This window comes from Campylobacter concisus, assembly GCF_003048535.1.
GTDB classification, from domain to species: domain Bacteria; phylum Campylobacterota; class Campylobacteria; order Campylobacterales; family Campylobacteraceae; genus Campylobacter_A; species Campylobacter_A concisus_S.
The window spans coordinates 1-230,686 of record NZ_PIRQ01000002.1; the positions used below are offsets into that span (position 1 = coordinate 1).

General features: G+C 37.3%; 230 protein-coding genes, 5 tRNA genes and 4 pseudogenes (1 of these 239 cut by a window edge). 95 read left to right on the forward strand and 144 right to left on the reverse strand.

The window, feature by feature from the left end:
- Positions 1-326: 326 nt before the first annotated feature.
- From CVS93_RS01750 to CVS93_RS01765, 4 genes are read right to left on the reverse strand one after another with little or no spacing between them, the layout of a single operon-like run.
- On the reverse strand, positions 327-1,673 hold the full coding sequence (locus CVS93_RS01750) for a TolC family protein (RefSeq protein ID WP_107686341.1): 1,347 nt from the start codon (positions 1,671-1,673) through the stop codon (positions 327-329).
- Between the two features lies 1 nt (position 1,674).
- Positions 1,675-3,603, reverse strand: a complete 1,929-nt coding sequence (locus CVS93_RS01755; protein ID WP_107686342.1) for a MacB family efflux pump subunit — start codon at positions 3,601-3,603, stop codon at positions 1,675-1,677.
- Positions 3,604-4,797 (reverse strand): efflux RND transporter periplasmic adaptor subunit, encoded by a 1,194-nt coding sequence (locus CVS93_RS01760; protein ID WP_107686343.1) that lies wholly within the window; start codon positions 4,795-4,797, stop codon positions 3,604-3,606.
- 54 nt (positions 4,798-4,851) lie between these two features.
- The gene (locus CVS93_RS01765; protein ID WP_107686344.1) at positions 4,852-6,885 is read right to left on the reverse strand and encodes an ATP-dependent helicase; all 2,034 of its coding nucleotides are present in this window, start codon (positions 6,883-6,885) and stop codon (positions 4,852-4,854) included.
- Positions 6,886-6,950: 65 nt separating this feature from the next.
- Between CVS93_RS01765 and pbpC the strand changes: the two genes are divergently transcribed.
- The 8 genes from pbpC to CVS93_RS01805 all read left to right on the forward strand — a co-directional run bounded on the left by pbpC (position 6,951) and on the right by CVS93_RS01805 (position 21,243).
- Positions 6,951-9,119, forward strand: coding sequence for a penicillin-binding protein 1C (gene pbpC, locus CVS93_RS01770; RefSeq protein ID WP_107686567.1), 2,169 nt, complete (start codon positions 6,951-6,953; stop codon positions 9,117-9,119).
- Position 9,120: 1 nt separating this feature from the next.
- Entirely contained in the window at positions 9,121-14,241 is a 5,121-nt protein-coding gene (locus CVS93_RS01775; protein ID WP_107686345.1) for an alpha-2-macroglobulin family protein, read from the forward strand.
- A gap of 120 nt (positions 14,242-14,361) precedes the next feature.
- Positions 14,362-16,986 carry a valine--tRNA ligase gene (locus CVS93_RS01780; protein WP_107686346.1) on the forward strand — a complete coding sequence of 875 codons (2,625 nt, stop codon included), beginning with the start codon at positions 14,362-14,364 and terminating at the stop codon, positions 16,984-16,986.
- Positions 16,986-17,942, forward strand: coding sequence for a methionine ABC transporter ATP-binding protein (locus CVS93_RS01785; protein WP_107686347.1), 957 nt, complete (start codon positions 16,986-16,988; stop codon positions 17,940-17,942). Before CVS93_RS01780 ends, CVS93_RS01785 begins: the two co-directional genes overlap by 1 nt.
- A complete protein-coding gene (locus CVS93_RS01790) occupies positions 17,942-18,616 on the forward strand; it encodes a methionine ABC transporter permease (RefSeq protein WP_021086223.1) in 675 nt (224 codons plus the stop codon). Before CVS93_RS01785 ends, CVS93_RS01790 begins: the two co-directional genes overlap by 1 nt.
- Before the next feature lie 259 nt (positions 18,617-18,875).
- Complete coding sequence (locus CVS93_RS01795; RefSeq protein ID WP_107686348.1) at positions 18,876-19,658, forward strand: MetQ/NlpA family ABC transporter substrate-binding protein; 783 nt, start codon at positions 18,876-18,878, stop codon at positions 19,656-19,658.
- 75 nt (positions 19,659-19,733) lie between these two features.
- Complete coding sequence (locus tag CVS93_RS01800; RefSeq protein ID WP_107686349.1) at positions 19,734-20,513, forward strand: MetQ/NlpA family ABC transporter substrate-binding protein; 780 nt, start codon at positions 19,734-19,736, stop codon at positions 20,511-20,513.
- A 139-nt stretch (positions 20,514-20,652) separates the two neighbouring features.
- Positions 20,653-21,243, forward strand: a complete 591-nt coding sequence (locus CVS93_RS01805) for a DedA family protein (RefSeq protein WP_107686350.1) — start codon at positions 20,653-20,655, stop codon at positions 21,241-21,243.
- A 72-nt stretch (positions 21,244-21,315) separates the two neighbouring features.
- Here CVS93_RS01805 and murI read toward each other — a convergent pair whose 3' ends face one another.
- A complete protein-coding gene (gene murI / locus CVS93_RS01810; protein ID WP_107686351.1) occupies positions 21,316-22,104 on the reverse strand; it encodes a glutamate racemase in 789 nt (262 codons plus the stop codon).
- A 92-nt stretch (positions 22,105-22,196) separates the two neighbouring features.
- Between murI and CVS93_RS01815 the strand changes: the two genes are divergently transcribed.
- Both CVS93_RS01815 and murG read left to right on the forward strand, forming a co-directional pair.
- The gene (locus CVS93_RS01815) at positions 22,197-23,357 is read left to right on the forward strand and encodes an FtsW/RodA/SpoVE family cell cycle protein (RefSeq protein WP_021091312.1); all 1,161 of its coding nucleotides are present in this window, start codon (positions 22,197-22,199) and stop codon (positions 23,355-23,357) included.
- Positions 23,354-24,376 (forward strand): undecaprenyldiphospho-muramoylpentapeptide beta-N-acetylglucosaminyltransferase, encoded by a 1,023-nt coding sequence (murG, locus tag CVS93_RS01820; RefSeq protein ID WP_107686352.1) that lies wholly within the window; start codon positions 23,354-23,356, stop codon positions 24,374-24,376. Before CVS93_RS01815 ends, murG begins: the two co-directional genes overlap by 4 nt.
- Here murG and CVS93_RS01825 read toward each other — a convergent pair.
- Positions 24,368-25,102 carry an imidazole glycerol phosphate synthase gene (locus CVS93_RS01825; protein ID WP_103619260.1) on the reverse strand — a complete coding sequence of 245 codons (735 nt, stop codon included), beginning with the start codon at positions 25,100-25,102 and terminating at the stop codon, positions 24,368-24,370. The two genes, murG and CVS93_RS01825, sit on opposite strands and share 9 nt — an antisense overlap.
- 61 nt (positions 25,103-25,163) lie before the next feature.
- Positions 25,164-25,240: transfer RNA gene (locus CVS93_RS01830), tRNA-Arg, on the reverse strand.
- 110 nt (positions 25,241-25,350) lie between these two features.
- On the opposite strand from CVS93_RS01830, the gene CVS93_RS01835 reads away from it, so the two are divergent.
- The 3 genes from CVS93_RS01835 to CVS93_RS01845 are packed head-to-tail and all read left to right on the forward strand — an operon-like array spanning position 25,351 to position 27,198.
- The gene (locus tag CVS93_RS01835) at positions 25,351-25,536 is read left to right on the forward strand and encodes a hypothetical protein (RefSeq protein WP_107686353.1); all 186 of its coding nucleotides are present in this window, start codon (positions 25,351-25,353) and stop codon (positions 25,534-25,536) included.
- Between the two features lie 50 nt (positions 25,537-25,586).
- Positions 25,587-26,417, forward strand: a complete 831-nt coding sequence (locus CVS93_RS01840; protein ID WP_107686354.1) for an adenylosuccinate lyase — start codon at positions 25,587-25,589, stop codon at positions 26,415-26,417.
- Between the two features lie 37 nt (positions 26,418-26,454).
- Positions 26,455-27,198 (forward strand): hypothetical protein, encoded by a 744-nt coding sequence (locus tag CVS93_RS01845; protein WP_107686355.1) that lies wholly within the window; start codon positions 26,455-26,457, stop codon positions 27,196-27,198.
- On the opposite strand, the gene CVS93_RS01850 is transcribed toward CVS93_RS01845, so the two are convergent.
- From CVS93_RS01850 to CVS93_RS01875, 6 genes are read right to left on the reverse strand one after another with little or no spacing between them, the layout of a single operon-like run.
- Positions 27,199-28,449 (reverse strand): RNA polymerase factor sigma-54, encoded by a 1,251-nt coding sequence (locus tag CVS93_RS01850; protein WP_234400071.1) that lies wholly within the window; start codon positions 28,447-28,449, stop codon positions 27,199-27,201. It abuts the gene before it with no gap.
- A gap of 3 nt (positions 28,450-28,452) precedes the next feature.
- On the reverse strand, positions 28,453-29,181 hold the full coding sequence (gene lptB, locus CVS93_RS01855) for an LPS export ABC transporter ATP-binding protein (RefSeq protein WP_103600362.1): 729 nt from the start codon (positions 29,179-29,181) through the stop codon (positions 28,453-28,455).
- Positions 29,174-29,572, reverse strand: coding sequence for a tRNA (adenosine(37)-N6)-threonylcarbamoyltransferase complex ATPase subunit type 1 TsaE (gene tsaE, locus CVS93_RS01860; RefSeq protein ID WP_107686357.1), 399 nt, complete (start codon positions 29,570-29,572; stop codon positions 29,174-29,176). Before tsaE ends, lptB begins: the two co-directional genes overlap by 8 nt.
- Complete coding sequence (locus tag CVS93_RS01865; protein ID WP_002940508.1) at positions 29,572-29,817, reverse strand: RNA-binding S4 domain-containing protein; 246 nt, start codon at positions 29,815-29,817, stop codon at positions 29,572-29,574. The genes tsaE and CVS93_RS01865 overlap by 1 nt, the downstream gene beginning before the upstream one ends.
- 33 nt (positions 29,818-29,850) lie before the next feature.
- On the reverse strand, positions 29,851-30,678 hold the full coding sequence (locus CVS93_RS01870) for an alpha/beta hydrolase (RefSeq protein ID WP_107686358.1): 828 nt from the start codon (positions 30,676-30,678) through the stop codon (positions 29,851-29,853).
- Positions 30,672-32,771 carry a TonB-dependent receptor domain-containing protein gene (locus tag CVS93_RS01875; protein ID WP_107686359.1) on the reverse strand — a complete coding sequence of 700 codons (2,100 nt, stop codon included), beginning with the start codon at positions 32,769-32,771 and terminating at the stop codon, positions 30,672-30,674. Before CVS93_RS01875 ends, CVS93_RS01870 begins: the two co-directional genes overlap by 7 nt.
- A 196-nt stretch (positions 32,772-32,967) precedes the next feature.
- Here CVS93_RS01875 and CVS93_RS01880 point away from each other — a divergent pair, with 196 nt between their 5' ends.
- The 16 genes from CVS93_RS01880 (at position 32,968) to CVS93_RS10045 (ending at position 48,535) form a co-directional block, all read left to right on the forward strand.
- Positions 32,968-34,191, forward strand: coding sequence for an argininosuccinate synthase (locus CVS93_RS01880; protein ID WP_103576309.1), 1,224 nt, complete (start codon positions 32,968-32,970; stop codon positions 34,189-34,191).
- A 24-nt stretch (positions 34,192-34,215) separates the two neighbouring features.
- Positions 34,216-34,662: a 50S ribosomal protein L9 gene (gene rplI, locus CVS93_RS01885; protein WP_103576310.1), complete on the forward strand. Its 447-nt coding sequence runs from the start codon at positions 34,216-34,218 to the stop codon at positions 34,660-34,662.
- Positions 34,663-35,196, forward strand: a complete 534-nt coding sequence (hslV, locus tag CVS93_RS01890) for an ATP-dependent protease subunit HslV (RefSeq protein ID WP_021084582.1) — start codon at positions 34,663-34,665, stop codon at positions 35,194-35,196. It begins immediately after the preceding gene.
- An 8-nt stretch (positions 35,197-35,204) separates the two neighbouring features.
- Entirely contained in the window at positions 35,205-36,527 is a 1,323-nt protein-coding gene (hslU, locus tag CVS93_RS01895) for an HslU--HslV peptidase ATPase subunit (RefSeq protein WP_107686360.1), read from the forward strand.
- On the forward strand, positions 36,524-37,393 hold the full coding sequence (gene era, locus CVS93_RS01900) for a GTPase Era (RefSeq protein WP_107686361.1): 870 nt from the start codon (positions 36,524-36,526) through the stop codon (positions 37,391-37,393). The genes hslU and era overlap by 4 nt, the downstream gene beginning before the upstream one ends.
- Before the next feature lie 59 nt (positions 37,394-37,452).
- On the forward strand, positions 37,453-38,973 hold the full coding sequence (locus tag CVS93_RS01905) for a C4-dicarboxylate ABC transporter (RefSeq protein WP_107686362.1): 1,521 nt from the start codon (positions 37,453-37,455) through the stop codon (positions 38,971-38,973).
- A complete protein-coding gene (locus tag CVS93_RS01910) occupies positions 38,970-39,617 on the forward strand; it encodes a pilus assembly protein PilO (protein ID WP_107686363.1) in 648 nt (215 codons plus the stop codon). The genes CVS93_RS01905 and CVS93_RS01910 overlap by 4 nt, the downstream gene beginning before the upstream one ends.
- On the forward strand, positions 39,617-40,030 hold the full coding sequence (locus CVS93_RS01915) for a hypothetical protein (protein ID WP_107686364.1): 414 nt from the start codon (positions 39,617-39,619) through the stop codon (positions 40,028-40,030). Before CVS93_RS01910 ends, CVS93_RS01915 begins: the two co-directional genes overlap by 1 nt.
- A complete protein-coding gene (mshL, locus tag CVS93_RS01920; RefSeq protein ID WP_107686365.1) occupies positions 40,008-41,528 on the forward strand; it encodes a pilus (MSHA type) biogenesis protein MshL in 1,521 nt (506 codons plus the stop codon). Before CVS93_RS01915 ends, mshL begins: the two co-directional genes overlap by 23 nt.
- Positions 41,521-42,348: an ATP-binding protein gene (locus CVS93_RS01925; RefSeq protein ID WP_107686366.1), complete on the forward strand. Its 828-nt coding sequence runs from the start codon at positions 41,521-41,523 to the stop codon at positions 42,346-42,348. Before mshL ends, CVS93_RS01925 begins: the two co-directional genes overlap by 8 nt.
- On the forward strand, positions 42,341-43,219 hold the full coding sequence (locus tag CVS93_RS01930) for a transformation system protein (protein WP_107686367.1): 879 nt from the start codon (positions 42,341-42,343) through the stop codon (positions 43,217-43,219). The genes CVS93_RS01925 and CVS93_RS01930 overlap by 8 nt, the downstream gene beginning before the upstream one ends.
- The gene (locus CVS93_RS01935; protein WP_107686368.1) at positions 43,216-43,755 is read left to right on the forward strand and encodes a hypothetical protein; all 540 of its coding nucleotides are present in this window, start codon (positions 43,216-43,218) and stop codon (positions 43,753-43,755) included. The genes CVS93_RS01930 and CVS93_RS01935 overlap by 4 nt, the downstream gene beginning before the upstream one ends.
- 9 nt (positions 43,756-43,764) lie before the next feature.
- Positions 43,765-45,516 (forward strand): GspE/PulE family protein, encoded by a 1,752-nt coding sequence (locus tag CVS93_RS01940; RefSeq protein WP_107686369.1) that lies wholly within the window; start codon positions 43,765-43,767, stop codon positions 45,514-45,516.
- Complete coding sequence (locus CVS93_RS01945) at positions 45,513-46,751, forward strand: type II secretion system F family protein (protein WP_103648494.1); 1,239 nt, start codon at positions 45,513-45,515, stop codon at positions 46,749-46,751. The genes CVS93_RS01940 and CVS93_RS01945 overlap by 4 nt, the downstream gene beginning before the upstream one ends.
- A 21-nt stretch (positions 46,752-46,772) precedes the next feature.
- Positions 46,773-47,273, forward strand: coding sequence for a PAS domain-containing protein (locus CVS93_RS01950; RefSeq protein ID WP_084107953.1), 501 nt, complete (start codon positions 46,773-46,775; stop codon positions 47,271-47,273).
- A gap of 494 nt (positions 47,274-47,767) precedes the next feature.
- Positions 47,768-48,535 (forward strand): methyl-accepting chemotaxis protein, encoded by a 768-nt coding sequence (locus tag CVS93_RS10045; protein ID WP_413784285.1) that lies wholly within the window; start codon positions 47,768-47,770, stop codon positions 48,533-48,535.
- Positions 48,536-48,544: 9 nt separating this feature from the next.
- Here CVS93_RS10045 and CVS93_RS01960 read toward each other — a convergent pair whose 3' ends face one another.
- The 3 genes from CVS93_RS01960 to CVS93_RS01970 all read right to left on the reverse strand — a co-directional run bounded on the left by CVS93_RS01960 (position 48,545) and on the right by CVS93_RS01970 (position 50,637).
- Positions 48,545-49,039, reverse strand: coding sequence for a SixA phosphatase family protein (locus CVS93_RS01960; protein WP_087577026.1), 495 nt, complete (start codon positions 49,037-49,039; stop codon positions 48,545-48,547).
- On the reverse strand, positions 49,039-49,848 hold the full coding sequence (locus CVS93_RS01965) for a ferritin-like domain-containing protein (protein ID WP_084107956.1): 810 nt from the start codon (positions 49,846-49,848) through the stop codon (positions 49,039-49,041). The genes CVS93_RS01960 and CVS93_RS01965 overlap by 1 nt, the downstream gene beginning before the upstream one ends.
- A 108-nt stretch (positions 49,849-49,956) precedes the next feature.
- Positions 49,957-50,637, reverse strand: a complete 681-nt coding sequence (locus CVS93_RS01970) for an NlpC/P60 family protein (protein ID WP_072594208.1) — start codon at positions 50,635-50,637, stop codon at positions 49,957-49,959.
- A 139-nt stretch (positions 50,638-50,776) separates the two neighbouring features.
- On the opposite strand from CVS93_RS01970, the gene murA reads away from it, so the two are divergent.
- The 15 genes from murA (at position 50,777) to CVS93_RS02045 (ending at position 63,670) form a co-directional block, all read left to right on the forward strand.
- The gene (gene murA, locus CVS93_RS01975; protein ID WP_084107958.1) at positions 50,777-52,045 is read left to right on the forward strand and encodes a UDP-N-acetylglucosamine 1-carboxyvinyltransferase; all 1,269 of its coding nucleotides are present in this window, start codon (positions 50,777-50,779) and stop codon (positions 52,043-52,045) included.
- Between the two features lie 2 nt (positions 52,046-52,047).
- Positions 52,048-53,208 (forward strand): molybdopterin molybdotransferase MoeA, encoded by a 1,161-nt coding sequence (locus CVS93_RS01980; protein WP_107686371.1) that lies wholly within the window; start codon positions 52,048-52,050, stop codon positions 53,206-53,208.
- Positions 53,209-53,259: 51 nt separating this feature from the next.
- A tRNA-Gly gene (locus tag CVS93_RS01985) sits at positions 53,260-53,334 on the forward strand.
- Between the two features lie 65 nt (positions 53,335-53,399).
- The gene (gene flgA / locus CVS93_RS01990) at positions 53,400-54,206 is read left to right on the forward strand and encodes a flagellar basal body P-ring formation chaperone FlgA (protein WP_107686372.1); all 807 of its coding nucleotides are present in this window, start codon (positions 53,400-53,402) and stop codon (positions 54,204-54,206) included.
- Positions 54,203-54,754, forward strand: a complete 552-nt coding sequence (locus CVS93_RS01995) for a UbiX family flavin prenyltransferase (RefSeq protein WP_107686373.1) — start codon at positions 54,203-54,205, stop codon at positions 54,752-54,754. The genes flgA and CVS93_RS01995 overlap by 4 nt, the downstream gene beginning before the upstream one ends.
- Positions 54,751-55,221, forward strand: coding sequence for a pantetheine-phosphate adenylyltransferase (coaD, locus tag CVS93_RS02000; RefSeq protein ID WP_087577020.1), 471 nt, complete (start codon positions 54,751-54,753; stop codon positions 55,219-55,221). Before CVS93_RS01995 ends, coaD begins: the two co-directional genes overlap by 4 nt.
- Before the next feature lies 1 nt (position 55,222).
- Positions 55,223-55,810 (forward strand): dTMP kinase, encoded by a 588-nt coding sequence (gene tmk, locus CVS93_RS02005; RefSeq protein ID WP_107686374.1) that lies wholly within the window; start codon positions 55,223-55,225, stop codon positions 55,808-55,810.
- 29 nt (positions 55,811-55,839) lie between these two features.
- Positions 55,840-57,066 carry a histidine--tRNA ligase gene (gene hisS, locus CVS93_RS02010; RefSeq protein ID WP_107686375.1) on the forward strand — a complete coding sequence of 409 codons (1,227 nt, stop codon included), beginning with the start codon at positions 55,840-55,842 and terminating at the stop codon, positions 57,064-57,066.
- Positions 57,063-58,898 carry a biosynthetic arginine decarboxylase gene (speA, locus tag CVS93_RS02015; protein ID WP_107686376.1) on the forward strand — a complete coding sequence of 612 codons (1,836 nt, stop codon included), beginning with the start codon at positions 57,063-57,065 and terminating at the stop codon, positions 58,896-58,898. Before hisS ends, speA begins: the two co-directional genes overlap by 4 nt.
- Before the next feature lie 11 nt (positions 58,899-58,909).
- Positions 58,910-60,088, forward strand: a complete 1,179-nt coding sequence (locus CVS93_RS02020) for a pyridoxal phosphate-dependent aminotransferase (protein WP_107686377.1) — start codon at positions 58,910-58,912, stop codon at positions 60,086-60,088.
- The gene (gene thiS / locus CVS93_RS02025; RefSeq protein WP_107686378.1) at positions 60,088-60,291 is read left to right on the forward strand and encodes a sulfur carrier protein ThiS; all 204 of its coding nucleotides are present in this window, start codon (positions 60,088-60,090) and stop codon (positions 60,289-60,291) included. The genes CVS93_RS02020 and thiS overlap by 1 nt, the downstream gene beginning before the upstream one ends.
- Before the next feature lie 7 nt (positions 60,292-60,298).
- Positions 60,299-61,150, forward strand: a complete 852-nt coding sequence (gene thiF, locus CVS93_RS02030; RefSeq protein ID WP_107686379.1) for a sulfur carrier protein ThiS adenylyltransferase ThiF — start codon at positions 60,299-60,301, stop codon at positions 61,148-61,150.
- Positions 61,151-61,915, forward strand: a complete 765-nt coding sequence (locus CVS93_RS02035; RefSeq protein WP_087584451.1) for a thiazole synthase — start codon at positions 61,151-61,153, stop codon at positions 61,913-61,915.
- The gene (gene thiH, locus CVS93_RS02040; protein ID WP_107686380.1) at positions 61,915-63,069 is read left to right on the forward strand and encodes a 2-iminoacetate synthase ThiH; all 1,155 of its coding nucleotides are present in this window, start codon (positions 61,915-61,917) and stop codon (positions 63,067-63,069) included. The genes CVS93_RS02035 and thiH overlap by 1 nt, the downstream gene beginning before the upstream one ends.
- Positions 63,056-63,670, forward strand: a complete 615-nt coding sequence (locus CVS93_RS02045) for a thiamine phosphate synthase (RefSeq protein ID WP_234400072.1) — start codon at positions 63,056-63,058, stop codon at positions 63,668-63,670. Before thiH ends, CVS93_RS02045 begins: the two co-directional genes overlap by 14 nt.
- A gap of 36 nt (positions 63,671-63,706) precedes the next feature.
- Here CVS93_RS02045 and CVS93_RS02050 read toward each other — a convergent pair whose 3' ends face one another.
- The 11 genes from CVS93_RS02050 to CVS93_RS02100 all read right to left on the reverse strand — a co-directional run bounded on the left by CVS93_RS02050 (position 63,707) and on the right by CVS93_RS02100 (position 75,175).
- The gene (locus CVS93_RS02050; RefSeq protein ID WP_107686381.1) at positions 63,707-64,276 is read right to left on the reverse strand and encodes a nitrogen fixation protein NifR; all 570 of its coding nucleotides are present in this window, start codon (positions 64,274-64,276) and stop codon (positions 63,707-63,709) included.
- Positions 64,277-64,816: a molybdopterin adenylyltransferase gene (gene mog / locus CVS93_RS02055; RefSeq protein ID WP_107686382.1), complete on the reverse strand. Its 540-nt coding sequence runs from the start codon at positions 64,814-64,816 to the stop codon at positions 64,277-64,279. It abuts the gene before it with no gap.
- 10 nt (positions 64,817-64,826) lie between these two features.
- Entirely contained in the window at positions 64,827-66,479 is a 1,653-nt protein-coding gene (locus CVS93_RS02060) for an ATP-dependent metallopeptidase FtsH/Yme1/Tma family protein (protein ID WP_107686569.1), read from the reverse strand.
- On the reverse strand, positions 66,466-67,704 hold the full coding sequence (mtaB, locus tag CVS93_RS02065; protein WP_107686383.1) for a tRNA (N(6)-L-threonylcarbamoyladenosine(37)-C(2))-methylthiotransferase MtaB: 1,239 nt from the start codon (positions 67,702-67,704) through the stop codon (positions 66,466-66,468). The genes CVS93_RS02060 and mtaB overlap by 14 nt, the downstream gene beginning before the upstream one ends.
- Entirely contained in the window at positions 67,704-69,293 is a 1,590-nt protein-coding gene (locus tag CVS93_RS02070; protein ID WP_107686384.1) for a mechanosensitive ion channel domain-containing protein, read from the reverse strand. Before CVS93_RS02070 ends, mtaB begins: the two co-directional genes overlap by 1 nt.
- Entirely contained in the window at positions 69,290-70,327 is a 1,038-nt protein-coding gene (gene aroB / locus CVS93_RS02075) for a 3-dehydroquinate synthase (RefSeq protein WP_107686385.1), read from the reverse strand. The genes CVS93_RS02070 and aroB overlap by 4 nt, the downstream gene beginning before the upstream one ends.
- A 2-nt stretch (positions 70,328-70,329) precedes the next feature.
- The gene (locus tag CVS93_RS02080; protein WP_107686386.1) at positions 70,330-71,748 is read right to left on the reverse strand and encodes a COG3400 family protein; all 1,419 of its coding nucleotides are present in this window, start codon (positions 71,746-71,748) and stop codon (positions 70,330-70,332) included.
- 93 nt (positions 71,749-71,841) lie between these two features.
- On the reverse strand, positions 71,842-72,402 hold the full coding sequence (locus CVS93_RS02085) for an ABC-type transport auxiliary lipoprotein family protein (protein WP_107686387.1): 561 nt from the start codon (positions 72,400-72,402) through the stop codon (positions 71,842-71,844).
- Complete coding sequence (locus tag CVS93_RS02090) at positions 72,399-73,331, reverse strand: MlaD family protein (protein ID WP_107686388.1); 933 nt, start codon at positions 73,329-73,331, stop codon at positions 72,399-72,401. Before CVS93_RS02090 ends, CVS93_RS02085 begins: the two co-directional genes overlap by 4 nt.
- A complete protein-coding gene (locus CVS93_RS02095; protein WP_087577004.1) occupies positions 73,332-74,072 on the reverse strand; it encodes an ABC transporter ATP-binding protein in 741 nt (246 codons plus the stop codon).
- Positions 74,069-75,175 carry an MlaE family ABC transporter permease gene (locus CVS93_RS02100; protein ID WP_107686389.1) on the reverse strand — a complete coding sequence of 369 codons (1,107 nt, stop codon included), beginning with the start codon at positions 75,173-75,175 and terminating at the stop codon, positions 74,069-74,071. The genes CVS93_RS02095 and CVS93_RS02100 overlap by 4 nt, the downstream gene beginning before the upstream one ends.
- A 79-nt stretch (positions 75,176-75,254) precedes the next feature.
- Here CVS93_RS02100 and tgt point away from each other — a divergent pair, with 79 nt between their 5' ends.
- Together tgt and CVS93_RS02110 are read left to right on the forward strand one after the other, a co-directional pair.
- On the forward strand, positions 75,255-76,385 hold the full coding sequence (tgt, locus tag CVS93_RS02105) for a tRNA guanosine(34) transglycosylase Tgt (RefSeq protein WP_107686390.1): 1,131 nt from the start codon (positions 75,255-75,257) through the stop codon (positions 76,383-76,385).
- Positions 76,375-77,073, forward strand: coding sequence for a CorA family divalent cation transporter (locus CVS93_RS02110; RefSeq protein ID WP_107686391.1), 699 nt, complete (start codon positions 76,375-76,377; stop codon positions 77,071-77,073). The genes tgt and CVS93_RS02110 overlap by 11 nt, the downstream gene beginning before the upstream one ends.
- On the opposite strand, the gene CVS93_RS09990 is transcribed toward CVS93_RS02110, so the two are convergent.
- From CVS93_RS09990 to CVS93_RS02195, 18 genes are all read right to left on the reverse strand, one after another.
- Entirely contained in the window at positions 77,066-77,188 is a 123-nt protein-coding gene (locus tag CVS93_RS09990; protein WP_265094354.1) for a hypothetical protein, read from the reverse strand. The two genes, CVS93_RS02110 and CVS93_RS09990, sit on opposite strands and share 8 nt — an antisense overlap.
- Before the next feature lie 284 nt (positions 77,189-77,472).
- The gene (gene rplS, locus CVS93_RS02115) at positions 77,473-77,829 is read right to left on the reverse strand and encodes a 50S ribosomal protein L19 (protein ID WP_021088038.1); all 357 of its coding nucleotides are present in this window, start codon (positions 77,827-77,829) and stop codon (positions 77,473-77,475) included.
- An 8-nt stretch (positions 77,830-77,837) separates the two neighbouring features.
- Positions 77,838-78,530 (reverse strand): tRNA (guanosine(37)-N1)-methyltransferase TrmD, encoded by a 693-nt coding sequence (gene trmD / locus CVS93_RS02120; protein WP_107686392.1) that lies wholly within the window; start codon positions 78,528-78,530, stop codon positions 77,838-77,840.
- Positions 78,527-79,057: a ribosome maturation factor RimM gene (gene rimM, locus CVS93_RS02125; RefSeq protein ID WP_107686393.1), complete on the reverse strand. Its 531-nt coding sequence runs from the start codon at positions 79,055-79,057 to the stop codon at positions 78,527-78,529. The genes trmD and rimM overlap by 4 nt, the downstream gene beginning before the upstream one ends.
- Positions 79,050-79,292 (reverse strand): KH domain-containing protein, encoded by a 243-nt coding sequence (locus CVS93_RS02130; protein ID WP_107686394.1) that lies wholly within the window; start codon positions 79,290-79,292, stop codon positions 79,050-79,052. Before CVS93_RS02130 ends, rimM begins: the two co-directional genes overlap by 8 nt.
- Entirely contained in the window at positions 79,292-79,519 is a 228-nt protein-coding gene (rpsP, locus tag CVS93_RS02135; protein ID WP_009293992.1) for a 30S ribosomal protein S16, read from the reverse strand. The genes CVS93_RS02130 and rpsP overlap by 1 nt, the downstream gene beginning before the upstream one ends.
- A gap of 71 nt (positions 79,520-79,590) precedes the next feature.
- A complete protein-coding gene (gene ffh, locus CVS93_RS02140) occupies positions 79,591-80,931 on the reverse strand; it encodes a signal recognition particle protein (protein WP_107686395.1) in 1,341 nt (446 codons plus the stop codon).
- A 62-nt stretch (positions 80,932-80,993) separates the two neighbouring features.
- Positions 80,994-81,752, reverse strand: coding sequence for an RluA family pseudouridine synthase (locus tag CVS93_RS02145; RefSeq protein WP_107686396.1), 759 nt, complete (start codon positions 81,750-81,752; stop codon positions 80,994-80,996).
- Entirely contained in the window at positions 81,749-82,885 is a 1,137-nt protein-coding gene (waaA, locus tag CVS93_RS02150) for a lipid IV(A) 3-deoxy-D-manno-octulosonic acid transferase (protein ID WP_107686570.1), read from the reverse strand. The genes CVS93_RS02145 and waaA overlap by 4 nt, the downstream gene beginning before the upstream one ends.
- Before the next feature lie 8 nt (positions 82,886-82,893).
- A complete protein-coding gene (locus CVS93_RS02155; protein ID WP_107686397.1) occupies positions 82,894-83,601 on the reverse strand; it encodes a zinc ribbon domain-containing protein in 708 nt (235 codons plus the stop codon).
- 17 nt (positions 83,602-83,618) lie between these two features.
- Positions 83,619-84,341, reverse strand: coding sequence for a Nif3-like dinuclear metal center hexameric protein (locus CVS93_RS02160; RefSeq protein WP_107686398.1), 723 nt, complete (start codon positions 84,339-84,341; stop codon positions 83,619-83,621).
- A 6-nt stretch (positions 84,342-84,347) separates the two neighbouring features.
- The gene (gene glyQ / locus CVS93_RS02165) at positions 84,348-85,208 is read right to left on the reverse strand and encodes a glycine--tRNA ligase subunit alpha (protein ID WP_107686399.1); all 861 of its coding nucleotides are present in this window, start codon (positions 85,206-85,208) and stop codon (positions 84,348-84,350) included.
- An 18-nt stretch (positions 85,209-85,226) separates the two neighbouring features.
- Entirely contained in the window at positions 85,227-86,765 is a 1,539-nt protein-coding gene (locus tag CVS93_RS02170) for an AbgT family transporter (RefSeq protein WP_107686400.1), read from the reverse strand.
- Between the two features lie 5 nt (positions 86,766-86,770).
- Positions 86,771-87,190: a GyrI-like domain-containing protein gene (locus CVS93_RS02175; protein WP_107686401.1), complete on the reverse strand. Its 420-nt coding sequence runs from the start codon at positions 87,188-87,190 to the stop codon at positions 86,771-86,773.
- Between the two features lie 3 nt (positions 87,191-87,193).
- Positions 87,194-87,667 carry a DUF3972 domain-containing protein gene (locus CVS93_RS02180; RefSeq protein WP_087584427.1) on the reverse strand — a complete coding sequence of 158 codons (474 nt, stop codon included), beginning with the start codon at positions 87,665-87,667 and terminating at the stop codon, positions 87,194-87,196.
- Positions 87,668-87,679: 12 nt separating this feature from the next.
- The gene (gene purE, locus CVS93_RS02185) at positions 87,680-88,174 is read right to left on the reverse strand and encodes a 5-(carboxyamino)imidazole ribonucleotide mutase (protein WP_107686402.1); all 495 of its coding nucleotides are present in this window, start codon (positions 88,172-88,174) and stop codon (positions 87,680-87,682) included.
- The gene (locus CVS93_RS02190) at positions 88,171-89,430 is read right to left on the reverse strand and encodes a peptidase U32 family protein (RefSeq protein ID WP_107686403.1); all 1,260 of its coding nucleotides are present in this window, start codon (positions 89,428-89,430) and stop codon (positions 88,171-88,173) included. Before CVS93_RS02190 ends, purE begins: the two co-directional genes overlap by 4 nt.
- Entirely contained in the window at positions 89,430-90,188 is a 759-nt protein-coding gene (locus tag CVS93_RS02195) for a chemotaxis protein (protein WP_107686404.1), read from the reverse strand. Before CVS93_RS02195 ends, CVS93_RS02190 begins: the two co-directional genes overlap by 1 nt.
- A 135-nt stretch (positions 90,189-90,323) precedes the next feature.
- Here CVS93_RS02195 and CVS93_RS02200 point away from each other — a divergent pair, with 135 nt between their 5' ends.
- Together CVS93_RS02200 and glnA are read left to right on the forward strand one after the other, a co-directional pair.
- Positions 90,324-91,103, forward strand: a complete 780-nt coding sequence (locus CVS93_RS02200) for a histidinol-phosphatase (RefSeq protein ID WP_107686405.1) — start codon at positions 90,324-90,326, stop codon at positions 91,101-91,103.
- Between the two features lie 88 nt (positions 91,104-91,191).
- Complete coding sequence (gene glnA, locus CVS93_RS02205) at positions 91,192-92,622, forward strand: type I glutamate--ammonia ligase (RefSeq protein WP_107686406.1); 1,431 nt, start codon at positions 91,192-91,194, stop codon at positions 92,620-92,622.
- 162 nt (positions 92,623-92,784) lie between these two features.
- Here the strand turns inward: glnA and CVS93_RS02210 are convergent, their stop codons facing one another.
- Positions 92,785-93,390 (reverse strand): LysE/ArgO family amino acid transporter, encoded by a 606-nt coding sequence (locus CVS93_RS02210; RefSeq protein WP_107686407.1) that lies wholly within the window; start codon positions 93,388-93,390, stop codon positions 92,785-92,787.
- 148 nt (positions 93,391-93,538) lie between these two features.
- Here CVS93_RS02210 and CVS93_RS02215 point away from each other — a divergent pair, with 148 nt between their 5' ends.
- Positions 93,539-95,176 (forward strand): DNA polymerase III subunit gamma/tau, encoded by a 1,638-nt coding sequence (locus CVS93_RS02215; RefSeq protein WP_107686408.1) that lies wholly within the window; start codon positions 93,539-93,541, stop codon positions 95,174-95,176.
- On the opposite strand, the gene ccoS is transcribed toward CVS93_RS02215, so the two are convergent.
- Both ccoS and CVS93_RS02225 read right to left on the reverse strand, forming a co-directional pair.
- A complete protein-coding gene (ccoS, locus tag CVS93_RS02220; RefSeq protein ID WP_107686409.1) occupies positions 95,173-95,403 on the reverse strand; it encodes a cbb3-type cytochrome oxidase assembly protein CcoS in 231 nt (76 codons plus the stop codon). The two genes, CVS93_RS02215 and ccoS, sit on opposite strands and share 4 nt — an antisense overlap.
- Positions 95,403-97,784: a heavy metal translocating P-type ATPase gene (locus CVS93_RS02225; RefSeq protein ID WP_107686410.1), complete on the reverse strand. Its 2,382-nt coding sequence runs from the start codon at positions 97,782-97,784 to the stop codon at positions 95,403-95,405. The genes ccoS and CVS93_RS02225 overlap by 1 nt, the downstream gene beginning before the upstream one ends.
- A 289-nt stretch (positions 97,785-98,073) precedes the next feature.
- On the opposite strand from CVS93_RS02225, the gene rho reads away from it, so the two are divergent.
- A complete protein-coding gene (gene rho, locus CVS93_RS02230) occupies positions 98,074-99,414 on the forward strand; it encodes a transcription termination factor Rho (RefSeq protein ID WP_107686411.1) in 1,341 nt (446 codons plus the stop codon).
- A 130-nt stretch (positions 99,415-99,544) separates the two neighbouring features.
- Here rho and CVS93_RS02235 read toward each other — a convergent pair whose 3' ends face one another.
- Positions 99,545-99,757, reverse strand: coding sequence for a transcriptional regulator (locus CVS93_RS02235; RefSeq protein WP_002941953.1), 213 nt, complete (start codon positions 99,755-99,757; stop codon positions 99,545-99,547).
- A gap of 159 nt (positions 99,758-99,916) precedes the next feature.
- On the opposite strand from CVS93_RS02235, the gene CVS93_RS02240 reads away from it, so the two are divergent.
- Positions 99,917-100,516, forward strand: coding sequence for an outer membrane beta-barrel protein (locus CVS93_RS02240; protein ID WP_107686412.1), 600 nt, complete (start codon positions 99,917-99,919; stop codon positions 100,514-100,516).
- Positions 100,517-100,570: 54 nt separating this feature from the next.
- Here CVS93_RS02240 and CVS93_RS02245 read toward each other — a convergent pair whose 3' ends face one another.
- A complete protein-coding gene (locus CVS93_RS02245; protein ID WP_107686413.1) occupies positions 100,571-101,050 on the reverse strand; it encodes a GNAT family N-acetyltransferase in 480 nt (159 codons plus the stop codon).
- Positions 101,050-102,153 carry a transcription termination factor NusA gene (gene nusA / locus CVS93_RS02250; RefSeq protein WP_107686414.1) on the reverse strand — a complete coding sequence of 368 codons (1,104 nt, stop codon included), beginning with the start codon at positions 102,151-102,153 and terminating at the stop codon, positions 101,050-101,052. Before nusA ends, CVS93_RS02245 begins: the two co-directional genes overlap by 1 nt.
- Before the next feature lie 172 nt (positions 102,154-102,325).
- On the opposite strand from nusA, the gene CVS93_RS02255 reads away from it, so the two are divergent.
- Genes CVS93_RS02255 through CVS93_RS02285 form a run of 7 tightly spaced genes read left to right on the forward strand, consistent with a single transcriptional unit; the run spans position 102,326 to position 107,177 of the window.
- Positions 102,326-102,568, forward strand: coding sequence for an HP0268 family nuclease (locus CVS93_RS02255; protein WP_002941786.1), 243 nt, complete (start codon positions 102,326-102,328; stop codon positions 102,566-102,568).
- Positions 102,568-103,869: a tRNA (N6-isopentenyl adenosine(37)-C2)-methylthiotransferase MiaB gene (gene miaB / locus CVS93_RS02260; RefSeq protein ID WP_107686415.1), complete on the forward strand. Its 1,302-nt coding sequence runs from the start codon at positions 102,568-102,570 to the stop codon at positions 103,867-103,869. The genes CVS93_RS02255 and miaB overlap by 1 nt, the downstream gene beginning before the upstream one ends.
- A complete protein-coding gene (locus CVS93_RS02265; protein WP_107686416.1) occupies positions 103,850-104,629 on the forward strand; it encodes a lysophospholipid acyltransferase family protein in 780 nt (259 codons plus the stop codon). The genes miaB and CVS93_RS02265 overlap by 20 nt, the downstream gene beginning before the upstream one ends.
- Positions 104,619-105,065 carry a hypothetical protein gene (locus CVS93_RS02270; protein WP_107686571.1) on the forward strand — a complete coding sequence of 149 codons (447 nt, stop codon included), beginning with the start codon at positions 104,619-104,621 and terminating at the stop codon, positions 105,063-105,065. Before CVS93_RS02265 ends, CVS93_RS02270 begins: the two co-directional genes overlap by 11 nt.
- Before the next feature lie 60 nt (positions 105,066-105,125).
- Positions 105,126-106,130: a hypothetical protein gene (locus CVS93_RS02275; protein WP_107686417.1), complete on the forward strand. Its 1,005-nt coding sequence runs from the start codon at positions 105,126-105,128 to the stop codon at positions 106,128-106,130.
- A complete protein-coding gene (locus CVS93_RS02280; RefSeq protein WP_107686418.1) occupies positions 106,127-106,648 on the forward strand; it encodes a hypothetical protein in 522 nt (173 codons plus the stop codon). Before CVS93_RS02275 ends, CVS93_RS02280 begins: the two co-directional genes overlap by 4 nt.
- A complete protein-coding gene (locus CVS93_RS02285; protein ID WP_107686419.1) occupies positions 106,641-107,177 on the forward strand; it encodes a hypothetical protein in 537 nt (178 codons plus the stop codon). Before CVS93_RS02280 ends, CVS93_RS02285 begins: the two co-directional genes overlap by 8 nt.
- Before the next feature lie 4 nt (positions 107,178-107,181).
- On the opposite strand, the gene CVS93_RS02290 is transcribed toward CVS93_RS02285, so the two are convergent.
- From CVS93_RS02290 to CVS93_RS02320, 6 genes and pseudogenes are all read right to left on the reverse strand, one after another.
- Positions 107,182-108,243, reverse strand: a complete 1,062-nt coding sequence (locus tag CVS93_RS02290) for a hypothetical protein (protein ID WP_107686420.1) — start codon at positions 108,241-108,243, stop codon at positions 107,182-107,184.
- A pseudogene (locus tag CVS93_RS09905) lies at positions 108,212-109,577 on the reverse strand (MBOAT family O-acyltransferase). Before CVS93_RS09905 ends, CVS93_RS02290 begins: the two are co-directional and overlap by 32 nt.
- 2 nt (positions 109,578-109,579) lie before the next feature.
- Positions 109,580-110,209, reverse strand: coding sequence for a tetratricopeptide repeat protein (locus CVS93_RS02305; protein WP_107686422.1), 630 nt, complete (start codon positions 110,207-110,209; stop codon positions 109,580-109,582).
- The gene (locus CVS93_RS02310; RefSeq protein WP_103600093.1) at positions 110,210-110,863 is read right to left on the reverse strand and encodes a tetratricopeptide repeat protein; all 654 of its coding nucleotides are present in this window, start codon (positions 110,861-110,863) and stop codon (positions 110,210-110,212) included.
- 10 nt (positions 110,864-110,873) lie between these two features.
- Entirely contained in the window at positions 110,874-112,214 is a 1,341-nt protein-coding gene (locus CVS93_RS02315; RefSeq protein WP_107686423.1) for a dihydrolipoyl dehydrogenase family protein, read from the reverse strand.
- 2 nt (positions 112,215-112,216) lie between these two features.
- Positions 112,217-112,537, reverse strand: a complete 321-nt coding sequence (locus tag CVS93_RS02320; RefSeq protein WP_021090811.1) for a hypothetical protein — start codon at positions 112,535-112,537, stop codon at positions 112,217-112,219.
- 77 nt (positions 112,538-112,614) lie between these two features.
- On the opposite strand from CVS93_RS02320, the gene CVS93_RS02330 reads away from it, so the two are divergent.
- Positions 112,615-113,166, forward strand: coding sequence for a tetratricopeptide repeat protein (locus CVS93_RS02330; protein ID WP_107686424.1), 552 nt, complete (start codon positions 112,615-112,617; stop codon positions 113,164-113,166).
- Between the two features lie 24 nt (positions 113,167-113,190).
- On the opposite strand, the gene prfB is transcribed toward CVS93_RS02330, so the two are convergent.
- Complete coding sequence (gene prfB / locus CVS93_RS02335) at positions 113,191-114,291, reverse strand: peptide chain release factor 2 (protein WP_107686425.1); 1,101 nt, start codon at positions 114,289-114,291, stop codon at positions 113,191-113,193.
- Between the two features lie 120 nt (positions 114,292-114,411).
- Here prfB and panC point away from each other — a divergent pair, with 120 nt between their 5' ends.
- The 3 genes from panC to tilS are packed head-to-tail and all read left to right on the forward strand — an operon-like array spanning position 114,412 to position 117,523.
- Positions 114,412-115,233, forward strand: coding sequence for a pantoate--beta-alanine ligase (gene panC, locus CVS93_RS02340; protein WP_107686426.1), 822 nt, complete (start codon positions 114,412-114,414; stop codon positions 115,231-115,233).
- A gap of 2 nt (positions 115,234-115,235) precedes the next feature.
- A complete protein-coding gene (gene rimO, locus CVS93_RS02345; protein WP_107686427.1) occupies positions 115,236-116,546 on the forward strand; it encodes a 30S ribosomal protein S12 methylthiotransferase RimO in 1,311 nt (436 codons plus the stop codon).
- Complete coding sequence (gene tilS / locus CVS93_RS02350) at positions 116,543-117,523, forward strand: tRNA lysidine(34) synthetase TilS (protein ID WP_087579996.1); 981 nt, start codon at positions 116,543-116,545, stop codon at positions 117,521-117,523. The genes rimO and tilS overlap by 4 nt, the downstream gene beginning before the upstream one ends.
- Before the next feature lie 76 nt (positions 117,524-117,599).
- On the opposite strand, the gene CVS93_RS02355 is transcribed toward tilS, so the two are convergent.
- Positions 117,600-118,526, reverse strand: a complete 927-nt coding sequence (locus CVS93_RS02355; RefSeq protein ID WP_107686428.1) for a ribose-phosphate pyrophosphokinase — start codon at positions 118,524-118,526, stop codon at positions 117,600-117,602.
- A 94-nt stretch (positions 118,527-118,620) separates the two neighbouring features.
- Complete coding sequence (locus tag CVS93_RS02360) at positions 118,621-119,025, reverse strand: hypothetical protein (RefSeq protein ID WP_107686429.1); 405 nt, start codon at positions 119,023-119,025, stop codon at positions 118,621-118,623.
- Between the two features lie 124 nt (positions 119,026-119,149).
- Here CVS93_RS02360 and CVS93_RS02365 point away from each other — a divergent pair, with 124 nt between their 5' ends.
- On the forward strand, positions 119,150-119,509 hold the full coding sequence (locus CVS93_RS02365) for a DUF488 domain-containing protein (protein ID WP_107686430.1): 360 nt from the start codon (positions 119,150-119,152) through the stop codon (positions 119,507-119,509).
- Between the two features lie 9 nt (positions 119,510-119,518).
- Here the strand turns inward: CVS93_RS02365 and CVS93_RS02370 are convergent, their stop codons facing one another.
- The 14 genes from CVS93_RS02370 to gmhB all read right to left on the reverse strand — a co-directional run bounded on the left by CVS93_RS02370 (position 119,519) and on the right by gmhB (position 132,623).
- Positions 119,519-120,343, reverse strand: coding sequence for a pyridoxamine kinase (locus tag CVS93_RS02370; RefSeq protein ID WP_107686431.1), 825 nt, complete (start codon positions 120,341-120,343; stop codon positions 119,519-119,521).
- Complete coding sequence (locus tag CVS93_RS02375) at positions 120,344-121,210, reverse strand: radical SAM protein (protein ID WP_107686572.1); 867 nt, start codon at positions 121,208-121,210, stop codon at positions 120,344-120,346.
- A 46-nt stretch (positions 121,211-121,256) separates the two neighbouring features.
- A complete protein-coding gene (hemE, locus tag CVS93_RS02380; RefSeq protein ID WP_107686432.1) occupies positions 121,257-122,279 on the reverse strand; it encodes a uroporphyrinogen decarboxylase in 1,023 nt (340 codons plus the stop codon).
- Positions 122,280-122,371: 92 nt separating this feature from the next.
- Complete coding sequence (locus CVS93_RS02385) at positions 122,372-122,878, reverse strand: YqhA family protein (protein WP_087578735.1); 507 nt, start codon at positions 122,876-122,878, stop codon at positions 122,372-122,374.
- Positions 122,879-122,894: 16 nt separating this feature from the next.
- Positions 122,895-123,920: an aspartate-semialdehyde dehydrogenase gene (locus CVS93_RS02390; RefSeq protein WP_085657435.1), complete on the reverse strand. Its 1,026-nt coding sequence runs from the start codon at positions 123,918-123,920 to the stop codon at positions 122,895-122,897.
- A 50-nt stretch (positions 123,921-123,970) separates the two neighbouring features.
- Positions 123,971-125,125: a sigma-54-dependent transcriptional regulator gene (locus CVS93_RS02395; protein WP_107686433.1), complete on the reverse strand. Its 1,155-nt coding sequence runs from the start codon at positions 125,123-125,125 to the stop codon at positions 123,971-123,973.
- 11 nt (positions 125,126-125,136) lie between these two features.
- Positions 125,137-125,529: a hypothetical protein gene (locus tag CVS93_RS02400; protein WP_103600104.1), complete on the reverse strand. Its 393-nt coding sequence runs from the start codon at positions 125,527-125,529 to the stop codon at positions 125,137-125,139.
- Positions 125,505-126,005: an LPP20 family lipoprotein gene (locus CVS93_RS02405; RefSeq protein WP_107686434.1), complete on the reverse strand. Its 501-nt coding sequence runs from the start codon at positions 126,003-126,005 to the stop codon at positions 125,505-125,507. Before CVS93_RS02405 ends, CVS93_RS02400 begins: the two co-directional genes overlap by 25 nt.
- 44 nt (positions 126,006-126,049) lie before the next feature.
- Positions 126,050-128,671: a DNA gyrase subunit A gene (gyrA, locus tag CVS93_RS02410; protein ID WP_107686435.1), complete on the reverse strand. Its 2,622-nt coding sequence runs from the start codon at positions 128,669-128,671 to the stop codon at positions 126,050-126,052.
- Positions 128,672-128,769: 98 nt separating this feature from the next.
- Positions 128,770-129,165, reverse strand: coding sequence for an SseB family protein (locus CVS93_RS02415; protein ID WP_107686436.1), 396 nt, complete (start codon positions 129,163-129,165; stop codon positions 128,770-128,772).
- Between the two features lies 1 nt (position 129,166).
- On the reverse strand, positions 129,167-129,736 hold the full coding sequence (gene gmhA, locus CVS93_RS02420; RefSeq protein ID WP_107686437.1) for a D-sedoheptulose 7-phosphate isomerase: 570 nt from the start codon (positions 129,734-129,736) through the stop codon (positions 129,167-129,169).
- The gene (gene rfaE1 / locus CVS93_RS02425; RefSeq protein WP_107686438.1) at positions 129,711-131,129 is read right to left on the reverse strand and encodes a D-glycero-beta-D-manno-heptose-7-phosphate kinase; all 1,419 of its coding nucleotides are present in this window, start codon (positions 131,127-131,129) and stop codon (positions 129,711-129,713) included. Before rfaE1 ends, gmhA begins: the two co-directional genes overlap by 26 nt.
- Entirely contained in the window at positions 131,122-132,111 is a 990-nt protein-coding gene (gene rfaD, locus CVS93_RS02430; protein WP_107686439.1) for an ADP-glyceromanno-heptose 6-epimerase, read from the reverse strand. The genes rfaE1 and rfaD overlap by 8 nt, the downstream gene beginning before the upstream one ends.
- Positions 132,108-132,623, reverse strand: a complete 516-nt coding sequence (gene gmhB / locus CVS93_RS02435) for a D-glycero-beta-D-manno-heptose 1,7-bisphosphate 7-phosphatase (RefSeq protein WP_107686440.1) — start codon at positions 132,621-132,623, stop codon at positions 132,108-132,110. The genes rfaD and gmhB overlap by 4 nt, the downstream gene beginning before the upstream one ends.
- 91 nt (positions 132,624-132,714) lie before the next feature.
- On the opposite strand from gmhB, the gene CVS93_RS02440 reads away from it, so the two are divergent.
- On the forward strand, positions 132,715-133,017 hold the full coding sequence (locus CVS93_RS02440; protein WP_072594134.1) for a c-type cytochrome: 303 nt from the start codon (positions 132,715-132,717) through the stop codon (positions 133,015-133,017).
- A gap of 245 nt (positions 133,018-133,262) precedes the next feature.
- A complete protein-coding gene (locus CVS93_RS10050) occupies positions 133,263-133,586 on the forward strand; it encodes a tyrosine-type recombinase/integrase (protein WP_159071510.1) in 324 nt (107 codons plus the stop codon).
- 28 nt (positions 133,587-133,614) lie between these two features.
- On the opposite strand, the gene CVS93_RS02450 is transcribed toward CVS93_RS10050, so the two are convergent.
- The 4 genes from CVS93_RS02450 to flgL form a co-directional block, all read right to left on the reverse strand.
- Positions 133,615-133,689: transfer RNA gene (locus tag CVS93_RS02450), tRNA-Met, on the reverse strand.
- Between the two features lie 26 nt (positions 133,690-133,715).
- A tRNA-Gln gene (locus tag CVS93_RS02455) sits at positions 133,716-133,790 on the reverse strand.
- A gap of 107 nt (positions 133,791-133,897) precedes the next feature.
- The gene (locus CVS93_RS02460; protein WP_413784286.1) at positions 133,898-136,081 is read right to left on the reverse strand and encodes a DNA translocase FtsK 4TM domain-containing protein; all 2,184 of its coding nucleotides are present in this window, start codon (positions 136,079-136,081) and stop codon (positions 133,898-133,900) included.
- Positions 136,082-136,122: 41 nt separating this feature from the next.
- Positions 136,123-138,438, reverse strand: coding sequence for a flagellar hook-associated protein FlgL (gene flgL / locus CVS93_RS02465; protein ID WP_107686443.1), 2,316 nt, complete (start codon positions 138,436-138,438; stop codon positions 136,123-136,125).
- Between the two features lie 139 nt (positions 138,439-138,577).
- Between flgL and CVS93_RS02470 the strand changes: the two genes are divergently transcribed.
- The 11 genes from CVS93_RS02470 to CVS93_RS02520 all read left to right on the forward strand — a co-directional run bounded on the left by CVS93_RS02470 (position 138,578) and on the right by CVS93_RS02520 (position 148,368).
- Positions 138,578-139,324, forward strand: coding sequence for a YaaA family protein (locus CVS93_RS02470; protein ID WP_107686444.1), 747 nt, complete (start codon positions 138,578-138,580; stop codon positions 139,322-139,324).
- 124 nt (positions 139,325-139,448) lie between these two features.
- Entirely contained in the window at positions 139,449-139,751 is a 303-nt protein-coding gene (locus CVS93_RS02475; RefSeq protein WP_012001719.1) for an HU family DNA-binding protein, read from the forward strand.
- 70 nt (positions 139,752-139,821) lie between these two features.
- A tRNA-Leu gene (locus CVS93_RS02480) sits at positions 139,822-139,908 on the forward strand.
- Between the two features lie 66 nt (positions 139,909-139,974).
- Entirely contained in the window at positions 139,975-141,744 is a 1,770-nt protein-coding gene (locus tag CVS93_RS02485; protein WP_107686445.1) for a response regulator, read from the forward strand.
- Between the two features lie 97 nt (positions 141,745-141,841).
- Complete coding sequence (locus tag CVS93_RS02490) at positions 141,842-142,747, forward strand: AEC family transporter (RefSeq protein ID WP_107686446.1); 906 nt, start codon at positions 141,842-141,844, stop codon at positions 142,745-142,747.
- A 62-nt stretch (positions 142,748-142,809) separates the two neighbouring features.
- Entirely contained in the window at positions 142,810-143,064 is a 255-nt protein-coding gene (locus tag CVS93_RS02495) for a pyruvate kinase (protein ID WP_107686447.1), read from the forward strand.
- A 9-nt stretch (positions 143,065-143,073) separates the two neighbouring features.
- Positions 143,074-143,736, forward strand: coding sequence for a response regulator transcription factor (locus CVS93_RS02500; RefSeq protein WP_107686448.1), 663 nt, complete (start codon positions 143,074-143,076; stop codon positions 143,734-143,736).
- On the forward strand, positions 143,729-144,898 hold the full coding sequence (locus CVS93_RS02505) for a sensor histidine kinase (protein ID WP_107686449.1): 1,170 nt from the start codon (positions 143,729-143,731) through the stop codon (positions 144,896-144,898). The genes CVS93_RS02500 and CVS93_RS02505 overlap by 8 nt, the downstream gene beginning before the upstream one ends.
- A gap of 125 nt (positions 144,899-145,023) precedes the next feature.
- Positions 145,024-146,499 carry an aldehyde dehydrogenase family protein gene (locus tag CVS93_RS02510; RefSeq protein ID WP_107686450.1) on the forward strand — a complete coding sequence of 492 codons (1,476 nt, stop codon included), beginning with the start codon at positions 145,024-145,026 and terminating at the stop codon, positions 146,497-146,499.
- A 139-nt stretch (positions 146,500-146,638) separates the two neighbouring features.
- The gene (locus CVS93_RS02515; RefSeq protein WP_107686451.1) at positions 146,639-147,340 is read left to right on the forward strand and encodes a metallophosphoesterase; all 702 of its coding nucleotides are present in this window, start codon (positions 146,639-146,641) and stop codon (positions 147,338-147,340) included.
- Between the two features lie 2 nt (positions 147,341-147,342).
- Positions 147,343-148,368 (forward strand): hypothetical protein, encoded by a 1,026-nt coding sequence (locus CVS93_RS02520; RefSeq protein WP_107686452.1) that lies wholly within the window; start codon positions 147,343-147,345, stop codon positions 148,366-148,368.
- Between the two features lie 90 nt (positions 148,369-148,458).
- Here CVS93_RS02520 and CVS93_RS02525 read toward each other — a convergent pair whose 3' ends face one another.
- Both CVS93_RS02525 and CVS93_RS02530 read right to left on the reverse strand, forming a co-directional pair.
- Complete coding sequence (locus CVS93_RS02525; protein WP_107686453.1) at positions 148,459-149,280, reverse strand: YihY family inner membrane protein; 822 nt, start codon at positions 149,278-149,280, stop codon at positions 148,459-148,461.
- 3 nt (positions 149,281-149,283) lie between these two features.
- Positions 149,284-150,006, reverse strand: coding sequence for a plasminogen-binding N-terminal domain-containing protein (locus CVS93_RS02530; protein WP_107686454.1), 723 nt, complete (start codon positions 150,004-150,006; stop codon positions 149,284-149,286).
- A gap of 113 nt (positions 150,007-150,119) precedes the next feature.
- Between CVS93_RS02530 and CVS93_RS02535 the strand changes: the two genes are divergently transcribed.
- From CVS93_RS02535 to CVS93_RS02550, 4 genes and pseudogenes are all read left to right on the forward strand, one after another.
- Positions 150,120-151,289, forward strand: coding sequence for a peptidoglycan DD-metalloendopeptidase family protein (locus CVS93_RS02535; protein WP_103618612.1), 1,170 nt, complete (start codon positions 150,120-150,122; stop codon positions 151,287-151,289).
- A 9-nt stretch (positions 151,290-151,298) separates the two neighbouring features.
- Positions 151,299-152,666 carry a magnesium transporter gene (gene mgtE / locus CVS93_RS02540; protein WP_107686455.1) on the forward strand — a complete coding sequence of 456 codons (1,368 nt, stop codon included), beginning with the start codon at positions 151,299-151,301 and terminating at the stop codon, positions 152,664-152,666.
- Positions 152,651-153,235 carry an NUDIX domain-containing protein gene (locus CVS93_RS02545; RefSeq protein WP_107686456.1) on the forward strand — a complete coding sequence of 195 codons (585 nt, stop codon included), beginning with the start codon at positions 152,651-152,653 and terminating at the stop codon, positions 153,233-153,235. The genes mgtE and CVS93_RS02545 overlap by 16 nt, the downstream gene beginning before the upstream one ends.
- A gap of 178 nt (positions 153,236-153,413) precedes the next feature.
- Positions 153,414-155,519, forward strand: a pseudogene (locus CVS93_RS02550) (RNA degradosome polyphosphate kinase); the annotation flags it as partial.
- Between the two features lie 144 nt (positions 155,520-155,663).
- Here the strand turns inward: CVS93_RS02550 and CVS93_RS02555 are convergent.
- The 11 genes from CVS93_RS02555 to CVS93_RS02605 form a co-directional block, all read right to left on the reverse strand.
- Complete coding sequence (locus tag CVS93_RS02555) at positions 155,664-157,472, reverse strand: menaquinone biosynthesis decarboxylase (RefSeq protein ID WP_107686458.1); 1,809 nt, start codon at positions 157,470-157,472, stop codon at positions 155,664-155,666.
- A 368-nt stretch (positions 157,473-157,840) separates the two neighbouring features.
- Positions 157,841-158,191: an Imm10 family immunity protein gene (locus CVS93_RS02560; RefSeq protein WP_107686459.1), complete on the reverse strand. Its 351-nt coding sequence runs from the start codon at positions 158,189-158,191 to the stop codon at positions 157,841-157,843.
- Positions 158,192-158,193: 2 nt separating this feature from the next.
- Positions 158,194-159,123: a hydroxymethylbilane synthase gene (hemC, locus tag CVS93_RS02565; RefSeq protein WP_107686460.1), complete on the reverse strand. Its 930-nt coding sequence runs from the start codon at positions 159,121-159,123 to the stop codon at positions 158,194-158,196.
- Positions 159,124-159,131: 8 nt separating this feature from the next.
- On the reverse strand, positions 159,132-159,563 hold the full coding sequence (locus tag CVS93_RS02570; RefSeq protein ID WP_107686461.1) for an FxsA family protein: 432 nt from the start codon (positions 159,561-159,563) through the stop codon (positions 159,132-159,134).
- Positions 159,560-161,260: a proline--tRNA ligase gene (locus CVS93_RS02575; RefSeq protein WP_107686462.1), complete on the reverse strand. Its 1,701-nt coding sequence runs from the start codon at positions 161,258-161,260 to the stop codon at positions 159,560-159,562. Before CVS93_RS02575 ends, CVS93_RS02570 begins: the two co-directional genes overlap by 4 nt.
- Positions 161,250-162,533, reverse strand: a complete 1,284-nt coding sequence (hemA, locus tag CVS93_RS02580) for a glutamyl-tRNA reductase (RefSeq protein ID WP_107686463.1) — start codon at positions 162,531-162,533, stop codon at positions 161,250-161,252. The genes CVS93_RS02575 and hemA overlap by 11 nt, the downstream gene beginning before the upstream one ends.
- Entirely contained in the window at positions 162,533-163,426 is an 894-nt protein-coding gene (locus CVS93_RS02585) for a polyprenyl synthetase family protein (protein ID WP_107686464.1), read from the reverse strand. The genes hemA and CVS93_RS02585 overlap by 1 nt, the downstream gene beginning before the upstream one ends.
- Before the next feature lie 10 nt (positions 163,427-163,436).
- On the reverse strand, positions 163,437-163,868 hold the full coding sequence (locus CVS93_RS02590; protein ID WP_107686465.1) for a hypothetical protein: 432 nt from the start codon (positions 163,866-163,868) through the stop codon (positions 163,437-163,439).
- Positions 163,861-164,115: a DUF2018 family protein gene (locus CVS93_RS02595; RefSeq protein ID WP_107686466.1), complete on the reverse strand. Its 255-nt coding sequence runs from the start codon at positions 164,113-164,115 to the stop codon at positions 163,861-163,863. The genes CVS93_RS02590 and CVS93_RS02595 overlap by 8 nt, the downstream gene beginning before the upstream one ends.
- Positions 164,116-164,163: 48 nt before the next feature.
- Positions 164,164-164,787: an HAD family hydrolase gene (locus tag CVS93_RS02600; protein WP_107686467.1), complete on the reverse strand. Its 624-nt coding sequence runs from the start codon at positions 164,785-164,787 to the stop codon at positions 164,164-164,166.
- On the reverse strand, positions 164,784-165,116 hold the full coding sequence (locus CVS93_RS02605; protein WP_107686468.1) for a hypothetical protein: 333 nt from the start codon (positions 165,114-165,116) through the stop codon (positions 164,784-164,786). The genes CVS93_RS02600 and CVS93_RS02605 overlap by 4 nt, the downstream gene beginning before the upstream one ends.
- A gap of 105 nt (positions 165,117-165,221) precedes the next feature.
- On the opposite strand from CVS93_RS02605, the gene CVS93_RS02610 reads away from it, so the two are divergent.
- On the forward strand, positions 165,222-166,493 hold the full coding sequence (locus CVS93_RS02610) for an O-acetylhomoserine aminocarboxypropyltransferase/cysteine synthase family protein (protein ID WP_087584350.1): 1,272 nt from the start codon (positions 165,222-165,224) through the stop codon (positions 166,491-166,493).
- A 267-nt stretch (positions 166,494-166,760) separates the two neighbouring features.
- Here the strand turns inward: CVS93_RS02610 and CVS93_RS02615 are convergent, their stop codons facing one another.
- The 5 genes from CVS93_RS02615 to CVS93_RS02635 all read right to left on the reverse strand — a co-directional run bounded on the left by CVS93_RS02615 (position 166,761) and on the right by CVS93_RS02635 (position 172,112).
- Positions 166,761-168,203, reverse strand: a complete 1,443-nt coding sequence (locus tag CVS93_RS02615; RefSeq protein WP_107686469.1) for a potassium/proton antiporter — start codon at positions 168,201-168,203, stop codon at positions 166,761-166,763.
- A 20-nt stretch (positions 168,204-168,223) separates the two neighbouring features.
- On the reverse strand, positions 168,224-168,661 hold the full coding sequence (locus tag CVS93_RS02620; RefSeq protein WP_021090991.1) for a hypothetical protein: 438 nt from the start codon (positions 168,659-168,661) through the stop codon (positions 168,224-168,226).
- A gap of 31 nt (positions 168,662-168,692) precedes the next feature.
- The gene (locus tag CVS93_RS02625) at positions 168,693-169,934 is read right to left on the reverse strand and encodes an ArsS family sensor histidine kinase (protein ID WP_107686470.1); all 1,242 of its coding nucleotides are present in this window, start codon (positions 169,932-169,934) and stop codon (positions 168,693-168,695) included.
- Positions 169,934-170,611 carry a response regulator transcription factor gene (locus CVS93_RS02630; protein ID WP_107686471.1) on the reverse strand — a complete coding sequence of 226 codons (678 nt, stop codon included), beginning with the start codon at positions 170,609-170,611 and terminating at the stop codon, positions 169,934-169,936. Before CVS93_RS02630 ends, CVS93_RS02625 begins: the two co-directional genes overlap by 1 nt.
- Positions 170,612-170,708: 97 nt before the next feature.
- A complete protein-coding gene (locus CVS93_RS02635) occupies positions 170,709-172,112 on the reverse strand; it encodes a Do family serine endopeptidase (protein ID WP_107686472.1) in 1,404 nt (467 codons plus the stop codon).
- 155 nt (positions 172,113-172,267) lie between these two features.
- Between CVS93_RS02635 and CVS93_RS02640 the strand changes: the two genes are divergently transcribed.
- The 3 genes from CVS93_RS02640 to CVS93_RS02650 are packed head-to-tail and all read left to right on the forward strand — an operon-like array spanning position 172,268 to position 175,171.
- The gene (locus CVS93_RS02640) at positions 172,268-173,164 is read left to right on the forward strand and encodes a DnaJ C-terminal domain-containing protein (RefSeq protein WP_107686473.1); all 897 of its coding nucleotides are present in this window, start codon (positions 172,268-172,270) and stop codon (positions 173,162-173,164) included.
- Between the two features lie 3 nt (positions 173,165-173,167).
- Positions 173,168-173,542, forward strand: a complete 375-nt coding sequence (locus tag CVS93_RS02645) for a heat shock protein transcriptional repressor HspR (RefSeq protein ID WP_107686474.1) — start codon at positions 173,168-173,170, stop codon at positions 173,540-173,542.
- 3 nt (positions 173,543-173,545) lie between these two features.
- Complete coding sequence (locus CVS93_RS02650) at positions 173,546-175,171, forward strand: cation:proton antiporter (protein ID WP_021090872.1); 1,626 nt, start codon at positions 173,546-173,548, stop codon at positions 175,169-175,171.
- A 103-nt stretch (positions 175,172-175,274) separates the two neighbouring features.
- On the opposite strand, the gene CVS93_RS02655 is transcribed toward CVS93_RS02650, so the two are convergent.
- From CVS93_RS02655 to secA, 3 genes and pseudogenes are all read right to left on the reverse strand, one after another.
- Positions 175,275-176,474, reverse strand: a complete 1,200-nt coding sequence (locus tag CVS93_RS02655; protein ID WP_107686475.1) for an ABC transporter permease — start codon at positions 176,472-176,474, stop codon at positions 175,275-175,277.
- A 51-nt stretch (positions 176,475-176,525) separates the two neighbouring features.
- A pseudogene (locus CVS93_RS10055) lies at positions 176,526-176,627 on the reverse strand (SEC-C metal-binding domain-containing protein); the annotation flags it as partial.
- Between the two features lie 108 nt (positions 176,628-176,735).
- A pseudogene (secA, locus tag CVS93_RS02660) lies at positions 176,736-179,132 on the reverse strand (preprotein translocase subunit SecA); the annotation flags it as partial.
- Between the two features lie 97 nt (positions 179,133-179,229).
- On the opposite strand from secA, the gene lolA reads away from it, so the two are divergent.
- Positions 179,230-179,742, forward strand: a complete 513-nt coding sequence (gene lolA, locus CVS93_RS02665; protein WP_054196481.1) for a LolA-like outer membrane lipoprotein chaperone — start codon at positions 179,230-179,232, stop codon at positions 179,740-179,742.
- Positions 179,743-179,768: 26 nt separating this feature from the next.
- Here lolA and CVS93_RS02670 read toward each other — a convergent pair whose 3' ends face one another.
- From CVS93_RS02670 to CVS93_RS02695, 6 genes are read right to left on the reverse strand one after another with little or no spacing between them, the layout of a single operon-like run.
- Positions 179,769-180,308 (reverse strand): hypothetical protein, encoded by a 540-nt coding sequence (locus CVS93_RS02670; protein ID WP_103619083.1) that lies wholly within the window; start codon positions 180,306-180,308, stop codon positions 179,769-179,771.
- Entirely contained in the window at positions 180,305-181,624 is a 1,320-nt protein-coding gene (locus CVS93_RS02675) for an ATP-dependent DNA helicase (RefSeq protein ID WP_107686477.1), read from the reverse strand. The genes CVS93_RS02670 and CVS93_RS02675 overlap by 4 nt, the downstream gene beginning before the upstream one ends.
- The gene (locus CVS93_RS02680; RefSeq protein ID WP_107686478.1) at positions 181,625-183,634 is read right to left on the reverse strand and encodes an SH3 domain-containing protein; all 2,010 of its coding nucleotides are present in this window, start codon (positions 183,632-183,634) and stop codon (positions 181,625-181,627) included.
- Complete coding sequence (locus CVS93_RS02685) at positions 183,631-184,125, reverse strand: chemotaxis protein (RefSeq protein WP_107686479.1); 495 nt, start codon at positions 184,123-184,125, stop codon at positions 183,631-183,633. The genes CVS93_RS02680 and CVS93_RS02685 overlap by 4 nt, the downstream gene beginning before the upstream one ends.
- Entirely contained in the window at positions 184,118-184,564 is a 447-nt protein-coding gene (locus CVS93_RS02690; protein ID WP_107686480.1) for a DUF523 domain-containing protein, read from the reverse strand. The genes CVS93_RS02685 and CVS93_RS02690 overlap by 8 nt, the downstream gene beginning before the upstream one ends.
- On the reverse strand, positions 184,561-185,427 hold the full coding sequence (locus tag CVS93_RS02695) for a D-amino acid aminotransferase (RefSeq protein WP_107686481.1): 867 nt from the start codon (positions 185,425-185,427) through the stop codon (positions 184,561-184,563). Before CVS93_RS02695 ends, CVS93_RS02690 begins: the two co-directional genes overlap by 4 nt.
- 104 nt (positions 185,428-185,531) lie before the next feature.
- Here CVS93_RS02695 and CVS93_RS02700 point away from each other — a divergent pair, with 104 nt between their 5' ends.
- Positions 185,532-186,035 carry a hypothetical protein gene (locus tag CVS93_RS02700; RefSeq protein WP_107686482.1) on the forward strand — a complete coding sequence of 168 codons (504 nt, stop codon included), beginning with the start codon at positions 185,532-185,534 and terminating at the stop codon, positions 186,033-186,035.
- 132 nt (positions 186,036-186,167) lie between these two features.
- Here CVS93_RS02700 and CVS93_RS02705 read toward each other — a convergent pair whose 3' ends face one another.
- Both CVS93_RS02705 and rsmH read right to left on the reverse strand, forming a co-directional pair.
- Positions 186,168-186,461 carry a hypothetical protein gene (locus CVS93_RS02705; RefSeq protein WP_107686483.1) on the reverse strand — a complete coding sequence of 98 codons (294 nt, stop codon included), beginning with the start codon at positions 186,459-186,461 and terminating at the stop codon, positions 186,168-186,170.
- A gap of 2 nt (positions 186,462-186,463) precedes the next feature.
- Complete coding sequence (gene rsmH, locus CVS93_RS02710; RefSeq protein WP_107686484.1) at positions 186,464-187,387, reverse strand: 16S rRNA (cytosine(1402)-N(4))-methyltransferase RsmH; 924 nt, start codon at positions 187,385-187,387, stop codon at positions 186,464-186,466.
- Between the two features lie 127 nt (positions 187,388-187,514).
- On the opposite strand from rsmH, the gene CVS93_RS02715 reads away from it, so the two are divergent.
- From CVS93_RS02715 to ftsZ, 4 genes are all read left to right on the forward strand, one after another.
- Positions 187,515-188,102: a class II aldolase and adducin N-terminal domain-containing protein gene (locus CVS93_RS02715; RefSeq protein ID WP_107686485.1), complete on the forward strand. Its 588-nt coding sequence runs from the start codon at positions 187,515-187,517 to the stop codon at positions 188,100-188,102.
- A 139-nt stretch (positions 188,103-188,241) separates the two neighbouring features.
- Positions 188,242-189,699, forward strand: coding sequence for a peptidylprolyl isomerase (locus CVS93_RS02720; RefSeq protein ID WP_107686486.1), 1,458 nt, complete (start codon positions 188,242-188,244; stop codon positions 189,697-189,699).
- Positions 189,700-189,705: 6 nt separating this feature from the next.
- Positions 189,706-191,133, forward strand: coding sequence for a cell division protein FtsA (gene ftsA, locus CVS93_RS02725; protein ID WP_107686487.1), 1,428 nt, complete (start codon positions 189,706-189,708; stop codon positions 191,131-191,133).
- A gap of 14 nt (positions 191,134-191,147) precedes the next feature.
- Complete coding sequence (gene ftsZ / locus CVS93_RS02730) at positions 191,148-192,287, forward strand: cell division protein FtsZ (protein WP_107686488.1); 1,140 nt, start codon at positions 191,148-191,150, stop codon at positions 192,285-192,287.
- A gap of 92 nt (positions 192,288-192,379) precedes the next feature.
- Here ftsZ and CVS93_RS02735 read toward each other — a convergent pair whose 3' ends face one another.
- The 18 genes from CVS93_RS02735 to rpmH all read right to left on the reverse strand — a co-directional run bounded on the left by CVS93_RS02735 (position 192,380) and on the right by rpmH (position 208,893).
- Positions 192,380-192,673: a metal-sulfur cluster assembly factor gene (locus CVS93_RS02735; protein WP_021091019.1), complete on the reverse strand. Its 294-nt coding sequence runs from the start codon at positions 192,671-192,673 to the stop codon at positions 192,380-192,382.
- A gap of 3 nt (positions 192,674-192,676) precedes the next feature.
- A complete protein-coding gene (locus CVS93_RS02740) occupies positions 192,677-193,867 on the reverse strand; it encodes a peptidase M50 (protein WP_107686489.1) in 1,191 nt (396 codons plus the stop codon).
- 1 nt (position 193,868) lies between these two features.
- A complete protein-coding gene (locus CVS93_RS02745; RefSeq protein WP_087576898.1) occupies positions 193,869-194,207 on the reverse strand; it encodes a hypothetical protein in 339 nt (112 codons plus the stop codon).
- A gap of 73 nt (positions 194,208-194,280) precedes the next feature.
- Positions 194,281-195,321 carry a peptide-methionine (R)-S-oxide reductase MsrB gene (msrB, locus tag CVS93_RS02750; protein ID WP_107686490.1) on the reverse strand — a complete coding sequence of 347 codons (1,041 nt, stop codon included), beginning with the start codon at positions 195,319-195,321 and terminating at the stop codon, positions 194,281-194,283.
- Positions 195,322-195,401: 80 nt separating this feature from the next.
- Complete coding sequence (gene purH, locus CVS93_RS02755) at positions 195,402-196,934, reverse strand: bifunctional phosphoribosylaminoimidazolecarboxamide formyltransferase/IMP cyclohydrolase (protein ID WP_107686491.1); 1,533 nt, start codon at positions 196,932-196,934, stop codon at positions 195,402-195,404.
- A gap of 22 nt (positions 196,935-196,956) precedes the next feature.
- Complete coding sequence (locus tag CVS93_RS02760; RefSeq protein WP_107686492.1) at positions 196,957-197,529, reverse strand: hypothetical protein; 573 nt, start codon at positions 197,527-197,529, stop codon at positions 196,957-196,959.
- Positions 197,530-198,264, reverse strand: coding sequence for a TerB family tellurite resistance protein (locus CVS93_RS02765; RefSeq protein ID WP_107686493.1), 735 nt, complete (start codon positions 198,262-198,264; stop codon positions 197,530-197,532).
- 1 nt (position 198,265) lies between these two features.
- Positions 198,266-199,327, reverse strand: a complete 1,062-nt coding sequence (locus CVS93_RS02770; RefSeq protein WP_107686494.1) for an SDH family Clp fold serine proteinase — start codon at positions 199,325-199,327, stop codon at positions 198,266-198,268.
- A 4-nt stretch (positions 199,328-199,331) separates the two neighbouring features.
- A complete protein-coding gene (purL, locus tag CVS93_RS02775) occupies positions 199,332-201,521 on the reverse strand; it encodes a phosphoribosylformylglycinamidine synthase subunit PurL (protein ID WP_107686495.1) in 2,190 nt (729 codons plus the stop codon).
- Positions 201,522-201,864: 343 nt separating this feature from the next.
- Positions 201,865-202,617: a hypothetical protein gene (locus tag CVS93_RS02780; protein ID WP_107686496.1), complete on the reverse strand. Its 753-nt coding sequence runs from the start codon at positions 202,615-202,617 to the stop codon at positions 201,865-201,867.
- A gap of 2 nt (positions 202,618-202,619) precedes the next feature.
- Positions 202,620-203,366, reverse strand: coding sequence for a hypothetical protein (locus CVS93_RS02785; RefSeq protein ID WP_107686497.1), 747 nt, complete (start codon positions 203,364-203,366; stop codon positions 202,620-202,622).
- A gap of 32 nt (positions 203,367-203,398) precedes the next feature.
- Positions 203,399-204,133, reverse strand: a complete 735-nt coding sequence (locus CVS93_RS02790; protein WP_107686498.1) for a hypothetical protein — start codon at positions 204,131-204,133, stop codon at positions 203,399-203,401.
- A 26-nt stretch (positions 204,134-204,159) separates the two neighbouring features.
- Positions 204,160-205,485, reverse strand: a complete 1,326-nt coding sequence (gene mnmE / locus CVS93_RS02795) for a tRNA uridine-5-carboxymethylaminomethyl(34) synthesis GTPase MnmE (RefSeq protein ID WP_087576890.1) — start codon at positions 205,483-205,485, stop codon at positions 204,160-204,162.
- Entirely contained in the window at positions 205,482-206,543 is a 1,062-nt protein-coding gene (locus CVS93_RS02800) for a Jag N-terminal domain-containing protein (protein WP_087576889.1), read from the reverse strand. The genes mnmE and CVS93_RS02800 overlap by 4 nt, the downstream gene beginning before the upstream one ends.
- Positions 206,543-208,096, reverse strand: coding sequence for a membrane protein insertase YidC (gene yidC / locus CVS93_RS02805; RefSeq protein WP_107686499.1), 1,554 nt, complete (start codon positions 208,094-208,096; stop codon positions 206,543-206,545). The genes CVS93_RS02800 and yidC overlap by 1 nt, the downstream gene beginning before the upstream one ends.
- Before the next feature lies 1 nt (position 208,097).
- Positions 208,098-208,439: a membrane protein insertion efficiency factor YidD gene (yidD, locus tag CVS93_RS02810; RefSeq protein WP_107686500.1), complete on the reverse strand. Its 342-nt coding sequence runs from the start codon at positions 208,437-208,439 to the stop codon at positions 208,098-208,100.
- Complete coding sequence (gene rnpA, locus CVS93_RS02815; RefSeq protein WP_080658720.1) at positions 208,436-208,771, reverse strand: ribonuclease P protein component; 336 nt, start codon at positions 208,769-208,771, stop codon at positions 208,436-208,438. The genes yidD and rnpA overlap by 4 nt, the downstream gene beginning before the upstream one ends.
- Entirely contained in the window at positions 208,759-208,893 is a 135-nt protein-coding gene (gene rpmH / locus CVS93_RS02820) for a 50S ribosomal protein L34 (protein WP_002940373.1), read from the reverse strand. The genes rnpA and rpmH overlap by 13 nt, the downstream gene beginning before the upstream one ends.
- Before the next feature lie 122 nt (positions 208,894-209,015).
- Here rpmH and CVS93_RS02825 point away from each other — a divergent pair, with 122 nt between their 5' ends.
- Both CVS93_RS02825 and CVS93_RS02830 read left to right on the forward strand, forming a co-directional pair.
- The gene (locus CVS93_RS02825; RefSeq protein ID WP_087579924.1) at positions 209,016-209,669 is read left to right on the forward strand and encodes a uracil-DNA glycosylase family protein; all 654 of its coding nucleotides are present in this window, start codon (positions 209,016-209,018) and stop codon (positions 209,667-209,669) included.
- On the forward strand, positions 209,666-210,916 hold the full coding sequence (locus CVS93_RS02830) for a hypothetical protein (protein ID WP_107686501.1): 1,251 nt from the start codon (positions 209,666-209,668) through the stop codon (positions 210,914-210,916). Before CVS93_RS02825 ends, CVS93_RS02830 begins: the two co-directional genes overlap by 4 nt.
- A 44-nt stretch (positions 210,917-210,960) precedes the next feature.
- Here CVS93_RS02830 and CVS93_RS02835 read toward each other — a convergent pair whose 3' ends face one another.
- The 13 genes from CVS93_RS02835 to CVS93_RS02895 form a co-directional block, all read right to left on the reverse strand.
- A complete protein-coding gene (locus CVS93_RS02835; protein WP_107686502.1) occupies positions 210,961-211,350 on the reverse strand; it encodes a YbgC/FadM family acyl-CoA thioesterase in 390 nt (129 codons plus the stop codon).
- Between the two features lie 5 nt (positions 211,351-211,355).
- Positions 211,356-212,378 carry a hypothetical protein gene (locus CVS93_RS02840; RefSeq protein ID WP_107686503.1) on the reverse strand — a complete coding sequence of 341 codons (1,023 nt, stop codon included), beginning with the start codon at positions 212,376-212,378 and terminating at the stop codon, positions 211,356-211,358.
- Positions 212,379-212,655: 277 nt separating this feature from the next.
- Positions 212,656-213,183, reverse strand: coding sequence for a threonine/serine exporter family protein (locus CVS93_RS02845; protein WP_107686504.1), 528 nt, complete (start codon positions 213,181-213,183; stop codon positions 212,656-212,658).
- The gene (locus CVS93_RS02850) at positions 213,176-213,958 is read right to left on the reverse strand and encodes a threonine/serine ThrE exporter family protein (RefSeq protein ID WP_107686505.1); all 783 of its coding nucleotides are present in this window, start codon (positions 213,956-213,958) and stop codon (positions 213,176-213,178) included. Before CVS93_RS02850 ends, CVS93_RS02845 begins: the two co-directional genes overlap by 8 nt.
- Positions 213,942-214,421 carry a DUF4149 domain-containing protein gene (locus CVS93_RS02855; RefSeq protein ID WP_107686506.1) on the reverse strand — a complete coding sequence of 160 codons (480 nt, stop codon included), beginning with the start codon at positions 214,419-214,421 and terminating at the stop codon, positions 213,942-213,944. Before CVS93_RS02855 ends, CVS93_RS02850 begins: the two co-directional genes overlap by 17 nt.
- Before the next feature lie 10 nt (positions 214,422-214,431).
- Positions 214,432-215,244, reverse strand: coding sequence for a peptide chain release factor N(5)-glutamine methyltransferase (gene prmC, locus CVS93_RS02860; RefSeq protein WP_107686507.1), 813 nt, complete (start codon positions 215,242-215,244; stop codon positions 214,432-214,434).
- Positions 215,234-216,436 (reverse strand): M48 family metallopeptidase, encoded by a 1,203-nt coding sequence (locus CVS93_RS02865; protein ID WP_107686508.1) that lies wholly within the window; start codon positions 216,434-216,436, stop codon positions 215,234-215,236. Before CVS93_RS02865 ends, prmC begins: the two co-directional genes overlap by 11 nt.
- 11 nt (positions 216,437-216,447) lie before the next feature.
- Positions 216,448-217,821 (reverse strand): sodium-dependent transporter, encoded by a 1,374-nt coding sequence (locus CVS93_RS02870; protein ID WP_107686509.1) that lies wholly within the window; start codon positions 217,819-217,821, stop codon positions 216,448-216,450.
- 180 nt (positions 217,822-218,001) lie between these two features.
- Positions 218,002-218,442, reverse strand: a complete 441-nt coding sequence (locus CVS93_RS02875; protein WP_107686510.1) for a hypothetical protein — start codon at positions 218,440-218,442, stop codon at positions 218,002-218,004.
- Positions 218,443-218,548: 106 nt separating this feature from the next.
- The gene (locus tag CVS93_RS02880; protein ID WP_107686511.1) at positions 218,549-219,349 is read right to left on the reverse strand and encodes a 3'-5' exonuclease; all 801 of its coding nucleotides are present in this window, start codon (positions 219,347-219,349) and stop codon (positions 218,549-218,551) included.
- Positions 219,346-219,993, reverse strand: a complete 648-nt coding sequence (gene rpe / locus CVS93_RS02885; RefSeq protein ID WP_107686512.1) for a ribulose-phosphate 3-epimerase — start codon at positions 219,991-219,993, stop codon at positions 219,346-219,348. The genes CVS93_RS02880 and rpe overlap by 4 nt, the downstream gene beginning before the upstream one ends.
- A gap of 10 nt (positions 219,994-220,003) precedes the next feature.
- The gene (locus CVS93_RS02890) at positions 220,004-221,377 is read right to left on the reverse strand and encodes an anti-sigma factor antagonist (RefSeq protein ID WP_107686513.1); all 1,374 of its coding nucleotides are present in this window, start codon (positions 221,375-221,377) and stop codon (positions 220,004-220,006) included.
- Complete coding sequence (locus CVS93_RS02895; protein WP_107686514.1) at positions 221,374-222,120, reverse strand: hypothetical protein; 747 nt, start codon at positions 222,118-222,120, stop codon at positions 221,374-221,376. The genes CVS93_RS02890 and CVS93_RS02895 overlap by 4 nt, the downstream gene beginning before the upstream one ends.
- Before the next feature lie 173 nt (positions 222,121-222,293).
- Between CVS93_RS02895 and rpmB the strand changes: the two genes are divergently transcribed.
- The 3 genes from rpmB (at position 222,294) to CVS93_RS02910 (ending at position 223,954) form a co-directional block, all read left to right on the forward strand.
- Positions 222,294-222,485, forward strand: a complete 192-nt coding sequence (gene rpmB, locus CVS93_RS02900) for a 50S ribosomal protein L28 (protein WP_021090707.1) — start codon at positions 222,294-222,296, stop codon at positions 222,483-222,485.
- A gap of 23 nt (positions 222,486-222,508) precedes the next feature.
- Positions 222,509-223,639, forward strand: coding sequence for a potassium channel family protein (locus CVS93_RS02905; protein WP_021090478.1), 1,131 nt, complete (start codon positions 222,509-222,511; stop codon positions 223,637-223,639).
- Between the two features lie 114 nt (positions 223,640-223,753).
- Positions 223,754-223,954 carry a YdcH family protein gene (locus tag CVS93_RS02910; RefSeq protein WP_107686515.1) on the forward strand — a complete coding sequence of 67 codons (201 nt, stop codon included), beginning with the start codon at positions 223,754-223,756 and terminating at the stop codon, positions 223,952-223,954.
- 25 nt (positions 223,955-223,979) lie between these two features.
- On the opposite strand, the gene epsC is transcribed toward CVS93_RS02910, so the two are convergent.
- The 6 genes from epsC to CVS93_RS02940 form a co-directional block, all read right to left on the reverse strand.
- Positions 223,980-224,531: a serine O-acetyltransferase EpsC gene (epsC, locus tag CVS93_RS02915; RefSeq protein WP_107686516.1), complete on the reverse strand. Its 552-nt coding sequence runs from the start codon at positions 224,529-224,531 to the stop codon at positions 223,980-223,982.
- A gap of 4 nt (positions 224,532-224,535) precedes the next feature.
- The gene (gene cysK, locus CVS93_RS02920; protein WP_107686517.1) at positions 224,536-225,441 is read right to left on the reverse strand and encodes a cysteine synthase A; all 906 of its coding nucleotides are present in this window, start codon (positions 225,439-225,441) and stop codon (positions 224,536-224,538) included.
- Between the two features lie 118 nt (positions 225,442-225,559).
- Positions 225,560-226,228, reverse strand: coding sequence for an endonuclease III domain-containing protein (locus CVS93_RS02925; RefSeq protein WP_107686518.1), 669 nt, complete (start codon positions 226,226-226,228; stop codon positions 225,560-225,562).
- Complete coding sequence (locus CVS93_RS02930; protein WP_107686519.1) at positions 226,225-226,989, reverse strand: ATP-binding protein; 765 nt, start codon at positions 226,987-226,989, stop codon at positions 226,225-226,227. Before CVS93_RS02930 ends, CVS93_RS02925 begins: the two co-directional genes overlap by 4 nt.
- Complete coding sequence (gene mfd / locus CVS93_RS02935; protein ID WP_107686520.1) at positions 226,986-229,931, reverse strand: transcription-repair coupling factor; 2,946 nt, start codon at positions 229,929-229,931, stop codon at positions 226,986-226,988. The genes CVS93_RS02930 and mfd overlap by 4 nt, the downstream gene beginning before the upstream one ends.
- Positions 229,912-230,686, reverse strand: the 3' portion of a protein-coding gene (locus tag CVS93_RS02940) for a Mur ligase family protein (protein ID WP_107686521.1). It continues 428 nt past the right edge of the window; 775 of the gene's 1,203 nt are visible here — the last part of the coding sequence; its start codon lies off the right edge, out of view; its stop codon occupies positions 229,912-229,914. The genes mfd and CVS93_RS02940 overlap by 20 nt, the downstream gene beginning before the upstream one ends.

Genomic DNA, 230,686 nt, shown 5'->3' on the forward strand with positions numbered 1-230,686 from the left:
TTTACATCTATAATTTTCGCATTGTTTTTTTCATTTTCTTATTTTTTCTTTTCTCTGAATTTAACTCTTCCTTTCTCGGCTTCTTTTGCCTTTTATCTTTTGTATCCTTTTCATTTATCCATTCAATTTGATGTATAATCATTTGTCCACCATCAGTTAGCATTTTATAATTTTCAACAATAACATATTTCGTTGTAGTTTAAAAATTTAAGCGATTGTGGTAGAAAATTTAGCTAACCTATCTTTTTTGCTTGTTTTAGTTTTATGCTCATATAACGATCTGCGCTACACTCGTTAGTCTAATAACTCCAAGCTAAGCCCATAATTTACCTATTAAATTTACCTGCCATGGCTTTGTAGATATTTAACTCATCTTGTAAAAGTGTATATTTTGCTTTTAGTAGCCCTATTTTGGCTTCTAGCTCGCTATTTTTAGCCTCTAAAAATTGCTTTAGCTCGACCTTGCCGTAGGAGTATTTTAGCTCGTAAATTTTTGAAATTTCCTCGTAGTTTTTTATCTGCTCTTGGTAATTAACAAGCAGCACTTCGTCGTTTAGGTAACTTTTGTAAAATGCGTCTATTTCGTTTAGAGCGCTATTTAGAGTGCTTATGTAGTTTAGCTTTGCAAGCTCGAAATTTGCCTCGCTAACCTTTAAATTTGACTTTAGTTTGTGGTAGTTTAAAAATGGCAAATTTAAAGCGATGTTTCCATTAAGAAATTTAAGGCTAAATACTTCTTCTTTTTTGTTGGCGCTGCTTTTGAGGCTGGCTCCTAGCGTGATGCTTGGATAAAACTCTTTTTGGCTAGCTTTATAGTTTAAAATGCCCTCTTCTATGCGGTAAATGGCCACTCTTAGATCAGGCCGGTTTGCTATGGCATTTGTTGGCACTTCTAGATCAACACCCACTCTTTTTACCGGACTTAGCGTGAGGTCTTCAAATTTAAGCTCAAATTCTGGACTCTCATTTAATAAAATTCTAAGAGTTTTTTTAGCTGTCACAAGCTCTTTTTTGGCACTTTCTATCTTATTTTGAGCGTTTAGTTGCTGTGAGTTTATATGTTTTAGACTTAGCGCCTCCTCTTTGCCAAGCTCAAATTTAAGCCCAACTATCTTATTTAGCTCATTATAAATTTCTAAAATTTGCTCATAAGTTTTTATGCTCTCGTTTAGATATAAGATCTGAAAATAGGCATCTGAGACAGAATTTATCACACTTAGCTTGCTAGCTTCTAGGTCAAATTTAGTAGCCTCTGCCTCAAACATCGCTGCGTCTTTGCTATTTGCTAGCTTTTGCCAAAGATCAATCTCGTAGCTAAGCCCTATGCTTGAGCCAAAACTTCTACTAGAAGCACCGCCCTCTTTTATATTTTTGCTACTTCCAGCCTCGATGCCAGCGTTAAAGCTTGGGATCAAATTTGCTTCCAAAACGCCAGCTTGAGCGAGTGCTTTATTTACGTTTATTGCTGCTTTTGCAAGGTCGGTGTTGTTTTTAAGTGCTAGCTCTACAAGCTCATCAAGGTAGCTTTGGTGATACTCTTTCCACCAAGAAGTGTTTAAATTTAGCTCCCTGCTGGCATTATCTTCAAGTAAAATTTGTTTGTAGTTTTCATCTATATTTTTAACAGCGCAGCCGCTTAAAACAAGTACTAAAGCTAAGCTTAGAAATTTCATATTACTCCCTTGAAAGCGCATCTATTGGATTTAGTTTTGAGGCATTTTTAGCTGGCATGTAGCCAAAAATGATGCCAATAGCCATCGACGTAACAAGCGCAAGCACGATCGAGCCATTTGAAAAGATCATGCTAAAACCATCTAAAAAGTTGTTAAAGATGTAGCCAATAGCATAAGAAAATCCTATGCCAATAGCACCGCCTATTAGGCAAAGCAATACCGCCTCTATCAAAAACTGCTGTAAAATGTTGCTCTGCCTAGCTCCGATCGCCATTTTAATGCCTATCTCTTTGGTGCGCTCAGTGACTGAGACTAGCATGATATTCATCACGCCTATACCACCAACTACTAGTGAAACTACGGCGATACTTGAGATGAGAAGGCGCATGGTTGAGATTGTCTCTTCGATAGTTTGCTTGATGCTATCAGAATTTCTAGTAAAGAAGTCTTTTTTGCCGTGTTTTATCGTTAAAAGATCAGTCAGGCTCTTTTCTGCGATTTGAGCATTTACGCTTTCATTTACTTTTACGGTTATTGAGCTAATAAATTTATCGCCCGTTATCTTGTTTATCACAGTCGTGTATGGAGCATAAATTTTAAGTGAGCTAGCATCGCCGATTTTAAACTCATCTTTTTGCAAAACGCCTATAATGCGAAGTGGCTTTTTATTAAAAAGAATAATCTTGCCGATCGGATCTTCGTTTTTAAATATACTATTTTTAGTGTTTTGATCTATTAGTGTGACAGAATCTGAGTTTAAAACCTCGTCTTCATCGTAAATTCTTCCCTTTTCTAGCTTTAGTCCATTTACGTCAAAGCTCCCTACTCCACCGCCTTTTAGTGTCGCTGTTAAGGAGATATTTTCATATGTTAGTACGCCTGAAGTACTTGTGTTTGGAGTGACTGAGTCAAGAAACGACTGCTTTGAGAGCATATTTGCGTCACTTATAGAGAGTGTTTTTACCCTACCTGAGAGCATATCACCAAAGCCTTTTCCTGGCATGATATCGATCGTGTTAGTGCCGATCTTTCTGATACCAGCTAAAATTTGCTCCTGCGAGCCTTTGCCAAGAGCCACGACGCTAATGACCGCTGTGATACCAATGATAATGCCAAGCATGGTTAAAAGCGATCTTAGTTTGTGAGCTAGCATCGCGCTTACCGACATTTTAAAGCTTTCAATTAGCTGATCTTTATAATAAGTAAATTTGCTCTTTTCTGGCTGGCTCTGCTTTGTGGCCTCGTAAATTTCGCTATTTTTTACATTGTCGCTTACGATGTTGCCATCTTTTATTTCAATCACACGACTCGCGTACTCGGCGATCTTTGGATCGTGCGTGACGATGATGATGGTGTGGCCTTTTTTGTAAAGATCAACTAAAATTTCCATCACTCTTAGCCCACTTTTGCTATCAAGCGCGCCAGTTGGCTCATCAGCCAAGATGATCTCGCCACCATTCATCAGCGCCCTTGCTATGGATACCCTTTGCTGCTGTCCGCCTGAGAGTTTATTTGGTAAATTTTTAGCCTTTTCGCTAAGGCCAAGGGAGTCTAAAATCTCCATTCCTCTTTTTTCTCGGTCGCTCTTATTTGCCCCTGCGTAAATGCTAGGAAGTGCGACATTTTCAAGGGCGTTCATCGTGCTAAGAAGGTTGTATCTTTGAAATATAAAGCCAAATTTATCTCGTCTAAGCTTGGCAAGCGAGTCGCTATCAAATTTTGATATATCTTTGCCATCTAGCAGGTACTGCCCGCCACTTGGGCTGTCTAAGCAGCCAAGGATGTTCATCAGAGTTGATTTACCAGAGCCAGACTGACCGATGATAGCTATAAATTCGCCCTTTTTTATCTCTAAATTTATGCCATGAAGAATTTCTATCTCATTATCGCCAAGCTTAAAGCTTTTTGTGATATTTTTTAGACTTATCACTTAAAACTTCTTATTTTCTTTTTCGATCATCTTGGCTATTTCGCTTGCCGAGCCTTGTGATGTGATGATCTCATCACCCTCGTTTACGCCACTAATTATTTGCGTATCGAGGTTGTCTTTTATGCCAGTTTTGACCGCTGTTTTTACCGTTTTGCCGTCTTTTAAAATATAGACAAAAGTACCGTTTTCATCTCTTTTGATGCCGATACTTGGTACGATGATAGCGTCCTTTACATTTGCTATTAAAAGCTCATTTTGTGTTGTCATGCCTATTCTTAAAATTTTATCTTTATTTTCAACTATGCTTTGAGCATAATAATAAACAGCTGAGTTGCTTGAAGTGCTTGAGCTTGTGGATTTGCTACTACTGCTAGAACCATAGCTACCATCGCTTAATGTCGTTAAGCCAGGGTCGATTGAGCTAACCGTCGTTTGAAATTTTTTCGTTGGTTCAGAGAGGATCGAGTACTCAACTGGTGTGCCGACTTTAATCTTGGTGATGTCGCCCTCGGCTATTTGCATCTTCATCTTGACATAGCTAAGATCTGCGATCTTTACGATAGTTGGCGTAGTTTGATTAGCATTTACAGTCTGTCCCTCTTCGACCTGTACGCTTACTATTATGCCATCTCTTGGCGCGGTGATCTTTGTGTAGCCTAAATTTATCTTAGCTGTGCTTAGCTCAATATTTGTCTGTTTTATCTGAGCTTCAAGCTCCTTTATCTTGGCGCTATTTGTGCTATAAGTATTTTTTGCACTTTCAAATTCTTGTTTTGAAGTGGCGTTTTTGGCAAAAAGTGCATTTTCTCTATCAAACTGCGTTTTTGCAATGTTTAGAGCCACTTTTGCACTTTCAAGCTGAGCTTTGTAGATGGCTAGCTGAGCCTCTTTATTATCTATGCTATTTTGCTGGGTCGAGCTATCGATACTTGCGATCATATCGCCTTTTTTGACCTGATCTCCAAGCTTAACGTAGAGTTTTTTTATCTGGCCACTCACCTGAGCACCCACATCAACTAGCTCGGTAGCGAAAATTTCTCCAGTCGCATCGACTTTTTTGCTAAATGAGCCCCTTTTTGCCTTTTTGGTGATAAATTCCACCTTTTCATCTTTTATCTTAAAAAAATTATCATAGATAAAATATCCACCGACGCCTAAAATAAGCAGGATTATTAAAATTTTAGATTTTTTCATTGCTTCTCTTTGTAAAAAATTGGTCAATTTTACTTAATAAGATTAAAATTCTCTTTAAACTTCCTCTTTTGCCATGCCAGCCTCTATCAAAAACCTACTCGGTTGGTAGTTGATCTTCTTTATCTTGTCGTATTTTGCGTAACTTAGATAGAGTTCGTCTTTTGCTCTGGTTACCGCTACGTAAAAGAGCCGCCTCTCTTCTTCTAGGCTGCCGCCCATGCTCATTAGCTTTAAATTTGGAAAGCGGTTTTGCGCGAGATCGACGATAAAAACTTGGTCAAACTCAAGCCCCTTGCTCGCATGCACGCTAAGTAAGCTAACGCCCTGCCCTTCGCTCATCTCGTTGCTTCCAAGGGCTAGGAAGTTATAAAATTTACTGATATCTTGATACTTTTTAGCTAGCTCGCTTAGCACCACACTCTTTGCCATTATACGCTCTTTGACCTCTTCTTTGAGTGCTAGATCAACATTGCCGTTTTTTAGAGTTGCCCTTTTTGTGCTGATGTTTTCGACGATTAGTGAGTAAATTTTGCTAGTTTTTATCTCATTTATCATTGTAGCTGGCTTTGAGATATTTCTCATGGCTCTTAAAAAGTTGTAAATTTCATATAAAAACTGCGCCCCGCTCTCGCTTAGCTTTTGTAGTTTTAGTATCGGATGACCTAGAAATTTATCGCTAAAGCCAAGCTTAGAAAACCTTGAAACTTCGGCAAATTCATCAAGATCGTCAAAAAGGCCTAGCTGGTAGTTTCGCCTTTTATTTGATGAGATATTTACGCTCTCGTCTGGATCAAGGATGCCTTTTATCAAATTTCCATGCCCAAGCTTCAGTAGTGCGTCAAAAATTTCTTTGCTAACTGCGCTGCCAACGCCCTTTGCGTATTCGCAAATGTGGATAAATGCCATTATATCTTTTGGATTGACATAAATTCCCATGATGTCGATGAGCGCTTTGATCTCGCGGCTCTCAAAGAAGCTCACCCCACCCTTTCGCTTCGAGCCAATACCTCGCTCTTTTAGCGCAACCTCGATGCCATCAGCTGATGAGTTATTTCTAAAAATTATGGCGATATCTTCTCTATTAAATGGCGAAAGCGAGATGATGTCGGCGATATTTTGATACTGATCAAAAAGCTCGTTATAGACAAGCAACCTTGGAGGCTTAAAATTTCCCTCGCGGCTAACTGTTAGGTGCTTTTCATAAAGCCTTGGGTTATTGTTGATGACCTTATTTGCAAGGGCAAGTATGCTAGAGCTTGAGCGGTAGTTTACATTTAAAGCATAGATATTTGCGTTTGGGAAGCGATCTTTAAATGAGCCAATGATCTCGATATTTGCGCCGTTAAATGCGTAAATGCTTTGATCAAAATCGCCCACGCAAAAGAGGCTCTTTGTCGCAAATGCGTCTATGAGGCTACCTTGAAGTGTGTTTGTATCTTGATACTCATCGATCAAAATTTCATCATAAGCTAAATTTGCCCCTTTTTTTAGCTCGTCGCGCATTTTTATGAGCAGATCGTTAAAGTCAGCGTAGGAAAATTTAGCCTTTTCAGCCTCAAATTCCTCTAAAACATCTTCATAAATTTCGGCATAAACGCCCTGCTCTTCACTTTTCTCACTTATCCATTTGCCAAATGTAGTGCCCTGCTCGCTGTTTTGAAATAGCGAGTAAAGATCATATAGATAAGCCCCGCCATAAGGTTTGACGTCACTTAAATGGTAAAATTTTCGTCTCTCAACAAGACTTTTTAAAAGCGTCTTTAGCTCGCTTGGTTGCTTTAGCGTGACGCCTTTATCAAGACTTTTTAAAAGTGAAAATGAGACCGAGTGGAAGGTGCCTGCGGTGATTTTAGAGGTTATGGCCTTGTCAAAATATCTATTTAAGCGCTCGATCATCTCGCTGGCCGCTTTATTAGTGAAAGTTAGCAGCAAAATTTTTTCTGGCGCAACGCCTAAATTTAAAAGATGAGCTATGCGTGCGACGATGGTGCTAGTCTTGCCAGTACCAGCTGAGGCGATGATAAGATTGTGTCCAAATGGCGCAGTTGCTGCGGTGTATTGTTCTTTGTTTAACCTAGATAAGGGCATGTTTTCCTCTTTTTTAAAAAGGCCTAATTATAGCTACTTAAACTTTAACAGCTATAATCATGCAAATGAAAAAGCTTAAATTTCTAAAATTTCTTGCCCTATTTTTGGCTCTAATGGTCGCTATTTTTTTGATACTGGATCAAATTTACCCACTAAATTTAGATGCATTAAAAAAAGACGAGGCCAAAATTTTGCTTGACAAAAATGGAAACATTATAAATATGAAGCTTAGCAGCGATGGAATTTGGAGATTTCACGAGCAAAATTTTCCAAGCTCGCTAAAACAAAGCGTCGTTCTCTTTGAGGATAGATACTTTTACTACCATTTTGGCGTAAATTTTGCCTCCATTTTTAGAGCATTTTTCCACAATCTAAGAAGCGACAACCGCATAGGGGCCAGCACTATCACGATGCAAGTAGCAAGGATGCTTGAGCCAAGTGATAGGAGCTATAAAAATAAGATAAGAGAAATTTTTAGAGCATTTCAGCTTGAGCTTCACTTTAGTAAGGAAGAAATTTTAAATTTTTATCTAAATTTAGCACCGTATGGTGGCAATATCGAGGGTGCAAAGGCGGCAAGTTTCTTTTACTTTGGCAAGGAGCTAAATGAGCTAAGCTACGCTCAGGCTGCACTTTTAAGCACGATCCCTAAAAATCCAAACAAAAATAGACTAGACCGCGTTTCAAACATAAACGCCCTAAAAAACAGGGTCATAAAGATGCTTTACAAAGCAAAGCTAATAGATCTTAGTGCTTTTAAAAGAGCGCAGGCTGAGCCATTTAAAAATGTAAGAGCAAAAGCTATCGTAACTGCGGAAGATTATGCAAATGTCGCTTTTAAAAACCAAATTTCAAAGGCGAGCTTGGATCTAAATTTACAAAAAGATATGCTTAAAATTTTAAAAGATACGATGTTTTCGCTAAAGGCTAAAAATGCAAACAACGCAGCAGCCGTAGTCATTGACAATAAAAAAATGAGTGTTGTTGCCTTCATCGGCTCGCACGATGAGCATGCGCGTGACGGTAAAAACTCAGCTCTAAATATGAAGCGAAACACCGGCAGCACGCTAAAGCCTTTTATCTACTCGCTAGCCCTTGATAGCGGGCTTATCACACCAAATTCTCAGTTAATTGACACGCAAATTTATATAAAAGAGTATGCTCCAAAGAATTTTAGTAATGATTTTTTAGGTATCGTAAGCGCGAAAGATGCCCTAAATTTTAGTCTAAATATTCCGGTTATAAATTTAAACTTAAAACTAAAAGACAATTCGCTTTACGAACTACTTGAAAAAGTAAATTTAGTAGATGAAAATAAGGAGTATTATGGAGCTTCTATAACGCTTGGAAGTGCTGAAATGAGCCTGCTTGATCTTGCTCATCTTTATACTATTTATGCAAATGACGGCATTTATAGGCCACTTGAGTTTGCAGGAAAAAACTACAAAAATGAAGAGAAAAATGTAACTCTAATCTCGCCTCAAAGTGCTTATTTAACCGCTAAAATGATGGGCGAAGCCTCAAGATCATATCTAAAAAATGCTTGGCAGTACGCCCAAAATACGCCAAAGATCGCTTTTAAAACTGGCACAAGCGCAAACTCACGTGATCTTTATGCCATAGGCGTTGATGAAAATTACACAATTGCTATTTGGATTGGAAATTTTAATGCCAGTAAAACTGATAAATTAACAGGACTAAATGACGTATCAAAGAGCCTTTTTGATATGTTTAAGATAATCGCTCAAAAAGAGAAGTTAAGATTTATGAGTGAGCCAGATGGCATAGAAAAGCTACCAACCTGCCTCGATGCCTTTAACTATGAAAAGTGTAAGAAAATGGCGCTTGATGATAGGATAAAGGGTGTAGATTTAAAAGATAAATGCGAAAGTTTAAGAGGTGAAGAGCTTGATTTTTTGGTTAAGAATGAGCTTTTGGATAAAGAAGAGATACAAAAAAGTCCTTGTGCTGAAATTTTTAAAGATAAAAAGCCAGTTTTTGCCTATCCGTATGACAATGAAGAGATAGTGACAGATGAAAATATTACACAAGTTATGGTAAAATGCTACGCGTTTTTAGGCGATGAAATTTACCTAAAAATAGATGATTTGAACTTTTCTAAGATAGAAAATGCAAGCGAAAAAAAGTTTGATCTAACTCTTGGCGAGCACAGTATAAAATGCCTTGATCAAAACTCAAATCAAAGTGAAATAACAATAAAAATAAGGAGATAAAATGTGGCAAAAAGTAGCGCTTCTAGCACTTTTGGGAATGGCAAATTTATATGCTTTGAGCCTAAATGGCACTGCGCAGATAAAATCGCCCCTAAGCGTAGAGTTTGGACTAGAAGATAAAGTCGATAAAAATTTTGTTGGTATGCTAAGTGATAAAAAGCTACTTTTGTGCCAACCAGCATTAAATGGTACGGTTAGATTTAATAGTCAAAGCTTGCTGCTTTTTACAAAAGATATGCATGCTGGTTTGGATTATAGCTGCAAGCTTGAAAATGGAAGCACTGCTAGTTTTGCCACGAAAGAATTTGAGCTAACAAAGATAGAAAAAATAAGCGATAGTAAATATATACTTAAATTTAATGATGAAGTAAATATTGAAGCTATCAAAAATATTGCCGTAAAAGATGCGAAATTTAAAGCAATTGAGCTTTCTAACAATAGCTTTGAGCTTAATCTTGATAAAAATTTAAGCAATCCAGTTTTTGATTTTGGTGAAAAATTTGAGAGCAAATTTGGCGCAACTCTTTCAGGTGAAACGGTAGTAAATTTTGCTGATGAAATAAGCGAAGAAAGCGTAAATATAAATGATAATGCAAAGAGTCTTGAGATACCTGAAATTTATCCAGTGAGCCTTGATAATGGCATCTTGGGCTTTAGAATTTATCTAAAAAATTGGCTTGATGACGACATTAACTTAAAAAAATTTATAAACATTAAAGGTGTAAAAAACTTTAGCATCAGTGACGTTAAATATAGTGAAAACTATGAAGAAAACTCAGAGCTTAGCGAGTATTATTACTACATTGATATTACAAGTGACGATTTTAAGCCACAAAATAGTTATGAAATCACCATTAAGCCCGGTTTTGGCGATGATAGAAATGTAGTAAGAGAAGAAAGTAGCTATGAAGTAGTAGCTGGCAATTTCACTCCATTTGCAAATTTTATAAATAATGAACCATATATCTCAAGCGTCGGTGAGATCGGTATCAAAAGTGCAAATTTACCTGAGCTAAATGTAAGCATTGAAAAGCTAAGCGATCAAAATTTTAGATATTTCTTAAATTTTAATGACAATAACGAAGAGTTAAGCAACTTCAGCACAAAAGTGGCAAGCAAAAGCTATAAACTTGATGGCGCATTAAATGAAATTTCTCTAAATAAAATCAAACTTGACTTTGCTGGAGCTGGAGACGGCGTTTATAAGATAAATTTAAACTACGGCAAGGATAAGAGTGTCTCAAAAGTAGTCTATCTAAGTGATATCGCCGTAAATGCAAAGCTTGGTAAGGATGAAATTTTTGTATTTGCAAACCGTCTTGGCGAAAATACAATGCTGCCAAACGCAAATGTGAAAATTTATGGCAAGAAAAACGAAGAGATCGCAGTTGGCGCGACAAATGATATAGGCGTTTTTAAATTTAACAAAAAAGATATTTACAAAGATATCTCCTCAGTGGTTGTCTCTCTTGGAAAAGAGCAAAATTTTCTTATTTTAAAAGAAGACGAAGCGCTAAATGAAGCGAAATTTATGAGCCAAAATGCCAGTGAGAGTATCGATGCGTATGTTCATTTTGCTTCAAATATCATAAGACCAAATGAGAGCTTGAAGGGTGTAATCTATCTAAGGGATAGAGATTTTAATCCTTTAAAAAATATGCCTATAAAGATAAAATTTTTCGATCCACAAGGCAAAAGTAGCGCTGAAATTTCAAAAAATACAAATGACGTTGGCATGGTAAATTTTGAAAAAGAGATACTAAGCGATCTAAGCGGTAGATTTAATATGCAAGTAATTTACGCAAGCAAAGTGATCTCAAATGTGCCATTTTTTGTTGAGAGTTTTATGCCAAATAGGATAAAAAATGAGATAACGCTTGAGAGGGATAAATTTTTCGCAAATGAGCTTATTAGAGCCAATCTAGCTAGTAACTATCTCTTTGGTGGCGCTGCTAGCGAGCTTGATGGCAGCATGCAGGTTAGCTTTTTTGATGATGAATATAAAAATAGCGAGTTTAAAGAGTATAAATTTAAAAACAATACGCTAAAACCAAGCGCTTATCCATCTTTTGAAAACGATCTCACTCTTTCAAAAGATGGCAAATCAAGCCAAATGATAGATCTTAGCTTTAGCACTAAAAATGCCTCTTCTATCATAACAGGCGTGATAAATTTTAATGTAAATGATGATGGCAAAAACGTAAGCGATACAAAAAGCTTTACGCTCTATCCTTACAAGGATATGGTCGGTATCGCAGCAAGCACGACATTTGCTGAGCCAAACGAAGATGTAAAAATAAGAACGGTTGTAGTAGATATGTCAAGTCAAAAGGCCGTAAAATCAAATTTAAAATTTGATATAAAACGTGTCACTTGGCAATACCAAAGAGATGCAAATGGCTATATAAAGTGGTTTCAAACACTAGAAGATGTGGATAATTTTTATAAAGACAATGGCGAGTTTAGCTACAAATTTACACAAAGTGGCTCATATGTGATCATCGCTACAAATCTAGTAAGTGGAGCAAGCACAAGCCTTGATATGGACGTAAGTGGCTACAACTACTCAACTCTAGCACCTACAAAAGAGCTTAGCAAATCTCAAATCAAACTAAATAAAAATATCTACAAAAAAGGCGATGAACTAAGTGCTGATATAAGCTCAGCTATAAAAGAAGGTATCGCCCTTGTTACACTTGAAGATGGTGGCGTGAAAGCTTACAAGGTTGTTAAGATAAAAAATAACTCAGCAAATGTTAAATTTAAACTTGATTTTGATTTTAGTGGACTTTACGTGAGTGCAAATATCTACCGCATGACAGATGGCGGATTAACTCCGTTTAGAACTTACGGTAAGGTCTATGCTAAGGCCGATAAGTCATCAAGGATACTTGACCTAGGTCTTGATGCACCAAATACTGCAAAAAGCGATGAAAATATAAAAATTTCAATAAAAACAAAGCCAAAAGCTTATGTGAATTTATTTATCACAGATGTTGGTGTGCTTGATATAACGTCACAAAAGCCAGCCGACCCACTTAAATTTTTTGACAAAATTTTACCAGATGGCGTTTTTGACTATGACATTTATAATATGCTCACAAACTATAAAGTCGAGGGCAAGACTTTAAGCTTTGGTGGCGATATGGCAGCACTTGCCATGGAGGCAAAAATGGCAAAACATGCTAGCCCGGTCGATAGTAAAAAAGTAAAAACATATGCAAATTTAGTAAGCCTTCAAGCTGACGATAATGGTGAAATTTCATACGAGTTTAAAACACCAAATGGCTTTAACTCTGCCATTAGAGTAGATGTCGTGGCAAATAATGAAAACAGCATGAATGCGGTAAATAAAGAAATTCTAGTAAAAGATGATGTGATTATTAAGCCAAGTGCGTTAGTTTATCTGTTAAAAGGCGATGAGCTAAATGCAAACTTAAGGCTCATAAATACAACAAATGAGGATAAAAATTTAACCATAAAAGTGGCTAGCAGTAAAAATTTAAGCATCAAAACAAAAGAAAATGCGAATTTAAAGCCGCTTGAAAATAAAGCCTTTACATTTAAAATTTCAGCTCTTGAAGCTGGAGCTGGCGAATACAATATAACAATAAGCGACAAAAACAGCTCAAAAACAGCTCAAAATTTACTTGATGTAGTTAATCCTTATACGATTAGCACCTATGCAAAAAGTAGCGTCTTTGACAAAGAGAGCACGATCTCTCTTCCAAAAGGCTTTCATAATGTTAGTATAGATGCGTCAAGCTCGGTCTCAAGCGTGCTATTAGCAGCTTCTAAAAATTTAGTCGAGTATCCTTACGGATGTGCGGAGCAAAGGAGCTCAAGACTGCTTGCACTTTTAAATTTAAAGCCAAAAGATGAGCTTGAAAAAAATGATCAAAAGAGGTTTATTACAAGCGGAATGAGCGAGCTAATTAAGATGCAAAAACCAGATGGTAGCTTTGGTTACTGGAGTGATCTAAGTAGTACCAATGCATTTGCTTCGATCTATGCAACTGATGTGCTGCTTGATCTTGAAGAGGCTGGATATGAGCTAAATAAAAATGTAAAGCAAAGAGCATTAAATTCGCTCTTAAAATATACAAATACAGATATTGAAGCCCTATATGCTATTTATGTAAGCTCCCGCGCAAATGTTGCTGATAAATCAGTGCTAAATAAAATTTATGACCACAAGGCTTACAATACGACTGCACTTAATAAATATCTAATGGCAGCAGCTCTAAAGCTAAACGGCTTAAATGACGAAGCAAAGGTGGCGCTAAAAGATATTAAAAAAGCTCAAGCGGCTGATTACAGCAGGGATTATTCTAGCTTTGGCTCAAAGATGAGAGATAATGCATTTATCTTGTATCTGCACGCAAAATATTTTGAGAAAAACGACTACTCAGATGATCTTGCAAATTTCTTGATCACAAATTTAAATGAGCTTAGCTCAACGCAGGAGCGCGCTTTTACCCTTAGAGCGCTAAATACCTATTTTGGCAAAGATGTTGGTGAGAAAAATAATAAATTTAAGCTTAGCTATAATGGCGAAAGTAAAGAATTTGATGGCCTTTTAAGCGTATCATTTACAGCAAAAGATGGAAATTTTACCATCACACCACTTGGTGAAAACAAGCTATATGCCACTATTTTAAGCTACGCTTATGTGCCGCTTGAGATTAAGCATAAAATAGAGCCAAAAGAGCTTGATATCTACCGAACATTTGTGGACGAAAAAGGAAAAGAGATCGATCTAAATAGCCTAAGAGTAAATGATGTTGTCTATTCAAAAATAGTGATAAATTCTAAAGCTATGGTTAAAAATGGTGCAATAAACGAGATCGTAAGCAGCTGCTTTGAGCCAATAAATGAAAATTTAAGTGGTTTTAGTAAGAGCCTTAAAGATAGCATTGAGCTTGAATATCAGAGCATAAAAGATGATCGCGTTTTAAGTTTTTATGCATTAGATAGTGACAAGAGAGAGGCTGTGCTTTACACACCTTATCGTGTAAGACTTGGCGGCAAATGCTCGCTTGGCGCGGTCACAACTGAAAATATGTATAACGAAAGACAAAACGACTACGACCTAGCTCAGCGAAGCTTTACTGTCAAATAAGCTATATAAATTTTGGGGCGTTTAACCGCCCCAAGCCCATATTTCCCCACTTTTGCAAAGATTTTTTTAAACAAATTTTAGATAACATTAAGCATTTTTTAAACGAAAGAGGATACAAAAGTGGCAGAATTTTACAATGCAAAAGAGATAGAAGATAAATTTTATAAAATTTGGGAAGAACGCGGATACTTCGAGATAGACGCGAACAAAGATATCCAAAAAGATGGACGTAAATTTTGCATTATGATGCCACCTCCAAACGTGACTGGCTCGCTTCACATCGGACACGCCCTAACCTTCACACTTCAAGATATCATGACTCGTTACAAGAGGATGGATGGCTACAAGACACTTTGGCAGCCAGGACTTGACCACGCTGGTATCGCTACTCAAAACGTCGTTGAAAAGCAGCTTTTAGCTCAAGGCATCAAGAAAGAAGAGCTTGGACGCGAGAAATTTGTAGAAAAAGTGTGGGAGTGGAAAGAAAAAAGTGGTGGCATGATCGTTCATCAGATGCGCAAGCTTGGCATCACTCCAGCTTGGTCACGCCAGAGATTTACCATGGATGAGGGCCTAAGAAAAGCTGTTAAAAAAGCATTTGTAAATTTGTACGACAAAGGGCTGATCGTTCAGAAAAACTACATGATAAACTGGTGTACGCATGATGGCGCTCTTTCTGACATCGAAGTCGAGCATAAGGAAAATAAAGGCAAGCTTTATCATTTGAGATATTATTTTGCAGATAAGCCAAGCGAATTTGTTGTTGTTGCAACAACTCGCCCGGAGACCTACTTTGGCGACACCGCCGTAATGGTAAATCCAAACGACGAGCGCTATAAAAATTTAATCGGCAAAAAGGTTGTTCTACCTATCATAAATAGAGAGATCGAGATCATCGCAGATGAGCATGTCGATATGGAGTTTGGAACAGGCCTTGTTAAGGTCACACCTGCACACGATCAAAACGACTACGAGGTTGGTAAAAGGCACAACCTTGAGTTTATCACTGTCTTTGATGAAAAAGGCATTTTAAACGACAAGTGCGATAAATTTGCAGGTCTTGAGAGGCTTGAGGCTAGAGATATCGTAGTAGCTGAGCTTGAAAAACTTGGCAATGTTGAGAAGATAGAAGACTACGAAAACCAAGTAGGCTACTGCTACCGCTGCAAAAACGTCGTCGAGCCATACATCTCAAAGCAGTGGTTTGTCAAAAAAAAGATCGCAGACGAGGCGATCGAAAAGGTCTCAGAGGGTCTTGCTAAATTTTACCCACCGCACTGGATAAACAGCTTTAACGCATGGATGAGAGAGCTAAGAGACTGGTGTATCTCACGCCAGCTTTGGTGGGGACACCAAATTCCAGTATTTTACTGCGATGATTGCGGTTATATGTGGGCTGATGAGGGAGAGCCGTGCGAGTGTAAAAAGTGTAAAAGTAAAAATTTCCACCAAGATCCAGACGTGCTAGATACATGGTTTAGCTCCGGTCTTTGGCCATTTAGCACACTTGGCTGGGGCAATGAAAATGAGCTTAAAAATGAAAAATGGTTTGAGGGAGACCTCGCCGAGTTTTATCCAAACAACCTACTAATCACTGGCTTTGATATATTATTTTTCTGGGTTGCTAGGATGATGTTTCAGGGTGAAAATGCCCTTGGTAAGTTGCCATTTGACGACATCTACCTACACGCGCTTGTAAAAGATGAGTTTGGCAGAAAGATGAGTAAAAGCCTTGGCAACGTCATCGACCCGCTTGATAGTATAAATGAGTATAGCGCCGATATCTTGCGCTTTACGCTAACGCTTCTAGCAGTTCAAGGACGCGACATCAAGCTAAGTGACGCCAAGATGAAGCAGGTAAGAAATTTCACTAACAAGCTTTATAACGCGAGTAAATACCTCATGCTAAATGAGAGCAAATTTGCAAATTTAGAGGATATCAAGCTTCAAACAAAGCTTGGAATTTATATGAATAGCCGCTTTAACGAGTGCGTAAGAGAGGTGCGCGAAAATATCGACGCCTACCGCTTCAATGACGCTGCAAACACACTTTATAAATTCCTTTGGGATGAGTTTTGTGACTGGGGTATCGAGCTTAGTAAGGCTGATAAAGCGAGCGTAAAAGAGCTTGGAAGTATATTTAAAGAGGCGATGAAGCTGCTAAACCCTTTCATGCCGTTTCTTTCAGAGTATCTATTTCAAGAGCTTAGCGGCACACAGCTTGAGAATGCAAAATCGATAATGGTGATGAGCTACCCAGAGGTAAAAGAGCAAAATTTAGATGTTGAGAAGAAATTCGAGCTAGTTATCGAAGCGATCGTTGCGATTCGCCGTGCAAAAGCGACTATCGATCTTGGCAACTCAAAGATCGCAAAAGCCTTTGTTAAATTTAATGAAAAAATAGATCTTGACGAGGTTAAAGAGTATATCAAGCTGCTTGCAAAATGCGAAGAGATAGGCTTTGTAAATGAAAAGATCGAAAACTCAATAAGAGATGTGAGCGAAAATTTAGAAGCATTTGTCCCACTTGAAGGGCTTGATATGAGCGGTATCATCACAAGGCTCAAGTCTCAAAAGACAAAGCTTGAAAAAGAAATAGCCAAACTCTCAGGCATGCTAAATAACCAAAATTTCGTTGCAAACGCACCAAAAGAGGTCATAGAGACAAACAAAGAGGCGCTAGAGAGTGCTGAGGCTAAATTTAAAAAAGTATGTGAAGAATTAGAAGCTCTTGGAGAAAAATAGTGATAAAGATAGAAAATTTAAGTAAATTTTATGGTGATACGCAGATCCTTTTTGATATAAATTTAGAGGTTAAAAAGGGTGAAATTTTTGCTATCGTAGGACACAGTGGTGCTGGCAAGTCAACACTTTTAAGGTGCATAAACGGACTTGAAAGCTATCAAGGTGGCAGCTTAAAAGTCTTTGATAAAGAGATAAAAAATTTAGATGAGACGCAGCAGAGACATTTAAGGCGGGATGTTGGGATGATATTTCAGCATTTTGCCTTGATGGCTAGAAAAAATGTCTTTGAAAATGTCGCTACTCCGCTTAAATTTTGGGGCTATAAAAGCGATGAAACCGAAAAAAGAGTGAGAGAGCTTTTAAATTTAGTCGGTCTTGAAAGCAAGGCAAAAAGCTATCCAAGCGAGCTAAGTGGCGGGCAAAAACAGCGTGTCGCCATCGCTAGAGCGCTTGCTTTAAATCCTAAAATTTTACTAAGCGACGAGGCAACTTCGGCTCTTGATCCAAACACGACAAATCAAATTTTAGAGCTGCTTGAAAAGATAAACAAAGAGCTAGATATCAGCGTCGTCATCGTCACGCACGAGATGGAGGTTGTAAAATCTATCGCAAAACGCGCGATCTTGCTAGAAGGCGGCAAGATCATAGGCTCTGGAAGCATCGAAGAGCTATTTTTAAAGCCAGATGAGAAGATGAAAGAATTTTTAGGCGAAGTAGAAATTCTGCCAAGCACTGGCACAAATATTAGGCTATTTTTCCCAAAAGAAGTGGCCCAAAATAGCGTGATCACGCATATGGCTAGAAGTCTAAATATCGACTTTAACATAGTTTGGGGCAAGCTTGAAAAGCTAAACGAAAATGTTCTTGGCTCGCTTGTCATAAACATAGATGAAAAAGATAAAGAAAACGTGCTTAACTACATCAAGCAAAGTGGCGTTTTATGGGAGGTTGCTTGATGTTTGGTATTGATTTTTCTAAATTTCCAGATGTATTTTCTAGGATACTGTTGCCAGCTATCGGCGAGACGCTATATATGAGCATCGTCTCTACCCTGCTCGCCTTTGCTATAGGCCTCATACCCGCGGTTTTGCTCATACTTTCAGATAAAGATGGATTAAAGCCAAACAAGCAGCTTTATTTTGTGCTAGATATCGTTATAAACGTGCTTAGAAGCTTTCCATTTATCATTTTGATCATCGTGCTATTTCCGGTCACAAAAATGATCGTAGGCACAAGTATTGGCACCACAGCTGCGATCGTCCCGCTAACTATTGGAGCGGCTCCATTTGTGGCAAGGCTAATCGAAAACGCTCTAAAAGAGGTTGATAAAGGCATAATTGAAGCCGCTCAAAGCTTTGGTAGCTCGAAATTTCAGATCATCTTTCGTGTCATGTTTGTAGAGGCACTTCCTGGCATTATCTCGGCATTTACACTAACGCTTATCGTAAATATCGGCTTTTCAGCGATGGCTGGTGCAGTTGGCGGTGGCGGACTAGGATCTGTCGCTATAAACTACGGCTATCAAAGATTTCGCCCAGATATCATGCTCTACACCGTGGTTATTCTTATCATTATGGTTCAAATTTTTCAAGTTTTAGGTAACTACTTATATAAAATTTCTAAAAAATAGGCCTTTGTTTTTATCTGATTTTAAGCTTTTTTCCTTAAAATTGCCCGAATTAATTTTTAGCTGAAAGGATAAAAGATGAAATCAGATATGTGCCACATGTGCCGCCTATTAAAAAACGCGTCGTCGAAAGACTAATCTCTAAGCACAAAATTTCTTTTTAAGTGCTTAGAACTAGCTTAAGCGCTTAAAAAGAAATTTAATCCTCTAGCTTAAATTTATCCTTTTTTGGTGCTTGGCAAATTTTAAAAAAGGATAATAAATGAAAAAACTACTTCTCACTTCTTTAGTTGCCCTAGGCCTTAGTGTAAGTGCAAATGCAGCTGATAAATCAAAAACAATAATCGTTGGTGCTACACCTATCCCACATGCTGAAATTTTAGAGGTTGTAAAACCTATTTTGGCAAAAGATGGATATACGCTTGAGATCAAAGAATTTAACGACTACACTACGCCAAACCTTGCAACAGAAGATGGCGATTTAGATGCAAATTTCTTTCAGCACCTTCCATATCTTGAAGAATTTAACAAAAACAAAGGCACTCATCTTATAAAAACAGTTGGCGTTCATCTTGAGCCAATGGGAGTTTATTCTAAAAAGATAAAAGACATCAAAGATCTAAAAGATGGTTCGACCGTATCTATCCCAAATGATCCGACAAATGAAAGCCGTGCTTTGGATATCCTTGCAAATGCCGGACTTATTAAGCTAAACGATAATCCACTAAAAACTCCGCTTGATATAGTTGATAACCCTAAAAAGCTTAAATTTGAAGAGATCGAGACTGCTCAAGTGCCAAGAACGCTTGATGACGTTACTATCGCGGTTATCAACACAAACTATGCTCTAAATGCTAATCTCAATCCGGTAAAAGACGCACTTGTGCTTGAAAGCAAAAATAGCCCATATGTAAACTACGTAGTTGTTAAAGCTGGCAACGAAAATAGCTCTAAAATAGAGGCTCTTGATAAAGCTATAAACTCATCAGAAGTTAAAAAATTTATCGAGATCAAATACAACGGTGCGATTCTTCCAGCATTTTAATTAAAATTTTAAATAAGCGACGTGAAAGCTTTTACCTTTTTAGCGTCGCTTAAACCCAATAAAAAAGGAAAAACAATGAAATTTATCAAACTTTTAACCGCATCTTTAGTTGCTCTAAGCCTTCACGCAGCCGACAAGGACCACACTATCGTAGTCGGCGTCTCGCCAGTACCACACGCTGAAATTTTAGAATTTGTAAAGCCAAAGCTAAAAGATAAAGGCTACGACCTTGTTATCTCTGAAATTTCAGACTACTCTATCCCAAATGTCGCCACAGAAGATGGTAGCTTGGATGCAAATTTCTTTCAGCATTTACCATATCTTGAGGAGCAAAACAAGGCTAGAGGCTTGCATCTTGTAAGTGTTGCAAATGTCCATGTCGAGCCACTTGGCTTTTACTCTAAAAAGATAAAAAACATAAAAGAGTTAAAAGATGGTGCAAAAGTTGCGATTGCTTACGATCCATCAAATGGCAACAGAGCGCTTAGAATTTTAGAAAAAGCTGGCCTTATTGAGATCAATAAAAACGTAAAAGTTGCAACTATAAATGACATAACTAAAAATTCTAAAAATTTACAATTTGTAGAGCTTGAAGGTGCTCAGATACCAAGAACGCTTGATGATGTCGATATCGCCGCCATTAGTACAAATTTCGTCCTTGATCTTGGTATGAGTGTGGCAAAAGACGCACTTTTGCTTGAAGACGCCAACAGTCCTTATGCTAACATCATCGTCACAAAGGCTGGCAACGAAAATAACCCTAAGATCAAAGCTTTGATTGATGCGGTGCTTAGCCCTGATACTAAAAATTTCATCATCACTCGCTATAAAGGCGAAGTTATACCTGCATTTTAAAAATAGGGCGAGCTTTCGCCCTATTTTGTTTCTACTTTCATCTTGTTTTAATAAGCTATAAACTCTCTTTATTTTTTGTCAAAAAGCTTAAGCTATGCTTTGCTAAAATGGCTAACTTTAAAATTTTTCAGGAATTTAAATGCTACATGATGTTATTGATTTTATAGTTGCGAGCGTAAGTAGCTGGGGATATGCTGGCATATTTATCATGATGTTTTTAGAAAGCTCATTTTTTCCATTTCCAAGCGAGGTAGCGATGATACCTGCTGGCTATTTGGTGCATAAAGGTGAAATGAGTTTAATTTTGGCCTTTCTTGCAGGCACGCTTGGAAGCCTGCTTGGAGCTATTTTTAACTATTATCTTTGCTATTTTTTTGGGCGTGATATCGTTTTAAAATACGGCAAATTTGTGGGAATCACTCACGAAAAAATGGATAAATTTGAAGCATTTTTCAATAAACACGGCGAAATTTCTACATTTAACTCACGTCTGATTCCTGGCATTCGTCAATACATCAGCCTACCAGCCGGACTTGCTAAGATGAACATTTTTAGATTTTGCCTATTTACCACGCTTGGAGCTGGGATTTGGTGTGCTGTTTTGCTTGGAGTTGGCTATTTTATAGGCTCAAACCCTGACAAACAGACACTTTTAATAATCACGATCTCTCTTTTAGCTGTTGTTGCAGTAATAAGTGCTATCTATATAATAAAGCAAAGAAAAGGCTAAATACATATAAAATTATGTAAAATTTAGTGTATTTTATAAAATTTTTATTCGTGGTATTTAGTTAGATTTAACCTAGCAAATCGCCCTCATCTTTTCTAGATGAGTTAAATTTCTTGAAATTTTATCTAGCTCAAATTTACTGAATACTTCATCACCAGAATAGAAAAATCTAATTTTTGGGGCTTGATCTAAAGTAGAAATTTTTAGTCCAAGCTCACTTATAAGGCGATTTATTGTCCCTTCATTGCCATCAATTATGCTTATATTTGACGGCAAAATTTCTCTTAGGCTATCTTTAAAATAGTTAAAGTGCGTGCAGCCAAGCACCAAAAAGCCAAATTTACTTAGATCAAATTTGGCTAACTCTTCTTTTAGATATGATTTCACATTCTCGGTGTCAAATTCCCCATTTTCAGCAAAATTTACAAGGCGAGGCAGTGCAAGTAGCTCAGTCTTATCTTTTGCGTGTAAATTTGCGATCAGCTCTTTTAGTTTTGCGCCATTTACGGTGACTGGAGTGGCTATGACAAGCGTTTTTAGAGCGTCATTATGGCTTAAGTCATGAGCCTTTTTTACGGCTGGCTCCATGCCGATTATAGGTACATTTAAATTTGCTCTAAGCTCTTTTATCGCTACGCTTGTTGCCGTGTTGCAAGCCACTACGACAGCTTTTGCGCCATTTTCTATGAGAAATTTCACCGCATCAAAGCTAAATTTTAAGATCTCAACCCTGCTCTTTTGTCCATACGGGACATTTTTTACGTCTGCATAATATAAAAATTCATACTCACTAAGCTTGCTTAAAGCTTCATTTAAGACGCTCAGCCCGCCAAGTCCTGAGTCAAATATACCTATCTTCATGCCCTTCCTTAAAGCCTGCAATTATAGCAAATAATATCTTTGTAAGCCGTTTTTTATTATACTTTGGCACTTTTTAAACTTGGAGTTAAATTTTGGCAGTTGATAAGATCATTTTCTATCTTTGTTCGACTTTGATCGCTATAAGCATTATTTTTTCACTATCTTTGCCAGTTTTTACGGTTTTATTTTTTAATTACGACGAGTTTCACTTTTTTATCCGCCAATTTATTGTTGGTTGTATCGGAATTTTCATTATGTGGTGGCTTTCTAGGCTCAATCCTGAAAAAACGCTTGTTTGGATAGGGTTTGGCCTTCTTATATCTTGCGGTATCGCCATGGGGCTAATGCATGCATTGCCAGCTTCAATGGTGACTGACGCTGGTGGTGCTAGGCGTTGGATCAGGCTACCTGGTTTTTCACTAGCTCCAGTTGAGTTTTTTAAAATCGGTTTTGTCTACTTCTTGGCTTGGAGTTTTACTAGAAAATTTAGTGAAGGCAAAAGGACCTTGCTAGATGAGATTAAGATACTTATGCCTTATATTATTCTTTTTGGTGTTGCCATCTTTCTTATCGCTGTTATGCAAAATGACCTTGGTCAAGTGGTTGTGCTGGCGCTTACATTTGTGACGATGGCGCTTTTTGCAGGAGCAAGCGCGAGACTTTTTAGTATCGGTATCTTAGGAGCTGCTTTTGTTATGACAGTAGCGATAATCAGCTCTGAGCATAGAATTTTACGTATAAAGTCATGGTGGGGCACGATACAAAACATGGTGCTTTCTTTCTTACCTGACAGCGTTGCAGATGTATTAAGAGTAGCTGATGCGCCAGAGCCATATCAAATTTCTCACTCATTAAACGCTATAAAGCATGGCGAATTTTTCGGCGAAGGGCTTGGCGCTGGTATCTTTAAGCTCGGCTTTTTAAGTGAGGTCCATACTGACTTTGTATTAGCTGGTATCGCTGAAGAGGTTGGTGTATTTGGTATTTTGTGTATCGTAGCTATATTTATAACGCTACTTTATAGAATTTTTAGAATTTCAGCTAGAAGCGAAAATAAGGTCTATCATCTGTTTACGCTTGGTGTCGGGCTTATCTTATCGTTTTCATTTTTAATGAATAGCTATGGCATCACATCGATCACGCCTATTAAAGGTATTGCTGTGCCATTTCTTAGTTACGGCGGTAGCTCCGTGCTTGCGATTTGTATCGGTATCGGCATGGTTTTGATGGTTAGTAAAAGGGCAAAACTATGATAGTTATTTGCGGTGGAGGCACTGGTGGGCATTTAGCGATCGCAAGAAGCTTTTGCGAAGAGCTAAATAGACGAGATATTAAGCCCATTTTTATTGGTTCAACTAGCGGTCAAGATAAATTTTGGTTTGAAAGTGACGAGAATTTTTTACAAAAATTTTTCTTACCAAGCAGTGGCGTGGTAAATAAGAGAGGCTTTGCTAAACTAAAATCACTAACAAATATCGTAAATCTTGCTTTAAAATGTAGAAAAATTTTTAAGCAAAATGACGTTAAGGTAGTCATTAGCGTTGGTGGCTATTCAGCAGCTCCAGCAGCCATTGCAGCCATTATCTCAAAAGTGCCGCTTTTTATCCACGAACAAAATGCTGTAATGGGCAAACTAAATAAAATTTTAAGGCCTTATGCGAAAGGCTTTTTTAGCTCTTATGATGAAGTTTCGCCCTACCCTTATCCCGTAGCAAAGAAATTTTTCGATAGTGCAAGAGTGAGAGAGGAGCTAAAAACTATTTTGTTTTTGGGCGGCTCGCAAGGCGCAAAAGCGATAAATAAACTAGCTATAAATTTAGCTCCATATCTTAAAGAAAAAGGCATAAATATAATTCATCAATGTGGTAAAAACGGCTTTGATGAACTTAAAAAAAGATATGATGAACTTGGCTTTAATGAAACGAATTTAGAAATTTTTGAATTTAGTAAAGAGATAGAAAATAAGATGAGCAAGGCTGACCTTGCCATATCAAGAGCAGGAGCTAGCTCGCTTTGGGAGCTTTGCGCAAATGCTTTGCCATCTATCTTTGTGCCATTTCCTTATGCCGCTGGTAATCATCAGTTTTATAACGCTAAATTTTTAAAAGATAAAGGCATTGCTGAAATTTGCTTGCAAAATGGAGAAAATTTAGACAAAGATGAAGTTATAAGAATGATAGAAAATTTTGATCTAAATAAAAGCAGCAAAGCTCTAAAAGAGATTCTTTTGCCAAATGGAGCAAAAGAGATAATTGATAAAATTTTAAACTAGCTCCTCACCTATCGCACAAGCTTTTAGTTCTTTTAGCTCAAAGATCAAGTAGTGATAAATAAGCTCATTTGTATTTAAAATTTTTGCACTAAAGACTGGTTTTATCATAGTTATTATCTTATCAGTTATACCCGCGATCTCCACAAGTAAAAGTTCATCTTTGCGTTGCTTCGCAGCCTTAATACAATTATAAAAGAACGTATAAATTATCTTAAAATTTTGCAAAATAACATTTGAAACTATCCTAGAATGAATATGTAAAACATTATGTATACGCTCTTGTAGAGTATTTAGCTCTGCAAGTAGTGATTTTATTTGAGTAGTATCTGTTGTCCTAGAAAAGAGATTTTTCGCTTTATTTTTGTTTTGTATTTGATACTCTGCTACTAAAATTTCTATTATATTTAAAATGGCGACATAGCTTTCTTGTAAATTTTCATTTGCCTTAAAGCTCACACCGTTTTTCTCAATTTTATAATTTAAGCTTCTCTTTATCTGCTCCAAATAAGTACTAATGTTTTCATAATAGTCCTCTGTATTGAAGACACTTTTAAAAAAATCGCTTTCACCTTTTAAATTTGTAAGCTTTTTTTTAAGTTCATCAGCGTTTTTATTAAACTCAACAACCCCAACAGCCAAGCCGATCTCGTGCTCACTATTTTGTTCTAATGCTGTCAAGCTCTCTTTTAGTACTAAAATTTGTTTTTGAATATTTTGAAAATCCATTTTTTCTCTTTTAATTTTTTTGCTTATTTTACTATAAAAATTATGAAGTTTGTCATTAAGATGGTGCGCCCGAGAGAATTCGAATCTCTGACCTTTTGAACCGCAATCAAATGCTCTATCCAGCTGAGCTACGAGCGCACAAGAAAGTTAAGTCGAGATATTAGCCAAACTTTCCTTAAAGAAAAATTGTATTCATTTTAATTTTATAACTGTTTTAGTAAAATCCGATAAAAATAAAAGGAGTAAAAATGAATGATTTTTTCGATAGTTTAAAAGAGATAAAAAAAGAACTTACTAAAGAGCAAGGTGAGATCAAAAAAACTCAAAAAGAAGCCGTTTCTCATACAAAAGAAGAGGCGATCTCATATAAAGAAAATAAGCTAAAAAACGAATTTGCAGATTACATTAAAGGCCAAGATATAAGAAAAATATAAATTTGGAATGCTTATTGCTAAAACATGTAATATTTTATGTGGAGTAGGCAATGAAAGTTACGCAAACATTAGAATCTCTAAGCATTTTAACTGATAATGACACTTTGTTTCGTGAGCTTAGAGATATGATAAGCAGAAATTTTACAAAAATTTTATCTAATAAAAATAAGGTTATTTCGTTTTACGAAGAGAGCGAGATCCCACAACGCAAGTGCTTTTTAAAATTTATAAAAAAACTTTATGAAAAGCAAAGTGATGATAAACTCGACATTCGTTTTGCAAACTATAAAACCATAAAACTTGGCTTTGTTCAAAAAAATACCCTAACTCCAGTCATTAGCCTAAATGTAAATTTTGTAAAAAATGAAGCCAAATTTGAACTAAAAGATGCACTTTGCAGAGATTTTGCTAGCTACATCAGCGAGAGTCTGGTAAAAAGCAATGTTACTTTTAGCAAAAATGATGATTTTTTAAACATCACCATCTTAAACGACAACGACATAAACACATTAAACAAACTGCTTTACAAAAGAAGCTATCCAAAATTTAGCGTAAATTTTATCTATGATGAAAAAGACTACAAAGCCTTTAAACAAGGTATAAAAATAAAAAGCTCATCTAAATTTGTAAGCAGATTTTCTGTGCTTGCAAATTTGCTTGAGGAAAATTTTGGGATTTTGGGTTGCAAAAAAGATGATGACTTTGAAACTATCAGACAAAGCTATCTTTCACTCGTAAATATCTATCACCCAGATAGGCACGCCAACAAAAATCCTCTCATACAAGAAGAATATGCAAAGAAATTTAAAAATATTCAATCTGCTTATGAGAGTCTGAAGCCATACTTTAAAAATCAAGAAAATTTTGTAATGGTTGGCTAGAGCACGGCTTACCATAGAGCTATTAAAGAGAGCAAAAATGAATGGTGAAATGTTTAATATATGCGCCATTATTGCTGCCGCAAAGCAGGTCATAAAGTCAAATTCTCCTATCCTATATAATGGCACTAACTACGAAAATAGTATAAATTTTCACTTTCTCTCAGGCCATAGGGCAAATGGCGTAAATGAGTGGTTTGAGCACGCATTAAAACTTGGATTAAGCGATGTAAGACTTACTGCAAATTTAACTGGCTCATCAGATGAACGTTTATTGTTTAGCTTTTCAAACTCTACCGCAAAATTGATCATTTGCATTTTCAAAGAGCACATGAGCTGCTTCGTACCCTACTGGAAATACAACAAAGACCAAAGAGGCTGGGACATAATATATAAAGAATTTGGTCTTGAAAAAGATGTAAATTTAGAAAATTTTAGTGACAACACAGAGGCTTTTGTGGACTCACTTACCAAGATAGCGGCCTTTGCAGATGAGATAGAGTGTGAGAATTTTGGTGAGTGTTTTCGCAGGGCATTAAAATCACTTAGATCTTCAAGCAATGATGATCAAAAGATATTTAATGCACCGCTTATGCCAAAGAAAAATTTAGCTCTTTTTGCTGCGGCAAGCTTGGCTGATGTTTTTGGTGGTATGGGCTCTTGGAACGACGATGCAGCAGGCATGGCACAATATAAAAAACGTGGCAAAGAGTACGAAGAGCTTAGCAACGAGCTTTTTGCACAGATGCGCAAGGCCATACTTTTTGCTTTAAATGAGTGGTAGTTAGCCGTTTATCTGATAGACTCTTTTTCGCTGGCTTGAGCTGCCGATGTTTAGAATTTTGCGGTATTTGGTGATAGTTCGGCGAACGATTTGGATGTTAAATTTAGCTTGGATTAGCTCTTGAATTTTTAGATCAGAAAGTGGTTTTTTGTGGTCTTCGCCTTTAATGAGCTCTAGTAAAAATTCCTTTATTGCAGCGTTTGAGATCTCATCGTCAAAGCCAGTTGAAAAGAAATTTTTAAGTGCGACCGTACCTCTTGAGCAGCTTAAATATTTATTCGCAATCGCCCTTGATATGGTTGATGGGTTGCGCCCAAGCTCGTCTGCTAGGTCTTTTAGCTTCATAGGCTTTATATCGCCACCCAAAAAGTAGTCATATTGATACTCAACTATCATAAGCCCTATCTTATAAAGCGTTGCTTTTCTCATCTCAAGGGCGTCTATGAGCTCGCTTGCCTCTTTTATGCGCGAGCTTACAAAAGCCTCTTTCTCGTCTAGTCCCTCGGTGTCAACCAAAATTTCTGGATAGTACTCGTCATTTATCTGCACGCTTATGCCACTGCTTGTGCTTAACACAAAGATGTCAGGCACCTTTTGGCTCGCCTCTTCTAGATACTCGATAGCTGGGGGATTTTTAAATTTTTTTATGATCTTTAGCGCTTCGTCGTAAAATTTAAGCTTTCTAAGCTTTTCTATATTTTCAAAATTTAAGATGATCTTTTTCGCGCACTCTATGATCCCTTCACTTGCCTCAACCTCGCTTAGCTGAAACAAAAAGCTCTCTTTGATATCCTTTGCACCCACGCCACATGGCTCAAGGTAGGCAAATCTCGCCCTAACCCGCTCCACTTCGCTCTCGTAAAAATCAGCAAAAATTTCATTATCATAGGAAAAATAACCCTCGTCGTCTAAACACTCAATAATCTTATACGCAATATCTTGTGACTTTTGCGTGGGAAAAAGTGGTGGATTTATCTGGCTGGCGAGCTTTTCATAGAGGCTTTCTTTATAAATGCTTAAAGCTTCGATGCTCTCACTTACTGAATTTTTACTAACCTGCTCAAAAAAATTTCGCTTTTTTTCGCTTTTTTCTAAATTTTTATGTTCGATCGTAGCAAATGGGTTCTCTTTTATAAAAGGCTCAAGCGTCTCTTTTAGCTCATCAAGCCCACTTTGAAGAATGGGAAGCCAACTTCGCAGTGTTTGATTTAGTTTTATCTTTGGCGCTAAAGTTTGCTTTTGCCTTAGCATCATCTACTCAAGAAGTTTAAATTCTTCGCCAAGATAGTGCGTTCTAACGAGCTTGTTGTTTGCCACTTCGCTCGCACTGCCGCTTGCTAGCAGCGAACCATCCTTGATAACGTAGGCTCTGTCGCAAATAGCTAGCGTCTCACGGACGTTGTGATCAGTTATCAAAACGCCGATGCCTAGCTTTTTAAGGTCTCTAACGATGCTTTGGATGTCGCTAACCGCGATAGGATCGACGCCTGCAAATGGCTCATCCAGCAGTAAAAATTTTGGCTTTATGATGAGGCTTCTAGCGATCTCACAGCGTCTGCGCTCGCCACCACTTAGGCTAACACCCTTTCTTAGGCGAATAGGCTCGATATTTAGCATATTTAGCATCTCATTTACTCTTTTTGATATCTCTTCTTCGCTTTGATTTAAAATTTCAGCTCCAAGAAGTAAATTTTCTTCGACACTTAGCTCTTTAAATATGCTTGATTCTTGCGGCAAATAGCCAATGCCAAGGTGCGCTCTTTTGTGAAGCGGGACGTTTGTGATCTTTTCATCATTTAAAAAGACATCTCCGCTAGTTGGTGAGATGAGCCCACAGATCATATAAAAAGTAGTCGTCTTTCCAGCACCATTTGGTCCAAGAAGCCCCACAACCTCGCCACTATTTACCTCTAAAGATATGCCTTTTATGATCTCAGTTTTTTTGATCGTCTTTTTTAGATCTTTTACTTCTAGTTTATGCACTTATAACCTCGTATTTTCTACCATTTTTGCTAGGAAAAATTTTTACTAATGTATAGCTTTCGCCGTTTTTCTTTAGAGCCTTCTCTAAATTTTCATCGCCCCACTCTACTAGATGAAGCCCATCTTCAAATAGATTTTCAAAAAGACCATTTTTGACCATCCCGTCAAATCCGATCTGGTAAATGTCGTAGTGGTAGATATCTTTACCATAAATTTGCATCAAAGAAAATGTCGGCGATGTCACGCTCTCATCTATGCCGTGCGCTTTGATGATCGCCTTTACAAGCGTTGTTTTGCCACTTGCTAGATCGCCACTTAGTAGCACTACGCCACTTTTTGGCAGCACCCGCACAAGCTCATCAAGCTCATTTTCTAAAAGCTCAAAAACCATCAAAGCTCTTTTACATATTCGCTTTGAGCGCTTTTTGGTATGCTTTTTGTAGTTGGGATCGCAAGCACTTCGTATCTCGCCTCACGAGCTAGAAATTTGATGGTGATCACGTCGCCGATCTTGACATCTTTAGCCGCTTTTGCCTGCACGCCGTTTATGCTCACAACGCCACTTTTACACATATCTTCGCTAACGGCACGCCTTTTGGTGATATTTACTACGTTTAAAAATTTATCTACTCTCATGCGGCGGATTTTAACAAAAATAGCCTTAAATTTTTAATCCTTTAGATATTTTAAAAGCTCTTTTAAATTTAGAGGTATGACGCTGCCATGGGTTTCATTTTTAAAAAGCTCAAAGTGAGAATTTACGCCACTTTGCTTTAAAATTTGAGCCAAATCACTCGCCTTTAAAATGCCAGCTTTATCCGTTTTGCCCTTTCTCTTTTCAAGCTCGCCAACGCTAAGAAAGACAAATTTGGCTTTTAATTTCTCTTTAAATTTACCCTCACTAACATTTTGCTTTAAAATTTCAGACTCGCCCCACCAAAGAGATGGTGAAGCGATAAAGAAATTTGAAAAGATGCCCTCATCTTTAAGCAAGGCATAAAGCGTGAAAAGCCCGCCAAAAGAGTGGCCATAAAGGCTTTTTTGGCTATTTTGCACGTTAAATTTCTCATCAATTAGCGGCACTAAATTTTTAGTTAAAAAGTGGTAAAACGCATCTGCGCCACCACCTTTGCTAAACTCCTCGCCATCTGCCTTTGGCGTGAGATCTCTTGTGCGTTTTTCTACTTCGTAGCTTTTGTCTGTGTCATATCCTATGCCTATTATTAGTGGAGCAGATGAGCCATTAAATTCATTTAAAAGCATATTAAACTGGGCATTTGCATCAAGCAAGAAAAGCACGTTTTTAAACTCATTTTGCCCCTTTAGCTTGGCTGTGAAAATTTTATAAATTTCATCATTCGCGCTTATTTTAAAGGTCGAAATTTCAAATTTACTAGCAGCTTTTTGACTAAGTGGCTCAGGCGTTTGACTAGGCCCTGCGTGCAAAGTCTGTGTCAAGCCAAGCGTAAAAAGCAAAAATTTAAACGCTCTTACCATTTTGCAGCGACCTTAAACCAAAATCTCCTGCCCTCTTGCGGATAAAAGTAATATGTATTTCCCACGAGCGCCTCATCGTATCTTACTTTATCAAAGATATTATAAGCATTTAGGCTAAGTGTTAGGTGCTTGTTTGCGTCCCAGCTTACGCCTGTATCGAAGGTGAGTAGGTCCTTTGTGTTCTCTCTTATGCTGTTGCCAGCACCAAAATTTACACTTGTTAGCTTACTCTCATAGTTTGTGGTGAAGAATGTTTTTACACTCTTAATTGGTTTATAAGCAAGTGTTGCATGAAATGCATGCTCTGGCGTTGCCGTAAGGCTTTTGCCGTCAAGTCTGGCTAGATTTGTCTCACTAAATTTCATAGGTCCTCTTGGCGTATTTATAGTTGGGTTGCCAGTTTTTATCTTTGACTTATTATAGGTGTAGTTTGAGCTTAGATTTAGATTTGAAAGGATGTCGTAGTCGCCACTTAGCTCCACGCCCCAAACAGTCGCACCTTCTATGTTAAAGTAAGTTCCCCAGCCAGGACAATTAACGTGTGGTGCACCTGCGCAAGTGCCAAAGGCAGGAATTTTATTAACGTTACTGCCATCAGTGTCTAAGATCTTATCTTTAAACTCATTTCTAAAAAGCGTTACCGAGCCTCTAAAATCAGCCTGATTGTCATAATATGCCCCAACTTCGTATGTTGTGCTCTTTTCTGGTTTTAGATCTTTGTTGCCAAAATCAACTATTCTCCAGCCACCCTGGATAGTGCCTACTTCTGGGGAGATTTGATTGACATTTGGCGTTTTATAGCCAGTCGCTATGCCACCTTTTAAGCTTAGCGTATCTGTGGCATTATAGACTAGGTAGGCTCTTGGCGAGAGGTGGTTACCAAAAAATTCGTTGTGCGTGAGCCTTGAACCAAGCGTTAAAAATAGCTTCTCTTCTAAAATTTGCCACTCATCCTCGATAAATCCTGCATGCTCGCTCATCGAGTAGGTCTTTGGATCTTTTAAGCCGTTTCTTGAGGCGTTTGAGACGATGAAGGTCGTGCCGACATTTTGTTTGCTAAAGTCATAGCCAAAAGTTAGAGTGTGTGCGCCAAAAAACGTTGTAAATTTAGAGTTAAAGTTGTGATTTTTGGCTTTTGCTGGTATAAATTTGTCAAAAAGGCTCGTTCTTTGCGTCTCATCATAAATGTAGCTGATATCGGCATTTAGGCTATCAAATTCACCAAGATAGCCCACGCCATAGCTCTTTTTCTCGTAGTCATAATTATCTAATGGTCTTTTTCTTGGGTCTGGATCGGCTGATTTGCCAACCGTTTTTGAATAATCATGCCTTTCGTTTGAGCCAAGGATAAAAAATTTATTATGTTCATCTGGCGTGATCCAAAGCTTTGCACTTAAATTTCTCTTATCACTCTTTTGATAACCGCCTTTATAGTTATCCTCGTCTCTTAGCTTTTTGTATCCCCAAAGCTGAAGCGCTAAAAACTCTTTATAAAGAGGTAAATTTAGATAAAAGTCGCCCTGCCTGCCGTCTCCTATGCCTTTATGTGTGTTTATCGTGGTTGAGATGCCGACGTTGCCGCTAAATTTTGAAAAGTCTTTTTTGGTGATGATGTTGATAACGCCTCCAACCGCGTCGCTACCATAAAGCGAGCTCATAGGGCCACGGATAACCTCTATACGCTCGATCGCTTCAGCTGGTGGGATGAAATTTGAGTTCATATCCCCTGCTCCGCCTTTTGGGTTTGCGCTGCTTGAGTTTACTCTTTTGCCATCAATTAAAACTAGAGTTTGAGATTTTTCCATGCCACGTATCGAGATACCACTAGCTGCTCCGTCCTCGCCGCCAACGACATTTACGCCTGGCACCTTTTGAGCGATAGAGTGGAGCGAAGTAAAGCTATCTTTTGTAAGCTCATCGCCTTTTATTACGCTGATACTTGCAGGAGCTTCTTTAATCTCCTGTGAAAAACCACTAGCACTTACTACAATGCCATCAAGTTTTGTTTCGTTATTGTCTTTATGCTCTGCTCCAAAAAGAGAATTTGCCACACAAACACTAAGGCAAATGGCAATAAAATTTGTTTTTCTCATGACTATTCCTTTTTTAAATTTTAAAACCAAAAAATTTAACAAAGTGTATATAAAAATAATATTAATTATCATAATTTTAAACAATAACCTTTTTTGTAAAAATTTCTAGTAAAATCTTAAATTATTTATTAAATTAATTTATTAAAGATTAATCAATTTAGGCTAAAATACGACCATTTTAACAAAAGGAAGAGCTATGAAAAAAGACGTAAAAAAAGTGGTTTTAGCATACTCTGGCGGACTTGACACAAGTATCATTTTAAAATGGCTTCAAGATGAATATAACTGCGAAGTAGTTACATTTACAGCTGACATCGGACAAGGCGAAGAGCTAGAGCCTGCACGTAAAAAAGCCTTAGCGCTTGGTGTAAAGCCTGAAAATATTTTTATAGAAGATTTAAGAGAAGAATTTGTACGTGATTATGTATTTCCAATGTTTAGAGCAAACGCAGTCTATGAGGGTGAGTATCTGCTTGGCACATCGATAGCGCGCCCGCTAATAGCAAAACGCCAAAGCGAGATCGCAAGACTTGTTGGCGCTGATGGTGTGAGTCACGGGGCAACAGGCAAAGGCAACGACCAAGTTCGCTTTGAGCTTGGATACTACGCACTTGGCGATAATCTAACCATCATCGCTCCATGGCGCGAGTGGGATCTAAATAGCCGTGAAAAACTTTTAGCATACGCTGAGAAAAACGGCATAGATATCACTAAAAAACCAGGCAAGAGCCCATACTCAATGGACGCAAATTTACTTCACATAAGCTACGAAGGTCTAGTGCTCGAAGATCCGAGCCACGCACCAGAAGATGATATGTGGAGATGGAGTGTTGACCCTAAAAATGCCCCAGACAAGAGCGAGATTATTGAGATCGGCTATGAAAAAGGCGATCCAGTAAGCATAAATGGTAAAAAAATGAGCCCAGCTGAAATTTTAACCGAGCTAAACCGCCTTGGCGCAAAACACGGTATCGGCAGACTTGACATAGTAGAAAACCGCTCAGTTGGTATGAAGAGCCGCGGCTGCTACGAAACTCCAGGCGGTACGATAATGCTAAAAGCTCACCGCGCGATCGAGAGCATCACGCTTGACCGCGGTGCGGCTCACTTAAAAGATGAGATCATGCCAAAATACGCCGAGCTAGTCTATAACGGCTACTGGTGGTCACCTGAGCGAAATATGCTCCAAGCGCTCATCGACAAGAGCCAAGAGCACGTAAATGGCTCTGTAAAAGTTGAGCTTTATAAAGGCAATGTGATCATCCTTGGCAGAAGCAGCAAAAATGATAATCTATTTAGCGAGGCATACTGCACGTTTGAAGAGGACAGCGTTTATGACCAAAAAGATGCAGAGGGATTTATCAAGCTAAATGCACTTCGCTTTATAATCGCACGCAAAAATGGGCGAAAATTTGACTAATAATAAAATTTAAAAAGGATAAAAATGAAAGTATTATTAATAAAAGATGTAAAAGGACTTGGAAAAGCTGGCGAGATAAAAGAGGTAAAAGACGGCTACGGTAATAACTTCTTAATCGGCAAAGGCTTTGCAAAAGCAGCCACTCCAGATGTTCTTCGTCAATATGAAGCAGCTCAAAAAAGAAAGGCTGAAGAGCTAAAATATGAGATCGCAAATTTAGAAAAACTAAAAGAAGAGCTTGCAAAAGTGACAGTCGTCATCAAAAAAACTCTTGGCGCAAATGGCTCGCTTTTTGGTTCGGTCTCAAAAGAGGAGATCGCAGCAGAGCTTGAAAAAACGCATCATTTAGTTGTCGAGAAAAAAGCGATCGATATGGATACGCATCTAAAAGCGGTAGGTCTTTATGACGTTCATGTAAAGCTTGGACACTCGATAAATGCGAGCTTAAAGGTTGATGTGCAAGGAGAGTAGATGTTTCATGCTACAACCATCTTAGCCTACAAAGGCAAAAACAAGTCAGTCATCGGCGGCGACGGACAGGTGAGCTTTGGAAATACCGTCTTAAAAGGCAATGCCGTAAAAATTCGTAAAATTCATAATGGCAAAGTTCTAGCTGGCTTTGCTGGTAGCACCGCTGACGCGTTTAATCTCTTTGATATGTTTGAGAAAAATTTAGAGCATACAAAGGGCGATTTGCTAAAGGCGGTGATAGAATTTAGCAAAGAGTGGCGTAAAGACAAGTATCTAAGGAAGCTTGAAGCTATGATGCTCGTGCTTGATAGGGATAAAATTTTCTTACTTAGTGGCACTGGAGATGTAGTAGAACCTGAAGATGGCAAGATAGCAGCTATCGGAAGTGGCGGCAACTACGCTCTTTCAGCAGCCCGTGCTTTAGATAAATTTGCCGATATCGACGAAGAGGAGCTAGTCAAAGAGAGCCTCAAGATCGCCGGCGAAATTTGCATCTATACAAATACAAACATCAAAACTTATGTTTTAGAATAAGAGAGAGAATGAACTTAACACCAAGAGAAATTGTTAAATTTTTAGATGACTATGTGATCGGTCAAAAGGATGCCAAAAAGATCATAGCTATCGCACTTCGCAACCGCTACCGCCGTATGAAGCTTGAAAAGAGCTTGCAAGATGACATCATGCCAAAAAATATCTTGATGATCGGCTCAACTGGCGTTGGTAAAACTGAGATCGCAAGGCGTCTTTCAAAGATGATGGGACTGCCATTTATAAAGGTCGAGGCTAGCAAATATACTGAAGTTGGCTTTGTTGGTCGCGATGTTGAGAGCATGGTAAGAGACCTTGCTACGGCATCATATAATCTCGTAAAAAACGAGCAAAGTGAGAAAAATCAAGATAAAATCAACGCCTACATCGAAGAAAAGATCGTCTCAAAACTTTTGCCACCACTGCCAAAAGGAGCAAGCGAGGAGAAGCAAGCAGAGTACGCAAAGAGCTATGAAAAGATGCTAAATAGGCTAAGAAACGGCGAGCTTGATGAGCTAAGCATCGAGATAGAGGTGCAGCAAAACCCGCTTGAGGCTGGCTCAAACGTGCCACCTGATATGGCGCAGATGCAAGAGAGCTTTATAAAGATAATTGGCATCGGCGGTAAAAACATCAAAAAAGAGATGAAGGTAAAAGACGCTAAAAAAGCTCTTCAAAGTGAAGCAAATGATAAAATTTTAGACCTTGAGAGCATAAAAACTGAGGCTTTAAGAAGAGCTGAAAACGAAGGTATCATCTTTATAGACGAGATCGATAAAGTAGCCGTTGGCTCAGGTAGCTCAAACAGGCAAGATCCTAGCAAAGAAGGCGTGCAAAGAGACTTATTACCGATCGTTGAGGGCTCAAATGTAAATACAAAATTTGGAAATTTAAAGACAGATCATATTTTATTTATCGCGGCCGGTGCCTTTCATATAAGCAAGCCAAGCGATCTCATCCCAGAGCTTCAAGGCCGTTTCCCACTAAGGGTCGAGCTTGATAGCCTTGATGAGGACGCGCTTTATCAAATTTTAACTCAGCCAAAAAATTCGCTTTTAAAACAATACATCGCCCTGCTCTCAACCGAGAATGTCGAGCTAGAATTTGACGATGAAGCGATAAAAGAGATAGCTAGGATCGCTCATGCCGCAAATGAAAAGATGGAAGACATCGGTGCTAGACGTCTTCATACGGTGATCGAGCGCGTAATAGAAGATATCAGCTTTGAGGCTAGCGAAAAGAGCGGCGAGAAGATAAATGTGACAAAAGAGCTCGTAAAAGAGCGTCTAAAAGATGTTGTCGAAGATCAAGACCTAGCGAGGTATATACTTTGAAATCAGGCTTTGTTAGCATCATAGGGCGCACAAATGCTGGCAAGAGCTCGTTTTTAAATGCTTTGTTAAACGAAAAGATCGCCATCGTCTCGCACAAGCAAAATGCAACTCGCAGAAAGATAAATGGCATAGTTATGAACGGCGAAGATCAGATCATCTTCACCGACACGCCAGGGCTTCACGAGAGCAACAAGGCGATAAATCAACTACTAATTAGCCAAGCGATAAAATCGATGGGAGATTGCGATCTCATCGTATTTTTAGCGCCTATTCATGATGATACAAGTGACTATGAGAAATTTCTAGCTCTAAATCCTGAAAAACCACACATCTTAGTGCTAACAAAAGTCGATGAGAGCTCAAATGCAAAGGTGCTTGAAAAGATCACTAAGTATCAAAAATTTCAAGATAAATTTGCAGCACTTCTTACTTTTAGCACCAAGCAGCCTACCTATAAAAAGCCGCTTCTTGATGAAATTTGCAAGCTTTTGCCAGAGCATGAGTATTTTTACGATCCAGATTTTCTTACTTCAACAAATGAAAAAGAAATTTTTAGAGAATTTATACTTGAAGCGATCTATGAAAATTTAAGCGATGAGATCCCATATCTTAGCGATGCGATCATAAAAAGCGTAAAAGAAAAACCTAGCATTACTGAAATTTTTGCAAGTATCATCACTGAGCGTGAAATCCATAAAAGTATGATCATCGGTAGGAATGGTGAAACGATAAAACGAATAGGAATTTTTGCAAGAAAGTTAATACAAAATTTAACCGGATCAAAGGTCTTTTTAAAACTCGATGTAGTCGTTAAGAAAGGCTGGAGTAAAGAAGAAAAGAGCCTTAATAAAATAATTGGATATTGATTTTTTATTGTAAAAATATTAAAATACAGCCCAATTAGAGCATTATGAGGTAAATTTTTATGTTAAAGCTTAGAAAAATTAACGATAATCCAATCGTTACGCTAGATCCTTATGAATATGAAGGTTTTAGATTTTCTAATAGTAATGTCGATACGCTAAGTCTTTCAAAGAATATTCTAAAGCGAGACTTTTTTATATCTTATATCGAGTATAAAGATATAATAACAGCCACCATAAACATCTCAAGAACAATAGATGATGAGGATATTGAAAACAACATCTCTATCAAAATTTACGAAGAGCTCTCTCTTGATCCTGCGATTGACTATAAAATAGTTTATTTTGAAAGTAATGTTGAAAAAGAAGATAGAATTTTTAATGTTTTTATTGCTACAAACGAAACTATAAATAAAATTTTTAAAAATATTTCTAAAAGAGTACCTTTTATAGATTATGTCGTTGTAGAGCCACTCTTATATAGTGTTATATATAAAAAAGGCTTACTTCCTAGCACTCAGAGTGATTGTTTTTTGACATTTAGGGCCGATGAAGCATTTATAAGCATTTATGTAAATGGAGAATACCTTACATCAAGAGGTTTAAGATACACACTAAATTATTTAAAAGATAAATTTATAGAGCAAAGCGGCGAAAAAGTAAGCCTAGAAAGCTTTTTAGATATCCTAAAGACAAGAGGACTTTTAGATAGCAATGAAGAAGGCTTTAGCTACGATCTAAATACTGTTTTTGAGGACTATATATTTTACGTAAATGACACGATAAATGTTGTCAATAGAATCTATAGTATAAATATAAAAAATATCTATATTGACTGCGACTATAAAATAGAGCGTTTTGAGAAATTCATCAATACAAAGCTTGGCACAAATGCTACGAAATTAAATATAAGCACTGTAATAAATTCTAAAAATTTAGCCATTAGCGAACGGTATAACATGATGGCTTTGTATGCAAATTTTTACAAAAAAGAGGCCTTTAATGCTGATTTTAACTTCTCAAATTTGCTTAGACCTGATCCATTCACAAAAAGAAAAAGCGGTAAATTTATACTGACATGTGCCGCTGCTTTTTGCCTAAGCATGTCCTATCCTCTTTATAATTATATAGCTGGCAGTATTTTAGAAGCAGATTCGCAAAAGCTAAGTGATGAGCTTGATGTGCTTAATGCGCAAGCAGCACAAATAAGAAGTACTCTTGAAAGACTAAAAAAAGAGCAAAATGATATAAAAGGATTAACTGATAAAGAGGAAGAGAAGTTAAATTTTAGAAAAGGGTTGCTTCAAGAAATTGAAAACAAAAAAGATCATTACGTAATGAAAGGTTTAAATCTTTTCGAAATTACCGATACGATAAACAGCAATAGCGTTTTTATAACAAATATTAAAAATAACGATAAAAATTTAACAGTAACCGTTGTTAGCGATAATGAAAAAAGGATTACGCAGCTAATAAAAGATATCAGCAAGATGCCTAAATATTCAGTAAATACAAAAAAAATTAAAGAAGATAAACAAAATAACGAGTATGAAAGTAATATAAGTATAGAGATTAGACAATGAGACAAGACGTTTTAAGTAAAATAGATAAGTATTTTGACGCAAAAAAACAAAGCGAAACAAATATAATTTTTTTGGGTTCAGCTTTAATTATTATTTATATTGTTTATATGCTTTGTTTTGATCCGTCGCAAGATTTTTATGATGAAAGATTTAATTCGCATACTAAAATTAGCAATGATCTTTCAAGAACAAGAGATTATTTAAGATCGACCAGCTCACCTAGCGGGGATAAAAATTTTAAAATAAATGAAGAGACCAAAATACTTGAAACGCTTAAAGGCAAATATTCTAGTGTTTTAAAATTTAATGCTCATTTTGACTCAAAGCTAAAAGAACTATCGTTTTTATTATTTAACGATCAAAATTGGGCAAATTTCTTAGACAATATCGTATCTTTAGCGAAGCAAAATAATATAAAAATTTTAGAGTTAAAAAGTGATATAAAAGAGCCAAATTTCCAAAAAATTGAGCAAATTTTAAATATTGACTTGACATTTTTGGGAGGTTTTAAAGATATGCTTTCATATATAAATGGCCTTGAAGAATCAAAGCTAGTGGTTGATCTTCATAAAATGGATGTAAATTCTACCCAAAAAGAGCTTGGCGCTAAGATCTCAATATCTGTTTGGGGGATGAAATACTAATGAAAATAAAAATTTTATTGGCTTTTTTATTGTTAAATATTGCTTTTGCTAATCAGCTTCAAGAGGAAATGGACTCTTATGATAAAATTTTTGAAAAAATAAAGGAAAAAAGAAGCGGTCTTAGCGATATTGAGCTTTCTAGTATAAAAAATCCTTTTAAGCAAGAACCTATCAAGACGGTAACAGATCAAAATTTATCAATTATTACTCAGGCTTCAAAAGGGCTTAGTTTAAAAGCAATTTTATTAAACAAAGCAAATATTGATTCCAAATGGTATGCTGTCGGTGATATTGTTGATGGTTACAAAATAGCTAACATTACTAAAAATAGCGTTTTTTTAGTAAAAGGCGATGAGAAACAAGAGCTAATTTTAAAAAATGGAAGTAAAAATGTTGAGATTAAGATTAAATAAAATATTAATAATGGGTGCACTCATTTGCTTAAATATGAATTATGCTAGTGCTAATGAGAGTGGTTGTTTAAGCAAAAATTTTAATATGAAAATTTCAGATGATGTTACGCTAGTAGATGTGTTAAATCAGCTTTCAGAAATGTGTAACTTTAGTATTGTTGCAAAGGATACTTATAGCAAAACAGAGCTAAAAGATAAAGTTTTTGGTGTTAATATCAGAAATATGAGTCTTAGCGAAGTTTTCGACCTACTTTTAAGTGAGAAAAATTTAAGCTACGAGTTTTCAAATAATGTATTAAAAATTTCATCTTTAAAAACTCAAATTTTTAAACTAGATTATATAACTTCTATTAGAGAAGGAACTGCTGTCACCCAAGCTTCAGTGGATGCTACTCCATCTGAAATTTCTAGTGGTTCAAGTAGTAGCGATAATTCCCAAGATGATAGTTCTCAAGGCTCAAGCAACCTTATAAAAACTACTGAAAGGTTTGACTTTTGGGAAAAACTAGATGCTGAGCTTAAAGCTATTTTAAATAATAGTAGCGAACATATCACAGCGCCTGATCCTATCATAAATCAAAATGCAGGTCTTATCACTGTTACAGCTACCCCTTCTCAACTTAAGCGAGTTGAGAAGTATATAGATGAAATGCAAAAAAGACTAAAGAAACAAGTAATTATTGATGTTTCTATTATTTCAGTTGAGTTAAATAATGAATACAAGCAAGGTGTTGACTGGAGTAAATTTGAACTTGGATTTAATACATACATTGGCAATTCAAGGAATAATCCGAGCTCAAGTGCAACTTGGACAAATAAAGGCAATAGCCTAAGCGATGGATTTGGACGTACATTAAATATCGCAGCTAATTTAAATTTTAGCCTTGATGGAATGATAAATTTTCTTGAAACAAATGGAAAGACAAAGGTTATATCAAGCCCAAAAGTAACAACACTTAATAATCAGCAAGCTCTAATTTCAGTTGGTGATAACATAAACTACCGTGTTCAACAAAAAACTGACAATGGAAACAGCAATAGTGATAGGCTGACAACTACTTATAAACAATATTCTGTTTTTATAGGCATATTATTAAATTTATTACCAGAAGTCTCTGATAATAATAAAATCATGCTTCGAATCAATCCATCGCTTAGTAACTTTAAATACGCTGAAGACGACACAAGACAAAATGCGTTAAGAGAGATTGCTCCAGATACGGTGCAAAAGAAGCTTTCAACTGTTGTTCAAGTTGATAGCGGTGATACTATTATTCTTGGTGGATTAATAGGCCAGACAAAGGGCAAAAATAATACTTCTGTGCCTCTTCTTTCTGATATCCCACTTATAGGTGGTGTCTTTAAAAGCACAAGAGACAATATAAAGACAACAGAGCTTATCTTTGTCATCACTCCTCATGTAGTTGATTTTGACAAAAAAAAGCCACTTAATCAATCATTAAAAGACTTAGGTTTTTCTAAAACGATCTATGAATAACAAGAATATTTATACAGATATAAAAGATATCTTTATCAACGAAGATGAAGTAGCTGATTTTGTTAACCTAGATAACTCAATCACTTGTTACAATAAGATCGTCTCGGCTCTAAAAAAGCCATTAAAACTTATACTTTTTTATGGTAAGCCTGGTAGTGGAAAGACTTTTTTGCTAAACAAGATAGCCTCTGATCTTCAAAAGGATAAAAAATTAATTTTTTTCCCACATCCTTTTTTTAGCGAGGCTACATTTATAGAAGCTCTTTGTGGAGATATATATGGAAATAAACTTGATAATATAAATAATTTTGAAAGTTTTGTTGCACACTACTCAAAGGAATTTAAAAATAAAGATGAAATTTTACAAAACCAAATAGTTGTCATCCTGGATGAAGCACAACTTTATCCTACTGAATTGATTGAAAAAATAAGGCTGATGGCTGATACAAGATTATTTAAATTTCTATTTACTATTCATAAAACTGAAAATGAAGATGTGTTAGCAAAGGACTATTTTCAAACTAGAATTTGGGAGAGCATAGAGCTTGGAAGTGCAAACACGAATGAAATCATAGTTTATTTGCAAAGAAAAATAGGACAAAAAGGCTACGATAAATACCTAAATTTTCAGAAAAAAGACTATGACAAAGCCTATGAGCTTTGTTGCGGAAATCTACGCACACTAAATAAAATCATGTATAAATTTTATGAAATTTGTGAATATTACGAACAAAATCAGCCATCAAAATTAAGTAGCGAGGACGCAAATATTAAAATTTTGACAATGTCTGCACTTGATACAGGAATAATTCATGCTTGAATTACAAGAAATTCAAAGGCTAGAAAAGCTCTATGAAGAGTACGAAAAAAAGAATAAAAATAGCTTTTTAAAATTGTTATCACATAAAAAGTTAGGCCTTTTAATAATTACGGTATTGCTAATCGCTTTTATTTTTGGTGCTTTTTTATTTTTCTCAAATGCTAAAAATAAAAAAGAGACAACCAATATTCCAACTTTAGTTGAGAAAAATTTGACAATACAAACAGATATAAAAGAAAAAAACATAACCTTTGCTGAAACTAATGTCAGCAAAAATATTTTAGAAGATGGCAAACAAAAAAGTGAGCAAGCAAAAGAGAGGTTTGAATCAGATAAGAAGCAAGATGAGCTTGCTGAGAAAATAGCGAAAAAGCTAGAACAATCCATAAAACTAAATGAAGATAACAAAGAGCAGATAGCAGATAAAAAACAAAGAAGTAGTGGTGGTTGGTTAAAGCTAAATTTACCAACTGAAAATGAAAACATACAAAATGAACAGTCTCTACCAAATGAAGAGGTAATAGAACTAGAACCAAAAGCAAAGCCAAAAATTGATATTCAAATTTCAAGTGAAAACAATGAAATATCTATGCTAAAAGAAAATTTTAATAAAAGCAAAAATCCAGAAATCGCCCTTAAAATAGCAAGAAAATGCTATCAAGACAAAAGATATAGCGACACTATAAAATGGGCACTATCGGCAAATAATTTAGATAGTAGCATTGAGGAGTCTTGGGTCATGTTTGCTAAGGCAAAATATATGCTAAAGCAAAAAGATGACGCATTGCGTGCATTAGAAGAATATAATAAAAATAAAAATAAGCCCGAGATAAATGAGCTAATAAATAAGATAAAAAGTGATACGTTGTGAAATTTTTACTTATTATATTTTTATCATTAAATGCCTTTGCGCTTGGGGCGGCTGACATTAAAAGTTATTTTGAAAAAGCTGAATATCCTAAAATTTGTAATCAAAAAATACAAGATCTTTTAAAAGATTCACAAAATGAAGAATTTCTTAATATCTTTGGCATATCTTGCTTAAAAACAAATGATATAGATAGGCTCGCTCTTCCAGCAAGCAAGCTATCAAAAACACAAAGCTCAAGAGAGAATGCAGCATATTTTGCTGATATATTGCTTAAAAAAAAGCTATTGCTTCATGCTATCTTGGATGGGGCTGATATAAGCTATATTAGACTTCCAAAGAGCGATTACATTCTTTCATTTATATTTGATAAATTTGTCAAAAAAGAATACGTTGAGGAGCTCGGCGTATTTATTTTTGAAGAGCCAAATTCAGATACAAGATATGAGCTTAGTGCAATCGCTGGCTCAAATTTTGCAAAAATGATTTTAAAAATTTTTAAAAATGACGATCTTACTTCGCAGATTGAGTATAGATAAAGAGAAGAGATGAATAATTTAGAAAATTTAACGCTAAAAACATTAGAGCAACTTAATAAACTAAATGATGAGCAAATTTTAAAGATTATAGAGATAAAAAAGATAAACGAAAAAAGTCTTTTAGCTATTTTGCTTGAAGAAAATATGCTAGAAGAAGAGATTTTTTTTGAAATTCTATCTGATATTTATAGAAGAGGACACACTGACATTGATGAAATTTCAACTAGTCTTCAGATAGATCAAAAGCGCTTTATTCAATATGTATGTGATAAATTTAAAATCACATTTTTTGATCTTGATGATATAGATATCGACTACCGTATCAGTGAAAAACTAAGCACCTCGCAGCTAAAATCATATAACGCCATACCCGTAAAAGAAGACGAGATAAGCGTTTATGTTGCTTTTAAAAATCCTTTTGACGTGATCATTCAAGATAAAGTTCAAAATTTATTCAACAGAAAGCTATTAAAAGTAGCTTGCGCAGATCCAGCCCAGATAGAAAAATATATAAACAAAATAGCTCTTAATGAAAGCATAAAGGACGTTATTACAGAGATCAGAAAAGAGCTTTCAAGCTCCAGTAGCCAAGGGCAAAGCACAGAAAGTTCTGGAATTTTAAAGCTAATTGAGATAATTTTAAAAACATCTATTCAAAGCAGAGCGAGCGATATTCACATCGAGCCAACCGAGACAAACTGTATCGTAAGAAGCAGGATAGATGGTATGCTAAGTGAGACATTTATATTTGATAAAGATATTTATCCTCCGATGGTAAGCCGAATGAAGCTACTTTCAAATATGGATATCGCGGAGCGTCGCCGCCCACAAGATGGTAGATTTTCAGCTCAAATTTTAGATAAAGAGTACGATTTCCGTATCTCTACACTACCTATTTTAAACGGCGAAAGCATAGTTTTAAGAATTTTGGACAAATCAAAAGTTATCATAAACATTGAAGACCTTGGTATGCATCCAGATAACTTTGCCAAATTTAAAAAGAGCATGAAAGCGCCTTATGGCATTATCCTAGTTACTGGTCCGACAGGATCAGGAAAAACGACTACACTTTATGGTGCATTAAATGATATAAAAAGTGTAAAAACTAAGATTATTACCGTTGAAGATCCGGTTGAGTATCAGCTAAATATGATCCAACAAGTACATGTCAATGAGAAGGCTGGGCTTACTTTTATCTCGGCTCTTCGCTCTATCCTAAGGCAAGATCCAGACATTATTATGATAGGTGAGATCAGAGATCAAGAGACGCTTAGAATCGCAATTCAAGCGGCACTAACTGGTCACTTGGTTTTTTCTACACTTCATACAAACGACGCTATTAGCGCTTTACCTCGTATGGTTGATATGGGTATTGAGCCATATCTAGTAAGTGGTGCACTAGTTTGCATCGAGGCTCAAAGGCTTGTAAGAAAGCTTTGCCCGTATTGCAAACAAAAAGTCACGCTATCTCAAAAAGCTCTTGATGAGATTAAGAGATTTCTTCCTGAAGATTATCAATTTTATAAAAGCGTAGGTTGCCAACATTGCTCACAGACTGGATATCTAGGGCGTGAAATGATAAGCGAAATATTATCTATCAGCGATCATATAGCAAGTATCGTAGCAAATAACGCTTCGAAAGAAGAGCTTAAAAAGGCCGCCTATGACGAAGGCTTTATAGATATGTTCCACGATGGCGTTATACGCGCAGCAAATGGTGTAACAACCATCGAAGAAGTATATAGAGTTGCCAAGATATGAAATTTTACGAAATAGAATATATAAAAGATGGCAAACGCCAAAAGATGAGCCTAAAGGCCAATAGCAAAAATGATGTAAAAAATCGTGCAAATATTCAAGGCATGATAGTAAAGATCAAAGAAACTCAGGTCTCAAGTATTAACAATGATTTTTTGGACTTGCAAGAAAAATTTAACAAAATATTCTCTTCTTCAAAAGTAAAAATTCCAGCTCTAGTTGCTACCATAAGGCAACTTAGCGTTATGACTAATGCTGGTATATCAATACATGATGGCATAAAAGAGACAGCAAATGCTACTGAGGATAAAAGGCTAAAAACAATATTTCAAACGCTAGATGAAGACCTAAATCAAGGTGCAAGTTTAACTCAAAGTATAGAAAATTTTCAAGAAGAGCTAGGCGATGTCACTGTCGCTATGGTAAGGCTTGGAGAGAGCACTGGTAATATGGCTGATGCATTATCAAAGCTAGCTTCTATCTTGCAAGAAGTCTGGGATAACCAACAAAAATTTAAAAAAGCTATAAGGTATCCAATAACCGTAATATGCTCTATAATTTTGGCTTTTATTGTGCTCATGACATCAGTTGTTCCACAATTTCGAGAAATTTTTAGCCAGCTTAATGCCGACCTCCCTCTTCCTACTAAAATTTTACTAAACATTGAATACATAATGAGCAATTACGGCATATATATAATAGTTGTTCTTATTGCATTTGCTTTTTTGCTAAAAAAGCAATATTCAAATGATGAAAATTTTAGGGATAAGGTCGATAAATACCTACTAAAAGTCTATCTTGTGGGCAAGATAATATTTTTTGCAAATATGAGTAGATTTAATCTAATCTTTACAGAGCTTGTTCGCGCGGGACTTCCTATCGCTGATGCGCTAGATACTGCCGTTGTAACTGTTTCAAATCAAGACATAAGAAATAAGCTAACTGCTGTAAAAGTACTGGTTGGTCGTGGCATAAGCTTAACCGAGGCCTTTAGGCAAACTGGACTTTATGAGGGTATGCTTATACAGATGATAGGTGCTGGCGAACAAAGTGGTAGCTTAGATGACATGACACAAAAAGTTACTGATTATTATAGAGTGAAATTTAATGATATTATTGATAATATTTCAAACTATATTGAGCCGATACTACTAATATTTATCGCAGCTATGGTGCTTTTGCTCGCCCTTGGTATATTTATGCCAATGTGGGATATGGCAAAAGCTGTTAAAAATTAAATCAACATTTAAAGGAGTAAAATGCCTATAGAAAGAGAATATGGCGTTGATGAGAACGCATTTTTAGTTTCAAAAACGGATACAAAAGGAAGGATTACTTATTGCAACGAGCCTTTTTTAAATATCGTAGGAGTAAAACAAGGTGATCTCTTGGGAAAACCGCACAATATAATAAGGCACACTGATATGCCAAGAGTTATTTTCAAGCTACTTTGGGAACGCATACAAAATAAAGAGGAAATTTTTGCCTTTATTAAAAATAAAACTCTCAATGGTGGATTTTACTGGGTATTTGGCAATATCACAGCCTCGCTTGATCAGCAAGATAATATCGTTGGCTACTATTCTGTTAGACGTAAGCCAAACGCAAAAGCGATAGAGACCATAAAACCACTTTATGCAAAATTACTTGAGCTAGAACGAGATGGCGGTATTGAAGCGTCTAAAAAATATTTATTAAAATTCTTAGAAGAAAAATCAACAAGCTATGATGAATTTATAAACAACTTACAAAGGTTCTAGATATGTTTAAGAAAAAATCAAATGCAATAAATGAGATTTTAAGTGTTGTCAAATCGGCAAGCAATGGCATACTAGAGCCTCGTATTGTAAATATTGGAGAAAAGGACGAGATGTATGAAGTCGCCCTTGGCATAAATGATCTATTAGATCAGGTTGAGGCGCTTCAACGTGAAATTTCAACCTCAGTCCAAGCTGCACAAAACTCAAAAACATATAGAAATATATTTGTAGAAGGGTTTAGGGGTTTATTTAAACGAAATGCCATATCTATGAGCAAGGGTGTCACAGGTATAAAAGACGGCCAAAAAAGCAAGGTTAGAGGTCTTCTATCAAGCGAGCTTGACAAACTTGGAAACGGTATAAATGGTATAAATTATGTAAGAGATGATCTAAATGAAAGTATCAAAAATTTAAGCCAAACAGCAACAGATGCTAAACAAACTGCACAAACAGCAAAAGAAAATATGTCTAATATCGCCGAGCTTAGTCAAAATATGGGAGAGCTTGATGGTCTAGTACAAAGCTGCTCGAATGCTACTGGCATGCTAAGCACTAGGGCTTCTGAAATAAGCTCTGTTTTAAATTTAATAAAAGATATTGCCGATCAGACAAATCTACTTGCTCTTAACGCCGCCATTGAAGCTGCTCGTGCAGGAGAGCACGGACGTGGTTTTGCGGTAGTCGCTGATGAGGTAAGAAAGCTAGCCGAAAACACACAAAAAGCCGCAAGCGACATAGAAGTCAATATAAAAACACTCCAGCAAGAGGTAAATGATATCGATGAAAATTCTAAAAAAATCGATGAAATTTCTAAGCTAACGACACAAAATGTAGAAAATTTCAAAAAGGTATTGAGCGAGTTTAATGCAAACGCACAAAATACTGCTCAAACATCAAAATATGTCGAAAATAAAACCTTTGCTATAATCGCAAAAATTTCGCAAATCGCTTACAAAACTAAAGTGTACTCTGACCTTATAAACGAGCAAGGATATAGTGAGGAAATACGTGATTTAGCGCAAAGTCTGCTAGATTGGTATGAGAACGAGAGTATAAGCGAACACAAGCAAAATAAAAATTTTGATAAGTCAAAAGAGCTTGCAACGTCGCTAAATAATGAAATCAAACTCTTGCTCGAGAAGTCAGCCTCTGGTTACAACGAACAAAATTTAAATTATTTTGTTGATAAGTCTAAAAAAATAGAAGATCTAAGCGAGCAAATTTTTACTTCGTATAACGAAATTTTTAAAGATAAAAACTAAAGTGTTAAATTATCTTTGATGTTTTTTTGGGTGGTCAAAAAATAACGCTTTTGCACCACCCTCTTTTAACTCACTAAATTTACATCCAAACTCAACGCAAAATATTCCAGAAGTTGGGATATTGTCTATTGATGAATCGCTTAAATACTCGCAAATTTCGGTAATGCTCGGGTTATGTGTGATGATAAAAATTTCATCCAAACTCTCATCTATATTTTTGACAAATTTTAAAAGATCTTCAAAGCTTATATCATAAAGCTCATCTATAAGACTGGTCTCTTCTTTAAATTTTAAAGTTTTAGCGATAATCTTTGCTGTTTGCTCGCACCTTTTGGCACTACTAGAAAAGATAGCCCCTGGCATCACATCATACATTTTTAGTCTATTTGCCATAAATTTAGCGTCCTCTTTGCCTTTTTGACTAAGCTCCCTTAAAGCATCTTTAGCTCCGTCCTTATTCTCATCAACCGCTTTTGAATGTCTTATGAAATAAATTTTACTCACTATCTCTCCTTTGAGAAATTCTTTATCAAGCAAAGCTCTTCTTTGCTAAATCCAGCTTTTAAGCGATCTTGCTCATTGATCTCTCTAACATTTTTAAATGAATTTGGATATAAACTTAAGATAATGTCAAAGTAGCTATTTTCGTCAATGTCCTCTTTTTTGCAAGCAAATTTAAACCACTTATCGCCTTTATAAACATGAGAGACTTCCTCCTTTAAGATGACTTTCAGGCACTCAATGAGCTCTTCATTTCCACCCTCGCCTTCAAGCCTTTTTATAATATGAGCGTTTGCATCAAGCCCATTTGCCTCCATATATCTTGGCAGTAGCGCCATACGGCTAGTTAGACTACTTGAAGTCTTTTGAAGTGCGATAAAAAGTCCATCATGTACACTTAGCTCGCCGTATCTACCGCCTTGTTTTAAGAGCAAATTTTCTATCATACAAAAGTGTCTGATCTCATCTTCAGCCACTTCTAGCCAGTCTTCATAAAATTCTCTTGGCAAATTTCTAAATCTATAACAAGCATCAAGCGCGATGTCAATAGCACTAAATTCAATATGAGCTACCGAATGGATAAAATTTAAATTTTTATCCTTTGGCTTTACTTTTTTGTTTAGCTCTTTCATGCTAACTACTTCACAAAATTTTGCATAGCTAGGTGTTATTAACTCATTTGGTTTAGAGCTTTCACAAAAATTTATATTAAAATCTCGTTTAAATTTCTCATAAAATAGCTCAAATTTTAAAAATTTAAGCCCAATCTCGCCTTCATTTAAAATTTCCCAAATTTCATCATAAAAATTCATATTTTCTCTTTATTTAAATCTGTATTTACGAATGTAAATTTATATAAATAATGCTTAAAATTTGAGCCTAGTATTTGTTTTAAAAGGTTTTTAATAAAAATTTCTGATTTATTTTGCTTTGCCATATCCAGCAAATCTATTTGCTGCTAAGCAACTTGAGTTTGAACATCTTACAAGGTAGCTATTTATCTCTTGATTTCCTTTTAGATGCACGTTTTTTTGTTTTAGATTCATATAGCTATGAATTATCTTTCCGCCAGAATTATGTATAAATTTTACTGTCTCATCGCCAAGGACAGCCGTAACTATGCCAACATGAGTGATATTTTTCTTATCTTTATTTTTCTGAACACCCTTGCCAAGAGTATTTGAGAAAAATACAAGATCACCTATTTTTGGATTTTTATGAGTAATTAAATTTTTACTTTCATAAAAATTATAGATCGCTTTTGACTTTCTACCGCCATTATCGTAGTAGCGATTTATTGTCTTTTCATCAAAATACATATTTTGATACTTTGCATTTACGATAGAAACAAAGCCAGAGCAATCACCGCCCGCTCTTGTATTTAGGTATTTTTTAAAAAAAGAACCAAATTTTTTATCTTCTCTATCATTATCTTCATCTATGATTTCACCAATCATTTGCTCACTAAAATCAACACTTGAAGTTACGGTTTGATTTGTTTCATTTTGCGGAGTTGTCGGTTGATTAGAAGTAAAAGAACAACCTGTAAAAAATATAATGCTAAGAATAAAAAAGATTTTTTTATTTATTGAATTTGACATATTTATATCCAAAATTTTAGTGTTTGCAATTTTAACTTTTAAACGTAAATGAACCGGAAATAGTGCTTTGCTTTCTTTATTCTAAGTTAAAAAGCAATATAATATCGGCAAAAAATATATTTTCTTAAGGCAAAAAATAATGATGCACTATTTAAAGATAAAAGGAAATGCCAAATTAAGTGGCGAAGTAAAAATAAGCGGTGCCAAAAATGCTGCTCTACCGATCATCGCCCTAACCTTACTTGCAAAAAAAAGTGTAAATTTAACAAATATCCCAAATGTCGCTGATATAAAAACGCTTTGCCAACTGCTAACTAATCTAGGAGCAAAGTGTGAATTTAAAGATAAAAATTCACTAAGCATAGACACAAGTGGTGTAAGCTCAACTACTGCAAATTACGATATCGTTAGAAAGATGAGAGCATCGATCTTAACGCTTGGACCGCTTCTTGCACGCTTTGGTCACTGCGAAGTGAGCCTACCTGGAGGATGTGCGATCGGACAAAGACCTATCGATCTGCATCTAAATGCACTCGAAAAAATGGGCGCAAATATAGAAATAAAGCAAGGCTACGTCGTCGCAACAGCACCAAATGGCCTAAAAGGCGCAAAGATTGTTTTTGATAAGATCACCGTAACTGGCAGTGAAAATATCATCATGGCTGCAGCTCTAGCGCACGGTACGACAGAGCTTTTTAACGTAGCGCTTGAGCCTGAAGTGGTGCAAATTTGTGAAATTTTGGCTAAGAGTGGCGTTAAAATAGAAGGCATCGGCACAAGTGAACTAAAGATAACCGGGAGCGGCCAAAAATTACTTGAAATTTGCGATATCGAGGTCATCCCTGATAGGATCGAGGCTGGCACATACCTTTGTGCTGGAGCTATAACAAATAGCAAAATTTCGGTAACAAAGGCAAATGCAGCTCATATGACGGCTATTTTAAATAAATTTGAAGAGATGGGCTTTGGTATCGAAGTAGACGGCGATAAGATCACGATATTGCCAGCAAAAGAGATAAAACCAGTGGAGATAAGAACCACCGAGTATCCGGGCTTTCCAACAGATATGCAAGCTCAATTTATGGCGCTTTGCCTTGCAGCAAATGGCGTTAGCACGATAGATGAGAGGCTTTTTGAAAACCGCTTTATGCACGTTAGTGAGCTTGCTAGAATGGGAGCGGATATTAAATTAAATGGACATATTGCAAGTGTTTATGCACCAGCTAAGCTAAATGCAGCCGATGTGATGGCGACAGATCTTAGAGCTAGCTCAGCGCTGATACTAGCTGCTCTTATAGCAAATGGCGAAAGCTTGGTACATAGAATTTATCACCTTGATAGAGGATATGAAAATTTAGAAGAGAAATTTCAAGGCCTTGGTGCAAATATTACTAGGCTTGAGGAGTAAAAATGCTACTAAATGATGCATTAGATGCGCTTAAATCCAAATTTAAACTAAAAATAGATAGTGAAATTTTGCCTATCAGCATGGCTCTTGGTAGAACATTAGCAAATGATGTAGTGGCAGTAAAAAATCTGCCATGTTTTGATAACTCAGCGCTTGATGGCTTTGCGGTTAAATTTGACGAGAAAGATAAACCTTATAAGATCATCGCAAGTGCCTTTGCAGGCGATAAAGAGCAGCTAGCTATCGGCAAAAACGAGTGCGTGAAGATAATGACAGGTGCAAAGATGCCAAAGGGCGCTGACACGGTCATGAGGTTTGAAGATTGCGTAGTTGAGGGCGAGTTTGTAAAAGCGCCAGCTAAGCTTAAAAAAGGCGAAGCTTACCGCTTTAAAGGCGAAGAGACAAAAGTTGGTGAAATTTTACTAAAAAGTGGTGAAATTTTAAACACAAGAAGCGTGATGATGCTAGCAGCTCAGGGCATAAGCTTTATAGATGTGAAAAAGCAGTCTAGTGTTGGAATTTACTCAAGCGGAAACGAGATCATCGAGCCTTGGCAAAGAGCTAGCGAGGATGAAATTTACAATGCAAACGCACTTGGCATCACCGCACTTTTAAGCTCAATCGGTCAAAAAAGCTCATATCTTGGCATCATAAAAGATGAGCTAAGCGCTGTAAAACAAGCATTTTTAAATACTACAAACTATGACATCATTGTCTGCTCTGGCGGAGCAAGCGCTGGTGAGGCTGACTTTATGAAAATAGCTCTAAGTGAGCTTGGATACAACGAAATTTTCTCACACCTTGACATAAGACCTGGCAGACCTTGCAAGGCTTATGAAAAAGATGGCAAACTAGTCTTTGTGCTCCCTGGAAATCCAATGGCAGCTTATGTTTGCATGATGATGCTTGTTTTGCCTCTTTTAAGAGAGGATTGCTTTGTGATGCAAAATACTACAAATGCGCAAAATTTAAAGGTAAAATCAGGTAGGATCAATGCCATTTTTGGAAATATTGAAAATGATAAATTTATAGCAACAAATGGTGGAAAATACGGCTCTGGCATGATAGATCATATTTTAAAAAGCACTTTTATGTTTTTAACTAGCCCAGATCAAAGCGAAATTTTGCAAAATAGTGAAATTTCTCTTATAAAACTTCCATAAAATCTTGACAAATGAAAAACAATCTGATAGAATGCGGACTTCATTTTGACTGCGGGAATAGCTCAGGGGTAGAGCACAACCTTGCCAAGGTTGGGGTCGCGAGTTCGAATCTCGTTTCCCGCTCCATCTTTTTTATACTAATTTTTTTATTTTCCACAAAACTTTTTGCAAATGAAGTCAACATATATCCGATGTATTGCGTTCTAAATGATCAAATTTCACTTAGTACTTTTGGCTTTGAAGGCGAAGACAATGAAATTTTAAACCTAGAGGGCAAAAGAGCAGCCAAGATAGATAGCAAAAAACTCTATGAAATTCTAACAGCAAATTTTAAAACATATAATGACAAAAGTGGCGGAAGCGTTGCTTTTGTAAAGAACTGCTCTATTATGGATGAGATTCAAATGCAATTTTTAAGATCAATTAGCGATGAATATCCTGGTATCAGCATAAGCGATCTTAGCATCAGTCCACAAAATAAGCTTCCAGCAAATTTCAAAGAGCTCGTCCTAAAAAATATCTTTTTAGGTGATCAAAATAGTCAAAAAGGTACATTTAGAGCATCATTTGAGGATATTGATCTGAGTCTAAAAAGTATCTATTTTAAATTTAGCTTTAACGCTAAGATGCCAGCCTTCATAGCAATAAATTCAATGAATACAAACCATATTTTAAGCCTGCTTGACTATCAGCCAACGATGATTGAGTTTGGCAAATGGCCAAAAGATGCACTTTCTAACTCAAATAGCTTAGCTCTTATAACAAAAGTGCAGATAAAAAGCGGTGAAATTTTAACCAAGCGTCAGTTTAACGCCATAAGCTTAGTAAAAAAAGGTCAAATGCTAAATGCAGTTTTGAGCGAGGATGGCGTTAAGATAATAGCTGAAGTAAAGGCACTTGAGGATGGAAATTTAGGTGATATGATAAAGATAAGAACAAAAGATAATAAAATTTTAGAGGCCACAGTTTCAGGCAAAGATGAGGCAGTGATAAGATGAAAAAGATAGTATTTGCAGCCACTGGAGCAAGTGGGGCTGGACTTTTTCTAAAGCTAGTAAATGCCGCCAAAGATAGTTGCGAGGCACATATCATAGTTAGTAAAAATGCCATGAAGGTTTTGGAGGCTGAGGAAAATTTAAAGCTAAATTTAAATGATCTTGGCGTAAAAATTTATGACGACCAAGATCTTGGCGCGGGCCCGGCTTCTGGCTCGTTTGGCACAGAAGCGATGATAATAGCGCCCTGCTCTACCAACACACTAGCAAAAATCGCAAATGGCATAAGCGACACGCTCATCACAAGGGCTGCAAGTGTCGCGCTAAAGGAGAGGCAAACCCTAGTTTTGGGAGTTAGAGAGATGCCGTTATCCACGATCGTGCTTTCTCAAATGCAGCTTCTCTCATCTCTTGGAGCTATCATCGCTCCGCCAGTTTTGGGCTACTACGCAGATATAAAGAGCCTTGATGATATGGAAAATTTCATCATCGGCAAGTGGCTTGATGCTTTAAAAATCGAAAATAATCTTTACAAAAGGTGGCAAATTTGAAAAAATCTTGCATCTATCCAGGGACATTTGATCCCATTACAAACGGTCATTTAGACGTCATCATAAGGGCCACAAAAATTTTTGACAAGGTAATCGTCGCAGTCGCAAAAAGTGACAGCAAACAGCCGATGTTTGCACATGAAAAGCGCATAGAGATGGCAAAAAAGGCGGTTTGTGAGCTAAAAAACGTAAGCGTTCTTGGCTTTGATAACTTACTTGTTGATTTTGCTAAATCACACGGCATAAACACTGTGATCAGAGGCCTTCGCGCGGTTAGTGACTTTGAATACGAGCTACAAATCGGCTACGCAAACGCCGCACTTTGGGACGAATTTGAGACGGTTTATCTTATGCCAAGCTTAAATAACGCCTTCATCTCAAGCTCGATCGTCCGCTCAGTCTTACGCCACGATGGCGACGTGAGCAACCTAGTGCCAGCAAAAATTCTTAAAAATTTAAAGGCGTAAAATGTATGTTTTGTTTGAAGGCATTGACGGCGTTGGCAAGAGTACGCAGATAAAAATTTTAGCTTCTAAATTTAGCAATGCCATCGTCACAAAAGAGCCAGGCGGCACGCAGCTTGGTGAAAATTTACGTGAAATTTTACTAAGCTCAAACATAAAAATCGGCAAAAGGGCTGAAATTTTGCTCTTTTTAGCTGACAGGGCTGAGCATTTTGAAAAGCTAGTAAAGCCAAATTTAGGTAAGCTCATTTTAAGCGACAGAGGCTTTATCTCAGGCATCGCCTACGCTTTGGCAAATGATGAAAGCTTAGATGAAAACGTACTTTTAGAGCTTAATAAATTTGCGCTAAATGATAAATTTGCAGACAAAATAGTCTTTTTTGAAGCAAGTCATGAGCTAATAAGCTCGCGCCTAAAAAATAGAGGCACAAGCGATAAGATCGAAGCTCGCGGGCTAGAGTATCTTTTAAAAGTGCAAAGCCTGATGAAGCAAATTCTCATCAAAAATGGCTTTGAAACGCTTTTTATAGACGCATCTAAAAGCATAGAGCTAATTTCAAAAGAGATAGAAAATTTTATAAATTTTAAGTAAAATCACAAAAAAATAAAAAGGATAATGCGATGATAACGGCACTTCGTGGCATGAAAGATATGCTTCCAGCTCGCGCTAAACTTTACGCGCGGATAATCAAAACCTGCGAGGAAGTCGCAAAAAACTACGGATATGAGCAAATTTTGACCCCACACCTAGAGGAGACAGCACTTTTTAAAAGAAGTGTCGGCGAGAGTAGCGACATCGTGGGCAAAGAGATGTATCAGTTTGAAGACAAAGGCGGCAACGACGTTTGCTTGCGTCCTGAGGGCACAGCTGGCGTGGTTAGAGCGTTTATCGAGGCAAAACTTGACAGAGCAAATGTAACGAAACGCTGCTTTTATCACGGCTCGATGTTTCGCTACGAGCGCCCACAAAAAGGTCGTTTAAGAGAGTTTCACCAGTTTGGCTGTGAGTGCTTTGGCGAAGGCAGCGTCTATGAGGACGCGAGCATTATCTTGATGGTGAGTGAAATTTTTAATAGGCTAAATATAAAAACAACCCTAAAAATAAACTCGCTTGGCGACGAGAGCTCGATGAAGTCTTACAAAGAAAAGCTCGTTAAATTTTTAGATGAAAACGACGACAGAATTTGCGAGGACTGTAAAAGACGCAAGCTTTTAAATCCTATCCGCGTGCTTGACTGCAAGGTTGAGAGTTGCCAAGAAATTTATAAAAATGCCCCAGTTATCACTGATAGCCTAAGCGATGAGGCACAGGCTGACTTTGAAAAACTGCAAGAAATTTTAACGGCAAATGGCGTTAAATTTGAGATAGACACTAAGCTTGTTCGTGGGCTAGACTACTACTGCAAGACGGCGTTTGAGTTTATTAGCAATGAGATCGGCTCACAAAGTGCAGTAGCAGGTGGTGGCAGATACGACAGGCTCGTAGAGTACCTTGGCGGTAGAGCAAGTTATGGCGTTGGCTTTGCGATGGGTGTTGAGAGGATAATGGAAATTTTAGGTGAAGCTGAGGATGAGCGAGACGGAGTTTATCTTTGCGCGCTTGATGCGGCGAATGTTGATTTTATCTATAATCTTGGCTCAAAACTTCGCAAAAAATATCCGGTTGAAATTTCTTATGAAGCTAAAAAGCTTCAAAAACATCTGCAAAATGCCGACAATAAAAATGCAAAAATTTTCCTTTGCGTGGGCGAAAACGAGATGAAAGAGAATAAAATTTGGTATAAAAATTTAGAAACCAAAGATGAAAAAACGATACATTTAGATGATCTTGAAAAGGAGCTGGGATGAATGATTTTGGACTTAGCATTTGGGGTAATTCAAATTTTGTTATAGAAGATGGCAAAGTCTGTATAAATGCAGCCAGCAAACCAGCGATTATCGACATCGTAAAAGAGATAAGAGACGACGGATATAGAGGGCCACTACTGCTTCGCTTTCCGCACCTTATCCAAAAGCAGATCGAGCAGATCCACGCAAGCTTTGCAAAGGCAAAGAAAGAATTTGCCTACAAAGGCAGCTTTAATGCCGTATTTCCACTTAAAGTCAATCAATATCCTGGCTTTGTAAAAAATTTAGTTCGCCTTGGCAAACCTTATAACTACGGTCTTGAAGCTGGTAGTAAGGCTGAGCTACTTTTAACTATGGCTTACAATAACGAAAAAGCTCCAATAACCGTAAATGGCTTTAAAGATAAAGAGATGATAAATATCGGCTTTATCGCCGCTGAGATGGGACACAACATCACGCTAACGATCGAGGGTCTAAACGAGCTTGAAGCGATAATTGCCATTGCAAAAGAGCGCTTTAAACCAAAACCAAAGATCGGACTTAGGGTAAGACTGCACTCGACAGGATCGGGGCTCTGGGCAAAAAGTGGTGGTATACACTCTAAATTTGGCCTAACATCAACCGAGCTGATAGAAGCTGTAAAGATGCTAAAAAAGGCAAATTTACTTGAAAACTTCACAATGATACACTTTCACATCGGCTCTCAAATAAGCGAGATCCATCCGCTCAAAAAGGCACTCATTGAAGCTGGCAACATCTACGCTGAGCTTAGAAAAATGGGTGCCTCAAATTTAAAAGCTATAAATTTAGGTGGTGGTCTTGCGATAGAATACTCGCAGTTTAAAGAAGAAAGCAGCAGAAACTACACACTAAACGAATATGCAAACGACGTTGTTTATATGCTTAAAACTATAAGCGAGCAAAAAAAGGAGATCGAGCCAGATATTTTCATAGAGTCAGGTCGCTACATCGCCGCTTCTCACGCACTTTTGGTCGCTCCTGTACTTGAGCTATTTTCTCAAGAATACACCGAAGAGAAGCTAAATTTAAAGAAAAATAATCCAAATTTGATAACCGAGCTAGTCGATCTTTATAAATCAATCAAACCTTCAAACGCCCTAGAGTACCTACACGACGCCATCCATCACACAGAGAGTGTTTTAACGCTTTTTGATCTAGGCTATGTTGATCTTCAAGATAGATCAAACGCAGAGGTACTTTTAAGGCTCATCAGCAAAAAAGCTGTCGTGATGCTTGGCAACAAGAGCAACTCAAGCGATCTAACTAAAATTCAAAAAGAGGTTCAAGAGAGATACCTGTTAAATTTCTCGATCTTTCAAAGCCTGCCAGACTTTTGGGGACTAAAGCAAAATTTCCCTATCATGCCGCTTGACAGGCTAGATGAGCGCCCTACTTTGCCAGCTTCGATCTGGGATATCACTTGCGATAGCGACGGCGAGATCAGCTATGACGACGAGAAAAACCCACTGCTTTTACACGACGTGGATGTGGAGAAGGAGGACTATTTCTTGGGATTTTTCCTAGTTGGCGCATACCAAGAGGTGATCGGCATGAAGCACAATCTCTTTACTCACCCGACAGAAGCTACGATAGAACTTACAAGTGATGGCTACAAGGTCACAAATTTACTAGAGAGCCAGTCGATCCTTGATATCATGGAGGATATGGACTACGATATCTACGAGATCCAAGACACTCTAAATGAGCGCTTAGAGAAATCAACTCTGATAAACGAAACGCAAAAGAAGCAAATTTTGGGCGAACTTTATCTATTTTTAAATGATAATAGCTACTTAAAGACAATCAACTAAAAAGGACAAAAATGCAACTAGCAAACAGAATGCAAACATTAAGCGAGTCAATCACAATCGCGATCAGCACAAAAGCCAAAGAGATGAAGGCTGCTGGCATCGACGTGATCTCGCTTTCAGCTGGTGAGCCTGACTTTATGACTCCAAAAAAGATAAGAGAAACTGTAAAAAACGCACTTGATAACGATAGCAAAAGCGGCAAATACACGCCAGTGCCGGGTCTGCCTGAGGTTATAGACGCCATTAGAGCAAAGCTAAAAAGAGATAATGGGCTTAACTATAAAGCAAATCAAATCGTCACAAATATCGGCGCAAAGCACTCACTTTTTAATGTATTTCAAGCGCTTATCAACCCAGGCGACGAGGTAATCATTCCCTCTCCATACTGGGTGAGCTACCCTGAGATCGTTAAATTTTGCGGTGGTGTGCCTGTATTTATCGAGGCGGACGAGAGTACAAATTTTAAAATCACAGCCGAGCAGCTAAAAAAAGCGATCACACCAAAAACCAAAGTCTTTTCGCTAAATCACCCGACAAATCCAACTGGAGCTGTATATACAAAAGAGGAGATCGCGGCATTTGGCGAGGTTTTAAAGGGCACTGACATCATCATCACAAGCGATGAAATTTATGAAAAAGTGATCTACGGCAAGAAATTTCACGCAGTAGCCTCAGTAAGCGAGGATCTTTTTAAAAGAACGGTCACGATAAATGGACTAAGCAAGTGTGGCGCGATGCCTGGCTGGAGATTTGGCTATATCGCAAGCTCGATGGATTGGCTAATAGCTGGAATCAAAAAGCTTCAAAGCCAAAGCACAAGCAACATCAGCTCAATCGTGCAAATAGGTGCCATACCATCACTTCTAGGTGAAACTGACGAAGATATCGAAAACATGAGAAAAGAGTACGAGAAAAGACGTGATGTGGCTGTAAAAATGATAAACGAGATTCCGGGATTAAGCGTTGTAACACCTGATGGCGCATTTTATCTATTTGTAAAATGCAAAGATGTAGATAGCGACTCGCTTAGATTTTGTAAAAAGATGCTTGAAGAAGCGAACGTAGCCACTGTGCCAGGTGTGGGCTTTGGCATGGAGGGATACTTTAGAATTTCTTTTGCGACAGACATCGAGAGCATAAAAAAAGCGATCGAGAGGATCGCAAATTTTGTAAAAAGCTACAAAATTTAATGATCAAATTTATAGTAAATGGCAAAATTTTCGAGCTTGAAAACGATATAAATGTTTATGATTTTTTAGCTCAAAATGGTTATGAGCTTAAATTTATAGCCCTTGAGCGAGACGGAGAAATTTTGCCAAAAAAGCTTTGGCGTGAGTGCTTTATGAGCGAGGCCAAAGCCTATGAGATCGTCACTTTAGTTGGCGGTGGATGAGGAGAAAATGATAGAGATTGTATTAAACGGCGCAAAATTTAAGGTGCCAGTAAAAAGCCTTAGCGAGCTAAAAGAGCTTGCACTTGGTGATAAAGAGAGTGAAATTTATAAATTTTTAGAGAAATTTAACGCGACAAAGCCAGATATTTTTATCGTTGATGGCTTTGCTATAAAAGAAGATAGCAAGCTAAAAGATGGCTCAAATGTCGTATTTATAAGGCGTGGCGTGATGCCTGAGCGTGAAGTTTTACGCGCGATGATCGCCTCACGAAACAGCCCTGAGTTAAATTTGGCCCTAAGTAAAGCGGTGATCGGCGTGGCTGGACTTGGCGGTCTTGGTTCAAATATCGCGCTAAGCCTAGCTAGAGTTGGCGTAAAAAAGCTAGTGCTTGCCGACTTTGACGTCGTTGAGCCAAGCAATCTAAACCGCCAGCAGTATTTCGTCCGCCACATCGGCTTAAAAAAGACACAGGCGCTTAAAGAGCTGATAAATGACGTCAATCCCTTTGTCGAGGTCGAGACTCACGATATATTTTTGGACGAAAAAAACGTGGCTAGCGTATTTGGCGAGTGCGAAATTTTATGCGAAGCCTTTGACAACGTTGCTGGCAAGGCGATGATACTAAATGAAGCTGGTGCTAGCCTAAAAGATAAAAAGATCATCGGTGCCTCTGGCATGGCAGGATACTTTAGCTCAAATCTCATAAAAACCATAAAATTTGCCAAAAATGTCTATCTTTGCGGCGACCTCACAAACGAGGCAAAGATCGGTCAAGGGCTAATGGCGCCGCGCGTCGCAGTCTGCGCAAACCACGAGGCAAATTTAGCCATTAGACTGCTTATGGGCTTGGAGGCGTAAGTGCAAAATGATAGTTTGATCCTTGGCGGCAAGGAGTTTCAAAGCCGCTTTATCCTTGGCTCTGGCAAGTACTCGCACGAACTCATCGACTCAGCCATAAACGAGGCTGGAGCGCAGATCCTAACCCTTGCTCTTAGGCGCATAAACGAGAGCAAAGAGCGAAATATACTTGACTTTATCCCAAAAGGCGTGGCGCTTTTGCCAAACACAAGTGGTGCTAGAAACGCCAAAGAGGCCGTTCGTATCGCCCAGCTCGCACGTGAGCTTGGATGCGGGGAGCTTGTTAAGATAGAGATTATAACTGACTCTAAATTTCTCTTTCCAGACAACGCTGAAACCATAAAAGCGTGCGAAGCCTTGGCAAATGACGGCTTTGTGCCAATGCCATACATGTTTCCTGATCTAAATGCCGCAAGAGCGATGCTAAGCGCAGGGGCAAGCTGTATAATGCCTCTAGCTGCGCCCATTGGCTCAAACCAAGGGCTAGTTTTTAAAGATATCATTGAAATTTTGATAAACGAGCTTGATACGCAAATCATCGTAGATGCTGGCATCGGCAGGCCTTCACAAGCGTGCGAAGCAATGGAGATGGGAGCGGCTGCGATCATGGCAAACACAGCCATCGCCTCATCTAAAAATATCCCACTCATGGCAAGAGCCTTTAAAGAGGCGATCATCGCTGGTCGCAACGCCTATCTAGCAGGGCTTGGCGCAAAGAGCAAAAGCGCAAATGCCTCATCTCCGCTCACTGGATTTTTAGACTGATGAAATTTACAAGAACCGACCACATGCAGCTGCTGCCACACATGCAGGACGTTGGTAGCGACATTATGGATGAGATTTTAAAAGAGCGCGCTAGCTACAAGCCTGAAATTTACAGCGAAGCAGACGTAAAAGCAGCTCTTAATGCAAAGCACTGCTCGCTTGAAAATTTAAAAGCCCTACTCTCGCCTGCTGCAGCGCCATTTTTAGAGCCAATAGCCAAACTCGCTCAAGCAAAAACAAGGGCAAATTTTGGCTCAAACATCACTCTTTTTACCCCGCTTTACATAGCAAACTACTGCGATAATCTCTGCGTTTATTGCGGTTTTAACGCTAAAAATAATATAAAAAGGGCAAAGCTAAGCGACGAGGAGATCACAAGAGAGCTAAAAGAAATTTCAAAGAGCGGCTTAGAAGAAATTTTAATTCTAACTGGCGAGAGCGAGACCAACTCAAGTGTCGCTTACATCGCAAATGCCTGCGCTTTGGCAAAGAAATTTTTTAAAGTCGTTGGGGTTGAAATTTACCCGCTAAACTCTGAGGGCTACGCCCTACTTCACAAAAGCGGCGCAGACTACGTGACCGTCTTTCAAGAGACCTACAATCCCACAAAATACGAAAAAATCCACCTTGGTGGCAATAAAAGAATTTTCCCATACCGCTTAAATGCGCAAGAGCGAGCGCTTCTTGGGGGTATGAGAGGGGTTGGCTTTGCCGCACTTCTTGGCATAGATGACTTTAGGCTTGACGCCTTTGCTACGGCACTTCACGCAAGCTTAGTTCAAAAAAAGTATCCGCACGCTGAGATCGCATTTTCATGCCCAAGACTTCGCCCTATCATAAACAACGACCGCATCAACCCGCGTGACGTGGGTGAGCGCGAGCTTTTACAAGTGATCTGTGCTTATAGAATTTTCATGCCAACAGCTAGCATAACGATCTCAACCAGAGAAAAGGCAAAATTTCGTGACAACGCCGTAAAGATCGCCGCAAATAAGATAAGCGCTGGCGTAAAAGTAAGCATCGGCGCTCACGGCGAAGAGAAAAAGGGCGACGAGCAGTTTGAGATAAGTGATAGCAGAAGCGTGGATGAGATCAAGGCTATGATAAAAGCAAACGGCCTAGAGCCATTAATGAGCGAGTATGTCTATGTTTAAAATTCTCTGCGTGGCCGACTTTGACAGCTATAAGAGCGATGACTTTTTAAAGAGAATTCAACTACTTTGCAAGGCTGGTGTGGATGAAATTTTGCTTCGTGCAAAGGGGCTAAGCGAGGCTGATTTTTATAATCTTGCTAGGGTTGTGGCTCAAATTTGTGAAAACTACCGCAAGAAATTTATCATTAATCAATTTTTTGACGTAGCTTGCAAGCTAAAGAGCGACTTTTGGCTCACTTCAGCGCAGCTTGACTTTTTTAAAAATCACGGCGTTTTTTTAGATGAATTTAGAAAAACAGCTAAAATTTACGCACCAGCTCACGACCTAGAACAGGCTAAAATTTCAGCCTCTATCGCTGACGTGCTGGTCGCTTCTCATATATTTGCCACCTCTTGCAAGCCAAATTTAGAGCCAAAAGGGCTAAATTTTATAAGTGAGCTAAAAAGCTTTGATAAAGAAATTTACGCACTTGGCGGACTGGGTATTAAAAACTACAAAGAAGCTATAAAAGTGGGCGCAAGTGGCATTTGTTTTATGAGCCTAGCAATGAATGGTGATATGGAGCTTATAAAAAAGATAACAGAGAGCAAAAACGGCTAAATTTAGTATAAATTACATAAAATAATACGTAAAATTTTACTCATTTTTGCTAGCGATATATGTTTTTATATCAAATATAAGTAGCGTCACAAGCGATGGCAGCATATAGGAGTTTAGCAATAAAAGCAGCGACTTTGTCAAATTTGACTTTATTAAAGTCTCTATGTCAAGGCTGCTGTTGTGGTTAAAAAAATATAGCAAGGCAAACTCGCCAACAAGAACTATGCGAGAGATCTTTAGCAAGATGTCATTTCCCAGTCTTGCAAATTTATCATCGACCACAAGCGACAAAGTGATCCAGCCAAGCAGCCAAATTGAGCAGGCTAAAGCATAAACAGTAATGCTTTCATCAAATTTTTCAAGTAGTAAAAACACCAAGGGTTGCAAAAATACAAGGCTAGCGACAAACCAAAGAAGTGAGCTAAAGGCTAGCAGGCAAACACAGCCAAAGATAGAAATGGCCGAGATAAAGCCAAAAACCTCTAACTCAAAATAATATGCTAGCGCATAGGATAAAAAAGAAAAAACAAGCCAAATTTTAATAACAAGTCGCCACCTATTTGCAAAGGCAGTGGCTTTTAAATTTAGGCTATCTGTCAAACCCATTTACGAGATTTTCTTTTGTTTTGGGCGGAAGACCTTCATAACGTTTTCATCAGTCTCGATATATGTACCCTCGATCAGGTCTATGCAGTATGGCACTGACGGAAATACCGGCTCCAAGCACTCTTTTATCGCTTTTGGCTGACCTGGTAAATTTATGATGAGCGCGTGGCCTCTGATACCTGCTGTTTGGCGCGACAGGATCGCTGTTGGGACGTATTGCAAGCTTGCAGCTCTCATTAGCTCGCCAAAGCCTGGCATCATCTTCTCGCAAACCGCCTCAGTAGCCTCTGGCGTAACGTCTCTCACCGCTGGTCCTGTACCGCCAGTAGTTAGCACAAGGTCGCAGCCAAGTACATCCACCATGCGCACAAGCCTCTCTTTTATCAGCTCAAACTCATCTGGTATAACCTCGTAAAAGTACTCACGCTCGCTCACTATCCAGCTATCGAGCACCTCTTTGATCGCTGGGCCTGATTTGTCCTCGTATGTGCCTTCGCTTGCGCGGTCAGAAAGGGTTAATATGCCTATTTTTGCTTTCACTTTTTCTCCTTTAATAGTTTTCGCTTAAAATTTTTGCTAGCGTTTCTTTATCTACACTCTCGTACGCTAGCAGATATGAGCTGATCTTTGCGATCTGCTCGTTTGTACCCTTTAAAAAGGACATTATCTCTTCTTTTGCTTGTTTTAAAATTTCTTCTACATCATTTGGATTAGGGACAAATGAACTTCCCATGCCGTATTCATAAACCATCTTTGAAGCGATCTCTTTTGCTAAATTTAAGTCGTTACTTGAGTTTGAAAAGATGTCATTCTCATCTATCTCAAGCTTGCACATGCCAGAGATAAGCACCTTTATGCGTGAGAGCATCTGTGACTTTGACTCGATCTCTTGCTCAGTCGCCATAAAGCGGTCTTCTATGAGCGAAATTTTTTCAAATTTCACATCAAACCAGTAGGCACTTAGCGCCTTTGCGCCTTGATAGACGGCTTGGATTTTTTTCTCGCTCTCGCTGTAGCTTAGAACCTTTTTCTTACCGAGCAAGACCTTATTTAAAACAGCCTCAAAGTCTCTTATTTTTAGTACGCTCTCATTATTTCTTAGAGCATTTATCGCAGCTTCATTTACAAGTGTGCTAAGTGCCGCACCTGAAAAGCCAACGCTCATTTTGGCGATATCCTCAGCGGCCACTTCGCAGTTTTTATCTTTTAGATATGTGTTTAAGATCGCTACCCTATCGTTAAAATCAGGCATAGAAAGAAAAATTCTCCTATCAAAACGCCCTGATCTAAGTAGCGCCTCGTCGATCATCTCGATCCTATTTGTAGCAGCTATGACGATGACGCCTGAGTTATCTTCAAAGCCGTCCATCTCGGTTAGTAGCTGATTTAGCGTAGCTTCTCGCTCGTCGTTTCTAGTCCCACCCCTGCTCTTACCAACAGCATCTATCTCGTCGATAAAGATGATTGAAGGCGCATAGGACTTGGCTCTACTAAAAAGCTCTCGTACTCTTTTTGCACCCATACCAACATAAATTTGCACAAAGCTTGCACCGTTTTGATAAAAAAACGGCACATTTGCCTCGCCAGCAACTGCCTTTGCTACAAGCGTCTTACCAACGCCTGGAGGGCCGATCATTAGCACGCCTTTTGGCATTTTGATACCAAAATTTCTATATTTTTGTGGATTTTTTAGAAAATCAACTATCTCGCTAAGCTCGCTTTTGACCTCACTAATCCCAGCTACATCGCTAAATCTCACATTTGAGATGACTGGCATAGTGTTTTGATTTAGCACGCTTTCTATCTCAAATGCACCCTCTTTTTTACTAAGCAAGCTCTCCTCTTTTTTTCTGATACTTCTAAAGATATAAGCGTACCAAAGCACGAAGCAGACAAAGATGATAAATCCCCAGATCATGCCTGGAGTGATGTATTGCTTAGTCTTTTCAACAGGCACTTTTTTAATAAGCTCTTTTAGATCGATGCCCTCTTTTATAATAGAAAAACGATTGTTTTGTGCATAAAGCACGACTTCATCATCATCGATTACAGCGCGGTCTATAAAATTTCCATCCATTAGCTGCATATATTGCGAATATGTGATATTTCGTGGCTCTTTGCTAACGGCAAATAACAGCACGCTGATTAATGCGACAGCTGCGATTATTAGGATATTTTTTTTATTAAATTTAAATTTTTGCATAATTGGCATCTGGCTTAACTTCATATTCGCTTACCTCCACCCACTCTTTTGTTATATCTTTTTGGCTTAAAATTTTAGCTTTGTTATAAAACTGATCAAAGCCCTCGTAAAACTCACCATTTTTTTGCTCGACTAAAATTTTCAAAACTCCGTTATGCTTTTTTCTAAAATTTCCATTATTTTGCAATGCAATGCCTTGTAAAATTTTTAGCCTACTTTTTGCCACATCACCGCTAACATCGCTTTTTAGTGTCGCTGAATGCGTATCACGCCTTGGTGAATATACAAAAGCGTGCAGATGTGTGATAGGAAATTTTTTAAAATTTTCCACCGCCTCTGCCCAAATTTCCTCACTCTCGCCTGGATGACCCACGATGTAGTCCGTGCCAAGGGCAAAGCCAAGTGAGCTAAGCTCATTAAAAAGTTCCAAATCACTAAATGCGTTATTTCGTCTTCGCATGATCTTTAGCATAGCCTGACTCGTGTGCTGAAGTGCGATGTGCAAATGACGCTCCAGCCACTCTTCTTTTAAAATTTCTCTAAAGCTCTCATCTATCTGGCTTGGCTCAATACTTCCAAGTCTAATGCGTCTTATGCCAGAAATTTTACCCAAGTTTGCCAAAAGCTTACCAAGAGAGCTATTTGTATCTTTGCCGTAACTGCCTATATTCGTGCCAGTTAGCACAAGCTCATTATATCCGTTTTGAGCTAAAATCTTTGCCTCTTTTAGTATCATAGCCTCATCCATGCTTCTAGCCTTGCCGCGCACTGAAGGGATGATGCAGTAGCTGCAGTTAAAGTTGCAGCCTTCTTGAATTTTTATAAAAGCCTTAGTATGATTTTCATAATTTGTAACTATATTTTTATCAACTGAGTTTAAATTTCCAAGCTCAAAAAATGGTTTTTCTTGCTTTAAAAGCTCATTTAGATCGCTCTTTTTACTAGCTCCAAGTACGCCAAATATACCGCTATTAAATAGCTCTTTGCCCTTACTAACCGCGCCACATCCAGTCAGCACCACCTTAGCCCCGCGCCTTTTTACACCGTTTATGTAGTTTCTGACACCGCTATCGGCAGAATTTGTAACAGTGCACGAGTTTATGACTACAATATCGGCGCTCTCTTCATCATTTGTGATCTCGTAGTCCTTGATGTAGCTTTTTAAAAGCTCAGTATCATAGATATTTGTGCGACATCCAAATGTTTTAAAAAATATCTTTTGCATTAAGAATTTTCACTCTCTTGCTCGCTGTGAGCGGTGTGATCGCTTGGATTTTCTTTTTTGCCTATAAACATGGTTTGTGTTGGATAAGCGATCTTTATATCATCTTGAGCTAAAAATGCTTCTATTATCTCTGCGCTAATAGTGCTTCTAAGAGCCAAAGTCGCATAAGAATTTGCCATATACCAGCATGAGACATTTATACCATAAGGCTCAAAAAATGTATAAATTCTTGGCTCGACATTTGGGTTTTTGATACTGTATTGGCTTCTTAGTTTATTCATCTGGCGTTTTGCGATATCGGTATAGCCTTTTGAGTATTTTTTAACGACATTTCTTGCTAGATACACAGCTTTTTTATGATTACTATCAAAGCTAATAACGATATCTATACCATCCCAAACGGTCTTCATACCATAATGAGCATAGTTTGCGATGAGGTCAGTAAAGATATAGTTATTTGGCACAAAGATAATTCTGCCTGCACGGCGGTTTGTCTTATAAGTCGAGTAGCTAACATCCTCAAAAACGGTCAGCCTAAGCAAAGAGATATCGATCACATCACCCACAAATTCACTGCCATCATGAAGTACTCTGATCCTATCACCAACATGTATAGAGCCACCAAACATGATCACCATCCAGCCAAGCATACTCATAAACATATCTTTCATCGCAATGGCGATACCAGCCGAAGCAAAACCTAGCACGGTTACTAGATATGTGACGTTTTCGATATACGAAAAAAGTAAGATTATGATGATAACGGTGATATTTAAAACATTTAAAAATTTATTGACCGTGTAAAATCTCTCATTATCAGTAATTGTTCTTTTAACGATAAATTTAGCGATAAATGTTAGTCCGATCGTCAAAAGAATGATGATAGCTGTATAGCCCATGCTTAAAAACTGAGCTTTTATATCAGAGGTGGTTAAATTTATAGCCTCATCAGCTCTTTTTTCATAGACATTATAAGTTGTATCAGCAATCTGTTTTGCAGCTTTAAAGTCGCCTATTTCTTGTTTTACCAAGTTTAGGCTTTCTCTATTTTGCTCATTTTCTTCGATCAAATTTAGTCTATTTAGTAAATTTTCTTTTGTTTCAAGCTTTTCTAAAAGCGTATCAAGCTCTTTTATATGCCTTTGATACTCGATCTTATCACTCTTTATCTTTTTGATATACGAAAAGCCAGATATAAGTGCAACAGGACTTGTTATCCTTGGTGGAGTATCCATTTCAGGAGCTGCTAACATATTTGAAAATGGTGTTTTTTCATACTCTTTTAGTAAATTTATCTGCTCCTTTAGAGTTTGGATTCTTTTTATGATATCGCTGCCTCTTCTTGAGCTTTTGTCCAGTTTCTTTAGTTCATTTTCATTTTTTTCAAGCTCATCAATAAGCCTTTGATAAGTGTTATAGTTAGCATACCTTGTGATCCAGATATTGTTTTTTAGGGAGTTATCTAGATTTGAAATATCTTTTATAAGCTCGTTATTTTGTAAATTTTGTGAGCTATTTTGCTCAAGCGTAACGTTCTCCTCAGCATAAATGGCAAAGCAAAAAAGTAGTAAAGCTATGATCTTTTTCATTTAAATTCTCTTAAAATTTTTAAAACGTCTTCTTTTTTGACGTCATTTTTGATGATCGCACTGCCGATTTTATCTGCAATGATGAAATTTATCTTATCATCTTTTGTCTTTTTATCCATAAAAAATGCCTCATAAAATGCATTTTCGTTTTGTATTTTATAACCTACTGGAAGATCAAATTTTACTAAAGCCTGCCTGATCTCTTCAGCCTCTGCCTCGCTCATGAGTCCTAGTTTTACGCTTAAACGATTTGCCATATTCATACCTATCGCCACCGCTTCGCCATGCAAAAACTCTTTGTAGTTTGTTTCGTTTTCGATGACATGAGCAAATGTGTGACCGTAGTTTAAAATAGCCCTTAAGCCTTTTTCTTTCTCATCTTGCTCAACCACTTTCGCCTTTAAATTTATCGATTTTTCAACCAGTCTGGCTAAATTTTCATCATTTAAATTTACACTTTTTAACCAATCAAACATCTCTTTATCAAATGTTATCGCCATCTTTAAAGCTTCAGCAATACCTGCTGCAATTTCTCTCTTTGGCAATGTTTTTAAAAAGCCTGTCTCACAAAAAACCGCTTTTGGCTGATAAAAAGAGCCTATTAAATTTTTACCAAATTTGTTATTTACTCCAGTCTTTCCACCCACACTCGCATCAACTTGTGCCAAAAGCGTAGTTGGGATATTTATGAAATTTATTCCTCTTTCATAGATGCTCGCCACAAAGCCAGTCATATCACTTATGACGCCACCACCAAATGCGATTAGCGTAGATGAGCGATCAAATTTGCTCACAAAAAGCTGCTCTAAAATTTGCTCTAACGTTTCAAGGTTTTTATACTCTTCGCCGTCAGGCACACTTATGATAAATTTCTCATCACACTTCAAAACACTAAGTAGCTTTTCAAGATGAAGCCCCGCTACTTTAGCGTTTGTAACGATGCCAACCTTACCTTTTAGCTCTAATCTTTCAAACTCGTTTATATAAATTTTATAGCTTGATACTTTTTCTTTAAGATTTAAATTTATCTGCATTTTTACTCACTTACTGGCACAAAAAGCTGTGCATTTTGGCTTAGTTTTTTATAAAGCCTATTTAAATTTGTCGATAAAAAGGCAAATGCCCCACCATTTGCCACGCTTTTGCTAAACATTACAAAATGAAGCAAATCTTTTGTATTTTTTAGTTTTACAAGCGGATTTTTAAGATTGTGATTTTCTATCTTTATACGCTTAGAAAATAGCGCGCTAATGCTCTCAAAATGCTCTCTTAACGCCTCATCATCGCTATGCTTATTGTCAAAATAGTAAAATTTCATCTCAAGATCAAGCTGTGCACAGCAGTCTGTTATCACAGCTGATTGATTCTCCACTTCTTGACTTTGATCGCCTAGTATCACGCCCTCTTTTATATTTGAGAGCAAAATTTTACCCGTTTTTAGCACTGGAAGTTTTAGCTCATAAAATAGCTTTTTAAATTTAAAAAAGTATTTATCATCGCTTAAGATTAGACCGATGTCGTGCTTTAAAACATCATATTTTATAGATTTGTTATCACTATTAAAATAATCCATCAAAACAATGATATTTTTCTCTTTCATCGCTTTTAAAGTATCTAAATTTTCGCCTAAAGTTGGATTTATCACTCTAAAAAAAAGGCGTTTATTATTTAGCTTTGAATGCAAATACAAGCTATCCTTTATGAGCTTGCTAACACGTTCTTTGTCCATAGAGATCATATCGATCAGCACATAGATATTGCTACCAAATGGACTTGGAAACTGCCCACTTTCACGCTTGATCGAGCGATAAACATTTTGAAGCACATTTGGATCACCAACGATTAGTAATATATCGCTTGGCTGTATCATTACATTTGGCTTTGGCAAGATGATCTCGCTGCCTCGATATATGAGGGCTATTCGCCATTTTTTCTGAGCTACCGAGCTGATGTGACGATACATATAAGAGCTACCTATTGGCACCTTAACTTCCATGATCTCGCCCTCACTAAGGCCGATATTATCGGCTAAAACTGGTAGATCTGGTAAATAATCCATAAGTCTTGATGCTGCAATATCTCTGATATCAACTACACTTAAGTGTTTATCGCTTGCAAATATTTCTTTGCATTTTTCATCAAGCTCCCATGAGCTCATAAAAACAGTCTCGGTCTTTGTGCTGATCTGTCTTAAATTTTCATAAACAGCAACCGCCTCATTTTTATCATCGCAAACTATACAAAACTGACTAAAATAACCATCACTCACACTTTTTAGCTTTGAGAGGCTAGTTGGGTCAAACTGGTAAAATGTAAAATTTTCATAATTTGATTTTTGGCTGTAATCCTCACTTGAAACAACGATATAGTGGTGTAAATTTGATTTTGTTTCAAGCAGTCTGTTTAAAAAATTTCTTGCGAAAGTTCCATCTGCGATTATTAAAATTTTCTTCATCAATTCTCCGTATTTTAAAGCTCACATTATAACAAAAGGTCTTTAAAATAAGCTATTTTGGCTATAAATTTAGAAATTTACAGCCAAGAAAATTTAAGAGATTATTTCAGAGATTAGTGTGTCGATTGCTAAATTTGTAGCCTTGTTTATCGTATCAAAAATAGTACTTGAGCTTGGATCTGGGCAGAAAATTTCTTTTGTGATCATGCCTGATTTTAGTGAAGTGTTTGCATTAAATAGCTCATAAGCTAGCGAAACTTCGGCCTTGTCGCCTCTTATTTGAAGAGAGATGATGCTTACTTTTAGTCTAAGATCTTTTGCATTTGGTGAAAATATCGGCTTAGCAGCACAGTTTGAATAAAGCCCTTTTACAAGTGATTTATAGACCATTTCGCTTGGCTCAGAGACAAATTTAGCATCGCTTAGGTATCTGATTTTATTATTTTCAGCCACGATCAAAATTTTTCTAGTATCAACCATGTCAAGAGCACTCACGTTTTCTATGAAGACATTTTTTAGCTCTTTTTGCTTGTTTTCAGCTGAGCACTCTTTGTTTGAATAGTGGATTTCATACATCGTAGCTTGCGGCACATCTGTCTTTAGTGAGCAGCCAAGAAAGAAAAAAGCAGCCACTATGTATATCAAATTTCTCATTTCTTATCTCCTTTGTCGTTTGAGACTGGATTTGTAAAGAAAAACTCATAAGGATTATCTTCGAGTCTTTGGAGCGCACCTCTAAACTCACGAAGCGTCTTATCAAATCCATTTAAAAAATCACTCGCTTCTCTTAATAACGGCCCAACCGTATTTCTAAGGTCGTACTCGCCATCTTTTGCTTTTTCGGTGATAAGTTCTTGCAACGAATTATATCCAGTAATAGCCGAATTTGCCGATACAAAAACTTGGTTTGCATTTGAAATTAGCCTATTTAAATTTTTAGCAAGCTCTTTTGTATCAGTTTTGTTTAAGTTATCTGTGAAATTTTTTACATTTTTTACAATACTGTCAATCTCGCTCAACCCCTCTTCGTCAGTTAAAACTTGTGTAAATTTATCGATATTTTTAAGGATCGATTCTACGTGAGCGATATTTTCAGGAGAGAAAAAGTTATCAACCTTGTCAAGGGTTTGATTTATCTTCAAGGTGATGTTTTCTGCATTGTTTCCAAGTTTTGAAAATAAGCTCTCTTCAATCTGCAAGACAGGCTTTTGATCTGGTGAAAAATCCTTTGTGCCACGGCTTATATTTATGCTTGCCACGCCACTAATAGCCTGAACTTCGATGCTTGCTATGCTATCAGCCTTGATAGGCAGATCTTCTCTTATCTTCATTGTGATGTTTATAAGAGCGTTTTTATCATCGACAAAATTTATATCACTAACACTTCCAGCTGGCACACCGATAAATTTAACCGTAGAATCGACCTTTAATCCACTTGGCAGCTCGGTTGTGTGGATGTAGTACTCTTTAAAATCAACCTTTGTATTATTTTTACTAGTCATCCACCAGATAAATATCGCAAATGCTGTAAGGCAAGCCATAAAAAACATACCGACAATAGTATAAGAATTTCTATTTTCCATCTACTTTTTCCTCATTTTAAATAGCTCTTCAAGTGGGTTGTTTTTAAGATATTCAAGCTCTTTTATATTTCCCTCAAAGGCTATTTTTTTATTATCTATTATCAAAAATCTATCCAAAATATCAAAGATACTATCAGCATCATGAGTCACCATGACAACGGTCACGCCGATGCTATCACGAAGCTCTTTTATGAGTGCATCCATCTGGCGTGAGCTAACAGGATCGAGGCCACTATTTGGCTCATCTAAAAATAGCACCCTTGGGCTTAGCACCAAGGCTCTTGCTAGCGCAGCACGCTTTTTCATACCACCACTTAGCTCGCTTGGATAAAGCATCGAGACCTCTTTTTTAAGCCCCACTTTTTGTATCCAAAACATCGCTATCTCATCGATCTGACGCTTGTTAAATTTAGAGTACTCATGAAGCAAAACGCCCACATTGTCAAGGATCGTCATTGAGCTATAAAGTGCTCCAAACTGAAACATCGTCCCACTTTTTAGTTTTATATCTTGCTGCTCCTCTTGACTACTTTTCCACATATTAACACCGTCAAAAAATATATCGCCCTCGCTTGGCTTTTTTAGATATATCATCGTCTTCATAAGCGTCGTTTTACCAGCACCACTGCCACCTAAAAAGCCATAAATTTCAGCCTCTTTTACGCTCCAGCTCACGTTATCGTGCATTATCTTATCGCCATAACTTGTCGTTATGTTTTTCCCAACTATTATCTCGTTCATATCTTTAGCCACATAAAAATTATCGCGAAAAACGCATCAAGCGCGATGACCCAAAATATCGCATTTACAACGCTAACTGTTGTCATTGCTCCAAGGCTTTGAGCGTTTTGACTCACACCAAATCCCCTCATACAGCCAATGATCGCTATTACCGCACCAAAAAATGGAGCCTTTATCATACCAACAGCAAAGTGCCTAAGCTCAACCATCTCGCGAAATCTATTTAGATAGTCGCTAAAGCTGATATCAAGTATCGTTTGGCAAATGATCATCTGTCCTAAGATGCTTATCGCGTCAGCTATAAAGATAATAACAGGCACACAAAGCACCATGGCGATGATGCGCGGCAGCACTAAGAAGTTAAAAGGCTCAAAGCCCATCGTCTTCATCGCGTCTATCTCCTCAGTTAGCTTCATAGCGCCAATTTGCGCTGTAAAGCTAGAAGCCGACCTGCCTGCGATGACAATAGCAGCGATGAGTGGGGCCACCTCTCTAAGCGTTAGCATACCCATGATCTCAACTATAAATATACTTGCCCCAAAACTTGCAAGCATCGCACTGCCAAGATAGGCAAGCACAACGCCTATCAAAAAAGCGGTGAGTGATACGATAAAAACAGCATTTACACCACCATCTTTTATATAGTTGCTAAATTCTCTAAATCTAAGACTAGCTGGATTAAATAAAATTTTTACGCTTTTTATCAAAAATTCGCCCAAAAACGTCCCAAACTCAGCTAAATTTACAAAACCTTCACAAATTTTTTCACCAAGTCGTGAGAAAAAATTTAGACTATTATGCGGTGGTGTGTAATCAAAATCGATCTTTTCATCATTTAAAAGATCGCCCATCGCTCTTATCTTCTCGTCATTTGTGATGATCTCAAATTTCTTACCATTTAGTGCATTTCTTAAAAGTATCAAAACAGCGTAATCAATGCTTTTTAGCTCACTAAAGTCAAATTTAACATTGCCGTTAAGTTTTTGGATTTTTTTAAAAATGCTTTGTAATTTTTTTGCATCTTTATAGCTAAACTCACCTATAAATTTTATAGTCTGAGCGCCATTTGCCACTACAAAAATGACATCATTTTTCTTTTGCAAAAAGTTCCTTTGCCTTAAAATTTCTAGATTATATTATAAATTTTGTTAAAATAGAAAATCAAAAAATTTAAGGATTTAGATGAAATTTGAAGTTATAAAAAAAGATGGAAATGCAAGGCGTGGTATCCTAACAACTGCCCACAGCGTGATACAAACGCCAGTTTTCATGCCAGTTGGCACGGTTGGCGCGGTTAAAAGCTTAGACGCCTTTGATATGAGTGAAATTTTAGACGCAAAGATAATTTTAGCAAACACATATCATATGTACTTGCGCCCTGGTGGCAAGGTCGTGCGTGAGTTTGGCGGACTTCATGGATTTTCTAAGTTTGAGCGCTCGTTTTTAACAGATAGCGGCGGATTTCAGGCATTTTCACTTAGATCAAACACCAAAAATGATGATGGTGGGATAAAATTTAAAAGCCATATCGACGGCAGCACGCACTATTTTACGCCAAGATCCGTCCTTGACACGCAGTACGATCTAGGCAGCGATATTATGATGATACTTGATGATCTGGTCGCCTTGCCTGCTGAGCCAAAAAGAATCGATCTAAGCATAAAACGAACGATAAAATGGGCAAAAGAGGCGATTGATTATCATAAATTTATGCAAAGCAAGGGCGTTGGCTTACAGCAAAATATCTTTGGCATCGTTCAAGGAGGCACCGATTATGAGGCACGTAAATTTTGCGCCGAAGCTTTAAATGAGCTGCCATTTGATGGCCTTGCAATAGGAGGACTAAGCGTTGGCGAGAGCAACGAGGCGATGTATGACACTGTTGAGGCGGTTATGCCATTTATGGATGAGCTAAGGCCGCGTTATCTAATGGGCGTTGGCACACCAGAAGATCTCGTGGAAAACGTGGAGCGAGGCGTTGATATGTTTGACTGCGTCATGCCAACAAGAAATGCAAGAAACGGCACGCTTTTTACTAGCTTTGGCAAGATAAATATAAAATCATCTAAATTTATAAACGATCACGTGCCGATAGACCCAGCCTGCCAGTGCTACACCTGCAAGCGCTACTCCAGAGGCTATCTAAACCACCTTTTTAAGGCTAGAGAGCTCACGTTTTTTAGACTAGCAAGCCTTCATAACCTGCACTACTATCTAAATTTGATGGAAGAGATGAGAGAGGCGATAGAGGCTGGCGAATTTGCTAAATTTAAAAGAAATTTCTACGCAAAAAGGAGCACAGATGAGCTATAAAAACGCACTTAGCGGATATTTTTATGGAGATGAGTTTGACTACATAACACTCATCTCATTATCACAAAAGCAAGTTTTTAAATTTTTATTTAAAGATGGCAAAATTTACAAAGAAGATCTTGAACATGAATGCGACAAAAGCACATTTAAAGCAGCTATTAAGGGGATTTGTAACGAATATGCAAATAAAATTTTAGAGCATCGAGACGAGCTAAACGAGTATGAGAAAATTTATGCTAGCCAGAAAAATTTTGAGAAATTTATAAAAAGACACCACTTTTTAAAGTATGAGATCAGAAAATTTCAAAATAGCATTTCGCACTTTTACGAAGCACTTGCTATCTGCCAAAGTGAGCAACAAGGTCTTAAAAAAGAGCTTAAAAACAGCATCCACGAAGCAAGTGTCTTTAAAACCATAGCCAACGAATACTCCTATAGGGTCGATGACATCTACTCATTTATACAAAGCGACAAAAACGACAAGATCAACAAAAATATCTACCTTTTAACGCTACTTTCGGCGCTATTTTTACCAATAAATTTCATCACTGGCTTTTTTGGCATGAATACAAACGGTATGTTTTTAAGCTCATTTAAAGATGGCACATTGATAGTCTTTGCCTTTATAGCGATGCTTTGCGTGCTATTTTTTATATTTTATTACAGATCAAATAAGGATATTAGTTAAATTTATTTATACTTGGCAAGTCAAATTCGACCTGCCAAGTAAATTTGAAGTTATTTTTTCTTAATGATGATCTTCTCGCCATCGCTATCGATGGTGATCTCATCGCCACTTTCAAGCTCATCTTTCAAGATCATATCAGCAATATTGTGATTTTTATATTTAACAAATCATTCAACACTTTTTAAAAATATTTAAATAATTTTATTCTTGAAAATATATTTAGCATAATAACTCTTTAAAATTTTAACAAACAACACTTAAAACATATCGCATTAAGAAATATCATAATACTTTAGAATTTATTTTTTGAAAAACTTAAAAACTATATTATGTAGAATAGTAAAATTTAAGCATAAAAGAAAGAAATTTTGCCCTGAAATTCTCAGGACAAATGGAAGACTATTTTCTAAGTTCGCGGATCTTAGCTGCTTTACCACGTAGTTCACGTAGATAGAATAGCTTAGCTCTTCTAACACGACCTTTTCTAAGAACCTTAATCTCTTCAATAGAGTCACTAAAGATTGGAAAAATTCTCTCAACACCAACACTATTAGCACCTATTTTTCTGATAATAAATGTTTCGCCAGTGCCGCTACCGCGTCTAGCTATACAAATACCTTCAAAATTTTGAATTCTTGTTTTGTCGCCCTCATGAATACGAGTAGCCACACGCAATGTATCACCTGCACGGAAGTCAGGAATATTCTTACTAGCAATTTGAGCATTTTCAAACGCTTCAATGTATTTATTTCTCATGTTTTTCCTTATTTATGTGGCTTTAGCTTTTGATATAAATCAGGGCGAAAGTACCTTGTTTTGCAGTGAGCCATCTTATTTTTTAAAGTGTGGATTTTAGCATGGTTACCCTTTAAAAACTCTGAAACCACAAAGATTGATCTAAAATTATCAGGCTTTGTAAAAGATGGGGCTTCAAGCAAATTATCCTCAAAACTCTCAACTTCAAGACTCATATCATTTCCTAAAACTCCAGGTATATTTCTTGATATTGCATCACTCATACAAAGCGCAGGAAGCTCTCCGCCAGTTAAAACAAAATCGCCTATGCAAAAAACTTCATCTGCCCAAAGCTCAACAACTCGTTCATCAAGGCCTTCATATCTACTGCAAACAAAACAAATGTGATCTTTTTTAGAAAGCCTCTTTGCGTCATTTTGATTAAATTTTTTACCAGCTGGCGTTAAAAATATCACATGAATATTTTTATCTTTTTCTTTTAGAAATTTGATCGACTCATCCAAAGGCTGTGGAAACATCAAAAGCCCTGCTCCGCCTCCGATCATATAATCATCAACTTTATTATACTTATCTTTAGTAAAATTTCTTGGATTTATAAAATCAATTTCAATAAATTTATTACCAATTGCACGTTTTAAAATAGAATCATAAAAATAAGGTTTAACTAAATTTTCAAAAAGTGTAATAAACGTAAATGTCATGAATTTTCTAAAATGGCTCTAGCACCTTTTACCAAAATCTCTTCATTGTATAAATTTACACTTATAATAAAATGCTCTAAATATGGAATGTAAAAATTCTTTGGTTTACCACCTAAGGTAAGCTCTTCATCAGTTTTTATGTATAAAAGTGAATTTGCAAAATTATCTTGAATATCTTCTACAATACCCAAAATTTTACCATTTTCTATAACTTTTAAGCCAATAATATCAAATTGAAAAAATTCATTTTTTTTTAATTTGCAGTTTTTTCTAGTGAGCTCTTTTGTGGTGTATATAGTTATATTTACAAGCGTTTTAGCAAGGTCTAAGTCATCAAAATTTTCAAACAACACCAGCTCTTTTTGTCTATTGTAGTCTTTTATGGTCAGCTGATCATTGTTTTTATCAAAAAAGGTTGCACCTTTTTTAAACTGTTCTGGGAAGTCGCTCTTATTGTGAAGCTTTAAGTAGCCCTTTAAACCAACACATCTTCCGATGGTAGCGACTTCAACAATATCACTATTCAATAGCTTTTACCGTTACCCTATAACTTGTATTATCTTTGGCTTTACAACCAATAATAACGGTCTTTATAGCATTTATCATTTTGCCATCTTTACCGATAAGTTTTCCTGTATCAATCTTATCAGCACTTATAATTATCTCAGCAAAATTTTCACCAAGTTCCTGGCGATCAACACTTACTTTATCAGGAAAATCAGCAATCAACTTGGCGTATTCGTATAAAAAATTTTTAACCATTATTTTGTAATTTGCGCAACTCTATCGCTAAGTTTAGCACCAACGCTTTTCCAGTAATCTAATCTCTCTTTATTAAAATTTATAACATTTGGTTCAACCATAGGGTTGTAATAGCCAATACTTTCTATCCAGCCACTATCGCGTCTTTTTCTACTATCTGTAACAACTATACGATAAAAAGGTCTTTTTTTACGTCCCATTCTTGTTAGTCTTACTACTGTTGCCATATTATATTCTCCTCTTGTTTTTAAATAAAGCTTAAATTTAGATAACAAATATCCAAATTTAAACCCTTTTATCAAACAGGTCTTTTTAAATTTGCTTGAGAAAGCATATTTGCAAGTCCCTTTGCTCCACCTTTTCCTGAAAATTTCTTAGCAAGCTTTGAAGCATTTTCAAACTGCTTTAAAAAACGATTTACCTCTACTTGAGATAGTCCAGAACCAGCCGCCAAACGTCTTTTTCTACTATTATTCAAAAGTTCAGGATTTTCACGCTCTTTTTGCGTCATAGAGTTTATCATAGCCTTAATATGTAAAATTTCTTTTGAATTATCAAGATCTATATCTTTTATTTGATTTGCAATATTTGAAAGTCCAGGTATCATTCCCATTAATGACTTCATACTGCCAAGCTTTTTAACACTCTCCATTTGATCCAAAAAGTCATTAAAATTAAACTGACCTTTTTTTATCTTTTGATTTAGACGTTTTGCCTCTTTTTCATCGATAATAGTCGATGTTTTTTCTACCAAAGTGGCCAAGTCACCCTCACCCATTATACGGCTTACAATGCGATCTGGTATAAAGCTCTCAATGTCAGCTACTTTCTCGCCAGTACCAACAAATCTAAGTGGAATATTTAGCTGTTTTGCGATGCTAATAGCTACTCCACCCTTTGAGTCGGAGTCAAATTTAGAAAGGATAACTCCAGAAATTCCCAAAATTTCATTAAAACTTGTAGCTGTTTTTACAGCATCTTGACCACTCATAGCGTCAGCTACGTAGAAAATTTCATGTGGATTTATCGCATTTTTTACATCTTTTATCTCTTGCATCAACTTTTCATCGATCGCAAGACGACCAGCGGTATCCACTAAAAGCACATCATAAAGACCGCTTTTTGCTTTTTCTAGCGCCTCTTTTGCTACTTTTATAGGGTTGTTTTCATTTTCTATATAAAAAAGATCGATTTCATTTGCTTCGCAGAGCTGTCTTAGCTGCTCAACCGCCGCTAATCTTTGCAAGTCACAAGCCGCAACTAAAACTTTTTTCTTTCTTAGTTTTAGATAGTTTGCAAGCTTGATAGTTGTCGTTGTCTTACCGCTACCTTGCAAACCAGCCATCAAAACAATGGTCGGTGCAACTGGCGCATAGACAAAGCCTTGATTGCCAGGAGCTGTTAAAATAGTCGTTAAATTTGACTTTATCGCATCCAAGAAATTCTTTTGACCAACGCCAGTTTGCTTTAGCTCGCTTTCAATAGATACAAGTAGATCTTTGGTGACTTTATGATGAACATCAGCTTTTAAAAGAGCTTTTTTAAGCACGTCAAGTGCGTTTTTTAGAGCTTTTTCGTCATCTACAAAACGTATCTTGCTAACAGCTAATCTAAAAGACTCGCTAATTTGTTCGAACACTAATCACCTTTCTAAGTTGTTATTAAAGGGCGTATATTACTAAATAATTTCTTTATTGCTCTTTAAATTTCAAATTTATTAGATAGCTCAAATCCAAGAGAGTTAAATTCTCTTGGGATCGGCGCTTTAAATTTATAGTCTAAAAGAGCGATAGAATAGGCATGCAAGAACATTCTATTTGCCCTATTTTTGCCATATTTCTCATCGCCAACGATAGGTAAATTTAAACTAGCCAAATGCACTCTTATCTGGTGCGTCCTGCCTGTTTTTATGGCAACTTTTACAAGCGTTTTTTTACCCACAACCATGAGCGGTGAAATTTCACTGATCGCCTCTTTGCCATCTTTTGATATCTTTGAAAAGGCGCCATTTTTATTTTTTATCGTTAGGATCGGCTCATTTACGACCACCTCCTCGCTCATTATACCCCTAACTGCAGCCACGTAAATTTTATCAACCTTCATCTTTTTAAACTCATTTATCGCAAGGCTAGCAAATTCGTCATTTTTTACAAGAAGCAGCACCCCGCTCGTATCTTTATCGAGCCTGTGAAGGAGTGGAAATTTATAAATTTGACTGATTTTTTCGCTAGTTATGGCAGCAGGCTTATTGATGGCTATTAAATTTTCATCTTCAAAGATAATGCTTGGCTTTGGCATCTCCTCGACGCTAAATTTAGTATTTTCACTCATCAAAGCACGAGCTATCATTACCTTTTGCCCTTTGGCATAAACTAGACCGCTGTCAATTAGCTCCTTTGCCTCGTTGTTTGAGATATTTTTTTGTTTGGCTAAAATTTTATACGCTTTTTCTTCACTCATAAAGTGCTCCTTATATCTTCTATGATCGCATCAGAGCTTGCTTGCACAGTGATCTTGCTCTTTTTGGCATCACTATCTATTATACCGCCAATCTCGCTGGCTTTTGCGATGTAGATGTTTTCAACTAGGCTAAATAACGCCTTTTGGTTAAATATAAACTCACCACTTATTATTACTGGGTTAAATTGTGCGCACTCGATTGGATTATGCCCACCGATATTTGGTACAAAACTGCCTCCAAGCACTACTATATCGCTAATAGCATAGACATTTACAAGCTCGCCTAAAGTGTCAAGCAAATTTACTTTAGCTTCAAATTTATACGTTTGACTAAATTTCGCAAAGCTAAAATCATGCTTTTTAGCGTAGTCGCCTGCTATCTTCTCAACCTCTGTAAACCTCTCAGGATGGCGTGGAGCGATGATCAAGAGATCGTTTTCTTTTAAATTTAAATTTTGCAAAATCATCTCTTCTTCGCCTGTATGCGTGCTTGCTAGCACGATCACTCTAGCTTTTGGCTTTTCATAAATTTTACTCACGCTTGGCAAAAACGAAGCTTTTATGTTACCAACGACCTCTGTTTCACCTGCACCAAGTGACTTTAGCCGCTCTTTATCAAGCTCACTTTGAGCGTAAATCTTATCTATAAATTTAAAAAGATACCTATAAAAAAAGCCAAATTTCAAGTAGCTTTTGTAGCTTCTGTCTGAAATTCTCGCATTTATTAATATCACACGGCTGCCTTTTAGCTTTGCCATGAAAACTAGCATAAGCCAAAGCTCAGCCTCAAAAATAACTAAAATTTTGCTCTTTTTTAGCCAAAATGGCAAAAAAATTTCAAATGGCAAAAATCTCGCGTTAGAGCAAATTTTACTTGCCGCTTCAAAGCCAGTATTTGTCACCACACTTATGGCTTTGCTATCAAATTTTTGCATCAAAGGTTTAAGTGCTTGCACTTCACCAAACGAACAAGCGTGAAAATGCACATCTGCATCTTGAAATTTAGGATTATTAAAGAGGAAAAAACGTGCTGGAATCGACTTATGATACTTTTTTTTAAAACTTAAGATGAGTAGAAAGATAGCCCCAAATAGATAGAGTATTGAGGCTAGAAAGTAATATATTATTATCACGAAATGTGTTATTGCTCTTGTTTGTATAAAATTCTGCCACAATGCGGACATGTAACGATATCTTCGCCCTTGATAACAGCAGAGAAAGTTTTGTCATTTATCTGCATAAAGCAGCCATAACAAGCTTGTTTTTTTACAGGAACAACAGCCGTATTGTGAGCCCATTTTCTAATTTTTTCATAAAATGCCAAAATTTTTTGATTCATAGTGGCGATAAGCTTGTCTTTTTTAGCATAAACTTCTTCACGTTCTTTCCCGATATTTTCAAGTTCAGATGAAGTTTTGCTTTTTATATTTTTTAAATTCTCTTTAAGTTCAGCTTTTTTTGCACCAAGCTCATCTTTTTGACTATTTTTACTATCTATTAGCTTCTCAAGTCTAGCGATCTCCTCATTTGCAGCCTCAAGTTGCTCTTTTGCAATATCCTCTTCAAGACTTAGAGCTTTTATCTCCTTTTCGCTTTTTGCACTTGAGCTTTTTTTAGCTACATCTTTTATCTTTGCACTAAACTCGGCAATATGAGCATTTGTTCCTAATTTTTGAGATTTTAAGTCACTTACCTCTTCATCTAGTCTTTCTATATTAACCGTTATGGTTTCGCACTCTTCTTCTATATTTTTATAAGCCTTTTCTATGTCTTGAATGCGTGGTATAAAGCCATCTATTTGTTTATCAAGATCAGATAATTCAACTAATTGTTGTAAGTATTTATTCATAATGTTTCCTTTTTTTGTTAGCAATATGTAAATGGATTTTTAGAATTGCGTATTATAACTTCAATTTTCAGATTTTGCAAATATTTTGCTAAAAAATCACCAAAATAACGTTCACTTTCATAGTGATTTATATCGATTAAATTTAGCCCATTTTCCTTTGCATAAAGAGCTTGATGATACTTTAGATCGCCTGTCAAAAAGGCGTCTGCTTTTACATCTTGGATGAGATCTGCGCCACTTCCGGTGCAGATACAAATTTTAGAAATTTCATCTTTTGCATGAACCACTCTTAAATTTTCTAGCCCAAGTTTTTCTTTTACAAATTCACAAAGCTCGCTAAATTTCATCTTCACATCAGCATAGATCAAAAAGCCCTCTTTGTTTGAAATTTCAAGCCCCAAAACCTGCGTTACAAATTTTTCATTTAAAAATGCAAGGTCAGCGTTTGTATGAAGCGAGATGAGCGAGATATTTTTTATCATCATCTCTCTTATGAGTGAGCTTGGATAAAGGCTGTAGTCTAGGCTTTTTAGCTCCTTAAAAATGAGTGGATGGTGAGTGATGATGAGCGAATTTGGCAAGACATTTTGCAAAAGTTCGCTATCTAAATCAAGACTTAGATAAATTCGCTCAAATTCGCTATCAAATGAGCCAACTTGAAGGCCACTATTATCCCAAGGCTCTTGGCTCGCAAACGGGCAAATTTCATCTAGAATTTTATAAATTTCAGCTATTTTCATAAAATTTTACTTTTGCTCTAGGCTCTCTTTATAAGTTAGCGCACACTCTTTTGCAAGCTCTCGAATTTTTAGGATGTAGTCTTGCCTTTGCGTTACACTAATCGCTCCGCGCGCGTCAAGGACGTTAAATGTGTGAGCCGCAAGCATGCAGTAGTCGTAAGCTGGCAGTGAAATTTTAGCCTCTAAGCAGCGTTTGCACTCGTTAAATGCGTTTTCAAACTGGTTAAAAAGCATATCGACGTTTGCTACTTCAAAGTTATATTTACTCCACTCGTACTCACCTTGTTTGTGAACGTCGGCATAGGTTACGATATTGCCACCCCTATCGTCCCAAACGATGTCGTAGACGCTATTTACATCTTGTAGATACATGGCCAAACGTTCAAGGCCATATGTTATCTCACCAGAGATCAGCTCGCACGCGATGCCACCCACTTGTTGAAAATACGTAAACTGCGTCACCTCCATGCCGTCTAGCCAGACCTCCCAGCCTAGCCCCCAAGCGCCCAGCGTTGGGCTCTCCCAGTTATCCTCGACAAAGCGGATGTCATGATCTTTTAAATTTAACCCAAGCTTTTCAAGACTTTTTAGATAAAGCTCTTGGATATTTTCTGGACTTGGCTTTATGAGTACTTGAAACTGATAATAAGCGCCTAGGCGGTTTGGGTTTTCGCCATATCTGCCATCAGTCGGACGGCGGCTTGGAGCTACATATGCAGTAGCCCACGGCTTTGGCCCAAGGCTTCTTAAAAAAGTCGCTTGATGATAAGTACCAGCACCAGCTGGCATGTCGTATGGCTGAAGTATAACGCAACCTTGCTCTTGCCAATAGTTTTGAAGGGTTAATATTATTTGTGAAAATGTCATTGCTTTCCTTTTAAAATTTTACTTTACATAGTGTATAACTGCACCAGGTCCTAGCGGTAGATCAAAAATGTACCAAAACGACATTAGCGCTGTCCAAGAAATTAAAAATGCAACCGTATAAGGAAGCATAATAGAAACCACTGATCCGATTTTTAACTCTTTATTGTATTTTTGCATAAAAGCTACTATCAAAACAAAAAACGGCATCAAAGGCGTTATTATATTTGTAGTAGAGTCACCTATTCTAAAAGCAGCCTGTGTAAGCTCTGGCGAGAGTCCAAGATTCATAAACATTGGTACAAAAATCGGAGCCATCATCGCCCACTTTGCAGAATCAACAGCTATAAATAAATTTATAAAAGCGATCAAGAAAATAAAAACTATGATAAGGCTAAGTCCAGTTAATCCGATCTCTTTTAGAAAAATAGAACCTTTTATAGAAAGCACTAGCCCAATATTTGAGGTATTAAAAAGATATGTAAATTGGGCTGCGAAAAATATCAAAACCAAAAAACCTGATAGCTCAGAAATAGATTGTTCCATAAATTTTATGGCGTCATTACTGCTTTTTATACTCCTAGCACCTACACCGTAAGCGACACCTACCACTATAAAAAGTAACATCATAAAAACAACAATAGAATGCATAAAAGTAGATTTCATAAAGCTTTCATTGCCTTTTGCTCCAAATAAAGAGCCTGAAGGCAAAATAGCCACAAGCAATAAAATCACAAAAACAATCAACGCTATTAGCGAAAATTTTAAGCCACGTTTTTGCTCTGCACTTATCTCGCTATGCTCTTTTAGGCTAAAATCACCCAAAAAATCAAATTTACCAAGCCTAGGCTCTACGATTTTATCTGTCACAAACCAGCCAACAAATACGATCAAAAATGTCGAAGCGATCATAAAATACCAATTTGCAGTTGCTAGTACCACATAATCTGGATTTAACACGCTAGCTGCTTGCATAGAAAATGCCGCAAACATCGGGTCATTTGTACCGATTAATAAATTTGCCGACCAGCCACCGCTAACACCAGCAAAAGCAGCAGCTAGTCCAGCAATTGGATGACGACCAAATCCAGCAAATAAAATAGCTCCAAGCGGGATTAGCACAACATAGCCAACCGAGGAAGCAACATTTGACATTACACCAAGGAAAATAACGATTGGAGTTACCCATATTTTGGAAGATTTTAAGGCAATCTTTGTCATAAGTGCTGATAAAAGTCCAGACTTGTCTGCGATACCAATACCTAGAATAATCGCAAAAACTACTCCCAAAGGATAAAAATTAGTAAAATTTTTAAGCACAGACGAAACAAAAGATCTAAGACTATCAGCAGAAAGCAAATTTATAACATTTGCATTAAGCTGTGATATTTGTCCATCTTTGATAGCCTGGTAGCTTACACCAACGCCCATCTTTTCTAATACAAACGATATTATTATCGTAATAATCGAAAGATAGATAAAAAGCATAGTTGGATTTGGTAATTTGTTACCAAAATTTTCAATAAAACTTAAGATTGAACTATTGTTTTTTTTATTCATTTTTTCTAACCTAAAATAGATATAAAAATTTTTATCTCGTCACTGCTGTAAAGCTCAAAATCTGTTTCATAGGCTCTTTTTAGCTCACTACTTTCAAAATATTTCCAAATTTCACCCCAAAATTTTGCAACATTTTGCGGCTCTCTTGCAAAACTAAAAACGGCATATTTGCCACTTTTTATCTCTAAAATTTTATCACTTTTGTGGCTTAATTTTGTACCGATGAAGTTATCGTAATGTCCATCAAAATCGCTTTCATAGTTGCAGTAAACGCTATAAATTTCACTCTTGCCATCATAGTATTCACTCATAAATTTAGACCATAAAGCCGGAATTTTACCCTTGCCGTCTATCTCATCTTCATTTTTAGTGCGAGTTTTTACTCCGTAAATTTCAAAGCTATCTTCTAAATTTATAATCTTCATAAACTACTTTTGTCCGTTAAAATTTTCAACCGCTTGGTTCCACATGAGCTTGTATTTTCGTTTTAGAAATTCAACTTCATCTTGTGAAATTTTAAGCTGCTTTGTAAGCGTCTCGACTGTTTTTCTATCTTCATCATAGAGCTCTTGCATCGAAATGAGCGCCTCTTTTAAAAATTTATTCTCATTTCTTAGGGTTTCAAGCGTCTCATCCTTTGCGTCAAGCACCTTTTCGTGTAAATTTAATATCGTTCCAATCGTCTTTTCAACAAAGCTGATACCATCTTGGCCTTGCGGTTGCATAGATAAATTTTGCGAAACACTAGGCACCACACTCATCGTTCCTTCGCTCGCTTCTATCAAAATTTCTCCATTTTCCTCTTTGGTTTTCAAAACGCCACGATTTATCATATCTTCGATAACTTCACGCTCCAAGTGCACAAGTTTGCAAAATTCATCAACACCAAGATAAGTCTGCACCGCTTCTCCTTTTTACAGTATCACTTCAACCTTTGAAGAGTCTTCCTCTAAGGCCTTTATCTTTGCCTCTCTATCGGCTTTTAGAGCACTTGCTAGCCCCTCATCTTCAAGAGCTAAAATTTGCACCGCCAAATAAGCTGCATTTATAGCACCAGCCTTGCCGATAGCTAGAGTTGCCACTGGCATACCACTTGGCATTTGTACCGTTGAGTAAAGTGCGTCAACGCCGCTCAGAGCTGAGCCTGCCATAGGTATACCGATAACTGGCTTGGTTGTATTTGCAGCGATCGCTCCAGCTAAGTGAGCTGCCATGCCCGCAGCTGCAATAAATACTTTTGCGCCCTTTTTCTCAGCATTTGCGACGTACTCGCTCGTCCTTTTTGGACTTCTATGAGCTGAGCTTATTATCAACTCATATTTTACGCCAAATTTTTCTAGAGTTTTTGCCGCCTCGCTAACGATCTCATAGTCACTCTTGCTTCCCATTATAACAGAAACAAATTTCATATTTTCTCCCTCAAAAAGCTAAATTTTGGCAGCTTAACGCCAAGGTTTATCTCATTTTCATTACCGCTGTGAATTTCGCTCATGACCTTGCCTTTTTTAGTGATGAGTTGTTTAAATTTGATAAATTTTTTGCCATCTTGTGAATAGACCTTTGAAATTTCATTTTCACTATCTTCTATACGTGATCCAGTCGGCGCTACGATCTCATAGCTGTTTCCTGGAAAAATTTTATATTTACATTTAAAAAACTCGCCATCTTCGCTTATGGCATTTACCTGATGAGTGCCCTCCTCTAGGCTACTAACATGATTTTGCGTATCGGTTCGTTCATAAGGTCTATGCACCAAGTAGCCGTCCGTAAAGCCGCGATTTTTCAGTGTATTTATCTCATTTTCATAAATTTGCGCGTCAAATTTACCATCCAGTGCATCATCTATCGCCATTTTATAAGCTCTCGCTGTGCAAGCTGCGTAATACTCGCTCTTTGTGCGACCTTCTATTTTTAGGCTATCTATCACGCCGCTATCAACGATCTCTTTGATGTGCGAGATGAGGCAAAGATCCTTTGAGTTCATGATGTGAGTGCCATTTTCGTCCTCTTCTAAGCGAAAAAGCACGCCACTCTCTTCGTTTTTAGCGTATAGCTCATACTTAAATCTGCAGTCATTTGCACAGCTGCCGCGATTTGACATACGTCCGCTTTGCACTGAGCTTACTAAGCACCTGCCAGAGTAGGCAAAGCACATCGAGCCATGGACGAAAATTTCGATATCAAGAGTTGGAATTTCTTCTTTTATCTTTATGACATCTTTTAAGTTCATCTCGCGTGCTACGACGATACGTTTTGCGCCCATGTCATGATAAATTTTTGCATCAAGCATGTTCATGACATTTGCCTGAGTTGAGAGATGTATCTCGATATCAGGAGCGATGGCTTTTGCTAGACTCATAACGCCTGGAGTTGCGATGATAAAGGCATCTGGCTTCATAGCCGAGATAGTCTGCAAGTGCCTTTTTAGTGGCTCGATCTGAGAGTTAAAAGGAAAAGCATTTATGGTCGCATAAAATTTCTTTCCCTTTGCATGTGTGTAGTCTATCGCCTCTTTGAAAGTCTCAAGGTTAAACTCCCTTGCCGATCTAGTCCTTAGTGAAAAGCTAGCCACAGAGCCATAAACAGCGTCGGCTCCGTATTCAAGGGCGATTTTAAGTTTTGTTAAATTTCCAGCTGGAGATAAAAGCTCAGGCCTTTTTAGCACTATTTTTTACCCAAACTTTCTATCAAGGCTTCGATATCGTCGTTGCTCACTAAGTTTTCAGTCGTTGTATCGCCTGCGATGTGAACAGCAGAGCCAACACGTTTTTCATCGTCGATTTTACCTTCAAACAAGGTATTCATATATTTGCTAAGTGCCCTCATAACGTTGATAACACGCTCGATCTTTTGTCTATGGATGTCTTGATACTGCATCATATCCATAGCCATCATGATCTCATCTTGCCCCATTTGTAAATTTCCGATGATATTATCGATCGTGCCAAGAAGTGAGTTGTTTTTCTCTAAAGCCTCGCTAAATGCGGCAATCTTTGGAAATTTCTCACTTAGTGTCGTAAATAGCTCAATGTTTGAGTTTATCGCGTCTTTTAGGCTATTTGAGTCGCTCTCAGCGTCCATGAAAAAGTTATTTATCGTCTCAAGCTTGTCAAACATCTGAGTAGCTTTCTCTTCGCTATCTCTTGTTACATCGTCAAGCTGATGAACCATTTTGTGATCTTCCGTTGGTGGTGGTGGTGGCCAAACACCATCTGCACTCACTCTGTAATTTTCCGCATTCTTTGAATTGCTTTCTGATTTTGACTGTGGCTCATCTTTAGTATCGATTGCTTCTGCAACTTCTGTTACCTCGTCCATATCCTCTTTGACGTCCGCAACCTCTTGGCCAGCATCTTCTTTAGTATCATCTAACTCATCATCTAGCCCACCTGCCATAAGTGCGTCAAGTTCCTCTTGGGTCATAAAAGCTCCTAATAAAATTTGGCTTGATTATATAGGATTTAAATAAAAAGTAAGTTTAAAGGCAATGCTTTTATCTTTAAATTTATAAATTTTTAGATAGCATTTTTAAAAATAAACGACCTTAAAAGGCTAAAAATGACCGTCGATCTTCACAACCACACGCCACTTTGCAAACACGCAGTTGGCGAGCCAAGAGAGTATGTACAAAACGCAATAAAAGCTGGCACAAAATACTTTGGTTTTAGCGATCACGCACCGATGAACTACGATGAAGCTTACAGAATGAGCTTTGATGAAATGCAAGGCTATGAAGACGAAATTTTACATTTAAGAGATGAATTTAGTGGTGAGATAGAAATTTTGCTTGGCTATGAGATGGATTTTTTAGATGGATTTATGGATGAGCGAGTTTTTGCTAGAAAAGTTGATTACCTGATAGGCTCTGTGCATTTTTTTAATGGCTGGGCATTTGACAATCCAGAATTTATCGGTGGCTACGAGGGCAAAGACTTAGATCAAATTTGGCAAGAGTATTTTGATCATGTAGAAAGATCAGCCAAGCTTGGCAAATTTGATATTATGGGACATATCGATCTTTTAAAACTTTTTAAATTTTTGCCAAAAAAGGATGTTAGAATTTTGGCTAAAAATGCAGTAAATGCGATAAAAGAAGCAAATTTAGTTGTTGAGATAAATGCCGCTGGCTTTAGAAAACCTATCGGCGAGCAATATCCAAGCGTAAATTTACTTGAACTAATAGCCGAAAAAGATATAACCATCACCTTTGGCTCAGACGCTCACACAAAAGAGGATATCGGTAAAAATGGTGAAATTTGCGAGCAAATAGCTAGAGATTTAGGTTATTCAAAAAGTGCTATTTTTAAAAATAGAGATAGAGAATTAGTAAAATTTTAGATTGGGTTCAAATAAAATATAAATTTAATCTTAAATATTAGGTTTTATGATAGAATACGAAAAATTTAAAAATTAAAAGGAGAAAAAAGTGGGAAAATTCGTCCAAAATATAGATCATTTTTTTGATTTTTGTAAAGAAAATGAAGTCAAATTTGTAGATTTCAGATTTACTGATTTAGGTGGTGCTTGGCACAGCATTAGCTACAATATAAAAGCTGTTACGAAAGAAAATTTCACAAACGGTATCCCGATGGACGCTAGCTCTATGCATGGCTGGCAACCAATTGATAAGAGCGACATGATAATGAAGCCAGAAGCTACAACTGCATTTTTAGACCCATTTACTTCTGATATTACAGTCGTTGTTTTTTGCGATATTTACGACATTTACAAGGGTCAAATTTATGAAAAATGCCCTCGCTCAATTGCTAAAAGAGCAATGCAATATGTAAAAGATAGCGGTCTTGGTGACGAGGCGTATTTTGGCCCTGAGAATGAATTTTTTGTCTTTGATAACGTCAAAATCATCGATAGCCCAAACTGCGCGATGTATCAAGTAGATAGCGAAGAAGGCGAGTGGAACGATGCTACTGACTTCAAAGATAGCTACAACACAGGTCATCGCCCACGCAGAAAAGGCGGCTACTTGATGACTCAGCCAATCGACAGCATGGTAGATCTAAGAGCTGAAATGATGCAAGTTCTAGAGCAAGTTGGTCTTGAAGTCTTTTTAGGACACCACGAAGTCGCTCAAGGTCAAGGTGAGATCGGCGTGAAATTTGGCAATCTAGTCGAAGCCGCCGATAATGTTCAAATCTACAAATACGTCGTTCGCATGGTGGCTCACCTAAATGGCAAGACAGTTACATTTATGCCAAAACCACTTTATGGCGATAACGGAAGCGGCATGCACGTGCATCAATCAGTCTGGAAAGATGGTAAAAATTTATTCTACAAAGAAGGAAACTACGCAAATTTAAGTGATTTCGCAAGATACTACATTGGTGGCGTTTTAAAACACGCAAGAAGCGTTGCAGCCTTTACTAACCCAAGCACAAATAGCTACAAACGCCTAATCCCTGGCTTTGAAGCGCCATCTATCCTAACATACTCTAGTCAAAACCGCTCAGCGAGTATCCGCATACCTTATGGAGCTGGTGAGAAGTCAGTTAGGGCTGAGATGAGATTTCCAGATAGCACAGCAAACCCTTATCTAGCCTTTTCAGCGATGCTAATGGCAGGACTTGACGGCGTTAAACACAAATATGAGCCAGTTGGTCCGATGGATGAAAATTTATTTAAGCTTCATCTTGATGAGATCAGAGAGCGTGGCATAGAGCAGCTTCCACACACACTTCGTGGTAGCCTTGAAGCACTGATTCGAGATAATGAATACTTAAAACCAATAATGACCGATCTTTTCATCGACACTTATCAGCACATGAAATTTGAAACTCAGGTTTGGCCTTACGAAGCGCGCCCAACCGCTTATGAGTTTAAAACTTGCTTCTCTTGCTAAAACGCAATCTCCAAGCTCATTTTGGGCTTGGAGACTTTTTTAATCAAATTTAAAACATAAAATCTCCGTCGTACATATCAATGCATCTTACATTAATAATATGTAAATTTTTAATACATATAAAAATACAAAATATTTAGCGTAAAATTTTATGTATCTTATCTATACTTTAGTAAAAAGTAAACTAAAAGCGATTAGAAGCATAATAATCCCAACAAAAATTTCTAAAATTTTCCATGAAAATTCTTTTGCAAAAACTGGAGCGAGAACTCTTGCTCCATATCCTAAAGAAAAGAAGAAAAATAGCGATGCAAGACTAGCACCGATGCCAAAAATTATATTTTCATCTCCAAATTTTGTTGAAATAGATCCTATTAAAAGCATCGTATCAAGATAGACGTGAGGATTTAGCCAAGTAAAAGCAAGCGTCAAAAGCACTATTTTGCTAAATTTTGACTCGTGTTGCACACTAGGAAGAAGGCTTTTGGGATTTTTAAATGCACCATACAAACTCTTTAGACTATAGACAAATAAAAAGATAAAACCACCATATATGGCAACCTGTTTAAAAAACTCAAATTTTTGTAGCACTTTTGCAAAACCAAAAACTCCAGCAAATATAAGCAAGGCATCACCAAGTGCGCATATTAAGCAAACTGCAAAAACATGTTCCTTTTTTATACCCTGCTTCAAAACAAATGCATTTTGCGCGCCGATAGCCAATATTAAAGATAAACTTGTAAAAAATCCACTCCAAAATGCAGACATTTTCATCCTTTTTAAATTACCAATTATCTAAAATTTAACTAAAAGCAATCTAAAAGATCGAAAATTTTAACTATATGAAAAGGATAAATAATCATAAATTTATGCCTTTTTTTATAAAATCCTTGAACTTTATAAAAAGGATACCGCATTGCAAGCACTAGCTTTAAAATATCGCCCTAAAAATTTTGACGAGCTCATAGGTCAAGAAGCAGTTAGCAAAAGCCTAATACATGCACTTGACGAGGGTCGCATAAGCCACGCATATCTATTTTCTGGGCTTAGAGGCAGTGGAAAAACTTCAAGTGCCAGGATATTTTCAAAAGCTCTAGTATGCGAAAAAGGACCTACTTCAAAGCCATGTGAAGTATGCCCACAATGCATCATGGCAAATGAGTCAAGGCATATGGACATCATCGAAATGGACGCTGCTAGCCACAGAAAGATAGATGACATAAGAGAGCTGATAGAGCAAACAAAATATGCTCCAGCAATGGCAAGATATAAAATTTTTATAATTGACGAAGTGCATATGCTAACCAAAGAGGCATTTAACGCTCTTTTAAAAACGCTTGAAGAGCCACCAAGCTATGTAAAATTTATCCTAGCGACGACTGATCCATTAAAACTTCCAACAACTGTGCTTTCAAGAACGCAGCATTTTAGGTTTAAGCAAATAAGCAGATACAGCATCATTAAACATCTTGAGTTTATTTTAAGCAAAGAAGGCATTAGCTACGAAAAAGAGGCACTTGAAATTTTAGCAAGAAGTGGCGGAGGATCGTTAAGAGATACTTTGACACTTCTTGATCAAGCTATCATTTACGGGGCAAATAATGTCACGGCAAATGGCGTAGCATCGATGTTAGGACTTCTTGATCCAGAAAAGATCGAAGAGATAATAGCTCATGTTTTAAATCACGACAAGAATGCCATTAGAGTGCTTGTAAGCGAACTTGAAAGCTACGATCCAGAGATGATAATAGATGAAATTTTGGCAAATTTAAAGCAAAAATTTATAGAAAATGACTCAAAAATTTCTCTACTTGTTTATGAGAGATTTTTTAGGATTTTGGCACAAGCTAAAGGTATGCTAAATGTAAGTAGCGACAATGGCTTTGTACTAATGCTAATGCTTTTTATGATGATAGAAGCGCTAAATTTACAAGATATCGATGACGCTATAAATGAAGTGATCTCAAAAAATAGCGAAAATTCCACTCAAATCACAGAAGTCATCACTCAAAAAAGCCAAGCAGCTCCTGCTAAAATGCAAGGTCCATATGAACTCTTTTTAACAAAAATTTATGATAGAAATTACGATCTTGGCGAGTTTTTTAAAGAATTTGTAGAATTTAGCTTCTTTAATAATAATGAGCTTGGACTGATAGTAAATGCAAAAGATGAAAATCTTGAATATTTTAAGAAAAATTGGAAAATTTTAAATGAGATATTGCGTACGCTTTTTGGACAAAATGCGAAGATAGTAAATGCAAAGAGCGATGAGCAAAAAGCACAAACTAAGATGCCTAAAGCCTCTTTAGAAAATAATGAAAAAAGCGAATTAGACGAGCTTGATGAGGAAATTTCAAGACTAAATGCAAATAACATTGAAACTAAAAATGAGTCAAAAATCGAGATAAAAAGCGAGCTACAAAACGAGAAAAATAACTTTTCTTTGATGCTAAATAAAGAGCCAAAAACGCCAGAAGAGCTTCAAAGGCAAAGAGAACAAGGAATACTAAAAGAGGCAAATAGGCTCTTTGGCGAGCCAACGATTGAGAGCTAAATTTTATCTTTATTAGATTTTGCTCTTTTTTTTAGAGCTTCTTTTTTGCGAAGCTCTAACTCATAAGCTTCATTTAGCGCATCTTCATCGTCTAAATTTGCTCCGTCCAAAAATTTTCGGTAGTCCTCAAATTGCTTATTTTTTATCCCCCAAATCACGCCAAAAAGCAAAAATGCTCCCATCAAAACTGAGATAAAAACTAGCATCGCAAGTGTTGCGCTATCCATTATTTTTCCTTAAATTTTCTAGCAATATAAAGCGAGTTTAAGATAACACTTAGCGAGCTAAGTGACATAAAAAGTGCAGCAAATAGCGGAATGACATAGCCACACACAGCAAATGGCAGAGCAAGAACATTATAAAGAAGACAAAAGAGCAAATTTTGCTTTATCGTTTTGTAAGTAAATTTTGAGATTTTTATGGCCTTTGCTAGACTTTTTAAACTATCATCAAGTAGCACTACATCGCTTCTTTCTAAGCTTATCGCCGCCCCACTTCCCATACAAATGGCAACATGAGCAAGGCTAAGCGCTGCTGCGTCATTTATGCCATCTCCTACCATTAGAACCTTTTTGCCCTGCTCTTTTAGTTTGCTTATAAATTTAGCTTTCGTTTCAGGCAACATCTCTGCTCTAAACTCACTCACGCCAAGCTCATCTGCCACATTTTTTACCACTTTTTGCACGTCGCCACTTAAGATACACACTTTCATATTGGCATTCTTTAGCTCGTCTATCAAGGTCTTTGCTTCAGGTTTTATACTATCTTTTAGGTAAAATTTCGCCACTAGCTCACCATTAAGTCCCACAAAAAAGCTCACATTTTCTTCAGCTTCATCAAAACTAATACCATTTTCAACTAAAAATCGTTTGCTTCCTGCATAAAATTTTTTACCTGAAATTTCAGCCTCAACACCCTTTGCTACGCTTAAATTTGTATTTTTAAGCTCTATTTTCCTTGCGCCTTTTTGCTTTAGAAATTTAGCCACTGCCACGCTTATTTGATGATTTGATATAAGAGCTAGCGAATAAATTTCATCTAAGTTTATGCTCTCTTTTATGAAAAAATCACTAACTTCAAATTCCGCCTTTGTGAGCGTGCCAGTCTTATCAAATACCGCTACATCGCACTTTGCAAGGCTTTCAAAAAATTTAGCCTCCTTAAAAAGCACTCTATTTTTAAAAGCCACACCAAGGGCGCAAACGCTACTAACTGGCGTGGCAAGCGCAAGCGCACAAGGGCAAGCGATCACGATGACGCTAACAGCCGTGACAATGGCTTCTGAAAAGCCAAATTTAAAGTACCAAAACCAAAATGTAAAAAATGCTAACGTCAGCACGCTAAGAGAAAATTTAGAAGCGATTTTATTGACTACTAGCTCGATATTTGGCTTTTTTAGCTCTGCAGTTTGGAGCAAATTTATAAGCTGATTTAGATAAGAATTTTTAAAAATTTCCTTTGCTTCATAGATGATTTGTCCATTTTGGCAAATGATGCCACTTTTCACCTCTTGCCCCACTCCCAAGGTCACAGGCAGGCTCTCTCCAGTTAGGCTTGAGCTATCCACGCTTGCCTCGCCACTAAGCACTACTCCATCAAGTAGCGCTCTTTCGCCTGATCTTAGCACGATCTTTTCGCCCAAATTTACATCTCTTGGCTCTTTTAAAACATCCTTGCCATCCTCTAAAATGCATACCTTTGCAAGCAGCATATCATTTAAGAAATTTGAAGTCTCAAGCGCCTTTTTCTTGCCCAATATTTCTAAAAATTTACCGACAAAAACAAAGGTGATGATCATCGCAACCGAGTCAAAATAGCTCTCGCCACTCCTCGTAAACATCGCATAAATCGAGTAGATATATGTTATGCTAGCTCCGGTGATAACGAGTAAATCCATATTTGGCGAAGCGTTTTTTATGGCTATCTTTGCTCCTTTGAAAAACTCGCTACCAGTATAAAAAAGCACAGGCGTTGCTAATGCAAACTGCGCAAAGCTTAAAATATCTTTTATATCGCCTCTTATGCCACTAAAATACCCACTATACTGAGCAATGGCTAGCCACATAATGTTCATCGTAGCAAAGATACCAACTAGCGCTTTTGTGTAAAATTTTCTTCTTTTCTTAGCTAGCTCGTCCTCTTTTTGACTCGTGACATAGGGTTTTGGGACATAACCAACGGTATAAATTTTTTCAATTATTTGCTCTACCAAAAGCTCTTGCTCATCAAAAACAATGACCGCCTTTTGATTAAGCGAGTTGATATTTACCTCCAAGACGCCAGGCAAGTTAAAAAGTGCCTTTTCAAGTAGCCATATGCAAGCTGAGCAAGTGATACCATCGATTAAAAATGAAATTTGACTAAAGTCGCCCTCTTTTGTCACAAGCTCGCTAAAATTTGCCGCTAAATTTTTGATATTTGCACCGTTGCTTGCTGGCGTGAGTGTATTTTTACCAAGACGTTCATAAAACTCACTAAGCCCATTTTCATTTAAAATTTCATAAACGCCTTTGCAGCCAGCGCAGCAAAATTTAAGCCCGCTTTCATTTGAGATCATCACGCTTTCATCAAATTTTAATCTACAATGAGCACATCTACTTTGTGGCATTTTTACTTTCTTTTATCTAAAATTTTTACCAATATTGTTGCATCGCATGCCTATTACGCACCATATAAATTTATGGTAGGCAAACTACAAAAATAGGCACAAATTTCTTCTTTTGTTATCGTTATAAAATGGCGAGATTATAGCAAATCAACCATTTTTGAGCAAAAATTTTATTTTATGCCATTTCTTGACAACAAAGTTTTATTTTTATAAAATGCCAAAACTTTCAAAAACTTCTTTTTGAAACCTAGAAATTCTGCAAAATTATCCCCGCATTTAAAGAGGAAATATGGAAAATAACCAAACCGAGCAAAGTGCTGCTCAAAACACAAAAACTACAAAAAAACATCAAGCATCAAGAACACACATACCAGTAGACGGACATAAAATCGAAGAGCTAAGAACGCTTAGTTTAGATGAGCTAGTGCAGATCGCAAATGGCGTTGGTGTCGAAAATCCACGCGAATTTCGCAGGCAGGATTTGATATTTGAGATACTAAAAACCCAGACAAAACAAGGCGGATTTATACTTTTTACTGGAATTTTAGAGATAACAAACGAAGGCTACGGCTTTTTAAGGGCTGTTGATGCAAATTTAAGCGACAGCTCAAACGACGCTTATGTTTCAAACTCGCAGATCCGTAAATTTGCACTTCGTGTGGGCGACATCATCACCGGCCAAGTAAGAGAGCCAAAAGATCAGGAAAAATACTACGCCCTTTTAAAGATAGAGGCCGTAAACTACATGCCTCTAGCAGATGCAAAAGAGAGGCCATTATTTGACAACCTAACCCCGCTTTTCCCAACCGAAAAGCTAAATTTAGAGTATGATCCGATGAAGCTAACGGGCCGCGTACTTGACCTTTTCACGCCTATTGGTAAGGGTCAGCGTGGTCTCATCGTCGCACCTCCAAGAAGCGGTAAAACTGAGCTTATGAAAGAGTTAGCTCACGGCATCGCTAAAAATCACCCAGAAGCCCAGTTAATGGTGCTTCTAGTCGATGAGAGACCAGAAGAAGTTACCGATATGCAGCGCTGCGTAAAAGGTGAGGTTTTTAGCTCGACATTTGACCTGCCAGCGCTTAATCATGTCCGCGTAGCAGAGCTTGTCATAGAAAAGGCAAAACGTCTAGTTGAGATGGGCAAAGACGTCATTATATTGCTTGATAGCATAACCCGTCTAGCCCGCGCCTACAACACAGTAACCCCACCAAGCGGCAAGGTACTAACTGGTGGCGTGGATGCAAACGCACTTCACAAGCCAAAACGTTTCTTTGGCGCTGCTAGAAACATCGAACATGGCGGCTCACTAACCATCATCGCAACCGCGCTAATCGACACTGGTTCACGCATGGACGAAGTGATATTTGAAGAGTTTAAAGGTACTGGAAACAGCGAGATCGTGCTTGACCGCAATATCTCAGACCGCAGAATTTACCCAGCTATCAACGTGCTAAAATCAGGTACCAGAAAAGAAGAGCTACTTCAAAAACCTGACGAACTTCAAAAAATTTGGGCTATCCGCTCTGCGATCGCCACAATGGACGATGTCGAAGCACTTAAATTCTTATACGCAAAAATGTTAAAAACAAAAGACAATAAAGAACTTCTTTCTATCCTAAACGAGTAAATTTAACTGAGCTTAAAGCGCTTGCTTTGAGCTCAAATTTTTTCACCTAAAATATCTAGCTAAAAATATCTTAGAAATTTTGAATTTTCTAACTCTTGCTATTATAAAAGAGATTACAATTTTTAAATGATTATTTACTAAATTTTTCTATGTCTTGATTGATTAAATTTTCATATTCGCAAAGCTCATTACAAGTCTTTTTGCTCTGCTCTATAAGCTCATCAAATTTAAATCCAAGCATCACAATACGATAAAGGTTTGGCTTGTGTTTTCGCCAGTTGTAAAGCGTTGCGACATCAACGTCTAAATGATAAGCCATATCACGTTTTGTCATCTTAGCCACTTTACACTCCTTTTTTCGAGTGATTTTATAAATTTTATTCTGATAAGAAAACAATTGAATTATTTTATGTTTTTTATATATTTAATTGAATATTTAAACTTTATTTAATACAATAAAATTTAGAATACCAGTCAAACATTTTTTAAATAAGGAGTAAAAATGAAAAATGTAGTTTTAAAAGTTGCTTTAGGCTTAAGTCTGGCTAGCGCCACTGCTTTAGCACAAGGAGCGTTTATTGGAATCGAAGGAGATTACTCTTTTAATTCAAAATTAACAGCAAAAAGCGATAATGACACAACAAAAGTCAAAAAAGCTCAACCAGGTATCGGACTAAAAGCTGGCTATGATTTTGATAGTTTTAGAGTTTATGGGACTTACATTTACGACTTTCAAGCAAAGAAATCACTTGGCGATGAAGATGGCACAGTAATAAAATGGAGTACACATAAATTTATAGTGGGCGCAGACTATACACCAGAGTTAACAAAGGACATAAAACTAGTTCTTGGTGGCTACACTGGCTACTCAAAGCTTAAAATGGATGTATTTGACACTCATGATGGCTCGGAAAAAGCTAATACAAATGGCTGGATACTAGGTGCAAGAATTGGTGCTGAATACTCTATTAATGAAAACAATGCAGTTGAGTTTGGTGTAAAAGCTGATAGAACTAAATATAGCTCCATAGCAAAATATGATAATGCAAAAATAAAAGAGACAAATGTAGGTCTTTATTTGGGATATACATATAAATTTTAATCACCCACAAGCTCAAATTTCAAAGCAAATTTGAGCTTTTTATTTAAAAACAAACTATAAATTTAAAAGTTTTTCTAAATTTTCGCCGTCCAAGCGGTAGTTTCTCCACTCAAGAGATTGATTTGTAGCACCCATGCTTTCATAAAATTTAATGCTTGGCTCATTCCAGTTTAGGCAGCACCACTCAAGCCTTTTTAAATTTTCATCCTTGCAAATTTGAGCTAAAAATTTAAAAAATGCCTTACCGATGCCTTGATTTCTAAACTCTTTTTTGACGTAAATGTCCTCAAGATAGATCCCGCCAAGCCCTAAAAATGTAGAAAATGTGTAAAAATAGATAGCATAGCCAATAGCCCTGCCCTTACTCTCGCAGATAAGGGCCTTTGCATGATTTTTATTAAAGATAGAGTCTGCAAAAATTTCATTTGTAAAAGTGACTTGATCACTTAAATTCTCATAGCTTGCAAGCTCTCTTACAAGCTCGCATATCACGTCTATATCGTCAATAGTCGCTTTTCTTATTTGAAATTTCATTAGTTATCACCAAAAAGTGCTTTTAAGTCTTTGATTGGCTCATTATTTTTTGCATTGCTACTAGTTTTTGAGCCAAGCTCATTTAGCTCGATCTCATAGCCAGTTAGCATGCTTGCTAGGCGGATATTTATGCCGTTTTTGCCGATCGCCTTACTCTTTTGTTCGCTTGCAAGTGTCACGATCGCCTTATTTTCTTCGATCTTTACAGATGTGATGATCGCAGGTGCCATAGCGCGAGCCACCAAGATCGCTGGCTCAGTGGTGTATTCGATCGCATCGATACTCTCACCATGAAGCTCTTTGCTTACGGCATTTATCCTAACGCCCTTTGTGCCGACCGTTGCACCAACTGGATCGATGTTTGGAGTGGTTGAGATGAGTGCTACTTTAGCCCTTTCGCCAGGAATTCTCGCACTTCCTTGAATGATGATGCCACCATCTTTTATCTCAGGCACTTCTGAAGTTAGCAGTGCTTCAAGAAATTTTGGCGAAGTCCTTGAAAGCTCGACCTTTATGCCTAAATTTTTATCTGTAAAAACTTTTCTAATGACCGCCTTTACAACGTCGCCAACTTTAAATTTCTCGCCTTTTATGCGGTTTTTACGTGGCAATATAGCACGAAGCTCATCTATCTCAATAAAAGTGTTTTCGTCATTATCGACTCTAACAACTGGTCCAAAGACCATGTGACCGCTCATTTCATTATATTTTTGTAAAATTTTCTCTTCAACTAGGCGCTGGATGTGATACTCAAGCTCCTTGTGAAGTGTTTGGGCTGCGGTTCTACCAAGGTTATCAAGACTTAGCTCGTAAGTAAGCTCATCACCGATCTCTACGCCACTATCTATCTTTTTAGCCTCTTTTAAGCTTAAAAAGTGCTCATTGTCCTCTTCAAGCCTCTCATCGTCGTTTGCTACGATTGAAATTTTTTGATAAAGCTTTAAATTTTTATTTGCATCGATGCTCACGTCATACTCATAATTTTCGCCATAAACTCTTTTTGCAGTATTTATCAAGGCTCTTATAACACGCTCTTTTACATCTTCTATCTCTAAATTTTTCTCATTTGCAATTGACTCGATGATATCTGAAATTCTTTCCATTTTTTCTCCATTGTAACGATAAATTTCGGGGATTTTTCGTGAAGTTTTGAAATTATACATAAGCCATACTTTTAATAACTTTAAGCTTATTATTAACTTTTATTTAATCCTTTTTTTATGATGTTTTGGATATATTGACCGATTAAAATTTAAGATTTTGAAAGGATTAAAAATGGAGCTAAAACTTGCAAGAGCTGAATTAGACGCAAAACCAAAAACGATTTCACTAGAAAAAATAGAGGCAGCTGTCGAAAAAGAGGGTCAGAAAATTTTCTATTTTGATAAAGAAAACACACACAAACAACTAATCGCCTTAGTCGAGCATTTTGAAGAAAAAGGGCTAAGCGTTTATCACAGAACCGTAAAATACGGACTTGATGATAGCGACTACATGTATGAAGTGCATATACTTTAATGAGTAAAAAACTCTTTATCCAAACTCTAGGCTGTGCTATGAATGTTCGTGACAGCGAGCATATCATAGCTGAGCTCTCACAAAAAGAAGACTACTCCCTAACACAAAATATAGAAGAAGCTGATTTAATCCTTATAAATACTTGCTCGGTTCGTGAAAAGCCAGTTCATAAGCTCTTTAGCGAGGTCGGAGCCTTTGAAAAAGCTAAAAAAAGAGGTGCCAAAATAGGCGTTTGTGGCTGTACTGCAAGCCATTTAGGTAGCGAAATTTTTAAGCGCGCACCTTATGTTGACTTTGTCCTTGGTGCAAGAAACGTCAGCAAGATCACAAAAGCTGTAAATACGCCTAAATTTATCTCAACCGACATCAACCACGACGAGAGTGAATATGCATTTGGCGAATTTAGAGGCTCGCCATATAAAAGTCATATCAACATCTCTATCGGCTGCGATAAAAAGTGCACCTATTGCATCGTACCACACACCAGAGGCGATGAAATTTCTATCCCTTCAGGTCTCATCTTAAAAGAGGTAGAAAAGGCCGCAAAAAGCGGTGCAAAAGAGATATTTTTGCTAGGGCAAAATGTCAATAACTATGGCAAAAGATTTTCAGGCATGCAAGAAAATATCGATTTTAGCGATCTTTTAGTAAAGATAAGCGAGATAGAGGGCGTTGAGAGGATAAGATTTACAAGCCCGCACCCACTTCACATGGATGATAAATTTCTAGAAATTTTCACTAACAACCCTAAAATTTGTAAGTCTATGCACATGCCACTTCAAAGCGGAAATACCAAAGTTTTACGCGAGATGAAGCGCGGATACACAAAAGAGTGGTTTTTAGACCGTGCGTTAAGACTTAGAAAGATGTGTCCTGATGTTAGCATATCAACTGATATCATCGTCGCATTTCCAGGCGAGAGCGATAGTGAATTTGAAGATACGATGGATGTGCTTGAGCAAGTTAGATTTGAGCAAATTTTTAGCTTTAAGTATTCGCCTCGTCCGCTTACAAAGGCAGCTACTTTCACAAATCAAATAGATGATAAAACCGCTTCAGAAAGGCTTACTCGCCTACAAAATCGCCACAATGAAATTTTAGACGAGATCGTGGCGGCACAAAAAGATAAAATTTTTGATGTATATTTTGAAGAGCTAAGAGCAAATGGCGGCGTTGCTGGGCGAAGTTTTAACAACTTTTTAGTTCAAGTTGATGGCAGCGAAGAGCTTCTTGGCACTACACAAAAAATCAAGATCACAAACCCAAAACGAATGGTTTTGTATGGCGAGCTGCAAATTTAAAAATACATTTGAAAAGCTCGCCCTAAATGTTGGCGTCTTTTTCATCTATATTTTAATGTGGCTCATTTTTTTAACCTGCAAAAAGAGCTACACTCCAAATTTCTTACCACAAAATGGCTGCGTCGTAGTCTTTTGGCACGGCAGGCTTAGCTTTATGAGCTTTGCTTACAGACGCTGGTGGAGTAGCCAAAACAGAAAACAAGGCAAGGTGATAATAAGCGACCACAAAGATGGCGAGCTAATCACTAGAATAATCAAATTTTTTGGCATCGGTACCATTAGAGGCAGCAGCTCAAAAGGCGGTGCAAGGGCGCTTATAGAAGCCCTAAGAGAGATAAAGCAAGGTCACGACGTCATCATCACGCCAGATGGCCCACGCGGTCCAAGACACAGCGTAGCAGACGGAGCTGCGGTGATCGCACAAAAGTCATCTTGTGAAATTTATGCTCTAAATTACGAAGCAAGATCGTTTTGGGAGTTTAAAAGCTGGGATAAGATGATACTTCCTAAGCCATTTTCAACTATAAATTTTAGCCTCTCAGCCCCATTTAGCGTGGCAAATTTAGAGCAAAAAGAGGCAAAAGAAAAGATACAAAATGAGCTTTGGCAAGCCTCACAAAATGATGGCGGAAAGAGCATTTTGCAAAACAAAGAGGACTTTAGAGCAAATTTAAAGATTTGGTGGAAAAAGTATGCTCATAAAAATCCGCAAATAAGCGACGAGATAAAAGAAATTTTGGATGAAATTTATGAAAAATAAACTATCTATTTTTATAGCCATCTTTCTAATTGTTTTATTCGGACTATTTTTTTATAGTGATAACTCCTATAAACTCGCTCTTGAAGCAAAATTTTTATACGAAAACAAAGAATATGAAAAGGCTTTAAATTTAAGCCAAAAAGCACTTGATATAGATATTTATAACAAAATGGCAAATACTGTGCTAAATCAAAGCAAGGCTGCTATCAAATTTAGCTCATACATAAAAAATGGCAAAGAGTATCTTGAGCGTATCAAAAAAATGAGCCAAAGTAGCGTCAGCAAGGCTGATAGTGAGCGCATTAAGATGATGTGTGATGTGATGATAGAGGATTTTGACGACCTTAAAAACTCGGTCCTACTTGATAATGAGCTAAAAAATGAAGCTTTAAATACAAAAGAGATTTTCGTTAAGCTTAAAAACGAGCTGTTTTAAACTTATTTAATCCCTTTTTAGCTACCATAACGAAAATTATGCACTAAATTTAGGAGATTTATGTCTTTTAGCGTTAAAAAGCTTTTTTCTAACCTTTTTTTAAGCGTCGTGTTGGAGGGCAATGAGTGCATATTCTTCGGTCAGGTCTTTAGAAATGGCAAACTTTTAAAAACTATAAACGCTAAATTTACAGATATAAATATCGATAATATCGATGAAAAAATCATAAAATATATAGAAGAACAAGAAAAAGCATATTTTGGTGTATATGTTTCAGTTTTTTTTAATGATGACTCGCAAGGCGCGCTTCCTAGCACTAGCTTTGATGAATATAAAAAATTTAATATAAATACTAAAAATCTTACAAGCCTTATCATGCAGGATAGCTGGAGTATTTATGCAAATTTAAATGCTATAAAAAAATATAAAAATTTATTTGGACAAGATAGTGTAGATCTCATCTACTCACCTATTGCCCTACTCTTTCACGAGCTTTTAAAACGCGGAATTTCTCCAAAAACTACACTTTATCTTTATATCCATGCACATTCGTTTACGCTTGCGATCTTTAAAGATAAACAAATGAAGTTATCTACTTTTTTAAATATGTCTGGCATTGAAGAAACCAACCGGGAAGCTGAAAGCCTAAAAGAAGAAGATATAACAGATATTGATAACTTAATAATTAAAGAAGAAAATGACGCAACATCACTTGATGATTTTAAAAGTTTAGACGATTTTTTAAGTGATGATAAGCCAAAAGAATTTGAAGATCTAAACTATGAACTAAATATGCCAGTTTCTACAAATGTAGAAAAATCGGTTGCTATTTTTGGGTATGACATGAAGATGTTTGATTACATCGTAAAGGCTGTAAAAGAATTTTACGAAAATCCTCTCTACGGCGGCGATTTTATTGAACAAATCATTGTTTTTGAAAATACAAAAACAAGTGCAACCTTTTTACAATATCTGCAATCTGAGCTTTTAGTGGAGACTTCTGTGTATCCAGTGAATACAAATCATATTATGAATGAAATCATGCAAGAAGAGATAATATTATGAGATTTAGCTTTATTGCTCCGGAACCAAGACCACTTATATCTATCTTTAGCAAAATTTGGCTAAGCCTTATAAGCTTTGTGTTTGTAGCTCTTTTGGCAACAAATTTCTTTATACTTTACAAAAACTATTCAATTGAAAAAAATATAAATTTTTTATCAAATGAGCAAAAAGAACTTAGTCAAAAAATAGTCACAACAGATGAAATTTCATCTAAACTAGGTGTACAAATAGAATCTGCAAATGATATTTTCACATCAAATTCTATTCTCAAGCAAAGCTTGCACAATCTTTTTGATCTAGTGCCTGACAGTATAACGCTCGAAGAGGTTTTTATGGATAAAAACTCACTCATCATTCGTGGTATAACGCCGACAAAAGATGTATTTAATCAGCTTCTAGCTTCGCCTTTAAGATCTATTTTTACGACTTCAAATACCAGCTTTTATCAAAGCAAAAACGGCTGGTATGGATTTATAAGTACAAATAAAATTGATAATTCTGAGGGATATAATGAGTAAAAAAGATACGAGCTTAGAAAAAATAGATCCTGTCAAGCTTTTACTTTTTATATTTGCTTTTATCGTAGTTTGTTTCATTATGATATTTGGTTTTATCGTGCCAAATATAAAAGAATTTAAAAGCCTAACTAGACAAAATTATTCACAGACCTCATCTTATACAAAAGTAAAAAATGAATTTGAAGCTAAATTTAAAGTCCTTGAAGCAACCAAACAAAAAGATGGAGCTATCATTTCAGCTTTTGAGAATAAATTTGATAAAGATAAATTTATAGATTTTGCCTCTAAATTTTTCAGTGAAGTAAGCCTTAGTAAAATAGAAGAAAGTGATAATAACGCTAGTGAGAAATTTTTTAGATTTCGCCTAAATGTAACTAGCTCTCTAAGGACACCACAAAAATTTTATGACTTTTTAGATGCGCTTAGTAGCTATGACAGTATCGTAAAGACAGAATTTCCTATCGTCATGAAAGGCGAAAAGGATAAAATCCATACTACTTTTAATATAAAAGTTTTTGGGTTGAAGTAAGAAATTAAAGTTCACCGTTAAGATAAAGTTCAACCAAAAACTCACTATATCTTTTTCTGCCAAGATAGTTTAAATGTTCCCAATCAGATAATTCTTCATCGCCAAATTTTAAATTTGTAAGATCAACAATTTTGGCATTTTTGATGGCTGATATTATTTCATTTATACTATATTGAAGTCTCATTCCATCAAACATTGGTTCAAGTAAAATAATTACTTTCATGCCGTTTTTAACCAGTGGATCTATTATATAATTTTGCATGTATTTTAATGTGTTTAAATTCAGCTCTTTTAATTCAATAACCTTGCCATAATTCTCTCTCGGTATTGTATTTGCAAAAAGTATATTATCACCATTGCTACATTTTGCAACAATAATCTTTTTGTCTTTTGTAAAATTTGAATTTACTTCACTTGTGTTAATTAGCTCGCAATCACTATTTGCTTCAATATTAAAGAAATTTTCTACACTAAAATTATTTACATTGGTTGCAGTCTTTGGTGTAAATTTACCATAAGTCATAATTACTCTATTATAGATAGCTTCAGAGTATCTTAAAAACAAATGCAAGCCTGCTAAATAATCTGGCAGTGTTTTTAAAAACGTTATCTTATTTGTGCCAAAATTTGCCATTAGTTCATCAGTGGTATAAATTTTGACATCTCTCTCAATATAATCTTTAAAAAGATCGCTAACTCTTATACTAATAACAATCTCTTTTGTACCAACTTTTTTAATAGCATTTACAATAAAAGGATAGTCACCTATAGAATTTCCAGAAACGCCAAAATTATAAATACCAATATTATTTTCTTTAAAAATGTTTGTTGAAATATGATTAAACGTCCTACTGCTTCCAACAAAAACGATATCCTTTTGCTTTTCGCTATTTAGCTTAAAGTGCTCCGCTTTTGAAATTTTATTATCAACGAAATTTTTCTTACTTGTTCTACTTTCTACAAAAACATAAAGTACAACATCAAGCCCAACCATAGCAAATACTACCAAAGATAGGCATAGAAATATTTTTTTCTTAAAATCTAAAGTATAAAAATTCACTCGCATTATTAAGCCTAATTACTAAGATTGATATAAATAAAAAGAAAGATGTTACAAAAATTTGCCAGATAGTAAATTTAAATTTCTTATCAAATGCCATTTGCATAGAGTTTTTAAAAAGTAAAACAACCAAAAAAGCTAAAACGATAAAAAATATCTCAAGATAATTAACGTCTATTTTAAGCTCACCAAAAAACATCCCTCGGATCACTTTCATGGCATCTTTAAAGCTTTTTGCCCTAAAAAATATCCATGTAAAATTTACAAAGTTAAAGGTGATGATCCAAGCAATGATTTTATTTAATTTAAAATTTAACTTTTGCCAACAATAGCAACACCATGTAAAGCACCCCAAACAACAAATGTCCAAGCAGCCCCATGCCAAAGACCGCCTATCAAAAACACTAAAAACAAATTTATATAGGTACGATATTGACCTTTTCTATTGCCTCCGAGTGGGATATAGATATAGTCTCTTAGAAAACGCGACAATGTAATGTGCCACCTGTGCCAAAAATCCTGAATATTTAAAGCCTTATACGGAGAGTTAAAAATTTATAGGAAGTCTTATGTTAAAAAGCAACGCAAGACCTATCGCCATATCACAATAACCGCTAAAATCAAAATAAAGCTGAAAGGTATATGAAAGCGATGTCACCCATGCTTGCAGAAAAGTCAAATTTCTCTCCACATCAAATCCAGCATTTGCAAAGATCGAAAAAGTATCAGCAACCACGCTCTTCTTAAATAGTCCCATACTAAAAACAAAAAGCCCAAGAGCTATAAATTTATAGTTTTTTATAAGATTAAATTTATTTGCAAACTGCGGCATCATCTCCTTGTGATGAACTATCGGACCAGCAATAAGCTGTGGGAAAAATGTTATAAAAAGACAGTAATTTAAAAAACTATTCTCTTTTGTCTGCTCGTTATAACTATCCACTAGATATGCTATTTGCTGAAATGTAACAAAACTAAGCGCAAGCGGCAAAGCGATATGAAGTAAAGTTAAATTTGTACTTGCAACAGCATTTAAATTTGATATTAAAAAATCAGCATATTTGAAATATCCAAGCAAAGCAAGATTGCAAACTATGCCAAGAATCAAAATAGCTTTGTTTTTATATTTTGCTAAAAATTTTGAAACAAAAAAGTTAAAAACAATACTTCCCAGCAAAATCGGGCAGATAATAAACGCTCCAATAAGCATAGAAAAATATACTAGCACTCACCAAAAAAGCTTTTGCAAGAGTACTTAGTCTCTTTTTATTCAGAAAAAAATATACAAAAAATACAAGCGGCAAAAATACAAATACAAAGGCATATGAGTTAAAAAGCAAGTTTATTCCTTGCTTTTATCCACGCACTTACCAAGCTGGCAAGCTCTTTTGTAAAGTGCATTTGCCTTTGCTTCATCGCCGCTTAGCTTTGCAAGCAAAAAGCACGACTGAGCGTATTCAAGCTCGCAGCTCTTTGCCAAAAGCCTTAGCACTCTAGCCTCAGCCTTAGTTCTATCTATCTTATGAGTCTTTAAATTTTCGCTTTCGATGTAGGATTTTAGCCCCATTGCTTCGTTATAGCAGCCAACGCCATCACCGCTATCACAAGCTAGTTTATAAAGTTTTAGAGCTTTTTCCATATCTTTTTGCTCATCAATCAGCCCTTGCTCATAAATTTGACCCAAATTAGAACAAGCCGTCGCAAGACCAGCATTGCAAGCCTTTTCGTAGTAGCCTTTTGCTTTTACAAAGTCCTTTTCGTTGCTAAAATTTACGGCTAAATTGTTGCAGTCGATGCTATTTCCGCTCTCGCAGTTTTGCACCATCTTCTCTTTTTCAAGCTCAAGACGCTCTGCCCTCGCCTCTTCATCACTTTGCCAAAAGCCAAAGCTTACCATCTTTTGCCACGACCAGCAACCACTAAGCATAAAGCCCATAGCCAAAATAAGACCAAAATTTAAGACCTTTTTCACTTACATTCCTAGCTTTGTGCCTAGTCTTTTCATCTGCGGGCATGCCTTGCTTAGCCCACGAAAGCAAGCGACTTTATAAATTCCATAAGCCCTTTTTTCGTCTTTATTGACACCAAGACCAAGCTCATACATCGCTCCGATATTAGCACAACTTGGCAAATCGCCAGCATTGCATGCATTTGTATAAGCTTGCATTGCTAAGTAATAATCTTGCTTAACGATCTCACCTTTTCTATAAGCATTGCCTAAATGATAGCAAGCTTGCATGCCTCCGCCATTGCAACTTTCTTTATAAATCGAAATTGCCTTTTTTGGATTTTTTTTAACTCCAAGTCCAAGCTCATAAAGAGTGCCCAAATTTGCACAACCGACTTGCACCTTAGCATCGCAAGCTTTTTTATAATTTGTTAAAGCATTTTCATATTCTTTTAAAAGCTCGTAATTTACACCCAAATCGTTGCAAGCTTCCGCATCGCCTTCTTCGCATTTTGGTATTAAAATTTCGATCGCATTTCTTGAAATTTGCTCTTTATTTTGCACTATTTTTTCATCCTTTGGTTGCTGCCACGAATCATCTTGTTTTTGTCCTACACCAATCACATTTAAGCAGCCAGTGAAAAATAAAGCCGATAAAAGCAATAAATATTTTTTCATTCTTTTCCTTTTAAAATTGTCCAAATAAGTCATTTAGTGCTTCACTGATACTTGGATGAGTGAAAATTTGATTTTTAAAGAAATTTGCATTTGCTTTTAAATTCATAGCAATTGCGATTTCATTTATCAGCTCATTTGCATAGATGCAGTGAAAGCTAGCACCTAAAATTTCGCCGCTTTGTGCATCAACGATAGCTTTTAACATACCTACATCGTGATTTAGCACTTTTGCGCCTGGCACTGTTGCCATACTAAGCTTTAGCTCTTTAAAATTTAGCCCAAATTTACTTGCTTCTTTGGCGTTCATTCCAACTCTTGCTAGTGGAGTGTCGGTGAACAGCACATTTGCATGAATGCTTCTATTTTTAGTATTTCTCTTTTTATCACCAAAAATTTGTGAATAAACTATCCTAAAATCATCCAAGCTCGTGTAGGTAAAAAGCTCTCCACCGCGCACGTCGCCTACCGCATAGATGTTTGGCACATTTGTTTGAAGGTTTTCATTTGTCTTTATAAAGCCTTTTTCATTTAGCTCAATTCCAGCAGCTTTTAAATTTAAATCATCTACATTTGCCACTCTGCCAAGCGCAATCAAAAATGCATCAGCTCTAAGGCATCTTTGCTCGCCATTTTGCTTGAAATTTAATATATTTTCTTTAATGCACTCTATCTCGCAACCCTCTAAAATTTCAACGCCTTGTACCCTAAGAGCCTCTTTTACGCTATTAGCTATATCATCATCTTCGTTTTTAAGTAGTTTTGAACGCCCTACGATAGTCACTTTTGAGCCAAAATTTGCAAACATTGATGCAAACTCTATACCGATAAAACCGCTACCGATAATGACAAAATGCTTTGGTAAATTTTTTAGATCAAGCAAAGTTTGGCTTAAAAATACATTTGAGCTTACAACCTCAAAAGGAGTATCTGCCTCTTTTGAGCCACTATTTATGATGATAAAGTCGCCCTCTATTATCTTTTTCTCACCACTTGGCGTTGTTACAAGAACGCTATTTTCACTAGCAAATGAGCCAACACCATCGATCACATCGATATTTTCTTTATCATTTAGCATTGCATAGTTTTTAGCATTCAAAGCTGAAATTAGTTTATTTTTATTTTCCACACTAAGTGTGTAATATTCGCTTTCAACGCTATTATTTACAAATTTTGCCTCTTTAGCGGCTGTTATTAGACGTTTGGTTGGTATGCAGCCAACATTTATGCAAGTGCCTCCATACATCTTTGGCGATCTCTCTACAAGAGCTACTTTTTTGCCAAGTGCGGCAGCTTTAACCGCTAGCGTTTTGCCAGCTTTTCCAAAACCAATAATTACAATATCATATTTCATTTTCAGTCCCTTATCTTTCCCATTACATAGTAAGTTGTTTCATTTATCTTTTTTAGCTCCATTTTATATTTATTAGCCCAGTTTTTTATAATCTCATCAACTCGCTCTTTTATTTCATTAACGGTAGCTACATTTTTTATCTTTAGTCTATCTTCACTTCCACTCATCGCCACAAAACAAAGGTGCGGCTTTAAATGATCGTTTAGTTCAATTATACTCTTTGGCAAAAGACCATCAGTATTGTTTAAAATTCTACACATTTGAGCAGTGGTCGTTTCATTGACGTTATAGCCAAGCTGGATTAAAAGTGCATTATGATCCATATCGTTCCTTTTGCTTAAAATTTGCGGGCATTATAAGATAAAATTGGATAAAATCGCCTAAATTTTCAAGGACAAATATGAAAAAATTTATCATTTTTGTGTTTAGTGTTTTGCTATTTTGGGGATGTTCGTTAGATCAAATTTCACAAAATTTTGGTCTTAGCGAGCCACCACTTGATCCTGAAGTAGAGCAGATAGCAGACGCCATCTATCTATATAACGAGGGCAACTACCAAAAAGCTTGCAAGAGATTTTACGACTACGCAAAAGATGGCAATGTCCTAGCCATGCAGCAAACTGGCGTTTGTTTTCGTGACGGCAAAGGCTTTAGCAAGGATATCTTAAGGGCACTTTTTTGGTTTGAGACAGCTGGCAGATACGGAAACATAGACGGACTAAGAAGCGCTGGATATATCTACGAGTACGGCCTTGGGGTCAATAAAAATTTAGAAAAAGCGATATATTTTTATGAAAAAGCTGTAAGTCTTGGCTCAAGCGAGGCCAGCTACGATCTAGGGCTTATCTATCTAGGCAAAAATGACTATAAGAAAGCGAGAATTTATCTTGATGAGGCTTGCTTTAAAGGCAAAGAAGAGGCTTGCACAAAGCTAAAAGAGATGAAATTTTAGCTCTCATCTCTTTTTATAAATTTATTACGCCTCAGCCTTTTGAGCGATCAAGACGCCCTCTATCATCTTTTTGATATCCCCATCAAGTATCGCGTCAGTTTGTGAGTATGCCTCGCCACTGCGGTTATCTTTTACCTGCTGATACGGGAAGAGTACGTATGATCTTATCTGATGACCCCAGCCGATTTCGCTTTTTTCTACGCTGTTACTAGCTTCTTGTTGTTTCATCAGCTCAAGCTCGTAAAGACGAGACTTTAGCATTTTCATCGCTGTAGCTCTGTTTTTGTGCTGACTGCGGTCGTTTTGGCACTGCACGACGATGCCAGTTGGTATATGCGTGATGCGGATGGCTGATTCAGTTTTATTTACGTGCTGACCGCCTGCACCACTGGCTCTATAAGTGTCTATCTTTAGATCTTTCTCTTCGATCTCGATCTCTATGTCATCATCTATTTCAGGGCTTACCATGACACTTGAAAAGCTCGTATGACGGCGCCCTGCACTATCAAATGGACTTGTGCGAACGAGCCTGTGGATGCCATTTTCTGCCTTGAAGTAGCCATAAGCATTTTCACCTTTTACGATAAAGCTCACGTCCTTTAGCCCCGCCTCTTCACCCTCTTGAAAGTCAAGAGTCTCGACCTTAAAGCCCTCGCGCTCGCAAAATCTAAGATACATCCTATAAAGCATGCTCGCCCAGTCGTTACTCTCAGTGCCACCAGCTCCAGGGTGGATCGATACAATCGCGTTTTTGCCATCATCTTCGCCACTTAAAAGCATAGAAATTTCAAGATTTACTATCTTTTCATCTAAATTTTTAGCGTCATCAAAAAGAGAATTTATAGTCTCTTCGTCATTTTCAGAATTTGCTAGCTCAAAGAGCTCCTTTGCGTCACTTACTGCCTGATTAGCATCATTAAATTTTGCAAGCATGTTTGAAATTTTAGTTTTTTCTTTATTTAGTGCCCCAGCTCTTGCGATATCCTGCCAAAAGTCAGGGTCTTGCTCTATGGCCTCGATCTCTTTTAGTCTAGCCTTGATCTCTTCAGGCTTTACGATAGAGCCTATGTTTTCAACTTTTGTTTGTAGCTTCTTTAAAAGCTCGTTGTATTCGTAACTATCCAAGTTTTTCTCCAAAAATTTTTGCCGATTTTAGCCAAAAGTTGCTTACATTTTTAAATTTACGCCCTTTTAATCCTTTTTTGTTACAATGCCAAGTTAAAATTTCAAATAAAAAGAGTCAAAATGCAAATCATAAGAACTATAAAAGAACTTGAAAATTTCGTCTCTAGCACAAGCGCAAAGATCGGTTTTGTGCCGACCATGGGCGCGCTTCATAACGGACACGTTAGCCTTATCAAAAAATGCGTGAGCGAAAATGAGATAAGTATCGTCTCAACATTCGTTAATCCAACTCAATTTTTACCAGGCGAAGATCTGGACAAATACCCAAGAAAAGAGCAAAGCGACATTAAAATTTGTGAGCAAAATGCCGTTAGCGCTATTTTTATTCCAGATGCTGGTGAGCTTTACTTTGAAGATGAGCCTCTAATCGTCGCTCCAAAGAAATTTTCAGCCATCTTAGAGGGCAAAACTAGGCCAGGCCACTTTGATGGCGTCTTAAGGGTGCTAAACAAGCTATTTCGCATAACTCGTGCAAATAGCGTTTACATGGGCAAAAAAGATACACAACAATTAATCATCGTGCAAAACATGATAAAGACATTTTTTCTTAATACCAGCCTAGTGGCTTGCGATATCGTTAGAGAGCCGGACGGACTTGCACTTTCAAGTAGAAATGTCTATATCTGCGACGAAGATAAATGTAATGCTCTAAGGCTTTCAAGATCGCTAAATAAAGCACAAAATTTGATCCAAAACGGCGAGGAAGACACAAGTGAGATCAAAACAAAGATGCTTGAAGTGTTAGAGCCATTAAAGGTTGATTATGTCGCCATTACGGATAGAAATTTAAATGAAATTTCCAAAATAGAAAAAAATAACACCATCATTTTAGTAGCAGCTTATGTCGGCAAAACTAGACTAATAGACAACATCTGGATCTAAAAATGCCAAAACTTCACTTAATTTCACTTGGCTGTAACAAAAATTTAGTTGATTCAGAAATAATGCTTGGTAGACTGCAAAACTACGATATCACGGATGATATCAGCGACGCTGACGTTATCATCGTAAATACCTGTGGCTTTATAAAATCTGCTAAAGAAGAGAGCATACAAACCATACTTGAGATGCATGAAGCTCGTAAAAATGGCTCTTTGCTAGTAGTAACTGGCTGTCTTATGCAGCGATATAAAGATGAGCTTATGAAAGAGCTACCAGAGGTCGATCTCTTTACCGGTGTGGCTGACTATGACAAGATCGATGAGATCATCTTAAAAAAGCAAAATTTATTTAGCCCACAAACTTATCTACAAGCAAATGAAGAGCGTGTGATAACTGGCTCAAACTACCACGCCTACATCAAAATTTCAGAGGGCTGTAACCAAAAATGCAGCTTTTGTGCCATTCCAACTTTTAAAGGCAAGCTAAAATCACGCTCTCTTGAAAACATCGTAAATGAGGTCAAAAATTTAGTCAAAAAAGGCTACTACGACTTTAGCTTTTTATCACAAGACTCAAGCTCATATATGCGCGATCAGGGCATTAGCGACGGGCTAATAAATTTAATAGACGAGATAGAAAAGATAAAGGGCGTAAGAAGTGCTAGGATACTCTACCTCTACCCAAGTACGACCAGCAAGGAGCTAATTGAGCGTATCGTCGCCTCGCCTGTCTTTCACAACTACTTTGACATGCCGATCCAACACATCAGCGAAGATATGCTAAAGATAATGAAGCGTGGAAGTGGCGCTAAAAAGATCAAAGAGCTTTTAAATTTGATGAGAAATGCCGAGAATTCATTCTTACGAACTGGTGTCATCGTGGGTCATCCAGGCGAGAGCGAGGAGGATTTTGATGAGCTTTGTAAATTTTTAGAAGAATTTAAATTTGATAGAATTTCAGCCTTTGCCTACTCAAAAGAAGAAGATACGGCATCTTTTGAAATGGAGCAAATCCCAGCTAAGATCATCTCAAAAAGACTAAACAAGATAGAAAAGATCACCAAAAAATCGATAAATGAGAGCCTTCAAAAAGAGCTTGGCAAGCAAATTTATGCTTCTCTTGAGGGCGAAAGTAGCGAGGGCGAGATGTTTTACGCAGCCAAAAAAGATATCTGGGATAAAGATATAGACGGCGAAATTCTAATAAACGAGAGCGATGTAAAAGAGCTTGAGATCGGCTCACTCTATCTTTGTGAAGTAAACGATGTGGTCGATCAAAAACTGATCGCTAAAATCATCAAAAAAGCAAAATGATAAGCCAAAATGTGCGAGAAAAGCTAAGCTCAGGTGCAAACCTGCTTGCATTCTCGCACGGCATAGACAGCACCGCACTTTTTTACATTTTAGAAGAGTCTGGGATCAAATTTGATCTAGCGATGGTTGATTACAATGTTCGAGAGCAAAGTAAAAACGAGATAAAAAGCGCAAAAGAGCTCGCAGATAAATTTGGTAAAAAAATTTATACAAAAAGCGTTTTTTTAGATAATTCAAATTTTGAAAAAAATGCGCGCGAGGTAAGATATGAGTTTTTTGGCAAGATTTGTCAAAAATTTAGCTACAAAAATTTGATCTTAGCTCATCAATTTGACGATAAATTTGAGTGGTTTTTGATGCAGCTTAGCAAGGGTGCTGGACTAAAAGAGCTCTTTGGTATGAGCGAGCTTGAAAAGAGAAAGTACTTTTGGCTAGTTAGGCCGCTTTTAAATTTACGCAAAAAAGAGCTTCAAAGCTATCTTGACGAGAGAAATTTACACTATTTTATCGATGAGACAAATTTAAAAGGCGAGTTTAAAAGAAGCTTCATGAGGCTAAATTTTAGTGAGCCATTTTTGGATAGATATTTTAGTGGCGTACAAAAGAGCTTTGAGTTTTTAGAAGCCGATAGACAAATTTTAATGCCAAATATCACAAAAATAAGTGATGAAATTTTTATCATAAAAAATGATAGTAATGCGATACGAGGTGTCGATATGGCGGCAAAAGAGCTAAACGTGCTTCTAAGCAAAGCTCAAAAAGATGAGCTAAGTGCAAATTTAGCAAAGCAAACAAGCGTGGTGCTAAGCGGCAAGATTGCTGTCGGATACGCAGATACTTACCTTCTAGTAACTCCATTTTGTAAAACCATAATGCCAAAAATTTTTAAGGAGAAGGCTAGAATTTTAAAAATTCCAGCTATAAATAGAGGCTATCTTTTTGCTATAAATTTTGATTTATCAGAGTTAAAATTTTAATCAAGTAATTCTAAAAACAATAGATAAAGAAGATTTGGCTTTTGCCTGAAACACTCAAAACAAAAGCCAAGATTAATTAAAATAAGCTATTTACGCTTTCATTGTGATATACACGGCGTATCACTTCGCCAAATAAAGAAGCTGCACTTAGCACTTTTATACAAGAAAGCTCCTCAGCTAGAGGGATCGTATCTGTTACCACTAGCTCATCTAAAAAGCCTAGTCTTAGCCTATCGTAAGCTGGTCCACTAAGGACTGGATGCGTACAAAATGCCATAACGCTAGTTGCACCACGCTCTTTAAAAATTTCAGCTGCCTTTACGATCGTACCAGCGGTATCGATCATATCATCGACTAAAATCACATCTTTACCATTTACGTCACCGATTATATTCATCACTTCGCTTTCATTTGCTTTTTCGCGGCGTTTATCTACGATAACCATGTCAAGATTTAGATTTTTAGCTAAGGCTCTAGCACGAGCCACGCCACCTACATCAGGGCTTGCAACGATTGGATTTGGTAAATTTTTAGCTCTTACGTAGTCATTAAAAATGATACTTCCATAAAGGTTATCAACCGGAATATCAAAAAATCCTTGAATTTGTCCTGCATGAAGATCCATAGTGACGACTCTATCGATACCTGCTGTTTGCATCATGTTTGCCACTAGTTTTGCAGTGATCGGCACTCTAGGAGCTGCTTTTCTATCTTGTCTAGCGTAGCCAAAATACGGCACAATCGCTGTTATAGAGCTTGCACTACTACGTCTTAAAGCGTCAGTTAAGATAAGTAGTTCCATTAAATTTGTATTTGTCGGTGCACATGTTGGCTGAATGACAAAAACATCTTTTCCGCGCACGCTCTCGCCGATTTGCACACTGATCTCTCCATCGCTAAATCTTTTTATACTTGCCTCGCTAAGAGGAAGTGAAAGATATTGCGAAATTTTCTTTGAAAGCTCAATATTAGCCGTTCCTGAGAAAATTTTATAGCCTCTCATAATGATAACCTTTTTAGTGATTTTTATGTTGGGATTTTATCAAAACGAGCTTTAATTTAAATTTATTCTTTTTAGGACTATTTCTAGCCCTAGTTTAATTCTTATCGCCACAGTCAAAAATTTGTGCTTTTATTCTATAAGATGCCGCAAACTGACTGCCTCTAGGGCAAATATCAAGATTTTGTCCATAGTAGCAAAGCGGTGATTCATTTACAATATAAAGTACGACTCTCTTGTGAAGTCCAACGATCTCAATTGCCTCATTTTTTAGATCATTCATTGCGCCTTGTCTAAGCCCTTCAATAGTTGGATTCATTCTGCCATTTGCCTCGTCACTTCCCTCTGCTTCGCCTAAAACTTTACAGTTATAAGGTGTAGAATTTACCATTGCTATGCCTTTTGAATCTGGCAATAATGGCTTTGGCGTAAATTGTGGCGCTACACAACCAGAAAATAAAAATAAGATAGTGCAAAAAACTATCAAATTTGAAATTTTCATTTAACCTCCTTAAATAAATTTTGGCATTATTCTATTTCAAAAAAAAACGCAAGGTAAATTTTAAAAAATTATAAGTTAGTCTAAAAAATTTATTCATTAACCTTACAGCATTACAATTACAAACATGTTTAAAGCTTATAGAATTTATGATTTTATCAAAGATGATAGTTTGGATATGAGGGCGGCTTTTGTTGATAGACTCTATCCAAGGGGCATAAGAAAAGAGATATTTTCAAATTTCCTTTGGCTAAAGGATATCACACCAAGCACTGCTTTAAGAGAGTGGTTTCATGAAGATAGAGAAGCTAGATTTGATGAGTTTTGTGAGAAATTTGAGCTCGAGCTTGATAATGAAAAAGCGCAATCTTGCTTTAAAATGCTAAAAAAACTAGAAAAAGAGCATGGAGATATAGCACTTCTAACAGCTAGCAAAGATATAAATCTTTGCCATATCGTTGTGTTATTAAAAATTTTAAATAAGTAGTTTGCCCGCCTATTTTGCAAGAGTACCAAGTATCTTTTCAAACTGTACGCCATACCAAGTGCGGTTTTGATCTTTCAATGTGGCTTTGATGCTATCAAGCACAAAATTTGCCGCCTTTTTTATGGCAGCCTCTATCGTTTCGCCATTTACTAGTGAGCCAAAAAGCACAGAGGCAAATATATCTCCAGTTCCACTTGTGTGAAATGGTAAAAATTCATGAAAATATTCTACTTTCTCTTTCGTCTTTGCGTCGTAAGCTATGATGCCGCATTCATTTTGCTTGTATCTAATACCCTTTAACACGATTTTATATGCACCAAAACTAGCCAAATTTTCTAGCAAGTCCAAAATATAATCTTCACTATATTCATCTCTCAAAAATGATTTGCCACACATAAAACTTGCTTCAGTTATATTTGGCGTTATAACATGAACTTTTGAGCAAAGCTCACGCATTTTCATAACAAATTTTTCATCAAACCCATGATAAAGCTTGCCATTGTCACCCATGCAAGGATCCACAAGTATTAGCGGAGCAGAGCCACTAAACTCATTAAAAATTTTCTCTATCAGCTCAAGCTGACCAAAGCTACCTAAAAATCCAGTATAAATTCCATCAAATGTGATATTTTCTTTGTGCCATACTTGTGTTACCGAGTCAAATTCATCAGTCAAATCACGAAATGTGAAATTTTTAAAGCCAGTATGAGTCGAAAGCAACGCAGTAGGCAAAATACACGCTTCAATGCCTTGCGCGCTAATTACTGGAAGTGCTACAGTAAGGGAACATTTGCCAACGCACGAGATATCTTGTATTGTAAGGATTCTTTTCATTTATGCTCTTAGTTTGTAAAATTTCACTCCAGCAACATCTGCTAGATAAATCACATCTTGTTGCAAGAGCTTGTTTAAAATTTGCTTTGAGTACTCTGAGAAATTTTCTTCAATATTTGCAATAGTTTGCGGACGACGCCTTAGCATTTCTAGAATTTCATCCTCACTAAAGTTATACTTTTGCTCTATCTTGTGAGCTCTAGCTATATTAACCGGTACGCCACTTATCTGCTTGGCTAGCTCCTCTAGTTTTTTGGCGTCTGCACCCTTTACATTGTAAGCTGGTGGGCGATCTATCGTGCCAATATCCACTCGGTGCGGAGCTATCTCATTTATCGCTGCATTGAGTGCTATAAATTCCTCTTCTTTGTCGTTAAATCCAGCCACGACCAAAATTTCAAGCACAAGCTCGCCATTAAATTCCTTGCGAAATTTAGCCATTGCTTTTATAAGTTCATTTACTTCTATGCCGCTTTTGTTGCGGTCTATCTTTTTAAAAGTACTTTGCACCGCGCTATCAAGGCTAAATTTCACTATATCAAGCCCATGTAGTGCTTCACAAATTTTTGGGTCACGCACGCCTGAGCCATTACTCAAAATAAGTGTTTTTGTGCTACCTTTTAGCTCATTTACTTTTGCTATCAGCTCTTTTAAGTGTGGGTAAAGAGTTGGTTCGCCATTTGCCGTAAGTGTGATGACATCGATGTTTTGATGAGTTTTTAATGCTTCTTTTAAATCGCTTATGATCTCATCAACGCTTGGAGGATTTTCTATCTCTTCAACTGGCTTTGCACCACTTAGCTCACAATAAACGCAGTCAAAATTACATGATTTTTGCTTTGGGCTTAGATCTATGCCAAGGCTCATGCCAAAACGGCGAGAATTTATCGGTCCAAAGACGATGCAAGGCTTGTTACCTTGCACTTTTTGTCTGTACCTGTTTTATAAAATATTTTGCATTCTCAACTGGCACATCAGGCAAAATTCCATGCCCAAGGTTGAAAATATGAGGCGCACCTTTCATCGTGCTTAAAATTTTCTCAATGCCTTCATCTATCGCCTTTTTGCTATAAAGCCTTGTTGGCTCTATATTGCCTTGAAGGACGTATCTTGGGCTAAGTTTTGCTTTGGCTAGCTCGATCGGTGTGCTCCAATCAACGCCAAAAACGTCAAAGTTTCCTGAAATTTTATCCAGATAGCCACTTATTCCTTTTGGAAAAACGATGACTGGAATTTCTGGAAACTCGGCCTTAACACTATCAACTATCTTGTTTATGTAGTTAAATCCAAACTCAAAATATGCCTGCTCTTCAAGTGCAGCCGCCCAGCTATCAAAAATTTGCACTGCATCTACACCTGCTCTTATCTGCTCTTTGACATAAAGAATGAGAGATTGCGTCACTTTTTCTAAAATTTGATGTAAAAATTCTGGATCTTGATAGAGCATTTTTTTGCAAACCGCATAAGTTTTACTGCCACCACCCTCGATCATGTATGTAGCTATCGTCCAAGGTGCGCCGCAAAAGCCAATGAGCGCCTTATCTTTGGCCAAATTTTCTCTTGTAAGTCTGATCGTATCATAGACGTATGCTAAATTTTTAGTCGATTTTTCGATACTAAGTGTATCAAGTACGGCCTTATCACGCAAAGGCTTGCTAAAAACTGGCCCCTCGCCCTTTTCAAAACGCAAGTCCATGCCCATTTCAAGAGGCACAACAAGAATGTCGCTAAATAAAATCGCCGCATCAACGCCAAGAATTTCAACTGGTTGAAGCGTAACTTCACTAGCCTTTTTGTAGTCTTTGCAAAGAGATAAAAAATCCCCTGCTTGTGCGCGTACTCGCATATACTCTGGTAGATATCTACCAGCTTGGCGCATCATCCAAACAGGCGTATAAGGGGTAGGTTTTTTAAGACAAGCGTCTATAAAAATCATTAAATTTCCTTTAAATTTTTAAAGGGATATTACCTAAAAATAGCTAAAGAAAAGATGTAGAAGAAATTTTAAGCGTAAAAACGCTTAAAATTTTAGTGATCTCCCTTGTGAAGGAAATAAAGTCCAAGACAAAGCGCTAGGATAGAAGCCGCAAGATATGCCATCTCAAGCGGTGTCGTAAAGTTTGCGTGAAGCACCCTTTGGAAGAAATTTACGATTAAGACCATGACGATCACTTTGCCAAGCTTATCTTTTAGCTCATCAAGAGAGTGAACCTCTAAGACTTTGCTCTGCTTTGACTGCTTTAGCTGTGTGATCTCTGAGATGAAAAGCTCGTAAATTCCGAAGCTAAATATATAAAGAACAAGCGCCATCAAGTATAGATCGATCGCTCCAACGATCTCGCCAACGACTTCTGAGTGAAAATTTTCAACGTGAAAATCTGCAGCAAAAAAATATTTATAAACCTCTAAAAGTACCTTGCCGACGTCATAGCTTGCAATGATAAAAAGTACGATCGCACCTAAAAGTCCAAAAACTACTGGAAAAAGTGTAAAGCTGTTGCTAGCAAGCAAAATTTTTTCAAATATCTTACGCAATAAAAATCCTTTTTATTTACTCTTGCATCGCGATCCACTTTTGTGCGATCCTGACGGCATTTGTCGCAGCCCCTACGCGGATCTGATCGGCACTGCACCAAAGGTGAAGCACATTAGGTCTGTAATTATCAACTCTGATCCTACCGACATAAGTCTCATTTGTATCGCTTGAAATGATAGGCATTGGATACTCTTTATTTGCTGGATTATCGACTACAACGACGCTTGGAGCCTTGCTTAAAATTTCTCTTGCTGCATCCGCACTTACATCTTTATCAAAGTGTATAGTAATCGCCTCAGAGTGGCTTCTAAGCACTGGCACACGCACACAGGTAGCGCTAACTTCTATATCTTTGTGAAGAATTTTTTGCGTTTCATTGACCATTTTCATCTCTTCTTTTGTGTAGTCATTGTCCAAAAAGACATCGATGTGAGGGATCACATTTAGTGCTAGGCGGTGCGCAAATACCTTTGGCTCGCACTCATCAAGCTTAAACTCAAAGAATTTTTGCATCTGAACGACAAGCTCTTCCATACCCTCTTTGCCAGCACCGCTTGCTGCTTGGTATGTAGAAACATCGACTCTATTGATACTAAAAGCGTCGTTTAGTGGTTTTAAAATTTGCACCATTTGGATGGTTGAGCAGTTTGGATTTGCGATGATACCGCGATTTTTCCACATAGCAATATCACTTGGATTACACTCTGGCACAACAAGAGGGATGTCTTTATCCATCCTAAAATGGCTGGTGTTATCGATGACTACTGCGCCACTATCAGCTGCAAATTTGGCAAATTTTTCTGAGACTGAACCGCCCGCACTAAAAAAAGCAATATCTATCTCATGCTCGCTAAAAACCTTTTCGGTTAGCTCTTTTACCTTGTAATATTTGCCATTAAATTCGATCTCGCTGCCAGCACTTTTTGCGCTAGCAAGCGGCAAAAGCTCTCCAACTGGAAACTCAACCTCTTCCATCACTCTAAAAAGCTCTTCGCCGACCGCTCCAGTAGCACCAACGACTGCTACGTTAAATTTTCTCATCTGCTCTCCTTATCTTTTTTTAATTTTCGTAATTTTACTTAAATTTATGGCTATTTTTTGCTTCTGGCTTGCAAAAATAGATCTTTTGGCAAAATTTCATCACCCTCGCTTAGTATCGCTGCACGCTGCACGACTGAAATGAGCTCTCTTATGTTGCCTGGATAGTCGTAGCTCAAAAGCTCCTCTTTAGCCGCTTTTGAGAAATTTTTAGCCTCAAAGCCATACTCTTTGCAACATTTTTCCAAAGTATCCTGCGCGATAGGCAAAATTTCATCCTTTCGCTCGCGAAGTGGCGGGATGAAAAGCGGGATCGTGTTTAGGCGGTAGAAAAGATCCTCTCTAAACCTGCCCTCCCTCATCGCAAGCTCTAAATTTGCATTTGTGGCACAGATGATGCGAACGTCGATCTTTTCACTCTTTGTAGCGCCAAGTCTTGTTATCTCGCGCTCCTGCAAGGCACGAAGCAATTTTGGCTGTAAATTTATAGGCATCTCGCCGATCTCATCTAAAAATAGCGTTCCGCCATTTGCTAGCTCAAACTGTCCTTTTTTTGTAGTCGCAGCGTCGGTGAATGCGCCTTTTTCAAAGCCAAAAAGCTCACTTTCTATCAAATTTTCAGGGATAGCAGCCATATTTAAAGCAACAAATGCTGCATCTTTTCTAGGTGAGTTTGCATGGATAAATTTAGCAAAGACCTCCTTGCCAACGCCGCTTTCGCCACTAAGCATTATTGAAGCGTCAGTCCTTGCGGCTTTTAGCGCGATATTTAGCGTAGCTTCAAGCGCCTTTGAAGTGGCTAAAAAGCCGTTATTTTCGCTTTTTGTTTCTATTTTTTTTATAGTTTTTGGAGTTTTTTGCTTAAGAAGCTCGACCCTTTTTATCGCCTCGTAAAGCGTTGAGACGTCAAACGGCTTGGTTAAAAAGTCCTTTACGCCGAGCCTAACGCTCTCGATCGCCTTATTAAGTGTCGCGTTTCCAGTCATTATGATGACGTCAAATTTGCCGTTTAACTCCTTAATAAACTCAAGTCCATCCATCTTTGGCATGTTTATGTCGGTGATGATTAGATCAGTGTCGTCGCTTAGTTTTTTTAGGGCTTCAACTGCGCTCTTATAGCTTTTGATGTTTAGTTCTTCATACTCGCCAAGTGCGATCTCAAGCGACTTTCGCATATTGATGTCATCTTCTACTATGACGATATTCATTTGATCTCTTTTTATTGAAGTGTGCCGATGATAGCGGATTTTGGCTTAAATTCCACCATAAACCTAACTGGCAAAATTTTCAAATTTGAAGCATTTGTGACCTGCGCATTTTTAACATTTAGCTCATTTTTTATCATCACTTTTTTTAAAGCAAAGCAGTCAAAAATCTCATCTTTGTGTAAATTTAAAAAGCCAAGAGTTGTAGTATTTTCATCTTTAAAAGCATCTATCTGGCAAAGAAATTTTGGTTTTGGATTTGGTGAAAGGGTCATCGCCTTTGAAAATGAAATTTCTTCAAAGGCAACTATTTGATTTTTCGTATCAACCTTCGCCCAGAAGATAAACTCCTCCAAGCAAAAGGCGAAATTTAAAAATATAGTTAGTAAGAAAAGACTTCTCGCCACTTATCTTCGTCTATCTTAAGCTCCATATTTACCTTATAAAGCCCGTCTTTGAAATTTTCGTTCACGATCCTTGCGTTTTTGACAAGACCTTGAACCTTTGAAGTGATAGATGAGTCGTTTAGCATCGCGTCTCTTACGGTGTCTTCAGCGTTGATCTTTACGCCATAAAGCTTACCAGCAAGCTGCGAATAAGCATCCGCCATCGCCGCTCTTTTTGCAAGAGTGACCGACTGAGCGTATGAGAGCGAATTTAGCGGAGCTATACCCTCGCCTGTGGCTCTAAAAGTGGTCTCTTTTGGAGCGCTATCATATATCATCTTCTCTTTTTTCATCACCTCTCTAAGATCGTCTTTATCGACCTTTTGGATAACTACGTTGCGGTTTGATGTGTTAGTTGGCTCACCCATAAAGCCGTTAAATGAGCAGCCGCCAAAAATAGTAATCATCAAAGCAAAAGATAAAATTTTAACCTTCATAAACAACCTTTTTTATGCTTTTATTTAAAATTTAATAGCAAAATTTATTCCAAAAGCCCCATATCTTCGCTTGGTGCTTCTTCCTCATCCTCGCCATCATCTGCCTTAGGGCATCTTGCGATACTTACGACATCATCGCCATCGACATTTACTACGATCACGCCACTTGTGTTACGTCCTGCTTTGCGGATGCTTTGCATATCGACTCTTATCATCTTACCGCTTGATGTTAGAGCCATAAGATCTTGCTCTTCATCAACCATCACAACGCCTACTAGATCGCCTGTTCTGCTTGTTAGTTTCATACAGATGACGCCTTTGCCGCCACGATTTGTCAAGCGGTACTCATCAGCGGTTGTGCGCTTGCCGATACCTTTTTGAGATATGCTTAAAATTTCTTGATCATTGCTTTCGATGACTGCTGCGCCTACGACCTCATCGCCTGGCTCTTTAAATTTGATACCAGTTACGCCGCGTGCAGTTCTTCCCATTTGGCGAACTTTGCTGATCTTAAATTTAAGGCACATACCCTTTTTAGTAACGACAAATAGCATTGTCTCATCGCTTGAGTTTGCGTCCTCTTCGGCATTTACATTATCTTCGTCGATCTCATTTTGAAGCTCTTCTATCTCAAGCACCTCTGTCTCAACGCTTAGCTCATTTTCTGGGTCAGTCACTGGCATATCATCGTATGTTTGAGCGATGAGTGCAGTTACTAGCTCGTCGTTCTCATCAAGGCTTATCGCTCTTACGCCGACTGAGCGGATGTTTTTAAACTCACTTAAATTTGTACGTTTTACGATGCCATTTTTAGTGAAGAACGCTAGCGATTTGCTCTCGTCAAAGTCGGTCGTTGGGATGATCGCTTTGATCTTCTCATCAGGCTGCAACTGGATCAAATTTACAACTGCTTTGCCCTTTGCTGTGCGGCTTCCCTCTGGGATCTTATAGACTTTTAGCCAGTAGAGCTGTCCGCGGTCAGTCACAAACATAAGCGTATCGTGGGTATTTGAAGTAAAGAAGCTCTCTATAAAGTCATCATCGTATGTCGTGACCGCTACTTTGCCCTTGCCACCGCGTTTTTGCTTCTCGTACTGCTTGCTTGGCACACGCTTGATGTAGCCGCGGTGAGTTATGGTTACAACCATATTTTCATTTGGTATGAGGTCTTCGATATCGATGTCATCGTAGTCATCAACGATCTCAGTAACTCTTGGTACTTTAAATTTATTTTTGATCTCAAGAAGCTCTTCTTTGATCAAATTTTCAAGCAATGTCTCGCTTTTTAAAATTTCATCAAGTCTTGCGATCTCAGCCATAAGCTCGGCCAGCTCAGCCTCTAGTTTCTCGCGCTCAAGACCCGTTAGCTTGCTTAGCCTCATATCTAGGATAGCGTTTGCTTGAAGCTCTGAGAGGTTAAATTTACTCATCAGCCCTTCTCTAGCAACCGCTGTATCGGCACTATTTCTAATAAGTTCGATCACCTCGTCGATATTATCAAGTGCGATCTTTAGACCCTCTAAGATGTGGGCTCTTGCGCGCGCTTTTTCAAGCTCAAATATAGTCCTTCTAATGATAACTGTTTTTCTGTGATTTAAAAATAGCTTAAGTAGCTCAATAAGGTTAAATACCTTTGGCTCTTTGTTATTAATAGCAAGCATAATAACGCCAAAAGTGCTCTCCATCGTGGTTGATTTAAATAGGTTATTTAGCACGATGTCGCTCATTGCGTCGCGTTTTAGCTCGATAACTACGCGAATACCGTCTTTATCAGACTCATCTCTAACCTCGCTAATGCCCTCTATCTGTTTATCTTTTACAAGCTCAGCGATCTGCTCGATAAGCCTAGCTTTGTTTGTTTGATATGGTAGCTCGTCGATGACGATCACATCTTTATTTGGCTTTTTTTCTATGTGGGTTTTTGCTCTTAGTTTGACCCTGCCACGACCTGTGCGGTAGGCCTCTATGATGCCCTTTTTACCAAAGATGATACCGCCAGTTGGGAAGTCTGGACCTTTTATAAATTCCATCACCTCTTCAAGTGTCGCCTCTTTGTTTTCAAGAAGTAGTAAAAGACCGTCTATTAGCTCATCAAGACTGTGTGGTGGGATATTTGTCGCCATACCAACAGCGATACCGCTTGAGCCGTTTAATAATAAATTTGGCACACGGCTAGGCAAAACATCTGGTTCGACCTCTCTATCGTCATAGTTTGGTACAAAATCAACCGTGTCTTTGTCAATATCTTTTAAAAGCTCTTCGGTAAGCATTGTCATTCTAGCTTCGGTATAACGCATCGCAGCTGCACTGTCGCCATCTATCGAGCCAAAGTTTCCTTGTCCATCAACGACTGGATAACGCATAGAAAATTTCTGAGCCATACGAACAAGTGCGTCATAAACCGCCGTATCGCCGTGTGGGTGGTACTTACCGATAACTTCACCGACGATACGAGCTGACTTCATATAGGCGCTTCTGCTACCAACGCCAAGATTGTCCATAGCATACAAAATTCTTCTGTGAACTGGCTTTAGTCCGTCTCTAGCATCAGGCAAAGCACGTCCCACAATGACACTCATGGAGTAGTCAAGATAGCTAGTTTTTATTGACTCTTCGATATCAACAGACGCGATATCTTGGGTTAATTCAAGTAGATTGTCTTTCATTTTTTTCCTTAAATTTAGCTTGGCTGATTTTAGCTTAAAATTAATAAAAACTTGCTAAATAGTAAATCAGCGACTTTGGCAATAGTGCGATAAAAATTTTAGTCTAAAATTCTTACTATCTGCTCTTTTTTAAGAATAAAATCATAGCTAAAAGCATCTATCACGACACCAGCGTAGCTACTCTCTTTTAGCATCGCAAGATACTCTTTTAGGCCTATCTCAATGCTCTCTTGCTCACTGTCATTTCGCCAAAGCTTCATCGCCTCTTTGCTTGTAAATGCCGGAAAATAGCTAAGCTTCTCGCTCTCATCTTCAAGTAGGATAAATTTGATATTTGAGCCCTCCTCCTCATAAACTACGCCACCGTCAGGCTTTGCAAGCGCTTGGTTTAAAAGCACCGGAGCAAAAAAAGTAGCCTTTTTTAAAGCCACTATCAAATTTACCTCATTTTGCTGGCTGGGTTCATTTAAAAATTTATCCATTGCTTCTTGCATATTAACCCCTAAAAGCCTCGTCTACAGCCTGGCAGATCGTGTGAATAAAAAATATGTGCGACTCTTGTATCCTTGCGGTATCGCTTGAACTAACGACTAAATTTAGATCACACCCTTCATTCATCGCACCGCCGCCTTTGCCGCTAAGTCCAAGCACTGATGCGCCCATTTTCTTGGCACTTTTTATAGCTTCAAGGACGTTTTTGCTATTGCCACTTGTTGAGATCGCCACGAGCAAGTCACCAGACTGCGCTAAGGCCTCAAACTGACGTGAAAAGACATAGTCAAAGCCGTAGTCATTGCCAATGGCCGTAAGTGCCGAAGTATCAGTGGTTAGCGCGATACCAGGTAGTGGCTGGCGCTCGCTTTTATATCTGCCAGTTAGCTCGGCTGCAAAGTGCTGAGCATCTGCCGCAGAGCCACCGTTGCCGCATATTAGCACCTTTTTGCCATTTTTTAGCGTATCAGCTACCATCTGGCAAGCGCGCTCTAGGCTATCAAGTAAATTTACATGCTCGCTAAAGGTCCTTTGGTGAGTCTCGAGTTCATTTTTTATCATTGTTTTTAGCATCTTTTATCCTTTTTATTATCCCTGTTGTGCTTTTGCCCTCGACAAAGTCAATTAGCCTGACCTCTTTTACGATCTCGCTGCCAACGACCTCTTTGTCTTTATAATCAGCCCCTTTTACAAGCACGTCAGGCTTTATCTTTGTTATCAAATTTAATGGCGTATCCTCATCAAAAATCACGACATAATCAACAAATCCAAGCCCACTTAGCACGCAGGCTCTATCATCTTGCGAGTTTATAGGTCTAGCCTCGCCTTTTAGCCTCTTAACTGAAGCGTCTGAGTTTAGCCCGACAACCAAAAGATCGCCAAGCTCCCTTGCGCGCGCTAGGTATTTTACGTGCCCAGCGTGCAAGATATCAAAGCAGCCATTTGTGAAAACGATCTTTTTTTTGTCCTTTTGGCTCAAAATTTCTTCTAACTCCTCAACGCTTTTAAGCTTGTGCTCGAAATTTGCCCCAAACGAGCTATTTAGCAGCTGCTCGATCTCGCTAAAGCTAGCCGTTGCGCTACCTATCTTAGCCACGACGACGGCTGCTGCAAGGTTTGCTATCTTTATCGCCTCTTTTATATCAGCCCCGTTTGCTAGCATGTAGCCAAGTGTAGCTAGCACCGTATCCCCAGCGCCAGTGACGTCAAAGACCTCTTTTGCTTTAGCAGCAAAGATGTGTAGCCTGTCATCATATAGCGCGATACCCTCTTCTGAGATTGTGATAATCGAATAGGTCAAATTTAGCTCGTCTTTTAGCTGTTTTATCGCCTTTTCAAGCTCAGCTTTGTCTTTTATCTTTAAATTTGTAGCCTCGCTCGCCTCTTTTTTATTTGGCGTTAGAAGAGTTGCGTTTTTGTATTTTGAGTAGTCACTACCTTTTGGATCGATAAGTACTGGGATCTTTAGCTTCACGCACTCGTTTATTATCTCTTGGCAGACCTTTTCGCTAAGCACGCCTTTGCCGTAGTCACTTAACAAGACAGCCTTGAAATTTGCAAGGTTTTCTTTTACTTTTAAGATGAGCTCATCTTCTAAATTTATCTTGACGACGCTCTCTTTATCGATCCTGACAACTTGCTGGTGGGATGCCATAATACGGCTTTTTATCGAGCTTTCACGCCCTTTTTCGGTAAGGATTAGCTCATCTTTTACATTTAGCTCAGCAAGCTTCTCTTTTATCTTTTTGCCAGCCTCATCATCGCCTAAGACGCTAGCCACGCTCACGTTCGCGCCAAGGGAAAGTAAATTTCTCACCACATTGCCAGCGCCACCAAGCGTATAGGTTTCGTTATTTATCTTAACAACCTGCACTGGCGCTTCAGGCGAGATGCGCTCGCAACTGCCCCAGATGTAGTGATCTAGCATGAGATCGCCAACGACTAAAATTTTAACTTTTTTAGCCATTTAGCTCTTCCTTATAAATTCTCTTTATCTCTGGCAAGTAGTCTTTGATCGCTTCTTCCAGACTCCAAGTTGCACTAAAGCCAAATGCCTCACGAGCTGGTGCTACGTCGGCCTCTGTGTGAAACTGATATGAGCCGATAAATGGGTTTTTGATGTATTCGTTGCCTAAATTTACGCCGATCTCACGCTGCAAGATGTCAGCGATATCTTGAAAGCTCCTTGCTTTGCCAGTAGCTGCGTTATAGACGCCACTTGGCGCGTCAAGTGCTTTTATATTTGCATCAATGATATCTTTTATGTAAACAAAGTCACGTTTGATCTGGTCGCTGCCTTCAAAGAGTCTTGGAGTCTTGCCAGCTAAAATTTGTAAGCCAAACTGAAGTACCATCGAAGCGGTTTTATTTTTGAAAAACTCACCCTTGCCAAAGACGTTAAAATACCTCAGCCCAACCACGCTCACGCCACGCTTTGCGTAAATTTTATTGATATTATCCATGCTTAGTTTGCTAAAGCCATAGACGTTATTTGGCGCTTCGCACTCACCAACTGTTTGTGGGCTCTTTGCGTTGCCATAAGTGGCGCCTGAGCTAGCGTAAATTATCTTTGCACCCAAACTCTCGCAGATATCAAGCAAATTTACAAAAGCGTTTACGTTTGTTTTTATTAGCTCGTCTTGCTCTTTTACGGTTGTATCAGAAATCGCTGCCTCGTGATAGATGACGTCTGGACGAAAGCTCTTTATCTTCTCAAGCGTGCTCTCATCGTTGATATCGCCAGCGTAAATTTCACCCTTAAATCCAAGTAAATTTTTAAAATGGCCAAAGCTTTTTAGGTTGCCATTGCTAAATGTCTCGTCGTTTCTAAATTTATCCACGACAAGCACGTGAGCGTCTTTGTAATTTTCATCAAAATAATGCGCCAAAGCTGAGCCGATAAAGCCAGCGCCACCAGTTATAACTATCTTTTTTCCATTTAAATTCATAGTGATTTTTCCTTTTTTAGCTTATTTAAAACATCTCTTACATCTTTAAAATTTATCCCATCAAGCAAGAAATTTCTACCAACACCTGCTCTTTTGCCAGCCTCGACGTCGCTTGGCTTATCGCCTATCATGAGCGAGTTTTTAATATCTATATTAAACTCATCCTTTGCATCAAGTATCATTTTTGGATTTGGTTTTCTGCAAGCGCAATCCGCCTCTGGAGCGTGTGGGCAAAAGTAGACTTTGGTGATAAAAATTTGCTCTTTTTTGAAAATTTCAAGCATAAATTTATTTAGAGTATCAAACTGCTCCTGCGTGTAGTAGCCCCTGCCGATGCCTGATTGATTTGTCACGACAAAGAGCTTGTAGCCAGCCTTGGCAAATCCTCTTAAAGCATCAAAAACGCCATCGATAAATTTAAAATCTTTTATCTCGTAAACATATCCAGCATCTTCGTTTATTACGCCGTCTCGATCTAGAAAAAGTGCTTTAATAGGCTCATTTTTATTCATTTGGTGATTATAGCCAAAATATTTTAACTAGCTTCTTGCGAATTTACCTTTTTGTACTATAATGCACAAACTTTTTTACAAAGGATGAAAAATGAAAAAATTACTAATTGTTTCTAGCGTTGCGGCTCTACTTTCAACTGCTGCCTTTGCTGCAGATGGTGCTGCTATCTACAAAAAATGCATCGCCTGTCATGGCGCAAAAGCTGAAAAAATGTTCAATAATAAAGTTCCAGCTTTAACATCTCTTGATGCAGCAGCTATCGAAGAGGCACTAAAGGGTTATAAAACAGGAGCAAATAAATTTGGTCTTGGCGCTATGATGAAACCAATAGCTACTCCAATGAGCGACGAAGATGCAAAAGCAGTAGCTGAATACATCCAAACTTTAAAATAATAATTAGGGGCATTCGCCCCTCCTACATTTTAAATTTATACTAATAATCCATAAAACATATAGTAGATGGGAATTTCTTTTTTTATATTTAAAAGTTATGAAACCTAATTTTTACCAATCTTCCTTTTTACAAAACTATTCTAGTCTTCAAAGCCATAAAACAACGCTTAGAAATAGCTAAGAGTGTAAGTAAAATAGAGGCACGCAAACTCTTTACTGAAACAAAAGACGACCAAGTGCTTCGTATGGCTTACTACTGGGTATCTCAAGATGCTTATGATAACTGCAAAGACCTACCATTAAACAAGTGCCCTATAACTCATCTAAACCACGATACAGCAAATCGTATGTGGTGGGCTGTAAGAAACCATCTAGGATATAAGGGAGAAAACAACACTCACGGACTATACGTATTACGCCATACAGTGGCTTCCAGGTTAGTGAGTTTGAAGGGATTTAATGCTCATAAACTGATGGCTTTTATGGGTCATACAGATATTAAAAGTAGCTTACACTACGTTCATCTCAATGTTGATGATATACGTGATGGTGTGGGGGTTGGCGTTTAGTTTTTAGATGATAAAAATATGAGGCATTTGGTTGCGGAGGACGGATTTGAACCGCCGACCTTCGGGTTATGAGCCCGACGAGCTACCACTGCTCTACTCCGCGATAAGTATTATTTTGGATTTAAAAAGTGGATGGGGTAAGAGGATTCGAACCTCTGAATGACTGGACCAAAACCAGTTGCCTTACCGCTTGGCGATACCCCAATGTTTTTAAGAGTTGTAATTATATAGATTTTAATGTGCTTTGTCAAGACTTTTTAGAATTTTAATAAAAATTAAAATTCTAAAATTAAAGCAGTTTATGACTTTAGCTATAAAATTTCTCTTTGTCCTTTTGCATTTACTGGACTTAAAACACCCATTTTCTCCATTTGCTCTATTATGTTTGCAGCTTTGTTGTAACCTATTTTTAAACGTCTTTGCAGATAGCTTATCGACGTTTTTTGCTCACTTAAAATGATCTCTTTGGCCTCTTCATAAAGCTCATCAAGTTCATCTTCTCCTAGAGTACCAGCAGCCACGCTTCCGCTTGTGCCTTCTTCTATTAAGAATTTCTCATCATAAACTACATCTTGTTGCTCTTTTAAGAAATTTACAACCATTTCTATCTCTTTTTCGCTAGCAAATGGCGCATGCAGTCTTATCACACCAGGACTTCCAGGAGGTGTAAATAGCATATCTCCGCGTCCAAGCAAACTCTCAGCTCCCATTTGATCCAAGATGACCTTACTATCGATCCTCTGCCCTACCCTGTAACTTATCCTGCTTGGTAAATTTGCCTTTATAAGGCCAGTCACAACATCGACACTTGGGCGCTGGGTTGCCACTATCAAGTGTATACCGCTAGCTCTTGCCATCTGTGCTAGGCGGCCGATGTAAAGCTCCACATCCTTGCCACTAGTCATCATCAGATCAGCTAGCTCATCGATGATCACAACGATATACGGGAACTGCTCACCGCCTTCCTCTTTCATCTTTTCATTGTAGCTCTCTATATTTTTCGTACGAGTTTGGCTCATTATCTTATATCTTCGCTCCATCTCAGCGACCATATTGGCAAGTGCAGTGATCGCCTTTTTAGCCTCTGTAATAACTGGAGTTAGAAGATGTGGGATGTCGTTATATATGCTAAATTCAAGCATTTTTGGATCGATCATCATTAGACGTAAAGTTTGCGGGCTATTTCTATAAAGTAAGCTTAAAAGCATCGCGTTTATACCCACGCTCTTGCCTGATCCAGTTGTACCTGCGATTAGTAAATGTGGGAGCTTTTTAAGGTCTGTTACAAAAGGAGTGCCCACGATATCTTTGCCAAGAGCCATGGTTAGCGGACTACTTGCATTTTTAAAGACTTCGCTCTCTAAAATTTCTTTTAGATATATAGTTTCTAAATTTTGATTTGGCACCTCGATGCCTACCACATCTTTACCAGGGATTGGCGCTTGGATACGGATAGTTTGAGCTTTTAGTGCCATCGCTAGGTCATCTTGAAGCGTTAAAATTTTACTTACCTTGATATGTGGGGCTGGACGAAACTCAAATGTTGTGACGATAGGCCCAGTATAAGTTCTAACCACATCGCCGTCTATTTTAAACTTACGGAGTTTATCAAGCAAATTAGAAATTTGCTGATCGATTTCCGTTTCATTTACACTATGCGAGCGTTTTGGCGGATCGTTTAAAAATTTAAGCGGTGGCAAGACAAAATTCTTTGGCTTTTCCACATTTCCTCGTTCTATTTGATCAAGCAGCTTCTTATTCTCAGCCACTTCGTTTAAAATTTCAACTCCGTTTATAGTTGAGGCCCTACTCTCTATTTCTGGCTCAGGCTCTAGCTCTTCATCTAAATTCTGTTCATCATCATTTAGCACCTGAGCTTCGATAAGCTCTTCTTCTTTTGTGCCTTCAGATTTTGACCTCTTGCGTTCTATCTTTGGGATTTGTTTTGGTTTTATATCCTTTAAATTTTTACTCGCCTCGTAGCTTTTTGGCTCTCTATCGACAAAAGCCTTTCTTAAAACAATTATAAAATTTTCTCTAAAAGCAAGCCCAAGTGAGATAATAAACATCATAAGTATAGCAACCGCAGTGCCAATAGAGCCGATCACCTCTTTTAAAGCACTAACTATAAAATTCCCAATTATACCGCCATTTGCACTTGAAGCACTCAAGGCTTGAAACATCAAAAAAGCTATAAAAAAGAGAAAAATTCCTACCAAAAACTGAGCAAAATCAAAATCAAATTTCTTAAAATTTTTATAGACAAAATAGCCCAAAATGATCAATAAAAATGGATAAACATATGCGATAAGTCCAAAATATTTGATATTTAAAATACCAAGGCTTTGTCCAAGCGAGCCAACAAAATCAGCAGTTGGAGCAGCTGTAGCGATACCAAAGTATATAAAAATGCAAACAAAAATTGTAAATAAAATATGTCGTAAAATTTTAGATCCTTTATAAAAAAGGCTTATTATAGCACGCTTGAGTTTAATTTTAAAAAATCAGCAAGCTAGGCAGCCTGCTGATTTAAATTTTAATTTAAATAATTTAGCAAGCTTAACTGATTTATCTTCGCACTTGCTTGTAGGGTTGCTTGATAAGATAGTGAAAGCTGCGTAAATTTCAGATATGACTCCGCATAGTCTGCGTCAATTACATCATTTTTAACAGTTTGTACATTTACTTTCATTACTTCGGCTCGCTCTTTTGTAGCGGTTAAAAGTCTTGATTGAGAGCCGATCTTTGTAAGCTCTTTATTTGCATGATCTATTAGATGATCAAGCCTTTGTAATGCGCCTTGCATGCCGGTATTTCGTGGATCATTGCTATTTGCATCAGCTCTATAATATCCCTTTCTAACAGCTTCAATCATATTATCAAGGTCTTGAAAAACGCTCGTACTTGGCTCATCAATAGTTAAGGCATTATTTTCATTAAAGCTAAAGACAGAACCCTTTCCTTGAGGGTGGCCAGCATTACCAGCCGTATCTCTACCAGTGCTATCGCCATCAAATTTATCGCTATTTTTTGCATCATGCATAGTTACTTCTATGTTTGTTACTGATTTTGTCTTATCAGTTAAAACCATTCTGCCACGATCATCTAAAGTTGTCTCTACCGCGCCCTTTGTTTTTGATAAAGCCTCTTTATAGGCATTATAGTTTTGATCTCTTTTTACTTTTTCTATATCTGTATCAAAATTTGCATTTTCTGCATGTGGAGGATTTGGGATATTATCACTTGCTGCCATTGCAACGATATCCATGAGCTGCCTATAAGTAAAATCGCTAGCATAAGTTCTATAACTTCCAAACTCATCTGAGTTATAGACTGTTAAAGTCCTAGGTGCAGAAGGTGTGCCACCTGGTGGTGTAGATGTTATTTCAAATTGCACTGGAGTATTTGTGCCCCCTGCTGTACCCATTTTTACCTTTATGTCATATTTTGTACCAGTGATTGACTTTACTTGTAAATTTATCTCTTGGTTGTCGATATTAAAAAGCTCTCTCTTTCTAGCATCGACATCTTTTGGATATAAATTTCTATCGTAGCTCTCTTTTGTACCAGAAACTTCGCTTAGCTTTGTCTGATCTGTTGCATATTCGCCCGTTCTTCTAGCTACTTGAGGTAAATTTGCGATTAGCTCATTATCCTTTCTTTCAAATCTAACCTTATCATAGTCAAATGCATTTGTCGCGTTTCCATCTTTATCGGTATATTTGCTCTTTATAAACTCAGTGATGTGAACCGTTTTTGGAACGTTATTTGCCATAGTTTCAAGATCTTCAAGAGAATTTACCGCATCAAGTGCGTTGTTTTGAGCGATTGCGCCGCGATTTGGTGCTACTGATGTGGCTGCAACCATATGAAAGTCAATAGTCTGGTTGCCTTTAGTAAGATCTTTTATATTAAATTGCCCATCGTTATTTATACTTACATCAACAACTTTTGTTGTTTTTGTATTGCCAAATTCCATACCGATTTTTTCCATAAGTCCAGCCATTGTTGTATTTGCACTCATCTTAAATTTGCTAGTAAATGTCGTGCCGTCTGGCTTTTTACCTTGCATGAAAAAATATGTATCCGGAAAATTTACATTTGAATTATCTAAAAAATCATAATCCGGATTTATTGTTCCATTGTAAGAGCCGTCACTTCTAACCACTGAATCACTAGCGTAATTTAGCCCGATCATATTTTTTATCTTGCTGTTATCGTTTAGAAATTTTGGCGCATAAGAGATGTCGGTTCTAGTTTGATCAGCTAAACGAACATTTGTAGTCAAAATTTTACTGTAATCGCCATCTTTTCCTAAAAATAGATCATATCCTGGGATATTGTAAGGAAGCTCAACCTGAGCGCCAGCTGATGTTTTCATATAATCACGGTTGCCTTGATACTTTCCCGCACCATCTATTGGCTTTGTATCAACAGCGCTTCCAGAAAACAAAAACTGTCCATTAACCGAAGTGTTTGCAATATTCACAAGGTGATTTTTTATACCTTGAAGGTCATTTGCCAAAGCCTCTAGCGATGTCTTACTATGCACGCTGCTAGCTGCTTGGACTACTTTTGTCTTAAAATTTTCAAGCTGTTTTTCAAACTCTTGCAATGCATTATCTGTATTTTTTGAGAAATTTACAGATTTACCAGTGGCATCAACTACTTGAGTGAGAGTAGTTGCTTCATAATCAAGCCTCATCGCATCATTATAAGTCGCAGCACCATCGTATGGATCTTGAATTTTCAAACCATTTGAGAGCTGCTTATAGCTTTTATTTACACCAGTCATATTTTTTTGGTAGTCATGCAAAGTCTGACTAAAACGTAGTTGGTTTGTTATTCTCATAATTTTTCCTAAATTTTTTATTCACTCTAAGCAAAAATGATTCCGCTTGTTTTTATATCGGTAAAAATTTGATTTTTTTTAGCATAAAAAGTTTATTGTATAATCCAACAAAAATTTACATATAAAATAGGTAAGAACAATGGCATTAAAAATTCTCTTTTCTCCAAGCGAAAGTAAAATTTCTCTAAATACGAATAATAAATTTAATGGTAATGATTTGATATTTCCAGAACTTTTTGACAAAAGAGTTGAAATTTTAAATAGATACGATGAGTTTTTAAAAAATGCAAATTTAGACGATATAAAAAAGCTTTTTGGGCTAAAAGAGCTTGAAGAGAGCAAGCAGTTGCGAGAAAGCCTATCTCAAAAAGGCAGTATAAAAGCTATCTTAAGATATGATGGCGTAGCTTATAAGCATCTAAACTATCGTGGTTTAGACAATGAGGCACAAAAATATATAGATAATAATGTTTTAATATTTTCAAATTTATTTGGGCCTATCTTAGCAAAAGATGAGATACCAGAATACAAACTAAAGCAAGGTGAAAAGCTAGGTGGCTTTGAAATTTCAAAACTTTATGAAAAAAATTTTAGTAAAGCGGTTGATGAGTTTTTGCAAAATGATGAGATTTTAGACCTTAGAGCTAAGTTTTATGAAAAATTTTATACTATAAAAAAAGAATACATAACTTTTTGTTTTGTAAAAAATAAAAAAATAGTGAGTCATCACGCAAAAGCATATAGAGGCGAAGTCTTGCGCCAGATAGCAAATGAGCTTGTAAAAAATAAAGATGAGTTGTTGAGCTTAAATTTTAAAAATTTAAGGCTTATTGATATGAAAAAGATTGGTCTAAAGACCGAGCTTATGTTTGAAATTTGCGAGTAAATTTTTAAAAAAATTGCATTTTTTGTTAAAAAAACGTAAAAAAGAGCTAAATTTGGGGAAAAAGTATTGTATTTTTTTTTAAAAGAGTGTAATATAGCCACATAACTTCTTAAAAGGATGGTTCATGAAAAAAGCTGAATTTATTCAAGCTGTTGCCGATAAGGCTGGTCTTTCAAAAAAAGATACTCTAAAAGTTGTTGATGCTACTTTGGAGACAATCCAAGCAGTTCTTGAAAAAGGCGATACAATTAGCTTTATAGGCTTTGGTACTTTCGGTACTGCTGACAGAGCTGCAAGAAAAGCTAGAGTTCCTGGAACTAAAAAAGTTATCGACGTTCCTGCTAGCAAAGCAGTTAAATTCAAAGTTGGCAAAAAACTTAAAGAAGCAGTTGCTGCTGGTGCTGCTAAAAAAGGTAAAAAGAAATAATTTTCTTTTTCGGGGAGCAACTCTCCCCTTTTTTTCTCTCACACAAAAATTAACTTTTAATCTTACTTTAGCCCGAGTGGTGAAACTGGTAGACGCGCCAGACTCAAAATCTGGTAAGGGCAACCTTGTGTCGGTTCGAGTCCGACCTCGGGCACCATTATTTACCTAAATAATTTCTAAATTTATCCGATATTATCTGCAACATCTTTAAAAAGGATTTTAGATGAATATTGCATCGTTAAAACATAACTTTATAAATTTAAAAGATTTAGAAAATCCTACAGATATGCTCCATGCCTTTAAGGATAAACAAGGTTTAGAGATAAATAACGAACAAATTTCAAATTTAAAAGAAAGTATAAAAGCAAGCAAAGTTATAAATATCACTGATTCCGAGATCAAAGAGCAAAATAGACACAAAATCCTACAAAAAGTAGAAGAAATTTTAAACAACTACTCAAAAAATCTCATCTACAGTAACAATAAAATCCACTCCGATGAGCTTTCTAAAGGCTATCATTTTAGTGAAAATGCCTACTTTAAAAATATAAAAGCTTCAGATAGTAGCAGCATGCTATCTACACTAAAAAGTGGATACTTGGAAAATACAAAATTTAAAAATTTAAACGATTACGCTTATTCAAACACTCTAAAAACAAAATATGGCGAAGTAGAAGTATTTTTAGATATTTACGGCGATAACGATAAACTTGGCACTACAAAATTAGAAAATAATAGCTATCTTTTTAGCTTTGATAGTAATAACGATGGCGTGCTAGACCAAAAAGATATACTCTTTGATAAGCTAAAAGTAAGGGGTTACGACAAAGATGGAAATGAAAAAATAGCAAATTTAAGCGATGTGATGCCAAGGGTTGACCTTAGGCAGTTTATCAGCACAAATGTCATAAATCACAACCAAATAAAAAGAGAAGAGCTAAATCGTAAAGCAACGATCACAAATAATCCCGATCTTTACGTAGATACAAAAGATATTGATTATAGGCACTCTTACTACGCCTCAGATCCAAATACTTTGTTCGCTGCAGAAAACAGATATGAAAAGATAGAGAAAAATGATATAAATAATTTCTTTAAAAAATATGCCCAAAATGATGGCTGGGTCGATCTAAGACACAATAACATCTTTGGCAAAGATAGCTCTTTTAAAAATTTTGCCTATCTTAAAGTGGGTTTTGATGATACTGCAAGGCTAAGCGAGTTTAATCCGATCATTGAGCCAAGTAAAGATTACAAAAAAGATGAAAATTTCTCATATACAAAATTTCAAAAAGATAGTTTTATGAAATTTTACAAAGATTATAACGCTGAGTTTGACGCATATAACAAGATGATAGAAAATCTTGGCAATAATTTAAAGAAATTTGAAGAGAATGCGGATGCTTATATATCAAAGCTTGAGAAGACAAAATCAGCCAAAATGATCGCGATGGAAAATGAATTTAAGCAAGCAACTGGGCTTGAGTTTAGTATCTCAAATTTAAAAAAGGTAAAAAAGGCTTTTATAACAAATGAAGCCACAGCTGCCGCATCTTTGCAAGATAGCGATAGCGTCATAGCTATGAAGCTAAACAAAGATGGCACCATAAGGCTAAAATTTGATAGTGGTAGAGAGATAGACGTAAAAGAGCTTTATAACGATACTGGCAAGCTAAATACATCAAGCGAGCTAAAAACTAGCATAAATTTAGAGGCAAAAGATATGAATAATGTGCAGCTAAATAGCTTGGATTTTAAAGATATTGGCTTCATGCAAGGTGATAAAATCGTAAGCCTAAAAGATGCTGGAGCGATCGCTATTGTCAATCTATCTAATAAATTTGAGAGTAAATTTTTAATCAGTCTAAATAATGGCAAAAGTATATCTACAAGAGAAATTTATAATATAAGCTATCTTGAGAATGATTTAAAGAGTAAAGAAAAGATAGATGAGAGAGATAAATTTTATAAAAAGGTTGATATTAAGGCATAAATTTTGAGAGCAAATTTTAAAAAAGGTTTATTGTAATTTAATCTTATGGGTCCTATAATCAATTTTCCGTAAAAATTTAGATTTAAAAGAGAATGCTATGAACTTTACTCCACTTTTTGCAATTTTTTTCATAATCGCAACTGGTTTTTTTGCTAAAAAAGTCGGCATTGTTGAGCAAAAGCACTCGATCCCATTTGTGGATTTTGTCCTTTGTTTTGCAATGCCTGCGCTAATCTTTGACAAAATTTATCACGTAAACGTCGATGTTTCGCTTATAAATACAATTTTAATTGGCTTTGGCTCAACAGCTATCAGTGCTGTCATAGCATTGGTGCTTGGTAAGATCTTTAAATTTACTAAAGTAACAACTGTTAGTATGGTCATGCTAAGCCTTTTTGGTAATACCCTATTTGTCGGTATGCCTGTCATTCAAGGCTTCTTTGGCGATGCGATGGTAAATGAAGTCATCTTTTACGATCAAATAGCCACTGGTATCCCGCTTTCAATCCTTGGGCCACTTATTCTCTCTTTTGCTGCACCAGAGAAGGTTTCCCTATTTCAAAATACGATGAAAATTTTAAAATTTCCGCCATTTATCGCGCTTATTATGGCTCTTATCTTAAAAGAAGTCCCTTTGCCTGAGTTTATCTTTGCTCCACTTAGGATGTTTGAGGGTAGCGTTACTCCGGTGGCACTTTTTGCGATTGGTGTTGGACTTAACTTTAGTAGTATCACAAGCTCATATAAAGGCGTTAGCGTTGTGCTTTTGTGTAAGATGATCTTACCAGCTATCGTATTTTTTATCATATTAAAAGTCTCAGGTATCCAGATGAGCAAAACTTGGGTCGTTGGCCTCTTTCAATGTGCAATGCCAACATCAGCCCTTGCAAGTGCGATGGTCATAAAAGCTGGACTTGATAGCTCACTAGCCATCTCATCAGTGGCCATAGGCGTGCTATTTTCATTTATCACGCTTCCAGTTATATATTTTGTATTTGCGTAAATTCACGCTCACTTAACACTAAAGAGATAGTATTTCATCATATTTCATTTAAAGGAGACGTTATGAAGAAATTACTACTAGTTGCACTTGGTGCTATGTTTATGCTTGGTGGTCTTGCAAATGCTACTGAAATGATGAAAAAAGATGACATGGGCAAAGACGAGATGATGAAGAAAGAGCAGATGATGAAAGATGACATGGGCAAAAAACCCATGGTAAAAAAAGATGAGAGGAAAAAAGACGACATGGGCATGAAAGACGAAATGAAAAAAGACGACATGGGTATGAAAAAAGACGAAATGAAAAAAGGTATGTAAAGGTGCTTAATGGTTAGAATTTTGCTCGTTGAAGATGATGAAATTTTACTTGATCTCATCAGTGAGTATCTAGTTGAAAATGGCTATGAGGTCACTACTTCAGATAACGCCAAAGAAGCGCTTGATCTCGCCTACGAGCAAAATTTCGACCTGCTTATACTTGACGTCAAACTCCCACAAGGAGATGGCTTTTCACTTCTTTCTTCCTTAAGAGAGCTAGGTGTTAGCGCACCTAGCATCTTTACCACGTCACTAAATACCATTGATGATCTTGAAAAAGGCTACAAAAGTGGTTGCGACGACTATCTAAAAAAGCCATTTGAGCTAAAAGAGCTACTTATCCGCATACAAGCGCTTCTAAAGAGAAATTTCTCACATCACAGTGGCGATGTGATCAAAATTTCAGATGAGCTTAGCTTTCATCCGCAGAGCAAGACACTAAGCAAAGATGGTAAAAATGTAAATATCTCGAGTAAAGAGAGCGACCTACTCGCCCTATTTTTACAAAACAAAGGCAAAATTTTAACCAAAGATGAAATTTTTAATAAAATTTGGAAATTTGACGAGGAGCCAAGCGAGCTTAGCCTTCGTGTCTATATCAAAAATTTACGCCAAATTTTAGGCAAAGAGGCCATTTTAAATAGGCGTGGAGACGGCTACATCTATGTCTGAAAAGACGCAAATTTTATTTAAAATTCTATCCCTTTATCTTGTTAGCTCTGTGCTATTTTTAGGATATTTTTTCATCAATGACTACAAAAATAAAAAAGAAGCGCTCATTTTAAACGAGGTTAAGAGCCTAAAAGAGATAAAAATGGGCATTTACATGAAAGCTAGAATGAATGGACTTGGTTCAATTTCAAGTCTAACAAAAGAAAAAGGCGTGCATGCTTGCATCGTGCTAAAAAATGGCGAGAAAATTTATAAAGACTTTGACTGCCAAAAGATCGACAAAAGCAAAAATGTAAATTTGATCGGCGGCAAGGTCGCGATATTTGAAAAGATCCAGTACATGGACGACAACACTACAGACGAGCTCTCGCACGCAGATATTTTTCTAGTTGGCAAAGATATCAAGGCTGAAATTTTATCTTTACAAATTTCAACCACGCTAAAGGCGCTCTTTTTCTTTTTTGCCCTACTCTTTGTCGCCTTTTACCTCGCAAAACTAAGCCTAAGACCGCTTTATGAAAAGATAGATACGCTAAACCGCTTTATAAAAGACTCAACACACGAGATAAACACACCTCTAAGCGTCATCTCGATGAGCATAGAAACGGCTGATCTTGACAACCTAAATGAGCGAAATTTAAAGCGCTTTAACAACATAAGCCTCGCCGCAAAGAGCCTAAATAACATTTATGACGCGCTCGTTCATCTAAGCTTTAACCTAGATAAGCCTGGCAAAAAAGAGCTCATAGATCTAAATTTACTAACCACACAAAGGATGAACTATTTCTCGCCATTTTTTGCCAAACGCGGACTTAAGATAGATGCCAGTTTGAAGCCTAGCTTCATAAATGCAGACCTTGAGGATATGAGTAAAATTTTAGATAATCTCCTAAGCAACGCCGCAAAATACGCAGCGCAAAATTCAGAAGTACGCATCGTTTTAGAGCCAAATTTCTTTAGCATAAGCAACCTTGGCATTGGTATCAGCAAAGAGCAACAACTACAAATTTTTGATCGCTACACGAGATTTAACGACGATCAGGGTGGCTTTGGCATAGGACTAAGTCTAGTAAAAAGCTGCTGCATAAAAAATGGCATAGATGTAAAATGCCAAAGCGAACTTGGCAAAGAAACTACTTTTTCACTTTCTTGGAAAGACTAAACCCAAAATTTCTCATATTAGATAATAAATTTTATTAAAAAAGATAATTTATAGCAAAAATTTATTTTTGATAAATTTTATTAATATTATAATCCTTTTACAAAATCTTAATCGAGGAGAAAAGTATGAAGTTACTAGAAAAATATGGGCTTTTCATAAATGGTGAGTGGCGTGACGCAAAAGACGGCACTACCCTTGATGCAAAAAATCCAGCAAACGGCGATCACCTTGCAAAGATCGCAGATGCGACTGAAGAAGATGTAAATGACGCAGTTCGTGCTGCACGTGAGGCTTTTAAGAAATTTAAACACACTACAATTAGCGAGCGAGCAAAACTGCTAAACAAGATCGCTGATATCATTGATGAGCACAAAGAGCACCTCGCAAAAGTTGAGAGCATGGACAACGGCAAGCCGATCCGTGAGACGCTAAATGTCGATATCCATTTTGCAGCCGAGCATTTTAGGTACTTTGCTGGCGTTATCATGGGCGAAGAAGGCAGCGCGAATGTGCTTGACGAGAAGCAACTTTCTATCGTTTTACGCGAGCCACTAGGCGTCGTAGGTCAGATCGTACCTTGGAATTTTCCATTTTTAATGGCAGCTTGGAAGCTAGCTCCAGTGATCGCAGCAGGCGATGCGAGCGTATTTAAACCTTCAAGCGAGACAAGTCTAAGCGTGCTTGAACTATTTAGGCTGATAGATAAAATTTTGCCAAAAGGTTTAATAAACATCGTAACTGGCAAAGGTAGCAAGAGCGGCGAGTGGATCAAAAACCACCCAGGCCTTGACAAGCTAGCATTTACCGGCTCAACAGAGATCGGCCGTGATATCGCCATAGCAGCAGCTAGACGCATCATCCCGGCCACACTTGAGCTTGGCGGCAAAAGCGCAAACATCTTCTTTAGCGACGCAAATTTAGACAAGGCACTTGATGGTCTTCAGCTTGGAATTTTATTTAACCAAGGTCAAGTTTGCTGCGCAGGGTCTAGAATTTTCGTAGAAGAGAGCTTTTATGACAAATTTATCGAGGCTGCTGTTAAGAAATTTAGCACTATAAAAGTTGGCGATCCGCTTGATCCTAACACTCAAATGGGCTCACAGATCAATAAAAAACAAGCCGAGCAGATCTTAGAGTACGTCGAGATCGGCAAAAAAGAAGGTGCAAAAGTAGCAGTCGGTGGCAAAGCCTACACCGCAAATGGTTGCGACAAGGGCGCATTTGTCGAGCCAACACTGTTGGTTGATGTGACAAACGATATGAGAGTGGCTCAAGAAGAAATCTTTGGACCAGTTGGCGTTGTCATCAAATTTAAAGATGAAGCCGAGCTTATCAAAATGGTAAACGATAGCGAGTATGGCCTAGGTGGCGGAATTTTTACTCAAGACATCACAAAAGCTCTAAGAGTTGCAAGGTCTATGGAGACTGGCAGAGTCTGGGTCAATACTTATAATCAAATCCCAGCAGGAAGCCCATTTGGTGGATATAAAAACTCAGGAATCGGCCGCGAGACACACAAGATCATACTTGAACACTACACTCAGATGAAAAATATCATGATCGATCTCACCGGCAAGGTCAGCGGATTTTACGCACAATGATTTTAGGGAGCTTAGGCTCCCTACTGCTTTAAATTTCTAAATTTAACCTTTTAAATTTAACCCTTTTCTAAATTTATCATCAAACAACAACCTTCATTTTTAAGCTTAATAGACTAAAATTTGGCACAAAGGAGAAAATTTGAGCGAGCAAATTTATATTATAGGCGATGTGCACGGCTGTTTTAATACACTTTTAAAGCTCATTGATCAGTTTCCAAACAAAGAAAAATCACAAATTTGCTTTGTAGGAGATGTGATAGATAGAGGGCCTTGTAGCTGCGAGACAGTCGAGCTAATCATACAAAATAATTATAAAATGGTAATGGGAAATCATGAGCGAAGGCTGCTAAGCAACAAAGATTTCTTTTTAAAAAACAAAATACCATTTGATACAAGTTGGTTTTACAATAATGGTGGCGAAGAAACATACAGATCATACCTAGCTCAAAGCGTGGGGTTCAAGCAAAGGCACATAGAATTTTTAGAAAGCATTCCAGTATATTTAGAGTTTAAAGACCACAAAAACCAAAATGGCGAGCATTTGGTCGTTTCGCACTCGGCTGTTGGCAAATTTTGGACTTTAAGAGATGATGATGGCTCAAGAGATGAGTTTAGAAGGCATGTACTATCAGGCAGAGGCGATATGATGCAAGTTGAAGGCATATTTAATGTCTACGGACATACGCCAGTGCGTGAGGCTAAGCTCTATACAAATAGCGCCAATATCGATACAGGATGTGTTTTTAACGAAGAAGGATATGACAAGCTAAGTGCCTTAGAATTTCCATCGATGAAAATTTATACGCAAAAAAATGTTGAAAATTTTAATAAACAAGGATAAAAATGTGGTTTTCTAAAAAGAGCTCTAGCTTTGCAAGCAGAGTTGATAAATTTTGGAGCGAGTTTGGCAAAAATTTAGACGCCATCAAACAAAATTTAGAAGATAAAAATTTTGAAGCTGCAAGCAAAATGACCGAAGAGGCGCTAAATTTATGTTTGGTTGATCCAACTTTTATGATAGGCCTTATTGATGGAAAGATCGATCTAGTACTCACTCCAGAAGGACTCAAACATAGGCTTTTGTGGCTTAAATTTGTCAAATCGCGCATGCCAAAAGAGTATGAGGCAAAGCTTACTTGCACACTTGGCAAGCCACGTGCACCACGAAACGTCGCTACTATACAAATGTATGGCGTAAGCGTTGATGCAAATGAGGTCATGGTCTATGCAAAATTTAATGACAAAAGCGTAGATATGTGCCTATATAACGAGACTCTAAGTAAGCTTAAAAGCGAAGATGAAAATAAGGCTTATACATTATCGCTCATACTTTGTGACAACGTAGTTGGTGAGATGATCATGATAAATATGCTTGGAGAGTTTGAGATAATAGACGAACCAAGAGAAAAAGGCGTGCCACTGATCGACTTTGCCGATCTTATAGATGAGAAATTTGGTAAAGAAGCCTCAAACGAGCCACTTAAGAATTTTATGGTCTATGAGCTAGAGCCTCGTTCAAACAAGCTACGTGACGATGTTTTTACAGGATATACATCTCTTAGCGAGCTACTAAACGAATACTACGACGGCGCAAGCGATACCTATAACGAAGCTTTTGAACTTGGCATAAATTTTTGCTTTTTAGCCATATCTCACGGTGGTGACATACAGTTTGGCGTTGATAGCAAAAACAAAATTTCAGATGCGCTAAAGGAGAGTGAAATTTGCGAGATCATAGGTGAAGCAAATGGCGAGATGCGATCTTACATAGATCTTATCTGCTTTGACAAAGACGAGCTAGAGAAAAAGACTAAAGAATTTAGCAAAGAACTTGGTGTAAAGATAGAAATTTGCGAGTTTAAACGATAATTTTACATAAGATTTTACATAAAATAATACAAATCACGCCAGCTGGTAAATTTATAAAAATATATTGCCAGCTGGTACTAACTATTAAATTTATCTTTTAAATTTTGAACTGTTTGAGAGATAAGCACAAAGCTTTAGTCCATATAAAAAGATGATCCACGATATATAGATCCAAACAAAGAAGAAAAGCACTGCTGAAAACGAGCCATAAACGCTTAGATAGGTCTTGTTGTAAAGGACGTAATAGACAAAGGCCGACTTTCCAAGATACCAAACAAGCGAGGCTGCAAACGAGCTAAAAAATGCGCTTTTAAACTTTATCTCGTCATTTACTGAGATGAGATATGTGATGCAAAATATCGCCCAGATGATGAGATATGGGAATATGCTTAAAAAATTTATCGAGTTTGTGATCACGTTTGAGTTTAGCATCTCTTGAATGAAGCTTGAAAGATAAAAACTACCAGCAAGACCAAGTGGCGCGAGCGTGATAAGTGTCCAATACGAGCTAAGTGCTGACCAAAATCCTCTAGCCTTACTTGCACGTGTCACTTTTAAAACTACATATTCATAGTCGCTAAAAAACATAGCCGATGTAAATATCATCGCTACAAAGCCAACTATGCCTAAATTTCCGCTATTTTGTAAGAAATTTTGCAAGTAGTTTGAGATGATCTCTTGGTTACTTGGCAAAAGAGCCGAAAATATAAAGTCTTGAATCTTGGCGTAATAATCCTCAAAACTAGGCAATTTTGTAAAGATAGAAAACGATATAAGAAGTATCGGAATGATCGATAAAATCGTATGAAAACTAAGGCTTGAGGCATAGTGAAAGAGCTCTTTGTCCTTAAGCGTTGGAAGCAAATTTAAAAACTCCTTTAAATTTTGCTTACTTAAGGACAAACGGCTCATTTATCAGTTATCTTCTTCAAAAAGTTTTTCGTAGTGAGCGTCGTAGTTGTTGATATGCTCACTATTTAGCTTCCAAAACACAGTGTCTATGTCGCTAACTCTTGTATAAAATGGCAGCTGATAGTACTCGACCTCACCACTTTTAAATTCTTTTAACACTTTAAAGCTTTGGCAATCAGCAAAAACGCTTCTGCCATCCATTGCTACGAAAATTAAACCAGCTGCACTTTGAGCGCACATTTTTCTAAAGTCATCTCTGCTTGGATTTGGCTTGTACTCGTAGCTTAGATACGCTCCTATAATATCTGGGTGAATAAATATCATATTTGGAAACGTAGAAGTGATCTCTTCGTAAATTTCTTTATTTGGCACGATGATTAATGAGCGGTTATAAAGATAGTTTAGCACGACCATATCGCCATTTACAGGTGCAATACCTGGAAGCGGGAGTGCCTTTTGTTCAAGCAGATCAAACACCTCAAATCTAATCTTAGCAAAACCAGAATTTTTTGAGATAACGCTAACTCTTGCGATGATAGAGCTATCAGTGTCAAATTTATGAAGCACAACTCCACTTGAGCCGATTAAAATTTCTGGACTATCAACTATCGTCGCTGTGCCATCACTATCGACGCTAATTATAGGAGTTCTATACTCATTTAAAGAAAAATCGGCCCCAAAAGCAAAGCCAAAAACTAGCGATAAAATCACAAATATACGTTTCAAAAATATCTCCTAGGTTTAAATTTTTAGAGCGATTATAGCCTAAAATGCTTTATCTTTTGCAAAATTAAAGCAAGTTTTAGTTAAAATCCCACCAGCTTTTTAAAAGGACATTAATGCCTCGTATTTTTATAATTTTTGCAATATTATCTATAAATTTATACGCTATAAAGCCAAGTGTCGAAGAGCTTAGCTGGCCAAATGGAAGTAACTTCTTAAATTTCTTAGAGACAAACAAAATCCCACTTTCACTTTACTACAACTTAGCAACCGAAGATCAAGAGCTAACAGAAGAGATCATCGCTGGCACAAAGTATCAAATTTATAAAGACGACAACGGCAACACCAAACAAGTACTAATCCCTGTTAGTGACGAGCTTCAAATGCATATTTTTAGAGATGATAATGATAAATTTAAACTAGAATTTCTCCCCATTTCTTATCAAAGTGAGGATAAATTTTTAGCTTTAAAGGTGGACAAATCAGTCTCTGAAGACATTTTTGACTACACCGGCTCTGGCACATTAGCCCTTGGCTTTAAAGAAATCTTTAAAGGAAGTGGTATTGATTTTAAAAAGATAAACAAAGGCGATACAATTGCTATCGTTTATAATCAAAAAATACGCATGGGCCGCTCTTTTGGTACTCCAGAAATTTATGCTGCGATGATAGAAACGAAAAATAAACGATATGTTATGTATAAATTTGAAGATAAATTTTATGATAAAAATGGTAAAAAAAATGATAAATTTTTACTTGTTCGCCCTCTTACAAACGCCAGAATCACATCAGCTTTTACTCTAAAAAGATGGCACCCTATTCTCCAAAGATATAGAGCGCACCTTGGCGTTGACTACGGTGCTCCAAAAGGCACACCAATCAAAGCCGCAGGTGATGGCACGGTTAAATTTGTCGGACAAAAAAGCGGATATGGCAGAACCGTCATCATCTCTCACGCTGGTGGCTACGAGACACTTTATGCTCACCTAAATGGCTTTGCTAAAGGCATAAAAGGCGGACTAAAAGTCAAGCAAGGCACGCTTATAGCTTACGTTGGCACAAGCGGTATGAGCACAGGGCCACATCTTCATTTTGGTCTTTATAGAGACAATAAACCTATAAATCCAGAAAGTGCAATAAAAGTCGTTAAAAGCCTAGAGGATAAGAAAGAATCAGCTAAATTTAAGGCAGTTGTTAGCAAAAATGACGAGCTAATAAAAAATGCTTTAAGCAACGAAAAAGAGTACCACAAAGTGGAATTTTTCCCTAATGTAATAGAATTTTAAAGGTAAAACTTGAGCCAAGAACTAGAAGAAGCAAAAGAGCTGATAGATCAGCATTTAGATGAAAATTTAGAAGACAATGAACTCTCGCCTTACGAGCTAGCCCAACACCTAAAAACACTTAAAAAGCACGACGAGGAGCTTTTTGCTCACTATCTTGAGAAGCTAGATCCTGAAATTTTAGGTGATGTTGCTATCGAGCTACCTGATCACATGCTAAAAGATGTGATCGAACAACTTCCAGCCGAAAAGATCGTAGAAGCACTTGAAGAGCTAGAGAGTGATGATGCGACTGATTTGCTTCAATACATCGAGGATATCGATGAGGATAAAGCTAGAGAGCTTTTTAATGAGCTTGATAGAGAAAACCAAAATGAAATTTTAAGACTTAGAAGCTACGAAGAAGATAGAGCTGGTGCTCACATGCAAACAGAGCTTTTTTCGGCTCACCTTGAAGAAAAGCTTGGCAATGCAGTAGCAAGGCTTAGACGAGAAAAGCAAGAAGGCAAGCTAGAAAATATCTCACAGCTTTTCATTATAGATAAAGACGGTGTTTTGCAATACGCTATCCCACTTGAAGATCTTATACTTTTTGATTTTACAAAGACGCTAAAGCAAAATATCGAGTCAGCGCAGATCGATCACTACAAGCCGCATGTTGCAAATGATATGGACCTTATGCAAAATGTCGCTGATATGTTTCAAGAGTACGATCTAAACGTTATTGCAGTTACAAGTAGCACTGGAATCTTACTTGGTCGTATCACGTCTGATGACATCCACGACTACATTCAAGAGAGTGCAACTGAGCAAATTTATAATCTAGCCGGCGTTGATGACGAGTCAGAAGAGGACGATACACTTTTTAAGGCTGGTCGTGGTCGTGCAGTTTGGCTTGGCGTAAATTTAATAACAGCTCTTTTTAGCTCATCTATAATAGGACTTTTTGACGAGACAATCGCAGCCTACGTCGCTCTTGCTGTTTTAATGCCAATAGTTGCATCAATGGGTGGAAATACCGGCACACAAGCGCTTGCCGTTACGGTTCGCCGTTTGGCACTTGGCGAGATAGAGTTCAAAGATGCCAAAAATGTTCTAAAACGTGAGGTTAGTATTTCACTCATAAATGGACTAATCTTTGGTGTGGTAATGGGCATAATCGCCTCTGTTTGGTTTGACAAAGGTATGCTTGGCGTTGTTATCGGGCTTAGCATGGTTACGAATTTATTCTTTGCTGGCTTTTTTGGCACGATCATACCTTTGACGCTAAGGCGCTTTAACATAGATCCTGCCGTTGGTTCAGCCGTCATTCTTACTACTTTTACTGATGCGATAGGATTTTTTAGCTTTTTAGGACTTGCAAAATGGATACTACTATAACTAATTTAGAAATTCTGCCTCTTGATGAGTCAAAATATTTAAAGCCATTTAAGATGAAATTTGTGCAAAATGGTGTCCAAAGAGACTGGGACTGCGTAAAAGTGATGAATAGCGTTAGTATTTTTTTATATCACGAGCAAAAAGATGCCTTTTTGTTTGTAAAGCAGTTTCGCCCAGCTGTTTGGTACTCACAAGAAAAGGAAGGCATCAAAACAAACGAGCAAGGCTTTACTTACGAACTTTGTGCAGGGCTTATGGATAAAGGACTAAGCGAAGAGCAAACAGCCAGAGAAGAGGCGATCGAAGAAGTGGGCTATGAGCTAAAAGAGATAGAGCGTATCACGATGACATACGGTGCTTTTGGCTTTGGAGGCAATATGCAAACGATGTTTTACGCAAAGATCGATGAGAGTATGAAGGTAAATTCTGGCGGTGGCGTCGACGGCGAAGATATCGAGCTTGTTTTCATAAAACAAGAAGATATGATGAAATTTGCCTTCGACGAGAGCAAAGTCAAGGGCTTTGGGCTCATCTTTGCTTATTTGTGGTGGGAGAAATTTAAAAGCTAAAACGATATCTTTTTAATAAGCGCAAAAACAACGACTGCCACTAAAAAGATACCAACCAATATCACATAATCAGACATAACAAGCCTTTAAATTTAAATTTTGGCTTATTGTAACCAAAAATTTAAATAAAGTAAGAACTTTATAACCGCACATATCATAAAATAACTCAAAAACACACAAGGAGAAGATGATGAGCGAAAATGAAACTCTTTTTATAAACCGAGAATTAAGCTGGCTACGCTTTAATTCAAGGGTACTCGCTCAGTGTGAAAAGGAAATTCCTTTACTTGAAAAGCTAAAATTTATAGCCATTTATATGACAAATCTTGATGAATTTTATATGATCAGAGTTGCTGGCTTAAAGCAGCTTTTCGCAGCTGGAGCTACTACAAGCAGTGGCGATGGCATGAGCCCACTTGATCAGCTAAGAGAGATTAGAAAATATCTACAAAATGAGCAAAATTTAGTAGAAGATCACTATAAAAAAACAGTAAATGCTCTTAGTAAAGAGGGGCTTTTTATAAAAAATTATGATGAGCTTGATGATAGCTTGAAGCAAAAATGCGACGAATACTTTTTCTCAAATATCTTGCCAGTCATCGTTCCCATCGCTGTCGATGCGACTCATCCATTTCCGCACCTAAACAACCTTAGCTTTTCTCTTGCCGTTAAGCTTGCTGATATCGAACATCCAGAAATTTTAAAATACGGCATGATAAGAATTTCAAGAGTCTTGCCACGTTTTACACAGCCAAGTAGCAATGTTTTTGTGCCGATTGAAACGATCGTGCATCGCCACGCAGAAGAAATTTTCCCAGGGTATAAGCTACTTAGCTCGGCTGCTTTTAGAGTGACAAGAAACGCTGATATCGTCATCGAAGAAGAAGAAGCAGATGATTTTATGATGATACTTGAGCAAGGGCTAAAGCTTCGCAGAAAAGGGGCTTTTGTTCGTATGCAAATCGATAAAAACGTAGATGCTGACATCTTGGACTTCTTAAATTTTCATATGAAAATTTTTCATAAAGATGTCTATTTTTCAAGCATTCCACTCACTCTTAGCTCACTTTGGGAGATAGCTGGAAGCAAAAATTTTACCCACCTAGCAAATGCGCCTTATGTTCCAAAAACGCTACCACCATTTGGCAATGGCATATCTGTATTTGACGCCATAGATAAAGAAGATGTGCTCTTAGTGCATCCATTTGAGAGTTTTGATCCAGTTGTAAGCTTTATAAAAGAAGCTAGTAAAGATCCAAAAGTCATATCTATTCGAATGACACTTTATAGAGTCGATAAAAGCTCACCAATAATTCAAAGTCTAATAGACGCCGCAAGTGACGGCAAGCAAGTAACCGTGATGGTTGAGCTAAAAGCTAGGTTTGATGAGGAAAATAACCTGCACTGGGCAAAGGCGCTTGAAGATGCTGGAGCGCACGTGATATATGGCATCACAGGCTTTAAGGTGCATGCAAAAGTTAGCCAGGTCATCCGCCAAATCGGCGATAAGCTTAAATTTTATATGCACTTTGGCACAGGCAACTACAACGGCAGTTCGGCTAAAATTTACACCGACGTGAGCCTATTTACGAGCAAAGAAGAATTTAGCCAAGATACGACTTCGTTTTTTCACATCCTCTCAGGATATAATAAAAATCGCCGTCTAAACGCTCTTAGCATGTCGCCTTTTCAGATAAAAGAGCGTATCATCGAAAAGATAAGAGTAGAAGCTAGCAAAGGCAGCGAGGGTAGGATCATTGCCAAAATGAATGCGCTAATCGACGAAGATGTGATAAACGAGCTTAGCCGCGCATCAAACGCAGGTGTGAAGATCGATCTTATAGTTCGTGGTGTGTGCGGACTAAGGCCTGGCATAAAAGGCAAAAGCGAAAATATAAAAGTTCGCTCAATAATCGGCAAATACTTAGAGCACGCTAGAATTTTATACTTTAAACATGCTCAGCCAAAAATTTATATCTCAAGTGCTGACTGGATGCCAAGAAATCTAGAGCGTCGCTTGGAGCTTATGACACCTATCTTTGAGCCAAGGCTTCAAGAGAGGTTGCTTGAAATTTTAGAGCTTCAGCTAAGCGATAATGACCTAGCTTTTGAGCTACAAAATAGCGGCGAATACGTAAAAGTAGCAAGAAGTGAAAATGAAAAAGTAATATCTTGCCACGAAGTTTTGGAAAATTATATATCTAAAATTTACAAATTCGTAAAAAAAGATACAGATAAAGCAAAAGCCGATATGCTCGCAAGCAAGCTCTTAAAAGAGAGCTAAAAATAAATTAAGCTTTTAGACCCAGTCTAAAAGCTATTTTTAAATTAGCAAACAAACACTAGCATTTGATTAAGTAAGTCTTATTAAAAATTTCAAATCCGCAGCAAAAAGCAAAATTTATAAATTTACTTGAGCCCCTCAAAGCTAGCCAAATATTTCAAATTTTTTAAATAACTCTGGCTCATCTTTTACTATGCCGCGCTTAACTAGATCAGCAACTACTTCGCGGTCACAATCCGTTTGTAGCGGCCAGCCACGCGCATATCCCTCACGCTCATCTTTGCTAGTGGCATCTACGCAGAAATTTTCACCATCTATGAAAATATCACGCAATGCATCAATATTATTTGTCACACGCCAAAGTAGCATATATGGGTTTTCAAGGTGATTTTGCATATCTACAACGATAAGGAGTTTGAAAAATTCTCTAAATGTCAAAAGTTTGTCAAAAAGCTCTTTTACCACACAGTCTTTTTCAAATTTCACCACACAAATAGGCGTTTTGGTATCCGTTTTAAACTGCTTAAGCTCTTTTACATTTGGCGCAACACTTTGAAATTTATCCAAAAGTTCATCATCGTTTAAAAGCTTTGGTATAAATTTACAAAAATCCTGCGTCGCATCTACACCGAGTTTACCGCCAAAGCACGAATTTGGACTAGCGTGATCAAGCTGATCGCACACACCTTGGCTTATTAGCACACTCTGGCTACCAAAACGATTTAGAACAAAGCTAGTAAATTCATCATAATCTTTAAGTTCAGGCGCATCGGCTCCAACAAAAATGGCATGTTTTACAAAACTCATCTGTCCAACGCCCCAAAATGCGTGCATAGCCTGCTTTGCATGAGCTGGATAGAGCGTATTTATCTTGGCCAAGATTAGGTTGTGAAAAACACCATTTTCAGGCATGTTGTAGTCCAGTAGTTCAGGCACGGTCGTTCGCAAAAGTGGCAAAAAAACCCGCTCAGTCGCCCAGCCCATATATTTATCCTCAAGTGGTGGCTTTCCAACCACAGTCGCGTGAAATACCGGCTCACGCTTGCTAGTTATCGCCGTAACCTCCATCACCGGAAAAGGCTCGATAGGCGTATAAAAGCCGGTATGATCGCCAAATGGCCCCTCAAGCTCGCACTTAGCCGTATCCACAAAGCCCTCTATCACGTAGTCTACATCGTGCGGGACGTAAATTTCATTCGTTAAGGATTTTACAAGTTTGGCTGGCTCTTTGCGGATAAAACCATAAAGCAAAAGTTCAAAAACTCCCTTTGGAAGCGGCGCTTGCCCACACCAGATGTAGAGTGGATCGCCGCCAATAGCTACAGAGACTGGCATTTTTTTGCCTGCACGCTTATACTCGTGAAAGAAATTTGCGCCGTCTTTATGTATCTGCCAGTGCATGCCAAGGCGGTTTTTGTCATAAATTTGCAGTCTATACATGCCTAAATTTTGCAAATTTCCATCCAAACTTTGCGTATAGACCTGCCCCATTGTAATAAAAGCGCCACCATCATGTGGCCACGTCTTTAGCACAGGTAGGCTCAAAAGATCAGCCTCCTCACCTATAAATTTTACCTGCTGGCACTCACCCTCACCTTTTAATCTCTTAGTAAAAATTTTTCTCATATTAAAAAGATAGGCTAAAAAATCAAGCTTTTCTTTTAAATTTTTAGGTTTTTTGGGCTTTAAAAGCTTTTCTATCTCATCTGCTATCTCATTAGGCTTTAGCCCAAAGATAAGCTCAAGTGCGTGTTTTGAGCCATAGATATTTGTAAGCACTGGGGCAAATTTACGCCCAGTTTTTTTGCAGATAGGATTTGTAAAAAGTAGCGCTTGCGAGCCCTCACGCTTGACCTCGATATAGCTAGCGTGCGCGATCTCAAGATCAATATCTGTTGGCTCGTCGATAACACGAAGTAGATTATTTTCTTTTAAAAGCTTGATGTAGTCCATATTTCGCCTTTTTGATTTTTGGGCGATTTTAGCCAAAAATAGCTGAAAAAGGCGAAGCAAAGCGGGTATTTATTATTTGTTGCATGCACCGATAGCTATCAGAGTATCTATCGCTATTTCAGACGCAGTCTTTGCGGTATTATCTCGCCGTTTAAATAGATGCAAGCGCTAAATTTATACTCCATTGTCGAATGTCTGTAAACTAGCGCTCAACGCACACCTATGCATGGCCGGTATACTTACGTCTTTTCCAAAGTAACTCATCACAAATTTTTTGTTAGGTTAAACACTAGATGGCATCGTGGTTTTGAAAACGGCAGTAAATTTTGTAAATTTAATCTTTTTTTGCAAATTGATTAAATTTATAGCTACTCTAACAACTCGCCAAATATCTCTTTGCTATATTTCATAAAGCGCTCGTTAAGCTTTACATCCTCAATATCAATGCAAATGCGGCTATCTTGCACCTCAAAAATAATAGTTTTATCAGTGATCTTCACCTTTTTGCAAGAGTTGTAGCAAATATCGCCGTTGCACTCTGCGTATAGGCCGCTTATGTCGGCGTTTTCGTCGTCATCTTTTTTGAGTTTGATCGGTCTTTGAAAGATTATGTAGTTTTTGTAGTCGTATTTGTCGTCTGCAAGACCGATCATATAGTAGTTGTCTTTGCTATTTTTGGTAGCACTTATGGCTTTTGCTTTAAAATTTAGCTCAAACACGCTTACGCCATCTCTTCAGCCCGTTTTAAAAGCTCTCTAGCACCTTTTTCTATAAATTTATGCGCTAGCTCCTTGCCGACACTTTGAAATTTATCTTTGCTAGTCTTTAAGCTATCTTTTATAAACTCACTTCCATCAGGCAGACCAACGATCGCATCGATAGAAATTTCATCGCCTTTTAGTCTTGCACTTATGCCTATTGGCACTTGGCAGCCGCCTTCTAAAACGCTTACAAAATCACGCTCTATGGTCGTTTCAATGACCGCATTTTCGTCGTTTAGAAAATCAATCTGATCTAAAATTTGCTTCTCATCTCTAGCTTCTATACCAAGAGCGCCCTGACCCATCGCAGGTATCATCTCATCAAAGCCAAATGTGTAGATGTGTGCCACTTCAGCCTTGATATTTAGGCGGTTTATGCCAGCCATCGCCAAAATGATCGCGTCAAATTCGCCCTCTTTTAGCTTTCTAAGTCTAGTTTGCACGTTTCCACGAAGCGAAATGATCTCAAGATCAGGCCTCATGATAAGTAGCTGCATCTTTCGGCGTAGGCTCGTTGTGCCAACTTTTGCGCCGTGCGGTAGGTCGCTAAATTTAGCAAATTTCTCACTTATCATAGCATCTCTGGTGTCCTCGCGTGAGCAGATTGCTGCGAGCTTTAATCCATCTGGAAATACGACAGGCACGTCTTTTAGGCTATGCACGGCGATATCAGTCTCGCCTTTTAGCATGCTATCTTCAAGCTCTTTTGTAAAAAGCCCCTTTCCGCCGATCTTTGCAAGTGGCGTATCAAGTATCACGTCGCCCTTTGTCTTCATGCCCTCAAGCACGACCTTCATGCCCTTGTGCTGCGCCTCGATCCTAGCCTTGATATGCTCGCTTTGCCAAAGCGCTAAGATGCTCTTTCTAGTTGCTATTTTTATCTCTTTCATCATCACTCCTAATTTACTCTTTTTGGCTCTTCAACGACCTCAACGTCTATGATCTCGCCCTCATTTTCTCTTGGGGCACGCTCGCTAAAATTTTGAAATTTAAACTCCTGATAACTCTCGTTTTTTGCCACATTTTTCTTAAATATCAAAGAAAAAACGACCACAGCAAGACCAAAAACATCTGTTAAAATTCCTGGCAAAAAGAGCAACACTCCGCCAAAGCTAAGCCCTAACTGACTAAACAAATTTCCGCCAAGAAAGCTTTTAAACGCCACTTGAGGCGAATTTAGACTAGAAAATCCAGCATTAAGAAGAAGTGCGATGCCTACAAATCCAGAGACCAGCACCTCAAGAAAGTAGTTTAAAAAGCCAAATTTATCAACAAAAAGATAGATAAATATCGCTTCTATCAAAAAAAACAAAAATGCAAAAAATCTCATAAGCTTTCTTTTATCTTTTTAAAGGCTTCGTTTGCACCAATCGTTTCTTTGCTTAAACCATCTCTTGTTATGAACTCAACCTTACCATTTGCAAATTCTTTACCTACAAGTAGCGCAAAAGGGAAGCCGATGAGTTCAAAATCATTCATCTTAACGCCAAATCTCTCGTTTCTATCATCTATAATAACGCTAATGCCAGCTTTTTTAAGGCTCTCATAAAGCTCAAATGCAAATTTTACGCCCTCTTCATCTTTTAAATTTGAGATGATGATCTCCACATCAAACGGCGCGCACTCTTTTTTCCAGATGCAGCCCTTCTCGTCGTGGCTAGCCTCTATCATCACAGCGATAAGCCTGCTAATACCAATACCGTAGCAGCCCATCAAAAATGGCTTTGCCTTGCCGTTTTCATCAAGATATGTCGCGTTCATCGCAGCTGAATATTTATCGCCTAGCTGAAAGATATGACCGACTTCTATGCCCTTGCTAAGCTTTAAATTTCCGCCACACTCTGGACATTTATCACCCTCTTTTACCTTTACAAGGTCTTTAAATCTCTCCTCGTTAAACCCGCTAACACTAACGCCGACAAAGTGGTAATCCTTTTCGTTGGCACCACATATCATATTATTTGCGCCTTTTAGCTCGTTGTCTATGTAAAATTTTACATCTTTTAGCCCAACTGGCCCGCAAAATCCAGCCACAAGCCCAGCTTTTATAATCTCTTCTTCGCTAGCATCGACAAGTTCGAGCGCCTTGCAAGCATTTTGTGCCTTTGTCTCTTGAAGCTCGTCATCGCCCCTTACAAAAAAGACCACAACTTCTTCTTTGTCTTCATAAATAGCTTTTTTAATAACAGCTTTTATGCAGTAAAACTCACTAACTTTAAAAAACTCAGCCACACCTTTTATAGTCTTTGTATCTGGTGTTTTAAATTTAGCCGCGTCAGCCTCTGGCGCTTCAGCATCGGTTGTTCTAGCTTTTCTTCTAGCAGCCTCTATATTTGCAGCGTATTTACAAGCCTCACAGCAAAGGATGTCATCTTCGCCATTACTTGCAAGCACCATAAATTCTTTACTGCCGCTACCACCAATAGCTCCACTATCAGCCTCAACGGCTCTGAAATTTAGCCCTAGACGGGTAAAAATTTTGCTGTATGTTGCCTCCATAAGATCAAACTCACGCTTTAGATCCTCTTTGCTAGAGTGAAAACTATAACCATCTTTCATCGTAAATTCGCGGCCTCTTAGCAAGCCAAAGCGCGGTCTTGCTTCGTCACGAAATTTAGTATTTATCTGATATAAATTTAATGGTAGCTGCTTATAGCTAGTCACCTTTCCACGCACCAAAGCAACGGCTGCTTCTTCGTTTGTTGGGCTTAGCACAAAGTCATTTTCTTTTCTGTCTTTAAAGCGCAAAAGTTCCTTACCAAAGACGTTGTAGCGGCCACTTTGTTTCCAAAGCTCGCTTGAAGTAACCACGCTAAAACTCACCTCTAGCGCGCCAGCCTCGTCCATCTCCTCTCGTGCGATACGAGAAATTTTCTCATGCATGATCTTTCCAAGTGGCAGATAGTTGTAAAGCCCTGAGCCTATCTGCTCGACAAATCCACCTCTTATTAAAAATTTATGACTTGGTAAAGAGGCGTCTTTTGGTGCTTCTTTGGTAGTTGGTGCATAAAATTTACTAAATCTCATCTATATCTCCCACTTGAAAATTTTGCTCTTCTTTTATATCAAATAAAAATCTAACTCCATTTGAAAGCTCGTTAGATCTCTCCTCGTCCGCAAGACTTTTTAGCTTCATCGTTGGCTGATGTAAGAAGGCTTTAAAAACTTGATGAATGAGCTTTTGTGCCTCCTCATAGTCACTATGCTTTAAATATCCTTTTTTTATCGCTTTTTCTAGCTCATTTTTAGCGCAAATTTCAGCTTGTTTGCGGATCGATTTTATGAGTGGCACACTCATATCTTCTTTTAAAATTTTTAAAAATTCGCTTGTGCCTTGACCTACGATAGAATAAGCCTTTTGTGCCTGCTCCTCTCTTAGAGCTAAATTTTTCCTTACTATCTCCTCTAAACTATCAACAGTATAGACGCTAATAAATTCTGTATTTATAAGATCAATATCCCTTGGTACTGCAATATCAAAAAAGTATCTGTGAAATTCTCTTGGTTCGATTATGGCGTTTGTGATGATAGCGTGTGGGGCTGCGGTGCTTGAAAATATTAGATCATAATTATTTACATACTCTTTTAATTTTAAAATGCTATCCCAGCTAGCGTTGTCACCAAGGCTATCAACTAGCTGCTCAACACGCTCGGAGCTTCTGTTTATGATGATCACCTCTGCGCCACTTGAGATTAGGTGTTTTGCTGCTAGCTCGCCCATCTCGCCAGCGCCTACGACGATAGCAGTTTTACCTTCAAGTGTGCCAAAAATTTCTTTTGCTTTTGCCACAGCAACGCTTGAAACGGAGATCGGGTTTTTAGAAATTTGAGTTTCGTTTCTAACTTTAGCAGCGCATTTACATGCATAGTGGATTATTTTACTGATTTGTTCGCCGCAAGCTGAGCTATCGTAAGCAAATTTAAAAGCATTTTTTAGCTGGCCAACGATCTGCGTTTCGCCGACGACTAGGCTATCAAGCGAGCTTGCCACAGCAAAGAGGTGATGCACGGCTCCGCTATCTTCATAAATATCAGCCCTCTCATAAAGCTCATCTTCAAAAACACCTGAAAATACAGACATGCATCTAAACGCATGCGTCGTTGCACTTTCTAGATCACTAACGCTTGCAATTATCTCAACGCGGTTACATGTATTTAAAACCATGCATTCGTTTATACTTTTGTTTGATCTTAGTAGTTTTAAAATTTGCTCTTTTTTCTCATCGCTATCAAATGCAAGCTTTTCTCTAACTGAAATATCAGTATTTTTATATGTAAAACTTATATCTAAATAGTGCATTAAAATTCCCTATCTATCATGCTTTTTATGATCCCTTCAAGCTCGGCGTTTTTATACTCTCTTATCGCTTCTATCGCTTCAGTCCCAAGCCTTTTTGCTTCATTTACTGCTTTTTGAAGCGAATTTGTCTTAATAAATTCCTCTTTTAGCCATGAAATTTCGCCAGCATTTAGCTTCTTTGACCAAAGCGATCTAAGCTTTGTCTTACCAGCTTCGTCTAAGCTCTTATAAAGATATATGTAAGGGAGTGTAGTTTTGCCTTCAACGAAGTCATTGAGTGCTGGCTTGCCAAGCGTTTTCTCATCTTGAGTTATGTCTAATATGTCATCCACGATCTGAAAAGCAAGGCCTAAATTTTTGCCATAAATTCCAAATTTCTCGCTATCTTTGCCAGCTAGCTTTGCTCCGCAAATAGCCGTGGCTTCTATCAAAACAGCTGTTTTATAGTAGATCATTTTTAAATATTCTTGCTCGTTTTCATTAAAATTTTCAGCCATTTTCACATCCATCATCTCGCCGATACTTAGCTTGCTGACTGCATCTGAGATGATAGCTGCGATGCTTGAATCAAATTTTGTAAGCTCAAAATAAGCCTTTGAGTAGAGGATGTCGCCCAACATAACCGAGTTTTTACTACCAAAAAGCGCGTTTATGCTTGGCTTGCCTCGTCTTATATTTGCCTCGTCTATGACGTCGTCGTGTAGCAAGCTTGCAAGGTGGATGAGCTCGATGATAGCGCAAAGCTTAAGCGAAATTTCACTCTCGCCTGCGATTTTTAATAGAAGTTTTGAGCGCAGCTTCTTGCCTGAGCTTATCTTTAAAAACATCTCAAACGCCTCTTTGTAGCCAAGCTCGTTTATAAATTTGCTCATTATTTCATCGATTTTATCCATTTTTATCCTTCTATTTATCCTCGTGCGGATCTCTAAAACCCACATCCACACGCTTGCTCTCATCTAGCAGCGCCACCCTAAAATGCGCCTTTTTGTCCCTAAAATCAATAAATGATATATAAAGGCTCACGCTCTCGTTTGGCGGCATAGTAAAGTCAGGCAAAACTCGCTGCATATAGGTGTTTTGTCCTTGTCTTAGCGAAAAGACCATCTGTCTTGGATAGCGCCTAAAAAAGCTTTGCACAGTGATATTTATACTATCAAACAGTGTCCAACGAAAGTCAAATGTCTCGACCCTTTGAGTTCGCTTTTCAGTTATAAAGACCCTAGCCCATTCATCTTTTTTAAGATCAAATGTGTGAATTGCACTTGGGTCAAAATTTGGCTCCTTGGCAAAAATAAGAGCCACAAGCAGGGCCAAAAGTGCAAAAATTCTACTCATTTTGACTTAAAATTTCTCCACTAAGCCCGATATATAGGTCATTTAAACCATTATAAATTTTATCTTGTTCGCTAGCCACAAAATTTGCAACCTCATCTTCACTAATGCCATGCCTCTCGCAAAGCTCGCTAAGAGCCACAAATTTCTCAAAAATTTTATCTATTTCATTTTTTACTAACAAGGCGTTTGCGTTAAACAAAATGTCATAAAATTTATCCCTCGCACTGCCCTCAAATATATCTATCATCGCTGTTTCTTCAAAAATTTCTTAAGATTATAGCCAATTAAAACTAAGTTAGAAATTTAATATTATCTCCCAAGCCTCGCTGACATTTTTAGCATTATAAGTCGCTGTTTTGCTCTCCTCGCCAAATCCCCAGCAAACTTGCACATAAGGCATATTTGCATTTTTGGCCGCCAGCTCGTCTTTTAGGCTATCTCCGACAAAGATCGCCCTGCTAGCTTTAGTTTTACTAACAGCTAGGTGAAGCATCACAGGATCCGGCTTTTGCGGTATCTCCTTGCTAGCGCCGATGACCTCGTCAAATAGCTCATAAATTTCATTTTTCTTTAAAATTTTCTCTAGCGTATCATGCGGTGCGTTACTTGCCAAAACGATCTTAAATTTAGCCTCTTTGCACTTTTGCAAAAGCTCTTTTACGCCATCATAGGTAGTCGCGCACTCATCATAAAATTTCTTAAATTTCTCTTCAAAGCCCTCTTTTAAGCTCTTGCTTGGTGTGTCGATGCCGTAAAACTCAAGGGCCAAATTTCTACCTGGCTCATTGATCGCTTTTATGATAAATTCCTTATCAAGTGGCGCTAAACTTAGCTCATCTCTTACTTCATTTACTGTTTTATATATCGCCTCGCCGCTATCGATCACCGTGCCGTCCATATCAAAAATAACTACTTTCAATCCTCATCCTTAAATTTATTTTTATGCTTTTCTTTTTTATATGTCTTTTGATTTTTTAGCTTATCAAGCAGATTTGCCGCCTTTAAAAGCTCCTCTTTTGGGGCATTTTTGACAAGCAAATTTATAAAATTTTCTAGCGCCTTTGAGTATGGCTGATCAAGATAGACAGCCTCGACTTTTTCGATGACTTTCGCATTTTTCTCCACTCTTTGGCGAAATTCACTCTCGTCAAAGTCATCTCTTTTTAGCCCATTTATCGCTGATTTTGCAAATTTTTCTAGCGCACGAAGGTATTTTACACGCTTAAATTTGTCCGTAACTTGGTTCAAATTTTTCCTTTTTTTGGCAAATTATATCAAAATTTGATTTTATCCCCTAAATTTTGGCTTTGCTAATGTATAATTTACGCCAAAATCACCTTAAAAGGAGCAAAAATGAGGCAAGAAACCGCTGCGATCCACGTAGGCTACGACACACATGAGGGCTTTGGCACGATGGCTGTGCCTATTTTTCAAAGCACGGCTTACGACTTTGGAAGTGCCGAGACTGCGGCTGCTAGGTTCGATCTAAAAGATGGCGGCCACATCTACACAAGGCTTGGCAATCCAACGACAGATATCTTTGAAAAGAGGGTCGCTGCGCTTGAGGGCGGAGCCGCTGCGATAGCGACTGCGAGCGGTCAGTCAGCTTTGTTTTACAGCATCATAAATTTAGCCCAGGCAGGTGATAACATCATCATCGCCAAAAAAATTTATGGCGGCACGACAGTACTTTTTACGCACACACTAAAAAGATTTGGCATAGAGGCCAGAGTCTTTGACAGCGACACGGCTGATGATCTGGAGGACTTGATAGATGATAAAACGAGGGCTATATTTTTTGAAACGCTCTCAAATCCGCAAATTTCTATCCCAAATATAGAAAAAATCGTAGAAATTTCAAACAAATATGGCATCATTAGCATCACCGATAACACCGTGCCAACGCCTATCATCTTTCAGCCACTTCGCCACGGCGTCGATGTTTGTGTGCATAGTGCTAGCAAATATATGAGCGGTCAGGGCCTTAGCCTAGCAGGTGTGGTCGTAAGCGCAAATCACCTAAACGAAAAGCTAAAAGGCAACAAGAGATATGAACATTTTAACGTGCCAGACGCGAGCTATCACGACATCGTCTATGCTGATATGACGGATCGTTTTGACATCTACACACTAAGAATGAGACTAGCTATCGTGCGTGACATCGGTGCTGTAATATCTCCGTTTAACTCTTGGCAGCTTATACAAGGGCTTGAAACGCTTGCGGTTAGGGTTGAGAGGCATTCACAAAATGCGCTAAAAGTGGCTAAATTTCTAAACTCTCACAAGCATGTAAAAAGCGTGGCATACCCAGGACTTGCCGACAACGTAGATCACGCAAAGGCACAAAGATACTTTAAAGACGGCATGGCTAGCGGGTTATTTTGCTTTGAAACTGATAGCTTTGAACGCGCAAAAAAGATGTTAGAGCGCGTAAAACTCTTTAAGATCGTGGTAAATATCGGCGATACAAAGTCGCTCATCACACACCCAGCATCGACAACTCACCAGCAGCTAAGTAGCGAAGAGCTCATCAAAGCTGGCATCACAAAAGAACTGATAAGAGTTAGCATAGGCCTTGAAAATGCCGAGGATCTGATAGCTGATCTGGCTCAAGCCTTAGAATAAACAAATTTCTAGCTCATTTTGGGCTAGAAATTTAAATCATCATTTAGAAGAAATCAATGTAAATTTTTTCATACACTAAAAATGTATCACACTGCAAGTGTTTTGTTAAAAGCCAAGTAGATTTTAAAATTTACGAGCTAGCATATCACGGCTCTAAATTTAGTGCTAAACGAAGTATAGCCTAAATTTAGTAGTCTGCTAAGGCGAGTGAGTAAAGTTTTAAAATTTACAAAGAGAAATAAAATGTGGCAATTTTTATCAAAAATTTTAATACGTTAAATACTTAATTGTATCTTGATAAAGCACTTGATTTTCGCATTGTATCAGTAGCAGGTCATTTTCTTCAAAGATTGTTGAGCCAGTTGGCTTTTGATACTCATTTTTCCGTTTTATTAAGATTATTAAAAACTCAGTTGGAAGCTCAAGCTGAGCCAAATCTTTGCCAATTAGTTTTGAGCCATAGTGGATGGTGTGCTGACGAAGCGTGTAGCTTAGAATCGGAGAGTTTTCTACTAGCTTAGCATCCTCTTGCTCACTCTCTTTGACCTTAAATTTATCGGCCGCAAAGCCAAGCGACATACCCTGTATCAAAATCGAAATCAAAACCATAAAAAATATAATGTTAAAAATCATATTCGCATCACGCACGCCATCGACATAAACATAAGTAGCTAGCACCACTGGCACAACACCTCTTAGTCCGACCCAAGAGATAAAATTTTGCTCATTTATCTTAAATTTTGAAAATGCAAGCGATGCAAAAACACCAAGTGGTCTTGCAAAAAACATAAGCCACAAGGCCAAAACAAGCGCCATTAGTGCCGTTGCTGGAAGCTCGGAGGGATTTACCAAAAGACCAAGTGTTAAAAAGACAACTATTTGCATCGTCCAAGCGATACCGTCATGAAAACCGACTAAATTTTTCTTATGAGAAAACTCTTTTTTATTTATAAAAATTCCAGCTATATAGACAGCCAAATAGCCATTACCGCCAACTTTAAAGCAAAGTGTGTATAAAAGCAATATCCAAGCGATAGAAAAAACTGGATAAAGGCCCCAGCTTTTTAGGCGAAGTCTATTAAAGATAGCTGGCAAAGCAACGCCAAATAAATAGCCCATAGCGATACCTATACCAAACTGCTTAACTAGCGTAATAGCCCATTCAGATGCTGTCGGCGTGGTATTTAGTGAGATCATTTGAACGATCGTCATAGTTAGAAATATCGCCATTGGATCGTTTGAGCCAGATTCAAGTTCAAGCAATGGCGCAATGCTATTTTTAAGTGAAATTTTCTTAGCTCTTAGTATGGCAAATACCGCTGCTGCATCTGTTGAAGAGATAATGGAGCCTAGTAAAAAGGCCTCCGCCCAAGTAAAATCAAGCAGATATTTTGCTACTGGAGCGATAGCTAGCGCGGTTAAGAAAACACCAAGTGTAGCAAGCGCTAAACCTCTACCAAAAATCGGTTTAATCGCTGCAAAATCAGTATCTAGCCCACCAGCGTAAAGTATAAAAATAAGTGCTAGCATGCCGACATTTTGAGCGATTACTTGGTCGTCAAAATTTACGCCAAGCAGCCCATCTGAGCCAGCCAGCATACCAACGCCTAAAAATATTATTAAAGATGGAATTCCAAATTTATCAGAGATCTTACTTAAAAGAATGCTAGTTATAAGCAAAACTGCAAAAAATAGTAGTAAATTCTCCAAACAAACTCCACAAAATTATATTAAATCATGCTTTCAAAAGCTTCAAATTTTTCTTGATTTGAAAGCATTTCAAGTAATACTCCATAGTTATCTTTTATCTCATCTTGAAGCTTAGTAGTAAGCTCTTTAGCGTTTCTTCCGTCTTTTGGATAGCTTACTATCAAATCAATTGGCTCAGCGTTTAAAAACTCTTGAATACCAGATAATAGCTCACTAGCTCCTCTTTCATTTGTTCCATGAAGCACGACTACATAATGCTCATTCTCTCTTACAACAACATCAGTTTGTCTTAAAAATTTTTCAAATAGTTCACTATACTCTTTAGTACTTGGCAAAGAAAAATATATCAAAGATAAATTTTTTGCATAATCTTTTACATTTTTATAACGATTTATAAAAGCTATTTCAAGATCTATTATTGATAAGATATCAACTGGTGAGAAAATTTTTGCTGCCATTTTTAGCCCTCTTTTGTTTATTATGTTTTATTTAAGTCACTATTATATCTTGTAAATTTTCAAAAACAAAGACATTCATTCCGTTTTTATATTCATATCTAAATTTGAGTCCATGAGCATCAAGTATATTGCTAACAATATATAAACCTAGGCCAAAACTCTTTTGCGTATCCTCTCCTTTAATAAATGGCTGGATATAAAAGTCAAGATCATTTTTTAGCCTCTCGCCTTGAGTTATAAATTTCATATGATCCTTGCTAACAACGATATTTACGTGCTTATCAGTTGAGTATTTTATGCCATTATCTATCATATTTTTTATAGCGACCGAAAATAACTTGAAATCAACAAGCACCCTAACCTCATCAAGCTCACTGATACCAACACACTCTTTTTCTACCATTGCTATATCGATGGCCTCATCGATGAGATCTCTCATAAAACATGGCGTTTTATTGCTAAGTCCTATTTTTGATGTTATCTGCTCGATCGCCGCAAGCTCGTTTATCAAATTTTCAAGCTTGTGAAAGACCGAGATTAGCCTCTCTTGATTTTTACTTTTTTCTATCATTTGAGCGGCGATTAGCCCTTTTGTGATAGGAGTTTTTAGCTCGTGCATTATGTTTCTTAAAAAAAGATGCCTTGAGTCATTAAGCGCCTTGATCTGACAAACCGCCTCATAAAATGCTTCAGAAACTTCAGAAATTTCATCCTTGCCGTTGCCAACATTTTGTACGCCATCAAGCTCACCATTTGCAAATTTCACGATCTGACGCTTTAGCTTTCTAAGCGGCTTTATTTTATAGATGACAAAAATGTAAGCACCTAGCAAAATGACTGCAACTACCAGAAAAACAGCCTTTATCACCTCGTATCTGTAAGGCTGAAATTCTTTATCCATTAAAAGTTTTAGCTCGTCTAAATGCTCAATCCTTAAGTAGTGGTGCTTGCCATAAAGCAAGATCGCACTTGAACCTAGATCGCTTGAAATTTCTTCTAAAACGGTCGCTTGCTTTAAAATTTCATCTTTTCTCTTCTCGTCTTTGATCTCTGGCATATCGATGTTTGAAAGCTGGCGGTCGTACTGAGCTTTATTTATGATGCCACCCATATAAAATAAATTTGTCCTAGCAACGTTTGAGTATTTGTTATTTAGCTCTCTTGTATAGTTTTGCTTATCAAAGCCCATGAGCCATAAAAAAGCTAGAAATATCGAAACGAGCGCAAGGGCAAAGATAAAAGTTATGGTTATAAAAATAGACGATCTTGGCATCAAAGAACCAATTTATAGCCGATACCGCGGATCGCGTGGATGTATTTTGGCTCTTTTGGATTTTCATTTAATTTTTGGCGAATCCTACCGATGATGACATCTATACTTTTGTTTGAGCTATCTTCATTTATGCTCTCGCAATTGTAGATGAGCTCCTCTCTAGTAACCGCTCCGCCCTCTTTTAAAAGTAGGTATTTTAAGATGTCGTATTCTGCGGCAGTTAAATTTAGCACGTTTCCTTTAAATAAAATTTCACGCTCAAATTCTTTTAAAACTAGGTCTTTATTTAAATTTCTCGCCTCATTTGCTGGGGTGATACTCTGCCTTCTTAGATGACTTTTGATACGAGCCAAAAGCTCTTGTGGGTCATATGGCTTTGGCAAATAATCATCCGCTCCGTTATCAAGAGCATTTACCTTATCTGTTATATCATGTCTTGCACTTGATATGATAATAGGAATATTGTGATTTTTCCTGATCTCTTTACAAACTTCCAATCCATCCATACCAGGCAATGTAAGATCTAGTATAACTAGGTCAAATTTACTTGTATTTAGCGTAGATAGTCCGATATATGGCTCTTCAGCAGTTACTACTTCAATATCGTAGTTTTCTAGATATTCAGTTAAAATTTCAGCAAGCTCCATATCATCTTCTATCATTAAAATTCTAGTCATGATCTTTCCTGTTGTAAATTTATTTTTAAGGATTATAGCAGATTAAGGTTTTAAAAATTTAAAAGGGCTAAGAGCTGAAATTTCAGCTCTTAGGTGGTTATTTTATAACGAGGCCTTGTATGATACCGCCGCGATTTATCCACACTAGTGTCTTTTTGCCTTTTGTATTTTTGACCGTATTTGCAAATGTTTGAAGATCTTTTATGCTCTCTTCACCAACTTGAACGATCACATCACCTCTTTCAAATCCAAAGTCTTCAGCTTTTGAGCCTGATTTTACATCAGTTACTAGCACGCCTTGAGTATCTGGGCTGATTTTGTATTTATATCTCATCTCATCGCTTAGATTACTAACGCTAAGTCCTTCGATTATAATGCTTTTGGCTATGTCTTTTGAATTGTGATCAGCGTTTGCAAGCTTGATTTTTGCATTCATTATTTTATTTGATCGCTCGTAAGTTATATCAACACTACTATTTGGAGTTAGTGAACCGATAAAATTTTTAAGATCATTTGCATTTTTTATAGCTTTATCGTTAGCTGATATGACCAAATCGCCTCTTTTTAGTCCAGCTTCATCTGCTGGCATGCCTTGCTCTACGCCACTTATTAAAGCACCTTCTTTATTTGTGTAAAGCTCTTTTTGCTCATCTGTTAAATTTGCAATCGTAACGCCGATAAAGCCACGCTCGATCTTGCCATCAGTTATCAGCTTTTTAGCGATATCTTTTACCATATTTGATGGGATCGCAAAGCCAATACCGTTATTGCCACCACTTTTTGAAAGTATGGCTGAGTTTATTCCGACCAAATAGCCCCTGCTATCAACCAAAGCTCCACCTGAATTGCCAGGATTTATCGAAGCATCTGTTTGGATGAAATTTTCATATTGATTAAGGCCGATATTATCTTTATTTAGTCCTGAAATGATACCTTGAGTGATACTTTCACCAACGCCAAATGGATTACCTATTGCAAATACGACATCTGCATCAAGTAGCTTTGACGAGTCTGCAAAAGTGATCGCATTTAGTCCGTTTGCTTCTATCTTTACGACGGCTAGATCGGTTTTTGGATCACTTCCTATTAGCTTTGCTTTATACTCTTTGCCGCCATTTGCAAGAGTTACGACTATTTGATCACTATCTTCTATAACGTGGTTGTTTGTAACGATGTAGCCATCATTTGAGATAATAACTCCAGAACCAAGTGAAGTAGTTTTTTCTTTTTCTTTTGGTTTTGCAAAGTTAAATCCAAAAAATTCATTGAAGAAAGGGTCGTTAAACATCTGCTCAATACCAGCGTTATTTACCGTTTTTGTAGTTGAGATATTTACAACTGAAAGCTTTGCCTGAGCGATCGAGTCATAATAAGAAAGTACGCTATTTTTATCGCTAAGTGGCGAGACTCTCGTGATATTAGAGTTAGCTTCATTAATTTTAATATCAGTCCCCACTAAAAAAGAAGCTGTTACTAATGAAATTAGCACAATCTTTTTCATTTTTTTCCTTTAAACTAAAAATTTTTGCAAATTATAAATATAGTGAAAAAATAAAATCTTAACACTTTTTCTTGTTATTAAACAAAAATAAACTTGACTTGCATAGACTAAAGCTTTGTGATATAATCCGTATCAAAAAAATATAAGGAGAATATATGAGTGAAAGCTTGTATGAGACTTTAGGGGTTTCAAAGGGTGCCTCAAGCGACGAGATAAAAAAAGCTTATAGAAAACTTGCCAGAAAATATCACCCAGACATCAATAAAGACCCTGGAGCAGAAGATAAATTTAAAGAGATAAATGCTGCTTATGAAATTTTAAGCGACGATAAAAAACGAGCTCAATACGACCAGTACGGCGATACTATGTTTGGCGGTCAAAATTTCCACGACTTTGCTAGTAATTCAGCCGATATGGGCGATCTAAATGAAATTTTAAAGAATATCTTCTCAGGTGGCTTTGGTAGCGGTGGAGCTAAATTTAGCAGCGGATTTGGTAGTAATTTTGGAGGATTTGACGGATTTAGTAGTGGTGGATTTGGCTTTAGCGGAGCTGATCTAGACGTAAATGCAAAAATTTCCATACCATTTGACGTAGCTGTAACTGGTGGCGAACATAAGATAAATTTTAATGGCGAAAGCATTAAGATAAAAATTCCAAGTGGCATAGAAGGCGGCGAGAAGCTTCGTGTAAAAGGCAAAGGTAAAAACGCTGGTGGTCAAAAAGGCGACCTCATACTTGCCATTAGCGTTGAGCCAAGCGACGAATATGCAAGAGTCGGAGACGATCTTTATAAAGATATAGAAATTCCACTAAAAACTATGCTTTTTGGCGGAAAAGTCAATGTGCATACTTACAAAAAAGATGTCACGATCAAGATCGCTGAGAACTCAAAAACGGGCACAAAAATCCGCCTAAAAGGATATGGTGTGCAAAATAGAAAGAGCGGAATTTATGGAGACCTTTACTTAAAAGCCAGGGTAAAACTTCCAAATATCAGTGAGCTTGATGAAGGCTTAGTAAAAGAGTTAAAAGAAAAATTACCGGAGTAAAAAATGCAAAATTATGAAGAACCACTTTTTTTAATAAGCGTTGTTGCAAAGGTTTTAAGCATACATCCACAAACTTTAAGACAATATGAAAGAGAGGGACTTATCGAGCCATCAAGAACAGATGGCAAGATGAGGCTCTACTCACAAAAAGACGTTGATCGCGTAAAAACTATACTAAATTTAACCCGTGAGCTTGGTGTAAATTTAGCCGGCGTTGATGTGATACTTCAGTTGAAAGAAAAAATTGACGATTTAGAATCAACTATTGATGAGCTAAATAAAAAATTGCACGAAGCTACCAGTCAAACTAGTACCAAAAGATCGCTCGTAAAAAGAAAAAATAGCTTTGATCTAGTCTTTTATGAAGGCAAAGAATAATTTATGGAACAAATTTTAGAAGGTTTCTTGCTTGTTGCAGCGATCTCAGTCGCATTAAACGTCATTTTTAAAAAATTTCAGATACCAACCATCATCGGCTACATCGTAACAGGTACGCTTATATCAGAATTTTTCAACCTAAAAAGCAATGATGAAATTTCTCATATCGCGGAATTTGGTATCGCGTTTTTGATGTTTACCATTGGGCTTGAGTTTAGCTTTAAACACTTAATGGGCATGAAAAAAGAGGTTTTTTTAAACGGCGGATTACAGGTTTGTTTAAGTGGCTTTATAATGGGTGTGATGCTTTATTATGCCCTTCACTTAAAAGACGAAACGGCACTTATTGCAGGTCTTGCGCTTGCACTCTCATCAACTGCGATCGTGCTAAAGACACTAAACGATAGTGGCGATGTAAGTAAAATTTACGGCAGAAAAGCACTTGGGATTTTACTATTTCAAGATATTGCAGTCATTCCTATTTTGCTTATGATAGATATGTTTAGCTCGCAAGATGCCTCGATAAATGAGCTTTTACTAAAGACATTTACAAGTGCGATTATTCTTATTGTTGTGCTATTTTTACTTGGTAAATATGTCATAAACTGGATATTTTATAAAGTCATTCAAACAAATTCGCAAGAGGTTTTTATAGCTACGATTTTATTTATGGTCGTTGGCTCTAGTACTTTGGCTCACTTTTTTGGCTTCTCATACTCTTTGGGTGCATTTTTAGCCGGTATGATGATGGCAGAGACGCAATATAAACACCAAATCGAAGTTGATCTTATTCCTTTTAGAGATTTGCTCTTAGGGCTATTTTTCATAACCGTTGGTATGCAGATAAATTTTGCTGTCGTTATATCAAATATCTGGCTTGTTCTAGGCCTAGTATTTAGTGTCATGGTTATAAAAGCGGTTGTTGTTTTTGCTATCTTAAACATCTACTTAAAGCGAAGAGTTGCTGCAAAAACTGCACTTAGTGTTTGTCAGATAGGCGAATTTGCACTAGCTGTTTTTGGACTAATGACTACTAGAAATTTACTTGATATACAAACAGCTCAAATTTTTATCGCAGCCTCAGTTGTGTCGATGTTTGCTACGCCTTTTATACTTAAAAAACTAGACGCAATAGCAGACCTCATAGAACGTGAGATCGTTGTTGAACCAAATGAAACCCTAAAGCCGCAAAAAATAAAAAATCACATCGTAGTCTTTGGCTATGAGAGACTTGGACAAGAAGTCGTTTTGAGACTAAAAGAGACAAAGCTTTTATATCTTGTGCTTGATAATGATATTAGTCTAGTTGAGCTTGGTAGGAGCCGCGGGGAAAATGTATTTTTAGGTAACGTTCTTCAAAGCCATACACTTGAAAATGCCTGCCTAAGCGATGCAGCCGCTGTTATTATAACCGTTAACAATGAGCAAAGAGTGGAGCTCATCGCGCAAAAGATAAAAGACTACGGCGTAAATACCCAAACTATAATAAAAATAAATGGCGAGGGCAATAAAGATATCTTTGGTGAGTTAGGTAAAAATTTCCACCTAATAAACGAAGAGCGCGTCATGGCAAAAACACTCGTACACGAGGCTCTTCAATGCAAAATCGATCATGATATAAGAGCGTAAAAGTATAAATTTATTCTAGAATTTTACGAGTTTATGTTCGGTTTTAAAATAATCTTTTAAAAATAACTTTTACAAGCAACGAGCAAGCCTAAGTCTCTAGGCTCTACTCATTTCTTAAAGTTTGAAGCACATTTACTTCTGTGGCTTTTTTAGCTGGATAGTAAGACGAGATAGCCACGATAAACACAGCTCCAACTACGATAAACACAAGATCGATCGTTGAGAGTTCAAGCGGTAGTTTGCTTGAGCCATAGACGTCAGCTGGCAGGTCTATGATGTTGAAATTTCCAAGTAAAAATAGTCCTAAAAAGCCAAGCGCTAAGCCAAATATAATGCCACCCCCGCCGATTACTAGCCCTTGATAAAAAAAGCTTCTTTTTATCTCGCCTTTGCTAGCACCAAGCGCTAAAAGCAAGGCGATCTCCTGCCTGCGGTTCATCACTGTCATTAGTAGCGAGCTTATGATATTTAGCGACGCTACAAGGATAATAAGCATCAAAACGATAAAAAGTGCCCTTTTTTCAAGTGCAAGCGCTGAGAAAAAGTTTCCATTTTGCTCCCACCAGCCAATGGCAACCGTGCCAGCTGGCAGGCCTTCACGCACTCTTTTAATATCATCAAATGGCTTACTTGAAAAGATATGAATCCCATCATAAACGCCTTTTGGATAGTCTAAAATTTTTCTTAATGCATCAACTGAAGTATATGAAAATGCCTTATCGTATGCGATTAGCCCAGATGTAAATGAGCCACCGATGTCAAAGCGCTTCATCTTTGGCGTTAGTGAAAAGCCAGCAGGATCAGCCTTTGTAAAGATAAGCGTTAGTTTTTCATCGCTTCTTAGTCTAAATTCATTTGCGATGCCACTTCCCACAAGTATCTCAAAACCATCTAGCTCTTTATCTTTTAAAGCTTCATTTACGACTGAGTTTATCTGCTTTTCATCTTTAAAATTTACGCCATAAACCAGTCCACCCTCAAGCGCATTTGCCGAGCGGTAAATGACCTGTGTGCTGATATATGGACTAAATTTAAGATCACTAAATTTAGCCTTTAGCTCATCAACAAAGTCATCATCAATAGAGCCTTTAAAGGCACTTTGAACGGTTATTGGATAGTTCATCGTAAAAAGTTTGCGCTCAAATTCTTTGTCAAATCCATTCATAATCGCCATCGCAACGATTAAGACCATAAGTCCGATGCTAACACCAAGAAAGGCGAGCAAGGCACTTAGAGTGATAAATGGCTGAGTTTTATCAAATCTTAAATATTTAAAAAGTAGGTACTTTGGTAAGCTTGTCATCAAATAGCCTTTAAAAGATTAAGGCGCTTTGGCGCCTTAAAAGTAGAAATTTTAAGCAAATATGCCTTTTTTAGGGCCACTTTTTCCGTGGCAATCTTTATATTTTTTACCGCTTCCACAAGGGCATGGAGCGTTTCTTGGTATCTTTTTTTCTGGTGTGAAATTTTCATCTCCACCTTGGTTGTTGTAGCTTAAATTTTCATTTTCAGCATTTTGACTAGCTTCAAGCATCATTTTAGCTTGTTCCTCTTGCTCCTCACGGCTCTTAAATCTTAGAACCTGAAGCGTCTTAACACTCTCACTTTTTAGCCTGCTAACTAGCTCCATAAAGAGGTTATAGCTCTCTTTTTTGTATTCAACAAGCGGATCTTTTTGATTATACCCTCTAAGGCCGATACCAGTTTTTAGGATATCCATTTGATAGAGGTGCTCTCTCCACGCATTATCAAGCACTTGAAGGTATAAAATTTTCTCTATCTCTTTTCTTTGCTCTTCATTTAGCACGCTCATTTTCTCGTTATACCTTACTTCAAAAATTTGTGCAAGCTTATCTATTAGCTCATCATACTCTAGGCCTTTTAGCTCGCTCTCGTCTATCTCTTCGCCACAATCTGCAAGGATGATAGAGCATAAATTTTTAATATCAAAGTCATCTTTCAAGCCGCCATGGAAAATTTCAGCCGTATCAAGTAAATTTGCAGCGTACTCTTTTCTATTTTGAGCTATCTTTTCGCTCATATCATAGTTTTTATCAAGTAGCTCGTCGCGGTATTTATAGATAGTCTTTCTTTGCTCATTTGCCACATCGTCATACTCAAGCAAGTGCTTTCTAGCCTCAAAGTGCAAGCTCTCGACTTTCTTTTGAGCATTTTCAACCGCTCTTGTCACCATGCGACTCTCGATACTCTCACCCTCGTCGATACCGAGTCTATCCATGATCGCCTTTATGCGGTCACTACCAAAAATTCTTAAAAGATTATCCTCTAAACTTAGATAAAATCTACTCATGCCAGGATCACCCTGACGTCCAGCACGGCCACGAAGCTGGTTATCTATCCTTCTACTCTCATGCCTTTCGGTGCCTATGATATATAGACCGCCTAAATTTCTAACCTCATCATCGATCCTAATGTCAACACCGCGTCCAGCCATGTTTGTAGCAATAGTCACAGCACCTTTTACACCAGCTTGAGCGATGATCTCGGCCTCTTTTTCGTGGTTTTTAGCATTTAGCACAGAGTGTGGGATGCCAACTTTTTTAAGCATCTCGTGAAGTACCTCACTGCGCTCGATACTTGCAGTTCCCACAAGTACTGGCTGACCTTTTTCGTGAGCTTTTTTAACTTCGTCAATAACTGCTTTAAATTTCTCATTTTGAGTTTTATAGATAAGATCGTTTTGATCTATCCTTTTAACTGGTAAATTTGTAGGAATCGAGATAACTTCGAGGTTATAAATTTGAGAAAACTCAGTGGCCTCAGTCTGAGCCGTACCAGTCATACCAGCAAGCTTTTTATACATCCTAAAGTAGTTCTGATAGGTTGTATCGGCTAACGTTTGGCTCTCTTCTTGGATTTTTACGCCCTCTTTTGCCTCAAGTGCTTGATGAAGCCCCTCGCTAAAGCGTCTGCCCTCGCTTAGACGTCCTGTAAATTCATCAACGATGACGACTTCGCCATCTTTTACGACGTAGTGCACGTCTTTTTCAAAGAGATTGTGCGCTTTTAGAGCTTGATCTAGGTGGTGACTTAGTATGGCATTTTCAAGGTTATATAAATTTTCAACACCAAATAACTTTTCAGCCTTGCTTATACCAGCTTCCGTGATCATTATAGTTCTATTTTTTTCATCTACTATAAAGTCTCCCGTTGGCTTTGAGCCTGGCACATTTGGATCAGCTGGAGTGCCTCTAGTAAGCTGTTTTGCGACCTGATCAGCTCTTATGTAGCCATCAAGCGTACGGTTTGTTGGGCCAGAGATTATAAGCGGTGTTCTAGCCTCATCTATCAAGATACTATCGACCTCGTCTACAATAACGAAGTTGTGGCCTCTTTGCACCTTTTGACCAGCTTCAAATTTCATGTTGTCACGAAGATAGTCAAAGCCAAATTCTGAGTTTGTGCCGTATGTTATGTCCGCGTTATACGCAGCTTGTCTTACGTTATCATCGTATCCGCCACTTAGTATCATATCAACGCTTAAGCCTAAAAAGTTATAAAGCTCGCCCATTTGCGTCGCGTCACGCTTTGCAAGGTAGTCGTTTACGGTTACTACATGCACACCCTTGCCACTCATCGCATTTAAGATAACTGGTAAAGTCGCTACCAAGGTCTTACCCTCGCCCGTTTTCATCTCAGCGATCCTGCCCTCGTTTAGCACCATACCGCCAATTAGCTGTACGTCAAAATGGCGCATCTTAAGCACCCTTTTGCTAGCCTCTCTAACGATCGCAAAAACATCATTTAAAATTTCATCTAAAGTGACTTTTTCTTCTACTACTTGGGCTTTTAGCTCATTAAATTTGATCTTAAGCTCATCATCGCTCATCTTCTCATAAGTAGGCTCTAGCGCATTTATCTGCGCCACACGTTTTATATATTTTTTGACTTCTCTATCGTTTTTGGTGCCAAAAATCTTTCTAAATACCGATGAAATCATTATTTTACCTTCCTAAATTTTTAAACTTTGGATCTTAGCATAGTTTAACTATTTATTTAATTAAACTGGGCTAGAATACGCCAAAAAAGGATAAAAAATGAGAAAATTTTTAGTTGCATCTCTCGTTGCAGTTTGCTCATTTGGTGCTGGCTTAAATTTTAAAAGCCTGCAAAGTGACTTTACGCAAACTGTATTTAGCGAAGGTAAAAGCATAAATTATAAGGGTAGATTTTACGCAAAAAACGACAATACCGCACTTTGGATATATGAAAGTCCAACGCCAAAGAGAATTTATTTTAACAAAGAGCGTGTGATCGTGATTGAGGATGAGCTTGAACAAGCTATCATTTCAAAGCTTGATGATACGCCAAATTTGACGCAGATTTTGGCTCATGCGGAGCAAATTCAACCAACACTTTACAAAGCGATATATGACGGAGTTGAGTACTTTATAACGATCAAAAACACGCTTCCAACGACGATTGACTATAAAGATAAACTTTCAAATAAAATAAAAATAACCCTAAGCAATCCAGTAAAAGATGCGCTCATACCACAAGAAACGCTAACTCCGGTTATCCCGCAAGGTTATGACATTGTAAATCAATAAATTTGGCTAGCTTTAGCCAAATTTACTCACTTCTCTCCAAAATCTTTTCCAAATTCCTGCACATTATTTAGATCAATAGGCTTTTGAACTACGTCATTTGGATCTGGCGAGATGATGATCTCATTGCCCTTTTTCTTCTTTTCTGGTTTTGTTACAATCTCTTCATTAACACTTGGATCGGAGCATAAATTTTGGCTTTTTATTGCTTTTATGATCTCACTTAGCTCAAGATTATTTATCACTTTTATATTTAAGATAAGTACATCATCTATATCAAGAGAGTGCTTTTTGGCTGCGTATTTTATGAAAAGCTCTTTAAATTTCTCTTTTCCCATTGAGGTTAGGATATCCTCCACATAAAAGCTACCAACTATTATGTTTAAAGCATCAAGCACATACGCTTCATTTTCTTCAACATCACGTCCGACAACTTCAAGGTTCATATTTATCTTTTTTGTTAAATTTTGTCCAGCTTTTGAGTAGATATCTGTTTGAAAATCTCTTACTTTTAGTACGTCTGCAAATGCAAAAACACAAAAAGTAAGGCTTAAAAATAGCTTTTTCATAAATTCTCCTTAATATGCAAAAATACGTTTTCTTGGTAAAATTTCTTAACTTCGTCGTCAATTTTAACCACTTTTCTTAAATGCTGCCTAAAATCACTTTTTTTATCATAAAAAAGTTTTAAATTTTTAGGACTTACTGCACGAGAAAGTGCGACGTAGAGTTGTCCTTTGGCAAAAATGTGGTTGATATTGCAAATGAGCGAGTTTATGCTCATTCCTTGAGATTTGTGGATGGTTAGGGCGTAAGCAAGCTTAAATGGAAACTGATAGAGCGATGCTTGTACATTTTCTTCGATCTCATCTTCGTTTAAATTTAATGAACTAAATATATAAGCGGCTTTTTCTATCTCGCAAATTTCGCCACTATCTTTTTTCACGATCACGCTTGAGATGATGCCATTTTCTTTTAAAATTTGCATGATCTTGCCTTGCTCGCCGTTATAGTACTCGCCCCATTTATTTGACGTAAAGATGATTTTTGCACCTATCTTCATCTCCAAATCTCTTGAGATATTTAGCGTATTTGCCCATTTTTCAAACTCTTTTTTATCTAAATTTTCATCCAAAATGCTCACATCTGAGTTTGAAATTTCAAGTGGCTCGTCAAGTTCCAAAAGCCTTTTTTGATTTAGCATTTCAGCCTCGGCATTTCTGCCAAAAAGCACACTCGTATCATCATCTGGCTCTATCTTGGTCACTCTCAAACTCTCTATATAGCTCATTATTTCATCATCTAGCTCGCCAACTCTAAGACGAGAGAGAATCTCATAAAATTTAAGATCGCTTGTACGTTTTGAGACGAGCAGCTCGACATTTGTAAATTTCATCTCCTCCCACGCACTGGAGTTAAAAGCGTATAAAAAATTAAAAAGCCTATTTTCGTTTTGCACCTTTTGCACTGGCGGAAGCTGATAAAAATCGCCCACTATAAGCACCCTACCTTTAAATTTGGAAGTAAGTAGTCGGTATCTTATCATCTCCATTAGATTTGAGCTCACCATTGAAATTTCATCAATTACAAGCAGATCACATGCATCAAGCATATTTCTTAGCTTGCTTAGTTTGTCTTTTTGATGATAGTCAAAGCGTCTTAGCTCCTCATAATCCTTGCAGTAGCCAAATTTAAAAAAGCTATGCAAGCTAACTCCTCCAAGGCTAACGGCACTTATGCCAGTTGAGCCAAGGATTATGACGTTTTTAAAATTTTCTTTGTAGTATCTGATGACAGAGGCAGTTAGATAGCTCTTGCCAACACCGCCACCGCCTGTTAAAAAGACGTTTGAGCGAGATAAAATTTCTAAAATTTGATCTTTCATCTACTCAAACATCTCTGGGCGATACTCAAAATGCATCGTATCAAAGTGCTTCCAGCGTCCACCCCAGATAAATTTATGTTTTTCAAAAACACGCACTATCTTTTCAGGGATGAGGTTTTGATAGCCATTGCTCCACTGCCAGTAGTGGCTCTTTTTTACATTTATATCGATCGCGATGCCGTAGCTGTGCGCACTCAAGCGGTTTGTACCAGCAATAACTCGCCACTTAAATGTCCCACCTGGATCTTTTAAATACTCAAGCAAACTCATATCATGTTTTACCATCTCATTTAGCTCATTGCTTACGTCTTGCAAGGCGGCTGCGGCTCCATTTTTAGAATTAAATTTCAAAGGCAAATTTAAAAAGTCCTTTAGCCAGATGACATTTACTAAATTTGCTTTTACCTCGCTCTCGCTTGAGCCATAAATTTTACCTAAAAACTCATAATTTCTACATCTGCCAGCATCACTTAGTACAGTGCTAAGCGGTGAAAATGCAGCGTAATCAAGCACATTCATATCCTCTATATCGGCCCCGGTGCTACACTCATCATCTTTTTGTTTAAAGTCATCATAGACAAATATTGTTCCATCACCGAATTTGACCAAATTATCCTCAACCTTAACACCATAAGCCCTTTGTAAAGCTGAAATTTTTCTAGCTTTATCGCTTATTACATTTTCTGGCTTTATCACATTTATAGAATCAACCTTTGAAATTAGCAAATTTGAGTTTTGTATGTCGCTTCTGTTTTGTCCGATGTTTAACGTAGTTACTGCCGTAGCACCGATTAACGCTCTGCCGTTATTTTCGGTTTTTAACCCCCAAGCATCATGCACCACATATATATCATCGCCCTTGTATCCAGCATAAAGCATGATATGTCCTGGCAGATGCACAAGCGTAAGATATGGCACACCTTTTTCTTTTATCTCTTTTGTCTTAGCGGCGTTACTAAGTCCTTTTAGATCAAATTTTTGTCCCATATTTGCTTGAGCTCTTGAGTTTCTGGGCAACCACACGCCAAAACTTGCCAGTAAATCTTTGGTAAAAAGCGAGCAATCCCTTAGCTTATCGACCCCACCCCAACCATAAGGCTGAGTAAGAAGAGAGCTAATAAGTGTTTTTAGATTTGAGTCATTAAATTTAAGAGGAAAAAGAGCGCCAACAGGCTTTGGCAACACAAATTCTCTCAAGAGATTTCTTACATAAATTTTACCGTAGTAGTTTTTACTATCCTGTGCAAAAACAGGCAGTATCGCTCCAACTCTTGAATAAAACAAGAAATTTCCGGCCTTATCATAAACTGGCATCTTGTCCGTTTTTATAGTCACAAAACTTGACTTTTGATAGGCATTTGCCTCATCGTCGCTTATAAATTTAATATCCTCGACCTTTACCCAGCCCCAAACCGCATCATCGCTAACAAATGCCCATGCTCTGTCTTTAGAAAGATGCGAGACAAAAAGTGGATGAGCGATGCTTAGGGTTGATTCTTGTAGATAATCAAACGGATAGCCCTCGCCTGGAGTTTGCGGATTTAAAAATATCGGCTCATCGGTTGGAAAATTTCTTAAAGCTGTGTTTGCCGAAGTTAAAGCATAAGCAGAGATACTTGAAAGAGCTGAAAAATTTGCATTGTCCTTTTGTGCGTCAAACCAGCTTTGAGGTATCTGTCTAAAATTTGAGCCAAAATACTTTCTCTTTTCGCTTGGCTTATATATATTAAATGCCCAAAAGACATCGTTTGGATTAAATTTTACGCCCCTTAATGTAAAAACCTTAAACCTTCTTTTTAAAATTTCTTCTTGGTCAAAGCTTGCACTTTGTATATTTTGCGGTAGCGACGAGGCATCTTGCTTCATTTCGAAATCAAGCAAACTAATGCGTTCATTTGGCTTATATACATTTTCATCTGGTAAAGAATTTTGCACACTTGGCTTTGGCTGGGTCTGTGAACATCCCAAAAACAAAGCAACACTAAATGCTAAAAATATACCCTTTTTCAACTCTTTTCCTTATCCTTAAAAATAGCTTCTACAATCAAAACAAAAATGTAAAACATCTTTTCATCGTTATTTTTACAAATTTGTTTCATAGTCTCATTCTCGCTTTTTACTTTTATGTCATTTGACCTTAAAATTTCTACAATATCAGAGTCAAATTTCTTTGAAAGATCGCCCACTTTTACATCATTTAGAGCGTTTAAAAACCTGGTTGTATTGCAATCCATCTGCACTGGCTTGTGATTTAATATATTTTTAAACTCAAGGCTTAGTTTCTTTAGCTTTTTCTTCTTAACATAACTATGAACGATCGTCAAAACAACCAAACTAAAGCCAAAGAAAATGTGTAAATTCAGCGAATTTTCGCTCATCTCCCCATTTAAGAAAAGAATGCCACTCATAAAAAGACCGATCACACAGATAAAAAGCAGCAACAAGATGATATATTTAAAAATCACCTCAAGTATAATGTTGTCTTTTAGCCTATCAAACATCAAGCCCTACTATCTCATCTTCGCTGTAAACTAAAATTTCATTTTCTTTTAACAGTTTTGCTGTGATGCCATCGCCTAAAATAAGCCTCTTACTAAAACTTCCGTCATAAATTTGCCCACTTCCACAACTTGGACTTTTTGATTTTAAAATAGCCTTTTTGCAACCATTTAGTTTGGCTATCTTTAGGCAAATTTCTGCTCCATTTTTGAAATTTTCACTCACATCTTTGCCTGAAAATTTACAAATAACCGCACCATTTTTTATCTCAGCCGGTTCCCTTGGCGTGCTAAGTCCACCGTAAACTTCAGGACAAACAAAAAGCAGATGAAATCTCTTTGAAATTTCATCTAAAATGGCTCTATCCAAGAGATTATTTTCGCCGTTAAATTTACAATTTATGCCGACCAGGCAAGCACTTATTAGGATTTTTTCTCTCAAAGCCCGGCTTCTTTTAAAAGTTCACCAGCATAAATTTCACGAAGTTTGCTTGAAATTTCTCCCACTTTTGCACCATTTATCGCTTTGCCGTCAGCATAGACGACTGGCAAAAGTATAAGCGTAGCAGCCGAGATAAAGACTTCATCAGCACTATAAACTTCATCCATGCTAAATTTTCGCTCCTCTATCTTAAGGCCAATATCTTTAGCAATCTTTAAAAGTCTCATGCGGCGAATTCCTGGCAAAATTTCATTTGAAAGTGGTTTGGTTATGAGTGTTTTATCCTTGATAATAAAAGCACTTGAGCTACAGCCCTCTGTAACAAAGCCATTTTCCACCATAAAGCCCTCATCTGCACCTTTTTTGTGAGCTTCATTTTTAGCGTAGCACTGAGCCAGAAGTGAGATAGACTTGATGTCACGCCTTTTCCACCTGATATCCTCGACACTCACGACTTTTATGCCAGTTTTTGCAGCAGGATTGTTTAAAATTTCACTCTCATAGCAAAAGATAAAGACACTTGGTGTTAAATTTTCTATGAAATAGAAATTTCTAAACGCCACGCCTCTTGTTACTTGCATGTAAATTCCGCCCTCTTTTAAGGCGTTTTTAGCGATTATCTCGTTTAAAATCGCTTCAAATTTTTCCTTTTCGTAGGGTAAGCTTATATCTATCTCGTTTAAGCTTCTTTCAAATCTTGACCAAAATCCATCTTTATCAACCATTTTTGAATTTATCACAGGCACAACCTCATAAATTCCATCACCAAATATAAATCCTCTATCAAAAGCACTAACTTTTGCCTCGTCTTTTTGCAAAAATTCTCCATTTAAAAAGACGGTTTGTAAAGCTTGATCTGCCATTTTTAGCTCCTTAAATTTTGGGCAAATTGTATCTAATTTTGTTTGAATTTATAGATTCTTAGATATAATGAGCCAAAATTTCAAAGGTAAAAAGTCTATAAAAAATGCAAGAAACTTTAAAAGATAGAATCATAAAAAACGTTTTTTTTGTTTCAAAACAGCCAGTCTTATTTAGGGATCTACTTGAAGCAAATACCCTTTTTAACGAAGGTATGCTAATAGATGGAGCAAAGCTAAATTTTAGATTTAACCATATTAAGCTCTATCAGATTTACGCACTTATCTGTTTTGTCATTTTATTTCCATTGTTAATCATCACGCATCATTTTTTAGCAAAAACTGATGCACACATATCGATAATAGCGACTGCTGTCGTTACTTCGGCCGTTTTCATTGGCTTTGATATGTTTAAAGTTTGGGCAAGAAGAGAGATAAGTCACGATCTTATCAAGAAAGCTTGGAGTGTGCATTTTCCTTATTTTAGCTATGAAAAATACTCAAGCAAGGTCGAAGAAATTTATAATACTGCTATAAAAAATGACATATCAAAAAAAGATTTAGAACAATATATATATGAAAAGCTAATCTCTCAAAAAGAAAGTAATTAGCAAGTTAAAATAGGCTTTTTTATTGAGCTAATTTTATTTTTGTGCAGTTATATACAAAATGGCTATATTATTTGCCAATATAATTGAATCGCAAAAATTTAGATGAGAATAAATAAAGCTTTAAATGTTTCGTTATTTCCATTGGCGCTCTTGCATATTGTTTAAAATTTGATTTTTATAACGTAAATTTTCAAGCTTTATATTAAGAGCTCTATTTTCCTCTAAAAGCATATCTCGCTTACCGCTAATTTCCGCTATATCTCTACTTATATAATAAATTTGATTTGCTATGTAAATTTTTGGCAAAAATATAGCTAGAGCTATAAAAACAGCTAAATAGACCATCACTAATGTCTTAAAGCTTAAATTTACCTCACGTTTTTGCTCCTCGTCGTGAAGCGTTAGTAGCTCTTCTTTTTCTTGCATTTTTATCCCTTTATCTTAAAAACCCGCAGTTTTGCGCTCTTGCTTCGTGAGTTTACCTTTAACTCATTTTGGCTTGCTGTTAGTGGCTTTTTGGTTAAAATTTCTCCTAGTTCGTGATTGTTTCCGCATTCACATCTATAGACGCCAGGTAGGCAGATACAGCTATTTGCCCATTTTTTAAAGCGCTCTTTTACGATCCTATCTTCAAGCGAGTGAAACGTAATAATTGCCACAAGACAATCTTTAAACCCACATTTTTCTATACTATCAAGTAAATTTGTTAGCTCATCTAGCTCACCATTTACCTCTATCCTGATGGCTTGAAAGGCAAGTATTGCAGGGCTAACTCCGCGCCCTTTTATCTGGGCTGTACCTATTAAATTTGCAAGCTCTTTTGCACTCGTTATCTTGCCTAAATTTCTAGCATTTATAATCTTGTTTGTAATCCCAACAGCATTTTTTAGCTCGCCATAATCTCTAAAAATTCTAACCAACTCATCAAAAGAGTATCCATTTACAACGTCATATGCGCTAAAATTTCGCTCTTTATCCATGCGCATATCAAGCGTGCTTGAGCCAAGACTAAAACCCCTATCATCTTTATCTATCTGAAGTGAGCTAACACCGATGTCAGCCAAAATTCCTCTAACATTTAAAATTTCTTCTTGACTTAGCTTGCTAGTCAATTCAGAGAAGTTACTTTTATAAATTTTAACCCTACTACCAAATGGCTCAAGTTTTTTTAGTGAAAAATTTATAGCTTCATTATCTCTATCACAGGCAATTAAATTTAAATTTTTATTTTGAGATAAAATGGCGCTAGAATGCCCAGCATATCCAAGCGTGCAATCTATAAAATTTCCATTTAAATTTTTAAAAAAAGATAGAACTTCATCAAGTAAAACACTGATATGTGGACTTTGCAACGCTGCCTCTTTATAGTAAATAGTGTGGAAAATTTATCGAAATTTTACTTAAAAAGCTATCATTACACAAAATTTTACATAAATTTTAAGATAGCTTAAATATAATCGCTTAAACGCAGGAGAAAAAATGGAGCTAGAACACTCAATAAATGAGATAAAAACGATATCACTTTCTATGTTTAGAAAGAATTTTTTTGGCGTCTTTCACGGCTCGATTTCGGCAAGAGTCGAAAAAAATCAATTTATAATCAATAAACAAAATGCCATTTTTGATAATTTAAAAGATGATGATTTGACACTTCTTTTATCAAAAAAAGACTATCGTTGGAATGAAGCTAGTCTTGATGCTGATATACACTTAAATATTTATAAAAATATAAATGAGGCAAGATTTGTTTGCTACGCGATGCCACCATACGCAACTGCCTACGCAATGAAACATGAAAAAATAGTACCGAAAGATTATTTTGGGTATATGAGATTTAATGAAATTTTAGTCTATGATCCAAAACAATATGACGACTGGTATGAGCGTGCAGAAACTGAAATTTATAGATATATGGTTGAAAAAAATACAAACATTATTATCGTTAAAGGATATGGCATTTACGCATACAGTAGAAGCCCTCAGCTTCTTGCAAAAGAGATAGCTTTGCTAGAAAATAGCTGCAAATTGCTTCATTTAACTAGTGGTTATAGCGATTATAGTATTTAAAAATTTTGCTAACAATACTAAAAAATTGTTAGCAAAATTCTTCACAAAGGTATTTTTAAAGCCCCTATTTTAAGCTTATTTAAGGCAATTTTATATAATATATCATACAAATTTCGTTAGTCTTTTAAAGGAAAATTTAATGTTGTCTTGGATGCAAAAACATAAAAAATACCTAGTTGTTACCATTTGGGTAAGTACAATAGCCTTTGTTGGAGCAGGCTTTGTAGGCTGGGGAGCATATGATTTAAACAGCAATCGAGCTACTTCGGTAGCAAAAGTAGGACACAGAAATATAAGCATTCAAGAACTGCAACAAAAATACGATAGTTTATATCAATACTATAATAATCTTTTTGATGGTAAATTAACGCAAGAAAAGGCCAATGAGTTAGGTTTACAAAATGCCGCACTTCAGGCTACAATTCAAGAGAATTTACTATTAAATTTTGCAGACGATATAGGTCTTAGTGTTAGTAAAGATGATATTTTAAAATATATAATCGCTGATCCAACATTTCAAAAAGATGGTACTTTTGATAAAAATTTATACTACGATATTTTAAGAAGAGCTAGAATAAATCCAACTGATTTTGAAGAAAATTTAAAACTAACAATACTACTTGATAAACTTAGAACTATTTTAAATTTACCAGCCAACAAAGAAGACATTGCAATGATGGAAGCAAGCTTTTTTATGCAAGACAAATTAGCAATACAGATAATAAATGCTAATCAAAGTGATATAAAAATAGATGAAAAAGAGCTAAAGGACCTTTGGGAAACAAATAAAAACAACTATATGACAAAGACTATATACGGTCTAGAAACATACTTTATAGAGTCAAATAAAAATGATGTAAATCAAACTACTTTGAGTGACTACTATAACGAAAATAAGGAGAGATACAAAGGCTCTGATGATAAAATCAAATCATTTGACGAAGTAAAGACTGAAGTTATCAAAGACTACAATATCGAGAAAAGCAAGACTGATGCTTTAAAAAAATATACCTCTATCAAAAAAGCTGAGCTTGCAACAAATGATTTTGTTAGTATAAATGAAGATAATGCAACATTCTCACTTGATGAAATAAAAGGGGCAAAAGTTGGTGAGGTTATAAAACCATTTACATATAAAGATGGATATTTAATAGTTAGAGTAAAAAGTATAACTCCTCCACAACCTATGAGTTTTGAACAAGCAAGAGCAATGGTACTTGAAATTTACAAAGATAAAAAGAAAAAAGAAAACTTAACAACCATAGCAAAAGAGTCTTTACAAAATTTCAAAGGTACTGATATAGGCTTTATCAGTAGAGATATAAATAGCTCTATCTCAGGACTAAATGAAAGTGAAACTAGAGCTTTTGTTTCTCAACTTTTTGAAACTAACAATAAAAAAGATTATGTTATATTAGAAGATAAGGCCGTTATATACGATATTTTGGAACAAAGGTTGCTTGTAGATAATATAGATAATAACTATAAGCAAATAACACAGCAAAACGTTACAATGCTTAAAAATAATGAGTTAATAAAAGATTTAACAAACAAACTTAAAAAATACTATGAAATTAAAGAATATATCAAAAGGTAATTTATCTTGAGTACAAAAATTTTAGGTATAGATATCGGCTCTTTCCAGATTTGTGCAGTAATAGCACAACATGATGAAAATGGTATTAAGATAATTGGAATTGGAACTGAAAAAACACAAGGAATAAGAAAAGGTGTTATAACTAATATTGAACAAGCTGCAAAGTCGATAAAAAATGCATTAATAGAAGCACAAAGAGTTGCAGGAACACGCTATGAAAAAGTCATAGTTTCTATTTCTGGTGCGTATACGAAAAGCGTTGACAGTAGTGGTGTAGTGAATATACCAAATCATGAAATAGGTATAAAAGAGATCGAACGTGCTATGCAAATGGCCGATCATACAGCTGATATACCTCATGAATATGAAAAATTACATGTTCTTCCTTATAATTTTAAAGTAGATGGACAAGAACATATCGAAGATCCAATAGGCATGAATGGTAGCAGGCTAGAAGTTCAAACACATATTGTTACAGTACAAAAGTCATCTATTAGCAACCTAAGAAAAGCCGTAAATTTAGCAGGTGTTCAACTAGATAACATAGTCCTTTCAGGATATGCTTCTGCGATAGCAACATTAACAAAAGATGAGAAAGAACTTGGTGCTGCACTTGTTGATATGGGTGGCGCTACTTGTAATCTTGTAGTACATTCTGGAAATTCTATAAGATACAATGAATTTTTACCTGTTGGCTCAGCAAATATTACAAATGATCTTTCTATGGCTCTGCATACACCTCTTCCAAAGGCAGAAGAGATAAAATTAGGCTATGGTACTTTAATAAATAAGTCAGTTGATCTAATAGAGCTTCCGATCCTTGGAGATGAAACAAAAAGTCATGAAGTTTCACTAGACATAATATCAAATGTTATATATGCCAGAGCAGAAGAAACCCTTATGGTACTTGCTAAGATGCTAGAAGATAGTGGCTATAAAGATAGCATTGGTGCTGGAATAATACTTACTGGCGGTATGACTAAGCTAGAAGGTATTAGAGATCTTGCATCTGCGATATTTGACAAAATGCCAGTTCGTATAGCAAAACCAAAAGAAATGGATGGATTATTTGAAATTTTAAGAGATCCAGCAAATTCTTGTGCTATAGGGCTTTGTTTGTATGGTGCTGGCAACTTTAGCCCATACGAAATTGATTCTGAGAAAAAAATGAGATACCAAGGGGAAATAGCCTCAAAACCGAAAGCAAATTTTAGAAATGTTTTTGTAGAAGAAGAAAACGTACAAAATTTTAGACAAGAGGTGCAGGATCCAAATGAAAAAGAGGATAGTTTTTCTGATAAAGATTTTGAATTAGAGATAGCAGATAAATCAAAAAATAAAGAAGAGCTTGCCAATATTGCAGATATTAGCAAACAAGAAAAAAAGCCAAATGCTTTTGCAAAATTTTGGTATAGTATTACACAATTATTTTAAGGAGAATTTCAAAAATGAGTAGCTTCACAGTAGAAGAAAATAAAAGCATCTATGGTGCAAAGATAAAGGTCGTAGGTGTAGGTGGAGGTGGTGGCAATATGGTCAACCACATAATAAGAGTTAATCCAAATTTAAATATAGATCTTATTGTTGCCAATACAGATGCTAAGGCCCTTGAAAATTCTCTTGCACATACGAAAATTCAACTAGGTGAGAAAACAACAAAAGGTCTAGGTGCAGGCATGAGACCTGAAATAGGAAAAGCTGCTGCTGAAGAGAGCTATGATGAAGTAAAAAGTGCACTTGAGACATCAGATATAGTTTTCATTGGTACAGGACTTGGTGGTGGGACTGGCACAGGTGCAGCTCCAGTAGTTGCTCAAGCTGCAAAAGATATTGGTGCACTAACAGTTGCAGTTGTTACTATGCCTTTTATGTTTGAAGGAAAAAAACGTAGAAAACTGGCTGATTGTGGCCTTGAAGAGCTCAGGAAAGAAAGCGATTCTATTGTTGTTATTCCAAACGATAAGCTCCTAACATTAATTGATAAAAATGCTGGCATAAAAGAAAGCTTTGAAATGGTCGATGAAGTACTTGCAAGAGCCGTTAATGGCATGAGTACGATCGTGCTTGATTCAGGAAAAAGCGACATAAATCTAGACTTTGCGGATGTTAGAACGATTATGAGCCATAGAGGACTAGCTTTAATGGGTGTTGGTGAAGCAAGTGGCGAAGATGCAGCGCAAGAAGCTATAAAAAATGCTATACAATCACCGCTTCTTGATAACATGACAATAAATGGTGCATTTGGTATTTTAGTTCATTTTAGAATAAGCCCTAGTTGCCCACTAGCTGATATCAATAATGCGATGAGTATTATTCATGAGGCAGCAGATGAAGATGCTGAAATTATATTTGGTACAACAACTGATGATAAAATAGAAGACAATAAAGTTGAAGTTACAATAATAGCAACAGGTTTTCAAAGCTCACAAAAAGAAGCTGAAAAAAAAGATGAAGCACAAACTTCCAATGCAAGCGATATCATAAAAAAAGAGCGTATATTAAGACTTAAAAAAGTTAGTGGTGGATATGATGAAGACTATATGTCACAGCTTGATGTACCATCATTTATGCGCCATCAAATGGACTAATAAAGAAAAACAAACTCCTTAAAATTTCTAGAGAGCTTTTGCTCTCTAGCTTATTAAAAATTTACAAACCTTTAAATCCAAAAACTTAAAAATTAAACTCCAAGTTGTGCTTTTACAAAATCGCTTGCCATTTGTATATTCCACTCAGGCTCCCAAACAAGGTCGATCTCACACTCTTTGACACCTTCTATATCAAGCACAGCAGTCTCTACCCAGCCAAGTATCATTTCGTGCAGTGGGCAAGATTTAGTTGAAAGTGTCATAGTAACTTTTGCTTTGCCATTTTCATCGCAGCTAGCATCATATATAAGCCCGAGCGAAACGATATCAAAGCCAACTTCTGGATCAACGATATTTGACAGTGCGTTATAAATTTTTTCTTTCATTTTTTATCCTTTAAAACCAGTAAATCTAAAAATATTTATTATATTTATCGATAGCAAAACTATACTAAGAGCTATAAAAATCATACCTGCTTGCACTAAAATTTCTAGTTCAAAGCAAGTTGAGAGAATATAGCAAAGAAGTGAGATAGTATTAAAAGCTATACCAAAATAAGCTATCTTTTTTAGTATCATGGCATCAAGAAGTGGCACTTTTACCTTTCCAACAAAAGGTGCTACGTAGTGATACCATATTAGAAATGGTGCGATCTTGTAAAGATGAGCTACGATAAAAGCAAATAAAAAGCCATATATTAAAAAATATGCAGCTAAATTTAATTTGTCTAAAGCTATAAAAACAGCAGCACCAAGCAAAGCCACCAACGAAAGCACTATATTTACATTCCAGTAATCATACGCCTTTCTAACGCGTTTTTTTAAAATATAAAGTGCTTGAACTATAAAAAGTAAAGCCGCCACACATATTGACAAAATAGACAAATTTTCATTAAAAGCTAGTAAGATACCACCCAAAACATAGCATGCTAGTGAGGCTTTACTAAGTGTAAATTTTAGATCATGAGCTAGTGCAAACATAGGCAAGAGTACACTAGCAGCTCCAAGTATCACAAGAAACACAAAACCTAGCACAAAATAAACGTGAAATTTTAGTGTCATCTCAAAATCAAGCATCAGCGTGCCACTAAGTATCATCAGCAAGCAAAAACCAAGCGTTATTCCAATTAGCAAAAAGATAGCTGAAACAAAAAGTGCAAAGGCCGCAAAGCTCTTTTTTTCATTATCCATGAAGCTTAATGCGTAAGTCGTAGCAAAAAAAGCAAGCGAGCAAAAAAGCAAAACTCCACTAATTTGTAAAATTTTAGCCTCAGCAAATAACATCCCGTAGCACATGCCCAGCAACGATAGACAAAAAATAACCAAATTTAAAATAGCACCTTTTGCTGTAAAAAACGGCTTTTCTAAGATGACTGAAGTTAGCTGATAGAGTGCTCCGATAATAATACTCATAACAAAGCCAACAAAAAATATATGCAAAAAACCAGCTGTATTTAGTGAGCTAATCGCATCAAAATCTGCATAAAAGAATGCCGGCACACTTAATGCCAAAAACAAAATTCCAGCAATAAAATATCCACCAACTAACTTAAATGGTGGTGCGTAAGTATTTAAAAGCATCTTAGTGACAAAGACTCGTATCTACGTCTTCTATATTTGCGCCGTCTTTTAGGCTAAAAATCATCTTTACAGCCCCACCATCTATATCTTCACGCTCTATATCAAAGCTCTTATCTATCTTTGGTATAAGACCAGCTGGAAATTTATGATTTAGCATCATAATTTTTGTATTTTTATCAGCAAATTTAATAGCGATTAATGCATTGACCATTGGCTCTGGCGGTACGCAAGGACGTGAGTCAAAGCCAACAAAATTTACGCCATTTTCATTAAATTTATAAAATGGCACGGTTGCACCATCGACACTAAACTGCTCCGCATTTTTGAAAAAATCGCTCATTTTTTCTCCTTTTAATTTTGGAGAATTATACTCTGATTAAACTTTTTAAACTATTGATTTGCTTCAACAAAAGCTATTTTACGTAAGGTATAAATTCCTCGTATCCAAGTCTAGCCATATCTTCAAGCGGTATAAATTTAAGGCTAGCACCATTTATGCAATATCTTAGCCCGCCCTTATCGCTTGGGCCATCATCAAAAACATGCCCGAGGTGCGCGTCACTATTTTGCGACTTAACTTCGACCCTTTTCATCATAAACGAGTTGTCCTCCTTATACGAAAGAGCTGTTGTCGTGATAGGCTTTGTAAAGCTTGGCCAGCCACATCCTGCATCAAATTTATCTGCACTTGAGAAAAGTGGCTTTCCACTCGTTATATCTACATAAATGCCTTTTTGATCAAATTTATCATACTCACTGCTAAATGGCCTCTCAGTCGCTGCTTCTTGCGTCACGGCATACTGCTCGCTACTTAAATTTTTCTTTAACTCATCTTTACTAAGTGGCTTAAATTTCGCCTCATCGTAAAGCGGTTTATCAGCTAAACCTAGATCGATATGACAGTATCCAAAAGGATTTTTATCAAGATAGTCTTGATGATACTCCTCACCTAAGACGAAATTTTTAAGTGGCGCTACCTCAACCACGATCTTATCTTTAAATTTCTTTTGCTCTATTTTCATAAAGCTCTCTATCGTTGGCAGATCACTTTCGCTCACATAGTAAATTCCGCTTCTATACTGCCTACCGACGTCATTGCCTTGTTTATTTAATGAGGTCGGGTCGATCACTCTAAAAAAATGAGCCAAAATTTCAGCCAAAGCGACTCTATTTTCGTCGTATTTTACATAAAGTGTCTCAGTATGATCGCTCTCATGAAGCTCGCGGTAGCTAGTATTTTCGCTCTTGCCATTTGCATAGCCTACCTTTGTATCCACTACGCCAAATATCTTTTTAAAATATCCCTGCATACCCCAAAAGCAACCGCCTGCTAGATAAATTTCTTTTAAATTTTGCCCTGCCATCGTCTGCTCCTTTATAGGCTCATCTTTTGCCATCAAATTTAGACCAAAAAACACTGCCGCCATTAAGATAAATTTTAAGATCTTTTTCATTCTATCTCCTTTCATTTTTGAAAGATTATACGAAAATTAAAGTTATAAAGTGTGAAGAAAGGGGCAAGCGCCCCTAAATTTTAGTGTAAAAAGTGTCTAACGCCAGTAAAGTATAGCGACATGCCATGCTCATCAGCAGCCTCTATCACCTCATCATCTCTAATGCTGCCGCCTGGCTCGATGACACATTTTACGCCGACCTTACTAGCGATATCGATACTATCTCTAAACGGAAAGAACGCCTCACTTGCAAGTACGCAACCGCTTAGATCGATCTTTAGCTCTTTTGCCTTTGCCACGGCTGCACGAGCAGCATCAACGCGGCTTGTCATACCCATGCCAATAGCTACCATTGCGCCATCTTTTACATAAACTACGCAGTTGCTCTTCGTTAGCGCAGCCACTTTCCACGCGATCTGAGCATCCTTTAGCTCGCTACCAGTTGCAAATTTCTTGCTCATTTGCTTCATATTTTCAAGCTCTTCGTCTTTTACATAGTCTCTTTCTTGAAATACAAATCCACCATCAACGTGCTTAAAGTCAAATTTATCATTTGAGCGAACTAAAAATTTATTGTCTTGAGTGAAAATTTTGATACGTTTTTTACTCTCAAATACTTTAAGCGCTGCTTCATCAACATTTGCAGCGATGATTACTTCAACGTAAATTTCATTTATCTTTTTAGCTAGCTCCTCATCAAGCGTACCATTTATCGCTACCACACCGCCATATGCTGATATCGGATCACATTTAAGCGCTGCCACGTAGCTTTCAAGCAAATTATCTTTTACTGCAAAGCCGCAAGGGTTAGCATGCTTGATGATAGCCACAGCTGGCGCGTCATCAAAGCTAGTTGCAAGCATCAATGCGCCGTTTATATCGGTCATATTATTAAAACTAGCCTCGCCTTTTAAGGCTCTAAAGTTGTTTGTAAAGAAATAATCAAACTCATAAAGTGCCCCTTTTTGGTGTGGATTTTCGCCGTATCTCGTGTCAAAAACCTTGCTTCCCACGATAAATCTAGCATCACCAAAACCGCTGTTAAATCTATCGTTCATATAGTTTGCAATCGTGCTGTCGTAAGCTGCTGTGTGCTCGAATGCCTTTATCATCAGCGATCTTCTAAACTCAAAATCATCACTTTTTTCTCTTAGGCGCTTTAAAATTTCATCATAATCAAGCACGTTTGTGACAATTAGCACATCTTTAAAATTTTTAGCCGCACTTCTTACCATAGCTGGGCCGCCGATGTCGATATTTTCGATGATTTCAGCAAAGTCATCTGTCCTAATCGTAGTCTCTTTAAACGGATATAAATTTACACAAACCAGGTCGATACCCTCGATGCCGTACTCCTTTGCCTGAGCCATGTGCGTAGCGTCGTCACGTTTGTGTAGGATGCCGCCATGTATCTTTGGATGAAGGGTCTTTACCCTGCCCTCAAACATCTCAGGTGACGCCGTAAATTCGCTAACTTCAGTCGCTTTGACACCATTTTCTTTTAAAAGCTTAAATGTACCGCCAGTTGAAAGTATCTGCCAGCCAAGCTCTTCTAGCCCCTTTGCAAACTCTACAATGCCCTCTTTATCGCTAACGCTAAGCAACGCTCTCATTTTTTCTCCTTTATTAAATTTTTTATCTTTTTGTTAAACACATACCTTTTACAAGCAAAAGCTGCCCCATTTTTATATCCTTTGCGATATTCTTTATCGATAAGGCTTCTAGCGTAACCATAACATTTGTAGCTACATCTATATAATAGTCTTTTCTCTCTATAAAGTTTTCACGCTTTTGACCAACAATATCAACGCTAAAGGCATAGCTTGAAATTTGATTGCCATCAAAATAACGTGCATCTAATACGCTTAAATTTACAGGTTCCTCTTTCTCAAGCGCCTCGCATATCGGCTTTTTCGAGCTAAATTTCATCACCTTTATGCCGCGATCATACGAAAAGATATACTCACTAATTTCATTTAATTTTTTTACTTGAACTGACATAATATCGCTCTTGTTGCCATCTTTATCGACAAATATTATGCTCACATTGCTATCTTTAACATCGTAGTTGCTGATAACCAACCTTTGATCTTGATAAAGCTCACTTTGTGTAAGCTTAAATTTTATCTCTTTTCCATCGACATTTATCACTTTAAAATCATTACAAAAGCCAGCCACCGCTAGCAGCAAAATAATAAATTTCTTCATCTAAACTCCAAATTTCTCTTTTAATCGCCCATAAGCCTCATTTATCTCTTGAAGCTTTTTGGTCGAGCTTTCTATCACTTCCTTGCTCTCGCCTCTACCCATCAAGATGTCAGGATGATACTGCCTAACAAGCTCTTTATAACGAAGCTTTACCTCATCAAAATTTGCACTCTTGCTAAGTCCTAAAACCTCAAATGGATCATTTTTTTCTATACCGGTATTAGAATTTGTCTTAAATCTTGAACTATAAAAATTATCAAATTTTAAGATGATCTCATCAAGTGTATCTTTGTCAATGCCAAATCCATAAGCGATATTTCGAATGACGGCTTGCTCACTTGCATTAAACTCACCATCAATATAGGCTAAATTTAGAAAAAATGTGAGTCTGGCGACACAAATATCGTAGTTTAGATTAAACGCACGCTTATAGTTTCTGGCGGTTTCGTAGGCGTTATCTACATTTTCTTTTTGACTGTTATAGACATCTTTTAGATACTCACGCACACCGCTAACGCCACTAACTTTTTTACTTAGATCATCAAGCACCTGACTAATGAGCCTAGCTTCTAACTCACCTACTCTACCGTCACTCTTAGCCACTTTTGCCAAGAGTGAGACTAAAAATTTGGCCTCATTTACGTTTGCTTGTTTTCTGCGGTTATTGCTTAACTGTACCTTTAGCAGCAAAAATATAGCACCGCCTAGTATCAATAAAAATAAGATACCAGACATGTTACCACAAGTGATAGATAGTATTTTTTATTTTGCCATTTACTAGCTCGTTTTTACGCCAAGAGCTCTCGTCATTCATCACGTTCCAGCGACGCTCTTCAGGACGATAAAACCAGTCCTTGTCTATCTGATAGTAAATTTGCTTGCCATTTGTTTCAATGATATTTGCGATATTGTTATCGTGGTAGCTATTTTCATCATAGTCAGTAAAAGCTCGCTGTCCCATCTCAGAGTAAAGTAGCGTTAGCTCTTGAAGCATTTCATTTAGGTCATCATCCATCTTTTTTACATGAAGGCCGATCTCGTGCGCCTCTCTAAAGAGGATTGGATATTCGTGAGCTGGGTAGTCGCCATTTAGCCTTTCAGAAATTTCTGCGATCTTTTTATCATCATCGATGTGGTACCTAAGAAGCTCAGTACAAATCTTAAGCGATAACGAGCTAGCACGGTCAACCGCACCAAAGACTAGCGGATGAATATACTCATAAAGCGAGTTATAAGGGTTTGTGTCGTTTGGCCTATCTTTATCTTGCTCTTTCCAAAGCTTGACCACACGACTAAGTTCGTCCATCGAAACGCTCACAAGCTCATTGCCTTTGTTTGTCGGACTAAGCTCGTGTTTGAGCGAGGTATCAACAGGCGTTAGATAGGCAAGTGGCCCCATAACTATCTCATTTGCACCAAGCGCCATCATAGTAGCAGCTGAGGCACAGTTTGCAGGTATTAAGGCTATTAAATTTTTGCAGTAATTTCTAAGCGTAGTAATGATCCTAAGAGCGGCAATACCACTTCCGCCGTCACTTTTTATAAAAAGATAAGCAGTATCTATCTTTTTACCCTTTAAAATTTCATACATAGCACTTGCATCGTTGCCGCAAACGCTACCAGCGTTTGAATTATAGTAAGTTATCAAAGTAGCGTTTAGTCTTTTTTCGATTGTTTTTATTAAATTTTGTGTCTTACTAAAAAGTACTGGCGGCTTTGCTACGCCTCGTTTTTCAACTTGTTCTGCTTCCTTTTGCTCATTTTCAGCCTCAGCGACCTTGCCCTTTTTCAAAGCCATTTTTTTAATCCTCTTTTCTAACGATTTTTGCAAACTCATTTAGATAAATTTCTCTTATCTCGTCCATGTTCTCATCAATATCATTTAGTTTAAATCTTCTGCCGCCACTAACGCCGATCTTTTCAAATTTGACACCAAATTTAGCAGCAAGCGCTTCAAATTTAGCCTCGTCTTTTACGCCCACAACTGCTCTTGAAAAGCTTTCATCAAAGATAAAATTTGACTCTTTAAATTTCGCCTCGCAGTTTATGCCGATGTTTGAGATGCTAGCCATTTTTGCTAGTGTAATAGCAAGACCGCCAACGCCTACGCTATTTGCAAACTCTAAAATTTGCTCTTTATTTGCTTCGATCACTAGGTCCCAAAGAGCTCGCTCAGCTTTATAATCAACCTCTTTTAGCTTGCCGCCGACCACATCAAATAGAGCCTTTGCGTAAAGTGAAGCTGCAAATTCTCCACTTGTCTCACCAAGTAGGTAAATCGCCCTACCCTCGCTTAAAAATGTGCTTTTTAGATTTAAGTTTGCATCCTCATTTACACCAACTGTGACGATGGCTGGAGTCGGATAGACGCTCACGCCGTCAGTGTCGTTATAAAGGCTCACGTTGCCGCTAACGACTGGTGTATTTAGCTCACGGCAAGCCTCTTTTATGCCTTCACATCCCTCTTTGAACTGCCACATAACCTCTGGATTTTGCGGATTACCGTAGTTTAGGCAGTCAGTAATTGCAAGTGGCACAGCACCACTCATCGCGACCTTTCTACCAGCTGCAGCGACAGCTCTTGCAGCACCAATTTTAGGATCAACGAAATTTGCTCTAGGATCGCACTGCGCAGCCATAGAGACGGCCTTTTTAGTGCCTTTTACTCTGATACTTGCAGCGCCTAAGTGACCTGGCTGTTTTATCGTATTTGTCTGGATATTTGCGTCGTATTGATCGTAGATGAAGCTTTTATTCAGCACTTCTGGCTCTTTTAAAAGCTTGAAAAATGCAGTTTTGTTATCAATATTGTTTGGAATTTTTAAATTTGCTATCTCATCAAGGTATTTTGGACGTGCGACTGGACGATCAAGCACCGGAGCTGCCTCGCTAAGTGGGCCGATAGGGATTTCGCCTGCAAGCTCACCGTGCCAGTAAAGCTGCATCACGCCGCTACTTGTGACCTCACCGATGATCTCAGCATCAAGGTCCCACTTTCTAAAAATTTCAAGCACCTTTTGCTCATAGCCTTTTTTGGCGCATATTAGCATACGCTCTTGAGACTCGCTTAGCATTAGCTCATAAGGCGTCATACCAACTTCGCGCATCGGCACGCGCTCTAAATACATCTTCATACCGCTACCGCTTCTGCCAGCCATCTCAAAGCTAGAGCTTGTAAGTCCTGCTGCGCCCATGTCTTGGATGCCGATGATGTAGTCTTTTTTAAAAAGCTCCAAGCAAGCTTCCATGAGCAGTTTCTCAGCAAATGGGTCGCCTACTTGCACCGTTGGGCGAAGTGATTTATTTTCGTCGTTAAAGCTATCGCTAGCCATCACAGCGCCGCCAAGTCCGTCCCTGCCAGTCTTTGAACCCACGTAAATGACTGGATTGCCCACACCTTCAGCCTTGCCGTAGAAAATTTCATCACTTTTGCAAAGCCCAAGTGCAAAGGCATTAATTAGGATATTGCCATTAAAGCTAGGATCAAACGTAGTTTCGCCGCCAACTGTTGGAATACCCATGCAGTTGCCGTAGTGTCCGATACCAGCCACGCTTCCTTTTAGTAAATATCTATGCTTTTTGGCTATCTCGCCATCGCCTCTTATCTCGCCAAAACGAAGTGAGTTCATGTTTGCAACGACTCTTGCACCCATCGTAAAGACATCTCTTAAAATTCCACCAACGCCGGTTGCAGCGCCTTGAAATGGCTCGATAAAGCTTGGATGGTTGTGACTCTCCATCTTAAATACAGCTGCGATCCCATCGCCAACGTCGATGACACCAGCATTTTCACCAGGTCCTTGAATAACCCAAGGTGCTTTTGTCGGAAAGCCGTTTAGGTATTTTTTACTTGATTTGTAGCTGCAGTGCTCGCTCCACATCGCGGAAAATATCCCAAGCTCGAGCAAATTGGGCTCCCTGCCTAGGATTTTAAGTATATTTTCGTATTCGTCGTCGCTGATTTTGTGCGCTTTTACGGTAGCTTTGTCCATTTTTAGCCTTTAAAAAATTTTGGTTGATTTTACTTAAATTTGCATAAAAAGATGATAAACCAAAGGAGCGAAAACAGAACAAATTTGACGAATAAAATAAGAGTCTAAACTTCATATAGCAAGCTAAAATGTTATATTTGTAGTTATTGATTCGGCTATAAATTCAACCGAAAAATTAGCATTTTTGCGGTACGGGTCTTGGTGAACGGCTCAAATTTTAGACAAATGCCAAATTTGAACTAGCTGTGGAAAATAAAAATTTAAGCATACTAGAACCCTAAATTTGACGCAAGAAAGTCCGATACTCCGTCAAATTCAGCAGGCGATTACCCGCCGCAAATGCCTACTTGCTCGGCATGCTATCGTAGCAAAGTATGTTTAGCAGGATGCGTCCTTGCTTTTTGAGGTCTTGCTCGATGACGTCTTGTCTAAATTTAGCAGAGGTCGCCTGCTCTTTAGTCTGGGCTAACTTGCTGCCGGGCAGGTGAAATTTAAAGTCTAAATTTTTTATCTCAAAGCCCTTGTTTCCGACTATCTTCGCGTCGATCACGGTAGCGAAAAACTCGTCAGACGCGCCCACATAGTAGTTCGTCACGCTTCTAGCGCTTATAGGTTCGCCGCCAAAAAACGCCTTACAAACGGGAGATTTTTGCGCACTATAAACCACGCTCTCAAGGATCCCGCCGCCAAATTCGTAAAACTTAAATTTCTTTGAGTTTTGTAGCTTTTTTATCTCGTCTTTATCGCTCAAATCTACATTTCTACCGCTATCTAGATCAATCACTATCAGGGTTTTTACGCCGTCGCCGCTTGCATAAACCCAGCCTAGATTTTGGCTCGCCGAGTCGCTCTCGCCAGGCGATTTCACCTCGGCCCCACCCTTATAGTCGCCGAATTTTTCCTCTTTTTTGCCGCCGCTCATCTCGTAGACCGTAGTCTCGGTTATAAATCCGATCTGCTGTATGCTAGCGTCGTTTTCCATATATGTACGCCACGCTCTCTCGCCGCCCATCTCGCCTGTAATGGCCGCGCAACCGCTAAACGCTAATGCCATAGCAGCCGCTGCCGCCGTCTTAAAAATCATCGTATTTTTCATTTTTATCCTCCTTGCTTCTCGCTCAAAGAGCAAATTTGATTAAGCCTCGGCTCATACCCGCGCAACTCGTTTTGGATTTTTTCCTCAAATTTAGGCGTTTTTTCGGCTACTTCTCGCGGACTGTCTGGATTTGTAAAATTTTCTATATGAGATTTTAAAAGTAGCGCGCCGCCTTTGGACGAAATTTTTGCCTGCGTTATAACGGCCGTAAAATACCGTTTTTCTAAATTTTGCGTATCATAGTAGCTAGATACGGATTTCACGCTAACGTCGCCGCCTTTTTTAAATGCCTCGCAAACCGAAATCGGCGCCTCAAAAACCGCTACCGTCGTCAAATTTGAGCTAAATTCATAAAATTTGATCCGCCGAGCGTCCCAAAGCTCGGTCACGCTCGCTTCGTCCTTTAGATCAAACTCCGCCTCGGTATCGGCATCTTTTAGCATAAACGCTCTATCTCCGCTTTTATGGACGGCCCCGAGCCTAAAAGGCAGCCTGCTGCCCTCTTTTTTAGTAAGAGCAAAGCCTGTAGTCTCGCCGTCTTCAGGCTGAGTACGAAAATCGCGCGAGAAAAACGCCGTCAAAAAGGCGACCTCCCTAACGGTACCATCAGTACCCAGATATCTCGTCCAGCCATCCTCCGGAACGTCGATATTTGAGACGTCGCGCTCGGCTTTGTTTGCGCTGCTAGTAATGCTCGCGCAACCGCTAAATGCCAAGGCTGCGACGGCTGCTAGAAATAATTTTTTCATCTCGCGCTCGCGTTTAAATTTGATAAAAAAGATCAGTTTTTAGGAGCGGCGCAAACGATGTTTGATAGGATTCGCTCCTGTTTTTTAGCGTCGGCGTCTATGACTTTACTCCTAAATTCCACAGATCGAGCCCGCGTCTGAGTGCTGGCCAGCTTGCCGTCGCTAACGAAAAATTTAAAGTCTAGATTTTTGATCTCGGCGCTTTTGCCCTTTTTCACTCCGATATCCATCAAAGTCGCGAAAAACTCGCTATTGTCGGCGCTTTCTTTATCGTAATAATTAGTCACCGCACGAGCTTTTACCGCCTTACCCGCCGCAAAACTCTCGCACACCGCACCCGAGTCCGAGCTAAAAACCACGCTCTCTAATATGCCGCCGCCAAACTGATAAAATTTGACCTTTCTAGCCCCTCTTAGAGTCGTAAGCTCGTTTTTATCGCGCATATTTATGTACTGGTAACCGAATTGCTCTTTATCGTTAAGCTCCAAAACTATAAAAGAAGTTCCGTTTTGCGCGTACATATCGCCCAGTTTCAGCGCCATATCGGCCCTTTTTACGATCGCCATACCGATGACGTCACCGTCTTTTAGCGCGTAAGTTTTGCTTAAATTTTCCGAGTAAAACGCGATATTGCCGAGGTTGCCGTCGTTTTCAAAATACTTACTCCACTTTGGTTCGGATGAGTCCGTACCCGTTAGTTTATCTTGCAAAGGCGCGCAACCGCTAAATAACGCCGCCAAAGCGACGACTGATAGAATTTTTTTCATTGTTTTCTCCTTTAAGATAAATTCGCTCACTTGCCCAGGCAAAAGCTGCTAAACATTTCGTCTAAAATTTCGCTTCTTTCAAACGGCTTCGTGATTGACGAGATTTGCTCTATCGCCGCATTTAGCTCATAAGCAAAAAGCTCGAGCTCAGACTCGACAAGCAAATTTAACGCTCTTTTTAAAGCTTCACTCGCCTCTTTGCAGCTTAAAATTTGGCGGTTTGAGCTTAGCATGATCTCGTCGGTGTCTTGCGTCTTGAGATATTCCTCGAGCTTTTTTAAAACTACACTCGTATCATTTTTTGCTGAAATTTTGATAGCACCCTCTAGCTCTATGTCAAATTTAAACGCCAGATCGCTTTTGTTTAAGATAAAAAAGGCTTTTTTGTTTGAGCTAGAAACGAGCCTAATTATCTCTTTATCTTGCTCGTCGCTTAGATTTGAGCCATCAAAAACAGCTAGGATTATGTCAGCTTCGTTTATAGCAGAAATAGAATAGTTTATACCGATTTGCTCGATCTTCCCAGCATCTTTTCTGATGCCAGCGGTATCTATTATACGAACTAGATGTGAGCCGATCTTGAAATTTTCTTCTATCCTGTCCCTAGTAGTGCCCGCTTCGTCGCTAACGATCGCCCTCTCGTATGCCAAAAATGAGTTTAAGATAGAGCTTTTGCCAACATTTGGCTTACCAACGATAGCGATCTTAAAGCCATCTATCAGTCCTCTTCTTTGCTCGCTAAGAGTTGCTATGCGCTCTAGTTTCTCGCTATTTTTTAAAAGCATCTGCTTGGTCTGCTCTAGTAAATTTGTAGGCAGATCATCATCAGCATAATCAATCATCGTCTCAACAAAGGCAAGAGTTTTGACCACTTCGCTTCTGATCTCACTAACAAATCTACTAAGATCGCCTTGCATCTGGCGGGTTAAAATTTTAGCAGCGATCTCGCTTTTTGAAGCGATGAGCCCTTGCATAGCCTCAGCCTTGGCTAGATCCATCTTGCCATTTAAAAATGCCCGCTTGCTAAACTCGCCTGGCATAGCAAGCCTTGCGCCAGCCTTTATTAGCTCGTTTAAAATTCTCTCGCTAACCATAACGCCGCCATGAGTTTGAAACTCGACGATATCCTCGCCAGTAAAGCTTGCAGGAGCTTTAAAATATATAACGATGCCCTCGTCTAAAATTTCATCATCAAGGGAGTAAATTTTAGCTAGTTTTGCGTATCTTGGCTCTAAATTTGAAAGTTTAAGGAGTTTTAAAGAGGTGGCCAGAGCGTCCTTGCCGCTAAGCCTTACGATAGAAACTGAGCCGATGCCATAAGCTGTGGCAAGGGCTGCAATGGTTTCACTCATTTTTTGAAAAAGTCATTTACAACGACAAATTTGCCGTCATTGCCGCTTTTTATGCCGACATATTTATCTGGAAATTTCTCGCGAAGTTTCTCAAGTGCGATCTTGACCAAAACCCCATCAAGTGGCTTTGTTTGAGCTCTGCCACTATTTTGCACACGCTCGATCACGCCATTTAGATATTGATCCATCATCGCTTCTTGATTTTGCAAAAATTGCGCGATTTCAAGGCGGATAGCAAGGTTGTATTTTGAGTTTAGCCAGTTATAAAGCATATAAGATATCGCTTTATATCTATAACCTTCTTTACCTATAAGTAGAGCCGCATCAGCTCCATCAAGCTCTACAAGCACCGTTTCATCGTCAAATTTGCTAACTTCAATTTTACTAATATCAAAACAACTTGCCTTAAAAAGACGGTTCATGCCCTCTTTGATCTCAGGTAAAATTTTATCAAAGTCGATTGTTGCTTTTTCTTTTTTTTCTTTTTGTAAAGCTTGAGCCGCACTCTCTTCATCAGTTTGATTAAAATTTTCAATAATAGAATTATCTAAAATATTTTTAGGAGCATTTTTACCAGCTTGTGACCCTTTTATTTCTTTTGGCTCATCAAGTCTCTTTATCACATATCCTGGTTCAGCTTCTTCTTCACTCTTTTGAGCAAACGCATCTTTAGCTAGAGCTTCATTTTTTTCACTTAAATTTGACTTTTCATTTTTATGTTCTTTTTGCTCAAATTTAGTTTCGCTTTTTTCATCTCTATGTTTTTTAGGGCCTCGCTTTTTATCACTATGATCGTGTTTTTTAGCTTGCTTTTTATCTTCTTTTATAGCCTCGTTCTCATCATTTTTTTTAACAAAATTTTTATCATTTTTTGGCTTGTGTTGTGGTTTTGGCTGATTTTCTAAATTTGCTTCAATGATTGCACTTCTTTTAAAAAATCCAAAAAAACCACTGCTTGGATGCTGTAAAACTTTTATATCAAGCTGAGTTACTGAGCAGTTAAGCTGCTCAGCTGCCTTTTGAAATGCCTCTTGAAGGGTATTCGCTTCTATTTTCATTAAGCCTTTACCTCCGTAGCTTTTTTATGTTTTTCAAAAAGTTTATTTACAAATACTTGCTGAACAACCGAGCAAACGTTATTCACAAACCAGTAAAGTGTAAGACCAGCTGGGAATGTCACGAAGAAAAATGTAAATATAAGAGGTAAAAATTTCATCACCTTTTCTTGCATAGGATCAGTAAATGTCGTTGGTGTAAGCTTTTGCTGTAAAAACATCGTTAGACCCATCAAAATAGGTAATACAAAATATGGATCCATTACCGAAAGATCGTGTATCCAAACTATCCAAGGAGCACCTTTTAGCTCGATTGCATTTAGTAAAACGCGGTAGATTGCAAAAAATACTGGAATTTGAAGCAAGATCGGCAAGCAGCCACCCATCGGATTTGCACCATGCTTTTTATAAAGCTCCATCATATGAACTTGCATTTTTTGCTTATCATCTTTATATTTTGTCTGAAGTTCTTTTACCTTTGGAGCAAGCTCTTTAAGCTTGTTCATGGATAACATACCCTTATATGTAAGTGGGAATAAAACTATCCTTATAACAAGCGTTAGCACAACTATCGCCCAACCCCAGTTGCCAATGTAGTCATGTAAGAAATTCAAAAATGCAAACATCGGTTTTGCTATAAATGTAAACCAGCCATACTCAATAACATCATTTAGTCTCTCATCCATTGAGCTTAAAATTTTATGCTCTTTTGGCCCGATATATGCACCTAATTTTAAATTATCATTTGCCTTTACAAAAAGAATAGGATTATTACTAGCATCTTTGTCTACGGCTACTTCAAATGGCTTTTCAAATGAGTAAAATAGAGTTGTATAGTATCTATCAGATGCGGCCGCTATTGTGGTATTTGCATAGTTTTTAACCTCTTTAGCGTCACCATCTTCTATGATGTTTAGGCTATCATCCGTGTTTCTAAGCATCACGCCGTGAACCGTATAGCTATCTACTGCGATGTTTGGCCTAAAGCCAGGAGTGATGAAATAATCAACACTTTTACTTAAATTTACTTCAACTTCATATCTACCATTTGGGTAAAATTTGATATTTTTTGTAATCGTAACGCCATCTAAAATTTGAGTAAGTTTTATAGTTTTAGGCTCGCTGCTGGCATCTATCTCACTAGCGTCACTACTATATGCAACCTTAAAAGCATCGGCATTTAGCGTGTTATCGTTAAATCTAAGCTCAAGTGGCAATGGATTTTGCGAAACAAGCTCGATTTTGTTACCATCTTCTGCTTTGTACTTATCTTCAGTTAGATAGAATTTTGAAATTCTTCCTAGCTTATCTATTTTTGCTTCGTAGCTTTGACCTTTGATCGTAGTGATTATCTCATTTGAAGCTAAATTTTCATTTGATTTTGGTGTATTTTGATTTATATTTGGAGCTTTATTTTGATCTATTGTTTGAGACATTATAGTTTGGTTTTGTTCAGGCATCACTCTTTTTGGCATAAAAAAATCATACACTATAAAAAAAACAATAGATAAAAGTGCTGCAAGAAGCAACCTTTTTTGCATAGACATCTGTTCCATTTTAATTTTTTTCCTTTAATTTATCTAATACTTTTACGACATAAAATTTACTATTCTGACAAGGGACAAACCAAAAATTTATATTTTTGGTATCACTTTTTTGAGATATAAAACATAAGTTAAATTTTTTGTAGATGATTGGGTAATTGATACCGCCTTTGAAAAGTTGATTGCATCTTAAAATTCGCATAAATGTTGCAAAAAAAGCAGAAAAAAAACTATTTGTTTGAAATTCCCAAATCGCGTATTGTGAACAAGTCGGGTAATAGCGACAGCTTTTTGGTAGAAGTATGGAAATATATTTTTGATAAAAAGCGATAGCTTTAATCGCAATTTTTTTCATTTTAAACATCCCATTTTTTTTGTAGACCAACTTAAATTTTTACAAATTTTTTCAAATGAAATCTCTGTAATTCCATTTTTTGCGATCATAATATATGTGCCATCTTTTAATTCACTAGAAATGTTAAAAAAAGCGGCTCTCAAAAGTCTTTTTGCTCTATTTCTAACTACCGCTTTTCCTACTTTTTTACTAGCAACTACTGCTATTTTTTTTTCATTTGTTGGTTTATAAAAAATAATGCAAGCATCACAATGCCACTTGCTAGCCTCTTTATAAACTTGAGAGAATTCTTTTGAGCCGCTTAACGACTCAAAACCAGCTAAGCAGCCAATCTTTTTCTACCTTTGGCACGTCTAGCGTTTATTACCTTTCGTCCATTTTTAGTTTTCATTCTTAAGCGAAAGCCGTGAGTGCGTTTTTTAGGGGTTTTATGAGGTTGATAAGTCCTTTTCATTTCTATCCTTAAAGTTAATGTAAAAAGTGGGATTTTATCAAAGCAATACTTAAATTCCTTTGAATGACTTAGCTTAAAAAGCCATAACTCAAACTTTAAGCAAATCAAGTTATAATCCAAAAATGAATTTTAATAAAGACAATAGGCTTTTAAAAAAATTATTTTTCTTAAAACTAATTGGTTATAAGTTTATTGATAAAAATTTTCTTAGTCTAAGCAATTATCATGATTACAACAATATTGATGAGCTAAACCGCGAAGTAAAAAAATGTTCTCTTTGTTCTTTGCGAAACAGCTCAAAAGGCGTAACAGCCGGTATCGGCAATGAAAATAGCAAAATCATGTTTATATTATTTTCTAAAAAAAATGATTCTTATGAAAATAACAGTAAAAAATTTTTAGAAAATGCCATAAAAAATAGTTTAAATTTAGATATAAAAGAAATTTATATAAGTTCTCTACTTCGGTGTGAAATTTCACAAAATGATGATAAAAGTCCGATTTTAAGCCGTTCTATTGAACTTTGTCGTCCTTATTTGTTTGAAGAGATTAGGCTGATAAAGCCAAAGATAATCGTGACTTTAGGAGAGAAAGCCTTTATGCATTTATATCCAAATTTATTGCTAAAAGGCGGATTTGCAAGCATAAGAGGTAGTATTTTAAAAAATGAAAATAGCCTTATTTTGCCAACGTTTTCGCCAGAGTGGATCAGCAAAAATCCTAGTTTTGAAAATATTTTTATAGATGATTTAAGAAAGATCAAAGGAGTGATATGAGAAAAATTTTACTTTTTTTAGCCATTTTTTCGACTATTTTTGCATCGCAAGATGAGATAAATTTTGAGAGTAATGTTACAAAAAACCAAAGTCTATCAAGCATACCTCCAGCAAAGATTACTTATATAAATTTAGAACCAGAATTTTGTGATAATGCCTGCCTAAATGAGCTTATCAAGGCTGATTTACTGGCTAGTTTTATGGCTAGATTTGAGCCAGCAAAAATAGACGATAACACTCTTTTGGAGCTTTATATCTCTCTTGGCGGTGAAGCTATTTTAAAAGTTAATAAAAGCGGCAAAATCGCTGTAATCATCCCACAAAAGATTATAAAATCTTATGCAAATGTTGTATCAAATGCGGTCTTAAGCTATGTCTTAAAGCAAGACGCAGATATTGAGATCAAATTTATAAATAGCAACGATGAAAGCCCACAAAGTCTTACAAATGCTATGCAAACGGCTAGAGCCCAAGGCTTTAATTATTTTATCGCAGCCCTTACATCAAATGGTGCAAACATTATAAATTCGCTAGTTCTATCAAATGAGCTTATCTACATTCCAAGCGTTCATAGCTCCTTTATCATAAATCCAAAGCCAAATTTGATCTTTGGTGGCATTGATTATAAAGAGCAAATTTCAGCTTTGCTAGCTTACTCGAACGAAAAAATAGTTGCATTTGATGATGGTAGTTCATTAGGGCAAAAGCTAAATGAATATGTCCGCATGCAAAGTAGCGATTATCATGAAGCCTCTATTGTAGGCAAAGATATAAATTTAAACGACACTTTAAGTAAAAAATCCAAGTTTGATAATGCAAGTATATTTTTAAACATCCCAATCGTCAAAACTTCTCTTGTAGCAACGCAGATGAGAGGCTTTGAAATAAAGCCATACGCACTTTTAAGCACGCAGATAAATTTTTTACCAAATATCTTTAATGCCATCGCGCAAAGAGATAGACAAAATCTTTTCATCGCAAACTCACTAAATCCTATTAACGACTTATTTTTGGGGCTTGGTGATCTTTTTGATGTAGATTTTAGATATTCGCAAATCGGCTATTCAAGTGCTTTTGGTGCCGAGTATATATATACAAATTTTATAGATAAAAGTGCTGATAGAATTTTTACCGAAAGAGTTGAAAACTCTCAAGTCTTATATGGAGTTAAAATTTATAACGCAAAAGGCGACTACTTTGACGAAGCAAATCAAGATATTTTGCTCGATCAAAATAGCTCAATGTAAAAGCACAAAGTGGCTAAAGTTAAATTTTTAAACTTAGCCACGATCTAAAATTTAGAATTCTCCAAAAATTTCTTTATCTCGTCATTTATCTTAGCAAGCTTCTCTTCTTTCATAAAGGCTAACGTAATCGTCGCTCTAAAAAGTAGCTTTTCGGCATTTTTGTCATCAAATTTATAAATTTCTTGCTCCAAAACAAGACTAGCTTTTTTAAGCTCTAAAATTTTGGTTCTAACAAATACTTCATCGCCAAGTACAGCAGAAGCTATAAATTTAGCCTCTAGCGACGAAACTACAAAGTATCCGTTCTCTTTTGTAAAATTTAATCCAGCCTTAAAAAATGCTTCACTTCTGGCTCGCTCGCAAAATTTTATGTAGTTTGTATGGTAGACTATGCCACCAGCATCAGTATCTTCGTAGTAGATTCGTATTTTCATTACATTTAATCTCCGGATTCAAAATTTACTGTAAGCTCAATTATTCTTGTAAGCTTTTTTATTTCTTTAACAATTGATAACTTTGAGATAAATTTCATTTTTTCATACCTTCTAATCTCTAAAGATAGCCTTGGAAAAATTTTGCTCATCAAAGTTTCATTTGCCTGAAAATAAAATTTTCTTTTCATTTTGTCCCTATTTAATACAATATAAAATACTCTTTCATTATTGCCATCAAAACTATCGTTATCAAAATATATTCTACAATCTGCTACGTTTGTTTCAAAAAAAAGCTCATCAGGGAATTCGTCTTTGCTTATAAGATTTATCAAGGCTCCTTTGTCATTTGTAGCAAATAAAAAAGTATTTATTTCTGGAATTACATTATGGAAAAAATATTTATTTAACAATTCATTGTGCACATCAATGTATGCTTTACCTTGAGTTAAATAGCTTTGAATATCTACTTTTACTTCATTAAAGTCGCAATCGTTTTGTTCTATAGTATCAACTATATTGTTTATTGTTTGCAACATATTATTTAAGATAGGCAGCCTAGAGTGAGATACTATATTTATACCTTGTGCCCAAGCTAAATTAACAGCCTCTTTGTCAAAGTCGCTTGCAGAGAATATTACAGGGACATCCAAAAATCTATACTTATTGTCTTTTTGAGAGGATATGTAGTTTTCAGATATATCTTTATATGCTCCTATATATTCTCTAATAAAAGATTTATCTACTTTTTTATCCCAAAATTTACACTCCGCTAGTAGCCTTATCGGAAAAACAAAGGGTATATTTCTGGAGTAAATTCCCACAAAATCAATTTGATGATTAGTTCCTCTGCCTTTTATCTCTCCATTTTTAGTTACTATGTTGCCATTTAAAATACCAGGGCAACCTTTTCCACATTTTACAAATCCATTTTGTTGTAACCAATATGAAATAAAAATTTCATATAGATATCCACGCATTTGACCTTTTGTCATACTATAACTCTTGTGCTGTTTTTTTGCAACAATCATAACACCTTATTCTTTAATTTATTTTTTTGTGTTTTAATAAAGATTTATTTACCTATTTATTACCTCTATACTATATGTTAATGGCTTCAAATTTATTTGATTTCTTTAAAAAACATACATCGTTTAACTTTAAACAAATTCTCATAATTAATACAATTATTAGCACACATTTAGTTTTTTATAAAAAGCTATTACATTAGAAAATTTATAAATTTTAAGTCAAAATAATAGGAAGTCCCAAAACGCAACGAACAAATTTGTCTTTTAAAAAATGAATTTATCCCTTGCGCGTCTTTCTCGTCGGCAGACCACACTTGGCGCCGCGAGTTATCATCAAGGATTGATCGTAAAATAAAATAAGCACCACCGAAACGCCTACGCCTAGCGCTAGCGAGACCGTAGTAGTCGTGATCGCGTTATCGAAAAATATAATTAGATATTCGTTTTTCTTAGCGATATTAGGCTCGTTTAGAAACGAAAATAGCGCCAAAATGCCCTTATACGCGTAAACTCCGGGCACCATCGGCAAAAGCGCCGGAAACGCGATGATCTCGGCGGGCACTTTGAGCCGTTTGGCAAAGAGCATACCTAAAATCCCGCTTAAAAACGAGACGATAAGCGTGGCGACGCTGATGTTAAAAAATCCCATCTGCATGATCCAAAAGCGGCTAGCGTGCGCAAATGCCGCAAGCAGCGCGCAATATGCGAGGGTTCTTTTAGGCGGAGAGCTAGCGTAGGCAAAGCCAAGCCCCGCCACCGCGGCAAAAGCGCCGTCTATAAGAGTCGCGGTCAAAAGCTCAAACATGTAAAATCTCCGCGTTGCTAAGCGAGAGCGTAATATAGACGCCCACCGCGATGCAAAGTATCAAGATACCCGTACTCACGGCTCTGCTGATGCCTACAAGCGTGTTGTCGTTTAGGATATCAAAGACCGAGTTTATGAGAAAAACGCCCGGCATCAAAAAGAGTATCGACGAGCCGATCGCGACGTCGCTAGTGTGCGTAAAGCCGTAAAATACGCCAAGATAAGCGATAAAAGAGACGACGAACGAGACCAAAACGTATTGGATTTTTAAATTTACGCCCATTTTAGCAAGCGCGAATTTAAGGCTATATCCAACAAGCGTCGCGAAAAATACGCATACGACCGAGCCCGCATCTCCGCCAAAAAGCCTGCAAAACGCCGCATTTGCAAGGCTTATTAAAATAAGCGAGCTTGCAAATTTATTCGCCCCGATGCGCATGACGCCCTCAAACTGCTCTTTAGCCTCGTCTAAGCTTAAATTTTCATCCAAAATCCGCCAGCTAAGCGACGAAAGCTCGGAAATGCGATTAAAGCTCACATGACCAAACGGGATCTTTTTTACGTAAGTTCGGCGCAGGGAGTTGTCGGCCGAGTCCATGACGCTAATCGTAAAATACTTCACAAAAATCGTCACGCTAACGTCGTAGCCGTAGTGTTTAGCTATGCGATCTACGCACTTTTCTACGCGTGCGGTGTAGGTACCAGCGCTCACCATCGCACTCGTGTATTCGGCTAGAAAATTTGTTAAGACTTGAATATCAGGCTTTGAGTTCATTTTGACTAATCTTAAATTTCACAAAAAATAAAATGATTTGCAAAACAAGCATGATTTTCATCACATATTCACTCGCACTATGCATTTTGGCAAATTCAGCCGTCTGTGTCGCGTCAACACCCAAATTTTGAGCGTAAACTATAAAAGGCGTAAAGAAAAATACAAAGCTCAAAGCTAAAGCCAAATTTAAAAAAGCAAGCATTAACATGCTAAATTTTAGTGAAAAAATAAGCTTTTTTCTAAGATCAAATAGCTCGCTAATCATTATAACTATGCTTATAAAAAGCAAAATATAATTAAATTTCAAAAATATCTTTGTCATCATTTGACCGCTCATAAAATGCGTAAGTACGCCATCTCCTATGATGCTTTGTGGGAAAAATATGACTGGCGCCACCAAGATACCAAGCGTTAGCTCAGCTCCTATAAGTACTGCCAAAAGCAAAAAATAAACTCCTCTCAAATTCTCTCCTTTATATTTTTAACTTCGCGCTAAAGCCTCTATCAAAGCCAGCCAAATCTTTGTAAAAACTATACTCAAAACCATTGGCCTCTAAGAATTTTTGCATACTTGCTTTTTGATCGTACCCCATCTCACAAGCAACGTTTTTGATATTACGATCTTTGGCTATGAGAATAATATCTTTTAAAATTTCATCTCCTACTTCGCCTCCAAAGAGCGCACTTTCTGGCTCATTTAGTACAAATTTACTAAGTTTATAGCTTCTTGCAATATATGGCGGATTTGAAACCAAAATATCAATATCTTCTAAAATTTCATCCACATAAGAGCAGTTTAAAAATTTGATCCTCCCGCCTACATCAAATTTATCTGCATTTTTTTTTGCAAGTATCAAAGCTTTTTCATTGATATCTGTCGCTACAATATTTGCCTTTGTTTTTAGAGCCAGCATGATACTAATAATGCCGCTTCCTATGCCTATTTCTGCGATCTTTGGTTCATTATATTCGCGTGAAATTTCTATTACTTTATCCACTAAAATTTCTGTTTCAGGTCTTGGGATCAGCACTCCGCTTTCCACGTAAAAATCAAGCCCATAAAAGCTAGCTTTACCAGTTATATATTCAAGAGGCTCATAGTTTTCATACCTTTTAACTAGAGCAAAATAGCTGCTCTCATCAAATTCATTTTTTTGATTTAAAAATATCCATTCAATGCTTACATCAAGATAGTTCATAAGCAAAATTTTAGCCACTCTGCTTGGATTTTGACAAAGTGAGCTTAGCCTTAAACTAGCCTCTTTAAGAGCCTCTTCAATTTTCATTTTCTAGCTCATTTATACGCTCAAAAAGGCTTGGGTGCGAATGATAAACGAACGCATAGAGAGGATGAGCCTTTGGAAAGGCCTTGTTTTCGGAGCCTAGCTTTTTTAGCGCGCTTATCATGTCGGCTTTGTTTGAGACCTCGCCAGCGAATCTATCGGCGCCAAATTCGTTCGCGCGGCTAAAATACGAGCTCACCGGCGAAAATAAAAATCCGAAAATCGGCGAGAAAAGCAGTAAAAATACGATCGTTCCGCCGCCTCCGCTATGAAGCCCAAGCGCTTGATACGCCGCGTCAGGGATATTGCCGAATATCAAAAACATCGCAAAAAGCATAACCGCGCTTAGAGCGATCATTTTTAGGATATCTTTGTGCTTAAAGTGTCCCAGCTCGTGCCCCAAAACGGCGATTATCTCATCTAAACTTAGTTTTTTAACGAGCGTGTCGAAAAGCACCACGCGTTTAGTCGCGCCAAGGCCACCGAAATAGGCGTTTAAGCGGTTGTCGCGCTTGCTGGCGTCTATCGTGAAAACGCCGCTACTTTTAAACCCGCACTGCGCTAAAAGCCCTTCTATACGGCTTTTTAGCTCACCCTCTTCTAGCGGTTGCATTTTGTTAAAGATAGGCGCGATGAGCGTCGGGTAGATGAGATTTATAACAAGCGCGACGGCAAAGCTAAGCAAAAACGCCCAAAACCACCAAAAATCGCCCAAAAATCTAATGCAAAGCAGCACCAGCCACACAAACAGCGTGCCAAACACTAGCGTTAGCGCGAGCGTTTTAAGCAGGTCAAGCGCGAAAATTTTAGGCGTAACGTTTGAAAAGCCGAGCTTTTTATCTTTGACAAAGGTTTCGTAGATGTTTAGCGGCAGTTCTAACAGCGACGAAACGAGCAAAAATACCATAACCATAAAGACGTTATCGCCTATATCTCCCGTTTTATAGGCATGCCCCGATATCGCGCCAAGCCCCCAGCACGCCCACATCATAAATATCGCGGCGTGATAAAGTAGGCCTGCTATCTCAAATTTTTGATTAGTTATTGCTGCGGCAGCGGCGGTTTCATACTCCCCCTGCTCTAGCACGACAGCTGGCTTTTTGGCCTCTGCGCGTATAAAATTTATCTGCAAAATCGCCAAAATCGCCTTTGCGGCGACGTAAAAAAAGTAAATACCGAGTAAAAAATAAAACATATTTTTACGCCCTATTTTAAAAAATTATCGTAAAACGAGCTGATAAAAAGCACCAAAATGATAAACGGCACGACGAATTTAATATACCAAAACCAGACATTTATTAGTTTTGCATGTTTTTCACTACCTTGCAAAATTTCTTTTTTTGCATCGTCTTTTAGCACCCAACCTACGAATATTGCACAACCAAATGAAGTAAATACAAAAAATATCGTTGCGCTTATTGCATCATATGCATCAAAAATATTCTTACCAAAAATACTTACATGACTTAGTATATTTGTGGCCATCAGCGAAGGTAAATTTCCTAAAATAAATATACCGCCAAGGACTAAAAATATTGCCTTTTTGCGTTTTATCTTAAATTTTTCTTGAAGTGTCGTGATTATTACTTCATATATTGGTAGTGATGTCGTAAGTGCAGCGATCATTAATAGTGTAAAAAACGCAACCGCGAAAAAACCACCAAATGGCATGTGAGAAAAAACGATTGGCAAACTCTTAAACACAAGGCTTGGGCCGCTATCTGGCGATACGCCATAGCTAAAAAGAGAAGGGAATATCATAAAGCCTGCAAGCACAGCGATTACCGTATTTAAAATGCCTGTAATGATAGAAATTTTAACCAAACCCTCATCCTTTTTCACAAAGCTAGAAAGCGTGATCATCACACCAAACCCAAGTGAAAGCGCAAAAAAGACTTGCCCCAAAACATCAACGAAAAGCTTTAAGTTTATCTTTGAAAAATTAGGCGTTAAGTAAAATTTTACGCCTTCTATTGCACCATCAAGTGTGATATTTTTAGCAATCATAATAAGCATTAAAATAAAAAGTAGTGGCATTAAAAATTTCGCTGATCGCTCGATACCACCGACCGCACCCTGCACCAAAATAGCGTAATTAACCAGCACAAAAACAAGAGTCGCAAAGCTGATAGCAAGTGGATTGCTTACGATATTTTGCTCATAAAACGCACTTGTCTCCTCAAAACTAACCACATGCGAGAGATCAAGCAAACCAAATGAAATTTGGGCAATGTAGTTTAACACCCAGCCACCAATAACCATGTAGTAAGCCATAATGCCAAATGCACCAACAAGCCCCATCCAGCCAACGATCTGCCACTTTTTGCTGATCTTTTTGCCATTTATCGATCCACCAAAGGCATCCACAGCGTTGCATTTTAGGCGTCTGCCGATCGCGTTTTCGGCTAAAATCATCGGTATGCCGATCACGATCATAGCGATGCAAAACACGAGTACATAGGCACCGCCGCCGTTTTGCCCGACTAGATACGGAAAACGCCACGTCGCACCAAAGCCGACCGTAGCTCCTGCAACAGCTAAAATGTATGTGAGCCTTGAACTCCAAGATTTTCTATCCATCTTTTTGCCTTTGTGAAAAATAGGGATTATATAAAAAAATTGATTAAATTTTGCTAGCAATAAGCGGTGTTAGGATGCAAGCTCAGTTTTTTTGTTAATTCTAAGAATTTTTACGAATAATTTTTCTTTCACGTTTTGTTTTTATTGACAATTTTAGACAACTGCTTAAAAATAAATTTATTAGTGCAAAACACCAAATTCTACATATCCCTCCATCGCAATGAACAATATCCAGCCCTCCTTGGGACCACAAAAATAGTGATGCTCTGGGATATTTTCAACTATAAATTTTAAAAAATCGTAAAAATACTTAGGCGCAAATTTAACCTCTATATTTGTTAAGTTGTCGCCGATGTAGCTTATATCACCACTTAAAATTTTACTTTTGATACTTGGATTTGAGCTGAGAAATTTTTTAATGTCGGCAAATTTTTTATATTCAGCCGTTTTGTAATCTTTTAAATTTTGCAAAACTGGTTTTGAGCCGATAAAGGTCAAATTTTGTTCTATAAACTCCACTCCATCATTACTCACGCACCAATTTTCACCAAATTTTGACAAAAAAGCGAGCACCTCATCGTCAGCTGAGATTAAATTTGAAACTAAATTTTTCTGGCTCATTTGCCTCCTTTTTTGTAAAATTTAGTAAACTGCCCATAATCCTTTAAAAACAAAGAACACATAAAAATTAATGATTAAATTTAGGATTAAGGATAATTTTTTATTGCTAATTCGCACATAAAACCGGTTCGGGTTTTAGCTTCACGCTTGGAGCTGTTTTGCTAAAGCTTATGAGATCCTCTGTCGTTTGAATACTAAAAGGTAGGCGTGTGAGGCAGACTTTAAAAATTTCAGCTGCCGCTATTGCGTCATTTAACGCTCTGTGGTGGGTGTTGTTTATGCCAAGAAGCTCTTTTAGCGAGCCAAGTCCGTATTTTTGCGAAGCAATAGTGCGGCGACTAAGATCGATGGTACAAAGCTTTCTATTTAGCAACACGCCAAGGCCGATCTCATTTAGGCTATGAGAGATAAATCCGTAGTCAAAATTTACGTTGTGCGCGATAAAGACGCTAGTTCCAAGAAAAATTTTGAACCGCTCAAGCACATTTAGTAAATTTGGAGCACCAACTAGATCGCTCGCCTTTATGCCGGTTAGCTCGGTGATATTTTCAGGCACCTCATTAGCTGCCACAAAGCTTTCAAAACGCCCTATCTCAACGCCATTTTTCATTTTGATTGCACCGATTTCAATGATCTGTCCGCTCGTCGTACCGCCAGTCGTTTCGATATCAACCACGCAAAATTCCTGCTCGCCAATATCTCTAAATCTCGTGCCAAGCTCGATCTCATTCTCTTCATTTCTAGTGATGTCAAGCCCAAGAGTTCGCCACATATCAAGATCGCGCACGTCAATGAGTGATGAAATTTCTTCAATATCGCTAAATCTTAAAATAAACTCATGGTAGCCTAAATTTTGCTTGGCTAAAATTTCTATGCTATTTTCTAAACGCTGTTTTTTTGGTTTCAAAACTCAAGCTTTATTGCGCGAATGGCTTGTTCGTAAGAATTTGATGAGAAGATGTAGTTACCAGCTACCAAGATATCAGCTCCGGCCTCTTCAAGATCAGGCGCATTTAGTCCGTTTACACCACCGTCTACTTCGATCAAACACTTAGCGTTTTTTCGTTCTATCAGCTCTCGTAGTGCCCTTGTTTTTTCAAGCACAACTGGCATAAATTTCTGACCGCCGAAGCCAGGATTTACGCTCATCAAAAGCACCATATCGACTTCATCAATAATATGCTCGATCGCACTAACTGGCGTATGTGGATTTAGCACGACGCCAGGACTTACACCATTTTTTCTAATGTGATCGATGAGCCTTAATGGATGCTTCTCTTCTTCAATGTGAAAGGTTAGAAATTTTGGCTTTAACGGCAAGAAAAGATCAGCAAAAAACGAGTTATTTTCAACCATTAAATGAATATCGAGTGGCTTTGTGGCTGCTTTTGCAACGGCATTTACTACAACTGGCCCGATAGTTAAATTTGGCACAAAATGCCCATCCATAACATCAACATGCACCAGATCGCACCCAGCCTCGCAAATGGCTCTTATCTCAGCTGCCAAATTTCCAAAATCAGCCGATAAAATACTAGGTGCAACGTACATTTTTTTCTCCTTATTTAGTTACAAATATAAAGCCAATTTCGTCATCTTTTGCATCTAGCCTATTCATAATACCTATACTATTGTGATCGAAAAAAACATCATCGGATAAAATTTTAGGCAAGCTAACTTTTACTTTTATGCCTTTTTGCCAAAGATGAGTCAAAAATTTATCTGTAATGATACTAAAAATTTGAGAATATCCACTTAAACAATCATTTGAATCATTGCCTTCAGGCATAAAAATAGAGCAAATTTTATCTAACTTATCTTTTTTTACTCCAAATAGCACTCTTGCGTAAATATCACCATAATACTGAACACAAATACGCAAGTAATCGCACTCATCCTCTATGTCAAGCGCACTAACTTTGGTATCAACACACAAAATTTCTTCTTCTGCTAACTGTGAGATAATTTTGCTCGCGATTTGCGTCACATAAGATGAAATTTGAGCCACACTCTTGTTGATATCTACTGGCTCTGCATCAAAGTCTCTTTTTTTAAGATAAAAAATAGTGTCATCTTTGTAAAAGTCATTTAAATTTTTATAGATAAATATATTTGCATCTTTAAGGTATGTTACTAATTCAATAGATAAATTTGATTCGTTTATGCCACAAAGCGAAATAAATGCACCTGATATTTTGCTAATGTTAGCAAGTTTGATTAGAAATTTTGCGCCTCTTATATTTAAAGCACCAGAAATATTTACCCATAAAATAAAAAATTTATATCCGATTTTTAGCATAATGTCATGAGCTGACATATCAAAATCTTCAATAAAATCTGAATCCATAAAACTTTTTATGGCATAAACAACGACACCATCTTTTATAAAAGTATCTATCTGATTTTGTCTTAATCTCACATGATTTAGCTGCGACACTGCATAACTATATAAATTCTTTTTTTTATTAAACTCGGTCGCATCTCTAGCCTCAACCACATTAAATGAGCGATTTTTGAGATAATTAGCTAAATAGTGCTTGTACTGCTCAGTTGAGTTATAAATGAATACTTTGTCATTTGCGTTGTTTAGAAATTTATTTAAAAATAAGCTTGCGATATTTTCACTTTCAAACATTGAAATATTTAAAATATTCTTAACTGTTTTCATCATCAATTCATAAAAAATTTCATTGTAATCACAAATCGCAAATACTACGCCAAGCTTTTGCGCTTCTTCGCTTAAATTTTCAATTACTCTACCAAGCCAAATAGGACTAAAAAATGTAACATTTTTTAGTGAGAGCAGTATAGCGCTGATATCACGCGATGAAATTTGGTTTATATATTTTTCACTTAATTTTAATGGAACATTCTCTGCTTCCAAAAAACCAAAAGGCCTTATAATAGCCATAGAACCATTAAAAGTTAATTTCATTTTTGTAGAGCTTTTTTAATAAATATAATGGTTTGCATCTCTGGATAAACATTGATGTCTAAAATTTTATCAACTCCAAAATCATAAAATTCAGGCCTACTGGACTCATAAGAGAGCAAAATCTCAAAAAAACAAAACATCTCTTTATCAATCTTGCTTAATGATTGTTTGTTCATATTCATTGCTTTTAAAAAAATATCCAAAATATTAAAGCCATATTTTTTTTGCAAAATTTTATTATAGCTTACGTCAGAATACGAAATAACGTCTGACATACAAGATGGAAATTTCGAAAATAAATTCTCACACACTATAATACAGGCAATAGAATACGGAGCAAGTGATAAATAGCTGTATCGTTTTTCTTTAAAAGAATTTAATACTTTTAGCCAATCTGATAAAATTTTAGCATTAAGCTCGATCAAATCAACGATTTTAAAATTAAATACCTTATAAATTTTTGGGGATTTTAAAAATATAAAATAAGAAAGCACTATCGCTCTAAAAGTATCAATGCCAAGCATATTTGCTATTACTACCAAATCATTACCATCATAAGGAATATCAAATTTTGCACGCTTAAAAATGGAGCTAAAATAAGTTTTAAAAGACGCTATATTTTGTAAAGTAGTAACCGCCTCAATTACATTACCAGCTAACAAAAAGTGCTCGACCTTTTCAAAAAGAGTTGGCATCTGTAAAACAAAATCAACATTTTTTTCGATCAACTCTTTACTAAGCATTTTGTATCACTCAAGATTTCTAAATATTTTTGCTATTTATAATTATAGGCAAAGGCGTTATTTTATCTAGATTATTAATAAAAATCAATTCTTTTAAAAAAGAATCTATTTAAGCATTACTTTTGTTTGTTTTAGATAAAATCAGCAGAAATTTTTGTTTATAAGGAAAAAAAATGTCAAAAAGATGTGCGATAACAGGCAAAGGACCGATGATAGGCAACAATGTGAGCCACGCTAACAATAAAACCAAAAGAAGATTCTTGCCAAATCTTAGAACGATTCGTGTTACACTAGAAGATGGTACTACAAGAAAGATAAAAGTTGCTGCTTCTACTCTAAGAACGATGAAGAAACAATCAAACTAAGAATATAAAATGAAGAGGAATTTATGTCTTTTCTCTCAAGACTTTTAAAATTCCTCAACTGGTCAAACTCTACAAAACCAGAAATAAGCCTAGATACTGAGCTTTACGAACAATTAAAACCTTTTAGATTTCCACTAATTTCAGTCGTATTGCTGTTACTTTTTGGAACATTAGGTTACGTCTTAATAGATAATTTTTCGCTAATAGATGCCTTTTACCAAGCTGGTATGACTTTTACAACAGTTGGTTTTACCGAAGTTGCTCCAATAACTCCAAAGGGCAGAATTTTTACTATCACATTTATACTTATTGGTTTTATTATATTTACACTATCGATTGGTATTGTGGTTGAGGTTTTAAAAAGAGGTACATTAATTAGCATTTTAAAGGAACGACGCATGCTTTATAGGATCGCAAGACTAAAAAATCACTTCGTTATTTGTTATCACAATCTATACACAATCGAACTTAGTGCTCAATTTCGCGAAAATCATATACCTTTTGTTGTAGTCGATGACAGAGAAGATATCGCAGAGCTAGCTCAAATTTATAAATATCCATATTTCATAAAAGCTCAGCCACATACACAAATTGCCTTTTTGAAAACACATCTATCAAGCGCAAAAGGTCTTATAACTCTTAGCTCAAATATTGCTGATAACATCGCCCTTATAGCATCTGTAAGACTTTATGAAAAAGAGATAGGTCGCAGAAAGCCTTATCATATCATCACAAACGCAGAGACAGAAGACGATACGCAAAGATTAAAAAAATTAGGCGCTGACAATGTGGTAAGTCCATCTCGCTTAGTCGCGCAGCGGTTAAGTGCCATGAGCGTAAGGCCGGACATGGAAAATTTATTAGAGCAGTTTTTGTATACAAAAAATTCACCTATCGATATAGAAGAAATTCTTGTTCCTGATTACTCTTGGATAAGATTTAAAAGATTAAAAGAAACTCATCTACGAAACATAACAAATGCAGACATAGTGGGCATTAGGGATATAAATAATAATTTTGTACCAATGCCAAATGGCGATACATTAGTGGGGACAGGATCAAAGCTTTTAGTTATCGGTACCGTTGATGGAATACGTCTAACCAAGCGTGTTGTAAAAAGCAAACACAAACCTGAAGAATTTAAATACGTATAAAATAAATTTTCTACTCACTCTTTTTAAAAATTTAAACAATGGCTTGGCGTCTATTTTATATCCAAGCATTTACAAAGTCTTGATAAAATTTCTCAAAAATTTATAGGAGCCGATATGTTACATGAATATACAGACCTTATAAATGAGCTAAAGAAAACCGATGCTCGTTTTGCTACTCTTTGCAAAAAACATGATGAGCTAAATAAAAAAATAGACGACAATTTGGCAAAACCATCTGAAATTGATAATTTAAAAAAAGAGAAGTTAAAACTAAAAGACGAAATTTATGCTCAAATTTTAAAGTATAAAAAGTAATAATAAATTTATCTAATCTTTGAGATTAGATAATAAACTCTGGTTCAAATTTTGTCCCATTTACTCGAACTATTCTTGCTGGTATACCAACGACTGTCGCGTTTGCTGGGACATTTTTTAGCACGACCGAGTTTGCGCCGATCTTGGCATTTTCACCGATCGTTATGGCACCCAGTATCTTTGAGCCAGCTGCGATAGTCACACCATTTTTTACAGTCGGATGCCTTTTGCCACACTCTTTTCCAGTGCCTCCAAGTGTTACTTGATGATACATCATTACATCATCACCTATCTCAGCTGTCTCACCTATAACCACACCCATGCCATGATCTATAAAAAATCTCCTACCGATCTTTGCGCCTGGGTGGATCTCAATGCCTGTTAAAAATCTTGCAATTTGTGAGATGAGTCTAGCTAGAAAAAAATGCCCTTTTTTATATAAAAAATGAGAAATTTTATGAAACAAAACCGCATGAATGCCAGGAGTGTTTATAAGTATTGCCAAAAAGCAACACTTATGTACCGATGGGTCTTTTTCACGAACAGTTTGAACTAGCTCATTTAGACTCTCCCACATATTTTTACGCTCCGTAAAGCTCTGTGCTTAAGTATCTTTCGCCATTATCTGGAGCTATGAAAAGTACTTTTTTGCCAGCGCCAAGTCTTTTAGCTACTCTTTTTGCGGCTACGTAAGCAGCACCACCACTTATACCTATCATGAGTCCATCACTTTTAGCGATTGATCTAGCTGCGTTTAGTGCGTCATCGTTGCTTACTTTTTCTACTTCGCTAACTAAGCTCATATTCATAGTATTTGGTAAAAATCCTGCTCCAATGCCTTGAATTTTATGCGGCCCTGGGTTGCCACCACTTAAAACCGGCGATGCTTCAGGCTCAACTGCGATGATCTCAGTATCATAGCCCTTTTCTTTTAGAACTTTTGCCACGCCGCTTATCGTGCCACCTGTACCAACGCCAGCTACAAATGCATCAAGCTTACTAAAATCAGCCACAATCTCAGCTGCTGTTGTTAGTTCGTGAGCTTGTGGGTTATACTTGTTTTCAAACTGGCTTAGCATTATGTGATTTGGCTGAGCTGCTAGCTCTGTAGCTCTTGCGATCGCTGCTTTCATACCACCAGATGCTGGAGTAAGCTCAAGTTGTGCGCCATAAGCAGCCACTATTTTACGTCTTTCGATGCTCATGCTCTCTGGCATGCAAAGTATCACTTTAAAACCAAGTGCAGCACCACACATCGCTACGCCAATACCAGTATTTCCGCTCGTTGGCTCAACGATCGTATCGCCATGTTTTAGCGTACCGTCAGCTAGCATTTTGGTTATCATATTAAATGCGATCCTATCTTTTACAGAGCCACCTGGATTAAAAAACTCTAATTTTACGTAAATTTCAGCCTCGTCAGCACCTGTTTTAACCTTTACGATAGGTGTATTACCGATCGTTTTTACGATGTTATCGTAGATCATCACTCCTCCTAAAATAAATAAGATAAATTTTGTGTAAATTTAGCACAGAATTTTAAAATAGATTATAAAAAGCCCCAATCTTTGGCAAATTTATAAAGAGTTGTTACATATTAGTAGTTTAATTTTTAATGCTGCTTAATATTTTTTGACCATTTTGGCTTAAAATTTTACCTTTGAAATTCTCTTTACAAAACTCCAAAATAAGAGCGTGGTAGAGTTTTAAAATTTCAACCTCATCAAATTTCTCGCTATCAAGAAATTTATAAATTTCATCATAATCAAGCGAACTAAACCACTCAGCCGCCTCATCGTAGCTCTCAAAAGTATAGTCAAAATACGCCATTATCCTAAGCGCGTAAGCATCAACGACCATATATGGCTTGTCACAAGCATAAGCAAGTATCGCATCGCAAGTCTCGGCTCCAACGCCTCTTACGTTTATTAGCCACTCACGACTTACGTTTTCTTTAAAATTTTCAAAATTATCAAATTCATTTTTTATAGCTAGACAAAGTGTCTTTAGGCGTTTTGCCTTTGTGTTGTAAAAACCACTTGGCTTTATGAGTATGGCAAGCTCACTGTTTTCAAGCGCGCAAATGCCTTGTAGGCTATCTTTACTGGCATTTTTTAGATTATTTAGCGCTTTTTCTACGTTTTTCCAGTTAGTATTTTGCACCAAGATAGCACCCAAAATAACCTCAAAAGTGCCCTCACCTGGCCATTTTAGCTCGTCTAAATTTCTCTTTTTGTGATTTAGCAAAGCTAAAAACAGATCGGTTGATCTCATTTTAAATTTTCTTTAAAAGTTAGATAAAACTGCTTTGCAGTCCTGCCGCTTCTGCTGGCTCTTAGCGTGGCAAAATTTTTAGCAAGAGTGTGAAGCTCATCTTTGTCGCCAGTGTAGTCTTTAAAGTAAAAATCAACCATTTTTAGGTACTCGTCGTAGTTGCCTTGATAAAAGCTGATCCAAAGACCAAAGCGATCTGATAGAGAAATTTTCTCCTGAGCTGCATCGCTGTAGTGGATTTCGCCGTCAATTAGCTCTGAGTTTTCATTTTCGCTTTTAAACTCGCTTATTAGATGTCTGCGGTTTGATGTGGCGTATAAAAGTACGTTTTTAGGCGGCTTTTGGATAGAGCCATCCATAATAGGCTTTAAAAATTTATACTCATTACTACCATTTTCAAAGCTTAGATCGTCGCAAAAAATGATAAATTTAAACTCGCTCTTTCTGATCTCATCGATAATGTCGCCAAGGTATTTTAGATCCTCGCAGCCGATCTCAATGATGCGAAGTCCGGCTTTATAAAATTTAGTAAAAATAGCCCTTACAAGGCTTGACTTGCCACATCCTCTCTCGCCCCAAAGAAGCACGTGGTTCGCATCCTTGCCTTCTATAAAATTTAGAGTATTTTTTAGCAAAATTTCTTTTTGTTTTTCTAGTCCATAAAGTGAGTCGATATCTACAAAATCAATATCATCAACTGGTTTTAGCATGCCTTTTGTACTTTTATAAATCGCTGCGTATTTCACACCCCAATCTATCACTTCTTATCCTTTCTTAGATAGACCAAAATTTCAGCCAAAACATCATCATCGTCCTTGCTACGTGACTTTAGCCTGATTTTCTCATCATCATTTTTTGTTATTAGTATGTTTTGCTCGCTGTTTGAGATCGTTTTTATGCCAGCTTTTAGAGCTAAAATTTTGATGATGATAACGTCTAAAAACTGCTTTGTAAATGTATCTATCTTGCCAAATCTATCCTCAAGCTCGCTTTGTATCTCATAGACCTCGGCTACCTCTTTACACTTGCTAAGGCGCCTATAAATTTCAAGCCTTAGCCTATCTTCTCTTATAAATTCTTGATTTAAAAAGGCACTTACACTAAGCTTTAGATCGATCTTGTCAAGCTTTGCGGAGTCTTGATTTAGAAGCTTGTTTATCTCATCTTCTAGCATCTTTAGATATAGCGAGTAGCCGATAGCCTCGATGTGGCCGCTTTGTGCCTCTCCGATGATGTTGCCACCACCTCTTATCTCAAGGTCGTGATAGGCAAGCACCGAGCCAGCGCCCAAAAACGAGTTGCCCTCAAGCGCCACAAGTCGTTTTAAAGCGTCCTTGCTAATGGCATCTTTATCTTCAACCAAAAAGTAGCAGTAAGCCTGCTTATCGCTTCTGCCAACTCGCCCACGGAGCTGATGCAGGTCAGCCATACCAAATTTATTAGCATTTTCTACGATTATAGTGTTTGCATTTGGCAAGTGGATGCCGCTTTCAACGATGCTGGTGCAAAGCAGCAAGTCATACTCGCCACGCTCAAATTTCATCATCTCATCTTCAGCGACTTTTGCATTTACCTTTGAGTGAAGTATCAAAATTCTAAGCTTTGGCAAAATTTTTCTTAGCTCATTTGCCGTCTGCTCGATGTCTGCGATGTGGTTGTGGATGTAAAAGGTCTGACCACCGCGTCTTAGCTCACGCATGATCGCCTCTTTGACGACCTTCTCGTCCCACTCTCTGACACTTGTCCTCACATCCAGCCTCGAGCTTGGCGGAGTGGCTAAAATGCTATATGTTTTTATCTTGCTAAGTGCCATATTTAGGCTTCTTGGTATCGGCGTGGCACTCATACTTAAGATGTGCGAGTGCTGAGAAATTTCTTTTAGCTGCTCTTTTTGCTTAACGCCAAATTTATGCTCCTCATCAACCACTATAAGCCCCAAATTTTCAGCCTTTACACCAAGAAGTGCATGCGTACCCACGCAAACTATAGGCTCATTTTCTTTTAGCGCTTTTTGCAGGCTTGATTTTTCTTTAGCACTTGAGAAGCGATCTAGCCTAAAGACCTTTATGCCAAATTTGCTAAATCTCTGGCTTAGCGTCTTGTAGTGCTGCGAGCTAAGCAGCGTCGTTGGGACAAAGAAGAAGGCGCTAAAGCCTGATTTTATGCAGGTAAATATAGCATTCATCGCAACTTCAGTCTTACCAAAGCCAACATCTCCGCTAAGCAGCCTATCCATGACCTTTCCGCTTTTTAGCTCATCTTTTATATCATTTACCGCTTTTTGCTGATCACTCGTATATGAAAAGCCAGCGTCTTGAACAAAATTTAGATAAGAGATGTCTTCTTTTTGCAAAATTTTACCAGCCACGAGCTCTCTTTTTGCCGCCATTGCTACGATCTTTGAAGCGATCGCAAAGAGTTTTTCTCTAACCTTTTCTTTTATCTTGGCAAAATTTGCCTTGCCGAGGCGATCAAGCACCGCCATAGAGCCATTTTGTGCGATGTAGCGATCGATTAGATTTAGATGCTCTACTGGCAAAAGAAGCTTGTCGTCATTTTGATAAGCAATGACCACAAATTCCTTCGTAGCACCCAAAACTTTGATCTTTTCAAGCCCTAAAAATTTACCTATACCATAGTCTTCATGCACGACATAGTCATTTACTTTTAACTCGTCTACCACAAGACTTGAGCGTTTAACTCGCCTTTTTTTCTCAAATTTATTTAGTGAGACTACGATCTTGTCGCTTGAAGTTATATTTACCACAAGAGGCGAAATTTCAAGCTTTACATTTGTAAAGCTATCAAGCTCATAGCCCTTAAAAAGTCCCTCATTTCTTGAAAGAACGGTTATGCTTTTGCTTTTATTTAGCTCAAAAAAGTCAAAATTTAAAGTGACCTCTAGGTCTTTATAAAACTTTGGTTCAGGTAAAATTTCAATGCCCTTAAATTTCTCCTTGGGCACATCATAAATTTCAAAATCGATCTTTTTAACAAGCTTTGAGTCAAAAACTTTTAAATAGTCACTAAAGCTATCGATCACCCAAAATCCAAGCGAATTTAGGTCGCTCACCAGGGCGTCACTTTGCATATCTTCGATCTTTTGGCTGACCTTTTCAAACTCGTCTTTACTTAAATTTGCGATAAAAGGAACGATCTCGGCCTCGCTTAGCTCGGCTTTATTGCTAATTTGCGTGGCAGTGTTATAGTTTCTTATGCTCTCAACCTCATCACCAAAGAGTAAAATCCTAACAGGATCATCCATATTTACGCCGTAAATGTCGATCACTTCACCGCGGATACTAAACTCACCAACGCTCTCAACGATATCTACACACTCATAGCCAAAGCGTATGAGTAAGTCGGTAAATTCGCTTAAATTTAGATTATCTTTTAGCTTGATCGTTGAGCTTTCTAGGTTTTTTTGCGTTGGAAGTGGGTTTAAAAGCGTGCTAAATGGGCTTATGATGATCTTTTTGCCATCAAATTTATAGTATTTGCTAAGAACGGATGAAATTTCAAAAAGCTCTTCGTTAAAGCTTCTTAGATCATCGCCCTTTTTAGCTCTAAAATCAGGTAACCTAAATGCACTAAAACCAGCAAAACTGGCCGCATCAGCGCAAAGTTCCGCCTCTTTGTCATCTTCACAGATGAGAATTTGTGGGGCGTGTGTTAAAAGATACTCATAGACCTTTGCTTGCATAGTACTCTTTTAAAAAGGCTTCGGCTAGATGAAATGAGCCAAAGGCTAGATAAATTTTGCCGTTTTTTGCCTCTTTTATATCGTTCATATCGCTTGGCTCAAACTCTCTATGTGAAATTTCAAGCTCGTTTAACGCTTTATTTATGAGCTCTCCGCCAAGCTCCCTGCCCTCGCAGTAGTAGTGATAAAGCAGCACGTCCTCAACGACTGGCTTTAAAGCTGCCAAAACCGCCTTGAAATCTTTATCTAAAAACGAGTTATAAACTAGAGTTAGCTTCTTGTCACTAAACTCTTTAGAGCTAAATTTCTTAGCCACAGCCTTTGCGCCAAGCTCGTTGTGACCAACATCCACATATAAATTTGAAGCGATCTTTTCGCATCTGCCTCGAAGCGTAAGAGTACCAAGCTTTTTGATATCTATGCTATTATCTAAAATTTTAGCTGCGGCGTAGGCTAGAGTTAAATTTGATCGTAAAAACTCTGGCAGATTAAATTTATCTGCATAGTTTGCGATCTCGTTTAAATTTTCTTTGGTTAAAATTTCTCTTGGGAAGCTCAAAATTGCGCCCCTCTCGCTTGCGATCTCTTTTGCGATAGCAACGCTTATCTCGTTCATCTCATCATTTAAAATAGCTCTTTTACCCATAGCTTCAAATTTCGTGCGAGAAATTTCTTCTAAGCTATCTCCAAGAACTGCCGTATGATCGAGTCCAATAGGCGTAAAAATACTTAACTCTTTTTCAAAAACATTTGTC

What these genes read in the sequence shown, in the direction of transcription:
- CVS93_RS01805 (WP_107686350.1), top strand. Translation starts at nt 20,653, where the DNA reads ATGCTACATGATGTTATTGATTTTATAGTTGCGAGCGTAAGTAGCTGG.
- CVS93_RS01800 (WP_107686349.1), top strand. Translation starts at nt 19,734, where the DNA reads ATGAAATTTATCAAACTTTTAACCGCATCTTTAGTTGCTCTAAGCCTT.
- CVS93_RS02285 (WP_107686419.1), top strand. Translation starts at nt 106,641, where the DNA reads ATGAGTAAAAAAGATACGAGCTTAGAAAAAATAGATCCTGTCAAGCTT.
- CVS93_RS02715 (WP_107686485.1), top strand. Translation starts at nt 187,515, where the DNA reads ATGGAGCTAGAACACTCAATAAATGAGATAAAAACGATATCACTTTCT.
- CVS93_RS02740 (WP_107686489.1), bottom strand. Translation starts at nt 193,867, where the DNA reads ATGCTTTTAAATACTTACGCACCACCATTTAAGTTAGTTGGTGGATAT.
- rpmB (WP_021090707.1), top strand. Translation starts at nt 222,294, where the DNA reads ATGTCAAAAAGATGTGCGATAACAGGCAAAGGACCGATGATAGGCAAC.
- gmhB (WP_107686440.1), bottom strand. Translation starts at nt 132,623, where the DNA reads ATGAATAAAAATGAGCCTATTAAAGCACTTTTTCTAGATCGAGACGGC.
- CVS93_RS02050 (WP_107686381.1), bottom strand. Translation starts at nt 64,276, where the DNA reads ATGGGTTTGACAGATAGCCTAAATTTAAAAGCCACTGCCTTTGCAAAT.
- CVS93_RS02470 (WP_107686444.1), top strand. Translation starts at nt 138,578, where the DNA reads ATGGCATTAAAAATTCTCTTTTCTCCAAGCGAAAGTAAAATTTCTCTA.
- CVS93_RS02490 (WP_107686446.1), top strand. Translation starts at nt 141,842, where the DNA reads ATGAACTTTACTCCACTTTTTGCAATTTTTTTCATAATCGCAACTGGT.
- CVS93_RS02290 (WP_107686420.1), bottom strand. Translation starts at nt 108,243, where the DNA reads ATGCGAGTGAATTTTTATACTTTAGATTTTAAGAAAAAAATATTTCTA.
- gyrA (WP_107686435.1), bottom strand. Translation starts at nt 128,671, where the DNA reads ATGAAAGACAATCTACTTGAATTAACCCAAGATATCGCGTCTGTTGAT.
- CVS93_RS02670 (WP_103619083.1), bottom strand. Translation starts at nt 180,308, where the DNA reads ATGAAAAAGCTATTTTTAAGCCTTACTTTTTGTGTTTTTGCATTTGCA.
- rplI (WP_103576310.1), top strand. Translation starts at nt 34,216, where the DNA reads ATGAAAGTATTATTAATAAAAGATGTAAAAGGACTTGGAAAAGCTGGC.
- CVS93_RS01865 (WP_002940508.1), bottom strand. Translation starts at nt 29,817, where the DNA reads ATGAGAGTAGATAAATTTTTAAACGTAGTAAATATCACCAAAAGGCGT.
- CVS93_RS01825 (WP_103619260.1), bottom strand. Translation starts at nt 25,102, where the DNA reads ATGGATTTTCAAAATATTCAAAAACAAATTTTAGTACTAAAAGAGAGC.
- speA (WP_107686376.1), top strand. Translation starts at nt 57,063, where the DNA reads ATGAATGATTTTGGACTTAGCATTTGGGGTAATTCAAATTTTGTTATA.
- purE (WP_107686402.1), bottom strand. Translation starts at nt 88,174, where the DNA reads ATGAAATTTGTTTCTGTTATAATGGGAAGCAAGAGTGACTATGAGATC.
- hemA (WP_107686463.1), bottom strand. Translation starts at nt 162,533, where the DNA reads ATGCACTATTTAGATATAAGTTTTACATATAAAAATACTGATATTTCA.
- CVS93_RS02210 (WP_107686407.1), bottom strand. Translation starts at nt 93,390, where the DNA reads ATGTCTGCATTTTGGAGTGGATTTTTTACAAGTTTATCTTTAATATTG.
- miaB (WP_107686415.1), top strand. Translation starts at nt 102,568, where the DNA reads ATGAGTAAAAAACTCTTTATCCAAACTCTAGGCTGTGCTATGAATGTT.
- ftsZ (WP_107686488.1), top strand. Translation starts at nt 191,148, where the DNA reads ATGAGTAGCTTCACAGTAGAAGAAAATAAAAGCATCTATGGTGCAAAG.
- CVS93_RS02365 (WP_107686430.1), top strand. Translation starts at nt 119,150, where the DNA reads ATGTTTAAAGCTTATAGAATTTATGATTTTATCAAAGATGATAGTTTG.
- CVS93_RS02865 (WP_107686508.1), bottom strand. Translation starts at nt 216,436, where the DNA reads ATGTTTTATTTTTTACTCGGTATTTACTTTTTTTACGTCGCCGCAAAG.
- CVS93_RS10045 (WP_413784285.1), top strand. Translation starts at nt 47,768, where the DNA reads ATGGGAGAGCTTGATGGTCTAGTACAAAGCTGCTCGAATGCTACTGGC.
- CVS93_RS02790 (WP_107686498.1), bottom strand. Translation starts at nt 204,133, where the DNA reads ATGAAAAAAATTCTATCAGTCGTCGCTTTGGCGGCGTTATTTAGCGGT.
- CVS93_RS01910 (WP_107686363.1), top strand. Translation starts at nt 38,970, where the DNA reads ATGAGACAAGACGTTTTAAGTAAAATAGATAAGTATTTTGACGCAAAA.
- CVS93_RS02575 (WP_107686462.1), bottom strand. Translation starts at nt 161,260, where the DNA reads ATGAGATTTAGTAAATTTTATGCACCAACTACCAAAGAAGCACCAAAA.
- CVS93_RS02895 (WP_107686514.1), bottom strand. Translation starts at nt 222,120, where the DNA reads ATGCTTAGTAAAGAGTTGATCGAAAAAAATGTTGATTTTGTTTTACAG.
- CVS93_RS02280 (WP_107686418.1), top strand. Translation starts at nt 106,127, where the DNA reads ATGAGATTTAGCTTTATTGCTCCGGAACCAAGACCACTTATATCTATC.
- rpsP (WP_009293992.1), bottom strand. Translation starts at nt 79,519, where the DNA reads ATGGCAACAGTAGTAAGACTAACAAGAATGGGACGTAAAAAAAGACCT.
- CVS93_RS02890 (WP_107686513.1), bottom strand. Translation starts at nt 221,377, where the DNA reads ATGAAATTAACTTTTAATGGTTCTATGGCTATTATAAGGCCTTTTGGT.
- hslV (WP_021084582.1), top strand. Translation starts at nt 34,663, where the DNA reads ATGTTTCATGCTACAACCATCTTAGCCTACAAAGGCAAAAACAAGTCA.
- CVS93_RS02695 (WP_107686481.1), bottom strand. Translation starts at nt 185,427, where the DNA reads ATGGCAGATCAAGCTTTACAAACCGTCTTTTTAAATGGAGAATTTTTG.
- CVS93_RS10050 (WP_159071510.1), top strand. Translation starts at nt 133,263, where the DNA reads ATGGCTTACTACTGGGTATCTCAAGATGCTTATGATAACTGCAAAGAC.
- prmC (WP_107686507.1), bottom strand. Translation starts at nt 215,244, where the DNA reads ATGAAAATTGAAGAGGCTCTTAAAGAGGCTAGTTTAAGGCTAAGCTCA.
- CVS93_RS02045 (WP_234400072.1), top strand. Translation starts at nt 63,056, where the DNA reads ATGTCTATGTTTAAAATTCTCTGCGTGGCCGACTTTGACAGCTATAAG.
- CVS93_RS02555 (WP_107686458.1), bottom strand. Translation starts at nt 157,472, where the DNA reads ATGGACTACATCAAGCTTTTAAAAGAAAATAATCTACTTCGTGTTATC.
- CVS93_RS02620 (WP_021090991.1), bottom strand. Translation starts at nt 168,661, where the DNA reads ATGGCAGCAAAAATTTTCTCACCAGTTGATATCTTATCAATAATAGAT.
- CVS93_RS02785 (WP_107686497.1), bottom strand. Translation starts at nt 203,366, where the DNA reads ATGAAAAAATTATTTCTAGCAGCCGTCGCAGCCTTGGCATTTAGCGGT.
- rfaD (WP_107686439.1), bottom strand. Translation starts at nt 132,111, where the DNA reads ATGAATTTAAATGGAAAAAAGATAGTTATAACTGGTGGCGCTGGCTTT.
- mshL (WP_107686365.1), top strand. Translation starts at nt 40,008, where the DNA reads ATGTTGAGATTAAGATTAAATAAAATATTAATAATGGGTGCACTCATT.
- CVS93_RS02145 (WP_107686396.1), bottom strand. Translation starts at nt 81,752, where the DNA reads ATGAGTGAAGAAAAAGCGTATAAAATTTTAGCCAAACAAAAAAATATC.
- CVS93_RS02175 (WP_107686401.1), bottom strand. Translation starts at nt 87,190, where the DNA reads ATGAAGATTATAAATTTAGAAGATAGCTTTGAAATTTACGGAGTAAAA.
- CVS93_RS02495 (WP_107686447.1), top strand. Translation starts at nt 142,810, where the DNA reads ATGAAGAAATTACTACTAGTTGCACTTGGTGCTATGTTTATGCTTGGT.
- CVS93_RS02520 (WP_107686452.1), top strand. Translation starts at nt 147,343, where the DNA reads ATGTGGTTTTCTAAAAAGAGCTCTAGCTTTGCAAGCAGAGTTGATAAA.
- CVS93_RS02650 (WP_021090872.1), top strand. Translation starts at nt 173,546, where the DNA reads ATGGAACAAATTTTAGAAGGTTTCTTGCTTGTTGCAGCGATCTCAGTC.
- CVS93_RS02500 (WP_107686448.1), top strand. Translation starts at nt 143,074, where the DNA reads ATGGTTAGAATTTTGCTCGTTGAAGATGATGAAATTTTACTTGATCTC.
- cysK (WP_107686517.1), bottom strand. Translation starts at nt 225,441, where the DNA reads ATGATCTACGATAACATCGTAAAAACGATCGGTAATACACCTATCGTA.
- trmD (WP_107686392.1), bottom strand. Translation starts at nt 78,530, where the DNA reads ATGACATTTACGTTTATTACACTTTTTGAAAATTTAGTTAAACCTTAT.
- CVS93_RS02510 (WP_107686450.1), top strand. Translation starts at nt 145,024, where the DNA reads ATGAAGTTACTAGAAAAATATGGGCTTTTCATAAATGGTGAGTGGCGT.
- CVS93_RS02625 (WP_107686470.1), bottom strand. Translation starts at nt 169,934, where the DNA reads ATGCCAAGATCGTCTATTTTTATAACCATAACTTTTATCTTTGCCCTT.
- CVS93_RS02770 (WP_107686494.1), bottom strand. Translation starts at nt 199,327, where the DNA reads ATGGCTTTGAAAAAGGGCAAGGTCGCTGAGGCTGAAAATGAGCAAAAG.
- CVS93_RS01965 (WP_084107956.1), bottom strand. Translation starts at nt 49,848, where the DNA reads ATGAATTTTTATGATGAAATTTGGGAAATTTTAAATGAAGGCGAGATT.
- CVS93_RS02440 (WP_072594134.1), top strand. Translation starts at nt 132,715, where the DNA reads ATGAAAAAATTACTAATTGTTTCTAGCGTTGCGGCTCTACTTTCAACT.
- CVS93_RS02315 (WP_107686423.1), bottom strand. Translation starts at nt 112,214, where the DNA reads ATGAAATATGATATTGTAATTATTGGTTTTGGAAAAGCTGGCAAAACG.
- CVS93_RS02265 (WP_107686416.1), top strand. Translation starts at nt 103,850, where the DNA reads ATGGCGAGCTGCAAATTTAAAAATACATTTGAAAAGCTCGCCCTAAAT.
- yidC (WP_107686499.1), bottom strand. Translation starts at nt 208,096, where the DNA reads ATGGAACAGATGTCTATGCAAAAAAGGTTGCTTCTTGCAGCACTTTTA.
- hslU (WP_107686360.1), top strand. Translation starts at nt 35,205, where the DNA reads ATGAACTTAACACCAAGAGAAATTGTTAAATTTTTAGATGACTATGTG.
- CVS93_RS02845 (WP_107686504.1), bottom strand. Translation starts at nt 213,183, where the DNA reads ATGTTTGAGCTTTTGACCGCGACTCTTATAGACGGCGCTTTTGCCGCG.
- CVS93_RS02655 (WP_107686475.1), bottom strand. Translation starts at nt 176,474, where the DNA reads ATGACAAGCTTACCAAAGTACCTACTTTTTAAATATTTAAGATTTGAT.
- CVS93_RS02160 (WP_107686398.1), bottom strand. Translation starts at nt 84,341, where the DNA reads ATGAAAATAGCTGAAATTTATAAAATTCTAGATGAAATTTGCCCGTTT.
- lolA (WP_054196481.1), top strand. Translation starts at nt 179,230, where the DNA reads ATGAGAAAATTTTTAGTTGCATCTCTCGTTGCAGTTTGCTCATTTGGT.
- CVS93_RS02070 (WP_107686384.1), bottom strand. Translation starts at nt 69,293, where the DNA reads ATGAAAAAGATCATAGCTTTACTACTTTTTTGCTTTGCCATTTATGCT.
- CVS93_RS02685 (WP_107686479.1), bottom strand. Translation starts at nt 184,125, where the DNA reads ATGTTTGATAGGCTAAAAGACAACATTATACTTGAGGTGATTTTTAAA.
- tilS (WP_087579996.1), top strand. Translation starts at nt 116,543, where the DNA reads ATGATAAGCCAAAATGTGCGAGAAAAGCTAAGCTCAGGTGCAAACCTG.
- CVS93_RS02255 (WP_002941786.1), top strand. Translation starts at nt 102,326, where the DNA reads ATGGAGCTAAAACTTGCAAGAGCTGAATTAGACGCAAAACCAAAAACG.
- thiF (WP_107686379.1), top strand. Translation starts at nt 60,299, where the DNA reads ATGATAGAGATTGTATTAAACGGCGCAAAATTTAAGGTGCCAGTAAAA.
- CVS93_RS01925 (WP_107686366.1), top strand. Translation starts at nt 41,521, where the DNA reads ATGAATAACAAGAATATTTATACAGATATAAAAGATATCTTTATCAAC.
- CVS93_RS02270 (WP_107686571.1), top strand. Translation starts at nt 104,619, where the DNA reads ATGAAAAATAAACTATCTATTTTTATAGCCATCTTTCTAATTGTTTTA.
- gmhA (WP_107686437.1), bottom strand. Translation starts at nt 129,736, where the DNA reads ATGCTAAAAACAATGATAAAAAATGAACTCGAGACTCACCAAAGGACC.
- epsC (WP_107686516.1), bottom strand. Translation starts at nt 224,531, where the DNA reads ATGTGGGAGAGTCTAAATGAGCTAGTTCAAACTGTTCGTGAAAAAGAC.
- CVS93_RS01880 (WP_103576309.1), top strand. Translation starts at nt 32,968, where the DNA reads ATGAAAAAAGACGTAAAAAAAGTGGTTTTAGCATACTCTGGCGGACTT.
- tgt (WP_107686390.1), top strand. Translation starts at nt 75,255, where the DNA reads ATGAAATTTGAAGTTATAAAAAAAGATGGAAATGCAAGGCGTGGTATC.
- CVS93_RS02240 (WP_107686412.1), top strand. Translation starts at nt 99,917, where the DNA reads ATGAAAAATGTAGTTTTAAAAGTTGCTTTAGGCTTAAGTCTGGCTAGC.
- flgL (WP_107686443.1), bottom strand. Translation starts at nt 138,438, where the DNA reads ATGAGAATAACAAACCAACTACGTTTTAGTCAGACTTTGCATGACTAC.
- msrB (WP_107686490.1), bottom strand. Translation starts at nt 195,321, where the DNA reads ATGAAAAAGATCTTAAAATTTATCTTAATGGCGGCAGTGTTTTTTGGT.
- CVS93_RS01790 (WP_021086223.1), top strand. Translation starts at nt 17,942, where the DNA reads ATGTTTGGTATTGATTTTTCTAAATTTCCAGATGTATTTTCTAGGATA.
- flgA (WP_107686372.1), top strand. Translation starts at nt 53,400, where the DNA reads ATGTATTGCGTTCTAAATGATCAAATTTCACTTAGTACTTTTGGCTTT.
- CVS93_RS02610 (WP_087584350.1), top strand. Translation starts at nt 165,222, where the DNA reads ATGAGGCAAGAAACCGCTGCGATCCACGTAGGCTACGACACACATGAG.
- CVS93_RS02085 (WP_107686387.1), bottom strand. Translation starts at nt 72,402, where the DNA reads ATGAGAAATTTGATATACATAGTGGCTGCTTTTTTCTTTCTTGGCTGC.
- tsaE (WP_107686357.1), bottom strand. Translation starts at nt 29,572, where the DNA reads ATGGTTTTTGAGCTTTTAGAAAATGAGCTTGATGAGCTTGTGCGGGTG.
- CVS93_RS02545 (WP_107686456.1), top strand. Translation starts at nt 152,651, where the DNA reads ATGGATACTACTATAACTAATTTAGAAATTCTGCCTCTTGATGAGTCA.
- CVS93_RS02595 (WP_107686466.1), bottom strand. Translation starts at nt 164,115, where the DNA reads ATGATAGATATATTTGAGGGCAGTGCGAGGGATAAATTTTATGACATT.
- CVS93_RS02925 (WP_107686518.1), bottom strand. Translation starts at nt 226,228, where the DNA reads ATGAGATCAACCGATCTGTTTTTAGCTTTGCTAAATCACAAAAAGAGA.
- CVS93_RS02415 (WP_107686436.1), bottom strand. Translation starts at nt 129,165, where the DNA reads ATGCAAGAAGCAATGGATAAATTTTTAAATGAACCCAGCCAGCAAAAT.
- mtaB (WP_107686383.1), bottom strand. Translation starts at nt 67,704, where the DNA reads ATGCAAAAGATATTTTTTAAAACATTTGGATGTCGCACAAATATCTAT.
- CVS93_RS02155 (WP_107686397.1), bottom strand. Translation starts at nt 83,601, where the DNA reads ATGAATAAATACTTACAACAATTAGTTGAATTATCTGATCTTGATAAA.
- CVS93_RS02630 (WP_107686471.1), bottom strand. Translation starts at nt 170,611, where the DNA reads ATGACTAGAATTTTAATGATAGAAGATGATATGGAGCTTGCTGAAATT.
- CVS93_RS01945 (WP_103648494.1), top strand. Translation starts at nt 45,513, where the DNA reads ATGAAATTTTACGAAATAGAATATATAAAAGATGGCAAACGCCAAAAG.
- CVS93_RS01840 (WP_107686354.1), top strand. Translation starts at nt 25,587, where the DNA reads ATGAAAGTTACGCAAACATTAGAATCTCTAAGCATTTTAACTGATAAT.
- CVS93_RS01875 (WP_107686359.1), bottom strand. Translation starts at nt 32,771, where the DNA reads ATGAGAAAAACAAATTTTATTGCCATTTGCCTTAGTGTTTGTGTGGCA.
- CVS93_RS02395 (WP_107686433.1), bottom strand. Translation starts at nt 125,125, where the DNA reads ATGAATATCGTCATAGTAGAAGATGACATCAATATGCGAAAGTCGCTT.
- pbpC (WP_107686567.1), top strand. Translation starts at nt 6,951, where the DNA reads ATGAAAAAGCTTAAATTTCTAAAATTTCTTGCCCTATTTTTGGCTCTA.
- CVS93_RS02275 (WP_107686417.1), top strand. Translation starts at nt 105,126, where the DNA reads ATGTCTTTTAGCGTTAAAAAGCTTTTTTCTAACCTTTTTTTAAGCGTC.
- CVS93_RS02195 (WP_107686404.1), bottom strand. Translation starts at nt 90,188, where the DNA reads ATGACCCAAGAGGAACTTGACGCACTTATGGCAGGTGGGCTAGATGAT.
- murA (WP_084107958.1), top strand. Translation starts at nt 50,777, where the DNA reads ATGATGCACTATTTAAAGATAAAAGGAAATGCCAAATTAAGTGGCGAA.
- CVS93_RS01760 (WP_107686343.1), bottom strand. Translation starts at nt 4,797, where the DNA reads ATGAAAAAATCTAAAATTTTAATAATCCTGCTTATTTTAGGCGTCGGT.
- mnmE (WP_087576890.1), bottom strand. Translation starts at nt 205,485, where the DNA reads ATGAGTGAAACCATTGCAGCCCTTGCCACAGCTTATGGCATCGGCTCA.
- glyQ (WP_107686399.1), bottom strand. Translation starts at nt 85,208, where the DNA reads ATGACATTTTCACAAATAATATTAACCCTTCAAAACTATTGGCAAGAG.
- CVS93_RS02585 (WP_107686464.1), bottom strand. Translation starts at nt 163,426, where the DNA reads ATGGATAAAATCGATGAAATAATGAGCAAATTTATAAACGAGCTTGGC.
- CVS93_RS02570 (WP_107686461.1), bottom strand. Translation starts at nt 159,563, where the DNA reads ATGAGATTTTTTGCATTTTTGTTTTTTTTGATAGAAGCGATATTTATC.
- CVS93_RS02635 (WP_107686472.1), bottom strand. Translation starts at nt 172,112, where the DNA reads ATGAAAAAGATTGTGCTAATTTCATTAGTAACAGCTTCTTTTTTAGTG.
- CVS93_RS02800 (WP_087576889.1), bottom strand. Translation starts at nt 206,543, where the DNA reads ATGAAAATAGAAGCGAATACCCTTCAAGAGGCATTTCAAAAGGCAGCT.
- CVS93_RS02080 (WP_107686386.1), bottom strand. Translation starts at nt 71,748, where the DNA reads ATGAAGAAAATTTTAATAATCGCAGATGGAACTTTCGCAAGAAATTTT.
- rfaE1 (WP_107686438.1), bottom strand. Translation starts at nt 131,129, where the DNA reads ATGGCTAAAAAAGTTAAAATTTTAGTCGTTGGCGATCTCATGCTAGAT.
- aroB (WP_107686385.1), bottom strand. Translation starts at nt 70,327, where the DNA reads ATGCAGATAAATTTAAATCTTAAAGAAAAAGTATCAAGCTATAAAATT.
- rpe (WP_107686512.1), bottom strand. Translation starts at nt 219,993, where the DNA reads ATGTACGTTGCACCTAGTATTTTATCGGCTGATTTTGGAAATTTGGCA.
- mfd (WP_107686520.1), bottom strand. Translation starts at nt 229,931, where the DNA reads ATGCAAGCAAAGGTCTATGAGTATCTTTTAACACACGCCCCACAAATT.
- CVS93_RS02735 (WP_021091019.1), bottom strand. Translation starts at nt 192,673, where the DNA reads ATGAAAGAAAAAATTTATAACGCACTGTCAAATATCGTTGATCCAGAA.
- rplS (WP_021088038.1), bottom strand. Translation starts at nt 77,829, where the DNA reads ATGAGAAATAAATACATTGAAGCGTTTGAAAATGCTCAAATTGCTAGT.
- CVS93_RS02200 (WP_107686405.1), top strand. Translation starts at nt 90,324, where the DNA reads ATGACCGTCGATCTTCACAACCACACGCCACTTTGCAAACACGCAGTT.
- CVS93_RS02020 (WP_107686377.1), top strand. Translation starts at nt 58,910, where the DNA reads ATGCAACTAGCAAACAGAATGCAAACATTAAGCGAGTCAATCACAATC.
- CVS93_RS02640 (WP_107686473.1), top strand. Translation starts at nt 172,268, where the DNA reads ATGAGTGAAAGCTTGTATGAGACTTTAGGGGTTTCAAAGGGTGCCTCA.
- CVS93_RS01995 (WP_107686373.1), top strand. Translation starts at nt 54,203, where the DNA reads ATGAAAAAGATAGTATTTGCAGCCACTGGAGCAAGTGGGGCTGGACTT.
- CVS93_RS02645 (WP_107686474.1), top strand. Translation starts at nt 173,168, where the DNA reads ATGCAAAATTATGAAGAACCACTTTTTTTAATAAGCGTTGTTGCAAAG.
- CVS93_RS02505 (WP_107686449.1), top strand. Translation starts at nt 143,729, where the DNA reads ATGTCTGAAAAGACGCAAATTTTATTTAAAATTCTATCCCTTTATCTT.
- murG (WP_107686352.1), top strand. Translation starts at nt 23,354, where the DNA reads ATGATAGTTATTTGCGGTGGAGGCACTGGTGGGCATTTAGCGATCGCA.
- CVS93_RS02320 (WP_021090811.1), bottom strand. Translation starts at nt 112,537, where the DNA reads ATGGATCATAATGCACTTTTAATCCAGCTTGGCTATAACGTCAATGAA.
- CVS93_RS01765 (WP_107686344.1), bottom strand. Translation starts at nt 6,885, where the DNA reads ATGCCCTTATCTAGGTTAAACAAAGAACAATACACCGCAGCAACTGCG.
- CVS93_RS01905 (WP_107686362.1), top strand. Translation starts at nt 37,453, where the DNA reads ATGTTAAAGCTTAGAAAAATTAACGATAATCCAATCGTTACGCTAGAT.
- hemC (WP_107686460.1), bottom strand. Translation starts at nt 159,123, where the DNA reads ATGAAAGAGATAAAAATAGCAACTAGAAAGAGCATCTTAGCGCTTTGG.
- CVS93_RS01980 (WP_107686371.1), top strand. Translation starts at nt 52,048, where the DNA reads ATGCTACTAAATGATGCATTAGATGCGCTTAAATCCAAATTTAAACTA.
- panC (WP_107686426.1), top strand. Translation starts at nt 114,412, where the DNA reads ATGCAAATCATAAGAACTATAAAAGAACTTGAAAATTTCGTCTCTAGC.
- CVS93_RS02745 (WP_087576898.1), bottom strand. Translation starts at nt 194,207, where the DNA reads ATGAGCGATTTTTTCAAAAATGCGGAGCAGTTTAGTGTCGATGGTGCA.
- CVS93_RS02765 (WP_107686493.1), bottom strand. Translation starts at nt 198,264, where the DNA reads ATGTCTGGTATCTTATTTTTATTGATACTAGGCGGTGCTATATTTTTG.
- CVS93_RS01795 (WP_107686348.1), top strand. Translation starts at nt 18,876, where the DNA reads ATGAAAAAACTACTTCTCACTTCTTTAGTTGCCCTAGGCCTTAGTGTA.
- CVS93_RS02245 (WP_107686413.1), bottom strand. Translation starts at nt 101,050, where the DNA reads ATGAAATTTCAAATAAGAAAAGCGACTATTGACGATATAGACGTGATA.
- CVS93_RS02705 (WP_107686483.1), bottom strand. Translation starts at nt 186,461, where the DNA reads ATGCAAGAAAAAGAAGAGCTACTAACGCTTCACGACGAGGAGCAAAAA.
- CVS93_RS02475 (WP_012001719.1), top strand. Translation starts at nt 139,449, where the DNA reads ATGAAAAAAGCTGAATTTATTCAAGCTGTTGCCGATAAGGCTGGTCTT.
- CVS93_RS02485 (WP_107686445.1), top strand. Translation starts at nt 139,975, where the DNA reads ATGAATATTGCATCGTTAAAACATAACTTTATAAATTTAAAAGATTTA.
- CVS93_RS02405 (WP_107686434.1), bottom strand. Translation starts at nt 126,005, where the DNA reads ATGAAGGTTAAAATTTTATCTTTTGCTTTGATGATTACTATTTTTGGC.
- CVS93_RS02905 (WP_021090478.1), top strand. Translation starts at nt 222,509, where the DNA reads ATGTCTTTTCTCTCAAGACTTTTAAAATTCCTCAACTGGTCAAACTCT.
- CVS93_RS02780 (WP_107686496.1), bottom strand. Translation starts at nt 202,617, where the DNA reads ATGAAAAATACGATGATTTTTAAGACGGCGGCAGCGGCTGCTATGGCA.
- CVS93_RS01930 (WP_107686367.1), top strand. Translation starts at nt 42,341, where the DNA reads ATGCTTGAATTACAAGAAATTCAAAGGCTAGAAAAGCTCTATGAAGAG.
- CVS93_RS01915 (WP_107686364.1), top strand. Translation starts at nt 39,617, where the DNA reads ATGAAAATAAAAATTTTATTGGCTTTTTTATTGTTAAATATTGCTTTT.
- rimO (WP_107686427.1), top strand. Translation starts at nt 115,236, where the DNA reads ATGCCAAAACTTCACTTAATTTCACTTGGCTGTAACAAAAATTTAGTT.
- CVS93_RS01750 (WP_107686341.1), bottom strand. Translation starts at nt 1,673, where the DNA reads ATGAAATTTCTAAGCTTAGCTTTAGTACTTGTTTTAAGCGGCTGCGCT.
- rpmH (WP_002940373.1), bottom strand. Translation starts at nt 208,893, where the DNA reads ATGAAAAGGACTTATCAACCTCATAAAACCCCTAAAAAACGCACTCAC.
- CVS93_RS01835 (WP_107686353.1), top strand. Translation starts at nt 25,351, where the DNA reads ATGAATGATTTTTTCGATAGTTTAAAAGAGATAAAAAAAGAACTTACT.
- CVS93_RS01870 (WP_107686358.1), bottom strand. Translation starts at nt 30,678, where the DNA reads ATGGTAAGAGCGTTTAAATTTTTGCTTTTTACGCTTGGCTTGACACAG.
- rho (WP_107686411.1), top strand. Translation starts at nt 98,074, where the DNA reads ATGGAAAATAACCAAACCGAGCAAAGTGCTGCTCAAAACACAAAAACT.
- CVS93_RS02825 (WP_087579924.1), top strand. Translation starts at nt 209,016, where the DNA reads ATGAATTTTAATAAAGACAATAGGCTTTTAAAAAAATTATTTTTCTTA.
- CVS93_RS02095 (WP_087577004.1), bottom strand. Translation starts at nt 74,072, where the DNA reads ATGAACGAGATAATAGTTGGGAAAAACATAACGACAAGTTATGGCGAT.
- CVS93_RS02390 (WP_085657435.1), bottom strand. Translation starts at nt 123,920, where the DNA reads ATGAGAAAATTTAACGTAGCAGTCGTTGGTGCTACTGGAGCGGTCGGC.
- murI (WP_107686351.1), bottom strand. Translation starts at nt 22,104, where the DNA reads ATGAAGATAGGTATATTTGACTCAGGACTTGGCGGGCTGAGCGTCTTA.
- CVS93_RS01970 (WP_072594208.1), bottom strand. Translation starts at nt 50,637, where the DNA reads ATGTCAAATTCAATAAATAAAAAAATCTTTTTTATTCTTAGCATTATA.
- CVS93_RS02110 (WP_107686391.1), top strand. Translation starts at nt 76,375, where the DNA reads ATGAGCTATAAAAACGCACTTAGCGGATATTTTTATGGAGATGAGTTT.
- nusA (WP_107686414.1), bottom strand. Translation starts at nt 102,153, where the DNA reads ATGGAAAGAATTTCAGATATCATCGAGTCAATTGCAAATGAGAAAAAT.
- CVS93_RS02875 (WP_107686510.1), bottom strand. Translation starts at nt 218,442, where the DNA reads ATGAGCCAGAAAAATTTAGTTTCAAATTTAATCTCAGCTGACGATGAG.
- CVS93_RS01940 (WP_107686369.1), top strand. Translation starts at nt 43,765, where the DNA reads ATGAATAATTTAGAAAATTTAACGCTAAAAACATTAGAGCAACTTAAT.
- CVS93_RS02760 (WP_107686492.1), bottom strand. Translation starts at nt 197,529, where the DNA reads ATGAAGAAATTTATTATTTTGCTGCTAGCGGTGGCTGGCTTTTGTAAT.
- ccoS (WP_107686409.1), bottom strand. Translation starts at nt 95,403, where the DNA reads ATGGATAGCGCAACACTTGCGATGCTAGTTTTTATCTCAGTTTTGATG.
- CVS93_RS02225 (WP_107686410.1), bottom strand. Translation starts at nt 97,784, where the DNA reads ATGCCACAAAGTAGATGTGCTCATTGTAGATTAAAATTTGATGAAAGC.
- CVS93_RS02090 (WP_107686388.1), bottom strand. Translation starts at nt 73,331, where the DNA reads ATGGAAAATAGAAATTCTTATACTATTGTCGGTATGTTTTTTATGGCT.
- CVS93_RS02060 (WP_107686569.1), bottom strand. Translation starts at nt 66,479, where the DNA reads ATGCAAAAATTTAAATTTAATAAAAAAAATATCCTAATAATCGCAGCT.
- thiH (WP_107686380.1), top strand. Translation starts at nt 61,915, where the DNA reads ATGAAATTTACAAGAACCGACCACATGCAGCTGCTGCCACACATGCAG.
- CVS93_RS02375 (WP_107686572.1), bottom strand. Translation starts at nt 121,210, where the DNA reads ATGAGCCTTGGCATAGATCTAAGCCCAAAGCAAAAATCATGTAATTTT.
- CVS93_RS02720 (WP_107686486.1), top strand. Translation starts at nt 188,242, where the DNA reads ATGTTGTCTTGGATGCAAAAACATAAAAAATACCTAGTTGTTACCATT.
- CVS93_RS02170 (WP_107686400.1), bottom strand. Translation starts at nt 86,765, where the DNA reads ATGAATAAAAAAAACAATAGTTCAATCTTAAGTTTTATTGAAAATTTT.
- CVS93_RS02840 (WP_107686503.1), bottom strand. Translation starts at nt 212,378, where the DNA reads ATGATTGTTGCAAAAAAACAGCACAAGAGTTATAGTATGACAAAAGGT.
- CVS93_RS02870 (WP_107686509.1), bottom strand. Translation starts at nt 217,821, where the DNA reads ATGGATAGAAAATCTTGGAGTTCAAGGCTCACATACATTTTAGCTGTT.
- CVS93_RS01775 (WP_107686345.1), top strand. Translation starts at nt 9,121, where the DNA reads ATGTGGCAAAAAGTAGCGCTTCTAGCACTTTTGGGAATGGCAAATTTA.
- hisS (WP_107686375.1), top strand. Translation starts at nt 55,840, where the DNA reads ATGATAACGGCACTTCGTGGCATGAAAGATATGCTTCCAGCTCGCGCT.
- hemE (WP_107686432.1), bottom strand. Translation starts at nt 122,279, where the DNA reads ATGATTTTTATAGACGCTTGTCTTAAAAAACCTACCCCTTATACGCCT.
- CVS93_RS02535 (WP_103618612.1), top strand. Translation starts at nt 150,120, where the DNA reads ATGCCTCGTATTTTTATAATTTTTGCAATATTATCTATAAATTTATAC.
- purL (WP_107686495.1), bottom strand. Translation starts at nt 201,521, where the DNA reads ATGGACAAAGCTACCGTAAAAGCGCACAAAATCAGCGACGACGAATAC.
- CVS93_RS02850 (WP_107686505.1), bottom strand. Translation starts at nt 213,958, where the DNA reads ATGAACTCAAAGCCTGATATTCAAGTCTTAACAAATTTTCTAGCCGAA.
- CVS93_RS01850 (WP_234400071.1), bottom strand. Translation starts at nt 28,449, where the DNA reads ATGCTAAGGCAAAAGCAAACTTTAGCGCCAAAGATAAAACTAAATCAA.
- CVS93_RS02910 (WP_107686515.1), top strand. Translation starts at nt 223,754, where the DNA reads ATGTTACATGAATATACAGACCTTATAAATGAGCTAAAGAAAACCGAT.
- CVS93_RS02330 (WP_107686424.1), top strand. Translation starts at nt 112,615, where the DNA reads ATGAAAAAATTTATCATTTTTGTGTTTAGTGTTTTGCTATTTTGGGGA.
- CVS93_RS02355 (WP_107686428.1), bottom strand. Translation starts at nt 118,526, where the DNA reads ATGAGAGGCTATAAAATTTTCTCAGGAACGGCTAATATTGAGCTTTCA.
- CVS93_RS02835 (WP_107686502.1), bottom strand. Translation starts at nt 211,350, where the DNA reads ATGAAAATACGAATCTACTACGAAGATACTGATGCTGGTGGCATAGTC.
- CVS93_RS02675 (WP_107686477.1), bottom strand. Translation starts at nt 181,624, where the DNA reads ATGAAAGATCAAATTTTAGAAATTTTATCTCGCTCAAACGTCTTTTTA.
- CVS93_RS01845 (WP_107686355.1), top strand. Translation starts at nt 26,455, where the DNA reads ATGAATGGTGAAATGTTTAATATATGCGCCATTATTGCTGCCGCAAAG.
- CVS93_RS02360 (WP_107686429.1), bottom strand. Translation starts at nt 119,025, where the DNA reads ATGAAAATTTCAAATTTGATAGTTTTTTGCACTATCTTATTTTTATTT.
- CVS93_RS01950 (WP_084107953.1), top strand. Translation starts at nt 46,773, where the DNA reads ATGCCTATAGAAAGAGAATATGGCGTTGATGAGAACGCATTTTTAGTT.
- tmk (WP_107686374.1), top strand. Translation starts at nt 55,223, where the DNA reads ATGTATGTTTTGTTTGAAGGCATTGACGGCGTTGGCAAGAGTACGCAG.
- CVS93_RS02310 (WP_103600093.1), bottom strand. Translation starts at nt 110,863, where the DNA reads ATGAAAAAATATTTATTGCTTTTATCGGCTTTATTTTTCACTGGCTGC.
- CVS93_RS02700 (WP_107686482.1), top strand. Translation starts at nt 185,532, where the DNA reads ATGCAAGAAACTTTAAAAGATAGAATCATAAAAAACGTTTTTTTTGTT.
- CVS93_RS02830 (WP_107686501.1), top strand. Translation starts at nt 209,666, where the DNA reads ATGAGAAAAATTTTACTTTTTTTAGCCATTTTTTCGACTATTTTTGCA.
- yidD (WP_107686500.1), bottom strand. Translation starts at nt 208,439, where the DNA reads ATGAAAAAAATTGCGATTAAAGCTATCGCTTTTTATCAAAAATATATT.
- thiS (WP_107686378.1), top strand. Translation starts at nt 60,088, where the DNA reads ATGATCAAATTTATAGTAAATGGCAAAATTTTCGAGCTTGAAAACGAT.
- CVS93_RS02525 (WP_107686453.1), bottom strand. Translation starts at nt 149,280, where the DNA reads ATGAGCCGTTTGTCCTTAAGTAAGCAAAATTTAAAGGAGTTTTTAAAT.
- CVS93_RS02370 (WP_107686431.1), bottom strand. Translation starts at nt 120,343, where the DNA reads ATGAAAAGAATCCTTACAATACAAGATATCTCGTGCGTTGGCAAATGT.
- CVS93_RS02590 (WP_107686465.1), bottom strand. Translation starts at nt 163,868, where the DNA reads ATGAGTAGAATTTTTGCACTTTTGGCCCTGCTTGTGGCTCTTATTTTT.
- CVS93_RS02130 (WP_107686394.1), bottom strand. Translation starts at nt 79,292, where the DNA reads ATGGTTAAAAATTTTTTATACGAATACGCCAAGTTGATTGCTGATTTT.
- purH (WP_107686491.1), bottom strand. Translation starts at nt 196,934, where the DNA reads ATGAGAGCGTTGCTTAGCGTTAGCGATAAAGAGGGCATTGTAGAGTTT.